At 38.0% G+C, this 230,686-nt stretch carries 200 protein-coding genes and 7 pseudogenes (2 of these 207 only partly in view); 72 read left to right on the forward strand and 135 right to left on the reverse strand.

The features are described 5' to 3' along the window. The 16 genes and pseudogenes from H9N25_RS15765 to surE all read right to left on the reverse strand — a co-directional run. Nucleotides 1-386, reverse strand: the start of a protein-coding gene (locus tag H9N25_RS15765; protein ID WP_190326505.1) for a hypothetical protein. 1,576 nt of this gene lie to the left of the window's left edge; only the first 386 of its 1,962 coding nucleotides appear in the window; it begins with the start codon at nt 384-386; its stop codon lies off the left edge, out of view. An 11-nt stretch (nt 387-397) separates the two neighbouring features. Next, the gene (locus H9N25_RS15770) at nt 398-1,801 is read right to left on the reverse strand and encodes a 3-keto-disaccharide hydrolase (RefSeq protein ID WP_190326506.1); all 1,404 of its coding nucleotides are present in this window, start codon (nt 1,799-1,801) and stop codon (nt 398-400) included. Nucleotides 1,802-1,888: 87 nt separating this feature from the next. Then, nucleotides 1,889-4,176: pseudogene (locus H9N25_RS15775) on the reverse strand (GH92 family glycosyl hydrolase). Nucleotides 4,177-4,216: 40 nt separating this feature from the next. Further along, nucleotides 4,217-4,363 carry a basic secretory family protein gene (locus H9N25_RS25130; RefSeq protein WP_255524472.1) on the reverse strand — a complete coding sequence of 49 codons (147 nt, stop codon included), beginning with the start codon at nt 4,361-4,363 and terminating at the stop codon, nt 4,217-4,219. Then, the gene (locus tag H9N25_RS15780; RefSeq protein ID WP_255524473.1) at nt 4,323-4,889 is read right to left on the reverse strand and encodes a basic secretory family protein; all 567 of its coding nucleotides are present in this window, start codon (nt 4,887-4,889) and stop codon (nt 4,323-4,325) included. The genes H9N25_RS25130 and H9N25_RS15780 overlap by 41 nt, the downstream gene beginning before the upstream one ends. 178 nt (nt 4,890-5,067) lie before the next feature. After that, entirely contained in the window at nt 5,068-6,051 is a 984-nt protein-coding gene (locus H9N25_RS15785; RefSeq protein ID WP_190326507.1) for a basic secretory protein-like protein, read from the reverse strand. A 477-nt stretch (nt 6,052-6,528) separates the two neighbouring features. Beyond that, nucleotides 6,529-7,404, reverse strand: a complete 876-nt coding sequence (locus H9N25_RS15790; RefSeq protein ID WP_190326508.1) for an ROK family protein — start codon at nt 7,402-7,404, stop codon at nt 6,529-6,531. A 62-nt stretch (nt 7,405-7,466) separates the two neighbouring features. Further along, nucleotides 7,467-9,734 (reverse strand): GH92 family glycosyl hydrolase, encoded by a 2,268-nt coding sequence (locus tag H9N25_RS15795; protein ID WP_190326509.1) that lies wholly within the window; start codon nt 9,732-9,734, stop codon nt 7,467-7,469. A 47-nt stretch (nt 9,735-9,781) separates the two neighbouring features. Beyond that, nucleotides 9,782-9,940, reverse strand: coding sequence for a DUF4964 domain-containing protein (locus H9N25_RS25480; RefSeq protein WP_167296911.1), 159 nt, complete (start codon nt 9,938-9,940; stop codon nt 9,782-9,784). Nucleotides 9,941-10,222: 282 nt separating this feature from the next. Then, the gene (locus H9N25_RS15805) at nt 10,223-11,863 is read right to left on the reverse strand and encodes a RagB/SusD family nutrient uptake outer membrane protein (RefSeq protein WP_190326510.1); all 1,641 of its coding nucleotides are present in this window, start codon (nt 11,861-11,863) and stop codon (nt 10,223-10,225) included. An 11-nt stretch (nt 11,864-11,874) separates the two neighbouring features. Next, nucleotides 11,875-14,898, reverse strand: coding sequence for a SusC/RagA family TonB-linked outer membrane protein (locus tag H9N25_RS15810; RefSeq protein WP_223833404.1), 3,024 nt, complete (start codon nt 14,896-14,898; stop codon nt 11,875-11,877). Nucleotides 14,899-15,232: 334 nt separating this feature from the next. Beyond that, nucleotides 15,233-16,237, reverse strand: a complete 1,005-nt coding sequence (locus H9N25_RS15815; RefSeq protein WP_190326511.1) for a LacI family DNA-binding transcriptional regulator — start codon at nt 16,235-16,237, stop codon at nt 15,233-15,235. Between the two features lie 370 nt (nt 16,238-16,607). Then, nucleotides 16,608-17,777, reverse strand: a complete 1,170-nt coding sequence (locus H9N25_RS15820) for a hypothetical protein (protein WP_190326512.1) — start codon at nt 17,775-17,777, stop codon at nt 16,608-16,610. Nucleotides 17,778-17,873: 96 nt separating this feature from the next. Further along, nucleotides 17,874-18,980, reverse strand: a complete 1,107-nt coding sequence (gene lpxB, locus H9N25_RS15825) for a lipid-A-disaccharide synthase (protein WP_190326513.1) — start codon at nt 18,978-18,980, stop codon at nt 17,874-17,876. Between the two features lie 156 nt (nt 18,981-19,136). Next, nucleotides 19,137-19,409 (reverse strand): stationary phase survival protein SurE, encoded by a 273-nt coding sequence (locus H9N25_RS15830; protein WP_167296916.1) that lies wholly within the window; start codon nt 19,407-19,409, stop codon nt 19,137-19,139. 11 nt (nt 19,410-19,420) lie between these two features. Further along, nucleotides 19,421-20,259 (reverse strand): annotated as a pseudogene (surE, locus tag H9N25_RS15835) (5'/3'-nucleotidase SurE). Nucleotides 20,260-20,481: 222 nt separating this feature from the next. On the opposite strand from surE, the gene H9N25_RS15840 reads away from it, so the two are divergent. After that, nucleotides 20,482-23,415, forward strand: a complete 2,934-nt coding sequence (locus H9N25_RS15840) for a M16 family metallopeptidase (RefSeq protein ID WP_190326514.1) — start codon at nt 20,482-20,484, stop codon at nt 23,413-23,415. A gap of 518 nt (nt 23,416-23,933) precedes the next feature. Here H9N25_RS15840 and H9N25_RS15845 read toward each other — a convergent pair. The 7 genes from H9N25_RS15845 to H9N25_RS15875 all read right to left on the reverse strand — a co-directional run bounded on the left by H9N25_RS15845 (nt 23,934) and on the right by H9N25_RS15875 (nt 32,354). Beyond that, a complete protein-coding gene (locus H9N25_RS15845; RefSeq protein WP_190326515.1) occupies nt 23,934-25,310 on the reverse strand; it encodes a hypothetical protein in 1,377 nt (458 codons plus the stop codon). A 12-nt stretch (nt 25,311-25,322) separates the two neighbouring features. Then, nucleotides 25,323-27,917 carry an EcoRII N-terminal effector-binding domain-containing protein gene (locus H9N25_RS15850; protein WP_190326516.1) on the reverse strand — a complete coding sequence of 865 codons (2,595 nt, stop codon included), beginning with the start codon at nt 27,915-27,917 and terminating at the stop codon, nt 25,323-25,325. Nucleotides 27,918-27,946: 29 nt separating this feature from the next. Continuing rightward, the gene (locus H9N25_RS15855) at nt 27,947-29,143 is read right to left on the reverse strand and encodes a type II restriction endonuclease (protein WP_190326517.1); all 1,197 of its coding nucleotides are present in this window, start codon (nt 29,141-29,143) and stop codon (nt 27,947-27,949) included. A gap of 8 nt (nt 29,144-29,151) precedes the next feature. Further along, nucleotides 29,152-30,399 (reverse strand): DNA (cytosine-5-)-methyltransferase, encoded by a 1,248-nt coding sequence (gene dcm, locus H9N25_RS15860; RefSeq protein WP_190326518.1) that lies wholly within the window; start codon nt 30,397-30,399, stop codon nt 29,152-29,154. A 128-nt stretch (nt 30,400-30,527) separates the two neighbouring features. Then, on the reverse strand, nt 30,528-30,989 hold the full coding sequence (locus H9N25_RS15865) for a very short patch repair endonuclease (RefSeq protein WP_223833405.1): 462 nt from the start codon (nt 30,987-30,989) through the stop codon (nt 30,528-30,530). A 65-nt stretch (nt 30,990-31,054) separates the two neighbouring features. After that, nucleotides 31,055-32,104, reverse strand: coding sequence for a glycoside hydrolase family 130 protein (locus H9N25_RS15870; protein WP_190326520.1), 1,050 nt, complete (start codon nt 32,102-32,104; stop codon nt 31,055-31,057). Nucleotides 32,105-32,168: 64 nt separating this feature from the next. Continuing rightward, nucleotides 32,169-32,354: a CsbD family protein gene (locus H9N25_RS15875; RefSeq protein WP_190326521.1), complete on the reverse strand. Its 186-nt coding sequence runs from the start codon at nt 32,352-32,354 to the stop codon at nt 32,169-32,171. Nucleotides 32,355-32,554: 200 nt separating this feature from the next. On the opposite strand from H9N25_RS15875, the gene H9N25_RS15880 reads away from it, so the two are divergent. Together H9N25_RS15880 and H9N25_RS15885 are read left to right on the forward strand one after the other, a co-directional pair. Further along, nucleotides 32,555-35,557, forward strand: coding sequence for a SusC/RagA family TonB-linked outer membrane protein (locus H9N25_RS15880; RefSeq protein WP_190326522.1), 3,003 nt, complete (start codon nt 32,555-32,557; stop codon nt 35,555-35,557). A 20-nt stretch (nt 35,558-35,577) separates the two neighbouring features. Continuing rightward, the gene (locus H9N25_RS15885) at nt 35,578-36,948 is read left to right on the forward strand and encodes a RagB/SusD family nutrient uptake outer membrane protein (protein WP_190326523.1); all 1,371 of its coding nucleotides are present in this window, start codon (nt 35,578-35,580) and stop codon (nt 36,946-36,948) included. A gap of 268 nt (nt 36,949-37,216) precedes the next feature. Here H9N25_RS15885 and acs read toward each other — a convergent pair. Beyond that, nucleotides 37,217-39,111: pseudogene (gene acs / locus H9N25_RS15890) on the reverse strand (acetate--CoA ligase). A 509-nt stretch (nt 39,112-39,620) separates the two neighbouring features. On the opposite strand from acs, the gene rpmB reads away from it, so the two are divergent. The 7 genes from rpmB (at nt 39,621) to H9N25_RS15925 (ending at nt 44,004) form a co-directional block, all read left to right on the forward strand. Continuing rightward, complete coding sequence (gene rpmB, locus H9N25_RS15895; protein ID WP_025145121.1) at nt 39,621-39,854, forward strand: 50S ribosomal protein L28; 234 nt, start codon at nt 39,621-39,623, stop codon at nt 39,852-39,854. A gap of 44 nt (nt 39,855-39,898) precedes the next feature. Further along, entirely contained in the window at nt 39,899-40,081 is a 183-nt protein-coding gene (gene rpmG / locus H9N25_RS15900; protein ID WP_010599807.1) for a 50S ribosomal protein L33, read from the forward strand. A gap of 97 nt (nt 40,082-40,178) precedes the next feature. Beyond that, nucleotides 40,179-40,334: a DUF4295 domain-containing protein gene (locus H9N25_RS15905; RefSeq protein WP_010599808.1), complete on the forward strand. Its 156-nt coding sequence runs from the start codon at nt 40,179-40,181 to the stop codon at nt 40,332-40,334. An 83-nt stretch (nt 40,335-40,417) separates the two neighbouring features. Next, on the forward strand, nt 40,418-41,380 hold the full coding sequence (gene ftsY / locus H9N25_RS15910) for a signal recognition particle-docking protein FtsY (protein WP_029276206.1): 963 nt from the start codon (nt 40,418-40,420) through the stop codon (nt 41,378-41,380). 100 nt (nt 41,381-41,480) lie between these two features. Next, complete coding sequence (locus H9N25_RS15915) at nt 41,481-41,855, forward strand: GxxExxY protein (RefSeq protein ID WP_190326524.1); 375 nt, start codon at nt 41,481-41,483, stop codon at nt 41,853-41,855. A 90-nt stretch (nt 41,856-41,945) separates the two neighbouring features. After that, on the forward strand, nt 41,946-43,277 hold the full coding sequence (rimO, locus tag H9N25_RS15920) for a 30S ribosomal protein S12 methylthiotransferase RimO (protein ID WP_167296929.1): 1,332 nt from the start codon (nt 41,946-41,948) through the stop codon (nt 43,275-43,277). A gap of 226 nt (nt 43,278-43,503) precedes the next feature. After that, entirely contained in the window at nt 43,504-44,004 is a 501-nt protein-coding gene (locus tag H9N25_RS15925; protein WP_190326525.1) for a hypothetical protein, read from the forward strand. A gap of 73 nt (nt 44,005-44,077) precedes the next feature. On the opposite strand, the gene H9N25_RS15930 is transcribed toward H9N25_RS15925, so the two are convergent. From H9N25_RS15930 to H9N25_RS15945, 4 genes are all read right to left on the reverse strand, one after another. Then, nucleotides 44,078-44,422, reverse strand: coding sequence for a hypothetical protein (locus tag H9N25_RS15930; protein WP_167296931.1), 345 nt, complete (start codon nt 44,420-44,422; stop codon nt 44,078-44,080). A gap of 1,197 nt (nt 44,423-45,619) precedes the next feature. Continuing rightward, a complete protein-coding gene (locus H9N25_RS15935; RefSeq protein ID WP_223833406.1) occupies nt 45,620-46,621 on the reverse strand; it encodes an NAD(P)H-dependent glycerol-3-phosphate dehydrogenase in 1,002 nt (333 codons plus the stop codon). A gap of 172 nt (nt 46,622-46,793) precedes the next feature. Next, nucleotides 46,794-48,134 (reverse strand): efflux RND transporter periplasmic adaptor subunit, encoded by a 1,341-nt coding sequence (locus H9N25_RS15940; protein WP_167296932.1) that lies wholly within the window; start codon nt 48,132-48,134, stop codon nt 46,794-46,796. 102 nt (nt 48,135-48,236) lie between these two features. Next, nucleotides 48,237-49,640 (reverse strand): TolC family protein, encoded by a 1,404-nt coding sequence (locus H9N25_RS15945; protein WP_223833407.1) that lies wholly within the window; start codon nt 49,638-49,640, stop codon nt 48,237-48,239. 20 nt (nt 49,641-49,660) lie between these two features. Between H9N25_RS15945 and H9N25_RS15950 the strand changes: the two genes are divergently transcribed. The 3 genes from H9N25_RS15950 to H9N25_RS15960 all read left to right on the forward strand — a co-directional run bounded on the left by H9N25_RS15950 (nt 49,661) and on the right by H9N25_RS15960 (nt 56,042). Further along, a complete protein-coding gene (locus H9N25_RS15950) occupies nt 49,661-50,317 on the forward strand; it encodes a polysaccharide deacetylase family protein (protein WP_190326526.1) in 657 nt (218 codons plus the stop codon). A 487-nt stretch (nt 50,318-50,804) separates the two neighbouring features. After that, complete coding sequence (locus H9N25_RS15955; protein WP_167296934.1) at nt 50,805-53,570, forward strand: bifunctional aconitate hydratase 2/2-methylisocitrate dehydratase; 2,766 nt, start codon at nt 50,805-50,807, stop codon at nt 53,568-53,570. A gap of 192 nt (nt 53,571-53,762) precedes the next feature. Beyond that, nucleotides 53,763-56,042 (forward strand): aconitate hydratase, encoded by a 2,280-nt coding sequence (locus H9N25_RS15960; RefSeq protein WP_167296935.1) that lies wholly within the window; start codon nt 53,763-53,765, stop codon nt 56,040-56,042. Nucleotides 56,043-57,182: 1,140 nt separating this feature from the next. Here H9N25_RS15960 and H9N25_RS15965 read toward each other — a convergent pair. From H9N25_RS15965 to H9N25_RS15990, 7 genes are all read right to left on the reverse strand, one after another. Then, a complete protein-coding gene (locus tag H9N25_RS15965; RefSeq protein WP_190326527.1) occupies nt 57,183-57,620 on the reverse strand; it encodes a putative signal transducing protein in 438 nt (145 codons plus the stop codon). Between the two features lie 54 nt (nt 57,621-57,674). Beyond that, complete coding sequence (locus tag H9N25_RS15970; protein ID WP_190326528.1) at nt 57,675-59,012, reverse strand: GH1 family beta-glucosidase; 1,338 nt, start codon at nt 59,010-59,012, stop codon at nt 57,675-57,677. 108 nt (nt 59,013-59,120) lie between these two features. Then, nucleotides 59,121-60,515, reverse strand: a complete 1,395-nt coding sequence (locus H9N25_RS15975; protein ID WP_190326529.1) for a c-type cytochrome domain-containing protein — start codon at nt 60,513-60,515, stop codon at nt 59,121-59,123. A 1-nt stretch (nt 60,516) separates the two neighbouring features. After that, nucleotides 60,517-61,272, reverse strand: a complete 756-nt coding sequence (locus tag H9N25_RS15980) for a sugar phosphate isomerase/epimerase (RefSeq protein ID WP_223833408.1) — start codon at nt 61,270-61,272, stop codon at nt 60,517-60,519. A 70-nt stretch (nt 61,273-61,342) separates the two neighbouring features. Then, complete coding sequence (locus H9N25_RS25485) at nt 61,343-61,462, reverse strand: twin-arginine translocation signal domain-containing protein (RefSeq protein WP_407947435.1); 120 nt, start codon at nt 61,460-61,462, stop codon at nt 61,343-61,345. A gap of 76 nt (nt 61,463-61,538) precedes the next feature. Next, nucleotides 61,539-63,047, reverse strand: coding sequence for a DUF1501 domain-containing protein (locus H9N25_RS15985; protein ID WP_190326530.1), 1,509 nt, complete (start codon nt 63,045-63,047; stop codon nt 61,539-61,541). Between the two features lie 12 nt (nt 63,048-63,059). Next, nucleotides 63,060-65,798, reverse strand: coding sequence for a DUF1553 domain-containing protein (locus H9N25_RS15990; RefSeq protein WP_190326531.1), 2,739 nt, complete (start codon nt 65,796-65,798; stop codon nt 63,060-63,062). Between the two features lie 177 nt (nt 65,799-65,975). Here H9N25_RS15990 and H9N25_RS15995 point away from each other — a divergent pair, with 177 nt between their 5' ends. After that, nucleotides 65,976-66,893 carry an AraC family transcriptional regulator gene (locus H9N25_RS15995; protein WP_190326532.1) on the forward strand — a complete coding sequence of 306 codons (918 nt, stop codon included), beginning with the start codon at nt 65,976-65,978 and terminating at the stop codon, nt 66,891-66,893. Between the two features lie 103 nt (nt 66,894-66,996). On the opposite strand, the gene H9N25_RS16000 is transcribed toward H9N25_RS15995, so the two are convergent. Further along, nucleotides 66,997-68,814 carry a MutS-related protein gene (locus H9N25_RS16000; protein ID WP_190326533.1) on the reverse strand — a complete coding sequence of 606 codons (1,818 nt, stop codon included), beginning with the start codon at nt 68,812-68,814 and terminating at the stop codon, nt 66,997-66,999. Nucleotides 68,815-69,111: 297 nt separating this feature from the next. Between H9N25_RS16000 and H9N25_RS16005 the strand changes: the two genes are divergently transcribed. From H9N25_RS16005 to H9N25_RS25135, 4 genes are all read left to right on the forward strand, one after another. Next, a complete protein-coding gene (locus H9N25_RS16005; protein ID WP_190326534.1) occupies nt 69,112-69,744 on the forward strand; it encodes a DUF6266 family protein in 633 nt (210 codons plus the stop codon). An 85-nt stretch (nt 69,745-69,829) separates the two neighbouring features. Next, entirely contained in the window at nt 69,830-70,303 is a 474-nt protein-coding gene (gene rlmH, locus H9N25_RS16010; RefSeq protein WP_132398645.1) for a 23S rRNA (pseudouridine(1915)-N(3))-methyltransferase RlmH, read from the forward strand. Nucleotides 70,304-70,349: 46 nt separating this feature from the next. Beyond that, on the forward strand, nt 70,350-71,699 hold the full coding sequence (locus H9N25_RS16015; protein WP_167296945.1) for a tetratricopeptide repeat protein: 1,350 nt from the start codon (nt 70,350-70,352) through the stop codon (nt 71,697-71,699). A 51-nt stretch (nt 71,700-71,750) separates the two neighbouring features. Beyond that, nucleotides 71,751-71,879 (forward strand): hypothetical protein, encoded by a 129-nt coding sequence (locus tag H9N25_RS25135; protein WP_255497459.1) that lies wholly within the window; start codon nt 71,751-71,753, stop codon nt 71,877-71,879. A 62-nt stretch (nt 71,880-71,941) separates the two neighbouring features. Here the strand turns inward: H9N25_RS25135 and H9N25_RS16020 are convergent, their stop codons facing one another. Then, nucleotides 71,942-72,484 carry a DUF5606 family protein gene (locus H9N25_RS16020; RefSeq protein WP_190326535.1) on the reverse strand — a complete coding sequence of 181 codons (543 nt, stop codon included), beginning with the start codon at nt 72,482-72,484 and terminating at the stop codon, nt 71,942-71,944. 146 nt (nt 72,485-72,630) lie between these two features. Further along, nucleotides 72,631-73,092: a peptidylprolyl isomerase gene (locus tag H9N25_RS16025; RefSeq protein ID WP_086547682.1), complete on the reverse strand. Its 462-nt coding sequence runs from the start codon at nt 73,090-73,092 to the stop codon at nt 72,631-72,633. A gap of 233 nt (nt 73,093-73,325) precedes the next feature. Here H9N25_RS16025 and H9N25_RS16030 point away from each other — a divergent pair, with 233 nt between their 5' ends. Both H9N25_RS16030 and H9N25_RS16035 read left to right on the forward strand, forming a co-directional pair. Further along, nucleotides 73,326-74,507 carry an asparagine synthetase B gene (locus H9N25_RS16030; protein WP_208399016.1) on the forward strand — a complete coding sequence of 394 codons (1,182 nt, stop codon included), beginning with the start codon at nt 73,326-73,328 and terminating at the stop codon, nt 74,505-74,507. 283 nt (nt 74,508-74,790) lie between these two features. Continuing rightward, nucleotides 74,791-75,531 (forward strand): outer membrane beta-barrel protein, encoded by a 741-nt coding sequence (locus H9N25_RS16035; protein WP_190326536.1) that lies wholly within the window; start codon nt 74,791-74,793, stop codon nt 75,529-75,531. Between the two features lie 64 nt (nt 75,532-75,595). Here the strand turns inward: H9N25_RS16035 and H9N25_RS16040 are convergent, their stop codons facing one another. From H9N25_RS16040 to lpxK, 3 genes are read right to left on the reverse strand one after another with little or no spacing between them, the layout of a single operon-like run. Then, entirely contained in the window at nt 75,596-77,602 is a 2,007-nt protein-coding gene (locus H9N25_RS16040; RefSeq protein ID WP_190326537.1) for a putative porin, read from the reverse strand. 1 nt (nt 77,603) lies between these two features. Continuing rightward, nucleotides 77,604-78,419: a purine-nucleoside phosphorylase gene (locus H9N25_RS16045; protein ID WP_190326538.1), complete on the reverse strand. Its 816-nt coding sequence runs from the start codon at nt 78,417-78,419 to the stop codon at nt 77,604-77,606. Next, nucleotides 78,391-79,452 (reverse strand): tetraacyldisaccharide 4'-kinase, encoded by a 1,062-nt coding sequence (lpxK, locus tag H9N25_RS16050; RefSeq protein WP_190326539.1) that lies wholly within the window; start codon nt 79,450-79,452, stop codon nt 78,391-78,393. Before lpxK ends, H9N25_RS16045 begins: the two co-directional genes overlap by 29 nt. Nucleotides 79,453-79,918: 466 nt before the next feature. On the opposite strand from lpxK, the gene H9N25_RS16055 reads away from it, so the two are divergent. Genes H9N25_RS16055 through H9N25_RS16085 form a run of 7 tightly spaced genes read left to right on the forward strand, consistent with a single transcriptional unit; the run spans nt 79,919 to nt 85,252 of the window. Continuing rightward, nucleotides 79,919-81,049, forward strand: coding sequence for an NAD(P)/FAD-dependent oxidoreductase (locus H9N25_RS16055; RefSeq protein WP_190326540.1), 1,131 nt, complete (start codon nt 79,919-79,921; stop codon nt 81,047-81,049). Beyond that, nucleotides 81,050-81,763, forward strand: a complete 714-nt coding sequence (locus tag H9N25_RS16060; protein WP_190326541.1) for a methyltransferase domain-containing protein — start codon at nt 81,050-81,052, stop codon at nt 81,761-81,763. It abuts the gene before it with no gap. After that, nucleotides 81,760-82,812, forward strand: a complete 1,053-nt coding sequence (locus H9N25_RS16065) for a type III polyketide synthase (protein ID WP_190326542.1) — start codon at nt 81,760-81,762, stop codon at nt 82,810-82,812. Before H9N25_RS16060 ends, H9N25_RS16065 begins: the two co-directional genes overlap by 4 nt. A 24-nt stretch (nt 82,813-82,836) precedes the next feature. Continuing rightward, on the forward strand, nt 82,837-83,277 hold the full coding sequence (locus H9N25_RS16070; protein WP_190326543.1) for a 3-hydroxyacyl-ACP dehydratase FabZ family protein: 441 nt from the start codon (nt 82,837-82,839) through the stop codon (nt 83,275-83,277). Next, the gene (locus tag H9N25_RS16075) at nt 83,270-84,550 is read left to right on the forward strand and encodes a beta-ketoacyl-[acyl-carrier-protein] synthase family protein (RefSeq protein WP_190326544.1); all 1,281 of its coding nucleotides are present in this window, start codon (nt 83,270-83,272) and stop codon (nt 84,548-84,550) included. The genes H9N25_RS16070 and H9N25_RS16075 overlap by 8 nt, the downstream gene beginning before the upstream one ends. Next, a complete protein-coding gene (locus tag H9N25_RS16080) occupies nt 84,547-84,810 on the forward strand; it encodes an acyl carrier protein (RefSeq protein WP_190326545.1) in 264 nt (87 codons plus the stop codon). Before H9N25_RS16075 ends, H9N25_RS16080 begins: the two co-directional genes overlap by 4 nt. Further along, nucleotides 84,797-85,252: a 4'-phosphopantetheinyl transferase family protein gene (locus H9N25_RS16085; RefSeq protein ID WP_167296957.1), complete on the forward strand. Its 456-nt coding sequence runs from the start codon at nt 84,797-84,799 to the stop codon at nt 85,250-85,252. The genes H9N25_RS16080 and H9N25_RS16085 overlap by 14 nt, the downstream gene beginning before the upstream one ends. 57 nt (nt 85,253-85,309) lie before the next feature. On the opposite strand, the gene H9N25_RS16090 is transcribed toward H9N25_RS16085, so the two are convergent. From H9N25_RS16090 to H9N25_RS16120, 8 genes are all read right to left on the reverse strand, one after another. Next, the gene (locus H9N25_RS16090; RefSeq protein ID WP_190326546.1) at nt 85,310-86,401 is read right to left on the reverse strand and encodes a hypothetical protein; all 1,092 of its coding nucleotides are present in this window, start codon (nt 86,399-86,401) and stop codon (nt 85,310-85,312) included. A gap of 60 nt (nt 86,402-86,461) precedes the next feature. Next, nucleotides 86,462-86,596, reverse strand: a complete 135-nt coding sequence (locus H9N25_RS25140) for a hypothetical protein (protein WP_255524474.1) — start codon at nt 86,594-86,596, stop codon at nt 86,462-86,464. A 94-nt stretch (nt 86,597-86,690) separates the two neighbouring features. Further along, nucleotides 86,691-88,892, reverse strand: a complete 2,202-nt coding sequence (locus tag H9N25_RS16095) for a peptidase domain-containing ABC transporter (protein WP_190326547.1) — start codon at nt 88,890-88,892, stop codon at nt 86,691-86,693. A gap of 71 nt (nt 88,893-88,963) precedes the next feature. Beyond that, entirely contained in the window at nt 88,964-90,130 is a 1,167-nt protein-coding gene (locus tag H9N25_RS16100) for an HlyD family secretion protein (protein ID WP_223833409.1), read from the reverse strand. 160 nt (nt 90,131-90,290) lie between these two features. Beyond that, nucleotides 90,291-90,455, reverse strand: coding sequence for a class IIb bacteriocin, lactobin A/cerein 7B family (locus H9N25_RS16105; protein ID WP_190326549.1), 165 nt, complete (start codon nt 90,453-90,455; stop codon nt 90,291-90,293). Nucleotides 90,456-90,461: 6 nt separating this feature from the next. Further along, nucleotides 90,462-90,629: a hypothetical protein gene (locus tag H9N25_RS16110; RefSeq protein ID WP_190326550.1), complete on the reverse strand. Its 168-nt coding sequence runs from the start codon at nt 90,627-90,629 to the stop codon at nt 90,462-90,464. A 658-nt stretch (nt 90,630-91,287) separates the two neighbouring features. Further along, nucleotides 91,288-91,659: an LptA/OstA family protein gene (locus H9N25_RS16115; RefSeq protein WP_190326551.1), complete on the reverse strand. Its 372-nt coding sequence runs from the start codon at nt 91,657-91,659 to the stop codon at nt 91,288-91,290. A gap of 89 nt (nt 91,660-91,748) precedes the next feature. Beyond that, nucleotides 91,749-91,964: a hypothetical protein gene (locus tag H9N25_RS16120; RefSeq protein WP_190326552.1), complete on the reverse strand. Its 216-nt coding sequence runs from the start codon at nt 91,962-91,964 to the stop codon at nt 91,749-91,751. Nucleotides 91,965-92,440: 476 nt separating this feature from the next. Here H9N25_RS16120 and H9N25_RS16125 point away from each other — a divergent pair, with 476 nt between their 5' ends. The 4 genes from H9N25_RS16125 (at nt 92,441) to H9N25_RS16140 (ending at nt 95,977) form a co-directional block, all read left to right on the forward strand. Continuing rightward, the gene (locus H9N25_RS16125) at nt 92,441-92,620 is read left to right on the forward strand and encodes a hypothetical protein (protein WP_190326553.1); all 180 of its coding nucleotides are present in this window, start codon (nt 92,441-92,443) and stop codon (nt 92,618-92,620) included. An 80-nt stretch (nt 92,621-92,700) separates the two neighbouring features. After that, entirely contained in the window at nt 92,701-94,122 is a 1,422-nt protein-coding gene (locus H9N25_RS16130; RefSeq protein ID WP_190326554.1) for a S41 family peptidase, read from the forward strand. Nucleotides 94,123-94,331: 209 nt separating this feature from the next. Next, complete coding sequence (locus H9N25_RS16135) at nt 94,332-95,255, forward strand: sensor histidine kinase (protein ID WP_167296964.1); 924 nt, start codon at nt 94,332-94,334, stop codon at nt 95,253-95,255. Next, nucleotides 95,252-95,977 carry a LytR/AlgR family response regulator transcription factor gene (locus H9N25_RS16140; protein WP_190326555.1) on the forward strand — a complete coding sequence of 242 codons (726 nt, stop codon included), beginning with the start codon at nt 95,252-95,254 and terminating at the stop codon, nt 95,975-95,977. Before H9N25_RS16135 ends, H9N25_RS16140 begins: the two co-directional genes overlap by 4 nt. A gap of 141 nt (nt 95,978-96,118) precedes the next feature. Here the strand turns inward: H9N25_RS16140 and H9N25_RS16145 are convergent, their stop codons facing one another. Next, a complete protein-coding gene (locus tag H9N25_RS16145) occupies nt 96,119-96,805 on the reverse strand; it encodes a DUF6624 domain-containing protein (RefSeq protein WP_190326556.1) in 687 nt (228 codons plus the stop codon). A 219-nt stretch (nt 96,806-97,024) separates the two neighbouring features. On the opposite strand from H9N25_RS16145, the gene pruA reads away from it, so the two are divergent. The 3 genes from pruA to H9N25_RS16160 all read left to right on the forward strand — a co-directional run bounded on the left by pruA (nt 97,025) and on the right by H9N25_RS16160 (nt 100,607). Beyond that, nucleotides 97,025-98,659 carry an L-glutamate gamma-semialdehyde dehydrogenase gene (pruA, locus tag H9N25_RS16150; RefSeq protein ID WP_190326557.1) on the forward strand — a complete coding sequence of 545 codons (1,635 nt, stop codon included), beginning with the start codon at nt 97,025-97,027 and terminating at the stop codon, nt 98,657-98,659. A gap of 69 nt (nt 98,660-98,728) precedes the next feature. Continuing rightward, nucleotides 98,729-100,237, forward strand: a complete 1,509-nt coding sequence (locus H9N25_RS16155; protein WP_190326558.1) for a sulfatase family protein — start codon at nt 98,729-98,731, stop codon at nt 100,235-100,237. A gap of 109 nt (nt 100,238-100,346) precedes the next feature. Further along, nucleotides 100,347-100,607 (forward strand): hypothetical protein, encoded by a 261-nt coding sequence (locus tag H9N25_RS16160; protein ID WP_190326559.1) that lies wholly within the window; start codon nt 100,347-100,349, stop codon nt 100,605-100,607. A gap of 59 nt (nt 100,608-100,666) precedes the next feature. Here the strand turns inward: H9N25_RS16160 and can are convergent, their stop codons facing one another. The 3 genes from can to H9N25_RS16175 form a co-directional block, all read right to left on the reverse strand. After that, complete coding sequence (can, locus tag H9N25_RS16165; RefSeq protein WP_167296969.1) at nt 100,667-101,323, reverse strand: carbonate dehydratase; 657 nt, start codon at nt 101,321-101,323, stop codon at nt 100,667-100,669. Between the two features lie 2 nt (nt 101,324-101,325). Continuing rightward, complete coding sequence (locus H9N25_RS16170) at nt 101,326-102,933, reverse strand: SulP family inorganic anion transporter (RefSeq protein ID WP_167296970.1); 1,608 nt, start codon at nt 102,931-102,933, stop codon at nt 101,326-101,328. Nucleotides 102,934-103,088: 155 nt separating this feature from the next. Next, entirely contained in the window at nt 103,089-103,391 is a 303-nt protein-coding gene (locus tag H9N25_RS16175) for a hypothetical protein (protein WP_223833410.1), read from the reverse strand. Nucleotides 103,392-103,798: 407 nt separating this feature from the next. Here H9N25_RS16175 and H9N25_RS16180 point away from each other — a divergent pair, with 407 nt between their 5' ends. From H9N25_RS16180 to H9N25_RS16210, 7 genes are all read left to right on the forward strand, one after another. After that, the gene (locus H9N25_RS16180; RefSeq protein WP_190326560.1) at nt 103,799-105,340 is read left to right on the forward strand and encodes an acyl-CoA carboxylase subunit beta; all 1,542 of its coding nucleotides are present in this window, start codon (nt 103,799-103,801) and stop codon (nt 105,338-105,340) included. 90 nt (nt 105,341-105,430) lie between these two features. Beyond that, complete coding sequence (locus tag H9N25_RS16185; RefSeq protein WP_223833411.1) at nt 105,431-106,603, forward strand: MFS transporter; 1,173 nt, start codon at nt 105,431-105,433, stop codon at nt 106,601-106,603. A 60-nt stretch (nt 106,604-106,663) separates the two neighbouring features. Continuing rightward, complete coding sequence (locus tag H9N25_RS16190) at nt 106,664-107,077, forward strand: GNAT family N-acetyltransferase (RefSeq protein ID WP_208399017.1); 414 nt, start codon at nt 106,664-106,666, stop codon at nt 107,075-107,077. A gap of 56 nt (nt 107,078-107,133) precedes the next feature. Next, nucleotides 107,134-108,249, forward strand: coding sequence for a M42 family metallopeptidase (locus H9N25_RS16195; RefSeq protein ID WP_167296973.1), 1,116 nt, complete (start codon nt 107,134-107,136; stop codon nt 108,247-108,249). Then, nucleotides 108,249-108,503: a hypothetical protein gene (locus H9N25_RS16200; RefSeq protein ID WP_190326561.1), complete on the forward strand. Its 255-nt coding sequence runs from the start codon at nt 108,249-108,251 to the stop codon at nt 108,501-108,503. Before H9N25_RS16195 ends, H9N25_RS16200 begins: the two co-directional genes overlap by 1 nt. An 86-nt stretch (nt 108,504-108,589) precedes the next feature. Further along, nucleotides 108,590-109,279 carry a 2,3-diphosphoglycerate-dependent phosphoglycerate mutase gene (gene gpmA, locus H9N25_RS16205; RefSeq protein WP_190326562.1) on the forward strand — a complete coding sequence of 230 codons (690 nt, stop codon included), beginning with the start codon at nt 108,590-108,592 and terminating at the stop codon, nt 109,277-109,279. Nucleotides 109,280-109,460: 181 nt separating this feature from the next. Then, nucleotides 109,461-109,862, forward strand: a complete 402-nt coding sequence (locus H9N25_RS16210; RefSeq protein WP_190326563.1) for a PAS domain-containing protein — start codon at nt 109,461-109,463, stop codon at nt 109,860-109,862. Between the two features lie 11 nt (nt 109,863-109,873). Here the strand turns inward: H9N25_RS16210 and xth are convergent, their stop codons facing one another. From xth to H9N25_RS16240, 6 genes are all read right to left on the reverse strand, one after another. Continuing rightward, entirely contained in the window at nt 109,874-110,650 is a 777-nt protein-coding gene (gene xth, locus H9N25_RS16215; protein WP_167296977.1) for an exodeoxyribonuclease III, read from the reverse strand. 320 nt (nt 110,651-110,970) lie between these two features. Beyond that, on the reverse strand, nt 110,971-111,342 hold the full coding sequence (locus H9N25_RS16220) for a response regulator (RefSeq protein WP_190326564.1): 372 nt from the start codon (nt 111,340-111,342) through the stop codon (nt 110,971-110,973). 78 nt (nt 111,343-111,420) lie between these two features. Beyond that, nucleotides 111,421-111,939: an RNA polymerase sigma factor gene (locus H9N25_RS16225; RefSeq protein WP_167296979.1), complete on the reverse strand. Its 519-nt coding sequence runs from the start codon at nt 111,937-111,939 to the stop codon at nt 111,421-111,423. Between the two features lie 125 nt (nt 111,940-112,064). After that, entirely contained in the window at nt 112,065-112,715 is a 651-nt protein-coding gene (locus tag H9N25_RS16230) for a response regulator transcription factor (protein ID WP_190326565.1), read from the reverse strand. A gap of 40 nt (nt 112,716-112,755) precedes the next feature. Next, a complete protein-coding gene (locus H9N25_RS16235) occupies nt 112,756-113,835 on the reverse strand; it encodes a PAS domain-containing sensor histidine kinase (protein ID WP_190326566.1) in 1,080 nt (359 codons plus the stop codon). Nucleotides 113,836-114,269: 434 nt separating this feature from the next. Further along, nucleotides 114,270-114,695 (reverse strand): bacteriophage CI repressor, encoded by a 426-nt coding sequence (locus tag H9N25_RS16240; RefSeq protein ID WP_167296982.1) that lies wholly within the window; start codon nt 114,693-114,695, stop codon nt 114,270-114,272. 273 nt (nt 114,696-114,968) lie between these two features. Between H9N25_RS16240 and H9N25_RS16245 the strand changes: the two genes are divergently transcribed. From H9N25_RS16245 to H9N25_RS16285, 9 genes are all read left to right on the forward strand, one after another. Further along, nucleotides 114,969-115,385 carry a DUF1801 domain-containing protein gene (locus H9N25_RS16245; RefSeq protein ID WP_190326567.1) on the forward strand — a complete coding sequence of 139 codons (417 nt, stop codon included), beginning with the start codon at nt 114,969-114,971 and terminating at the stop codon, nt 115,383-115,385. A 307-nt stretch (nt 115,386-115,692) separates the two neighbouring features. After that, nucleotides 115,693-118,110 carry an alpha/beta hydrolase family protein gene (locus H9N25_RS16250; protein WP_190326568.1) on the forward strand — a complete coding sequence of 806 codons (2,418 nt, stop codon included), beginning with the start codon at nt 115,693-115,695 and terminating at the stop codon, nt 118,108-118,110. A 373-nt stretch (nt 118,111-118,483) separates the two neighbouring features. Then, entirely contained in the window at nt 118,484-119,380 is an 897-nt protein-coding gene (locus H9N25_RS16255) for a DnaJ C-terminal domain-containing protein (protein ID WP_190326569.1), read from the forward strand. Nucleotides 119,381-119,385: 5 nt separating this feature from the next. Then, nucleotides 119,386-119,691 (forward strand): chaperone modulator CbpM, encoded by a 306-nt coding sequence (locus H9N25_RS16260; protein ID WP_167296986.1) that lies wholly within the window; start codon nt 119,386-119,388, stop codon nt 119,689-119,691. Nucleotides 119,692-119,785: 94 nt separating this feature from the next. Next, the gene (locus tag H9N25_RS16265) at nt 119,786-121,360 is read left to right on the forward strand and encodes a helicase HerA-like domain-containing protein (RefSeq protein ID WP_190326570.1); all 1,575 of its coding nucleotides are present in this window, start codon (nt 119,786-119,788) and stop codon (nt 121,358-121,360) included. Between the two features lie 12 nt (nt 121,361-121,372). Next, nucleotides 121,373-122,035, forward strand: coding sequence for a hypothetical protein (locus tag H9N25_RS16270; RefSeq protein ID WP_190326571.1), 663 nt, complete (start codon nt 121,373-121,375; stop codon nt 122,033-122,035). Between the two features lie 123 nt (nt 122,036-122,158). After that, nucleotides 122,159-123,058: a nucleotidyltransferase family protein gene (locus tag H9N25_RS16275; protein WP_167296988.1), complete on the forward strand. Its 900-nt coding sequence runs from the start codon at nt 122,159-122,161 to the stop codon at nt 123,056-123,058. Further along, nucleotides 123,049-124,125, forward strand: coding sequence for a phosphotransferase enzyme family protein (locus tag H9N25_RS16280; protein WP_190326572.1), 1,077 nt, complete (start codon nt 123,049-123,051; stop codon nt 124,123-124,125). Before H9N25_RS16275 ends, H9N25_RS16280 begins: the two co-directional genes overlap by 10 nt. A gap of 47 nt (nt 124,126-124,172) precedes the next feature. Further along, nucleotides 124,173-124,469: a hypothetical protein gene (locus tag H9N25_RS16285; RefSeq protein WP_190326573.1), complete on the forward strand. Its 297-nt coding sequence runs from the start codon at nt 124,173-124,175 to the stop codon at nt 124,467-124,469. 330 nt (nt 124,470-124,799) lie between these two features. On the opposite strand, the gene dnaK is transcribed toward H9N25_RS16285, so the two are convergent. Continuing rightward, on the reverse strand, nt 124,800-126,704 hold the full coding sequence (dnaK, locus tag H9N25_RS16290) for a molecular chaperone DnaK (RefSeq protein WP_167296991.1): 1,905 nt from the start codon (nt 126,702-126,704) through the stop codon (nt 124,800-124,802). 481 nt (nt 126,705-127,185) lie between these two features. On the opposite strand from dnaK, the gene H9N25_RS16295 reads away from it, so the two are divergent. After that, nucleotides 127,186-127,545: a DUF1304 domain-containing protein gene (locus H9N25_RS16295; RefSeq protein ID WP_167296992.1), complete on the forward strand. Its 360-nt coding sequence runs from the start codon at nt 127,186-127,188 to the stop codon at nt 127,543-127,545. Between the two features lie 161 nt (nt 127,546-127,706). On the opposite strand, the gene H9N25_RS16300 is transcribed toward H9N25_RS16295, so the two are convergent. Beyond that, entirely contained in the window at nt 127,707-128,894 is a 1,188-nt protein-coding gene (locus H9N25_RS16300; RefSeq protein ID WP_190326574.1) for a class I SAM-dependent methyltransferase, read from the reverse strand. A gap of 245 nt (nt 128,895-129,139) precedes the next feature. Here H9N25_RS16300 and H9N25_RS16305 point away from each other — a divergent pair, with 245 nt between their 5' ends. Then, nucleotides 129,140-130,876 carry a GMC family oxidoreductase gene (locus tag H9N25_RS16305; protein WP_167296994.1) on the forward strand — a complete coding sequence of 579 codons (1,737 nt, stop codon included), beginning with the start codon at nt 129,140-129,142 and terminating at the stop codon, nt 130,874-130,876. Nucleotides 130,877-130,887: 11 nt separating this feature from the next. After that, nucleotides 130,888-131,520, forward strand: a complete 633-nt coding sequence (locus H9N25_RS16310) for a gluconate 2-dehydrogenase subunit 3 family protein (RefSeq protein WP_190326575.1) — start codon at nt 130,888-130,890, stop codon at nt 131,518-131,520. Nucleotides 131,521-131,634: 114 nt separating this feature from the next. Here H9N25_RS16310 and H9N25_RS16315 read toward each other — a convergent pair. The 33 genes and pseudogenes from H9N25_RS16315 to H9N25_RS16475 form a co-directional block, all read right to left on the reverse strand. After that, nucleotides 131,635-134,603: pseudogene (locus H9N25_RS16315) on the reverse strand (glycoside hydrolase domain-containing protein). 302 nt (nt 134,604-134,905) lie between these two features. After that, entirely contained in the window at nt 134,906-135,427 is a 522-nt protein-coding gene (rplQ, locus tag H9N25_RS16320; RefSeq protein ID WP_190326576.1) for a 50S ribosomal protein L17, read from the reverse strand. Nucleotides 135,428-135,549: 122 nt separating this feature from the next. Continuing rightward, a complete protein-coding gene (locus H9N25_RS16325; protein ID WP_025145205.1) occupies nt 135,550-136,542 on the reverse strand; it encodes a DNA-directed RNA polymerase subunit alpha in 993 nt (330 codons plus the stop codon). Between the two features lie 85 nt (nt 136,543-136,627). Then, a complete protein-coding gene (gene rpsD / locus H9N25_RS16330) occupies nt 136,628-137,236 on the reverse strand; it encodes a 30S ribosomal protein S4 (RefSeq protein WP_029282720.1) in 609 nt (202 codons plus the stop codon). Between the two features lie 60 nt (nt 137,237-137,296). Further along, complete coding sequence (gene rpsK / locus H9N25_RS16335; RefSeq protein WP_010599885.1) at nt 137,297-137,686, reverse strand: 30S ribosomal protein S11; 390 nt, start codon at nt 137,684-137,686, stop codon at nt 137,297-137,299. A gap of 154 nt (nt 137,687-137,840) precedes the next feature. After that, on the reverse strand, nt 137,841-138,218 hold the full coding sequence (gene rpsM / locus H9N25_RS16340; protein WP_010599886.1) for a 30S ribosomal protein S13: 378 nt from the start codon (nt 138,216-138,218) through the stop codon (nt 137,841-137,843). Between the two features lie 69 nt (nt 138,219-138,287). After that, nucleotides 138,288-138,404, reverse strand: a complete 117-nt coding sequence (gene rpmJ / locus H9N25_RS16345; protein WP_010599887.1) for a 50S ribosomal protein L36 — start codon at nt 138,402-138,404, stop codon at nt 138,288-138,290. Between the two features lies 1 nt (nt 138,405). Next, nucleotides 138,406-138,624 carry a translation initiation factor IF-1 gene (infA, locus tag H9N25_RS16350; protein WP_010599888.1) on the reverse strand — a complete coding sequence of 73 codons (219 nt, stop codon included), beginning with the start codon at nt 138,622-138,624 and terminating at the stop codon, nt 138,406-138,408. A 71-nt stretch (nt 138,625-138,695) separates the two neighbouring features. Further along, nucleotides 138,696-139,480 (reverse strand): annotated as a pseudogene (gene map, locus H9N25_RS16355) (type I methionyl aminopeptidase). An 8-nt stretch (nt 139,481-139,488) separates the two neighbouring features. Then, nucleotides 139,489-140,828 (reverse strand): annotated as a pseudogene (secY, locus tag H9N25_RS16360) (preprotein translocase subunit SecY). A gap of 7 nt (nt 140,829-140,835) precedes the next feature. Beyond that, nucleotides 140,836-141,282, reverse strand: a complete 447-nt coding sequence (gene rplO, locus H9N25_RS16365) for a 50S ribosomal protein L15 (protein WP_025145210.1) — start codon at nt 141,280-141,282, stop codon at nt 140,836-140,838. 104 nt (nt 141,283-141,386) lie between these two features. Then, nucleotides 141,387-141,566 (reverse strand): 50S ribosomal protein L30, encoded by a 180-nt coding sequence (rpmD, locus tag H9N25_RS16370; RefSeq protein ID WP_010599892.1) that lies wholly within the window; start codon nt 141,564-141,566, stop codon nt 141,387-141,389. A 4-nt stretch (nt 141,567-141,570) separates the two neighbouring features. Continuing rightward, the gene (gene rpsE, locus H9N25_RS16375; protein WP_167297000.1) at nt 141,571-142,089 is read right to left on the reverse strand and encodes a 30S ribosomal protein S5; all 519 of its coding nucleotides are present in this window, start codon (nt 142,087-142,089) and stop codon (nt 141,571-141,573) included. A 17-nt stretch (nt 142,090-142,106) separates the two neighbouring features. Next, nucleotides 142,107-142,460, reverse strand: coding sequence for a 50S ribosomal protein L18 (gene rplR / locus H9N25_RS16380; RefSeq protein ID WP_029278655.1), 354 nt, complete (start codon nt 142,458-142,460; stop codon nt 142,107-142,109). Nucleotides 142,461-142,465: 5 nt separating this feature from the next. After that, nucleotides 142,466-143,023: a 50S ribosomal protein L6 gene (gene rplF / locus H9N25_RS16385; RefSeq protein ID WP_167297001.1), complete on the reverse strand. Its 558-nt coding sequence runs from the start codon at nt 143,021-143,023 to the stop codon at nt 142,466-142,468. Between the two features lie 18 nt (nt 143,024-143,041). Next, nucleotides 143,042-143,440 carry a 30S ribosomal protein S8 gene (rpsH, locus tag H9N25_RS16390; protein ID WP_010599896.1) on the reverse strand — a complete coding sequence of 133 codons (399 nt, stop codon included), beginning with the start codon at nt 143,438-143,440 and terminating at the stop codon, nt 143,042-143,044. 155 nt (nt 143,441-143,595) lie between these two features. Beyond that, nucleotides 143,596-143,865 (reverse strand): 30S ribosomal protein S14, encoded by a 270-nt coding sequence (gene rpsN / locus H9N25_RS16395; protein ID WP_025145214.1) that lies wholly within the window; start codon nt 143,863-143,865, stop codon nt 143,596-143,598. Continuing rightward, nucleotides 143,865-144,431: a 50S ribosomal protein L5 gene (gene rplE / locus H9N25_RS16400; RefSeq protein ID WP_086547740.1), complete on the reverse strand. Its 567-nt coding sequence runs from the start codon at nt 144,429-144,431 to the stop codon at nt 143,865-143,867. Before rplE ends, rpsN begins: the two co-directional genes overlap by 1 nt. Then, nucleotides 144,428-144,769, reverse strand: coding sequence for a 50S ribosomal protein L24 (gene rplX, locus H9N25_RS16405; RefSeq protein ID WP_167297002.1), 342 nt, complete (start codon nt 144,767-144,769; stop codon nt 144,428-144,430). Before rplX ends, rplE begins: the two co-directional genes overlap by 4 nt. A gap of 1 nt (nt 144,770) precedes the next feature. Continuing rightward, nucleotides 144,771-145,139 (reverse strand): 50S ribosomal protein L14, encoded by a 369-nt coding sequence (gene rplN / locus H9N25_RS16410; RefSeq protein WP_010599900.1) that lies wholly within the window; start codon nt 145,137-145,139, stop codon nt 144,771-144,773. A 1-nt stretch (nt 145,140) separates the two neighbouring features. Then, entirely contained in the window at nt 145,141-145,395 is a 255-nt protein-coding gene (gene rpsQ, locus H9N25_RS16415; protein ID WP_010599901.1) for a 30S ribosomal protein S17, read from the reverse strand. A 13-nt stretch (nt 145,396-145,408) separates the two neighbouring features. Continuing rightward, on the reverse strand, nt 145,409-145,621 hold the full coding sequence (gene rpmC, locus H9N25_RS16420) for a 50S ribosomal protein L29 (protein ID WP_029278652.1): 213 nt from the start codon (nt 145,619-145,621) through the stop codon (nt 145,409-145,411). Nucleotides 145,622-145,694: 73 nt separating this feature from the next. Then, on the reverse strand, nt 145,695-146,117 hold the full coding sequence (rplP, locus tag H9N25_RS16425; protein ID WP_010599903.1) for a 50S ribosomal protein L16: 423 nt from the start codon (nt 146,115-146,117) through the stop codon (nt 145,695-145,697). A 40-nt stretch (nt 146,118-146,157) separates the two neighbouring features. Further along, nucleotides 146,158-147,003 (reverse strand): 30S ribosomal protein S3, encoded by an 846-nt coding sequence (rpsC, locus tag H9N25_RS16430; RefSeq protein ID WP_167297003.1) that lies wholly within the window; start codon nt 147,001-147,003, stop codon nt 146,158-146,160. Between the two features lie 7 nt (nt 147,004-147,010). Beyond that, nucleotides 147,011-147,370, reverse strand: coding sequence for a 50S ribosomal protein L22 (gene rplV / locus H9N25_RS16435; RefSeq protein ID WP_167297004.1), 360 nt, complete (start codon nt 147,368-147,370; stop codon nt 147,011-147,013). 7 nt (nt 147,371-147,377) lie between these two features. After that, nucleotides 147,378-147,644 carry a 30S ribosomal protein S19 gene (rpsS, locus tag H9N25_RS16440; RefSeq protein ID WP_010599906.1) on the reverse strand — a complete coding sequence of 89 codons (267 nt, stop codon included), beginning with the start codon at nt 147,642-147,644 and terminating at the stop codon, nt 147,378-147,380. Further along, nucleotides 147,644-148,468: a 50S ribosomal protein L2 gene (gene rplB, locus H9N25_RS16445; protein WP_167297005.1), complete on the reverse strand. Its 825-nt coding sequence runs from the start codon at nt 148,466-148,468 to the stop codon at nt 147,644-147,646. Before rplB ends, rpsS begins: the two co-directional genes overlap by 1 nt. 20 nt (nt 148,469-148,488) lie before the next feature. Continuing rightward, nucleotides 148,489-148,779, reverse strand: a complete 291-nt coding sequence (gene rplW, locus H9N25_RS16450; RefSeq protein ID WP_025145221.1) for a 50S ribosomal protein L23 — start codon at nt 148,777-148,779, stop codon at nt 148,489-148,491. 1 nt (nt 148,780) lies between these two features. Further along, entirely contained in the window at nt 148,781-149,410 is a 630-nt protein-coding gene (gene rplD / locus H9N25_RS16455; RefSeq protein WP_190326577.1) for a 50S ribosomal protein L4, read from the reverse strand. Nucleotides 149,411-149,414: 4 nt separating this feature from the next. Next, complete coding sequence (gene rplC, locus H9N25_RS16460; protein WP_057932251.1) at nt 149,415-150,032, reverse strand: 50S ribosomal protein L3; 618 nt, start codon at nt 150,030-150,032, stop codon at nt 149,415-149,417. Between the two features lie 172 nt (nt 150,033-150,204). After that, the gene (locus H9N25_RS16465; RefSeq protein WP_167297007.1) at nt 150,205-150,600 is read right to left on the reverse strand and encodes a DUF1634 domain-containing protein; all 396 of its coding nucleotides are present in this window, start codon (nt 150,598-150,600) and stop codon (nt 150,205-150,207) included. Continuing rightward, nucleotides 150,600-151,433, reverse strand: coding sequence for a sulfite exporter TauE/SafE family protein (locus tag H9N25_RS16470; RefSeq protein ID WP_167297008.1), 834 nt, complete (start codon nt 151,431-151,433; stop codon nt 150,600-150,602). The genes H9N25_RS16465 and H9N25_RS16470 overlap by 1 nt, the downstream gene beginning before the upstream one ends. 230 nt (nt 151,434-151,663) lie before the next feature. After that, nucleotides 151,664-152,815 (reverse strand): NAD(P)-binding domain-containing protein, encoded by a 1,152-nt coding sequence (locus tag H9N25_RS16475; RefSeq protein WP_223833412.1) that lies wholly within the window; start codon nt 152,813-152,815, stop codon nt 151,664-151,666. A gap of 170 nt (nt 152,816-152,985) precedes the next feature. Between H9N25_RS16475 and H9N25_RS16480 the strand changes: the two genes are divergently transcribed. Continuing rightward, entirely contained in the window at nt 152,986-153,597 is a 612-nt protein-coding gene (locus H9N25_RS16480) for a hypothetical protein (protein WP_167297010.1), read from the forward strand. Nucleotides 153,598-153,872: 275 nt separating this feature from the next. On the opposite strand, the gene dgt is transcribed toward H9N25_RS16480, so the two are convergent. Next, complete coding sequence (gene dgt, locus H9N25_RS16485) at nt 153,873-155,216, reverse strand: dGTP triphosphohydrolase (RefSeq protein WP_190326578.1); 1,344 nt, start codon at nt 155,214-155,216, stop codon at nt 153,873-153,875. Nucleotides 155,217-155,359: 143 nt separating this feature from the next. Between dgt and H9N25_RS16490 the strand changes: the two genes are divergently transcribed. Both H9N25_RS16490 and H9N25_RS16495 read left to right on the forward strand, forming a co-directional pair. Continuing rightward, the gene (locus tag H9N25_RS16490; protein WP_190326579.1) at nt 155,360-155,722 is read left to right on the forward strand and encodes a hypothetical protein; all 363 of its coding nucleotides are present in this window, start codon (nt 155,360-155,362) and stop codon (nt 155,720-155,722) included. A 10-nt stretch (nt 155,723-155,732) separates the two neighbouring features. Continuing rightward, a complete protein-coding gene (locus H9N25_RS16495; protein ID WP_167297013.1) occupies nt 155,733-155,927 on the forward strand; it encodes a YtxH domain-containing protein in 195 nt (64 codons plus the stop codon). Nucleotides 155,928-156,198: 271 nt separating this feature from the next. On the opposite strand, the gene H9N25_RS16500 is transcribed toward H9N25_RS16495, so the two are convergent. The 6 genes from H9N25_RS16500 to rpsL form a co-directional block, all read right to left on the reverse strand. Beyond that, on the reverse strand, nt 156,199-156,474 hold the full coding sequence (locus H9N25_RS16500) for a hypothetical protein (RefSeq protein ID WP_190326580.1): 276 nt from the start codon (nt 156,472-156,474) through the stop codon (nt 156,199-156,201). 125 nt (nt 156,475-156,599) lie between these two features. Beyond that, nucleotides 156,600-156,845, reverse strand: coding sequence for a hypothetical protein (locus H9N25_RS16505; RefSeq protein WP_190326581.1), 246 nt, complete (start codon nt 156,843-156,845; stop codon nt 156,600-156,602). Between the two features lie 100 nt (nt 156,846-156,945). Beyond that, nucleotides 156,946-157,251, reverse strand: coding sequence for a 30S ribosomal protein S10 (rpsJ, locus tag H9N25_RS16510; RefSeq protein WP_008244591.1), 306 nt, complete (start codon nt 157,249-157,251; stop codon nt 156,946-156,948). A 137-nt stretch (nt 157,252-157,388) separates the two neighbouring features. Further along, nucleotides 157,389-159,503 (reverse strand): elongation factor G, encoded by a 2,115-nt coding sequence (gene fusA / locus H9N25_RS16515; RefSeq protein ID WP_167297016.1) that lies wholly within the window; start codon nt 159,501-159,503, stop codon nt 157,389-157,391. 129 nt (nt 159,504-159,632) lie between these two features. Beyond that, nucleotides 159,633-160,100 (reverse strand): 30S ribosomal protein S7, encoded by a 468-nt coding sequence (rpsG, locus tag H9N25_RS16520; RefSeq protein ID WP_029278632.1) that lies wholly within the window; start codon nt 160,098-160,100, stop codon nt 159,633-159,635. A gap of 17 nt (nt 160,101-160,117) precedes the next feature. Further along, nucleotides 160,118-160,531 (reverse strand): 30S ribosomal protein S12, encoded by a 414-nt coding sequence (gene rpsL, locus H9N25_RS16525; protein ID WP_008244597.1) that lies wholly within the window; start codon nt 160,529-160,531, stop codon nt 160,118-160,120. Nucleotides 160,532-161,080: 549 nt separating this feature from the next. Here rpsL and H9N25_RS16530 point away from each other — a divergent pair. Both H9N25_RS16530 and H9N25_RS16535 read left to right on the forward strand, forming a co-directional pair. After that, nucleotides 161,081-161,986: a prohibitin family protein gene (locus tag H9N25_RS16530; protein ID WP_190326582.1), complete on the forward strand. Its 906-nt coding sequence runs from the start codon at nt 161,081-161,083 to the stop codon at nt 161,984-161,986. Between the two features lie 16 nt (nt 161,987-162,002). Then, complete coding sequence (locus H9N25_RS16535) at nt 162,003-162,590, forward strand: rhodanese-like domain-containing protein (protein ID WP_190326583.1); 588 nt, start codon at nt 162,003-162,005, stop codon at nt 162,588-162,590. Here H9N25_RS16535 and H9N25_RS16540 read toward each other — a convergent pair. The 14 genes from H9N25_RS16540 to H9N25_RS16605 form a co-directional block, all read right to left on the reverse strand. Further along, the gene (locus H9N25_RS16540) at nt 162,587-163,045 is read right to left on the reverse strand and encodes a hypothetical protein (protein ID WP_190326584.1); all 459 of its coding nucleotides are present in this window, start codon (nt 163,043-163,045) and stop codon (nt 162,587-162,589) included. The two genes, H9N25_RS16535 and H9N25_RS16540, sit on opposite strands and share 4 nt — an antisense overlap. 119 nt (nt 163,046-163,164) lie before the next feature. Then, entirely contained in the window at nt 163,165-164,169 is a 1,005-nt protein-coding gene (locus tag H9N25_RS16545; RefSeq protein ID WP_190326585.1) for a discoidin domain-containing protein, read from the reverse strand. 10 nt (nt 164,170-164,179) lie between these two features. Continuing rightward, entirely contained in the window at nt 164,180-165,682 is a 1,503-nt protein-coding gene (locus tag H9N25_RS16550) for a RagB/SusD family nutrient uptake outer membrane protein (RefSeq protein ID WP_167297020.1), read from the reverse strand. 12 nt (nt 165,683-165,694) lie between these two features. Next, nucleotides 165,695-166,975, reverse strand: coding sequence for a TonB-dependent receptor domain-containing protein (locus tag H9N25_RS16555; protein WP_330221047.1), 1,281 nt, complete (start codon nt 166,973-166,975; stop codon nt 165,695-165,697). A 50-nt stretch (nt 166,976-167,025) separates the two neighbouring features. Continuing rightward, nucleotides 167,026-168,723: a SusC/RagA family TonB-linked outer membrane protein gene (locus H9N25_RS16560; protein ID WP_190326586.1), complete on the reverse strand. Its 1,698-nt coding sequence runs from the start codon at nt 168,721-168,723 to the stop codon at nt 167,026-167,028. 629 nt (nt 168,724-169,352) lie between these two features. After that, the gene (locus H9N25_RS16565) at nt 169,353-172,169 is read right to left on the reverse strand and encodes a TonB-dependent receptor (protein ID WP_190326587.1); all 2,817 of its coding nucleotides are present in this window, start codon (nt 172,167-172,169) and stop codon (nt 169,353-169,355) included. A gap of 154 nt (nt 172,170-172,323) precedes the next feature. Then, complete coding sequence (locus H9N25_RS16570; protein WP_190326588.1) at nt 172,324-172,494, reverse strand: hypothetical protein; 171 nt, start codon at nt 172,492-172,494, stop codon at nt 172,324-172,326. Between the two features lie 140 nt (nt 172,495-172,634). Beyond that, complete coding sequence (locus H9N25_RS16575) at nt 172,635-173,018, reverse strand: MmpS family transport accessory protein (RefSeq protein ID WP_190326589.1); 384 nt, start codon at nt 173,016-173,018, stop codon at nt 172,635-172,637. A gap of 136 nt (nt 173,019-173,154) precedes the next feature. Beyond that, a complete protein-coding gene (locus H9N25_RS16580; protein WP_190326590.1) occupies nt 173,155-173,373 on the reverse strand; it encodes a VF530 family protein in 219 nt (72 codons plus the stop codon). Between the two features lie 20 nt (nt 173,374-173,393). Next, a complete protein-coding gene (locus H9N25_RS16585; RefSeq protein WP_190326591.1) occupies nt 173,394-174,005 on the reverse strand; it encodes a class I SAM-dependent methyltransferase in 612 nt (203 codons plus the stop codon). 380 nt (nt 174,006-174,385) lie between these two features. Continuing rightward, nucleotides 174,386-174,793 (reverse strand): RidA family protein, encoded by a 408-nt coding sequence (locus H9N25_RS16590; RefSeq protein ID WP_190326592.1) that lies wholly within the window; start codon nt 174,791-174,793, stop codon nt 174,386-174,388. Nucleotides 174,794-174,912: 119 nt separating this feature from the next. Further along, nucleotides 174,913-176,898 (reverse strand): M1 family metallopeptidase, encoded by a 1,986-nt coding sequence (locus H9N25_RS16595; RefSeq protein ID WP_190326593.1) that lies wholly within the window; start codon nt 176,896-176,898, stop codon nt 174,913-174,915. Between the two features lie 115 nt (nt 176,899-177,013). Continuing rightward, nucleotides 177,014-177,754, reverse strand: a complete 741-nt coding sequence (locus tag H9N25_RS16600; protein WP_190326594.1) for a carboxypeptidase-like regulatory domain-containing protein — start codon at nt 177,752-177,754, stop codon at nt 177,014-177,016. Between the two features lie 68 nt (nt 177,755-177,822). Then, nucleotides 177,823-178,170: a Spx/MgsR family RNA polymerase-binding regulatory protein gene (locus H9N25_RS16605; RefSeq protein WP_167297030.1), complete on the reverse strand. Its 348-nt coding sequence runs from the start codon at nt 178,168-178,170 to the stop codon at nt 177,823-177,825. A gap of 286 nt (nt 178,171-178,456) precedes the next feature. Between H9N25_RS16605 and H9N25_RS16610 the strand changes: the two genes are divergently transcribed. After that, the gene (locus tag H9N25_RS16610; protein ID WP_223833413.1) at nt 178,457-179,995 is read left to right on the forward strand and encodes a sensor histidine kinase; all 1,539 of its coding nucleotides are present in this window, start codon (nt 178,457-178,459) and stop codon (nt 179,993-179,995) included. Nucleotides 179,996-180,032: 37 nt separating this feature from the next. Beyond that, entirely contained in the window at nt 180,033-180,707 is a 675-nt protein-coding gene (locus tag H9N25_RS16615) for a LytR/AlgR family response regulator transcription factor (RefSeq protein ID WP_167297031.1), read from the forward strand. A 202-nt stretch (nt 180,708-180,909) separates the two neighbouring features. Here the strand turns inward: H9N25_RS16615 and H9N25_RS16620 are convergent, their stop codons facing one another. The 3 genes from H9N25_RS16620 to H9N25_RS16630 form a co-directional block, all read right to left on the reverse strand. After that, the gene (locus tag H9N25_RS16620; RefSeq protein WP_190326595.1) at nt 180,910-184,347 is read right to left on the reverse strand and encodes an alpha-2-macroglobulin family protein; all 3,438 of its coding nucleotides are present in this window, start codon (nt 184,345-184,347) and stop codon (nt 180,910-180,912) included. Between the two features lie 194 nt (nt 184,348-184,541). Next, on the reverse strand, nt 184,542-185,300 hold the full coding sequence (locus tag H9N25_RS16625) for a hypothetical protein (RefSeq protein ID WP_190326596.1): 759 nt from the start codon (nt 185,298-185,300) through the stop codon (nt 184,542-184,544). Between the two features lie 80 nt (nt 185,301-185,380). Further along, nucleotides 185,381-187,264, reverse strand: a complete 1,884-nt coding sequence (locus tag H9N25_RS16630) for a hypothetical protein (protein WP_190326597.1) — start codon at nt 187,262-187,264, stop codon at nt 185,381-185,383. Between the two features lie 162 nt (nt 187,265-187,426). Here H9N25_RS16630 and ribH point away from each other — a divergent pair, with 162 nt between their 5' ends. Both ribH and ytxJ read left to right on the forward strand, forming a co-directional pair. After that, nucleotides 187,427-187,918 carry a 6,7-dimethyl-8-ribityllumazine synthase gene (gene ribH / locus H9N25_RS16635; RefSeq protein WP_167297033.1) on the forward strand — a complete coding sequence of 164 codons (492 nt, stop codon included), beginning with the start codon at nt 187,427-187,429 and terminating at the stop codon, nt 187,916-187,918. Nucleotides 187,919-188,185: 267 nt separating this feature from the next. Next, nucleotides 188,186-188,518 carry a bacillithiol system redox-active protein YtxJ gene (ytxJ, locus tag H9N25_RS16640; RefSeq protein WP_167297034.1) on the forward strand — a complete coding sequence of 111 codons (333 nt, stop codon included), beginning with the start codon at nt 188,186-188,188 and terminating at the stop codon, nt 188,516-188,518. 520 nt (nt 188,519-189,038) lie between these two features. Here the strand turns inward: ytxJ and H9N25_RS16645 are convergent. Continuing rightward, nucleotides 189,039-190,556, reverse strand: a complete 1,518-nt coding sequence (locus tag H9N25_RS16645) for a malate:quinone oxidoreductase (protein WP_190326598.1) — start codon at nt 190,554-190,556, stop codon at nt 189,039-189,041. A 384-nt stretch (nt 190,557-190,940) separates the two neighbouring features. On the opposite strand from H9N25_RS16645, the gene H9N25_RS16650 reads away from it, so the two are divergent. After that, the gene (locus tag H9N25_RS16650) at nt 190,941-192,242 is read left to right on the forward strand and encodes a short-chain dehydrogenase (RefSeq protein WP_190326599.1); all 1,302 of its coding nucleotides are present in this window, start codon (nt 190,941-190,943) and stop codon (nt 192,240-192,242) included. Nucleotides 192,243-192,333: 91 nt separating this feature from the next. Here the strand turns inward: H9N25_RS16650 and H9N25_RS16655 are convergent, their stop codons facing one another. Further along, nucleotides 192,334-192,687, reverse strand: a complete 354-nt coding sequence (locus H9N25_RS16655) for a VOC family protein (protein WP_190326600.1) — start codon at nt 192,685-192,687, stop codon at nt 192,334-192,336. Nucleotides 192,688-192,760: 73 nt separating this feature from the next. Further along, on the reverse strand, nt 192,761-193,360 hold the full coding sequence (msrA, locus tag H9N25_RS16660; protein ID WP_167297038.1) for a peptide-methionine (S)-S-oxide reductase MsrA: 600 nt from the start codon (nt 193,358-193,360) through the stop codon (nt 192,761-192,763). Between the two features lie 355 nt (nt 193,361-193,715). On the opposite strand from msrA, the gene H9N25_RS16665 reads away from it, so the two are divergent. Both H9N25_RS16665 and H9N25_RS16670 read left to right on the forward strand, forming a co-directional pair. Further along, on the forward strand, nt 193,716-194,678 hold the full coding sequence (locus H9N25_RS16665; protein WP_167297039.1) for an isopenicillin N synthase family dioxygenase: 963 nt from the start codon (nt 193,716-193,718) through the stop codon (nt 194,676-194,678). Nucleotides 194,679-194,774: 96 nt separating this feature from the next. Next, nucleotides 194,775-195,617: a DUF6929 family protein gene (locus H9N25_RS16670; protein WP_190326601.1), complete on the forward strand. Its 843-nt coding sequence runs from the start codon at nt 194,775-194,777 to the stop codon at nt 195,615-195,617. 281 nt (nt 195,618-195,898) lie between these two features. On the opposite strand, the gene H9N25_RS16675 is transcribed toward H9N25_RS16670, so the two are convergent. Together H9N25_RS16675 and H9N25_RS16680 are read right to left on the reverse strand one after the other, a co-directional pair. Further along, a complete protein-coding gene (locus tag H9N25_RS16675) occupies nt 195,899-197,716 on the reverse strand; it encodes a serine hydrolase domain-containing protein (protein WP_190326602.1) in 1,818 nt (605 codons plus the stop codon). Then, nucleotides 197,703-199,337, reverse strand: coding sequence for an amidohydrolase (locus H9N25_RS16680; protein ID WP_190326603.1), 1,635 nt, complete (start codon nt 199,335-199,337; stop codon nt 197,703-197,705). The genes H9N25_RS16675 and H9N25_RS16680 overlap by 14 nt, the downstream gene beginning before the upstream one ends. Before the next feature lie 589 nt (nt 199,338-199,926). Here H9N25_RS16680 and mutL point away from each other — a divergent pair. The 6 genes and pseudogenes from mutL (at nt 199,927) to H9N25_RS16710 (ending at nt 209,213) form a co-directional block, all read left to right on the forward strand. Continuing rightward, nucleotides 199,927-201,762: a DNA mismatch repair endonuclease MutL gene (gene mutL, locus H9N25_RS16685; protein WP_167297042.1), complete on the forward strand. Its 1,836-nt coding sequence runs from the start codon at nt 199,927-199,929 to the stop codon at nt 201,760-201,762. Between the two features lie 107 nt (nt 201,763-201,869). Continuing rightward, nucleotides 201,870-202,582: pseudogene (locus H9N25_RS16690) on the forward strand (rhomboid family intramembrane serine protease). Further along, on the forward strand, nt 202,575-203,429 hold the full coding sequence (locus H9N25_RS16695) for a rhomboid family intramembrane serine protease (RefSeq protein ID WP_190326604.1): 855 nt from the start codon (nt 202,575-202,577) through the stop codon (nt 203,427-203,429). Before H9N25_RS16690 ends, H9N25_RS16695 begins: the two are co-directional and overlap by 8 nt. Nucleotides 203,430-203,458: 29 nt before the next feature. Further along, a complete protein-coding gene (locus H9N25_RS16700) occupies nt 203,459-204,541 on the forward strand; it encodes an endonuclease/exonuclease/phosphatase family protein (RefSeq protein WP_223833415.1) in 1,083 nt (360 codons plus the stop codon). Nucleotides 204,542-205,349: 808 nt separating this feature from the next. Next, nucleotides 205,350-205,982 carry a nitroreductase family protein gene (locus tag H9N25_RS16705; RefSeq protein WP_167297046.1) on the forward strand — a complete coding sequence of 211 codons (633 nt, stop codon included), beginning with the start codon at nt 205,350-205,352 and terminating at the stop codon, nt 205,980-205,982. A 504-nt stretch (nt 205,983-206,486) separates the two neighbouring features. After that, nucleotides 206,487-209,213: a carboxypeptidase regulatory-like domain-containing protein gene (locus H9N25_RS16710; RefSeq protein ID WP_223833416.1), complete on the forward strand. Its 2,727-nt coding sequence runs from the start codon at nt 206,487-206,489 to the stop codon at nt 209,211-209,213. 324 nt (nt 209,214-209,537) lie between these two features. Here the strand turns inward: H9N25_RS16710 and H9N25_RS16715 are convergent, their stop codons facing one another. The 12 genes from H9N25_RS16715 to H9N25_RS16770 form a co-directional block, all read right to left on the reverse strand. Beyond that, complete coding sequence (locus tag H9N25_RS16715) at nt 209,538-210,497, reverse strand: 2-hydroxyacid dehydrogenase (protein ID WP_190326606.1); 960 nt, start codon at nt 210,495-210,497, stop codon at nt 209,538-209,540. Between the two features lie 62 nt (nt 210,498-210,559). Next, nucleotides 210,560-211,369 (reverse strand): DUF4249 domain-containing protein, encoded by an 810-nt coding sequence (locus H9N25_RS16720; protein ID WP_167297048.1) that lies wholly within the window; start codon nt 211,367-211,369, stop codon nt 210,560-210,562. Between the two features lie 4 nt (nt 211,370-211,373). Next, nucleotides 211,374-213,698, reverse strand: coding sequence for a TonB-dependent receptor (locus H9N25_RS16725; RefSeq protein ID WP_190326607.1), 2,325 nt, complete (start codon nt 213,696-213,698; stop codon nt 211,374-211,376). A gap of 96 nt (nt 213,699-213,794) precedes the next feature. Then, nucleotides 213,795-214,994 carry a multiheme c-type cytochrome gene (locus H9N25_RS16730; RefSeq protein WP_190326608.1) on the reverse strand — a complete coding sequence of 400 codons (1,200 nt, stop codon included), beginning with the start codon at nt 214,992-214,994 and terminating at the stop codon, nt 213,795-213,797. A gap of 16 nt (nt 214,995-215,010) precedes the next feature. After that, a complete protein-coding gene (locus H9N25_RS16735; protein WP_190326609.1) occupies nt 215,011-216,762 on the reverse strand; it encodes a cellulase family glycosylhydrolase in 1,752 nt (583 codons plus the stop codon). Nucleotides 216,763-216,780: 18 nt separating this feature from the next. After that, nucleotides 216,781-218,121 (reverse strand): glycoside hydrolase family 30 protein, encoded by a 1,341-nt coding sequence (locus tag H9N25_RS16740; protein ID WP_223833417.1) that lies wholly within the window; start codon nt 218,119-218,121, stop codon nt 216,781-216,783. A gap of 144 nt (nt 218,122-218,265) precedes the next feature. Beyond that, entirely contained in the window at nt 218,266-219,795 is a 1,530-nt protein-coding gene (locus tag H9N25_RS16745; protein ID WP_190326611.1) for a RagB/SusD family nutrient uptake outer membrane protein, read from the reverse strand. Between the two features lie 10 nt (nt 219,796-219,805). Further along, on the reverse strand, nt 219,806-222,925 hold the full coding sequence (locus H9N25_RS16750) for a SusC/RagA family TonB-linked outer membrane protein (protein WP_167297054.1): 3,120 nt from the start codon (nt 222,923-222,925) through the stop codon (nt 219,806-219,808). Between the two features lie 261 nt (nt 222,926-223,186). Beyond that, the gene (locus H9N25_RS16755; RefSeq protein WP_190326612.1) at nt 223,187-224,842 is read right to left on the reverse strand and encodes a triple tyrosine motif-containing protein; all 1,656 of its coding nucleotides are present in this window, start codon (nt 224,840-224,842) and stop codon (nt 223,187-223,189) included. Then, nucleotides 224,812-226,104 carry a two-component regulator propeller domain-containing protein gene (locus H9N25_RS16760; protein ID WP_190326613.1) on the reverse strand — a complete coding sequence of 431 codons (1,293 nt, stop codon included), beginning with the start codon at nt 226,102-226,104 and terminating at the stop codon, nt 224,812-224,814. Before H9N25_RS16760 ends, H9N25_RS16755 begins: the two co-directional genes overlap by 31 nt. 593 nt (nt 226,105-226,697) lie before the next feature. Beyond that, on the reverse strand, nt 226,698-227,357 hold the full coding sequence (locus H9N25_RS16765; RefSeq protein ID WP_190326614.1) for a GDSL-type esterase/lipase family protein: 660 nt from the start codon (nt 227,355-227,357) through the stop codon (nt 226,698-226,700). 878 nt (nt 227,358-228,235) lie between these two features. After that, a complete protein-coding gene (locus H9N25_RS16770) occupies nt 228,236-230,317 on the reverse strand; it encodes an FUSC family protein (RefSeq protein WP_190326615.1) in 2,082 nt (693 codons plus the stop codon). A gap of 290 nt (nt 230,318-230,607) precedes the next feature. On the opposite strand from H9N25_RS16770, the gene H9N25_RS16775 reads away from it, so the two are divergent. Then, nucleotides 230,608-230,686: the 5' end (the start) of a hypothetical protein gene (locus tag H9N25_RS16775; protein ID WP_190326616.1), read on the forward strand. 188 nt of this gene lie beyond the right edge of the window; the window shows 79 of its 267 coding nt (coding positions 1-79); it begins with the start codon at nt 230,608-230,610; the stop codon falls past the right edge of the window.

A 230,686-nucleotide genomic window follows, 5' to 3' on the forward strand; every position in this document is an offset into this window, starting at 1 on the left:
CATGCATAAATGGTTTCGTACACATCGGCTTTGCCATCCTGATCTTTATCGATCAATTTGGTCAACTCGCCACGCTGCGCTACATAAATTGCACCATTTTTATAAGCAATGCCCAAAATTTCGTGCAAACCATAGGCAAACCTACGCCAGTAAGGCTTGGCGCTTGTAGGGTTTTCTACAATGTACACTTCTCCTCTACGGGTAGAAATTCCTAAATCGCCATTTGGTAGGGTAACCAGGCCACCCACTTCTAATATGGGACCTTCGGGTACGCGTACTTTATTTATCTTGAAAAAATCTTCTTCTTTCGGTGTTTCTTGTGCAAAAACTGTAGTAAAGCTAAAACTTAATGCCAGTATTGCTAATTTTTTAAATGTATTTCTCATTACTTTCACAATTAAAACAAAATGGTATAATTCAACTTACTTCCAATGGCTGCGATCATTTCCCATTTACCATCAACATTTCTAATAATTGGTTTTGCAGTACTTTCACCAAGCTGTATGTAATACGCTTTATCATCAATTAAGTACAAACCTTTGCCAGCTTCTTCAATATTTGAAGCAGTAGCCAAAAGGAAATACAAATCTTTTGATGGTTTATCAACAGTAATTTCTCTCGTTAAACCTTGTCCATTTTCCATCACCTTAACGGCATCGGTAACATTTGTTCCATTAATGATATACTTAAACTCTGGGCGGTCTTGTTTATCCATTACGTAACCTTTGGTTCTGAAACCAGTACCAGCCGTGTCTGCAATCCACTTAGCCTGATCATTTGCTAACTTTGATATAGCCAAAATAGGTTTTTTGGTGAAACGGGTAACACTGCCCAAAGCACGCGAGGTACCATTTCCGCGGCCATCCCACATTGGTGTAGCATCGATGAAATCACCATGCCATCCCTGTAATAATGTACCATTATCTAAGTCATAACTATAAGCAGTTTTTTCTGGTCCACCTACAGAAATGGCGTGTACCGAACGTACTCTTGGCGCAACATCAACAAAACTTCTGATCATGTTGTTGCTTGCTGCTTCAATGTATATTGGATCTGCCCCGCCGTTTTGGTTTGGTTTTGGAATTTCCGATAATTCGTTAATCTGGATATTTCTGAACGCTACCGAACCATGATCGCCCTGTAAGCGTAAAGGTCCTTTTGCTTTTTCAGCGCTTGCAGCCCCTCTGGTTGCACCGAATAATTCGACATTTTCATGGATCAGAACGCCGTTTAGTTCTGCACTGATGATTTTAGCATTTTGGGTTTTCTTTCCTGATGCATCAAATTTTGGTGCCTGGAATATAATTTTAATATGCTGCCATAAACCTGGCGCCTTGCTTGCGTTCTGACGGGGTGCAACACCTCCAAACCCTTTTTCTGCTTCAGGTTTGCTATCGTCCCAGCGCTGGTAAATACCACCGTTGTTTGACGAACTAGCGTTTTTAAGTCCCCACGCATCGTCAATCTGGATTTCATAATTACCCTGAAGATAAATACCAGAATTTGTTCCTTTTGCAGTTAAATAATCTAATTCTATCGCTACATCACCGTATTCATTTATAGTGTATAAATCGGAACCGGCTTTTTTTGCTGTAGATTGGTTAACCAATATCCCTTCGCCTTTAACTGTTTTTAAAACATTTTCGGCGTTTAGGTCGGCCGCTACATTTTGTGCCAGCGACCATGAATTTGAAGGGTTTTTAAAGGCTGAAAGATCTTTGAGATCGATACGCTGGCCAAATGCCAACAGGGTTCCGCAAAGCCATAAAATGGCTGTAAAACCCGTCTTTGAGATGTTCATATATTTGATTTATTAGTTTTAGCTCAAAGCTAAATTTTGTTTAAAATCCATCGGATAGTTGCTTTATCCGATGGATAATTATCTTCTCTATTTTTCTGTTGATAATGAATAAGGGAAATCAGCAGGATTCGAACCCCTGGTTTTATTTGGCGTTGCTGTCATATTAAAATTTAACACCGCGCCTTTTTGTATACCACTGTGGCTGATCCAGTTTTTGGAATATGGTTTACCGTTCATCTGTAATGATTGAACATAACGGTTATTGTCGCTATTGGCCGCCGCATTAATCACCACAGTTTTACCATTTTCTAAAGTAATGGTTACCTTTTTAAACAAAGGAGCACCTAAAACATACTGATCAACTGCTGGTGTTACCGGGTAGAAGCCCATTGCCGAGAAAACGTACCAGGCAGAAGTTTGCCCGTTATCCTCATCACCACAATATCCATCTGGAGTAGCTTTATACATCCTGTTCATGGTTTCTCTCACCCAATATTGCGTTTTATAAGGGGCACCGCCGTAATTATACAGGTAAATCATGTGTTGTATAGGTTGGTTACCATGCGCATACTGGCCCATGTTGGCAATCTGCATTTCGCGGATTTCGTGGATTACACCACCGTAAGCACTCTCATCAAATACCGGAGGCATAGAGAAAACCGAATCCAATTTGGTTACAAATTTACTGTGGCCACCATTAATTTGGCTAAACCATCAACATCCTGGAAAACCGACCAGGTATAATGCCAGCTGTTGCCTTCGGTAAATGCACCGCCCCATTTAAATGGGCTGAACGGGCTTTGGAAAGTTCCATCCTGATTTTTTCCACGCATTAAGCCAGAAGCCGGATCGAAAAGATTCTTGTAGTTCATGGCTCTTTTCTTATAGATATCAATCTCTGATGCTGGTTTACCTAAAGCTCTACCCAACTGGTAAATGGTAAAATCATCATAAGCATACTCTAATGTTTTAGCAGCATTTTCGTTCTTTTTCACATCGAAAGGCACATAACCCAATTCGTTGTAATATTTAACACCATCGCGGCCAACTGCCTCCATCGGGCCTTCGTTGTTGGCGCCATGTTTTACCGCCTGCCATAAGGTTTCGATATCATAACCACGCATCCCCTTAATATAGGCATCAGAAACTACCGAGGCAGAGTTGTTACCCACCATAATGTTGGCATAACCCGGGCTGCTCCACTCAGGCAACCAACCACCTTCTTTGTAATCGTTGATTAAACCTTGCTGCATTTCTTTGTTGATAGAAGGATAAACCAGGTTTAAGAAAGGATATAATGCCCTAAACGTATCCCAGAAACCTGTACCAGCGAACATATATCCTGGTAAAACCTGTCCGTTGTAAGGACTCCAGTGCACAATCTGGTTTTGTGCATCAACTTCGTATAATTTGTTCGGGAAAAATAAAGTGCGGTACATTGCAGAATAAAATGTACGGGTTTGATCGATAGTACCACCTTCAACCGAAATTTTGCTTAAAGTTTTGTTCCAGGTTGCTCTACCTTTTGCTTTGGTTGCATCGAAGCCATCGTTAGCCAATTCTCTTTTTAGGTTTAAATCGGCCTGCTCAAAACTGATAAATGAAGAGGCCACTTTTGCAGTTACCTGCTCGCCTTTTTGTGTAGCGAAACCAATAACGGCACCAGCATGATCTACAGTTAATTCTAAATCTTTATCGTTAAGCTTTTTATCATCCCAGGTTTTAGCCAATTTGAAATCTTTGTTGAAATAGATTACAAAGTAATTTTTGAAATTTTTAGGCAGTGGGCCACGGGCATATTTAGTAGTATAACCTATAATTTTTCTTTCTGCTGGTATAATTTTAATGTAGGAGCCTTTATTCTGTGCATCTACTACCACATAAGCACTATCCGTTTTAGGGAAGGTAAACCTGAATTGGGCAGCACGTTCAGTTGGGGTGATTTCGGTGGTTACATCTGCATCTGCTAAATAAACACTGTAATAATATGGTTTAGAAACCTCCGCTTTATGGCTGAACCAACTTGCGCGGTCATCATCTGTGAATCTTAATTTACCCGTAACAGGCATAATGGAAAAAGCGCCGTAATCGTTCATCCAGGGCGAAGGTTGATGTGTTTGTTTAAAACCACGGATTTTGTCGGCATCGTAAACATAAGCCCATCCATCGCCGTTTTTTCCCGTTTGTGGTGTCCACATGTTCATTCCCCAAGGCAAACCAATTGCCGGGTAGGTGTTTCCGTTAGATAATGATGGTTTGGATGCTGTCCCCATTAAAGGGTTTATCCAATCTACCGGATCTGTAATTTTGCCTATTGTTTGTGCGAAGCTGGTTGACACCGCAACACTCAATAAGGCGATAAATAATCTTTTCATTTGTTTGTGTTTGTGTTTTTTATATGCTTGTACTTATTTTTTAAACTTCCGAATTTTTAACGTAATCTGCCCAAAGTGCATCTAAATCTTTACCTGTTAATTTTACCCAGATATCTTTGGTATAAGTGTGATCTCTTAAAGAAGCATCAACGGTTTTGATTATACCTGGTTTTACACTTTTCTCCATCCAGGCGAAAAAACCTGCGGTAATGCGGTAGCTGTTTTTTATAACTGTGATCTGGTTTTAAAGCAGGAAGCGACCATTTGGCACTAGCATTATCTACACCAAATTTATAACGGGCATAATCTGCAATCCCCTCTGTTAACCAACCCGGGCCAACGCTTCGGCCATAGTCTTGCACAATATGCATCACCTCATGGGTTACGACATCAATGTCTTCAGGATGTTTTGTCATCCAGATCGAACTGAAAGTTACTTTACCATCAGCAGTTGCTGCCACACCTTTGTATGCCGTATCTACAAAAAATTTCACTTCTTTTATGGTGACTGGATTATACGCTTTGGCCAGTTTTGGATAAACTTCGAAAAAAGTTTTGATTAACCGTTTCTTCAATTGCGGATCAAGTTCTGCGAAATTGCTTTCGAAAGATAAAGTGTAACCACTCTTTTTAATAATTTCCTGTGCTTTTAGCTGTGCAGAAAAAGCCGAGATCAGCACTGCACAAATCGAAATGGTGAATATTTTTTTCATTAATCAGTGATTTATGGCTTTGGTTAGGGTATTTGGTTCTGCAAAATAAATATAATATGTAAAACGTTTTACTAAATGATCAAAAATTTTACTTTATAGATGAATTATTTTATACAAAATGCATTAGAAAAGTTAAGTTTGCCTGGCCACAAGCCTATAAAACTTAACTTCTCTATAACTATTTTTTACTGCTATAAGTAAGACTTACTTTTTGGGGTTCTTTACCGTAATCTTCCCAAAGCTGATCGACAGTTTTACCAGTTAAAGCTGCCCATGATTGTTCGGTATACTGATGTGCCCTTAACTGTTGGTCTAAAGTAGCAATTAAACCCGGTTTTACATTTTGTTCTAACCAGGCAAAAAAACGCGCTGTAATGCGGTAGCTATTTTTATAACTCTGCTTCTCGTTATACGCTGGCAAACTCCATTTCGACCCCACATTATCAACACCATATTTATAGCGTATATAATCGGCTATGCCTTCGGTTAGCCAAACCGGGCCAGCACTATAGCCATATCCCTGCACAATATGCATGGTTTCGTGCGTTACCACATCTATATCAGTTGGGTGTGCTTTCATATAACCTGCACTAAACAAAATTCTATTTCCACTTGCTTCTGCAACCGCTTTATAGGCTGTATCTACCACAAATAGCACCTCGTGTGTAGATTGATTGTTAAATGTTTTAACCAAAGTTGGATAGATTTCGAAATAAGTAGCGATTAACTTCTTTCTTACCGTTGGATCTAAATCCGGGTCTTTGCTGATGAAGGTTAATTCATAACCTTTGTGCTTTTCTTTGCTGTAAGAAACCCAATTTTTTGAAAGTGCCGCGAACAGTTCTTTTTGTATTTTCTTTTGAGATTTATTTTTAACCCATTGGCTGTTTACTTTAATTTCTCCGGCTTTGGCCTTAATTGTAGGGGTTTCGTCGGTTACCAAATCCAATACAACATTTCTTTTGGTACGATAACCATCGGCCTGAGCAAAAAACGGATAAACTTCAAAAAACGCTGTTCTGAGTCTACCATCCAATGTTGCGTTGGCTATGCTATCCGCATCATTGATGGTAATTTTGTATTCTCTCTGCCCCCGGTTCTGAGCAAAAGCAGCAGCACCTAAAAACGAGACTAATGCAACGAGTAAAAATTTCTTTTTCATTTGGTTTGTTTGGTGTATGATAAAATGACAATTGGAGTTAACAAAAATCACTTCCCATAAAGCATCAGTTATAATGGCAAGTACTGTCGTGTTAAACTAAAATACAGCTTTAAAACTAAACTAAAACGTTTAAGTAAACAATAATAAGCATATTACTACGTAAGCGAAAATTAAATTCATGTTTTTGCGATAGAAATTTTCATTAAACGCACAGCGTAGTGCCACAGTGGCCATTAGAAATAAAAATATTACAAAAAAAATTTGTAACCGGCAGGGCGTCTTTGCGAGGCACGAAGCAATCTTTGCACACTAGTAGTGATCGTTGTAAGATTGCCTCGAAAGCTGAAAAAGCCCGCCCGCAATGTATAACCTTCCGCAGTCAATAATCTGCAAAAAGACCATCTGTCATTTAGGTGATTTTTGTTGAATGTAATTTTCTAAATGACGATAATCGGGAAAGAAAGATAAAAACTAAACTTAAGTAAGACTTAAATCGCAGCAGCTTGCAGCACCAATTAACGCGGCATGTTCTTTTAGTTCTGAAATTTTGATTTCAGTATCTATTCCATTGCCTTTAAGTGCTGCAATTAATTCAGGTGCAAATGCGCTAAAAGATTGCGCAATATTACCACCAACTATTACTGTGTCTATTTTGTGTTTCTTAATAATAGGGATCAGGAATTGCGCCAGGTTATAGCCAAATTCCATAAAAACCATAGTCGCAAAATGATTAGTTTCTACTAATTCCACCAATTCTTTCACCCCATCTACCGTTTTGCCACTAAGTTGGTTAAAACGTTTTACGAACCAGCGCGTAGAAAGGTAATCTTCTGCAATTCCGTCTAAAAATTCTGAGTTCCAGAGGTCAGCATCAAAAGCTTTATCATTGAGACAAAGCGATGAGCCTAGTCCCGTACCAAGCGTTAAGCCCAATACACTCACATTTCCTTTGGCAGCGCCGGCAAAAACCTCACCTTGTAAAAAACCCGCCGCATCGTTTATAAAGTGAATATGCTCCGCAGGGATATCCAATCTTTCAGACAATTCTTCTTTTACATTGATCTGGTAAAGAGATTTAAACTTATCCTGATCTTTAATTAATGAAATGCCCTCACTATAATTAAAAGGACCTGGCATGGCAATTCCAACATTTCGGGCACCGTTTTTAATATTTTTAAAAGCCTTATTGATGATATCGCACCATGCCGATAAAATCACTTCTTTACTCTCCTGCGAATTCACAGGGCTACGTTTGATCGAATTCTTCACCAAAGTTCTTGTTTCCAAATCTACCAATGCGGCCGTAATATGCGAGCCGCCAATATCTACACCTAATGCAACAGGCTTTTCCATTCTATATATTTCTGTTATCTATTCTTTAATCTGAATTAATCGCCAAAAGTAGCAATTCAATTTTATTTACTGATCGAAAATGGCTTATCTTCCTCTAATAATCCCCTATTTAACGAAGGTTTAACATTCATCTCTAATTTTAACACCCCGCCATTTAATAAATCGCTATGATTTATAAAGTTTCTGGTATAATTTTTACCATTTAGCCTTGCCGATTTTATATAAACATGATGAACATCATTTGCAGGCGCTTCGATGACGAATTTTTTACCATTTTCTAGGTTAATGGTTGTTTTTTTAAACATCGGACTCCCTAAAACATACTCACCAGTACCAGGGGTTACACTATAAAACCCTAAAGCGCTTAATACATACCAGGAAGAAGTTTGTCCTTGATCTTCATCTCCCGGATAACCATTTTCTGTTGCATTGTACAGTTTATGCATCACCTCGCGGGCATGAAATTGTGCTTTCCAGGGTTGGTTGGCGTAGTTGTATAAATAAACCATGTGTTGTATGGGTTGGTTACCATGTGCATATTGCCCCATGTTGGCCATTACCATTTCGGTCATTTCATGGATCATCCCACCGTACGAACCCACATTTACTTTATTGGGTTCGCTAAAAACAGAATCTAGTTTTGCAGTGAAATTGCTGTTGCCCCCCATCAAATTAATTAAACCTTTGGTATCATGAAAAACCGACCATTGCCAATGCCAGGCATTTCCTTCTGTAAATGGGCCTCCCCATTCGGTTGGATCAAAATTTGGCGACCATTTGCCCTCCGCGTTCCTTCCCCTCATAAAACGCGTAGATGGATCGTAAACATTTTTATAATTGAACATCGGTTTCTCAAAAACCTCCATATAATGTTTATCGCCAATCATTTTGGCTAAAGCGTAAGCACAATAATCGTCGTAGGCATATTCTAGTGTTTTGGCTGTAGCTTCTCTATATTTTGGATAAGGAACATAACCCAGTTGGTTATACTCGGTTACGCCGTCTCTACCATTCGCCGGCCCCCATGGCCCCTTATTCATCGCTTCGTGATAATAAGCGTCTAGTGCCTTTTTTGGATCAAACTTTCTGATTCCTTTGGCCCAGGCATCGGTTAACAAAGAAATAGCATGGTTACCGATCATACTTCCAGCTTCGCTGGGAAAAGACCACGAGGGCAACCAACCGCATTGTTCATAGGCATCGAGCATAGCCTGCATATAACGACCGTGCATTTCTGGCTGCACCAGTGTATTTAGTGGAAATTGTGCACGGAAGGTATCCCAGAAACCCGTATCGGTAAACATATATCCATCATGTACTTTACCGTCATACGGACTAAAGTAATATGGTTTTCCGGCTTCATTTATCTCATAAAACTTTCTGGAGAACAGGCTTGCCCTAAAAAAGCAAGAATAAAAAGTTTCCATATCTGCTTTCGATCCACCTTCTACTTCTATCTTGCCAAGCAATTTATTCCATACCGCAGCGGCATTTGCTTTCGTATCCTCCAGCGTTTTATCATTGCCCAGTTCTCTTTTTAAATTGAGTTCGGCCTGCTGTAAACTGATATAAGATGAAGCTGTTTTCACCTGAACTTTTGTCCCGGATTCGAACTGTACAAATGCACCTTTTCCCAATCCTTCGGCAGAAATAGAATCTTTTGCAACGGTATTCCGTTTATTCTCCCAAGTACCGTAAGATTTAATCGGTTGATCGAACTGGATGACGAAATAACTTTTCCAACCTCTTTTAAAACCTTCGCCGTTGTTTACCCAGCCCGTTATTTTATTTTCTTTAGGGTAGATCTGAACACCACTTAACCTGTTGTATCCATCTAAAATTAAAAAACTTCTTTTGCCTTTTGGATAGCTGAACCTGAGGTGTGCGCCACGTTCTGATGGCGAAATCTCAGTGGTAATTTCGTTTTCAAATGTTACTTTGTAATAATTTGGTTTAGCAACCTCATCCAGATGACTAAACTTGGTTTCGCGTTTATCTTCATTTACAATCAGTTCATCAATCATGGGCATTAAAGAAAATACGGCATAATCCCTCGTCCACGAACTGCATTGGTGCGCTTGCTGAAAGCCTCTGATTTTATCTTTAAAGTATTGATATTTCCAGCCATCACCATTTCTACCGGTTTGTGGGGTCCAGGTATGCATGCCAAATGGGAATGCCGTTGTTGGATAGGTATTCCCTCGGGTAAGTTCGTGTTTAGAGTTGGTGCCCTGCAGTGTGTTCACATAGTGGACCCAATCTTTCTGCTGCGCCAATAACCCTTTGGCAATAAGGCAGCATAAAATGGATGCAATTAATTTAAGTTTCATTTGTTTGTGTGTTTGCTTTATTCCCTTAAAACCAATAATATTTATCATCAATCTTTATAAAGACAGCTCCTTCCATTCCGATGTTTAATAGCCGATTGGTTGAGTCCATCACCGAAAGACCAAATACTGAAATAGGCATCATTTGTAATGAATAGATAGGCAGGTGCTTTATCTTGTACTTTTGTAATTAAATTAAAAAAAGACAAAGAGCCGCTAAGGAAATTTTTCTCATAAATTAATATTTGGCTTTATTCCGTAAATCGTTTTACCAAATTATCTACTAAATATCTCATGCCAGGCTTAAATAAGCGGAGAAAGATATGCTGGTTTAAATTGGATTTTCAGGTGGTAAAAGCCTGAGCAAAGTAAAACGTTTTACTAGTTTCAATATTAGTAAAAATATCTTCATGTTTAGATCTGTCTAATTGTAACATATAGGTTACAAAAAAGGTGCTCAAAAATTGAGCACCTTTTGATAGATCGGCCAGTTAGTAGCCTGGATTTTGAGTTAAATTTCCATTCAAATCTCTTTGTCTTTGAGGAATTGGATAAAGTGCTTTAGTTGCGTTACTAGCGGAGTGATCCCACCATGTAGCAGTAGCAAATTTACCGAAACGGATTAAATCATCTCTTCTCATCCCTTCGAAGATAAATTCCCGACCTCTTTCGGCTAAAAGTTCATCTAATGTTAAAGATGCAGTTGTGTAAGCACGGGTAGCAAAATCTGCTTCACTAAATGCACGTTTTTTACAATCATTAATTAGCTGAACAGCTTCTGCTGTAGCTACTCCTCCGTTTTTACGCATAATCGCTTCTGCCTTGGCAAAATAAATCATGGTTAAACGATAGATATTCCAGTCACCGTTATTATAATTCGGATCAATAGCCGGAGTCCCACCAGGACCTGCAAATTGGTTCCCTAATTTATATTTGTTAAAACGAACACCTGAATTTTCTTCGCCCTCGCTCATATTACTTACCGTAGATCCGGTTTTGTTTTTACGAATATTATCAACAAAGATCAATTGCGATCCGTTATATTCTTCTGATGCCAAAACAGGCTCAGTTGGCGCTACAAATTGAAACATTGGCCCCTCTAAAAGCCATGTTCTTTTTCTTAAGTCTGCATCTTCGTATGTGGTAAAAACCCCAGGGATTAATACAATACCATCGTTACCATTTCTACCACCACCATAAATTTGTTGTTGTTTAAAGTGATAGAATTCTCCGGGCCACGATGGCTGAAAATTGGCTATTGAATAATTATAAGCAATAGAGAAAATAGCTTCTTTAGACAAATCGTTAGTCGTTTTAAACTGGTCTGTTATATTGGGATCAAGTGCCATTACACCATTCTGTGCTCCACCCTCACCTGCAATTAATTTATTTGCCGCTGCAATACAATCATCCCACCTTGCTGTACCAGTCCAAACTTCAGCGTTTAAATAAAGTTCTACCAACATGGCATAAGCTCCCGCCTGACTCATACGGCCAAGCATAGCGCGAGATAATTTAGGTGCCTTATCAATGTTCGATTTAATTTCTGATTCGATAAAGTTGAATACCTCTTTACGCGATTTTGTTTCTGGTTTTGCAGGTGTACCTACTTGTGTAACCACTGGAATATTACCGAACAAGTCCATTAATTTTAAATAGTGGAATGCCCTTAATAATTTTAATTCAGCAATAAATGCATCCTTTTCAGCTTGTGTAATCCCCATTAGCGAAATATCACGTTTTTCGATATTTCCAATCGGATCATTACATAAACCCATGCCCCAGAACATTAAAGACCATGCGTTGTTAATTCCGCCTTCATCTGTAGTCCAGGTATGGTAATGTAATCTTTTCCATTTACCACCATCTTCGCCGTGACGACCCTTGGTTGGCCATGCTAACTGATCTCCAGAAAGTTCGGCTAAACGCCACCATCCATCCTGGCCAGACGGGGTAACCCATGCATTTGCGTGTGTATAGGGTCTTAAAACGGCCGATAAAACCTCAGTTTTATTATTATAAAAGTTATCTGTCAATAGCTGATCATAAGCATTTTCATCTAACTTGGTACAGGCATTTGTTAGAAACAAAGTACCCACGAGCAAACTATATATGATTGATTTATTTTTCATTTTTTTAAACTTTAAAATCCAACATTTAATCCAAACAAGAAAGAGCGTGTACTTGGATAAGCACCACTGTTATCTACACCTGGTCCGGTACCGGTATCGGCAATGAAATCGGGATCGCTGCCTGTGTAGCCGGTAATGGTAGCCAGGTTTTGTCCGGTTGCATAAATGCGCATGTTTCTAATTAACTTGGTTTTTAATTTGAAGTTATAACCTATGGTTACCTCATCTAACTTAACATAACTGCCTTTTTCCAAATAGTAGTCAGAGTACATATAGGTATCATTGATTTGGCTATATTTATCGAAAGTGCTGGTTAATAAGTTACCAGACCATGTTTTATTGGCGTAAGAAAGTGCATTTCTGTTTAAGATATCATAATCGAATTTACCTCTTAAGAAAACACGTAAATCAAATTGTTTGTATCTGAAGTTGTTTGCCATTGATGCATAATACTTAGGAATCGCATTACCAATCATTTGTAAATCTGTTACGTTTTTATCTCTGGAGTTATTGATCTGCGCATTTGGCACTGCCTGTCCGTTTCTGTTATAGAACAACCATTTACCATCAGAAGTAAAACCAGCGAATTTTTTACCCCAGAATTCGCCTAAAGCACCACCTTCGTAAGTTACAATCGCATCACCTAAGGCACCTGCGCCACCAATTCCACCAAATGTTTTGTATAAGATTTTATACTCATCGTTTGAATAAGAATCCAAAGTGTTTTTTAGCGTACTCGCTGTTGCATCAATATCCCAGCTGAAATCTTTTGTCCTAAATGCAGCGTAACTTAATGCCAACTCAATACCTTTTGAAGAGATTGTACCTACGTTAGTGTAAATAGAGCTTTGAACAAACGGCGGTTGAGGAGAGGTATAAGTATCAAGTAAATCTTTAGTCGTACGTTTAAACAGGTCTAATGATCCTGATAGTTTACTTTTCAATAAGCTAAATTCTAAACCGATGTTAGCTTCTCTTTTGGTTTCCCATTTCAGGTTTGGATTTGGGTTTCGGTTAGGGCCGTAAGTTTCGAGATATTGACCATCTGGATATAAATATCGGCCACCACCACCAAGAGTTACCCTTGATGCATTATTTGCAAAACCACTGTTACCTGTTTCTCCATAACCAACTCTTAATTTTAAATTGTTAACCCATCTGATATTCTTCATGAAATCTTCCTGAGTAATATTCCACGCTCCCGAAACTGCCGGAAAGTTACCCCATTTGTTATTATCACCGAAGCGAGACGAACCTTCTCTTCTTAAAGTAGCTGTTAACAAATATTTACCATCATAGTTATAGTTAATTCTACCAAAGAAAGCGATTAAAGTATTATCATTCTTACCGCTACTCATCGACGCTTTACCAACGCCCAAAGCAGCACCCTGGCCTAAGTTATCTTCATGGAATAAATCGTTTATAAACCCGCGGTTAGATGCACTTGAGCTCTCTTCCATGAAATAACGGTAACTATAACCCAATAAAGCAGTTAAATTGTGTTTTGATGCAATGGTTGTGTTGTACTGCAAAGTTGGTTCTACTGCCCAGGCCTGCGATAAATAATCGCCTTTATAAGCATAACCACCACCTGGAAAATCGGTATTTTCTAATGAGTTTTCACTTGCTTTAAGGCGGTATTGGCCATCGTAACGGTTATCACGGGTTACTGAGCCAAAAATTGATCCTTTTAAGCCTTTTACAATATCTAAATCAGCTTTAACATCGGCAGAGCTGGTTTGTTGTTTACGGTAAGAGGTTTCCTGAGCTAAACGGGCAAATTCATTGGTACTGGTTAAATCGAAACGATAAGTTCCATCTGGATTATAGTTGGATAAAGTAGGGTTTTTGGTTTGCTCACTTTCCCAGCCTCCACCACCTAATAAATTGGCTTTGTTAAAGTTAGTTACCAGATTCGCCTGAATCTTTAATCTGTTGTCTAAACCAGTTTGGTTAATGTTAAATCTTAAAGTGTATTCTTCGCGACTATTTTCTTTTGCAATACCTTGTAAATCGCGATAGTTAATACTCGCTCTATAGCTCGTTTTATCTGTGCCACCACTAAAGTTTAAGTTATGGTTTTGAGTCAGGTTATCGTGATTGATTAACTGGTCAACAAAATCAGTTTCACTTCCAAAATTTTGTTGTTTAATCTCGCCTGAGGCAATTTTCGCTTTATAATCTGCCGGCGATAAGAAATCTAACCATTGATTATAATATTCTTTTCTGGCGTAACCAGAATAGTTGAATTGAGGAGGGCCGGCTTTACCTTTTTTAGTGGTAATTAAAATTACCCCTGCATTGGCACTAGAACCGTAAATTGCAGCTGCAGAACCATCCTTTAAAACATCGATTGATTCGATATCATCTTGCTGCAATAAATCTGGATTACCGCCAGGAATTCCATCGATTACAAATAACGGACTTGAGCTTCCCGTTACTGTAACTACACCACGAAGCTGAACACTAACACCAGAGTTTGGATTTGAACCACTACGCGTGATGTTCAAACCTGCTACCTTGCCCTGAATAAGGTCTAATGCATTTCTCGAACCACTTTGTCTGAAATCTTCAGCACCAACGTGTGCAACTGCTGAAGTTACCTCCTTTTGCAATTGGGTGCCGTACCCAACAGCAACAACGGTTACTTCATCTAGGTTTGTATTTTTTGATACCGCAAATTTTACATTGATAACTGACGATTGGCCAACAGTTATATCCTGCGTTTCGTAACCAATGTAAGTAAAACGGAGCACCTGCCCGGCATCGGCCTCGATAGCAAATTTTCCATTAGCATCGGTAAGGGTTGTTCTACCGGTAGCTTGATTTTTGATACTGGCACCTGGAACCGGCAGGCCACTATCATCCACTACTGTTCCGGTAACATTTTTTTGCGCCTGAACTCGCCCACTGAGCATGTTCGCATTCAAGAACCTCCGTGTGCCTTCCCACTCCGAATTCATTGAAAACGCTGGGCTATTTAGCAACACAATTGCAGCAGACAGCCCCGTAATTTTAAGTAAATTAATTTTCATTAACGGTTTTGTTTTAATTATAAATGATTAGTTTTTGTTTCTGGTATTATTTATCTGCGAAAGCGATGGCCAGACAGGTTAAGTGTCTGACGTTTTCTATTATTTTATTGTTTTGAAGATTTGATTGGACAAACAGAAAAAATCCCAACGAGAATATCTATCCCTGTAGCTGACACAATCCATTAAAATTCAGTAGAGAACTGCTGTAATACTCATAAAATTAGTCCGGCTATGCTAAAACGTTTTAGTCGATCAATTATAACAATTTTAAATTATAATAAAACGTTTTAGTAAGTAAAAAAAATATTACAATCGAGCGAGGGATGATTTTTTTCTAGTCTCTAATGACTAAACGGGCAGGGATAATTACCTCTTCAGCAGGTGATTTACCTTTTGAGGAAAGCTGGTTTAAAATGAGTTTAATAATGGTTTCAGCTATTTCTTCCAGGGGTTGTTGGACAGCAGAAATACGGGGGGTATGCAGTTCGAATGCTTCATGGTCATCATATGCGATAACTCCTAAATCATCTCCTACTTTTTTATTGATTTGTTTTAGCGCTTTTAAACCACTAATCGCTAAATAATTGGTTGCAAATAACACTGCATCGATTTTTTTATTTTCGAAGAGTTCTTGAATCTGAGCAATCGTTTCGTCTTCTTCCTGGTTAAAGTGGATCTTTAAAACCAGGTTGTCATCATATTTGATTCCGTTATCTTCCAATGCTTTTTTATAACCATCGTATCGCTCAATAATTTGTTCCACATTTATATCAGTGGTAACCAAAGCGATGTTTTTTTTGCCCTGATCGATAAAACTCTGTATGGATTGGTATGAAGCATTAAAATGATCAGCACCAACATAGCAGGTATTAATGTCTGGCAAATTTCTATCGAAAAGAATTACCGGATTTCCATCATCAAGGAGCATCTGAATATCTTCTTCTATTCCTTTTATCGGAGAGATGATATAGGCATCAACTTTTCGCGATTTGAACATATTGATCAGCTCCTTCGCTTTATCGATGCTATTTTCTGTGCTGGAATAAATAATTTTATATCCTCTTTTATAGGCTTTATCTTCGATTAACCTTGCAATCCTCGAGAAGAATGAATTGGAAATATCCTCGATAATCAAGCCGATGATATTGGAATTACCAGTTCTTAAACTTCTTGCAATCTGATTAGGCTTATAACCACTTTCCTCTATAATTTTTTTTACTTTCTCTATTACTGCTTCGCTTATCGATTTCTCTTTTGCTTTACCGTTAATAATGAATGAAACTGTGGTAATGGATACATTTGCTTTTACGGCTATATCTTTGATAGAAAGCGATTTCATTTGGTTGGGATTTCTTTAAATTAATCAATTCAAAGCTAAATAAAAATTGTAGCTTTTAAATTTTTGCCTGTTATAAAAACGCAATTTAACATTTTTTATGTTAATCGTTTTAGAAACGCTTATTAAAGGATGGCATAATATAAGTGTGAAAGCTTAAAACAACAAAAGGCGCTATCAGAGTGCCTTTTGTATCAAAATTAATATCCTTGGGTTCAGTTCCTGAAAGTTAAGGATACTGTATGGTGTCACTATTTTTGGTATCGACCTAAATGGTATATTGTTAAAAAAAATCTCAAAATGTTACTTTGACAGATAAAATAAATCTTTATTAATAAATTAAGAGAGAAAATGAGAGTATTAATGCTATGCATTATTTTAGATCATCAGCCCGCTTATGATAGTTAAATAATCCGAAACTAAGACCAGCTTTTGCAAACCAAGCTGCTCGCTGAAAATACGCATTATAGGTGTCCTGCCCATAATATCCACCCTCTACAAATAATCCGGCTGCACTAAAGCCCCGCAGTCTGTAGTGCAAAGTTGAATGAAAATTTATCCGATCTTGGAATGTTGCTCTGGATAAATTATAAATAGAGCCAACATTCATCTGGTTGGTGATAAAACTTGCAAAAAATTCTAGTCTAAAACTTTCTATCGGATTGTACCTGGTAATATCATATATCTTTTTTTGATCATGATCAACAATGGTACGTTTATAATTTTTCGAACTTTTGAGAGAATAAAATAAATTAAACCTATTGGTACCGTAAATATTATATTTTTTAATTCCCGGCGCCAGACCTGATGATTGCCCGTAACCAAATTTAAAATACTGATTGATGGTACTATTGGCATTTTTAAGAAACATGATCCCATTTAGTTCGACCACAAAATCGTCGCTAAAATTTCCGTTATAGGTGTTAAAATATCCCCTTTTACCCCAAGCTTTATCAATACTGTTAAATTCTTCGCCATCCTGTCCGTTAGAATGGTGATAGCCTTTAACTGAGAAACCAAAATTATACTTTCGACCCTGTTTATAGAGTTTATTATGACTAACGAACAACTCACCCCCTGGCCGTGATGATGCCGTGCGCACGGGTAATGAACTATCCCCAACAGTTTTGTCATTTTTAAAAATCCTGACTTCAAATTCTGGATTGAAATAAAGCGCAAACATGAGGTAACTTCCTCTCTTTTTATTTAAACCTATTGTCCAGTTAAATGGAGAAATATTAATATATGGACTGATTTTGGCATCCAAAATCAAACTTTTCCGATCAGAAAAATCACTTTTGGTCATCCATCGTTTGTTTGCAACAAACGAAGCTTTTGATAAAAAAATAGAAGAGGCAATATCATCATTAAAACTAAAATTATTTCGGTTTCTATCTACGAAATATTTAATCTTTCCACTAAGACTATTATATAAAACGGAATCTAATTCTACAATCTGATATTCCGGCTTATCTTGCGCTATCGATTTATTGGAAATAAAAAAAATGGCAATTAAAAGGGTAATGGTTGAGGCTTTAATCATGATGTTAATTTTTTATTTAAAAATAACCCATGTTCAAAACACTACAAATACCCGATACTGGGTATACTGTTGTTCAACCTCACACCTCTAAAAAGCTTAACTTTTTAATTTTTCGACAATTAGCTTCGCCGTTTTTGCCGAAGCACCAGGTTTTCCCATAAGCAAAAGCAGCTCATCATAATCCTTTAACATCTGGTTCCTGCTGGCTCCTTCCATGATGATTTTAAGCGCTTCATTCACTTTTTGGGTATTGCAATCTTCCTGGATCAGTTCGGTTACAATCTTTTTGTTTACGATAAGGTTAACCAATGAGATGAACTTTATTTTCACCAACATCCTGGCAATGGCAATTGAAATGGTCCCTCCCTTGTAAACCACCACTTGCGGAACTTTAAATAAAGCAGTTTCTAGCGTAGCTGTTCCAGAAGCTACAATTGCTGCATGGGCGTAGTGCAATAAATTATAGGTATTATTAAAAAGAAGTTTAACTTTTTTACCTCCCATAAACTGGTGGTAATAAGCTTCGGTAAAGGTTGGTGCGGCAGCAATGGCGAATATGTAGTGGGGATAACTTTCGGTAATGCTTAACATCACAGGCAATAAACGCTCTATTTCTTGCTTGCGGCTACCGGGCAATAGGGCAATAATTTTTTCACCTCCCAGTTGATTGTTTTCGCGGAAGTTTACATCTGGGCTAAACTGTGCAATTTCGTCCAATAGTGGATTGCCTACATAATCTGCCTTCATGCCCCATTCTTTGTAAAAATCGACCTCGAAAGGTAGAATACAGAACATATGATCGACAACCTTTTTGATTTTCAGCACCCGCTTCTGATTCCAGGCCCAAACCTTAGGTGAAATGTAATAACATACTTTAATGCCATTGGTCTTTGCAAATTCTGCAATTTTTAAATTAAAGCCCGGAAAATCGATCAGAATTAATACATCAGGCTTCCAATTTAAAATATCGTCCTTACAAGCTTTGAGGTTTCTGAAAATGGTTCTTAAATTTAAAATCACCTCGGTAAAGCCCATAAAAGCCATATCGGCATAGTGTTTAACCAGCTCTCCTCCTTCAGTTTTCATTTTATCGCCCCCGAAATACCTGAATACAGCTTCGCCGTCCTCAGTTTTTAAGGCTTTCATTAAGTTGGCACCATGTAAATCGCCTGAGGCTTCTCCGGCTACGAGGTAGTACTTCATAGTTTCTTTTGTTATCACAATATCGTCAATTGCGAGGAGGCACGACGAAGCAATCTTTTATGTTATTGTTTATTCCTTAATTTTCCTTTGTCTTGGAAAGATTGCTTCACCCTAGTCCACAATCCCCTTCTTCAGTTCGCAATGACGCCCGTTTCATTAAAACACTTTATAAGCAAAAAACACAAAAGCGCACAAAAACGTTGCGGCCAATATGCCTCTGCCAATATTTTCTTTATTGTATTTAAAAAAGTACTGCATGGTATAAGCATTTATGGCAATACCTCCAATGTATAATAAATCTGCCTTGGCAAGAGAAGCCACGTGATGAATAATATACCAGGCAATGGAACAAAATATTGCTGGTACAAGCAAACCAATTCCCAAGCCGATCCATACAGAATTATTTAATCTTTTCAATCGATCAATCATAATGGCAGCGCTTAACCTAAATTAATGCCATCGGGCGCTGAAACTTTGGTACCTGCAGATTTCGAATCTTTGTTACCTATGAAATCCCAGCTGTTTAAGGCCTGTATAGCGTGATGCGCCGTTAAATCAAACTGAACCGGAACGATAGAAACATAATGATGTTCCAAAGCCCAAACATCGGTATCTTCACCCTTATCAAAATTTTCGAAAACACCGGTTAACCAGTAGTATGGGCGTTTGTAAGGATCGGTTCTCTCATCAAATTCTTCCATCCACTTCGCATTGGCCTGGCGGCAAACTTTAACACCTTTTAGATTGTCACCTTTCGGGAAATTCACATTTAAAAGTGTGCCTTCGGGTAAACCATTCGCTAAAACCTGCTCACAGATATTTTTAATGTATTTTTTAGTATGGCTAAAATCGGCATCGGCAGCAAAATCATCGAGTGAGAAACCAATAGATGGAATTTTTTCTATCGCACCTTCTACCGCGGCAGACATGGTACCTGAATACAGCACGTTAATCGAATTATTTAATCCGTGGTTAATTCCTGATACACACAGATCAGGTTTTTTACCTTTAAAGATTTTATTTACAGCAATTTTAACACAATCAACCGGGTTCCACTGCATTTATACATTTCTACGCCTGCATAAAGATCAACCTTATCAAAACGGATCGGTTTACCTATGGTAATAGCATGCCCCATTCCACTCTGCGGACTATCTGGAGCAACTACAACTACATTGCCCAGCTCCTGCATTACCTCCATTAAATTTTTTATACCTGTAGCTGTAATCCCATCATCATTTACAACTAAAATATTTGGTTTTGTGCCCTGCTTTGTCATGTCGGTAAAAATACAGATTATAAATTCAAGGCACAATAAAGCAAGGTTTATATGCAAAAATCATTTATTCCTATATTTTTAGTTTTGAGATCAAAATTATTTCGTTCCCTGCAAGAAAGCATCTATATTTGAATAAATAACTTATTAAAAATGAATGCTGTATTTGAGATCATGCTTAAACTAACAGGTGCACATTCATGATCATAAACCAAAACCAATTCAATGAAATTCAAACTATTTACTTTGGCTTGTTTTCTAATTACGGGTTCTTTCGCGAAGGCACAAACAACCTACCAATGGAAAACAGGAACTTCTGGTGGCTTTACCTACAAATATGTAACTAACGATCCGACCAAAACACGTTTTTATACTTTAAAAAACGGTTTGACAGTAATTTTATCACAGAACAACAAAGAGCCGAACATTACCTATAAAATGGCGGTAAGAGCGGGCAGTAATACCGATCCTCGTACCAATACCGGTTTGGCGCATTACTTAGAACACCTTTTATTTAAAGGAACGGATAAATTCGGAACGCTAAATTATGCCAAAGAAAAACCACTTTTAAATAAAATCGAAGCACTTTACGAAACTTACAACAAAACTACCGATCCGGCTAAACGTAAAGAGATTTATAAGGAAATTGACAAAACTTCGGGCGAAGCTTCAAATTATTCTATCGCAAATGAATATGATAAAATGATGAAATCGATCGGAAGTAATTCTACCAATGCACACACGTCGGTAGAAGAAACCGTTTATGAAGAGGATCTTCCGTCAAATGCCATTGATAAATTTTTGGCTGTGCAGGCAGAACGTTTCCGTGCCCCTGTTTTCCGCATCTTCCATACGGAGTTAGAAGCTGTGTACGAAGAGAAAAACATCGGTATGGATAACGATGGCCGTAAAATGTATGAGAAAATGCTGTATGCTTTATTCCCAACACATAACTACGGACAACAAACCACCATAGGTACTATTGAGCATTTAAAAAACCCATCTTTAGTCGAAATCAGAAAATATTACGATAAATATTATGTGCCTAATAATATGGCCCTAATTATGAGCGGTGATATTAATTATGATGATTTAATCAAAAAAATCGACAAAGATTTTGCCTACATGGTCCCAAAACCTTTGTCGCTTTATAATCCTGCACCAGAAAAACCATTAACGCAGGTTCAAACGGTTGATATTTACGGTCCAAGTGCAGAAAACTTATATGTTGCTTACAGGGGTTTTGCCCAAAATACGCACCAAAGTTTATTGTTAGATTTAATCGGCAGCATTTTATCCAACGGTAAAGCGGGTTTAATGGATATCAACATCAATAAACAGCAAAAAATGTTGAGGGCAGGTGCCGGTTATAACTCGATGAAAGATTATGGAATCTTCATTTTATCTGGCTCACCTAAAGCCGGACAAAGTTTAGAAGAAGCGCAAAAATTATTGTTAGAGCAGGTAGAATTGCTTAAAAAAGGCGAATTCGATGAAAGTTTGATTAAAGCAACTGTTGCGAACATCAAATTAGCTGAATTACAAAGCTTCGATAATAACGATGTGCGAGCAGATTTCGCGATGAATGCTTTTATCCAAAACCGCGGTACAGAATGGGATAAAACCCTGGCATCAACTGACGCAATGGCTAAAGTAACCAAAAAAGAAATTGTAGATTTTGCCAATAAATTTTTCATCAACAACTATGTTTCCATCTTAAAACATAAAGGCGAAGATAAGAGCATTGTTAAAGTAGAAAAACCAGCCATTACGGCGGTAAAAACAAATGCTAATGAGGTTTCTCCATTTACAAAAGATATTATTGCTGCTCCGGTAAAACCGATTGCGCCTAAGTTTTTAGATTATACCAAAGATCTTAATTTCGGTAAAGCAGGCATTGCTGATGTAATTGCAGTTCAAAACACCGAAAACGGAATTTTCCGTTTAGGCTACCGTTTTGATATGGGCTCTTACAATTATAAATTATTGCCTTATGCTGCCCAATATTTAGCATTCTTAAGTACTGATAAATATTCGGCAGAAGATATCAGCAAGGCTTTTTACAACATCGCCTGTACCTATAGCATCAATGTAGGTACCGATGTAACTACAGTTTCGATCAGCGGTTTACAAGAAAACTTTGATAAAGCTGTTGCCTTGGTAGAAGATGTACTGGCACATTGCAAACCAAACGAAAAAGCCTTAGAAGATTTAAAAGGACGTTTGTTAAAATCAAGAGATAACGCAAAATTGAACAAAAGTTCGATATTGAGTGGTTTAATGAGTTATGCACAATATGGTTCTGATAACCCTTTTAATTATGGATTAAGCAATGATGAGATCAAAAATATGAAATCGGCAGATTTGATCTACATCTTACATAACCTTACCAATTACAAACACACCATTACTTATTACGGTCCTAAAACTTTGGCAGCATTTTCTGCTGATATTGTAAAAGCACATCCGTTGGCTAAAGAATTTACTGATGCTGCACCGATTAAGAAATTTGTGTACACTAAAACCGATTCGAACAAAGTTTACTTTGCTGATTATGATATGGTTCAGGCAGAAATCCGTTGGGTACGCAACAGCGGTTTGTACGATCCGGCCAATGCAGCCAAGATTGCCTTATTCAACAATTATTTTGGGGGCGGTATGGGTTCAGTAGTATTCCAAACCATCCGCGAATCTAAAGCTTTGGCTTATTCTACCTTTGCAGTGTATTCTTCTCCAAACACTAAAGAGAAAGAGAATACCGTTATCGCTTATGTAGGTACACAGGCAGATAAAATGAATGAAGCAGTTGCTGGTATGAACGAGTTATTAACCACTTTACCTGAGTCGGATAAGTCATTTGCATTATCAAAAACCAATTCGTTAAATGGCTTAGAAACCAGCCGTATTACCAAAGACGGGATTATTTATACCTATTTGGCAGATAAAAAATTAGGTTTCGATCATGACTCTAGAATTGATGAATATGCAAACTTAAAACCATTAACTTTTAATGATGTAAAATCATTCCATCAAGCTAATCTTTCTGGTAAACCTTACAACTATTGTATCGTGGCTTCAGAAAAGAAAATCAACATGGCCGATTTAGCAAAATTTGGTCCGGTAACTAAATTAAACCTGGAGCAGATTTTTGGATACTAAAAAGGTAGAGGGTAGGAAGGCGGAAGGTTTAAGGTAGAACCTGATGCTTTAATATCAAAATTACCAGCGATTCCCGGAAACGGGGATCGCTTTTTTTGTTCGGGTAATTAGTTCACTAACAACAGGTTTAATTATTTAAATCGGTAACTATACACTAGGCGCTAATCTCTATACTCTAGGCTCAAAAAGATTTTTCGGGGCAGGTCTTCATATTATAGAATTAAAAATGCACCTTAATAATACAGAAGATAAGACTCGAGATGGCGCAAAAACAAACAACAACAACAACAACCAACATTGGAAGGCCTTAATAAAATTGCAGAATCCCTGAGTATGGATATCAGAGAGTTATTAAATCCGAGCGATTGTAGTAATAGCAGGATTAAGGCCATTAAGAAAAGTAAATGATACTAACATGGCGAAAAATGTCCTATGATCTCGTAAACATAGTTTCTCACTTGAAAAGCTTCACCTTACCGAAACAGAATCAGGACCGGTAATTTGTTCTGATCATACTTTTATTTTTTCTTCACAGCTTCTGCGACAGATTCGGCAGAGCCAAAGCCAAGGCGTTCAAGGAAATTGAATTTTTTGTCTGTTAGTCTTGGTAAACCTTTCCTGTTATAAATCCCTGAAAACCTATCCATGATATCAGTTATTATAGGCTCATTTACTCTTAGAATCAATTTCATTTTAGCAAACTGGATCTGCTGCAGTGTTTTGACAGATCTTAAATTTACAACAACATGCTCATCCGCCAAGCCTGCATAATATAACATATAGAATCCCGGATTTTTGGCATAAAAATCCTTTATATCCCTCATTGATTTCCATTCTTTGCTGCCGTTTAAGCCTGCTTTATTGATGAGGTACGGTGCCTCTTTGTCTTTATAATCTTTAGGGACGTAATTTGACGGATATGTTTTCTCATTAAACTCAATACATTCCAATACCGTAAATCCCTCACCTTTTACCTGGGCGATATCACACTCCGGAGTAATTACAAGTAAATATTTAATTTTTTCTTCATTTGGAATTTCATAAATATTTCCGGTCCAAATCGGATGGCTTTCCAATATGCCTGATGTATTATACAAAAAGTTGAAGCCCTTGATAATGCTTTTATTGAGGTCATGATTGACCTCTTCTCCTTCAACGGGCGGTGGAGGAGGTGTATAATTTGAAGAAATAACGTGCTGCCTTAATAGCCCTAGTAAAAGACTGTTTAAAGTCAGGTTGATATGCTCTTTCGAATCAAGATCCTCTTTCAAAATATTGTAAAATTTATCCCATGTTTTAGTTCTGACATCCATAAACGGGCTTAGAGCAATATCTCTTGCTTTATTCAGGCTACATTCAAACTGAGTGATCAATTCATGCGAAAATTTATCTGATAATATTTTAAGCAGATCCTCTTGAATGGTTTCAATTTCCTTGTTAAATGAAACTGCATAATTGTTGAGAAAATTCAGTTCTTTATGATTTTTTACCCTATCCTCTTCAAGCTCGGCTATCCACTCTTTTTTAATATCATCCCATTTTTCAGCATATGATGAGTTGATTGCAAGAAAAAAATACCCAAAACATTTAATGGCATTTAGTATAATCGCTTTAACCATCGCAATATCCCCTTCCTCTACTTCACCTGATTCATCAAGATCAAGATCCAAAACTAGTAGTCGCACGTTTTGGTAGTGCTTCATCTTTTGAAGCAATGATCCAAGATCAGATGTATCAGTTATGGCTGAGAAAAAATATCCGTGGTTGTCAAACAATGATTTAAGCCTTAGGAAGTTGGAACGCTGAACTTTCTGCGCCACATCCTGCGGCTCATCTTTATAACAAAGGTTGAACTGATCGTCAATTACTAAAATATTACCTGGAAAGAGAGACATAAATTTATTGTTTTAAAATATGATTTCTAATACAGCACCACTATCGTTATAACCGTGTAGGCTTGCATCGATTCTTGTTAGAATTTCCTTGACAAGATATAACCCAAGGCCGAGGCCATCTGTTTTTCTGCTATAATATGGCTCAGTAAGCAGTTCAAAAGGGTCTTTAAATCCATCACCATTATCTTTGATAATCAAAAAAGGCCGGTTTTCATTGTTGATTCCTGATGTAATTATTATTTGAGGCTGAAAATCTACATTGTTGTTGCGCATTGCAATTTTTTTGGCTCTCAGCCAATACACGGCATTATCCACGATATTCAGCACTGCAGTATTAAGAAGCCCAGGGAGTGCTTCAACATTTATTTCTTTTTCCCCGTGGTAAATCAGGTTGATATTATATTTTTCCAGATCACCTTCTTTTAAGATTTTTACGTTGCTTACAACGGTAGTGAGGTTTACCTTTTGCCTTTTTTGACGTGACATAATTGAGGATACAGCTTTCACAATATCTTCAGTATCGCGGAGCTGCCTTGCGAGCTCTCTCAGGTATTTATCTTCGATTACAGCATTACGTTCAATGTCCTCTATAACGTGTTTTATTGACGAAAGTCTGATTTTCATTTCATGAATCGGAAGGCTATAAGAAATTCCTATTGCTGCAGCCATCATGTATCTTTCAAGAACATCATTGATTTTTTCATGATATTTCTTCTCAATGACATCGACGGTCTGTTTATATAACCCGTTGTGATTGTTGTGTTCTATTTCGGATCTTAACTTATCGATGTTCTGTGTAACAACGTCCATTGAATTGTTATTTGTGGAAACGCTGTCAATTTTTATTTTATCCGTTTTTCTTTCCTTGGCAAATATGGCCAATGATGAACTTACAAGATGATAAAACTGCTCATAGTTTTCATTTCTTATCAAGCCTTCCCTGTTAGACTGATCAGCAAGCATCTCATTCCATATTGAAGAGATATGCACAATCCCGAAAATCTGATTTCTAGATACTGTTCTCTGTTTGGGAGCGTTTAGCCTAGTCAGATCCAGTTCAAGCCAGTCGTTATCCGGTTCGCCGTATGGCCATACCCGGAAATTGTCTCGATAGATCCGGACACCGGTATTCGGCTTAATTATATTTTTGTAATAGTCTGCTAGTCCGGCAACTTTTAAAGAGGCAGAATCAAGATCCCAAGCATAAAAACTTACCTCAAAGTTTCCCGGAGTGTTTCTGTCATTCAAAGGGTGTTCTTCAGACCATTCAAGATCATATTCATTAAGGTTTTCTTCCTTAGCTGTTACGGTTCTTTGAATGTCCTTATAGCCCGCCCGCCTGAAATCATAGTCGTATGTAATATTTCCGTTGGTGTCTATGATGCCTTTGAACTTATAAAATGCTGTTTCCAGTAGTTCATTAAAAGATTTAAGGTCGGAAATTTCGTTGTTTAATTTTATATCATTCGAAGTAATATTTATAGAAATACCTGGGTCATTGTAATTTCCGGCCTCATGATGGGAAGTATTTTTTGCGGCCACAGGGCTTTCTAACCCTTTGATCTTAAGTACAGCATCCATGACCGCCTTAGAGTTTTTCCAAGGATGAATGTTCGAGATCTTAATTATTGTCCCTGAGGATCTAAGGAACTCTTTTGGAGCTACTTTTGATACTGTAATAGGAATTTCCTCCAAATATTTATCTTCCGTGAATACGTTCCAGTCTATTTTTACTTTAGTTTCATAATCCAGAGGCTGCAGATCGCAGTCAAGCTTTGCTCTACTGGAAAGCTCAATATTATTGCCAAGGCGGTGTGCAGCAAAACGGCCGATGCCTTTTTCACCCAAAAGCCTCCTTTTGGAACAGATGCTGAATTTTTTGTTGATGGAATCTTTTTTATCGGGGGTTGCCGGTTCGAGCCATACATCCACAATTTTTTCATGGGTCATTCCCAATCCATCATCCCTTACAATTATCTCTCCTGATTCAGAAAAAATGTCATTTAGTTCAATATCAATATTTCGGGCATCGGCATCGTAAGAATTTTTTATGAGCTCTACAAGCGCAATAACGTCATTCGAAATCAGCTCCTGACCAATTACCTTTATAATCCTTGCACGGGGTCTGAAACTGTAATCGCCTGTAGAGATTATATTATTCATTATCAGGCTATTTGTATCTTCTTCAGAAAGTTCTAACTCTGCTAAAAATCGATTTTTTTCGGATTCGTCAGACAACAAAAATCCAAGGTAGGAGTCTTCAGAAATCTTGGTTAATATTATGAGCTGTCCCTCTTTAAAAGACCTGCCCATCCTTGTAATCCTATATTCGTTTCTTGTACCTTGACCATAATAGATGAAGCGGCATTCGGAAGTTGCACCGTCATACCATTGAATAGAAGCAAACTTTTCTTTATTTTCGCCTTTTTTGCCGGGCTCATCAAACATTAATTTGATAGAATTTTTTGGAATATATAACCCTGCCTGATGGGCACCGGTAGCACCGGCATCATTAGGACTTACAAATTTGCAAAAACTATATTGATGGGCTTTTACCGCAGCAATCGCACTTGATAACTCATCTGTCATGTCTTGATTAGATTCCATTTAAATTAAATATATAAAACAAAGCCGATTTATAACACATCCAGCTGTTTATTTGCAACCAGATTTATAAAATCCTTCAATGAAATTAAATTAACTTTTTGTGCTTCAGTATAAGTAACCAATAGAGGAGAAGGTATAACTAATTGTAAATTATTTGCCCTCATATCTTCTGTTTGATTCCAGCTAATTGCAGGTTCCAGCGTAATTAAATGCTTTTGAGGAATTCTTGCTGCTTCTGATAATACCTGTCGCCACCTGTCTTTAGCTGTTGTTTTGACGCCAAGCATAGAAAGCAGGTTAAAATCAAATTCATTATCATGATATTGTTTAGTGCCTGGAAAAACAAAATCAGGCTTATTATTTCTTTCCGTGATTCCGCCATGGGTATAAGCCAAATTATTAAGTTCGAAAATCAATGCCAGATTATGCTCGAAAGAAAACCCCGCCCTTGCCTTTCTCCGGTTTTGTATACTCAATGAAAAACTTATAAAATCGTCTACATCTTCCCCAAAACCTTTCTTTAGTTTTTCTTTTACCAAAGCTTTTTCGAGTGTTTTAAAAAGCAGTTCTTCGCGTATCATCCATTTTAATAACGTTTGATCAGGCTCTTCAATTGGTGAAACATCCTTTACTGTTGATCTCGAAAATTCAGAAAATATCTTAGTAGAAGGAAACGACCTACCGAATTTTTCGAGAATGAGCTCAAGGTAGTCAGGTAAAGTTTCTTCAAGCTCGAAACCCAGGGTTGATAAAATGTATCTCCCTGCAAAGCCGATATCCGTGTTGCTCGCTGATAAATCCTTAACAACGAGACGTGTGTCTAAATCAGCCAAGCCGAACAACCAGAGAAGTTGTTTTTCAGAGGTTGAGCCTTGAGGAGCCACAATAGTAGCCAGGTTATGATCATCGATTTTCGCAACAATAAGCAAATCGCCTGCGTTCGCAGTAGCAAAAATTTCATCTTCGGAATAATATAAGCGATATTCTGATCGTGTTGGGTGACTTTCCCGTGCATCATACCAGGTCATTTGGCCACTTACACTTTTTACTTTTTCTTCATCATCAAACAGGGAGATAAAGGTGGTGGCGAATGTAGTTTTATCAGGCCCGAAGATACGCTTAAAATCGCCGATTCCGTTAAGTTCGTGTTGGTGAGAGATTATTGATGACACCTCTACGATAGACAGTCTTTTCGCACCTATTGCCTTGAAGTATTTTGAGAGCATTCTTGTTATTATTCTGATTTTAACCTCTGTAATATTTGGTTTCCTACAGCCTGAATAAGTGGCATTACTACGGAATTCCCGAACTGCCTGTAAGCCTGATTGTCAGACACCGGAATTACGAGACTTTTCGTTTCGTCATATGTATTAATCGGATAGATGGGATAACCTTGTAAAGCTCCTGCCTCGTGTGGCGTTAATCTACGTGGATTTTTTCCTTCCTGAGCAATCAATATTTCTGCCCCATCTTTATAATACCTTGCGCTTATCGTACGGCTAATGCCATCTGGATTAGCTAAACCAAATCCAAATCCATTACCCTTCTCTTTATGCTTTTTAGCATATTCCTGCAAATAATTCCAGAGTTTGTCACTTAAGGTAAACTTTGATTCAACATTTTCCTGGAGAATGGTTTTGAGCTGTTGTTTTTCCTCCGGCAATTCTACCTGACTAAAATCGAATTTAACATTATCGCCATAAACACGTTTATCGAATCCAACCATTAAAGTTCTTTCACGGTGTTGGGGAACAAAATGTTTCCCATCGATTACTTTATGATCAAAGGAATAACCGAGTTCTTCCAGTGTTTCTTTGATAACCTTGAATGTTTGCTTCTTATCGTGTGACACTAGGTTCTTTACATTTTCTAGGAAGAATGCTTTTGGGCGGTGCTTTTCAATAATGTCTGCAATATGAAAAAACAGATTGCCTTGTTTTTCGTCTGCAAAGCCATGCAACCGGCCTAAACTAATTTTTTTCGAGACTCCTGCAATTGAAAAAGGCTGGCAAGGGAAGCCGCCACAAATAACATCAAATTCCTGAGGAATATATTGTTTGGTAGAATCTTTTGTGATATCGCCAAAAGGATACTCGCCATAGTTTGCAAAATAGGTTTGCTTAGAGTATTTGTCCCACTCGGAAGTAAATACACAACGACCGCCCAGATTTTGAAGGGCCATCCTAAATCCACCTATACCTGCAAACAAATCTATAAATGTGAATAACTCTTTTCCTTCTTTTGGGCCGGGAAAGGGAACACTGGTATTTCCGAACAGCTTTTGCTGAATTGCCCGATAAAGATTATCCAGATTTGGTTCTTCCACCAAATGCGTAAATTGCTCAACAACATCCAGCGCGTTGCCATATATGGGTTCATTTGTTGAATGATAGTGTGTTAACAAAGCCAAATCATTATCCTGCGGAAGGATTACTTTAGTCGATTTTTTACTTTTTGATTTATAAACTACTTTATCTTCCATACTATCTCCTTCAATTAACACAAACTAGATATTTTTTTTGGTTTGGCCGGGCTAAAATTTTCAACACCTAGCTGCAAATATAGCGTATTACTAACTAAATTAGTAGAATTTATGTCCTGAGTGCCATTTTAGATAATGTTGACAATAACAGGTTGAGTCAGGTAGGCCAGAAGATTAGTAAGTGTTGTAGATTTTTGTTTAGGCTTCAATTCACATTCCCATATCTCTATAACCTGCCAACCTGCATTTTTTAATGATTCGATATTAGAGCTATCTTTAGTTTTATTACCATTAATTTTGTTTAGCCACCATTCAGTTTTAGTTTTTGGGATTACATAATATCTGCATTGATCATGACCATGCCAGAAGCAGCCCTGTATAAATATAACAGTTTTGTATTTTGGCAACGCAATATCGGGCTTGCCTGGTAAATCTTTAACATGGAGGCGATATCTGAAACCATTGGCATGCAGAAACCGGCGCACGAGCATTTCGGGTTTGGTATTTTTGCCCTTGATGCGGCTCATGTTATATGAGCGGGTTTCTTTGTTGTGTACGTCTGCCATCGTAATATAACAATGTACAATCATTAAAGTTGGTCGATATTTGATCAATATATTGCAGTTAGATGATCCCGCATCTTAACGGTCAACAGCTAAGCATATTTCAATGTGCTCAAGATCTCATTTATCGAAAATTTAGCCCCGCAAACAAACTCATCGGCTGCACCATAATAAATCGTTAATTCATCTCCGTTAACGATGTGGCCATTTGTAAATACTACTTCACCAAAGAAACCATGCAGTTCGTAATCCTCTTTTGGTACCATAATCGGATTTTCGGTTCTAGCCAGCACTTTCGATGGATCATTTAAATCCATTAGAAATGCACCTAAACAATACTGATGTTTTTCATTTGCTCCGTGATATATTTCGAGCCATCCTTCTGCGGTTTTTATAGGTGCTGCACCGGCGCCCACACGGGCACTATCCCAGAGGTTAGGTCTGGTTTTAATAATACACCTGTGTTTGCCCCAATGAATCCCATCCGGAGATTCGGCCAGCCAGATATAATTACCACCCAAAGCTACACTGCTGGGGCGGTGCAAAGCGTAAAATTTACCATTAACACATTCTTCAAATATGGCGCAGTCTTTATTGTGGGGAGGGATAATCATACCATAACGCTGAAAGTTTTTCCAATCTTCTGTAGTCCGCATCCCCACACCAACGCCATGCTCTGAAACAGCGGTATAGGTTAAATAATACTTATCTCCTATTAAAGCTACTCGGCAGTCTTCAATTCCAAACATTTCATCTTTGCCCTCTCCCTGTAGCAAAGGAAAGCCTTCGGGTTCATCAAAATGAATACCATCAGCGCTACAAACCAATCTTAAATGAGATAGTGTGGTTAGGTAATCAGTTCCTTTGTAAGTGATCACTCTCGGGTCGCTGGCATTGAGACCCGGATCGTTTTCTTCGATGGCTATAATTTCTATCCCAGCTTCGTTTAATACCGGAAACGAAATGATGCCTTCCTTTTGCTTTGGTCTTTCGGCTACACGGATCAATAGCCAAATTTTCCCTTCAAACTTAAAAACGCCGGGGTTTAGCAGACAAACAATCTCCAGTCCTTCCCTACTGGGTACGAGATCTTTTGGAGATAATATCGGATTTTGACGAAACCGCTGGGCAATATCGGCCATAAAATGATTTTAAAACAAACAGACGACCAAAATTTTGACCGCCTGTTTTGCTATTGAATTGATATTATAATGAGTTTATCCATTTAACAAGCTCATTTCTTCCTTTTCCTGTTTTTTGTTGCAGTTTCCCCAACAATTCATCGTCTTGACCTTCTACATGTTTTAAATCATCATCAGTTAAATCAGCATAAGCTTGTTTAAGCTTTCCTTTTATTTCATTCCACTTTCCTTTTAATTCTAACTTATCCATGCTCGTGTTTTTCGTGGGCTATAATGTATTTTATCCATTAATTAACATTCTTATCTCCTTTTTGTTTCGTTTTTTTAGCCCTTTACCTAAAAAACTTAGCTTATTCTACTTTATTCCCGAAGGTTTTATGTATATTTTAATTATATTAACCGTATCATTTCTATTCATAATTAAACATTACTAATTAAACTACCAATTTGATGAAAAAACTACTCTTAAGTATGATTTTATCACTTAGTGTAATTTCGTTTGCTTTCGCACAAGGCAAAGTAATTACCGGAAAAGTGACGTCAACCTCAGGACCAATTCCTGGCGTTAGCGTATTTGTAAAAGGCTCACCAGCTAATGGCACACAGAGCGATGCCTCGGGAGCTTTTAAATTGACTGTTTCGGATGACGCTAAAACACTTGTTTTTAGCTTTATCGGTTACAAAACCAAAGAAGTGCCTATTACAGGGCAAACCATTAATGTAAGCCTCGATGAGGAAAATAATACCTTATCTGATGTAGTTGTGGTGGGTTACGGTACGCAGAACAAACGTGATGTAACAGGATCAATTGCGAAGGTTACAGCAGCCGATTTAAAGGACAGACCTTTAACAACCATCGAAAGTGCTTTACAAGGTAAAGCACCTGGTGTATTTATCAACTCGGGTAGTGGTAAACTGGGGCAGGCACTTCAAATTCGGGTTAGGGGTATTTCTTCTATTTCGGCAAGTAACCAGCCATTATTTGTAATAGACGGAGTCCCTATTGTGAGCGATGCATTGGGAACTTACACGGAGGCAGATAATCCATTAGCTGCAATTAGTCCAGATGATATTGAATCAATGGAGGTTTTAAAAGATGCGGCCTCTGCAGCAATTTATGGCGCCAGAGGTTCAAATGGAGTTGTATTAATCACCACTAAAAAAGGTAAGCAAGGCAGAACCAATATAGATTTTGGCTACTACGCTGGCTTTAGTGATCCAACAAAAAAAGGAGAGTTCTTAAATGCTGCACAATACAAACAGTTAATGGAGGAATCTTTCAAAAACGTTGATTACAACGGATATAATAATTCTTCTGAGTTATGGAAAGATTATACCGGAACAAATGACTGGGATGGTACAGCTGATGCAAATTGGGTAAACGCATCTTTTAGAAGAGGTCATGTACAACAATATAACTTAAATATAAATGGTGGCGATGCTAAAACTCGCTTTTTAATATCTGGTAATTATAGCAACAATGACGGAATTATAGTAAGTAACCGTTATGTGCGTACAGGTGGTAGAATGAGCTTAGATCATACTGTTTCTAAAATTTTAGATATTGGTGGAGCAATAAATATCTCTAAGGTTGACAATTATCGTATCCCTACGGATAATGCATTTTCAAATCCTCTCCAGTTAAATGCACTGCCTCCAATTCAACCCATATATGATGCATCTGGTGAGCTGAACAATAAGACGGTTTATTATAACTCATTAATTGATATCTCCAATGGGAGCAACTTATCTACTACCTACAGAACTTTTGCTAATGCCTATGCAAGTTTAAAAATTACACCCGAACTAGTTTTTAGAAGCGAATATGGTTTTGACTTTAATAATCTGGAAGAAGAACAATATCTGGGTTCGAAAACACAAGATGGTGGTAGTACAAGCGGATACGGAAATGATTACAATGCAAAGTCAATTAATTTTAATACTAACAACACCTTAAATTACACCAAAGTATTTAATCAGAAACACAGTTTAAATGTATTAGGCGGTTTTACTTTCCAAGATACTAAATTTAGATATGGAACAGTTACAGGAACAGGCTTCCCGTCCGATAGATTTGTTAAAATTGCAAGCGCAGCAACAATTTCAGCGGGAAGTTCATTCGAAACTGAATACTCATTTGTATCATATTTAGCTAGGGTAAATTATAAATATGATGACAAATATTTGGTAAGCGCATCTGTTAGAACGGATGGTTCATCTAGATTTGGTGCTAATAACAGATACGGAACTTTCCCAGCGGCCTCTTTAGGCTGGATTGCTACTAATGAAGATTTTTTAAAAGAAAGCTCTTGGTTAAGTTTATTAAAAGTTAGAGCAAGTTACGGATTAACTGGAAACGCAGAAATTGGAAATTTTGCATCCAGAACATTGTATGGCGGGGTTAATTATGCAGGTACGGCAGGTACACTTCCAAATCAGTTAGGAGATCCTAATTTAACATGGGAGAATACATCCAACTTTAATATAGGTTTAGATTTTGGATTCTTATCAGATAGAATTACAGGTACAATTGAAGCCTACAAGAAAAAAACTACAGATTTATTGCTTAATGTTCCAATTGCAGCAACTAATGGGTTTACTTCCATTACTCAAAATATTGGAGATATGCAAAATAAAGGTTTGGAATTCTCATTAAACACCAGAAACTTTATTGGAGCATTTAAATGGAGTACATCATTCAATATTGCCTTTAATAGAAATAAAATTCTTCGTTTAGTAGATGGCCAGCCAATTTTTACTGGCGGTAGATTCTTAGGAAGGATTGCAGAAGGCGAACCGTTCGGATATTTTTACGGTAAAGCTTATGCAGGGGTAGATGCAAACAATGGCGATGCACTTTACTATGTTGATGCAAGCCGTACAACAACTACAAATAATTATAACGCCGCGCAAAACCAAAAACTGGGTGATCCAAACTCAAAATACTATGGTGGATTTGGAAATCATTTCTCATTCAAAAATTTTGATTTAGATATTCAAACTCAATTTGTTAAAGGAAATGATATTTATAATATGGCCGGTGGTTTTCAATCTGCAAATGGTGATTATTTCGACAATCAAACAATCGATCAGTTAAATTACTGGACGCCTACAAATAGAATTACAACGATCCCTCAACCAAGATTTGATTCTGCAAACGGAACAAGACCTTCATCAAGATATATTCAAGATGGTTCTTATTTAAGGGTAAAAAGTGTTGTTTTTGGGTACAATTTACCTAAAGAGTTTATCACAAAGTATAAACTACAGAATGTAAGAATCTATGCTTCAGCACAAAACCTGTTTACCATTACAGGCTATAAAGGATATGATCCTGAAGTAAATACACCTGCGGGAACTTCTCTTCAAACAAACAATATCCAGATTGGACACGATTTCTATACGCCGCCACAGGCCAGAACGATAACTTTTGGAGTAAATATTGGGCTTTAATGGATATAAACATTAGAATTATGAAAAATTATTATAAAAATATATTGGCTGCAGCTCTTATTATTTTAAGTGCATCCTCGTGTAAAAAACAGCTAGAAATCGAGCCAAAACAATCGATTTCTTCAGATGTAGCTTTATCTACCACCGCTGATGTTCAAAATGCTCTTATAGGCGCTTATACTGTATTAGCCACAGGAGATTTATATGGAACAAATCTTGTTTTTCTTCCGGATATCTATGCGAGTAATAACTATTTAAACTGGACAGGTTCATTCAGCACTTATAGGGATATTTCTAATAAGGCAATCATTTCTACGAATGGAGATGTATTACGAACTTGGGTTTCTGCTTACAAAGCGATAAACGTAGCCAATACTGTACTCTCTGCAACCGGAGTTGTAAGCAACGCCGCTACTAAAGACATCATTGAAGGCAAAGCTTTATTCATCCGGGGGATTATGCATTTTGAACTGGTGAGGCTTTATGCCCAGCCCTTTGATGCAACCGGAACTAACACTGGTTTAGGTGTTCCAATCATCACAAAAGCCGTACAATCAACCAGTGATATTGTAACGAGTGTTCCAAGAAATACAATTGCAGAAGTTTATACCGCTGTAGAAAATGATCTTAAATCATCAATTACCAAACTCAGTGCTGTTAATGAAAAATATGCCTCAATGGCCTTTTTAGCCCGTGTGTATCTCCAGGAAGGGAAGTATGCTTTGGCCAGAGACCTTGCAAACGACATTATTACAAATAGTCCATACACTTTAATAACCAATTCTTTGGAAGCTCCATTCAGAACCAAAAACTCAAGTGAGGGCATTTTTGAAATTCAACAGAACGAGCAAAGTAACGCCGGATCTTCAAATGATGGATTGGCAACTTTTTATGCTAGTTACGAAAACTCAACCGGAGGTAATGTTGGTCGCGGAGATGCAAATGTTAACACAACTTTTTATGATTCTTTTGAAGCCGGTGATAAAAGGCAAACTGATTTAATTTATACCGGTACTGGAGCAAAAACAGGCTTATTTACAAAAAAATGGTATGACTATTTTGGAAATATACCCGTAGCACGTATTACTGAGCAATATTTAATTAGGGCTGAGTGTAATTTCAGATTAGGTACCGCTATCGGGGCTACACCAGCTAATGATATCAATACTTTAAGAGCGAGAGCAGGTTTGGGAACAGTGGTGCCAACGCTAGCCATAATTTTGAATGAACGTGAAAAAGAACTAGATTTTGAAGGTTTCAGACTGCATGATTACAAACGTACAAAACGTTCTCTTGGCACTTTCGCGTACAATGATCCAAAATTGGTTTTTCCTATCCCTGATCGCGAATTAACTGCTAATAAAGCATTGGTTCAAAATACTGGGTACTGATTTACTAAATATTAAAATATGCCTTTCAAAAATCGAAAGGCGTATTTTAAGTAAAACAATCACTACTATCCCATTAAGTATACTTTTTTGAAGTTATCAAAGTTTCCTTCATAAAGACGCGTTTTTTTGAAAAGAAATATGACAATGACAAGGTATCTAAAAACGTTTTTCATGTTAGAACCGATTCAAAATCCGAGATACTTAAAATAAGCATAAAAAAGAAATGGCCCCGAAAAATCGGGGCCATTTCTTTTTCTTAAAATTATGGTTAAAGCTTTTCGGCAGCCGCTATAATTTCTTCTACAACTCCCGGATCAAGCAGTGTAGAAGTATCACCTAAATTACTGGTATCACCTTCGGCAATCTTGCGCAGAATTCTGCGCATAATTTTGCCCGAACGTGTTTTCGGCAAACCAGAAACAAATAATATTTTATCTGGCTTTGCAATGGCTCCAATTACACGGGTAACGGTCTGCAATATATCTTTTTTAGATAAATCTGCTTCGCCATGCATGTCTGGATAAATAACAAAAGCATAAATCCCCTGCCCTTTTACATCATGTGGATAACCCACAACAGCACTTTCTACCACACCCGCATGCATATTAATGGCATTTTCTACTTCTGCAGTTCCAATTCGATGTCCTGAAACATTTAATACATCATCTACACGTCCGGTAATTCTATAATATCCATCTTCATCACGTAAACAGCCATCGCCGGTGAAATATAAATTATCGTAGGTAGAGAAATAAGTCTGTTTGCAACGCTCATGGTCGCCATAAGTAGTACGCAACATGCCTGGCCAAGGAAATTTAATGCAAAGATTACCCATTACTCCATTTCCTTCAATTTCATTCCCATTTTCATCAACTAAAATTGGCTGAATTCCTGGTAAAGGTAATGTAGCAAAACTTGGTTTAGTTGGGGTTACCGTAGCAATAGGCGAAATCATAATCCCCCGGTTTCTGTTTGCCACCAGGTATCAACAATAGGTGCTTTGCCTTGACCGATTTTTTCATCAAACCAATGCCATGCCTCTTCGTTAATTGGCTCGCCCACTGACCCCAAAACGCGGATCGAACTCAAATCTTTTCCATTAAGTGGGTCGTCGCCATAACTCATTAAAGAACGGATGGCTGTAGGTGCGGTGTATAAGGTATTTACTTTATGTTTTTCTACAATATCCCAAAAACGAGATGGGCTTGGGTAAGTTGGAATTCCTTCGAACAATACAGATGTTGCTCCTTGCGAAAGCGGCCCATAAACAATATAAGAGTGGCCTGTAATCCAGCCAATATCTGCTGTACAGAAATAAACCTCACCCGGCTGGTAATTAAACACATTTGAAAAGGTATAACCCGCATAAACCATATAACCACCACAGGTATGCACCACACCTTTGGGTTTTCCTGTAGAGCCAGATGTGTAGAGAATGAACAGCATATCTTCTGCATCCATTTCTTCCGCTTCGCAGATATCATTAACGTGTTTAACTTCATCTTCCCACCATACATCTCTACCTTTCAACATCGAAACAGGCGTACGGATATGGGTTAGCACGATACATTTCTCCACAGTTGGGCAACCAATCAAGGCATCATCAATTACATCTTTTAAAGGAATTTGTTTGTTTCCACGGTATGAGCCATCTGCAGTAATCACTACTTTACATTGCGAGTCGTTAATCCTATCGGCGATAGATTTAGCAGAAAATCCACCAAAAATAACCGAGTGAACGGCGCCAATTCTTGCACAGGCTAAAACAGCAATAGCCAGTTCTGGCACCATCGGCATATAAATACAAATACGATCGCCTTTTTTAGCTCCATTACGTTTTAAAACATTGGCAAAACGACAAACGCGTTCGTGCAACATTTTATAAGTATAGGTAACACTTTCTTCTTCTGGGTTATTCGGTTCCCAAACAATGGCTGGTTTATTTCCATTGGTAGCTAGGTGACGATCTAAACAATTTTCGGTGATATTAAGTTTTGCACCTTCAAACCATTTGATATTGGGTTCGTTAAAGTTCCAGGATAATACCTTGAACCAAGGCTTGCGCCATTGAAAGTTTTGCGCTACTTCGCCCCAAAACTGCTCTGGGTTTTCTACGCTTTTCTTATAATCTTCTTCGTATTGCTTAAAAGATGTAATTTGCATTGCTTGTTTTTATATTTTGGATTAGTGACGGCTAATTTAAATAAATAATAATAAGGAAAAACAGTCTAATCGTATCAAAATGAATATCAAACGTTTGCCAGGGAATAATTATTTCTTAACATATCCAATATATTAAGAATTTATAGTCGGCATAACAAACCTTTTATCGCCTACGGATATTAATTAACCTAAATTCGATAATTATTCTCGAAACCTTGTATGATAAGCACCATGTTATAAAGCCCGTGCTTCCTGCCAATTGAAAACCTGATTAAGCAAAGGCCGAGGCTGCTGTAACCGAAGAAGCAAAGGCGCGGCTTTCCTTAAAAAATCAACGACCACTTTAATCCAGAACCGCTATTAAATGCTTAAAATCAAAATTAACGATCTAAGCCAGGTTAATTATAAAAATAATTAGCTAGGCTATTGTCTTTTACAATTATTATTCAGATATTTGCACACTCTTAAAAAAATTAAGCGGACGATATTAACAACTATATTTACAAGTCATGTCAAGAGTTTGTGATTTAACAGGAAAAAAAGCAATGGTAGGTAACAACGTTTCTCACTCAAACGTTAAAACCAAACGCAAATTTTACCCAAACCTACAACTTCAGAAATTTTATATTCCTGAAGAAAACCGTTGGATTACGTTGAAAGTTTCTACTTCAGCGATTAAAACCATCAATAAAGTGGGCATTAGCGAAGCAATTAACCGTTTCGTAAAAAAAGGATTTTTGTAAAAAACATTAACTGTTGAGATTAACAGTTTTCAATTTATATTAAAATGGCAAAAAAAGGTAACAGAGTTCAGGTTATTTTAGAATGTACTGAACATAAAGAAAGTGGCATGCCAGGTATGTCTAGATATATTTCTACCAAGAACCGTAAAAACACTACTGAAAGATTAGAATTGAAAAAATTCAATCCAGTATTGAGAAAAGTAACCGTACATAAAGAAATTAAATAGGTTTAGAATAAAAGACCAAAGCTTAAAGACTAAAGCATTTGCAAGTCTCAAATCTAATGTCTGATATCTCAAATCTAATAATTAAAATTATAAGAACATGGCAAAGAAAGTAGTTGCAACCCTTAAAACAGGTACAGGTAAAGAATATTCGAAAGTAATTACAATGGTAAAATCACCAAAAACCGGTGCTTACTCATTCAAAGAACTTATCGTACACAACGACCACGTAAAAGATGCTATCGCATCTAAATAAGGTTAATATTTTTTAATATAAAAATATTAAAGGCCGTTCCGTTTTAACCGGAAGGGCTTTTTTTGTTATAGCAAATTTTAGATATGGGTTTATTCGATTTTTTCAAAAAGAAAGAAACTGCACCTGAAGCTCAGGAAGCGCTGGATAAAGGTTTAGAGAAAACCAAAGACGGTTTCTTTAATAAAATTACCAAAGCCGTAGCAGGAAAATCTTCTGTTGATGATGAAGTTCTCGATAATCTGGAAGAAGTTTTGGTTACTTCTGATGTAGGCGTAAGCACTACATTAAAAATCATCAAACGTATTGAAGAACGTGTTGCTAAAGACAAATACCTCAATACCTCAGAGTTAAATTTTATCCTGCGGGATGAAATCCAGTTGCTGTTATCTGAAAACAATAGTAACGATTTCCGTCAGTTCGAATATGGCGATCATAAACCATATGTTATCATGGTGGTTGGCGTAAATGGTGTTGGTAAAACAACTACCATCGGAAAGCTGGCACATAAACTTAAAGAATCAGGACTTAAAGTAGTATTAGGCGCTGCCGATACCTTTAGAGCCGCAGCTGTTGATCAGATTAAACTTTGGGGCGAACGTGTTGGCGTGCGGGTTGTAGCACAGGCCATGGGCTCTGATCCTGCTTCAGTTGCTTTTGATACCTTACAGTCTGCCGTGGCCAATAATGAAGATGTAGTAATTATCGATACTGCCGGACGTTTACACAACAAAATCGGCTTGATGAACGAGTTGGGTAAAATTAAGCAGGTGATGCAAAAGGTAGTACCAGGTGCACCACACGAAATTTTACTGGTATTAGATGCCTCAACCGGACAAAACGCTTTTGAGCAGTGCAAACAGTTTACCGAGGCTACTGATGTTAATGCATTGGCCATTACAAAATTAGATGGAACAGCGAAAGGTGGTGTAGTAATCGGAATTTCAGATCAGTTCAGGATTCCCGTTAAATACATTGGCGTGGGCGAAAAAATAGGCGATTTACAGCTTTTTGACAAGAAAGAGTTTGTGAATAGTTTGTTTAAGTAACACTTCTTGTGTGAATATACTGGAGATTTAGCTTCAGGTTCACTTCGTGGGTGATTACACCGATTAGTGGATTTCACAGATTTTATATAGACTTATATATATGATCGAATATGAAAAAGACACCTTAACACAAACCATTATAGGCTGTTGTTATGAAGTTCATAATCAGTTAGGTCCAGGATTTCTGGAAAAAATATACGTGAATGCGCTAAAAATCAAACTTCAACAAGCAGGCTTAAATTACACAGCAGAAAAAGAGTTCAGTGTTGTATTTGAGAGCATTATTGTAGGAAAATTTAGGTGTGATCTTTTTGTTGAAGATAAAGTAATTGTAGAATTAAAATCAGTGACAGGATATCAACCTAAGTTATTTCAAAGTCAACTTATATCATACTTAAAAGCAAGCAAAATTAAAACCGGATTATTGATTAACTTTGGAAACACAAGCTGTGAGGTAAAACGCTTATCTATTTAACAGTATAATAGGCATAAAAGCCTTAATCTATTAATCCAATCATAAGATTAATCACCGAAATCATTAGTAATCGGTGGAATCATACACAATATGAATACCAAAATAGTAAGAAGTAAAAGCGCAGTTAAACAACCAAAAATTAATGTAATTACATTAGGTTGTTCAAAAAACATTTACGATTCGGAAGTGTTGATGGGGCAGTTGCGTGGCAACAATTTGAATGTTGTGCACGAATCAGACAAGATGGGCAAAGATGATATCGTGGTAATCAATACCTGCGGTTTTATTGATAATGCTAAACAAGAATCAATTGATACCATTCTACAGTTCAGCGAGCTGAAAGAAGCTGGTAAAATTGGTAAAGTGGTGGTTACAGGCTGCCTTTCTGAACGCTATAAACCAGAACTGGAATCAGAAATTACCAATGTAGATGCCTTTTTTGGCACCAACGATCTGCAGAATATATTACATGAGCTGGGTGCCAATTACAAGCACGAGCTTATCGGCGAGCGCTTGCTAACCACTCCTTCTCATTTTGCCTATTTCAAAATTGCTGAAGGCTGTAACCGTCCCTGCTCTTTCTGTGCCATCCCTTTAATGCGTGGCAAACACTTGAGCAAACCAATGGAAGAATTGGTTAACGAAGCTAAAATATTGGCCAAAAACGGCACTAAGGAGTTGATTTTAATTGCACAGGACCTTACCTATTATGGTTTAGACCTTTATGGTGTGCGTAAACTCGATGAGTTGATGCGTCGCCTGTCAGATGTTCCGGGAATTGAATGGATCCGTCTGCAGTATGCCTACCCTTCTGGTTTCCCGATGGAAATTTTGGACGCTATGAACGAACGCGACAACATCTGCAAATATCTGGATATGCCATTACAGCACATTACCGATAACATGCTAAAATCGATGCGCCGTGGCACAACCAAACAAAAAACCATCGATTTAGTTAACCAGATTAGGGATAAGGTACCCAACATTGCCATGCGCACCACCCTAATATGCGGATATCCAGGCGAAACAGAACGCGATTTTGAAGAAATGAAGGAATGGGTTGCCGAAACCAAATTCGATCGTTTAGGCTGCTTTACCTATTCGCACGAAGAAAAAACGCACGCACATACTTTAGTTGATGATATCCCCGAAGAAGTTAAGCAACAACGTGTGGATGATATTATGGAAATACAACAAGGCATATCATTTGATATTAACCAGGAAAAAGTAGGCAAAACCTTCAAAGTACTGGTTGATAAAAAAGAAGGCGATTTCTTTGTAGGCAGAACCGAGTTTGATTCGCCTGAAGTTGATAACGAAGTTTTAATCGACGCTGCAACAGGTTATGCCGCCAATGGAAGTTTTGTTAATGTGAAGATAGACAGGGCTGAAGATTTCGATTTATACGGAACTATAGTTTAAAAAATATAAAAAATAAGAAACCCCAAAAGCAGTGCTTCTGGGGTTTTTGTTTTTATAAACATTAAAATATTCGCTTTTAGCTGTAGCAAATACCGCCGCATCATCGTTTAAAGAATAGAACCAGATATGGAAGTACTAAACCGGATTAACCAAACGATTGCGGTTAATTGCAATTAAACAGAATATACCTTCCTTAAAAGTATAACTATTCAATAATTTAAACCAAATGAAAAAAATTCTATTTGTTCTCGTACTAATTTTCATCACCAATTTAGGTTGCAAAAAAATAACTAACGGCGGTGGACTATGTGCCTGCTCCCCTATAAATTATGACACAAGCTTGGGGCTGGTGATTAAAAACAGTACAGATGCGGATCTTCTTAATCCTAAAACTACAGGTTTTTTAGACAAAACCCAGATACAACTTTATTCTAAAGATGCCAACAATGTAATTAAACAAATCAATTTTGACATTCGCCAGCCCTTTACCTATACAAATAATTTGAAAATGGATTATTATCAGCTTGTTTCTTCTGAAATAGGCCAACAAGCGAAAAGTATTGATAATACCTTTTATCTTAAACTTGGCGATAAGCTTTATGAGCTTAATCTAAAGGTAAATAACCAGGCAGTAGAAAAATTACTGATCGATAAAAACGATGCACCTAAAGAGCTCCCGAATGCGAACAGTCAGTATCTCAATAGCATCTATACCTTAAAAATTTAAAATGTGGTACTTCAGGTATAACTGATTTATATAAAAAATCCCGGTGAGTAAAGTTCATCGGGATTTTTTAGACTTATTTTTTAGATGCAGGTCTGTTTTTAATCTGACTAGGTTTTAGCCAAATTTTAGCACCTTTCGAGTTTACATAATATTTTTCATTTTTTGCATTGATATAAACATCAGAACCATCTGGTGCCATTTTACCTTTCCAGGTTTTATCTGCAATTTTCGAACTACCCTTTACCGCTACTTCAGCAGTTTTATTACCAACCGATTTGGCACCTTTACTAATTGCCTTTCCGGTATGGTCTAGTGCCTTACCAACTTCGCTTTTTTTCTTTTCTTGTGCATTTACACTAAGAGCAACGCCGCCAACTAAGGTCAGCGCTAATAAACCCATTACAAATTTCTTTTTCATAACCGCTAATTTTTATTTAAATGTTAAATTACAACGAGTTAACTGGTAGTTTTGTTTTGCAGGAGTACAATTATTTTTTCGGTGGTTAAACTTTTTGCTGCAGGATCAAAATACTCACTAACCTTCACAAAAAGATAATAGCGAAAAGAAGGGCTACCCCAACCAAAAAGCAAGAAACCTACTACAATAAATTTAAATTATTTTTTTTTGCAGCGCAGGGCCAGAGCAGCTATTTAAGCCTGTTCCCGTGCTCCACTATATCCTTTCGCTGCGCTTCAGGGATGCCGCTGCACCCGGGGCTAAGACACTCGGTAGTGCAGGTAGAGCGAAACGTATAATATCTGGCAAAATGCGGCTTCTTTTCTTCCACTGCCCCACGTTAAATAAACCTTATTGCAGCGGCTATACTTTTTGGTGCGCTACCTAAAAATACTCACTAACCTTCACAAAAAGATAATAGCGAAAAGAAGGACTACCCCAACCGAAAAGCAAGAGACCTGCTTTACAATAAACTTAAATTATTTTTTTGAAGCGCAGGGCCAGAGCAGCCATTTAAGCCAGTTCCCGTGCTCCACTATATCCTTTCGCTGCGCTTCAGGGATGCCGCTGTGCCCGGGGCTAAGACATTCGGTAGTGCAGGTAGAGCGAAACGTATAATATTTGGCAAAATGCGGCTTCTTTTCTTCCACTGCCCCACGTTAAATAAACCTTATTGCAGCGGCTATACTTTTTGGTGCGCTACCTAAAAATACTCACTAACCTTCACAAAAAGATAATAGCGAAAAGAAGGACTACCCCAACTGAAAAGCAAGAAACCTGCTTACAATAAATTTAAATTATTTTTTTGAAGTGCAGGGCCAGAGCAGCTATTTAAGCTAGTTCTCGTGCTCCACTATATCCTTTCGCTGCGCTTCAGGGATGCCGCTGCGCCCGGGGCTAAGACATTCGGTAGTGCAGGTAGAGCGAAACGTATAATATTTGGCAAAATGCGGCTTCTTTCCTTCCACTGCCCACCTTAAATAAACCTTATTGCAGCGGCTATACTTTTTGGTGCGCTACCTAAAAATACTCACCAACCCTCACAAAAAGATAATAGCGAAAAGAAGGACTACCCCAACCGAAAAGCAAGAAACCTGCTTTACAATAAATTTAAATTATTTTTTTGAAATGGATAGCCAATACTTTAAGAGTATGGCCTTAATTTAACTTCTCGGCTAATAATTTCATTTCGATATGCGGCGAACGGTTTTCGTAGATAATGCTATGCACCGCTTTACAAATTGGCATATCTACATTGTATGCCTGGTTTTTAATATGCATACATTTCACAGCATAATATCCCTCGGCAATCATATTCATTTCCAACTGGGCAGATTTTACGGTGTAACCTTTCCCTACCATATTACCAAACGTACGGTTGCGGCTGAACTGCGAATACGCGGTAACCAACAAATCGCCAAGATATGCCGACTCCATAATATCTCTAGTAATAGGATGAACAATATCAACGAAACGTTTAATCTCGCGGATGGCATTACTGATCAATACCGCCTGGAAATTATCGCCATAACCTATGCCATGGCAAATGCCACTGGCAACGGCATAAATATTTTTTAAGACTGCTGCATATTCTGTCCCGAAAATATCATCCGAAACATTAGTTTTAATGTAACGGGTATTTAAAAATGAAGCAAATGTTGATGCCTGCTCCACATTGGTACAGGCAATGGTGAGATAAGATAATTTTTCTAATGCCACCTCTTCGGCATGGCAAGGCCCGCTAACCACCAAAATATCGTGATAGGGAATGTCGTATTTTTCGTGCATAAATTCACCGATAATCAGATTATCTTCGGGTACAATACCTTTTATCGCCGAAACAATTTTTTTCCCTTTTAAATCTTCTGGAGTAATAGAAGATAGCGTAGTTTTTAAAAATGCCGCCGGAACGTTTAAAATCACAAAATCGGCAGATTTTATAATAGAATTGATATCAGATGAAATATGATCGTCTTCATCCAGTTTAATTTCAACCGAACTGATATAATTAGGATTATGCCTAAATTTCTTGATATGCTCGATAGCAGCTTCATTGCGCATCCACCAAAAAATTTCCTTTTCAGCTAAATTGTCTGCAAGCATTTTTACAATGGCAGTCGCCCAGCTCCCGCCCCCTATCATTGCTATTTTAGGTACCATGTTTATAAAAAAGGTTTAAGGTAAAGGTGTAAGACCTTATTTTAAAGGTATAAGGCAAAAGGTGTAAGGCTTAAGGTAAAGACTAATGCCCAATACCTTAAACCTTACACCCTAAACCTTAGGAATACACCTTAAACAGCGCAAGTTACTATTTCTTGCGATTAATTATAAACTACTTTTTAGCGTCTTTGTTAAACAACTGGTCTTTAGATGTTTTTTCTACAACCATTCCATCTTTTAATTTGTTTTGGATAGCAGAGTAAGGACCTGTTACAATTTCTTCGCCAGCTTTAACACCAGATTTCACAATAATGAACTGATCATTTTGGATGCCGGTAGTTACCTCTGTTTTTTTAACCTTTTTGGTTTTAGCATCGTAGGCATAAACGTATTGTTTCACCTTTTTATCGGTTAATTTAGTTTTTTGCTTATCGGCATTTGCCTGGTTACCCTGGTTCTGGCTAGCATCGGCAGTTTTTGCATTATCAGTAAATACCGCTTGGATAGGAATAGCCAAACCAGTTAACGATTCACTTTCTATATCAACAGTAGCCGACATTCCTGGTCGGAAAATAGACTGTTGTTTGCCCGCTAATTCTTCTGTAATTCTAATTTTTACAGAAAAATTGGTTACCTGATCTACAGAGGTAGATACGGCAGTACCCACCGCAGTTGATGAACTTGCGATTTCGGTTACCTCTCCTCGAAATTTTTTATCAGAAAAGGCATCAACCTCGATAGAAGCTTTATCTCCAACTTTAACGCGGGTTATATCATTTTCGTTAACATCAACATTAACCTCCATTGATGATAGGTTAGAAATACGCATAATTTCTGTACCTGCCATTTGCGAAGTTCCTAAAATACGATCTCCCAGTTCGATTGACAGTTTCGAAACCACACCATCAACTGGTGCATAAATAGTAGTTTTAGCCAGGTTTGCACCAGCTTCTTTAACGTTTGCCCCAGTTTGTTCTAAAGTAAATTTAGCACCTACTACACTCTCTTTCGCACTGGCTAAATTTGCTTTAGCTGTTAAATAGGCCGCTTTAGCTGCATCGAACTCGGATGCAGAGATTACTTTTTTATTAAACAGTTCAACATTACGTTTATAAGTTGCCTCTGCGTTTACAAAGTTTGCCTGGTTTTGTACCAATTGTTGTTGGGCAGAAGCCACACTCGCTTTTTGTGCATTAAAGCTAGCTACCGTTCTTTCATATCCCGATTGTAAAACATCAGGACGTACTTTACAAAGTAATTGACCGGCTTTAACAATATCGCCCTCTTTTACTTTTAACTCTACTACCTCTCCCGATACCTCAGAGCTTAATTTAACTTCTGTTTCTGGCTGTATTTTACCACTTGCTGTTACTGTTTCTACAACAGTTTTATCTGACGCTTTTTCTGTAGTTACTTTTTCGGTCTTATCACCACCAATAACTCCGGCCAGTTTTAATATCACTAGAAGGGCTACAATAGCAACTACGGTAATAATAATATGCTTCAGTTTCATAATTTATTGTATTTCGTTTGTTTAAAGTTGTAATATTTTAAGGTTAAAATGCTATAAAGTTGAAAGACGTAGTGTTACATGTAACTAGCTTTCAGCTTTAACCTAAAAAACAATCTGTTTGCCCAAATAATAGTCGATTACTTTAGCACGGAACAGTAAATCGTATTTCGCTAAGATAAAATCTATCTCGGCTTTATTTCTATTGGTTTGTGCTGTACTGTAATCTAAAGAGTTTACCAAACCAACAGCGTAACGCTGCTCGATTACATAAAAAGCGTCTTTTTGTGCCTGAAAAGCGTTTTGAGTAGAAGTATACCTGCTCTGTGCGGCGTTTAAGTCGGCAACAGCCTGGTTGATTACTTTTACCAAATTATTTTTTGAAATCTGCTCATCGGTTTTGCGCTGCATCCAGTTAATTTTCGCTTTCCTAACCGACGAACGTGTGGTAAAACCATTAAAGATCGGAATGGAAATACCCATGCTCACATATTGACCGAAGTTATCAGATAACTGGCTGGTAAATTTTGAAATCGGGAAGTTTGAGTTAAACTGGTAATAATAGGCTGATCCTAAACCTCCTCCTAAACTAATCTGTGGAAAAAAGCCTCCTTTTGCAACATCGATTGCTTTTTCAGCTGCTTTACTGTTCAGTTCTGCCAACTTAATATCAGGAAACGTACTTAAAGCCTGTTTATAAATATCGGTAGGTACGTAATTGCTCTGGATATTGTTCAATTCGTTAACCAATGGAGGTTGAACTTTAAACGTCATTGGTGGCTGTATTTCCATCAACTGCCCTAAAGTTAAATAAGATATAGTTAACTGGTTTTGGGCATTTGTTAAATTAAGTTCGGCAGTTGCGGCCTGTGATTTGGCCTGCGAAATATCGGCTAGAGTTTTGTTACCAACATCTAACAATGCCTGTTCCCTTTTTAAAGTAGAATTGGCAACATCTAATTGCTGTTGGGTAGCTTTAACCTGATCCTGGTTGTTTAACACCTGCAAATAAGCGGTTACTACCTGCAGAATAAGATCATTTTTTACCTTCTCTACATTGGTTTGGTTAGCAGCCAATAAAATTTTATTCTGTCTGATCTGATTTAACTTTGTTCCGCCTCCAAACAGGGAAACATTGGCACTTACATTCGGACTCAAATTATAGTTCTGCGTGTTTTCGAATAAACCGGACACCTGCTGACTCCTACCCCATTGCATAGATTGATTAATGGTTCCGTTTACGGTTGGCAACAATGCATTTTTAGATTGGCGAACATTTTCTTCACTCAAAGAAGCACTAAAAGCAGCCTGTTTAATATTCAGGTTGTTTTTTAAGGTATTTTCGACAGCCTGTTGAATGCTGATCACTTCTTGAGCCCTAATTTGCTGACTAAAACTTAATGTCACTAATAACGCAGATCCGGTAATTAACTTCTTCTTGGTAAACATCTTCATAATTTGTTTCAAATCTATATAAACAACTTTAATAATTTCAATCTGTACAGGCATTTAGTAACTTTGTAGCTAAAATGTACCTGATCAAATCACCGCTTCTGCTAAAATGGTATTATCCATCACTATTATGGAATAAATCCCGCACCGAAAAAGTTATTTATTTGACCTTTGACGATGGACCTATACCCAATGTTACAGATTTTGTATTAAAAACTTTAAAAGTCTTTAATGCTAAAGCTACATTTTTTTGCATTGGCGATAATATTGTAAAACACCCCGAAGTTTTTGAACGTGTAAAAAACGACGGACATGCTATAGGCAACCATACTTTTAATCATTTAAAAGGCTGGAAAACCGATAATGAAACCTACCTTCAAAATACACTAAAATGCCAGGAGCTTACACAAACCAATCTTTTCCGCCCCCCTTACGGAAGGATTAGAAAAAGTCAGATTAAAAGTCTGAAGTCCAAAGTCCAAAGTCCGAAGTCCGACTCAAGACTTAAGACTACAGACTCAGGACTGAAAATCATAATGTGGGATGTACTCAGCGGCGATTTCGACATTAAGCTCTCTCCCGAAAAATGTTATCAAAACGTGATTAAACATACCGAAAATGGCTCTATAATTGTATTTCACGATAGTTTAAAAGCATTTGATCGTTTAGCATACGCACTTCCTAAGGTTTTAGCCTATTTTACCGAAAGGGGTTTCACTTTCGCTACACTTTAGCCATTGTTATGCCAGAACAGCCTGTGCTTACTTTAGCAAGCTAAAACAAGCTTTAAGTTAGATAACAAATTTTCAGTTGTTCAAAAACGGACAAAACTGTACGGAATCGAACGGTTAACCTAGCTATTAAGATCCTATCACTGATAACTACTTTTTAACTAACAGCAGACCGATTAACACGATTTTGTAGAGACCAGTTTTTAGTGCCTTTTCTTAACGCTATGGTTATAAATCCAGCCTTGATTTATGGAATTTTATGACCTTTAACCCCTCTCTTTTTTTATTGTTTAGAATAATTCCAAATTACTTAATTGCCTGCCTAAATTAAATTTAAGGGTTGTTTTTTGCTATTTTTGTTTTAACCAAAAAACTGGGCCCTATTGGCTCAGTAAACGCAAATTAATATACAAAAACTTATTCTTTTTTGTAAAAAGCGGGTGTACATTTTGTTGCACAATCTTATAACAAAAAGAATAAAATAGCTAAGATGAGTATTTATAACGATTATATCCAGGAGATTGAAGACAGAAAAGCTCAAGGTCTTCATCCCAAACCTATTGATGGAGCAGAATTACTGAGTGAAATCATCGATCAAATCAAAAATGTAAATAATTTTAACAGGGCAGATGCTGTTAATTTTTTCATATACAACACCTTGCCGGGTACTACCGGAGCTGCAGGTGTAAAGGCAGAGTTTTTAAAAGAAATTATTTTAGGCGGAACTATCGTTGCAGAAATCACACCTGATTTTGCTTTCGAACTATTATCGCACATGAAGGGTGGTCCTTCTATCAAAGTTTTGTTAGATATCGCTTTGGCAGATAATGGCGATAAAGCTAAAAAAGCAGCAGACGTTCTTAAAACACAGGTTTACTTGTATGATGCCGATACCGATCGTTTGAAAGATGCTTACAACAATGGCAATGCTATTGCTAAAGAAATATTAGAAAGCTACGCCAAGGCCGAATTCTTTACCAAACTTCCTGAAGTAGCAGAAGAAATTAAAGTAGTAACTTTTATTGCTGGTATTGGTGATATTTCTACTGACTTATTATCTCCAGGAAACCAGGCTCACTCCCGTTCGGATCGCGAATTGCATGGTAAATGTATGATTACGCCAGAGGCACAGGAGGAAATCAAAGCGTTGCAAGCACAACATCCTGATAAAAGTGTAATGTTAGTGGCTGAAAAAGGCACCATGGGTGTAGGTTCTTCACGCATGTCGGGCGTTAACAATGTGGCCCTTTGGACAGGTAAACAATCGAGTCCGTATGTTCCGTTTGTAAATATTGCACCAATTGTTGGTGGTACCAATGGGATTTCGCCAATTTTTTTAACCACAGTTGATGTAACAGGTGGTATTGGTATCGACCTTAAAAACTGGGTAAAGAAAACTGACGAGAACGGTAATGTTGTGCGCAATGAAAACGACGAGCCAATTTTAGAGCAGGTATTTTCTGTTGAAACCGGAACCGTGCTTACGATCAATACCAGAACTAAAAAATTATATAACGGAAATCAGGAGCTGATTGATATTGCGAAAGCATTAACTCCTCAAAAAATGGAATTTATCAAAGCGGGTGGTTCATACGCCATTGTTTTTGGTAAAAAAATCCAAACATTTGCAGCCAAAACGTTAGGTATTGAAGCTCCTGTAGTATTTGCACCAGCTAAAGAAGTATCTGTTGAAGGCCAGGGTTTAACTGCTGTAGAAAAAATATTTAACAGAAATGCAGTAGGTTTAACGCCAGGTAAGGTGCTTCATGCAGGTTCTGATGTGCGCGTAGAAGTAAACATTGTAGGTTCGCAAGATACCACCGGTTTAATGACCGCTCAGGAGTTAGAGGCAATGGCTGCTACAGTTATTTCTCCGATTGTTGATGGCGCTTACCAGTCAGGCTGCCACACGGCATCTGTTTGGGATAAAAAAGCACAGGCAAACATCCCTAAACTAATGAAGTTTATGAATGATTTCGGTGTGATTACTGCCCGCGACCCTAAAGGCGAATACCATTCAATGACCGATGTTATCCACAAGGTATTGAATGACATTACTATTGATGAGTGGGCAATTATCATAGGTGGTGACTCGCACACACGCATGTCAAAAGGAGTAGCTTTCGGTGCCGATTCTGGTACCGTAGCATTAGCATTGGCAACCGGTGAGGCTTCTATGCCAATTCCCGAGTCAGTAAAAGTTACTTTCAAAGGTGAAATGAAACAACACATGGATTTCCGTGATGTGGTTCATGCTACGCAATTGCAAATGCTGCAACAATTTGATGGTGAAAACGTATTCCAAGGCCGTATTATCGAGGTGCATATCGGCACTTTATTAGCCGACCAGGCCTTTACTTTTACCGACTGGACTGCTGAGATGAAAGCAAAAGCATCGATCTGTATTTCGCAGGACGATACTTTAATTCAATCGCTAGAAATTGCTAAAAACCGTATTCAAATCATGATAGACAAGGGTATGGACAACCATAACCAGGTTTTACAAGGTTTGATCAACAAAGCAAACAAACGCATTGAAGAAATTAAAACTGGTATTAAGCCAGCTTTAATGCCTGATGACAATGCCAAATACTATGCAGAAGTAGTAATTGATCTTGATCTTATTCAAGAACCAATGATTGCCGATCCGGATGTGAACAATGCCGATGTTTCTAAACGTTATACGCATGATACTATCAGAGACTTAACCTTCTATGGTGGCGATAAAAAAGTAGACCTTGGTTTCGTAGGTTCTTGTATGGTGCATAAAGACGATTTAAAAATCGTTTCTCAATTATTGAAAAACGTAGAGAGCCAAACCGGTAAAGTAGAATTTAAAGCACCATTGGTAGTTGCAGCCCCAACTTACAATATTATTGATGAGTTGAAAGCAGAAGGCGACTGGGAGTATTTACAAAAATACTCCGGATTTGAGTTTAGCGACGCACTACCTAAAAGCACAGCACGTACTGAGTACGAAAACATCATGTACTTAGAACGTCCTGGTTGTAACCTGTGCATGGGTAACCAAGAGAAAGCGGCTAAAGGAGATACTGTAATGGCTACATCAACACGTTTATTCCAGGGCCGTGTAGTGGAAGATAGAGATGGTAAAAAAGGGGAGTCTTTATTGGCATCTACACCAGTAGTGGTTCTTTCTGCTATCTTAGGTCGTATACCGAGCATTGAGGAATACAAAGTAGCAGTAGAAGGCATCAACTTAACCAAGTTTACACCTATTTCTACAAAACAATAAGAAACAAATAAACATATTTTTTGTTAATAAGGCAGGAGGCTATCCGATAATCGGGTAGCCTTTTTATTTACATTAACAATTGAATAGAATGGTTTTAAATAACATAATTTGACAAATCTTAAAAATAAGTCTATTAAAAATTGTTTAATTTAGTTAGCATTGTTATTGACAATAATTTAAAAAAAATAAAGTATGGCTTTTGATATAGACATGATTAAAAAGGTTTATGCAAACTTTAGCAGCCGCGTTGAAGCTGCACGCAAAATAGTTGGCAGGCCTTTAACATTATCTGAGAAAATATTGTATGCACACCTTTGGGATGGAGATCCTAAAACGGCGTTTAAACGTGGCTCTGACTATGTAGACTTTGCACCAGATCGTGTTGCGATGCAAGACGCAACGGCTCAGATGGCCTTATTGCAGTTTATGCAAGCTGGCCGTCCAAAAGTAGCTGTGCCTTCTACTGTGCATTGCGATCACTTAATTACAGCTAAAGAAGGTGCTGCAATCGATTTACCTCATGCTAAAACAGAAAGTGCCGAAGTTTTTGATTTCTTATCATCTGTTTCGAACAAATATGGTATCGGTTTTTGGAAACCAGGTGCTGGTATTATTCACCAGGTGGTTTTAGAGAATTATGCTTTCCCGGGTGGAATGATGATCGGAACGGACTCGCATACCGTAAATGCAGGTGGTTTGGGAATGGTTGCTATTGGGGTTGGTGGTGCTGATGCCTGCGATGTAATGGCTGGTTTACCCTGGGAGCTTAAATTCCCTAAGTTAATCGGCGTTAAATTAACAGGTAAATTAAACGGCTGGACTGCTGCTAAGGATGTAATTCTTAAAGTTGCAGGTATCCTTACTGTAAAAGGTGGTACCGGTGCAATTGTAGAATATTTTGGTGATGGTGCTGTTAACTTAAGCTGTACGGGTAAAGGTACCATTTGCAATATGGGTGCCGAAATTGGTGCAACTACATCTACTTTCGGTTACGATGAAAGTATGGAACGTTATTTACGTGCTACCGGTAGAAATGAAGTTGCCGATGAAGCAAACAAAATTGCAGCATATTTAACTGGTGATGATGAAGTTTATGCTGATCCGGAAAACTATTTCGATCAGGTTATTGAGATCGATTTAGATACTTTAGAACCATATTTAAACGGTCCATTTACACCAGATTTAGCTACTCCTGTTTCTCAGATGAAAGTTGAGGCGGAGAAAAATGGATGGCCTTTAAAAGTAGAATGGGGCTTAATTGGTTCTTGTACCAACTCTTCTTACGAGGATTTATCAAGAGCAGCTTCTATTGCCAACCAGGCTATTGCAAAAGGTTTAGTAACCAAATCGGCTTTCGGTATCAACCCAGGGTCTGAGCAGGTGCGCTATACTGCAGACCGCGATGGTTTCTTAAAAACTTTCGAAGATTTAGATGCAACCATTTTTACAAATGCTTGCGGGCCATGTATTGGTATGTGGGATCGTACTGGTGCAGAAAAAGCAGAAAAAAACACTATCGTACACTCGTTTAATAGAAATTTTGCTAAACGTGCAGATGGCAATCCCAATACTTTTGCATTCGTAGCGTCGCCAGAAATGGTTGCTGCAATTGCCATTTCTGGTAATTTAGGTTTTAATCCATTAACCGATACATTAACAAACGATAAGGGAGAACAGGTTAAATTAGACCCGCCTACTGGTTTTGAATTACCAACAAAAGGTTTCGCTGTAGACGATGCGGGTTATCAGGCACCGGCTGTTGATGGCTCATCCGTTCAGGTTTTAGTTTCTCCAACTTCGCACCGTTTACAATTACTAGATCCATTTACCCCTTGGGAAGGTACCGACTTAAAAGGTTTAAAACTTTTAATCAAAGCCAAAGGTAAATGTACAACCGATCATATTTCTATGGCCGGTCCATGGTTAAAGTTCCGTGGCCACTTAGATAACATTTCTAACAACATGCTTATTGGTGCGGTTAACTACTTTAACGATAAAACAGATAACGTTAAAAATGAATTAACCGGCGAATACGGACCTGTTCCTGCAACTCAACGCGATTATAAAGCGGCTGGCTTAGGATCTATTGTTGTTGGCGACGAAAACTATGGTGAAGGTTCATCACGTGAACACGCTGCTATGGAGCCCCGCCATTTAGGTGTACGTGCTGTATTGGTAAAATCTTTTGCCCGTATACACGAAACCAACCTTAAAAAACAAGGTATGCTGGCCTTAACTTTCACGGATAAAGATGATTACGATAAAATTTTGGAAGATGACACTATCGATATCTTAGGCTTAACAGAATTTGCTCCAGATAAACCATTAACTTTAGTATTACACCATGCTAATGGCTCACAAGAATCATTTCCTGTTAATCATAGTTATAATGCACAACAAATAGACTGGTTTAAAGCTGGTGGTGCACTAAATATTATTCGGGCTGAGGCAGCAGCCAAGGCAGCTCTTTAAATAGTCATGAGTCTCTAGTCCTAAGTCTAGAGTTTAAAATATCAATCCCGTTTTGTTAAATCAGAACGGGATTTTTTTTATAGCAAAAAACCGTCATTGCAATGACAATTCCTCAAGGGGGATCCATACTATAATTTAAGATCAACCACTTCATTCTTTTGGAAAGCAATTGCAGTAGTGCTTAGGAAGAGGCTAGTCCCGCTAATGCTGCTGCTGGTTGAAAAAACCAGCATTCGCGTATATCGGGTTTAGATGGCAGAGACACGAACACTATAAGGGAAGATTTCGCCTTACTTGTAGTAAAAGAACCTTCTAGCCCCGGGCGCAGCGGCATCCCTAGAGCGTAGCGAAAGGATACAGCGAAGCACGGGAACGAGCCTTAATAGTTGCCCCTGTCACTGCGCTTCAAAATGAAACAATGAATAATTGTCCTATTTTCTTGGAAAGCAGCTGCAATAGTTCTTAGGTTTGGGTTAGCCCCGCTAATGCTGCTGCTGGTTGAAAAAACCAGCATTCGCGTATATCGGGTTTAGATGGCAGAGACAGGAACACTATGAGGGAAGATTTCGCCTTACTTGTAGTAAAAGAACCTTCTAGCCCCGGGCGCAGCGGCATCCCTGGAGCGTAGCGAAAGGATACAGCGAAGCACGGGAACGAGCCTTAATAGTTGCCCCTGTCACTGCGCTTCAAAATGAAACAATGAATAATTGTCCTATTTTCTTGGAAAGCAATTGCAATAGTTCTTAGGTTTGGGCTAGCCCCGCTAATGCTGCTGCTGGTTGAAAAAACCAGCATTCGCGTATATCGGGTTTAGATGGCAGAGACAGAGGTGCTTTTCACACAAAGATTCCCTGGATGCCATGAGGGGAAGTTTGCCTTCCTTGCAGGAAATGAGCTTTCTAGCCCCGGGCGCAGCGGCATCCCTGAAGCGCAGCGTAAGGATACAGCGAAGCACGGGAACAAATTTTAATAGCTGCCTCTGGCCCTGCGCTTCAAAATGAAACAATGAATAATTGTCCTATTTTCTTGGAAAGCAATTGCAATAGTTCTTAGGTTTGGATTAGCCCACTAATGCCGCTGCTGATTAGAAAAAACAGCACTTGCGTATATCGGGTTTAGAGCAATAAGTCTGTTCAAAAATTATTCAAACTCATAACCACAATCATAACAATGATGACACTTATTGGCCTTAATTGGAGTACTTAGTGTTAAAAAGGCAAGCATAGTTGCCCAAATACTATATTTTTTATCAGTAGCCATTCCATAACCTACATTTGTAGATCCACATTGTGCACAAACCGTTTTATCATCTCCTGATTCTTCTTCGTCGATAATTTCCTCTGATGGATCAAAGTTCAAACTATTGTCTTCAACCAATAAAGCATTAATGGCTTCTACATCTCTTTCAAAAACAATGAGTTTTACACCTCCAATGGCCTGATTGTAAAGCGGGTTTAAGGTTGCAACATTTTCATCCGCCAGGAAACAGGCAAACCCACTATCTTCCAATTTAGCTTTAATAATATTGGCCTCCATCGGATTGTAATAGGTGCTGTAAACTACTGTTCTATCATTCATCAACCAAACTTAAGAATTTGTTTAGTATTGAAAGAGAAAACAGCGGTATATCAACTAACTTTTCAGGAAGTTTTGCCACCAATAGCCCGAATCTTTAATGGTACGTTCCTGGGTTTTGAAATCGTTATAAATCAGTCCAAACCTTGCCGTAAAACCCTCTGCCCATTCAAAATTATCCATTAATGTCCAAACCATGTAGCCTGTTATATTTATGCCTTCCTTTTTGAGTTTTAGCAGTGCATTTAAATAAAGCTTAAAATATTCAATACGTTCAGGGTCTTCTACTTTGCCATTGATCAGTTTATCATGATAGGCAGCGCCATTCTCTGTGATCAGGATATTTTTGATATTTGGATAAGTGGCAAACTGTTTAACAATATTATAAAAACTATCTGCGTTTACCTCCCAGCCCATTGCAGTATGTGGCTTTTTTCTGCTTTTGGCTTTAACTTCCCAGGCCTGGACCACGGGAATAAAAGCATTGTATTTCACCGTCAACGGAAAATAATTTTGAAGACCGATAAAATCAAAGTCGAATTTCATTCTTTCTTGCAATCGCCAGGCACCATACTCGATCTGAAATTTTTCCAGTACATCCCAATCGGCTGTAGGAAAGCCCATGCCTAGTGTAGGTTCTATAAACAGGCGGTTCATGAGGCAATCTACACGTTTAGCAGTAAGGATATCACTATCACTTTGTGTATTAGGGATCACTTCCGAACAGGAAAAAGTAGTGCCAATGTTGGCCTTACCAATTTCGGCACGTAAAATCTTTCCACCATCTGCCTGGGCCAGTGCAGTATGGAGCACTGCAGAAAAGAAATTACTCAATCCGGTTTTCCCCGGAGCATGAACCCCAAGCATATAACCTAAAGAAGTATAACCGAAAGGCTCATTCAAAACAATCCAATTTTTTACCTTATCGCCATACTCTAAAGCACAGATGCTTACAAAAGCATTAAAGGCAGCGTTAATGCTAAAACTTGTCCAGCCGCCCTCATCTTCTAACGCCTGTGGCAAATCCCAATGATAAAGTGTAACGTAGGGAGTTATTCCATGGGTTAAACATTCATCAATGAGGTTATGATAAAAACGGATACCTTCCTGATTAATGTCTCCCCTACCTGCGGGTAAAATCCGCGACCAGGCGATCGAGAATCTAAAAACTTTAAAACCCAGCAGTTTAACTAAAGCTATATCTTCGGTATAACGGTGGTAAAAATCGCAGGCAGGATCCAATTTGTGATTCTTTTTTATTTTTCCATTTTTTGATGTAAATGTATCCCAAATAGAAGGGCCTTTACCATATTGGGTGGCTGTACCTTCTATTTGAGCAGCAGCAGTAGCCACACCCCATAAAAAATTTTGGCCAAAATCACTTGCATTAATCATTCGTTATCAATTAATTGCCATAAGTTGCGAGTTTAATATTAATAAATCGTTAATAAAGAACAGAAAAGACTTTTCGGAAACAATTAATCAGCAGTACGCCTAATGGGCCTACGGTACTTTAACCACAGTAGTATCCTGTGCCATCATTGGCACCTTATAATTTCCGGTATCCAAACTTACTTTAGGCAATATTCTTTTTATACTGGCTAAATCTGCTTTACCTATGCCGGTTTGATATACATACAGAAATTTTAAATTTTTCAGTTTCTTTAATTGATTAATCCCTTTAACCGTAATTTTTGTCCCGACTAAACTCAATGATTGTAACTGTTCTAAATCTTTAAGCGATGCCAAACCTGCATCCGTTATGTTAGTATTATTTAGATTTAACCTGGTTAAGTTTTTGCAACCTTTTATTGCAGTTAAAGTTTGATCGTTTACTTTATTGTTTTCTAGCTTTAGCCAAAGAAGTTGTTTTTCGATTGATTTTATCAGGTCCAAAACATCTTTCCCCATCGATTGTGCATTGACAAAATTGGCTGAAAGATAGTTGGTGTTCTGGGCAACAGGAAATACGGTAATTCCTGCATCGGTAAACTTTTTTAATATTTTAATATCAACTACCGAAACCTCTTGTGCCGGAATATCGCTGGCTTTGATTTGTCCGGTCTCACTTTCGCCTTTTTGTAAACTGGCTAAAATTGCTTTTATATTTTCTGGTTGAGGAATATCTTTAAATTTCTTCCTAAAATCGGCACCATTATCTATCCACCATTTTAACAGGGCAATCTCATTGGTAGTAAGTTGAGGCTTTTCTTTAGGCGCCATATGGTCTTCATCATTCAGTGGCAGTAAAATCCGCTTCATCAGCTCACTATCATCTGCTTTACCCTTTACAACAGTGCGCCCATCTTCCCCACCTTTTAAAATATATTCTTCTTGGTCTAACCTTAGCTTACCTTTCTGCTTTTCGCTGCCATGGCAACTATAACATCTATTCTGAAAGAGTGGTTGAATGGCATTTTGATAAACAAAGGCTTCTTGCACATTGGGAATTGGTGGGATAGCTGCACCACCTTTTGTACTGCCCGATTTTAATGGCGCAGTTAAATAATCAGAGCCATGGGTTAAAGAGCCCCCCAGGTGTCCTGTTATGGAAATGAGGACGATAAGAACTGTAGCAATTGTGCCCAATAATGCATTCGATTTAACCTTTTGATAAATAATCCACAATATAAAAGATAATACAGCTACACTAATGCCCATCCATTGGTGATTGCTAACGAGTTTCCCATCATAATCACCCCCGTTGGCCAATAAATAACCAGTAATGCAGGATATTACAGCGCTCAACGCACCCAAAAGTAGCATGATAGGAATGGCTGGCTTTAAGTTGATAAACTTTGCAGCAAATGATAAAAGAATACAAATACAGCCAAGTAACAAAATCCCAATAGGAAGGTGGACAAAAACTGGGTGAAAGCGGCCAAAAAATTCTAACATCTTATTGATATCTCTTTCTTAATAAATTCATCATATAAACATTTATTGCCCATTGATCGGCAAGGGGCTGGCGCGTATAAGGCAGGGTAGGCATATAATCAGCTGGACCAAATTCGGTAAGAATGGTCATACGTTCGCCGTTTTTCTTTTTGCGTGCTATAATTTTATCCCACCAGCCCAGGTGTGCTTCTACCACTTTCGCCCATTCTGGAGCCCGTGGATCGTTTACCTGTGGCCCTTCGGGGTGCCCAACGCGCGAGTGAATATGTTCTGCCTTCTCTAAAATAAAATCGATCGTTTGCTTCTGATCAGACAATAAACTTTCATGCACATTACACCAATGTGAAATATCTAAAGTAAATTTTAATTCAGGATTTTTCTCCGCAAAATTTTTGGCAACATGCGCTGCAAACATCATACGGCTACGGTGTGTTTCGTGATAAATCGGTATGCCCGACGATTTGCTCTTGGCCGTTGCGTAATCGATAATCTGTTTATTCTCTTCGTAAGTGAAATAATCTTTTCCAGAATGGCAATTGATGTAAATGGGTTTTTGATAAGTATTGGCACAAATAGCATCTAAACTTTTTTTGAAAGAAGCTAAGTGCTCAGTTATGTTCGACTGCGATCCGGCGCATAAAAACCCAATTTCTAGTTTATATTTCTTAACCGCATCAAAAAGCTCTTTTATGGCTTTATCTTCACCTGGCCACCATACTTCAATACCTTCATACCCTTCTTTTTTGCTGCTGCACAAAATTCATCTCTTGCACCTCCAAAACCCCAATCGGTTTGCATAAATAATAATTCGTATCCTGCTTTAGCTTTTATATCCTTAACGGGATAGCGTTGATATTTTGTATTGGAGCTAACATGGAAGCCGCCGTTACGACCGCTGTATTTTGTAAGAATTTTCTTCTTGTTTGGTTCATTGGTTCACTTGTCATTAGTTGATTGGTTCATAGTTCACATCCAATTGCTTATTGAACTTTGACTATTGGTAATTCTTCTATTGTTATCGCTTTAAGCCACAATCTCTGATATCACCTTACCTGCCACATCAGTTAACCTAAACGGCCGCCCTTGAAAAGGATAGGTAAATTGTTCATGATCAAAGCCCAACTGGTTTAAAATAGTGGCTTGAATATCGAAAGCATCAACTTTTCCACTCGCAGCACTGTATCCAATTTCGTCTGTTTCGCCGTGTGTGAATCCTTTTTTCACACCTCCACCAGCCATCCATATGGTAAATGCTTCTGTATGATGATCTCTGCCTTTAAATGGATTCTGAATACCATTTCTGTTTTCCATCATGGGAGTACGTCCGAATTCGCCACCCCAAACCACCAGGGTTTCTTCTAATAAACCGCGTTGTTTTAAATCGAGTAATAAAGCTGTAATTGGTCTGTCAATGGCCCTGCATTTATTCTTCAATCCAATGTTAAGTGAATTGTTTGGATTATCACCGTGCGCATCCCATCCCCAATCGAATAATTGAATATAACGTACACCTTTTTCAACCAGTTTTCTTGCAAGCAGTACGTTATTGGCAAAACAGGCTTTACCGGGTTGTGTGCCATACATTTCATGAATGTAGGCAGGTTCATCATTAATATTCATCACTTCTGGTGCCGATATCTGCATGCGGTAGGCCATTTCATATTGGGCTATCCGCGATAAAATCTCAGGATCGTTATACTCTTGATATTGTTGCTCGTTGGCCTTATTAATGGCTTCGATAGACGCTTTTCTTAAATCCCTGTTCATCCCATCCGGATCTTTTATAAACAGCACCGGGTCTCCCTCACTTCTACATTGTACACCTTGATAAACAGATGGTAAGAAACCACTCCCCCAAACACTTTTTCCTGCATCGGGGAAACTACCTCCACTGGTCAATACTACATATCCCGGTAAATTCTGGTTTTCTGATCCCAAACCATAGGTTACCCAACTTCCCATACTCGGTCTGCCCAAACGCGGTGAACCTGTATGCACCAACAACTGTGCAGGAGCATGGTTAAATTGATCTGTTTTTACAGCTTTCAAAAAGCTTACCTCATCTACCATGGTTGAAAAATGGGGTAAATTATCACTCACCAAGGCGCCTGATTGTCCATATTTAGCGAAATTGGCCTGTGGACCCAGCATTTTAGGTACTCCTGTTATAAAAGCAAATTTTTTCCCAGCGAGCAACGATGGAGGGCAATCCTGACCGTCCATTTTCATTAACTCCGGTTTAAAATCAAACAATTCTAATTGAGATGGAGCACCTGCCATGTGCAGATAAATTACGCTTCGGGCCTTACCCACAAGTGGTGGCGATTTTGGTAGTAATGGATGTGCAGGATCATAAGCGATTTTGGTTTGTGGACTTGAAAAAAGATTACAGCTACCCAGTAACGAACCCATTGCCAAAGCACCCAAACCCATCGCACTTTCTTTTAAAAAATGACGTCGTGAGTGCAGGCGTGCATTTGCTTCGTGTGCCTCTTTAATCAACCGATGTGCATTTAATTCGTCTCTCGTCATAACCTGATCAGATTAATTTTTAGTAACTACTTCATCCAGATTAAGCATGGCATTGGCCACTAACACCATTGCTGCCTCTTCTGGCTTATATTTCTTCTGTTTATCGCCCATAAATGCTGATACACTTGCCGAATTTTTTCTAAACTCATCAAAAGCCTTGACATACAGATCTTCGAATACTTTTAATCTGTTTTGAGGGATCGTTTTGTATAAGATCAATTCATAACCCTTTGCTATTTTCGATTTGCTGTTATTTCCACCTATTTTATCCATACGTACCGCCAGTTTTCTGGCTAAATCGATATAAACACTATCATTTAAGGTTACCAGGGCCTGCAAAGGAGTATTAGTTCGGATACGGCGCGGACTACAAACCACCCGCGATGCTCCATCGAAAGCAATAGCTGATGGATATGGCGCTGTTCTTTTCCAATAGGTATAAATTCCCCTACGGTATTGTTCTTCTCCACTACTTAGCACCCACTTGGCTCCATTATAAGGTGAGAACCAAATCCCTTCGGGCTGCCAAGGCATTACCGGTGGTCCGTACATTTTACTACTTAATACACCACAAACTGCAAGACTCTGATCTCTTATTTGTTCTGCGCTTAATCTAACCCGCGAGCCCCTGGCGTAAAACTTATTAAACAGATCTTTTTCTTTCAGTTCTTCTGTTACCTTACTGTCTTGCCTGTAAGTAGCCATCATTACCAGTTCCTTTAACATTTTTTTAACGCTCCAGTTATATTTGTACATAAACTGATAAGCCATAAAATCTAAAAGTTCCTGGTGGGTAGGCGCCATTCCCTGGGTTCCCATGTCTTCTAAAGTTTCTACCAATCCTGCTCCGTACAATTGTTCCCATAGTCTGTTTACCATTGTTCTCGATACGAGCGGGTTTCTTTTATCAGTAAGCCACATGGCTAAACCCATCCTGTTATCAGGTGCATTTTTAGGCATGGCAAAAGCTAAAGAATTAGGTACACCAACTTTAACTTCTTTGCCCTTCGAAGTCCACGCACCACGCTCAAACACATAGTTTTTGCGCTGCATGCTCAATGGGTTTTCGATCATAATCGGCGTTGTTGGCACCTTTGCGTTCATTAAATCAGTAAATCTTTTTTTATTGGCCAAATATTCTGGTTTGCCTTTTCCAGGAAACTGTTTGGTAAAATAAAACCAATCGAAGTACACCATAAATTCGTCAGGATTTTTGACCGAGGGGTTGGTATATTTTAAATACACATCTTTTAAGCCACTTTGTTTAGGGAAATCGATCTCTAGGTTTTGATAACCCTGTGTTTGAGCAAGTTTCCATGATTTGATTATGGGTCCGTTTGGCGAACCTAGATGTAAACTCATTGTACCATTTGGCTGGCTGCAGTTATAACGCATAATCAATTGATCTACATTTTCGAGGCTTACAGATTTTAACCTTGCAGATGAGCTATTTTTAAAATACAGCGCAATGTTATTGTTGCCAATTACCGAATTAACCAGCTCATCAGCCGTGGTAGAGTTTATTGTAGGCTCACCAGTTTTTAAAAACAAGCTCACCTGATCGGCTCTTTCTTTACCCGCAACAGTTTTAACCCAGCTGGTTAAATGATTAAGCTCGTTTGTAAGGCTATCGTTAAAATCTTTAAATAATGGGTATTCTGCGGAAACATCTTCATCCCTCGTATTGTTAAAATACGACATGAATTTATAATATTCATCATGTTTAAAGGGATCGTATGGATGACTGTGGCACTGTACGCAAGAAAAAGTTGTACTCATTAGCCCTTCCCAGGTGGCATTTACACGATCTAAAACCGCCGCCGTTCTAAACTCTTCATTGTTGGTACCACCCTCATCGTTGGTTGGCGTATTCCTGCTAAAAGCGGTGGCAATATATTGGGCATCGGTTGGATTGGGAAATAAATCTCCGGCAATCTGATCGGTAATAAATCGATCATATGGCATATCATGGTTAAAGGCCTTAATCACCCAGTCGCGATAGCTCCAGATATTTCGGTTAGGATCACTTTCGTAACCTTTAGTATCAGCATAACGTGCTATATCCAGCCACATCGATGCCCAGCGCTCGCCAAATTTAGGCGAAGCCAGCAAGCTATCAACCAACACATTGTAGGCTGCCTGTTCATCTTTATTGTTCAAATAAAATTTGGCCAGTTTATCTGATGGGTAAGTACCGATCAAATCTAAACTTACTCTCCTCAACAGGGTAGCCTTATCGGCAGTTTTAGAGGGCTCAAGTTTATTTTCTTCAAGCTTTGCAAAAATAAATTTATCCAGATCGTTGCGCACCCAATTATTATCTACATCTGGCAATTCAGTCGGTTTTACACTAACATAAGCCCAGTGGTTACCCCATTTTGCACCTTGTTTTATCCAACTGCTAAGAATATCAATTTCATCATTATTTAAAGCGGGGTGCTTATAAGGCATTCTTTCTTCAGGATCGTTAGATTTTAGGCGTTTAATAAACTCGCTATCCTCCGGATTACCAGGAATGATGGCTGGTTTACCACTTTTGGTTTTAGCTAAGGCTTCTTCTCTGAATAATACACTAAAGCCACCTTGTTGCTTAACACCGCCATGGCATGAAATGCATTTTTTATTTAAAATGGGTTTAACCTGTGCGTTAAAATCAATCTGTTTCTCCGAAGAAAAAAGTGAAAAGGCAATTAAGGCGATTGCCACCAGCACAAAGCCAGAGGCAAATAGTATTTTCTTGTTCAATAACATTTGGTTAAAAATAAACTTATGCTAATTTTTAGCGGTTTTGTATTTATATACAAAGTTAAATTAAGCTAAACATTAAACAACGGAACGATCGTTAGACTAAATCGCTAAATTGTTGTTGCACTTAACCAAAGATCAAAAAAAATATAAAACATAAAAATGTATTAACTTGCTCAAAAAATGGATTATATTACTTTTTTTTATGAATTAAACATGGAGAAACGCCAGATTAAACCAAAAAATAGTTTTGATTTACTAAAATCCATCATTATTCCAAAAAATGTACTTCTAAAACAATGCATGGGGAATGGAATCATAAGCAACATATTCATTACCGACATTGGCTATTACCGTAAAGCACTGAACCACTATATACAAAGAAACAATGGTGCCGAACAGCATATTTTGATTTATTGTGTAGAGGGAATGGGAACTGTAGAATTTCAGGGTAGTGTATACCATATCGAGGCCGGAAACTTCATCATCATCCCTAGAAAAATGCCACATACTTACCAAGCAAACTCCAGTTTACCATGGACTATTTATTGGTTCCATTTTTTAGGGAGCGGTGCCGACCAACTTATAGCGTCGTTACAGCACTATAAGGCTTATGCAGGTTTTAGTGAAGAACGAAACATGATGTTTGATACTATTTACAACCGATTGGAAAGAGGCTTTAGTAGAGAAAATCTAATCTACGCCAATTTATGTTTTCACCATTATATTGCTGAAATTGTTTATACCGATAAACTTCTCAATAATGATAAAATTAAGGAACCTGATAAAGTGGAGGAGGTTATAGATTTTATGCGGAGCAACATCGAAAAGACACTCAGTTTAAAAGAAATGGCTTTAGCCGCTTATCTTTCTCCGTCTTATTTATCGGCCATTTTTAAAAAGAAAACCGGAACCTCTCCTATCGATTACTTTAACCAGCTTAAAATTCAGAGAACCACCCAGTATTTACTTTTTACCAATTTAAGGATCAACGAAATTGCACTAAAAATCGGCATTAACGATCCTTATTATTTTAGCAGGCTCTTTTCAAGCATCATGGGCATTTCGCCAAAACAATATCGCGATAATAGGTTTAATTAGATGGCGTGGAGTGCTGGCAGGAAGTAATATTTGCCAGAATTTTCGTGTTATATTTATTGCTAAAACATCCTTACCGTGTCAGATAGCAATATCTGACACCAAATTAATCCAAAGTTAAACCGATTTCCTTCAATAAGATTGCGGCATTAAAAGTTTTACATGGGCCTAATTTTAGTAAATAATCAAACTTCATCTCACCTGCAGTAATCTGGATATCGAAATGGAAATTACGAACGGTTTCAGAGTGATCGATAATCAGATCTGCCAGTTGTAAATCGTGTGTAGCAAAAAGTGCAGGTGTTTTTTCGGCAATCAGCTTTTGTATAAAAACCTTTGAGCCCAAATATTTATCCCGACTGTTTGTACCGCGCAGCATTTCGTCAATCAGTACAAAAGTATCTTTGTCTTTAACCACATTATCTAAGATCATTTTTAGCCGGTTTAGCTCGGCTTTAAAAGTAGAGGTACTTTCGTTCAGCGAATCTTTGATCCGCATATAGGTATTAATCGAAAAAACAGATAATTGCATGGTTTCTGCACAAACAGGTGCACCAGCATAAGCCAGTACCATGTTAATTCCCAAAGTACGCAGGAAGGTACTTTTACCTGCCATGTTAGAGCCCGTTACAATATCTACAGTTGGTTTTGCTTCTAAATGAAAATCATTGCTTACCCTTAAGTTCTCGTTTATGAGTGGATGGCCAATTTGTATACCTGACAATGAAAACCCATCTGATAATACCGGGAAAACCCAATCTGGTTGATTGTAGGCTGTTGTAGCCAATGAGATCAGTTCTTCAAAATCACCCAGATGATCGAGAGCAGAAATTACATCCTTCGATGAAGATTTATACCAGATATCGAGGTTGATACAACATTTTAAATCCCAAAGCAAAAGGGCATTTAATACTCCACCCACAATGATATTCAATCGGGCATCAAAATTTTCGATAATCTTAGTAAGACCTTTAATTTCTTTGCTTACCGGGATTTTCGAATCGAGCAAATCTAACGTATAGCTACTTTTCCAGTTTTGATTTTCTGTCCATAAAATAGCGCTGGCATAGCCGTTAAGCAGGTTAGAACTTCCACCAAAGCTATAAAATACCTTGTTGATTTTTGAGCCCAATAATACATTCCATCCGATATGGATAACAACCAAAAGTGCCAATACTTTCCAAAAAGCACCACTAATAAGCAGCGCTGCTAAAATTAAAACAATAGAAACATAAGGCACCATTTTAACGTAAAACCTTAAAAAACTGCCCTTTACAAATTCCAATTGTGCACCCAGCTGGTGTTTAAGCTGTATTTTAATCTGCTCTATTTTATCGGGATCATAACCGTGCAAATTGGCTCTAAAGCTATAAGTCTCTGCTATCTTATCTCTTATTTCTTTTATGGCTTCCTGGCGGCGTAATATCTTTTCTCTAGTGGATTTTTCTGCAAAATTTTTAGCCAGGAGTTTATTCCCACTTTTAGTACTACAACGGTTAATTAAGGCAAACAACGATGAGGCACCAAAAATATCAAGATCGGAAGTATAAGGATGCAGTTCAGATTCGAAAGCTTTACCATGGTCGTATCCGTTAGCTGCACCATTTAAAATATTCCATTCGTTCTGATAAATCCATAAAAGTTGTTTTTTATAATCGATTTCACGATCGAGCTGGCTTTGTCTGCGAACGACAAAGGCGAAGGCAATAACCGGCAGTAATAAACAAATCTGGATTAATGTACGCAGGCTGTCATCTGCTGAGCGCAACAACAAAACAAAAAATAAAATTTCGGTCAGGAACAAGCCTATCCTAATGAGCGAAAGTTGATCGATTATTTTTTTGGTTTTCGCTATATCAGCAGTAACCTGCTTAATTTTTTGGTCGTAATCAGGTATTATCTCTGTTTTTTGTTTTAACCTCATCTCTCTTAAATGTGTAATATCCTCAAAGGTATCAGAACCAGCAAATAAATTGTTTTTAAATTTCTTTTTTTAAGAAAAGTATGCACATCCACAAAAAATCATCCGCCAAAAACACATTAAATGGAAGGCATTCATTGCACAATATATATGGATAATTATCGGACTTTCATCGGACTTTCATCGGACTTTCATCGGAGTTCAATCGGAATAATTAGGTATTGATCAGTTAAAAACCTGTGTTTATTTTGTTTATGATTAATTTTTTAAATAAATTAGATCAACACAATATCTATCGTTATGGCAAGATTAAAAGATGGTGCATTAGGAGGTTTTTCTGGAAAAGTTGGATCTGTAATTGGTTACAGCTACAGGAATAAAGATTATATCAGGAGTATACCTGTTCCATCTAAAAAGCCGCCTACATTAAAACAATTGGCCAGTAGAGCCCGGTTTAAATTCTTTAACGAGTGGAGAAATCCATTATCTGGTTTTTTTAACGTCACGTTTAAAAATCAAACCAATACACATTCGGCCCAAAATGCCGCGCATCAATTAAATAAGGACATTATAACCGGAGAATATCCAGACTTTATAATCGATTATACTAAAGTAATCATTAGCAAGGGTTCATTGCCACCCGTGCTTGATCTGCAAATGCAGCACGAAAATGATATGTTATATTTTACCTGGCAACCAAACCTGATTAACACAGCCATGGGTACTGATTTACTGGCCATATTGGTCTGTTACACTAACGATATTAATCACTTTCAGGCCAGCTTAAATGCAGCAGAGCGCGGTAGCAGCAACTGCGCCTTTAAATTGGATTATACTGCACCAGGCGAAAAAATAGAAATTTACGCTACCTTTTTATCGAATAACCGCGAGAGGGCAAGCGACAGCCATTATATGGGCAGCATTGAATTTTAGTTTAAACTGTTTTTTCATTTGTTCTGATGAATGCCTACAATTTACCTAAGTTTGAAATCCAAACGTTAAGACAAAGGAATATTAAATGAAGATTACACTGATCGCTATTGGCAAAACAGAGGATAAATATCTAATTGAAGGAATTGATAAATATATCAACCGCCTCAAACATTATATTAATTTTAGTTTTTTAGCTATACCTGATGTAAAAAACGTTAAAAACCTAAGCGAGGCTCAGCAAAAGGCAAAGGAGGCAGAATTACTACATAAACAAATTAACAATGGCGACGTTGTTATTTTGTTGGATGAAAAAGGGAAAAAATATTCATCTGTAGAATTTTCAAACTACTTAAATAAACAGATGGTGGGCAGTGTACAACATTTAATTTTTATTATTGGCGGCCCTTATGGATTTGATGAAACGATTTATAAACGAGCAAACGGTTTAATTTCACTGTCTGACATGACCTTTTCGCACCAAATGATCAGATTGTTTTTTGTAGAACAGCTTTACCGTGGATTTAGCATTTTAAAGGGCGAACCTTATCATCACGCATAAGTTATATATTTCGAGATTAAAATCTTCAAAGCAAACTTTATCATTCATGAATAGAATTTTATTAACATTCTCCATCTTATTCATCACCAACTTTAATACTTTCGCACAAAAAGCAAAGGAGTATTACGAAAAAGGGTTAAATGCCTTTGAAAAGAAATTAGACAACCAAGCTTTACTTTACCTTGATTCATCTATAAATCTTAAAAATGATGAATATATGAGTTATCAACTTAGAGGCTTTGTAAAATCTTCACAAGGTAAATTCGTTGATGCTATTGCAGATTTTGATAAAGCAATAGGGCTTAATCCCAATGATGCTGATAATTTTGCTTACAGAGCTTCTGCAAAAGGTTCGAATACAGATACTAATGGTGCAGTACAAGATTTAAGCCAGGCCATTAAAATTTCACCAAGGAAATGTCAATATTATCGAGATAGAGCAAAGTTGTACGCAAAATTAAAAGATACCCTTTCGGCGAAGTTGGATTTCGATAAAGCCATAACACTCGATCCGGAAGATGCTTATAATTTTATAGAAAGAGCGATGATTAAAGAAGCAGCCAATGATCTTCGTGGTGCTTTGCAAGATTTAAACGAGGGCATTCTCATTGATCCCAATCAATCTCCATTTTATAGGCACAGAGCAGAATTGCACCTCAAACTTCGCGATACAACTTCAGCGTTATCAGATTATGATAATGATATTAGGCTGATCAAAAAAGATGATCCAATGTTTTATTGGGATCATTATGATAGAGCTACCGCACGGTTTAATAAAGCTTATTACCAAGGCTGTATTGAAGATTGTAGTATTGTAATTTCAGGTTTAACAACCGATAGTGATACCTCTTTAATAAAATTTGTTTACAAATGCAGGGCACTTGCCAATCTTAAAAGCACTAATTATTTTGCTGCCATCGCAGATTGTGATGAATTTTATAAACACGACCCAAAAGATATCAGCATATACCTCGCCAAAGCGGAGGCTTACTATATGCTTAGCGAATTTAGCAATTGTATTACAACAATAAATAAAGCTATTGCTATCCACCCTACAGCAGAAGCTTATTTTTATAAATCGATGGCTAATGTTAAACTGAATAACCTAAAGGAAGTTGAAAACGATCTAACCAAAGCAATTAATTTAAATCCCAGCTATTTTTTAGCGTACAGGAATCGGGCACTGCTTAGAGGGGTACAGGCAAATTATAAAGGTGCCGTTTCTGATGCCAATGTTTTTTTAAAAAACGATCCAACAGACGTTAAGGTATTAACGACTAAGGGAATGGCACTATATTTTCTTAATAATAAAAAAGAAGGTTGCGCAATTGTAAAAAGAGCAATAAGCTTAGGTGATCAGACGGCAAAACAATTTGCAAAGGAAAAATGCAAATAAAGAAAGCTTATGGAATAATTATGTTATAATCATCATTAAATAAAAGAAATTATGCTATTAGATAAATATAAACGGGAATACAGGTATAAAAGCGATCAGAACCGCAATAACAAATACTTATGGATCAGCATTATTGCTTCATTGGTGATTGTAGCACTGCTTTGGTATTTTTTCGATTAATTTCATAAAAAAACACCAGACAAATTTGGCCTGGTGTTTCTCTATATTGAAGTAAATAAAGCTTAAACGCCTTTTTTACTAGTCATACTTGCTTTTTTAGCAGGAGCTGAAGTTTTTGTAGTTGCTTTTGCACTTGCTGATGCTTTTGCTCCACTGGCTTTAGGTTTCTTATCTGAAGCTGATTTTTCTTCTGATAACTTAACTTCTGCTGGTGTACCCGGAGTTTCTGGAGTTTCTTCAGTAAACAAAGGCAAATCTTTTAACAAATTATACCAGGTAATGATTTTCTTCATATCAGAAGCATAAACTTTCTCCTGATCGTGACCTGGAGCTACCTCAAGGAAATAAGCACGCAAATCGCCTTTCAAATCTGGAGTAGATCCTTTTGCAGAAATTTTGGCAAAAATATCTGCCAATTTAATTTCCTCATCTTCACCATACACAGTAATATCTTCTAACGAAGCTAATTTTGTATTGGTAATGTTAGCAACAATTTTAGTTTTTTGAGCATCCAAGCTCTCTAAAATGTAACCCACTTTATTTTGTCCAACCAGTTTAAACAAACCCGGTCTGCCAGATACGGCAACAATTCCTCTTAAATTCATATGATGTGTGTTTAGCGGTTAGCGGTTGGGGTTTAGCGCAACAAATCGCCTACCACCAAACGCATAACGTATTTCTAATGTTTTAAAATCTAAATATGAGCAATTAGCGCTTTTAAACGCTTATCGCCAAACGCATTGCGTATTAATTAATCTTCTAAAACTTCAATGTTTAAAATTTTATCACCTTGGCGAATATCATCTACAAGGTCTACATTCTCAACTACTTTACCAAAGCAGGTATGGTTACGGTCTAAGTGTGCTGTATTTGTTCTGCTATGACAGATAAAAAACTGTGAACCACCAGTATTGCGGCCAGCATGAGCCATAGATAAAACACCACGATCGTGATATTGATTTTCTCCGTCTAATTCGCAATCAATTTTATAACCTGGGCCACCAGTACCTGCCAAATGTGCTTTAGCCGGATCTTTTGAATTTGGACATCCGCCCTGAACCATAAAGTTAGGAATTACGCGGTGAAAAGTTACACCATCATAAAAGCCTTCTTTAGCTAATTTTTTAAAGTTTGCAACGGCTTTTGGCGCATCATTTTCGTAGAATTCTACGGTCATATCGCCTTTTTCTGTTTTTATTATTGCTTTACTCATATCAATATCGGTACTAATTTTAAATTTCGTTCGCCTAAAAAACTTTCATATTTTTTTAGTAGAGGGCAAAAATAACAAAATTGTATAACTTATAACATCATTAAATTTTTCTATACAGTTTAAATGCGGTATTTTAGTGTTTTAAGTATACCAATTTGATAAAGAAATCTTATATTCTATTTATTTGCCTGCTTTGCTCCCTGGGCCTTAGGGCTTCTTCTTTGTTAATTTACATGGATGAAGATCAAAAAAACCACCTTAAGGCCTATGGTATAGCCTATTGGACGATCAGCAAACAGCTGGAGGTTGATTGGCTCTTAAATTATCGTGGCGGAAGCTTTTTAATTAAATACAATAAAACCGTTGAGGATGAGCTTAAAATCCGTGGAGTCTCTTACGAAGTAATGGCTGATGGAAAAGTGGTGAGTTTATTAAACGAAATCAGTGATCCTGCTGTGAATATGGAAATGGTTAAACTGGAGAAAACGCCAAAAATTGCAGTTTACTCTCCAAAAAGCAAATTACCATGGGATGATGCGGTTACACTCGTTTTAACCTACGCCGAAATTCCATACGATGTAATTTATGATGACGATATCCTTCAGGATAAATTGAGCAAATACGATTGGCTTCACCTGCACCACGAAGATTTTACCGGGCAATATGGCCGTTTCTGGGCCAATTTCAGGTATGCAACCTGGTACCAGGAAGATGTTAAAAACCAGGAAAATTTGGCCAAACGTATGGGCTATAAAAAGGTTTCGGAAATGAAATTAGCCGTTGCTAAACACATTAAAGAATACTGTGCTGGTGGAGGTTTTTTGTTTGCCATGTGCTCTGGTACCGATAGTTTCGACATTGCCCTTGCCGCCGAAGGTGTTGATATTTGCGCGCAAATGTTTGATGGCGATCCGGCGGATCCAAATGCACAAAGTAAACTGGATTTTAATAAAACGCTAGCCTTCCAGAATTTCAAGTTAGACAATAACCCGATGAACTATGAATTTTCGGATATAGATGCTACCCAAACCCGTACACTTAACCAAACCAACGATTATTTTACTTTATTCGATTTTTCGGCCAAATGGGACCTCGTTCCAACCATGCTTACCCAAGACCACGACAAGGTTATTAAAGGTTTTATGGGGCAAACCACAGCATTCAGAAAGAGCTTAGTGAAAACGAGTGTAACCGTTTTAGGTGAAAATAAAGGCGCGGCAGAGGTAAGATATTTACATGGCGAAATTGGCAAAGGTCAGTTTACTTTTTACGGCGGTCACGATCCAGAAGATTATCAGCATGCTGTTGGCGATCCGCCAACAGATTTAAGCTTGCATCCAAATTCACCGGGATATCGCCTGATCCTCAATAATGTGCTTTTTCCCGCAGCAAAAAAGAAACCTCAAAAAACGTAATTTATCAAAATTTAACTTTTGGCATTATTCCTTTTGAGTTTAAAAAATTGTTAATTCTCCGCTATATTCCTGTTATGTATACAGTAAATGGCTCCTCATACCATTTCTGATCTGGATTATAGCTACCCTTAAATCCTCCAAAAATTACACTGATAGCCAATGTATTAGCTACCAAACTGTAACACTCTTGATACTTTGGCACAGCTTTTGGATTAGCACAGGTAATTAACAAACAGGGTAAAACCTGAAAATTTAAACAAGATTTTTATAAAAGAAAAATATCATGAAAAAGTTACTATTAAGCGCATCAGTTATTTTATTGGCAACAGGTGCATTTGCACAAACAAAAATGACTAGTGAAACTGCTCGTTTTGGAATTAAAGCCGGTGTTAACTTATCAAAGTTTCACGCTGGTGGCGATGATGCCGCAGCCAATAATTTTAATGATAATGCAAAAAACAATGTGGGTTTTAATGTTACCGCATTTGGTGATTTTGGTGTAGGAAATAATTTCTTTATCCAACCAGGTGTATCACTACAGAACAAAGGTAATAAATTCGAATCGGTAAGCACGACCACCGCTATAGGCAATACAGTTACAACCACATCTTCCATCAAAACCAATTTAATGGCTATTGAGGTTCCAATTAACGCGGTATTTAGAATCCCTACTGGTGATGCCGGTGCGGTTCAGATCAGTGCTGGTCCATATATAGGATTTAACATTTCAGGTAAAGATAAAGGAGAAAATGTGGTTACAACTGTTAACAATTCGAATAACAACAGTTCTACCGTTACAACTTCTAATGATAGAGACCTATCGTTTGGTAGTGCCAGTGATAAAAACTATAACAGCACAGAATTTGGCGCAAACTTTGGTTTAGCCTACCGTACAAATTCTGGATTTTTAGTAGGTGCTAACTATGGTTTAGGTTTAACCGATTTAACACCAAAAGACAGACAAGCCAATTCGAATAAATTAACTAACCGTGTGTTAGGTTTCTCAGTTGGTTATTCATTCTAAGAAAAGCCTTAAAAGCAAAAAACCTTCCCGGTGCAAAATCGGGAAGGTTTTTTTATGCTTTGTTTTAGTCGTAAAAGTTCCAGCTTACCCCAAATTTTAGTAAGGCATCTTGCATAGGGTACCTGTTTACAGTGTAATAACCTGGTTGAAACAACCCTTGATTTACAAAATCATATTTAACAAAAATATTAGCCCGCTTTAAATTTGCTTTAAAAAAAACATCAATTACTGGTCTCGAAACCAGGTTTGTTGGATTGCGTTCATCAATATAAAACTGAGCTGTTGCCGGCGAATATAAGTAGTTTGCATATTCAGAATTATACCTCACATCAAATCCCACATTAGCCTTTAATACTTTGAAAAAAGTATTATCAAAATAAATACTGTTATAAGTATAAAGTTCTGGCGTTCTTAATACTGTATTTTTATCTGTTTTTTGATAAGCGATATAATTTTCCATCACAAACTTACCAAACCTGGTTTTCTTTGATACATCTAGCCTAATTAAGCTAATATCTGCAGTGGCCTGCTCTGGTAAAATGGCGGTTGTACCATTGGTATGGTCTGCAGCAAAATAAACGTAGTTACTGGTTAAGAAATACTTAGCACCTGCATTAAAACCATACTTATCGTTGATATAATTAAATGATAAATTGGCAATTTTAGTATTTTTAAAATCGCTGTTTGTCCATTGGTAATGATTACCATGATAGTAGTTAAAAATAGCCGCCGGGGTTTGGTTTTGTACATAGGCTCCCAATTCAATCCTTCCTATGGTTTTACTTAAAAGAATTTTACTTTTTGCCTCGTATAAATAATCTCCTGCGTTTTCACCTTGCAAAATTTGTTGAAGGTCTAAATTGAAATCAATATTGTTGGAGAAACGATAGCCTGCTGCGCCTAAAATGGTAATGTTTTGATAAGCAAACCTACTGTGTTCGTAATTGGTTGCATCTTGCTTTATACCAAAATATTCATGTTTGTAATAATCGTGCCTTATGCCCGCATCAACCTTTAATTCATTTTTTATAACCGAACTATTTTTTGGCCGTAAAAAGAAACTATAAATAAATTCATTTTTAATGTGTTTTACATGGGTCGAATCATTCGTAAATACTGTACTTGCAATTCCCGGAGGCAATACATTATTAACATCCGCTCCATTTTTGTAAAAATCGAAACTGTCGTTATTATACTCAAATGTATACGAAACCTTATTGGTTGGTAAAACTGAATTGTTAACATTTGCAGAGGTATCTATCCTGCCTACATAATAGGTTTGCTTTAAGAAAATGGTATTTTTACGGTACATATTTCTTGAGTCTGCTAAATTTACAGGCTCTGCCTCTCTTGCAATTTTAGTATAACCAGGATCGAATAAACCTGTAGCTACTGTAGAACCATTCTCGTAGGCGCGCATGGTGTTAAAAATTGCCGATGCCCACATATTATAACGTTTGCTCGGCGATTGATACCATGAAAACACGGCAACATTTAAATTATCGCCACGTTGCCTGGTATAAAAACCTCTAGAATCGCCACGGTTAAAATTAACTCCAACATTCCAGTTTTTTTTAATATTCTGCGTATGGATAGCCCTAAAAAGCTGTTCTTTTTGACCTGCACTAACAAAATATAAGCTGGTAAAGGGGGTTCTGGCCTGATAGTAAATAATATCTTCAGGTGTTAAAGCATAATAATCGAGTGAATGAAATCCTACATCAAAGCCAATCCTTTTACTAGGTTCATACAATAAAGGCCTGGCAGCCAAACCCATATTACCGTTGCTAATGGTTGGGTGCAGGGGTTGTAAAAGCGGACTATAATTCTGGATATTGGTGGTTGAAGTATCTAAAGGCAGCAGTACAATACTATCCTTAGTTAGCGACAATTTGGTAAACCGTATATATTTGGCTGTAAAAACTACGGAATCTTTACCCCCATCTAGCTTTTTCCTAACCGAATCAAGTTCTTTATTGGTACCAACACTTGTTTTTAAATCTTGAGCAAAGACATTATTAATGCCTAACAGTAGCAAGAAAAAAAAACAGATTTTAACGGCTTTATGCATCTTATAGTTCAGAAATTAAACGGGTTAAAATCTCTGTCATTTTAGGTTCGGCTTTAGCTGCTGCCGCTAAAATTTCATCTAAATTAAAAGGCTGCAGGTCTTCTGGAAAACCTTCGTCTGTTAATACGGAGATGGCAAAAACAGGTAAACCAGCGTGGTTGGCCACAATAACCTCGGGTACAGTACTCATGCCAACTGCATCAGCACCAATTAAACGTAGGTATTTGTATTCCGCTTTAGTTTCTAAGTTCGGGCCAGAAACCGCAACATACACCCCTTTATGGCATTTAATATCAACATCTTTAGCTATTTCTAACGCTTTGGCTATAATATCGCGTTTATAGGGCTGGCTCATATCTGGAAAACGTGGCCCTAATTCGCTCTCAATTAAACCCCGCAACGGGTTATCTGGCTGCAGATTAATATGATCGTCGATAATCATTAAATCACCCTTTTTAAACTCAGGGTTTAACGAGCCCGCAGCATTAGATACAATTAAGTTTTCAATACCCAAGCCTTTCATTACCCTAACCGGAAAGGTAATCTGCTGCATGCTGTAACCTTCGTAATAATGTAAGCGCCCTTGCATGGCAATAATTCTCTTCCCGTTTAATGTTCCAAAAATCAGTTTCCCACTATGGAACTCTAAAGTAGAAATTGGAAAATTTGGAATATTAGAATACATCAATTGATGCTCAACTTCGATTTCTTTTACCAATCCACCCAAGCCAGTACCTAAAATAATGCCTATTTCTGGCTTAAAGTTCTCTGTTTTACGTTTTATATATTCAACGGTTTCTTCTATTGCTCTTAACATAATTTAAAATGAGTTCGTCAAAGGTAATCTTATCTTCTTCAAATAATTCAACCTCAATGGGTAAATAATATACAGGTAAATCTACCAGTAAATCTTCAAATCCGGTAGCTCTTAAACGCTTGCTATCCTTTTCTGTTGTGATAATGATTTTATCTTTTTTAATATTGGCTGTAAAAACCGCTTTAAACTTCTTAATATCATCATTTTTAAAAGCATAATGATCAGGAAATTCTTCGTGTTTAATGGTTTTGGCATATTTTTCAAGCTCTTCTATTAACGGAGCCGGATTTGCAATTCCGGTGAGCAGGAAAATTTCGAAACCTTTAATCGACTCGAGCGTACGGCTTTCGTTTTGGTATAGATGTATAAGATCGCCATACTTTAAATAAGAATGTAATACAGGTTGATTTGCATTTGGCTGTAGCTCATTTATCGAAGCCTGCTGGGCAACATGTAACAGGGGAACTGGCGATTTTGTGACCAACAATACATCTGCTCTTTTGCGCGAGGAGAAAACATCTCTTAAATTACCGGCAGGTAATAAAAACTGTAAAGTACCCAATTTTCTAAACTCGAAAAGCAAAACATTAAACCCTGCATTTACTGCGCGGTGCTGAAAGGCATCATCAAGGATGATTAAATCATGATTGTCTTTCAATTGCTTAATGCCATTTACGCGGTCTTCGCAAACGGCAACGGTAACAGCTGCAAATTTTTGATGATACTGTAATGGCTCATCCCCTATCGTTTCGGCCGTTGCAGTACCATCGGCAACAATAAAACCTTTCGTTTTTCGGCCATATCCCCTGCTTAGTATGGCTATTTTATAACCGGCTAGCAACTTCACCAAATATTCTGTTGTTGGCGTTTTGCCCGATCCGCCAACGGCTAAATTGCCTACACAGATTACCGGTAAATCGAACTTTACAGATCGCATCAATCCCCAATCATAAAGTTTTTTACGGAGTAGAATAGCCATTCCATAAATGATCGAAAAAGGAAGTAGTAAAAGGCGTAGATAGTTCAGTAGCATATCGTGGTTTCAAAAATACTGATTATTTAAAAAAGAAAGGCATGGCTTAGGCCAAATGCCCAATAGCGCAACCATTAAGCAAGTGAAATGGTTTGTAAGGATTTTATGTTAATGGGCATAATTGCAAACTAGGCACTTAAATTTTTTCTTTTTAGAAAAGCAGTAACAATAATATAATTAACGTTAGTCGGGCTTTTTGCTAAATCTCTTGTTTTGAAGGAAACAAGAGGATACCGCTGCAATCCCGTTTAATCAAAACTGGCGCTGTTGCTATTAAAGGTTTTTGAACCTATTGGAACAACAACTCCAGACTCATAATATTCCAACCAGATGATAACATCTGACAGCCCGTTAGCAAACTCAACTCCGCGCCTTCAGTGTTTTTCTCTACAATCTCTGTGGTTAAAGAAACTCAAATGGAACAAACCCGAATTTTAAATGTTATATTAGATTTCCATCTCATTATATGCAGGCCGAAACAGAAATTTTAATTATTGGTGGCGGATTGGCAGGTTTAACAGCGGCACTTCACCTGAATAAGGTGGGTTTAAATGTTACTTTGATCGAAAAAGATACCTATCCTCACCATAAAGTTTGCGGTGAATATATTTCGAATGAGGTGCTCCTCTATTTTGCATGGCTCGGTCTGGATATTGAAAACCTTGCGCCCACATTAATCAGCGACCTACTTTTCACTTCCCTTTCTGGTAAAAGCATAAAAACTAAATTACCCCTTGGCGGCTTTGGGTTAAGCAGATACACCATCGATCATTATCTCTATACCGAACTGATCAGGAGAAAAATAAACGTAATTCATGATCGTGTTGTACAGATTAACTTTGCCAATAACCAATTTACAGTAGCAACTGCAAATCATACCTTTGCTGCAGCTTACGTTATTGGCGCTTATGGAAAAAGATCGTCAATTGATGTTAAGCTAAACCGGAGTTTCATCAATAAAAGATCGCCCTATCTGGCAGTTAAAGCACATTACAGAGCAGATTTTCCAAATAACCTGGTTAGCCTGCATAATTTTAAAGGTGGCTATTGTGGCGTTTCAAAGGTCGAAAATGACCGATTAAACATCTGTTATCTAGCCAACTACGAGCATTTTAAAAAGTACAAAAGCATACTTACCTTTCAAGAAAATGTACTCTATAAAAACAGGTATCTAAGGGCTATTTTCGAAAATGCAACAAGTTTATTCGATATTCCGTTAACCATCGGTCAGATTTCTTTTGAGCGTAAGGAACCCGTGTATAATCATATTTTAATGATTGGTGATACTGCCGGATTAATTCATCCACTTTGCGGAAATGGCATGGCCATGGCTATTCACGCTGCCAAAATTGTTTCGGAACTTTTGCATCAAAGAATAGAAGGTCGCATAAGCTCTCGTGCAGCACTGGAAGAAAGTTACACCGCACATTGGAACAGCGAATTTAAAAGCCGCTTAAAAATGGGAAGAATGTTATCTTCCCTGCTACAGAGTACTAACTTTGAAAGTTTAGCCATAAATGCATTGATTAAAATGCCTTTTCTACTTAATAAAATAATAAAACAAACACACGGCAAACCCATCACAACTTCATCATAAATGCAAGTAGATACCACATATAGAAGCACCGCACCAGAGATTATGGATGATTTTGCTATGGAAGGTGAAATATTGCGCGATGCACTTGATAAAATAGCCAGCATAAACCAACTTCTTGGGGGAAATAAAGTTACACTCGCAGGGGTTAAAATCTTAATCGCCAACAAACCATTGGATCAAGTTATACGTATTACTGATATTGGTTGCGGAAATGGAGATATGTTACGCGCTTTGGCCGATTATGCAAAAAAACAAGGTTTACATTTTATTTTAAAAGGGGTAGATGCCAATCAATTTACAATAAGTCATGCGCAAAGTTTGTCTGCCAACTACCCAAATATAACCTATGCCTGCAGCAATATTTTTGATGATTTAAGTAAAACAGAACCTTGCGATATTATGCTCTGTACTTTAACGTTACATCACTTTAAAGATGAAGAAATTATTGACCTGTTAAACAATTTTAAAAAATCGGCAACAATGGGTATGGTAATAAACGACCTGCAAAGAAGTGCAATAGCATATTACCTTTTTAAAGCGCTATGTTATGTTTTCCGTTTAAACGATATGTCGAGAGCAGATGGTTTAATATCAATTCTACGTGGATTTAAAAGAGCAGATTTGCTTAAATATACCGAACAATTAAAGGTAAAGTCGAGTTCGATAAAATGGAAATGGGCTTTCCGCTACCAATGGATAATTAAAACAACATGAGCGTAACCGTAAAAGCCGTAAGTAAAGCCTTGCCAGAATTTTGGCGATCAACTGCTGATATTTTACCATTTTTAGATATTTGGCTAAAAGATCAGGATGATCGTTTTATCAGAAAGGTAAAAAAGATTTTTGAAAGCGCCGCAGTAGATAAAAGATACTCGATCATGTCACCCGAAGAGGTTTTTAGTGATTTAAGTTTTGAGGAGCGAAACAACATTTATGTCAGCGAAGGGATAAAGCTGGGGGCCAAATGTCTGGAAACCGCACTCGAAAAAGCCAATTGGCAAGCTCAGGATTTAGACTACATCATTACAGTAAGCTGTACAGGAATCATGATCCCTTCTTTAGATGCTTATCTGATTAATCAGCTCAAACTGCGTCAGGATATTGTTCGTTTACCTGTAACCGAAATGGGTTGCGCGGCTGGTGTATCAGGTATGATTTACGCCAAGAATTTTCTGAAAGCCAATCCAGGTAAACGCGCAGCAGTTATTGCGGTAGAATCGCCTACGGCAACCTTTCAATTAAACGATTTTTCGATGGCCAACATTGTAAGTGCAGCAATATTTGGCGATGGTGCTGCCTGTGTATTATTAAGTTCGGATCAAGCAGATACTGGACCAGCGCTTTTGGATGAAGAAATGTACCATTTTTATGATGCTGAAGAGATGATGGGCTTTAAACTTACCAATACCGGACTACAAATGGTACTGGATGTGGCAGTTCCGGAAACCATTGCCAATCATTTCCCTGCTATTATTCATCCATTTTTGACAAAAAACGGATTCGAAATTAATGATATAGACCATTTGATCTTCCATCCGGGTGGAAAAAAGATTATCCAGATTGTTGAAGAACTATTTGGACAGCTTGGCAAAAACATAAACGAAACGAAAGAAGTTTTAAGGCTTTACGGAAACATGAGCAGCGCAACGGTACTTTATGTTTTAGAGCAGATTATGGATAAAAAGCCACTGCCAGGAGAAAAAGGGCTAATGTTAAGCTTCGGACCGGGGTTTTCGGCACAACGCATACTTTTACAATGGTAATATTACCCATTCAATAACCTGATCATGACAACACCAGAAATATTAGATAAACTACCATATGGTAAATCTTTTCTTTTTGTTGATGAGTTATTACACATTGATGAAAATGGCGCAAAGGGCACTTATACTTATGTTAAAGATCTCCCCTTTTACAAAGGTCACTTTAAAAACCACCCGGTTACCCCGGCAGTGATCCTCACCGAAACCATGGCGCAGATTGGACTGGTCTGTTTAGGCATTTATCTGTTAAAAGATATTGATCAAAATATATCCATTGCCATGACATCAAACACTATTGACTTTTTAAAACCGGTTTACCCAGGTGAGCAGGTTACGGTAACGAGTGAGAAAGTATATTTTAGATTTAATAAACTGAGTTGCAAGGTAAAAATGGAAAATGCAGCCGGCGAAACGGTTTGCAAAGGAAATATTTCTGGCATGTTAATTTCGAAAGAAAATGGGTAACAGGGTCGTAATTACCGGTTTAGGCGTATGTGCCCCCAATGGCACAACCATTGATGAGTTTTCGGATGCCATAAAAAAAGGACTTTCGGGCATCCGTCATCAGCCCGATCTGGAAGCCTTAAACTTCTCTTGCCAGATCGCAGGTAAACCATCACTAAGCGAAGAGCGGATCAATCAATATTTTACACCGCTTGAATTGCGAAACCTAAACAGTACAGGAATTATATATGGTATTATTGCTGGTTTGGATGCCTGGAAGGATGCAGGTTTAACCATCGAAAATAATAACGAACCTGACTGGGATAGCGGTACCATTTTCGGCGCGGGTACTTCTGGTATAGATAAATTTAGATGGGCAATTAATAAGATAGATGCGCTTGAAATTAAAAAATTAGGAAGCTCGGTAGTAATACAGACCATGGCCAGTGGCGTAAGTGCTTTTATCAGTGGCAAACTCGGCCTGGGTAATCAGGTAAGCACCAATTCATCTGCCTGCGCTACAGGAGCAGAAAGTATACTGCTGGCTTACGAGAGAATTAAAACAGGTCAGGCCACAAGAATGTTAGCAGGAAGTACCAGCGACAGTGGCCCTTACATTTGGGGTGGTTTTGATGCCATGAAAGTTTGCACCTTTAAACATAACCATGAACCCGAAAAAGGAAGCCGCCCAATGAGTGCAAGCGCAAGTGGTTTTGTACCTGGAAGTGGCGCCGGCGCCCTGGTATTAGAATCGCTCGAAAGCGCGCTAAAAAGGAAAGCTAAAATTTACGGCGAAGTGCTCGGAGGCCATATCAATTCTGGTGGTCAGCGGGGCCTAGGTACTATGACTGCGCCAAATCCTACCGCTGTACAGCGATGTATCCAAACAGCATTAAAAAATGCTGGTATTGAAGCCCAGGAAATAGATGTGATTAATGGCCACCTTACCGCAACAACTAAAGATGCACTAGAAATTGAAAACTGGAAAACAGCGCTACAACTACCAGCTAATGAGTTTCCGTATATCAATTCTATAAAAGGCATGATTGGCCATTGTATTGCAGCATCAGGGAGTATAGAATGCGTGGCCTCGGTACTTGAACTTTCAGAAGGTTTTATTTTCCCCAATATTAATTGCGAAGACTTAAATCCCGAAATTACCGCTTTAATTAATGCGAAATGCATTCCACAAACCTTAATTCATCAACCATTTAATATCTTAGCTAAAGCCAGTTTTGGTTTTGGCGATATTAATGCCTGCATTATTTTTAAAAAATACACTCATGAATCATGAATAAAGAAGAAATCATCGAAGCTTTAAAAACAATTGTTGAACCTTACAGCGAAGAGGCATCAGCCCTGGCACATATTGACGAAAACACCGATTTTATAAACGATTTAAAAATAAATTCGGCTAACCTGGTTGATATTATTTTAGATATCGAAGAGAAATTCAACATCGAAATAGACAACGATTCGATGGCTAAAATGCTCAACGTAAAAGCCACAACTGAAATTATAGCTGCTAAATTAGAAGCACATGCTGGGCAATGATATTGTTGATTTAAACCTGGCCAAAACCCAGAGCAACTGGCGCCGTAAAAATTATCTGGATAAGATTTTTACTACGGAAGAACAGTTACTGATTTCTGCTGCAGAAAATCCCGATATGATGGTGTGGTTACTTTGGAGCATGAAAGAATCGGCTTATAAAATTTATAACCGTAAAACTGGTGTCCGGAATTTTGCCCCCAAAAGTTTAAGCTGTACGATCCATCCTAACGCTTATGCCGAGGTAAATATTGATGGTAACGTCTATTTCACTAAAAGTAGCTTACATACAGCATTTGTACATACTATCGCCGTTCCGAATTACCATCAACTGGAGGAAATTAAGATTGCGATCTACGAAGCACCTAATCATCTTTTCGATTACAAAAGCACTAAACCGGGTTGTGTAAGCCATCATGGCCGGTATTTGGCTTTAGTGTATTAAACGATTATTGTCTGCCGCCAAAACCATTTAGGTGCGCAATATCAATTAACTGTTAAACTAGAAGAAACCACGAGCTGATATTTGATGTTTAGTTTTAAAATTTTTCAACTCATCACAATTTCCTGTCTGCTCTACATATTTTTCCAATCCACATTTATTTGCATCAAAATTCCATTTGCCTGAGTCACTACCGCTTTGCTTAAATATAAATATTTCATCATTGGTTGAGTATGAATTCCGGCCAATAACCTGTTTTGCACTGATCAACGCCGAATAGAGTTCGTAATCCCGGTACGCATAATCATAAAAGAAAAAAAACTTTTTATTTACATATTGCTCATAATACTGACTTTTCTTTAAAGCATTGGTTTTTTGATCCAAAATCCATATATACGATACCTCAACCTTTTCTTTTAACGCCAGATTTCCTTTAACCTGAATAATCGTATTCACACTATCTGATTTAATGCTTTTTTCGGTAATATTCAGTTTTACAAGCTCATAGAAATGTCCCGGCAACAATCCCAAACGTAATTTAATCTGGGGGTTACTACCATAAGTTATTCTGGGGCCAACCTTAGTATTAATCAGATTACAGCTATAATCAACATTTAATTTTACTTTTTTACTGCTGCCTACCACAACAAGCTCTTTTAAATCAGGACTGTTAACACTTAACAAGCCTTCATTTAATAAGCGAACTTTTTCATCATTCTGTATCACAGATTGCCTTAAAAACACTTTAGCGTTAAACGGATCCGACTTTAATTGCGAAAAGGATATATTCAACAAAGAGTCAATGGTTTTTCCTTTGTTAAAATTGACCTGAACATCGTCCAATTGAAATGTTTTTGCAGTTAAATTTATTTTTTTATGCAGCGAATCGGTTAAAATAAGTGTTGCGACTTCGTAAAAAGGAAAGTTTATTTTCAGTGTATCGCCCAATTTGGCGCCGACCTCAAAATAGCCAGAAGCATCACTATTGCCTACGTGTTTATTGGAGATTAAAATGGAAGCACCTGTTAAAGGCGCTTTGCCATCAAAAACATGCCCCGTAAGATAAAAGGATTGGGCGTTTATTTTCGTCATCGACAGAAAAAACAAAATCGCTAAAGAGATATTCTTAGCGTTGCAAATATTGTTAATCATAAGGTTTTTGTAAAAGCAAAATAGAAAGAGCAGGATAAATAACCTGCTCTTCCGGTTTAATTATTTCCCATGTGCTCCATCTGAGCCTAAGGTAATTCCAAGATTATCCTGTAACCAGTGGTAAGCATCATCTAAAGCATTACCAACTGCTTCGAATGCTCTGCTAAACCAACTTCCGCCATCAATAGATTTCATTTCTGTTAAAGATAATTCTTCAACCTTATATTTTTTAGATTTTTCTTAATGCGATCGATGTATTCTAATAGTTTCATAGTAAAACTGATGATGATTAAATGCTATCTTTTACAAACTCCAGCGCGGGTGTTATCAAACTTGTTAGGTCATCATCGCCAAATTGCTGTTTCCATAAATTGGCGTAATGGCCATTTGCAATCATCATTTCAGTATGGCTCCCCTCTTCTACAACCTTTCCTTTATCTAATACAATAATCTGATCAGCTTTTCTAATCGTAGGTAACCGATGCGCAATGATGATGATCGTTTTCTTTTGCATCCTCAACAAATCAATTGTTCGCTGCACATATTGTTCCGAAGCCGAATCCAATGAAGAAGTAGCCTCATCCAAAATTAAAATTTCAGGGTTACGGTAAAGTGCCCTTGCTATGGCGATACGTTGTTTTTGTCCGCCAGATAAAGAAGCACCATTTTCGCCCAGGTAGGTTTGAAATCCTTCTGGCAATGCCTCTATAAATTCTAAAATACCCAGTTGTGTACAGATGTTGATAATCTGCTGCATATTGGGTTCATAATCGCCAATGGCAATATTTTCGATTACGTTACCTGCAAAAAGATCAATTTTTTGGGGTACAACGCTTAGTAAACCTCTTAACGAGGCATTGTTTAAATATTTAAGTGCATGATTACCGATAAAAATATTACCCGATTGTATAGGGTAAATATTTTGAAGTAATGACATTAGGGTAGACTTGCCAGATCCGCTCTCTCCTACAATAGCCGTAAAACTTCCAGCCTTAATCTTTAGGTTTAAATCATCAAATACATTTACACGACTGCCATACCTGAAAGCTACATGTTCAAACCTGATATCGCCCATTAATTCTTTAGTAAGAAAAACGCTCGACGAATTTTGTTCAATCTCCAGGTCCATAATTTCGAACAAACGATCGGAGGCGATCATGGCATCCTGGATAGATTTATTTGCGCCAATTAAAGAAGTTGCCGGACCAGTAAAGTAACCAATAAGCGTATAGAAAGAAAATAATTCGCCAGGGGTAATCTCTCCATCTAAAACATAACCTGCACCTACCCAAAGCAAAATGATAGTGAGCATACGGGCAATAACCTCGGTGGAGGTGCCAGAAAAAACGGAGTTTAATCCTGATTTATAAATTGTTCTGAGCAAGCCAATAAAATGAGTTTCGGTTTTTTCATTGGAAAACCTTTCAAGGCCAAATCTTTTAATGGTGGCTACATTATTTAAGCCCTCTACCAATTGCGATTCTAACTCTGCGGACTCCTCCATCAGCTTCCGCTGCATTTTCCTATTTAATTTATTGCTGATGAAATAAATCAATAAATACAAGGGAATAACCGCCAACATCATTAAAGCCAGCTTCCAATAGTAACTGAACATTAAAATAAAAGAGAATACAACAATAAAGCCGTTTACCACCAGGTTAATGGAAACGTCGTTTATAAAAGCCCTTATTTTAACCGCATCGTTTACCCTAGAGATAATTTCGCCCACCCGCATGGTATCGAAAAACTGTTGAGGCAGTTTTAAGAGGTGTTTGTAGTAGCCCAATATCAACCGGGCATCGATCTGCTGCCCCGTGCGGATGGTAAAAATAGTTTTAGCCGTACCAATAAATAATTGCAGGGCTAAAATGGCCACCATCATTAAGCTCATTAAATTAAGCAGGTTCCGGTTACCTTCTACCAAAATATGGTCGGTTATCTTTTGAACAAAAACCGAGGTAGATAGTCCAAGTATGGTATAAATTAAGGCACCAAAAAGTGCCTGTGTTACAATACTTTTATGCGGTTTAATCAGGTTCCAAAAGCGGCTTCTCGTATCAACCTTTTCATTGCCTTGTTTAAACCCCTCATCAGGTAACAACAGAACCAATACGCCTGTCCATTCACTTGTAAATTCGTCAATAGTTTTACGGTGTTTTTTCCCATCACCCGGGTCCATTACTTCAATGTATTTATCAGTTACCTTATAAATCACTACATAATGCTGTAATTGCTTCTTTACCACCACATGGGCAATGGCCGGTAGTGGAATTTTAGAAAGGCTACCTAAATTGCCCTTTACCCCTTTTGCTTCAAAACCCAGTTTGCTGGCCGCTTCTATCAAACCTAAAACATTGGTTCCTTTTTGATCGGTACTGGCCAATTGGCGGATGCGCGCAACAGGCATTTTCAATTTATAAAAAGCAGCTATAGATGCCAAACAAGCAGCGCCACAATCGGTAATATCGCGTTGTTTTATTAGTGCAGACATTAGATGGGAGATATTAGATTTGAGACTAGAGATGCGAGGTTGAAGGTTTGAAAATTTTCTGCTTTGGTCTTTTAGCTTTTAGCTCCATTTGGATTTAACCAGTCGTCAACTTTATCATAAAGCAATTGATACAAGTTTCGTTTTGCAATAGTAAAGTGTGCGTTAAAGGTCATCCCCTTTTTTACCTGGCCTTTATAACCGTTTTTTAACTTTAAATAATCCTGGTTTAATTTACACTTCACTTTAAAATAAGGACTTTGGTTAATCAATATAATATCGTCAGAAATGTCGGCTACTACACCAGCAAGCAGGCCCCATTGGTTATAGTTAAAAGCGTCGATCTGAAACCTGACCGTTTGGCCAGCTTTTATTAAACCGATATCAGCAGGTTTAATATAACAGATGGCCAGCAAAGCACTATCAGGCGATATCTCGCCAACTTTCTGATTGGCCGTAATGAAAGAGCCCAATTGTAAACCAGATAGGTTTTGCACCGTTCCGGACACTCCTGCGTTCAAATGATATAATTTCTCCTGTTCGGTTAGCTGGATTTTCTGACTATCTAGATCTTTTAATTCCTTTCTATATTGATTAGATTCTGTTTGCCATTGTGTTTTGTACTTTTTAGTCACCAGATTAAAATCAGAAAGCGCCTGATCGTAATTAAACTTATATTGCTCATACTCTGCTTCGGTAACAACCTTCTTGTTATATAATGTTTCATACCTTTTATAAATCTTGTAGGCCTGTTCGCGGGCATTTAAAGCATTTTGAATCTGTTCTGCGTATTGTTGCCAACTTGCCGCATACAGGCCGGTTCGCAATGCAGGTTGCCCTGCATTGCTTAAGTCGACCAGTTTTAAAACGAGGAGCGCATCATTTAATAAATTTTTTAATTCACCAGAACGATTATTCAAAATCACATTTTGTGTTTCAGGTATGGTAGGGTCTATATTTAAAAGGAGTTGCCCTTTTTTTATTTTTTTGTTATCGGTTAAATTAATCAAGGTAATTTTCCCTGCCACAGGTGCTAGCAATTCTGTTCTTTCGATATTACTCTGCAAAGAACCATTGCCCTTAACGCTTACTGTTGTATAAATAAAAGGTAAGGCAGCTAAAGCCACAAGAATGAATAGGATTGTGGCAGAATAAATAATTTGTGTTCGTACCTTGGTATCGTGTAAAAAAATGATGGAGTTATCTTCGAAATTGGCATCTTCTATAAAAGGCATAATCATCAATTGGCTTGGTTAAGGCCAAGTTTGTGATTATTAATTTATACCAGAAAAAAGATACACGAAAAGGGGGATTGTAGGGATGAAAGCACTCTTTTACTAAATAAAAAACCCGATCAGCACGAGAATGCAGATCGGGGCAACTTCCTTTGAAAGGAATATTTTATAAACTTTTTTTATAAGCTCTGCCAGCCGACTCAGCAATTTCTCCAGCTAAGTAAACAACACCTGCAACAGCGGCCAGTACTGCCCAGAAACCACCATTAACTTGCTCCACTTCTTCTGCTGTAAGTTCTTCTATTCCGAATTTATTAATTTCTATTTTCATTATTATTTAATTTAAAACGTTACACTCACAACCTTTTTCAAATTTCTCTACCAAATAGGCAGTTCCCGGCGCAACAAAGTAAAGCCATAAAGGAACTTTTCCACCCTCTATATTTATTATTTCCTGCTTACTTAATTCAATAACTTCAAGAGATTCTAATTCGATTCTTTTCATTTGAGATTCATTTTTTCAACCATTCTTACTCATTAAAGGCTTTTCAGATTCCGCCTACGCTGGCCTAACATAAAGCAAGTATCTAATTTTAGAATTCATCACTTAAAAAATATACACCAACGGGCATTTCGTAAGGACGAAAAAAGCAAAACATTGATAGATTAACGGAACAAGAGAAGAAGGTTTTTAATCGAAGGACAAAAACTTATGCTAGGAAGGTTAATAATTAAATAGTTTAGTTAAAGAATCAAAAGTTGAGAAATTTCCAATAAAAAACCTACAATGTATCTAAATACTTCGTAGGTTAAATATTTTCATGCAATTTAGATCTTTTTGAAGGGAGATAATACTATCCTATCTGTTTTAAATAACTGATTTAATTAACAAAATCGTTTAGGCCTGCAAGCATACCATTAAAAAATTCTACTCTATTATCATAAAGGAATATAAATAATAGCAAAAGTATAAAAATGGTATTGATTAAATTTTCATTTCTCTTTATTAATGGATTTTCCATAAATTTTTATCTTATTTAGTTAAATGCCTTTTACTTTTTGAATTAAAAAGTAGATTATTAATAATATACAAATTATTCCAAACGAAATCATTTGTAAATCTTCACTTGCTTGGCGTCTAAAATTAGTCGAAAAAAATATTTCTATTTAACCGAAAACTCTCCATAACTTCCCTTACGTATGCTATCTGTCCCAGCAGTTTTCATGGTATAGTTTTTAGCAAAAATTTTCTCACTTTTTTTATTAAAGATTATTTCATCAGCTTCAATACTAAAATTCTTACATTTAAATTTTGCATTTCCATTCAATGTTATAATAGATTTATCCTTACTCAATTTCGCAGTGTTACTTGCTGACCATGTTATTGAATCTTTTTTTATTTGTGCAATGTGATTCAAGTCAGCGTCAATCTTACTTTGATTAACAAAAGCAGTGGAAAATAGCAAAGTACTGGTCAAGCATAATATAAATAAAACTGTTTTTACCTCTTGTATTTTCTTCAAAATAATTTTCATATTGCTATCTGGTTGCTTTATTTGACTAAGATACTAAGTTACAATTCAAAAGATGAACTTATTTATTTTTAAAATAAGTTCAAAAGACGTTAATATGCAGCTTGTCCAAAATAGATATCAACCCAATCGGCAGGTCTATCTGGATGAAAGCCAGAGCTGTCACTATAACCGCCGGATGAGCCAAACCAATAAGAATCTCCGAAACTTATCCCTGGTCTGTATCCTGTATCGCCCCCGCCTATTTCTACCCTGCTTTTAGCATTCATCTCCTGAACACCAAAGTGTTTTAATTCTAATTTTTTCATTTCGTTTAATTTAAATTTTGTTCCCTACTCGTTAAAGGCTTTTCAGATCCGCCCATGTTGGCCTAACATGAAACAAGTATTGGATATTAAAATTCGATTTAAAAAAAAGATACACTAAAAGCCTTTTTCTAAGGACAAAAAGAGATAATAACAGCTGAAATAGTCAATATTGAATTAATCCAGATGCTACATTAACCTATACATAAGATAATACAAATATGTATTTTAAAATAGTTCGTCCTTTAAATATAAATATCGACTATAATTGTAATCTAAATTATTAAACCAGCAAGATTTCCACCAATTGGATTGATTTTGTAAAGAAGTATAAAACTAAACAATGGTTTATTATTTTAAACCATACAATTTATTGGTTTGGTATAGATAAATGACCGTTTGGTGTATATTTTTTGACAATTGCATTCAGAAATAACACTTTTAAACACATTTACTTAACTACTCATTAAAATACAATTATGAAAAACAAAAAATTAGAAAAAAAGACTGTGTTTATTTTTAAGAAGAACTATCTTACCAATTTAACTAAGGAGCAAATGAGAAAAATTTATGGAGGAGAGACAACAACAGGGGGAAGCGGCTTGTCAGGGGATCCAGCTTGTCCTAACAAAACTATAGCTAACACAGTAAGCGAATAATATTTTTATATTGTAACTTGTTCCGGAATAAATCATATCTCACTACATTACAAAATTTTAATTAAGGTCCCCATTTTATAATGAAGTATCTAGCTTGTTTTCTTTGTTTATTTCTTTCAACACTTGCTTCAAAAGCTCAGAATTGTAACTGTGATGATAATTTCCGATTCATCGTAGAAAAAATTAAGAAAAATTATATTGGCTATCCTGACAAAGTAAATTCTTCAAATCAATTACAATTTAAAAAGTTTACCGACAGTTTACAGCTTGTTGCCTCATCCTCTAATTCATACAAATGCTTAGGCTTAATTAGAGAATGGCTCAGTTTTTTCAAAGATAAACACATCGATTTTGGGATGGATTTTAGCAAACTTTCTCCTGACTCCGTTAGGGTGTTTTTTGCAAATGAAGAAAAAACCAATTGGACGGAAAACGCATTTAAGTCTTACCTTAAGCAAAATAAAGAAGCTCTAGATGGCATTGAGGGAATCTGGAATTATGGGATGTACGAAATCGGGATTGTTAAAGACGAAACAAAAACAGTTACTGAATTTATTGGCTTTGTAATAGAGGCAGATAGCGCAAGGTGGATGCCACAACAAATAAAATTTAAAATTGCTAGAATCAACAATCAGTATAAAACTATTTATTTTAGTGGAGGTGATCATTCTGTTAACTACCCTACATTAATTGCACAAAAAGATCTTTTAGATTTTGGTTTTTTTGGGAAGTGGAAAAGGGGAGAAAAAAAAACAAAGGCGGTTTCTCCTACTAAAACTCTTGTTCCAGATTTAAGCTCAAGTTTTAAAGTTTTAGATGAGCAAACTTCTTTACTTACATTTGCCTCATTCGATATTAAATATAAACACAAGATAGATAGTCTCATTGATAGTAATAAAGCTAATTTGGCACATACCAAACACTTAATTGTCGACGTCAGAGATAACCCGGGTGGAACTACAAGTTGTTTCGAAAAATTTATTCCATACTTATATACAAATCCTATTCACATTGATGGTGGTGTAGTATTAGCTACAGAAGATAATATCCGTGATTGTTATGAAAAGGATTACTCATTATCAAGTGCAGCCACAAAGAAAAAAATACAGGAAAACAACAAAAAATTAAGAGCACATTTAGGAGAAATCTATTATTTATACAAGCCTGAAACTATAAAACTATCAAAAACGTTAAAAAATCCGGAGCGTATTTCTATTCTAATTAACGGAAATACTGCAAGTAGTGGAGAGTATTTCATTTTGAGAGCAGAACAGAGTAAAAAGGTTACCTTATTTGGTCAAAATACTGCTGGTATGGTTGACTATGGTGAAATCGCTATTACCCACCCGCCTTGTTCTATTTTTACACTTATTTATCCAGTCGCAAAATCATTGCATACCATAAAACGACCGTTAGATAATATAGGAATAGCTCCAAATGTTAGGATACCTGATAGCGAAAAAGATTGGGTAAGTTTTGTAAAAAACTATAAAAATAATTAACTGTGAAAAATAAACATAAAAAAATAATTATCTATCATATCCTTTTTTGGATTGCATACATGTTGCTAGGCAATCTTTTAGAATATGCAAAAGATCCAACAACCTATTTTTTTAGCATTGCGGATGTCTTTTTCACTCAATTCCCTAATATTTGTACAGTTTATTTATGCATTTTGGTCTGTTCTAAATATGGCAATCCATTAAAACCCTTGCTGTTAATATTAGGGCTAATTCTAGCCTTTGCCTTCTCTTTTGGAAATTGGTATATTACGGGGCATCATATAAGGCCGCTTATAAGTGCAGTTGGTCCACCCCCACCCCCATTTAATTTCATACATTTTGGTGCCTCAGTATTATGGGTCTTTATTAGGTATTCTATTTTAGGTATCGGTTACTATTTCGCGAATGAGGGAATTAAACATCAAAAAAAACTACGCCTCATCGAAAAAGAAAAACATGAAGCAGAATATGCTTTTCTCCGGGCACAGATTAATCCACACTTTTTAAACAATACGCTCAACTTCTTTTTTGCAAAATCGTTGCCCTTATCGCAAGAATTAGCTGATGGCATTATGACCCTGAGTGAAATTATGCGCTATTCGCTCGAAATGGACAAAGATGACCGTATGACTTTAATCGACGAAGAAATTGGGCATATTAACAACGTGATTAAAATTAATCAGCTTCGTTTCAATAACAAGTTACAGATTGATTTTAGTGTGAATGGAAGTACCGACAATGTAAGACTGATTCCATTAATTCTAATTACTATTGTAGAGAATATCTTAAAACATGGCAATTGTACAGATCAAGCGCATCCAGTTAAAATAGCCTTAAGCATTGATGAAATAAACCAAAACATCCAACTCAGTACATGGAATAAAAAGAAAAACGGACCTAAAGAACTGTCAAGCGGTATAGGCATGGAAAACATAAAAAAACGTCTTGCCAATCACTACAAAAAGGGCTTTGCATTAACAATTAACGAAACTGAGATTGATTATAGTCTCGAATTAATTTTACCTTACAATAAAGCAACCGATCATCAAGAAAAACCCAGTTCACTTGATAATTTACGTTTTTTAGAACATTTCAAGTTACCACAAATTAAACCTCAACCATACACCTCATGATTAACTGCATTATTGTTGATGACGAAGACCATGCCATTGAAGTAATACAACATTATCTAAAATCTGTTGCTGCAATACAGATTACTGCAACATTTACCAATCCGATTGATGCCCTGAGTTTTTTAAGCAGCAACCCAGTCGATCTCATTTTTTTAGATATTCATATGCCAGAAATATCAGGCATTGATTTCATCCAAACGATGAATAACAAAGAGGTACAGGTGATACTTACCACTGCCTATAAGGAGTTTGCCACTGCTGGTTTTGATCTGGATGTAGTTGATTATTTAGTTAAGCCTATCCCCCTGCCCCGTTTTTTACAAGCCATAAACAAGGCTCAAAAGATTATTAACACTAAAAAAGTTCATGCCCCCGTGAACCAGCAGGATGATGATTATTTCATGGTTAAAACAGAGGCTAAAGGTAAAATGCTGAAAATTAATATTGCCGAAATCGATTTTGTTGAAGGCATGAAAAATTATATTGCTTTCCACCACAATGGCATCAGAACGCTTGCACTCCTAACCATGAAAGATGTAGAGGAAAGATTGCCCAAAGCGCAATTTATCCGTGTGCAGAAATCGTTTATAGTGGCACTAAATAAAATCACCTCAATAGACGGAAACAGGATTATCTTAAAAGGGATTTCTGCAGAAATATTGATCGGAGAAACTTACCGGAAAGATTTTTTAGAGATGATGAAACAAAAGCTGATTTCCTGATCATAGAGAAAAGCGCATAACATTAGTAGAGATTGAAACACCTGCGATATTTGCGACGTCCAGGAAAAACAAATGAGAGTGTTTAAAGCTTTTTCTCACATATAAAAAAGATAAAAAGAGCAGATTAAACAGAAGTGAGTTTCAGTATTTAGATTTATTTCGGTTCATCATCTTTTTATGCCATTCTTCTATCTGAGGCAGATCTTTTTTATATTGTTCAACATTCCATACAATACCCATATCAATCAGATAAGCGGTGTAAGATCCAAGCCCTATATCTGCCCTTCGGTTATCAACATGATCAGGATCGATCATTGGCATAATGGTATATTTATTGGTCTGCATATTCCAGGCTATCTGACTTCCATAAATCTGTTTCCTCCCCTGAAACATCGCGATCCTATCTTCGAGCAGCGCCAAACTGGTGGCTTTTAGTCTTTTATTCTTTGCAGCAATTCTCATAATAGGCAAGTATTTTTCCTGTGTTTTCAAATCTGCATGTTGGATCACTATGAATAAGGCTGAGTTGGCAGCCTCCCCTATTTCATCGGCACTCAACCAGCCGTATTGATCAATAATTTGTGATACCGTAATCAGGTTCAAAGAGTCTACTTTATTGATCAACTCAAAATGTTTACGCAGTGTATCTTTTAATTTAAGACTATCATCTGCAAAGCGGTTCCTGATATCGTTAAGCTGGCCTCTATAAACCTGATCTAATCGCCCAATAGAATCAAGTTGCCTGATCAGAATACTTTTATCATTTATTTGACAAAAGGACGAGCTGGTAAATAACAGGAAGATAATCGATAGATATATAAGTCTCATTAGTGATCAAGATAAAAAGCGTTACAGCTAATATCATAATAATCCTTAACAAATCCAATCGGCCTAACACTAGCTAAATTTTAACTACAATCTCCCTTTAATTAACCCTTCCCACCATTCAATTACACAGTCAAACGTTTGCTCTATTTTTCTTTACAGAATAATAGAATTGCCTACCCCAAAAAGCATTATCTTTGTCCAAATCATAAAAAATAAAATATGCTTAAAGGATTTTTTAACGTACCTACCCCGGTTAACGAGCCCATTAACAGCTATGCGCCAGGCACAAAAGAACGTTTGCTTTTAAAAGAGGCTATTGCCGATGCCCGTTCTAAACAATTGGATATTCCGATGTTTATTGGCGGACAAGAGGTACATACTAAAAATAAAAAGAAAGTAGTTGCTCCACACGATCACCAACATGTACTGGCTACCTTTAGTTATGGCGATAAAAGCCATGTAAAACAAGCCATAGACGCTGCTTTGGCCGCCAAGGCAGATTGGGAAGCTTTAGCTTGGGAACATAGAGCTGCTATTTTTATGAAAGCTGCCGATTTGTTTGCTACAAAATACCGCTACCAAATTAATGCAGCAACCATGCTTGGGCAAAGTAAAAATGCCTACCAGGCTGAAATTGATGCTGCTTGCGAACTGGTTGATTTCTTGCGTTTTAACGTAAGTTACATGCATGATATTTATGGCCAACAACCGCCTGTATCGCCAAATGGCATGTGGAACAGAACAGAACAACGTCCTTTAGAGGGTTTTATATTTGCTTTAACACCTTTCAACTTTACCGCAATTGCTGGTAATTTACCTGCTTGTGTAGCTATGATGGGTAATGTGGTTGTTTGGAAACCTGCAGATACCCAAGTTTACGCTGCTAATGTAATTATGCAGGTTTTCCGCGAAGCAGGCTTACCTAACGGTGTAATTAATCTTATTTTTGCTGATGGTCCGGAAGTTGGCGATGTGATTTTTAATCATGCTGATTTTGCTGGTATCCACTTTACAGGCTCAACAAAAGTTTTTCAGGAAATTTGGAAAACAATCGGAACAAACATCCATAAATACAAATCATATCCACGCATAGTTGGTGAAACTGGTGGTAAAGATTTTATCCTGGTTCATCCAAGTGCAGATGTTGCTGCTTCGGTTACTGCAATTGTTAGAGGTGCGTTCGAATATCAGGGCCAAAAATGTTCTGCTGCTAGCCGCACTTATATCCCACAAAGTCTGTGGCCTGAGATTAAAAAATTAATAATCAGAGATTTAGCTTCGTTTAAAATGGGCGGAACAGAAGATTTCAGCAACTTTATTAATGCAGTTATTGATGAGCGTTCTTTCGATAAATTGGCTAAATATATTGATCAGGCTAAAAAAGATAAAGGTGTAGAAGTTATTGCCGGTGGCAATTACGATAAAAGCAAAGGTTATTTTATTGAACCTACCGTATTAGTTGTTGACGATCCGAAATACACCACCATGTGTGAGGAACTTTTTGGTCCGGTATTATCTGTATACGTATATGAAGATCAAGAATTTGACCAGATTTTAGAAATAATCGATACCACTTCACCTTATGCATTAACTGGGGCTATTTTATCACAAGATAGATATGCTATAGAAAAAGCCAGTTACGCATTGCGCAACTCAGCCGGTAATTTTTACATTAACGATAAATGTACAGGTGCAGTAGTTGGACAACAGCCATTTGGCGGTGCCAGAGGATCGGGCACAAACGACAAAGCTGGTGCGATGATTAATTTGTTGCGTTGGGTTTCTCCTCGTACCATTAAAGAAACCTTTAATCCTCCAACAGATTATCGTTACCCATTCTTAGCAGAAGATTAATATTTACATACAGGGCCAAGCATGATTGTTTGGCCTTTTTTATGCCTAACCGGATATCCTTTTCTAACCATGAACCACAAATTTTTATTATCTCTCATTATTGGCCTCGCCAGCTTTAACTTTTACGCTACCGCACAAAAGAAACCCAATGTAATTATCATCTATGCCGACGATTTGGGTTATGGCGATCTTAGCTGTTATGGCGCAACAAAAATAAAAACCCCAAACATCGACGCATTGGCGAAGCAAGGACTGCGGTTTACCAATGGTCACGCTACCGCATCAACCTGTACCCCTTCGCGCTATTCTCTAATGACTGGCAGATATGCATGGCGTAAAAAAGGAACAGGCATTTTACCGGGTGATGCCGCACTAATTATCCCAACAGATAATAGTTCCCTTCCATCAATCTTTCAGCAGGCAGGCTATAAAACAGGGCTTGTTGGCAAGTGGCACTTGGGCTTGGGCAATGCCGTAGAAAAAGACTGGAATAAAGAAGTAAAGCCTGGACCAAAAGAAGTCGGCTTTGATTATTCGTTTATTTTCCCGGCTACGGCCGATAGAGTTCCGACCGTTTTTATGGAAAATCAACTGGTAGTAGGTTTAGACCCTAATGATCCGATTACAGTTGATTATAAAAATCAAATCGGTACCGATCCAACAGGAAAAGACCACCCAGAACTGTTAAAAATGCCTGCTGAAGCTAACCATGGACACAACCAAACCATTGTAAACGGTATTGGCCGTATCGGTTACATGCAAGGAGGCAAACTGGCCCGCTGGACTGACGAGGAAATTCCATTTACCTTTTTAACCAAGGCGAAAAATTTTATCGAGGATCACAAACAAGAACCTTTTTTCCTTTACTATGCTTTAACCGAACCACATGTACCACGTTTATCCACTACCATGTTTAAAGGCAAAAGTGAATTGGGCAATCGCGGCGACGTAATTTTACAACTCGATTGGGCTGTTGGCGAAATAACAAAACAACTAAAATACCTGGGGCTTGATAAAAATACCATAATCATTTTTAGCAGCGATAACGGTCCGGTAATTATGGATGGTTACGAAGACCAGGGTTTCGAAAAATTAAACGGTCATACACCTGCAGGGAGTTTACGTGGAGGAAAATATAGCATTTTAGAAGGTGGTACACGCGAACCTTTTATTATTTCATGGCCCGCAAAAATCAAACCCGGTGTTTCTGGAGCCTTAGTTTCACAAATTGATTTTTTAGCCTCATTTGCCAGTTTTTTCAATTTAGAAAGCAGAAATGCAATTGATAGTAAAAATGTATGGGATGCCTTTACTGGAAAAGACCAAAAAGGCCGCGACTTCTTTATCGAACAGAGCAACCAATTGGCAATTGTTAAAGATAACTGGAAATACATCAGGCCATCGAAGGGAGAAGCTTTTTATAAGCTTACCCATACCGACAGTGGAAACCTACCAGCAGCGCAGCTGTACAACCTAACAGATGATTTGGGTGAAAAAAATAACCTCGCTTTAAAATATCCGGAAAAGGTGAAAGAATTGGAAAATTTATTAAGTACCGAAGAAGCGAAAACTAAATAAAACAGATCGATTGGTTGATTTTTCTAACCGGCCAGATCTACACACCAGTTTAAAGATGTAAAACTAATCTTCTTTTAAGCTGTTTTATATAACAGCTTAAAAGAAGATCATGGAAAACGCAAAAGATAACAACGAAAATCTGGATAATAAAAAGGCAGATAACACTGCTGATAAAACCAACATGCCAGATCAATTGGTTCCCCGTCACCGAAGTAATGCTAAAGAAAATAAAAACACGGTAGAAACTGATGCTGGTAACCTTGGCCGAAATTTTGGAGGAGGCGATTTTGGATCTGAAGAAGCAAGAACAGATGCCGAAAAAGGCAACAAGGGACATGCGGGGAATATGCCGGATAGCGCAGAAAAATAAAAACCCGGATTTATCCGGGCTTTACCTAACAACTAAAAAATAACATCTATGGAGATGTTTTATCCTACTTTAAACGCAGGAGCAACGTCATCAAGACAAGTACAGGTTACTTTCATGTCTTTAATGATTCCTGTTTTTAAACTGTATACCCAGGCATGTACAGCTAATTCCTGACCATTGGCCCAGGCACTCTGTACAATTGATGTATTGGTTACATTTGCAGCACCTTCAATGGCGTTTAGTTCAACTAAGCGGTCAAAACGCTGATCAGGATCTTTGATTGTAGCCATTTCACGCTCGTGCGTACGGTATACATCGCGGATATTTCTCAGCCAATTGTCTATAATACCAACCTGTTTATTGCCTAATGCAGCTTTTACGCCACCGCAGCCGTAATGACCACAAACAATAACATGTTTAACCTTTAATACATTAATGGAATAATCCAGTACGGAAAGTAAATTCATATCCGTATGCACTACCACGTTGGCAATATTTCTATGTACAAAAATATCGCCCGGTTTAGTGTTTGTGATCTGGTTTGCAGGCACGCGGCTATCAGAACAACCAATCCACAATACCGGTGGACTTTGGCCTTCAGAAAGTTTATCAAAAAAAGCAGGATCGCTGTCGATCGTATCTTTAACCCAGTCCTTATTTCCTTGCAATAAGCTATCGTATGTTATATCTTTCGTTTCTATTGTTTTTGCGCACATAACTATAATTTATTAATATCTTCTTCTACTTTAATATTTAATTTTGGTACTGTATAATGTTTTTGGATATTCTCCAACGTTACGATAATACCCTTGGTATAGGCATTATGTTTGTAATTATAAATCGTTTCCAATACATCAGGATCGATATACCTGGCATTCGAGCCATCAATAATTACATCTGTTTCTTTTGGAATATTCGTTAAAACTACTTGTATCGCTGCTTTATTTAAGAAAGAAACTTCCTCTGCCAGTTTAATCCTGATATGCTTTTTATCGCCATCATTCGATATCCTATAAAAGAACGGATTACGCATATTGGTACGCAATAAATAGAAAATCGAAACCAACATACCAACAGCTACGCCTTTTAACAGATCGGTAAATAATACGGCTAATACCGTAACCACAAATGGCACAAACTGATCCCAGCCTTTGTGGTACATGTGTTTAAATAAGCTGATTCGCGTTAATTTGTATCCCGTTACCAAAAGAATTGCAGCTAAACACGATAATGGAATCATGTTAATTAGTCCTGGAATAAACAACAGCGATAACAGCAACCAAACACCATGAAAAATAGCCGACATCTTGGTTCTGGCACCAGCATTTACGTTTGCCGAACTACGAACAATTACCGATGTCATAGGTAAACCACCCACCATACCGCTGGCAACATTACCTAAGCCCTGAGCAATTAGCTCTCTGTTTGTTGGCGATACACGTTTAATCGGATCTATTTTATCAACAGCTTCAATGCTTAATAAAGTTTCTAAACTTGCAACAACAGCAATAGTTGCTGCTGTAATATAAACATTCTTATTAGCCAACTGAGAGAAATCGGGCATGGTAAATAGGCCCAAAAATTCGCCAAAACCACTTACCACGGGGATTTTTACCATCTGATCAGCACGTAATGGGTGGTCTGTACCCGCAAAAAGTATAGTTCCAAGAACGCCTAAAGCAACAACTAACAATGGAGCAGGTACAACCGCCAATTTTGGAAATTTAGGCCAAACGATCAGAATAGCTATCGATAATAAACTGATAACCACCGCGGCCAAACTAAAATGGCTTAATGCTGCAGTAATCGCAGAAAAAGTATTTTCGTGATCTTGTTGAAAGAATCCTTCGTCGCCACTAAAATCGGTATCAACACCCAACGCATGTGGCAGCTGTTTTAAAATCAAAATCAGTCCGATTGCTGCAAGCATCCCCTCAATTACACTCGAAGGAAAGTAATTACCAATAGTTCCGGCTTTAACCAGGCCTAAAATCATTTGGAATACTCCTGCCAGTACAACTGCAAGTAAAAAGGTTTGATAACTGCCCAATGATGTGATGGCACCTAATACAATAACGGTTAAACCCGCAGCAGGGCCACTCACACTTAATTGCGAGCCGCTAAAAGAGGCAACCACTACCCCACCAATAATACCGGTGATTAAACCCGCAAATAACGGTGCACCTGAGGCTAGTGCAATACCTAAACACAATGGCAACGCCACCAAAAACACTACAATACTTGCAGGTAAATCTTTCTTTAAATTCTTTTTAAGAATATATTTCTTCACGTCCGAACCTGAAAAGGCCGGGTTAAACTTTTGCATAACGATATAATTATCTAGTAAATTTTAACGAATAAATCGCGGGGGAATCTTAATGCATATTCTGAAAGCGCAGCAATACAGTGTAAAAATTTTAACACAGCATTTATGCTCCATTCAAGTGAGTAGGCACAACAATTACCCCAAATAATAAAAAACTAGATAAAGTTAGGCGGCGGTGTTGGAACAGTAGGATGATATGGATCTACATATCTTTTAAAATGTTCGATAAAACTGCTCTTCAAAAAGAAATGGCTTGAAGAGAACTCGTAAGAAAAGATTGGATGATTAAGTTCAACAAGTTTGAAATCGGTAAACTTTGCAGTGTCTTTGGCGGTATCTTTCCCGCCTTCATGCTCTAACTCAATTTGCATGATTACGGCATTCATGATTTCCTTGTCAATACTTGTACAAAATACCGGCGCACCAGATATACCCATCTTCGCCATGAAGATGAACATGAATGAGGCAACGATTAAATACTTGTATTTCCTTAAAAACATCTAAAATTCTAATGTTGTTTTAATTCTTATGGTTACAAAAATAAACGGATTATTGGTTTTTCAATGTTTTAAGCTGTAAAAAAAATGTAATATAACAAATAGACCATTACATTTTTTACAAAAGCGGGGCTGAAACTGCCAAAAGCACAGAACCAGCCATTTCCTATTCTTTAATATTTTCTCCTTTTAGGAAATGAAAGGACAGCATTTTTCCTTTTAGGAAATGAAAGGACAGCATTTTATAGATACTATAGTCCGGCCATCTGCCTTACTCAAAATCGCGTGTTAGGCTCGGATAAAATAACACCTCGCTTATCTTGTATTACCGCTAGTAATTTTTAATTTTAAAATCTCATAGCATTGCAATGGACAAAAAAATAGCATTACTTAAAGATAAAATCAACCAGGCAAACCTTGGCGGTGGACAGGCCCGAATCGACAGTCAGCATAAAAAAGGTAAACTTACAGCCCGCGAGCGCATCCATTTTTTGATGGATGAAGGAAGCTTCGAAGAAATTGGTATGATGGTTACCCATCGAAGTACCGACTTTGGCATGGAACGGGAAAAATATCTGGGTGATGGTGTGGTAACGGGTTACGGAACAATTAATGGCAGGTTAACTTATGTATTCTCTCAGGATTTCACCGTGTTTGGAGGTTCACTCTCTGAAACCCACGCAGAGAAAATTTGCAAGCTTATGGATATGGCCATGAAAAATGGGGCACCATTAATTGGCTTAAATGATAGCGGTGGTGCACGTATTCAGGAAGGGGTTGTTTCTTTGGGCGGTTATGCCGATATCTTTTATAAAAATGTACAGGCTTCGGGTGTAATTCCGCAGCTATCAGCCATAATGGGGCCATGTGCAGGTGGCGCTGTTTATTCGCCAGCCATTACCGATTTTATTTTGATGGTAGAGAATACTTCTTATATGTTTGTTACCGGCCCAAATGTGGTTAAAACGGTAACGCATGAAGAAGTAACCTCCGAAGAATTAGGAGGTGCCAGCACGCATGCTACAAAATCAGGCGTTACCCACTTCGCCTGTGCCAATGAAATTGAGGCCATTAACCATGTAAAGAAACTACTGAGTTATATGCCGCAAAATTGTGAGGAAATAGCCGATCATTTACCTTATGAGGCAGCCGATGAAAGTCGACCGGAACTAAACACTTTTATGCCCGAAAATGCTTCACAGCCTTATGATATACGTGAAGTAATTGCTGCCATAGCCGATATTGATAGCTTTTTAGAAGTGCATGCCGCTTATGCTGAAAATATTGTGGTAGGTTTTGCCCGCCTTGCAGGGAGAAGTATTGGTATAGTAGCCAATCAGCCCGCTTACTTGGCTGGTGTTTTAGATAGTAATTCTTCTACCAAGGCCGCTCGTTTTGTGCGCTTTTGCGATTGCTTTAATATTCCATTATTGGTATTTGAAGATGTTCCGGGATTTTTACCGGGTACAGACCAAGAGTGGAATGGCATTATCACCAATGGTGCAAAATTATTATACGCTTTTAGCGAGGCTACTGTACCACGCATTACTGTAATTACCCGAAAAGCTTATGGTGGTGCTTATGATGTAATGAACAGCAAACATATTGGTGCAGATATGAACTATGCCTGGCCAAGTGCAGAAATTGCGGTAATGGGTGCAAAAGGTGCCGCGGAAATTATTTTTAAAAGAGAAATTACTTCAGCAGAAAACCCTGAAGAAAAGTGGCTGGAGAAAGAAAAATTATATTCAGACATCTTTGCCAACCCCTATCGTGCGGCAGAACGCGGCTTTGTTGATGAGGTAATTGAACCAGCCCACACCCGCATAAAGTTGATAAAAGCTTTTAAGATGTTAGAAAATAAGGTGGTGAATAATCCCAGAAAGAAACATGGAAATATACCTTTGTAGAAAACAGTCCATAGTCATTAGTCCATAGTCCGGTAGTAATCAACTCTCCGCTTAAGACTCATAACTGTGGACTTCCGACTCAAGACTCACATGCAGATTACTCAGAAATTATCACGCGCCGATATCCTCCTCATGGCTTTTTGCACAGGCCTAATTGTTGCAAATATTTACTACTGCCAACCTTTGGTAATTTTAATTGCAAAAGATTTTAATCTTACCGAAACCGATGCGGGAAGGATTACCTACCTTACACAGATTGGTTATGCTTTAGGCCTTTTCCTGCTAGTGCCACTGGGTGATATGTTTGAACGTAAAAAACAGATCCTCGTAATTACCGGACTTGCGATTTTCGCCTTACTGGTTGCTGCGATTTCCCATACCTTTTTTGTACTCGAAGTTGCTTCAATTTTAATTGGTACCTGCTCGATTGTACCTCAATTGATTTTACCCTTAGCGGCTAATCTAAGTACTGACGAGAATCGAGGGGCCAATATTGGGATGATTATGAGTGGTTTGCTGGTTGGAATTTTAGCCTCACGGGCGGTAAGTGGTAGTATTGGCTTTTGGCTAGGCTGGAGAGCTGTTTATTATATCGCAGCGGGAATATGCGGATTGCTGATCTTTTTAATGGCCAAACGTTTTCCACAAAGCCATCCCGCTTTTAAAGGTACCTATAAAGAACTCATGCGTTCGATGTTCGGTTACATTAAAACCCAACCTGCCTTAAGGGAGACCTCGATTATTAACTTCCTGGCTTTTGCTATAATTAGTGCATTTTGGACTACCATGGTATTGTTTTTAGCCAACCCACCATTTAATTTCCAGACTTTACAGATCGGGTTATTTGGAATTGCAGGAGCGGCAGGCGCATTAGCAGCTCCATTGGTTGGAAAATTAAGCGATGGTAACAATCCACGCAAAAACTTAATGATTGGTTTTATATTACAAATCGTTAGTATCGCTTTGTTTTATTTTACGGGCAGCCATTTATATCTGTTTGTAATCGGCATAGTACTCATAGACATCGGTCAGCAGGCCATACATGTAACCAACCAGACCCGAATTTACACCTTAATACCAGAAGCCAGAAACAGACTGAACACCATTTTTATGTCGGTAAGTTTTATTGGTGCCAGCTGTGGCTCTGCCTTGGGCTTATGGCTTTGGGATCAAGGTGGATGGACATTGTTCTGTTATGGAATGACGGGTATAATTGTTCTCAATATTTTAATCTATCAGTTTTACGGAAGAAAAAACAAATAACTAATCGATAAAAATTTCATGAAATCTAAAAACGCAAGGCTTTAACTTTTTATTATAAGTATGGTTCAGATTGAACAGATATTCCCTTCTTTAACCTGGCGGATCAGGCATGAGGCCATGTATCCGGAATTACCTTTTGATCGTGTTAAGCTTCCTGATGATTTTGATGGCATCCATTTTGGGTTATATCTCGATCATAAGTTAACCGGAGTAGTTTCTCTGTTTCATGATGGGGATGTTTATCAGTTCCGTAAACTGGCCATTCTGCCCGATACTCAAAAAGCAGGTTATGGCTCTCAACTAATGGCCTATATCCTTGATTTTTGTAAAATTCAAAAAGCGACAAAACTATGGTGCAATGCACGTGTAAATGCAAAGGAATTTTATTTTAAATTTGGCTTCCACGAAACCGATAAAACCTTTTTTAAAGATGGTTACGATTTTGTGGTAATGGAAAAAGAATTATCAAGTTAAGTTAAAAATGAGTATGATGTCTCAAATCTGAATACTCAAATCTCATATCTATTAATATGGCTAAGAAAAAAGACGACGAAAAGAAAAAACATGTTGCTGTGGTTACTAAAAAATCGCTACAGTTTCTTGAAGAATACATCAATAATCCTGCGCCTACGGGCTACGAATGGGAAGGACAAAAACTTTGGTTAAACTATTTAAAACCATATATCGACGAACATTTTATCGATAACTACGGTACCGCTGTAGGTGTTATTAATCCTAAAGCTGCTTTTAAAGTAGTTATAGAAGCACATGCCGATGAAATTTCGTGGTATGTAAATTACATTACTGCAGATGGTTTAATATATGTAATCCGTAATGGCGGTTCAGATCATCAGATTGCACCTTCAAAACGTGTAAATATTCATACCGAAAAAGGATTGGTTAAAGCGGTATTCGGTTGGCCAGCAATCCATACCCGCCATGGCGAAAAAGAACAGGCACCAGAATTAAAAAATATCTTTTTAGACTGTGGTTGTACTACAAAAGAAGAGGTAGAAAAATTAGGCATCCATGTTGGCTGTGTAATTACTTACGAAGATGAGTTTATGGTTTTGAACGACCGCTATTATGTTGGACGTGCCTTAGATAACCGTGTGGGTGGCTTTATGATTGCCGAAGTAGCGCGTTTATTAAAAGAGAACAAGAAAAAACTTCCTTTTGGCTTATACATTGTAAACTCTGTACAGGAAGAAATTGGTTTACGTGGTGCTGAGATGATTGCGCAGCGTATTAAGCCAAATGTGGCCATTATTACCGATGTAACGCACGATACCACTACGCCAATGATTAATAAAAACATTCAAGGTGATTTATCGGCAGGTAAAGGTCCTGTGGTTTCGTATGCTCCGGCTGTGCAAACCAATTTAAATAAACTATTGATTAAAACGGCTGAGAAAAACCATATTCCATTTCAACGCCAGGCATCTTCGCGTTCTACCGGAACCGATACCGATGCTTTTGCCTATTCGAATGGTGGTGTACCATCAGCATTAATTTCGCTGCCGCTACGCTATATGCATACTACCGTAGAAATGGTACACAAAGAGGATGTTGACAACGTAATCAGCCTCATTTATGAAAGCCTATTGAACATTACCAACGGTCAGGATTTCAGAGAATTTAAATAATGGAAAAAGTAAACCACCAAAAAATCATTATCAACACCTTTTTAAAGGTTTTACTGATGATCTTTGTTATTTTCATTCTTAACTCCTGGCCAAATATTAAACAGAGTTTTAGTGGTAATGTGCCACCACTTAATTATTGGCTTGATCATAGTTTAAAAATCAGTAATATCATCCTCATCTTAGGATTTGGTGGTTATTTCTACTATAAGGATTTAACAGCTCAAAAAGAGACGATTGAAAAGGCAAAAAAATAAGCAAGAGGTGAGACAATATAGAGGTTTGAGGATTTATCTTCAAACCTTTTTAATTTAAAGCTGAGGTTCCATATAAAGATAAATAAATGAAAAAAATCGTACTCATTCGACATGGACAGAGTGTTTGGAATCAGGAAAACCGTTTTACGGGCTGGACTGATGTAGATTTATCAGAAAATGGCTATCTGGAGGCCAGAAAGGCTGGAGAAATTTTAAAAAAGCATCATTACAATTTTGATATCGCTTTTACATCTTTATTAAAAAGAGCGATAAAAACCCTTCATATTATTCTTGAAGACCTTGATCATTTATGGATTCCCGAACATAAGAGCTGGCACTTGAATGAGCGCTTTTATGGAGCCTTACAAGGTTTAAATAAAGCGGAAACAGCAGAGAGATATGGTGAAGCTCAGGTTTATAAGTGGAGAAGGGATCCTGATGAAGAACCACCTCAAATTACAAGAGATGATGAACGGTTTCCGGGAAACGACCTTCGCTATCAGCTTTTAAAACCAGAAGAATTACCGCTAACTGAAAACTTGAGTGATACCATCGCCAGGGTGCTCCCCTATTGGAACGAATCTATAGTTCCAGCTATAAGCAGAAATGAAAAAGTAATTATATCCGCACATGGAAATAGCCTAAGAGCGCTTATAAAATATATCGATAATTTATCAAACGAAGAAGTTACGGCTTTAGAAATTCCCACAGGTATTCCGTTGATTTACGAGCTCGACGATGATCTCAAAAAAATCAGGCACTATTACTTAAGCTAAGGTAATTTAAACCGAAACCTTCTATTTGCTTATCCTCTGTTATAAAACCAACAAGTATACTCCAAGAGAAAATTACGTTCACCATTCGACTTAAATAACTGAGCATCAGGTTATTTTTACTAATACTCAAAATATCTTTACATTGTTTGTGTAATTTGCCCAAATAGTTTATCCTTTATTTATGAGTACAAATAAAAAAAATATTGATCTATCCATTATTTGCGATGATCATTGGGATGTGGTATTCGATCATGTTGGTCTTGGTTTTTGGGAGTTGAGTATATCAACAGGTATACTCCGTTCAACCCGGTCATTTAAAAAAAACTTAGGTTGCCCGCCAGATAGGGTTTTAACTTATGAAACCGTTTTAGGTTTAATCTTGCCAGAAGATCTCGATCATGTTCAGGATGAAATCGAACTTACGGTTTCGAGAGAAAAAAACAGTTACCACTCGGTATACAGAATTTGTAGGCCTGACGGAGAAATTAGATGGATTAAAGCCGATGGAATACTATCTCAGCAGGATGGCGAGTGCTTAAAATTAATAGGAACAATTTTAGATGTAACCGATTTAAAAGAATAACCCGCTATAGTTTATACCTCACTTAGTTCAATCCATACCGGACCGTGATCGCTTGTTTTTTCCCAACCCCTCACTTGCTTATCTACTCCCGCAGATTTTAAGCGATCACTAACCTGAGGACTTAATAAAAAATGATCAATTCTTAATCCCGCATCTCTACCATATGCATTCCTGAAATAATCCCAAAAGGTATATATCGTTTCGGTAGGGTATAATTTCCTGATCGCATCTGTCCAGCCTTGCGCCATTAAATTTTGAAATGCCAGACGGGTTTCTGGACGGAATAAAGCATCCTCAACCCAGCGTTCCGGTTTATAAGCATCCAGCTCAGTAGGTATTACATTATAATCGCCACATAAAACTACTGGTAAATTATATTCCAATAATTTTGCAGCATGGGCCGTAAAACGCTCAAACCATCGTAACTTATACTCAAATTTAGGGCCAGGCGCCGGATTGCCGTTCGGAAGGTAAAGGCAACCAATAATTACATTATTAACCATTGCTTCGATGTATCGGCTATGCAAATCTTCCGGATCACCATCCAGATTTCTCTTTAACTCCTTTATTTCCAGATTTCGGGCTAATATGGCAACGCCATTCCAACTTTTCTGTCCATGCCAAATGGCATTATAACCAACATCTTTAATAGCCTGCTCAGGAAATTTTTCTTGCGGTGCTTTTAATTCCTGTAAACACACTACATCGGGCTGGGTTTCTTCCAGCCAGCGTAACAGAACAGGTAAGCGACCGTTTATTCCGTTTACATTATATGTTGCTATTTTCATCTGTATCAATATGTTTTTAGGTAATGAAACCCTACCTGCGGGTAGGTATCATAATTAATCTGCAGTAAGATTTTTGAAAACCATAACGGTTTCATTTTATAAATCTCAGCAATAAAACTCAAAAATGAAACTAAGTATTTCACATAGTAAATTAAAAATGGTGAAAATGTACTTATAACATGCAATCATTTACACTATTTTTAAAACTAATAACAAATTAAAATGTTTAATTTTGAAGATTCATTCATGTTTGAGCGCATGTTTGAGTTTAGATATAGGGATAGGCTGTTAGTCTATCCCTTTTTTCGTTCGAACAAGCTTTAAGAAGATTTATTCAGCGATGCTTTCACCTTCTGCCGGAGGTCCATAATATCGAAAGGTTTTCCGATGGTATCATTAGGCGAGCAGCATAAATTATCCATGTTCATAGCTGAAAGCAATATAACAGGTAAGTAAGCTGTTTTAGGATTATGCTTCAATTTATTGCAAATATCCCGACCATCATACTTACCAATAAGTATATCCAATAAAATAATATCTGGCAGAAAATCAGCTATTGTTGCTTCTAAATCACAGGCATCTAAAACACCTTTTATTTGATAATGTTCTTCCTCAAAAATTAAGTTTATGATGTCATGAATATTCTCATCATCATCAACCACAAGAATTTTCTTAACTAGCGTATTGCTCATTTGCAACAAATCTAATTGAAGTTAATTTGCTCGGATGACGTATTTATACCTGAATTTACCGAATAAATAAAAAGAATATTAGGCAGCCAAACCAGATTTATAATTTTTAAGCATCTTTTTCAAAAGACCTCTTGCTACGTGTATTTTGGTTTTTACGGTACCCAGGGGGATATCGAGCTCGGCAGCAATTTCATGATATTTATAACCTTCAAAGTAACGGCAAAAGCAAAAACGGCAGTCCTCCGGTAAAGCATTTAATGATTTTTGGATGTCCTCCATCATAAACTTAGCAGCACCACCATTCGAAGATGCACTTGGGACCAGTTGAACAGAAGTTAAATCCTCTTCTTGCTGGATCATTTCATTTTTGCGCTTTACCTTATAGTAGTGATTAAGAAAGGTATTTTTTAGGATGGTAAAAAGCCAGGCACGCACATTGCTTCCCATTTCAAACTTAGCAGAAAACCTAAAAGCCTTCATAAAGGTATCTTGAACTAAATCGGCCGCATCGTCTTCATCACGCGTATATGCTAATGCGCGATCGAAAAGTGGTTGTCTGTACTGGTATATGTCGCAATTAAAATTTAATGTATCCATAATTCGTTTTAGGGCTGATGTAGATATTCAACAAGTAACAGCACTCAATGTTATTTGTAGAAATACGCGATTTTTTACGGTTTATTTAAAATACCCTAAAAAGCACCATAAAACGACCAAAAATACTAGCTTACATAACCATTTCGCATGGCAAAACGAACTAAAGATGCAGAGTTTTTTGTGCCGCTTTTGCTAATTAAAGCTTCTCTTTGGCTCTCTACAGTTCGCCTGCTTAAGTACAGTTTATCAGCTATTTCTTGATTCGTCAACCCATCAGCGATAAGTTTTAACACGTTAATTTCGCGCTCTGAAAAGTTAATTTCGGTATTCATTTTTCGCGAAAGCATATTCAACTCCGTATTAAAACGCTCTAAAATGGAAATGCATAAATTAGAAGAAAGGTACCGTTTTCCTTTCATTACATGCTTTAGGCAAAACAGCAATTCATCTTCTTCAATATCTTTCGACAAGTAAGCAGAAACTCCTGATATAAAGGAATTTGACGCATACTTTTCATCATCTAAAATAGACAAGGCAACTACCTTTGTGGTGTATCCACGCTCTTTAATAGTACTGGCTAAGGCTATCCCATCAAGCCTTGGCATTACAATATCTGATAAAATGATATCAGCTTTTACTCCCTTTTCCAGAAGCTCCAAAACCGCTAAACCGTCTGATACTTCCGCAACAACTTTGATGCCTTCGTGTTTTTCTATAAGTACTTTAAGTGAGGTCCGTATAATGTGGTGATCATCGGCAAGAATAATGTTAATCATAATTCAAATATAACTTACGCCATTTTAAAATTAAAAACGGCTACTTAGGTAGCTCGATATAGAAGGTGGTTCCAACACCGATTTTGCTCTTAAACCAGATTTTTCCCCGATGTAAGTCAACAATGGCCTTGATTATGCCCATACCAAACCCTCCCGATTCTTCACCCTTAAGGCCTGGTCTTAACGTTTCCGGCAAATGGTTAAAAAGCCCCGCTTGTAGCTCTTCCGGAATTCCAATCCCATCATCAGCCACCGTAATTAAAACGGTACTTTCATATTCTTCGGCATGTAAAGTAATATTTCCATAATCGGCAGTAAATTTTATTGCGTTCGAGATTAGGTTATTTATGACCTGCAAAAACTTCATACTATCAAGGCGCAGATAAATATGTTCAGCAGCGCTTGTAAATTTAATGTTCTTCATTTTACCTAGCTTCGATCGTTTATAAAAACGAACCACATCTCTAAGCTCCCAAACCAAATCAGCCCGTTCCTTGCCAATTTCTACGATCGATGATTTTAAAAACTCGCGGTTAATCATGCTGCGTACCAGAAGCAGATTACGTTCGCACATCTCCTTAATAAAGGCTAATGAATTCATCATTTGTTCATCACCCGTTTGTGCTATACCATCTTCCATTGATGAAGCTGTTAATTTCATCATGCCAAGTGGTTCTTTTAAATCATGCGCCAATACCTCTAAGGTTATGTTTTTCCGGGCATTTATTTGTTCGATATGGATTTTATTATGGCGCATTACCGTAGTATCTTCTACCGTACCTACTAAATACTTTACGCCTCCATCTGCAACTACAAACACAATTACCCGCACATATTTCTCTCTATCAGCAAAAAGCAAACGGAATTCATATTTTTTCTCTGTACCATCTTCTTCAACGCATTCTTGGTAACAGGATATTACATGTGTCAAATCTTCAGTGTGTACCTGCTCTGCCAGTAGTCGTGGATTGGCCATAATTTCATCGAGGCCGAGTTCCCAGATATTACTGATAGATTTATTGAGGTACGAGAAATTTTGCGCCGTGCAGTTAAAAATAAAATAACCATCAACAGAACGGTCGCCAAGATTACAAAAAAGCGCTTTATTCAATTCGACCATAACCTAATGTTTGATAATTTGCCAAAAACGATATAAATAACGAATCAGCGGTCAGATCTCAAACAGTATAGGAGTGAAAAAGTTTTATACAAAAAAATGCATTTAACTATTTAGCATACGATGATGTAGATAGCTAGTGATCCACTTTCTGAGATATTAACATTTTCCACACTATGTGCAAAATTATTTTGCGAATAAAAACCAACTATTGCCTAAATTGTTAAGCATAAAAGAAAGATAAAAAAGTCCTGTGAGCGGGAGATCCGCGGAGGGCAGGCACACCATAGAGAGGACAGTATCCTTCTTATCAATAGCCATCGCACAGGTGGCTATTTTGTTATATGCGATTATTTTTAAAACAAATAACCCATTTAATGGGGATAGAAAAATCTAACGGGATGATTTATCGTATTTATCTTGGTTAAAAATTAGGTTTATTGATATAAAAATGTTTCAGATTTTTTATTTCTAAGTGGAAACTCCTTATTAATTGGATCGAGCTCTTGATGCTCTTCTGTAATTAGAAGGTCGTTGTATTTTTCTAACAGATGAATATATTTATTCATCCAGAAATACACAGAATTATTATCCGAACCGATTTGCTTACCAGGATCTGCAGTTTGATTGACGGATTCGGGGCTGTACTTAGGGAAAGCTTCTGGAAATGCAGAAGAAAGGTCCTGACCTAATAATTTGCCTACCTGCCAAATTACTTCATGCCCAATTCTGTCTTGACCAAACCAGTTGTAAATTGTTCTGCGGCTTACATGAAGCTTCCTCGAAAGCTCACTGATGCCCATGCGATCTCTGCGCACTAAGCGCTCAAGAATTTCTCCTTGTTTTAGTTGTTGTGTTGTCATTGAGATAATTAATTTTTAAAAAATGAAAAAAATAATTAAATCAGCTATCGGGGACGATTGACAATTCAAATGTAAGAATAAGTGTAAAAGGTTGTGTAAAAGGGGCTATTTTTTTGACATTTGTCAAGCTACATTAACAAATTATTGTAAACAACCTCAAAAACAGGCTATTTTAACCCTACTTTTTTCAATAAATAACGTCTCATTTTAAATACAATTGTCACCAAAATTGAAATTATTTTATTAAACTTTTATATTCATAATAAAAAAGATATGGCACAGAATAAAACTACAGAAAACAATTTAAGCGTTCCAGCATTTTTAAATACCATTCCTGACGAAAATAAAAGAGCCGATTGTTTTAACCTGTCGGATATGCTAAGCCAAACCACAGGCTTTAAAGCGAAAATGTGGGGAAATGCCATTGTTGGTTTTGGAAGTTACCATTACAAATATGAAAGCGGCCGAGAAGGTGACGCTCCCCTTGTTGGTTTCTCGCCACGTAAAGAGGCCATTGCACTTTATCTCTCTGCTCAGTTTAAAAACCGCGATGAACTGCTGGCCAGGTTCGGTAAACATAAAACCGCCAAAGCCTGTATTTATGTAAAAAAAATGAGCGATATCAATGTGGAGGTATTAAAAGAAATGGTTACAAATTCTGTCGCGAGGATTAGTAGTTTGTATCCATAAGTCCGAAGAGTGAGGAGACAGAAGACTGATGACTATAGTACAAATTTAACATTCCATATATTCAACTCTATATCTCTGTTTTTTATGCGGCACAAGCTGTAAATTTTTCATGCACAAAGCTTTTCGGTTAAATCACTGAGAGCGATTTGTCAGTCTGAGCGGAGTCGAAGACCAGATAGATAAATCAATAAAAGATTTTCCGTTCCATTCAGAATGACAGAAATAAATGCCTCACTAAGAAGTTACGCAGCAATAATTTAAATTTTACAATATTTGATTATTCCTTATTTCGAACAAAAAACCGGAAATGATTAAAAAACTACACTTTTATTTATTGATAGCAGGCGCTTGCATTTCGCTTAATTCGGCCGCACAAGATGCAATAAGCTACCAAACACCGCCAAAAGAAATTGCTGATTTATTACTGGCCAAACCAACACCCGGTGTAAGCATAGATGGCAAAGCAGAATGGATCTTATTTAGCGAGCGCAACTCCTATCCTTCGGTAGAAGAGCTGGCCATGCCCGAATACAGAATTGCTGGCTTAAGATTAAATCCTAATAACTACTCGCCAAGCAGACAAACCTATATTAACAACCTTAGTTTAAAAAACATCAAATCCAACCAAACGTTTCAGGTTGCAGGATTGCCAACACCATTATACGCCAGCAATATTAGTTGGAACCCATCGGAAAACAAAATTGCCTTTACCCATACTACGCAGAAAGGAGTAGATCTTTATATCATTGATCTGGCTACAAAAAAAGCAGTTAAAACCAATAAGGCTTTTTTAAATGTAGTTTTAGGTAGTGGCCTTACCTGGTTAAATGATAATACCATTATTTACCGCACGATAACGAAACCAGCAAGCGCCGCACCTACAAAACCACTAATGCCTAAAGGACCAACTATTCAGCAAAACTTAGGCAAAGCTGCACCTAGTGCCACTTTTCAAGATCTAATTAAATCACCATTTGATGAACAATTGTTTGAGTTTTTCGCAACCTCACAATTGGTAAAAAACACAGCAGGTATAGAAACTGCCATTGGAAAACCAGCTATTTATGGTTCAACAAGTTTATCACCAGATAAAAATTACATGATGATCGAAACCATACGTAAACCTTTTTCTTATCTGGTTACGGCAAACGGTTTTCCATCCACGGTAAGCATTACCGATTTAACCGGTAAAACCATTAAAGTTATTGCCGAGTTACCTTCATCAGAGGGTACCCCATCTGGTTATGATAATACGCAAAATGTACCACGTGGTTTCAATTGGAGGGATGATGAACCTGCTACACTGGTTTGGAGTAAGCCATTAGACAGTGGGTTAATTAAAAAAGATGTTCCCTTTCATGATGCAGTTTATGCACTAAGCGCACCTTTTACAGGGTCAGAAAAAGAATTATTTAAAACCACTACCCGTTTCCGCGGTGTACAATGGGGCGATGCCAACCTTGCCCTGATTATGGAAGGTTTACGTAGCAAACAAACCAACAAAGTGAGCCGTTACAACCCTACAACAGGTGCAGTAGAAGAATTGTACAGCCGTAACCAAACAGATGCCTACGGTAACCCAGGTTCGCCTGTTACTACAAAAAACAAATATGGCAGGCAGGTAATTAAAACGGTTGACAATGGCACTAAACTGTTAATGAATAACGCAGTAGGTTCATCAGAAAAAGGAGATTTGCCTTTCTTAGCCAAATTCGATTTAACGACTAAAAAGAACGAAATTATCTGGCGCAGCGCCGAAGGAACCTTCGAATATGTAAGTGAGGTGATTAACCCTGACAAACTGGTTTTACTTACCCGTAAAGAGAGTCAAAAATTAGCACCTAACTACTTTATTAAAAACCTGATACTTCGCATAGCCGATCAACCGATTACTAATTTCACCAATCCATACCCATCTTTAGAAGGCATTACCAAACAGAAAATTTCTTACAAACGTGCTGACGGTGTAGATTTAACAGGCGACCTTTATTTACCTAAAGGATATAATAAAGATAAAGACGGGCCATTGCCTACATTAATCTGGGCTTACCCACGCGAATTTAACTCTGCAGCTGATGCCGCACAGATCAGAGGCTCGAAAGATAAATTTACAACCATTAGCTGGGCCTCTCCTATTTTCTGGGTAACCCGTGGTTATGCTGTTTTAGATAACGCAGAAATGCCAATTGTAGCGAAAGATGGTAAAAAACCTAATGATACCTTTGTAGATCAATTACAGCTTAATGCTGAAGCCGCTATTAATAAACTAGCGGAATTAGGCGTTGGCGATAAAAAACGTATGGCTGTTGGAGGACATAGTTATGGCGCATTTATGACCGCAAATCTATTGGCCCATACCAATCTTTTTGCTGCAGGTATTGCACGTAGCGGAGCTTATAACCGTACGCTTACGCCATTTGGTTTTCAAAACGAAGAACGTACATACTGGCAAGTACCTCAGTTATATTACGAGATGAGCCCTTTCAGTTATGCCGATAAAATTAAAACGCCAATATTGCTCATCCACGGCGATTCTGACGATAATCCGGGCACCTTCCCTATTAATAGTGAACGCTTGTTCAACGCCATTAAAGGAGCTGGTGGTACTACCCGTTTTGTATTTTTACCATACGAAGCACACAGCTACCGTGGCAAAGAAAACTTGTTGCATATGCTTTGGGAGCAAGACCAATGGTTAGAAAAATATGTAAAAAACAAAAAATAATCTCTCTCTACCTTTATCGATTAAAGTGCCTCAGTTTGGGGCACTTTTTTTTGTTTAACGAGTTTTTTTCTCGTGGAAAGACAATTTGATACTTTCCGCGTTAATATTTTAGATAGTTAACTTTTTATTGTTTATCAATCAGTCAGATGGCAACATCTGAATGCACATATAATTAATGATTAAGAAATTAAGCCAGTTAAGGTAATTGCTAAAAAATCTTAATGTTCTTAATTTCTTAATGGTAAAGCATCTCAAACCATAAACAAACTACCCTACTAAATGGTTAAGACAATTTCCATTGAAATAAACCATTATAAAACCTACATTTATACAATAAAATTGAACATTCCCTTTATTTATTTGTTAAGCGATTATGGACTACATAGACTATTATAAAATCCTCGATTTAAAAAAAGACGCAACACCTGAGGATATTAAAAAAGCTTATAGAAAATTAGCCCGAAAACACCATCCCGATCTTAACCCCAACAACGAAGAAGCCAATAAAAAATTTCAACAAATTAATGAGGCCAATGAGGTTTTAAGTGATCCTGAGAAACGGAAGAAATATGACAAGTATGGTAAAGATTGGCAGCATGCCGATCAGTTAGATGCCCAGCAACAGCAGCAAAGGCAATACCAATCGCAAGGTGGCGGTTATGGTGGAGGCAGCAGTTACTCAGGAGGCTTTGGCGGCGAAGATTTTTCTGAATTCTTTTCTTCCATGTTTGGTGGTGGAGGCAGAAGCAGTAGAAACTCTCCTTTTAAAGGTCAGGATTATAATGCCGATTTGCAACTGGACTTACTTGATGCCTACACTACCCATAAGCAAACACTTACGGTAAATGGGAAACAGGTACGTATTACCATCCCGGCAGGTGTAGAAAACGGACAGAAAATTAAACTGCCCGGTTATGGTGCCCCTGGCGTAAATAATGGCCCTCCAGGAGATTTATTTATCAAATTTAATATTAAGGATGATCCTAAATTTAAACGTAAAGGAAACGATATCTACATACAGGAAGAAATAGATGTTTATAAGGCTGTATTAGGTGGAGAAAAAATTGTTGAAACCTTAAACGGCAAGGTTAAACTTAAAGTACCAGAAGGTACACAGCCCGGTGCAACTTTAAGATTAAAAGGCAAAGGCTTTCCTGTTTATAAAAAAGAAAACCAGTTTGGCGATTTATACATCAATTGGCAGGTAAAGTTACCTACCAATCTAAATGTCGAACAAAAAGAATTATTCGAAAAACTTTCCAAATTCTAACCATTATGGGAACTAATCTAATACCTGTAGAAGACATATGTGCTTATCACCATGTGGAAATTAACTTTATTCAATCGTTGGAGGATTTTGGCCTGATCCATACTACAATTAAAAAACAATCTCTCTTTTTGCCAGTTGATGAATTGACCAAATTGGAGCAGTATCTTCGCTTGGCACAAGATCTGGAAATCAACTTAGAAGGCATCCACGCTGTTTCTCATCTGCTTAATCAGGTACAACAGATGCAGGAAAAAATAACCGCGCTACAAAACGAGCTAAATTATTATAAGCAATTTAACCAGCATCATTAAACAATCGTTTGTGCATACTTTTGCACCAAAACTAGAAACAAAAAAGCAACCTTTTTAAGATTTGTTTCTTAAATTGGCAATCTAATTTTAAAAAATGAGTGATCTTTCTTCAAAATTCATCGAAAAAATAAAATCATCCTATGCTCCTACGGGCTCATATATTTATTTAGGGGCCGGAATTTTAGACGGTCAGGTTTATAGCGAAGCTGAGGTTAATTTGTCTTTAAAAATGATGAACAGACACGGCTTAATTGCAGGGGCAACTGGAACAGGTAAAACACGAACCCTTCAATTATTAGCAGAGCAACTGTCAGATGCCGGCGTTCCTGTTTTTATGTTGGATGTAAAAGGCGATTTATCGGGTTTAAACCAACCAGGTTCTATTAATCCTAAAATAGAAGAAAGAGCACAACAGCTCAACAAACCTTTTTCTCCTTCTGGTTTCCCTGTCGAAATTTATTCGCTTTCGGGCAAAATGGGTGCCCAGATGCGAGCAACAGTATTGGAGTTCGGCCCAACACTTTTATCGAAAGTGTTAGATTTAAACGATACACAGGCAGGTGTTATGGCAGTAATATTCAAATATGCCGACGATAACAAAATGCCTATTATTGATCTAAATGATTTAAAGAAACTGGTTTCTTATCTATCAGAAGGTGCTGGTGCAGCCGAAATAAAAAGCAGTTATGGCACCATTTCAACCGCTACTTCTGGTACTATATTAAGAAAAATTGTAGCCATAGAGCAGCAGGGACTAGCAGGTATGTTTGGCGAAAAGTCTTTTGATATTGAAGATCTCTTCGAACGTGTTGATGGCAAAGGAACCATAAGTTTATTAAACATTGCCGATGTTCAAAATCAACCTGTACTGTATTCTACATTTTTGTTAAGCTTACTGGCTGAGTTATTTAATACCATGCCTGAGGTTGGCGATTTAGATAAGCCAAAACTAGTCTTCTTTTTTGATGAGGCGCATTTATTGTTCAAAAACTCTTCAAAAGCATTCTTAGAGCAGATTGAAACTATCATCAGGTTAATCCGTTCGAAAGGAATTGGTGTTTTCTTCTGTACCCAGACACCTACTGATGTGCCTGAAAGTGTTTTAGGACAACTTGGTAACCGTGTACAGCATGCATTAAGGGCATTTACGCCAAATGATGTAGATGCTTTGAAAAAAACAGTTAATACCTATCCAAAATCAGATTTTTATGAGATCGATAAAATATTAACCTCATTGGGAACAGGTCAGGCTTTGGTTACCGTATTAAATGAAAAAGGTATACCAACAGAGGTATCTGCTACCATGCTTACCCCGCCAAGGGCTGTAATGGGGCCGCTTACAGCAGCAGATTTCGATCAGCTTATTCACGCCAGCCCAATGTACACCAAATATAAAGACCCAGTCGATCCTGAAAGTGCTTATGATATTTTAACTAAACGCATTAATGAGCAAACTGCAGCAGCAGAACAGGAAAAACAGGCAGCTGAAGCTCAAAAACAAGCGGAACAAGAAAGTAAACCTAAACCGGGCGAAAAGAGTCTTGTTGAACAGGTAATGGGAGCAACAATAACCCGTCAAATTGGTAAAGAAATTGTTAGAGGTATATTTGGCATGCTTACAGGAAAGAAAACACGTTCAAAAACCGGTGGTGGTTTATTTGGATTTTAATTATATAGAATAATGAAATATCTAATCATTTTGCTCTCAATTTGTTCAATTACCGTCCAGGCACAATATACTATTCAGCCATATGGCGACATGCAGGGAACTCCATTAAAGGAAATCAAATACGAGAATGTTACGGGCACTCCATACTTTCTAGATTTTTGGTCGAAGGGAAAAGTAACAACTAAATCTGGTAAAAATTATGTCGATATGCCGTTAAAGTATGATATAATGAATGATAAGCTTATATTTCAAGGAGAGGGCGGAAATATGATGTATTTTACTGAACCAGTTTCAACATTCGAAATCCTTGATATTGGCCAATCTACTAGCTATAAATTTATCAATGGACTTCCTATAACTGACGGATTGAATCCATCTTCATTTTTTCAGATAATTGCTTCTGGTAAACTGTCTCTTTTTAAAAGAGTTTATAAAAAAATTACTGAAAGTACAAGTTATGGATCTGCAACAATTAACAAATCTTTCAATATCTACAACAGTTATTATATACTCCAAAAAGAAAATCTAATTAAAATCAGCTTAAATAAAAAATCATTGATTGGGCTTATTCCAGATAAAGAAAAAGAGATAACGGAATATCTTAAAAAAGAAAAAATCGATTTTAAACAAGATTCAGACTTAAATAAATTATTTAATTATTTAAATGAGCAATAAATATGGTTAAAACAAGGAGCGCTTTCTAGTAAGATCAAGTGCCTATTACTATTTTCGCAATACGAATATGATATGATTAAAGTATTTTTTAATCAAGAATCTCAAAAATAAAAATAACAATAAATGAAACCCACCCTATTAATATTGGCTGCAGGTATGGCAAGCCGTTATGGAAGTATGAAACAAATTGATGGTTTTGGCCCAAACGGCGAAACTATTATCGATTATTCAATATATGATGCAATTAATGCTGGCTTTGGCAAAGTTGTATTTATTATAAAAGAAGAATTTGTAAAAGAATTCAAAGCCATTTTCGAGCCTAAACTTGAGGGAAGAATTGAAACAGAATATGTTTTCCAAAACTTCGATCTTAAACAATTTGGCATAGAAGAAGAAATATACAGGGAGAAACCCTGGGGTACCGCACATGCAATCCTTTCTGGCAGAAACGTAATTAAAGAACCATTCTGCGTAATTAACGCCGATGATTACTATGGTTTTGATGCCTTTAAAAAAATGGTTGATTTCTTAACTACAGAGGTGACTGACAGCAACTATGCCATTATTGGTTATGAGGTTGGCAAAACTTTATCAGAATTTGGTGCAGTTTCGCGTGGTGTCTGCAAAGTAGATGCATCAGGCAATCTTGAAGAGATTATAGAACGTACAAAAGTTTATCCTAAAGACGGTAATATTTTTTACGAAGAAAATGGCGAAGAATTTCCCTTAGCTTATGAAACTCCGGTTTCAATGAATTTCTGGGGATTTACACCCGCGGTTTTCAAAATTACGGAAGAATTGTTCAGAGAGTTTGCTGAAGCAAACAAAGATAAACCTAAAGCAGAATTCTTTATCCCATTAATTGGCGAGAACCTCGTAAAAAGTAATATTGCAAGCTTTAAAGTAGTGCCAACCTCTAACAAATGGTTCGGTGTAACATATAAAGAAGATAAACCGTATGTTCAGGATAGTATTGACCAATTGGTTAAAAACGGAACATATCCAGAAAAACTATGGAACTAAATTTAGATTCCGAAGTTTTAAAAGCCTACGGATACGCTAAAGAAAACACAAGAATTACACAAATAGGTACGGGTTTAATTAACCGTACTTATTTGCTTTCACCTTTGTCAGAAGAAAAAAAATATATTCTTCAAAACATTAATACCTCGGTTTTTAAACAACCACAAGCTATTGCAAATAATCTTCGTGCAATTGCCGACTATCTTAATTTTGCTTACCCTGAATATCTTTTCATAAAGCCAGTTTCCACCACCAATGGTGAAGAAATGGCCCATATCCACGATGAATATTGGCGGATGCTTCCCTTTGTGCCCAATACCATTTCATTAGATGTGCTGGCCGACCCAAAACAAGCTTATGAAGCCGCTAAACAATTTGGGAAACTGAGCAGGCTGTTAGATAACTTTGACGCGAAAACGCTTCAACCCACAATTCCGGGCTTCCACGATTTAGGCCTAAGGTACGAACAGTTTACATTGGCACTGAACAAGACCGTAGAAGCATTAAAAGAACAGGCAAAATCAGAAATTGAAGGTACTTTAGCGCACAAGTATATCCTAGATTATTATACTTCCTATTCACATAGAAAAGATTTCCCAGACCGGGTAATGCACCACGACACCAAGATCAGTAATGTGTTACTGGATGATGAAACCTACGAGGGGATTTGCGTAATTGACCTGGACACCGTTATGCCTGGCAAGTTTATTTCTGATCTGGGTGATATGATGCGTACTTACCTATGTGCCTTTTCAGAAAATGAGACTGATCTGGATAAGATAAAAATACGCTTGCCTTATTTCGAAGCGATGATAAAAGGTTATTTATCAGAAATGAAAAGTATTTTGACAGAAACAGAAAAAGAGCTTATTCTATTTTCTGGTAAGTATATAATTTATATGCAGGCACTACGTTTTTTAACCGATTTTTTAAGTGGCAATAATTATTATCCTACAAATTACCCCACGCAAAATTTAGATCGGGCCAAGAATCAATTTAAGCTATTGCATGAAATATCTGTAAACGAAAAAGAATTACAGGATATTATTGAAGAGAATTTGGTTTAACAATTCTCTGATACAAAAGACTATCAAGCTAAAAGAACATGAGTGCGATGAAAAGAAATGGTTTTAAAGTTTTTTCTTTTATTTCTGCAACGATCATTTTTTGTGTTTTCGCTTTTGTAACACTCATTGCCGCCGCAGCTGTTGACGAAGATACAGATGGAAATAACTTTGTAATACAAGCGATGGCAAAAATATATTACATTTTTCGCTTTCCTATACATACCTTATTCTTTAGGTTTATTGAAGGGCCCTTCTTCTTCGTTGGATTATTGCTCAACTGTTTATTTTACGGATTTCTAACAGAAAGGATTGTCTTTATATTTGATAGAAAAAAATCAAATTGACATCTTTCGATCATATGAGACATTTAAAGAACGTGTAAGTAGCGATCGCTATAAAAACTCTCCGAAAAGCACTAATCCCTCCTTCCTAAACCCGACAGCAGCGACAGCCCCGAATTTTTCATGAGGGCTATAGCGCATGGCGGGGCTGAAGTTCCAGAAAAGTACTGAACCGTTCGTTTTCATAAAAACAAAAAATATTATTTCAAACCTCACAGATTTTAAAAACCTGCAAGGTTTATAGCGCACAAAAAAAGCGTTCCTGAATAATCAGGGACGCTTTTTATTTTTATCTTCCCAAGGCTTTCCGCTCAGGGCTGAAGACTCAAAGACTTATTTCTCTTCTTTTACTTCTTCAAAATCAACGTCAGTAACGTTATCGCCACCACCTTGAGGTTGACCATCAGCTTGTGCTTGTTCGCCACCTTGAGGCTGCTCGCCAGCTTTGTACATCTCTTCAGAAGCAACATTCCATGCAGCTTGCAATTCAGCCGAAGCTGCATCGATATCTGCAAAGTTACGTGCTGAGTGAGCTGCTTTCAATTTTTCTAAACCAGCTTCGATTGGTGCTTTTTTATCAGCAGATAGTTTATCACCAAACTCTTTTAGTTGTTTCTCAGTAGAGAAAATTAAAGCATCAGCTCCGTTAATTTTATCCGCTTCTTCTTTCTGTTTAGCATCATCTGCCGCATTAGCTTCAGCTTCTTCTTTCATTTTTTTGATCTCAGCATCAGTTAAACCTGAAGATGCTTCGATACGGATTTTTTGCTCTTTACCAGTAGCTTTATCTTTAGCACTTACGTGTAAGATACCATTGGCATCAATATCAAACGATACTTCTACCTGAGGCACACCACGAGGTGCTGGTGGAATACCATCTAAAATGAAACGGCCAATAGTACGGTTTTGAGCAGCCATTGGACGCTCACCTTGTAAAATATGGATTTCTACTGAAGGCTGGTTATCAGCTGCAGTTGAGAAAGTTTCCGATTTTTTAGTTGGGATAGTTGTGTTAGACTCGATTAATTTAGTCATTACACCACCCATAGTTTCGATACCTAATGATAAAGGCGTAACGTCTAACAACAATACATCTTTCACATCACCAGTTAATACACCACCTTGAATAGCAGCACCGATAGCTACAACCTCATCAGGATTAACACCTTTACTTGGCTCTTTACCGAAGAAAGCTTTAACCGCTTCCTGAATAGCAGGGATACGTGTAGAACCCCCTACCAGGATAATTTCGTCGATATCGCCTGTGCTTAAACCAGCATTTTTCAAAGCAGATTTACAAGGATCGATAGTACGTTTGATTAAGCTATCAGCTAATTGCTCAAATTTAGCACGTGATAATGTACGTACTAAGTGTTTAGGGCCGCTAGCATCAGCAGTAATGTATGGTAAGTTGATTTCAGTTGAAGTTGTGCTTGATAGCTCGATTTTAGCTTTCTCAGCAGCTTCTTTTAAACGTTGTAAAGCCATTGGATCTTTAGAAAGGTCCATGTTGTTTTCTGCTTTAAACTCTTCAGTTAACCAGTCGATAATAATGTGGTCAAAGTCATCACCACCCAAGTGTGTATCACCGTCCGTAGATTTTACTTCGAAAACGCCATCACCTAATTCCAATACAGAAACGTCATGTGTACCACCACCACAGTCGAACACAACGATCTTCATGTCTTTGTGTGCTTTATCTAAACCATAAGCCAAAGCAGCCGCAGTTGGCTCGTTAATGATACGTTTTACAGATAAACCTGCGATTTCTCCTGCTTCTTTAGTAGCCTGACGTTGTGCATCGTTAAAATAAGCTGGTACGGTAATTACCGCTTCAGTTACTTCCTGGCCCAAGAAATCTTCAGCCGTTTTTTTCATTTTCTGCAAAATCATTGCAGAAATCTCCTGTGGAGTGTATTTTCTGTCGTCGATTTCAACACGTGGAGTGTTGTTATCACCTTTTACTACTTTATAAGGTACGCGTGCAATTTCTTTAGCACATTCATCGTAGCTGTTACCCATAAAGCGTTTAATCGAATATATCGTTTTTGTTGGGTTGGTTATAGCCTGACGTTTAGCAGGCTCGCCAACTTTACGCTCACCGTTTTCTGCAAAAGCAACAATAGACGGTGTAGTACGTTTACCCTCACTGTTTGCGATAACTACAGGCTCATTGCCCTCCATTACACTCACGCAAGAGTTTGTTGTTCCTAAGTCTATTCCAATAATTTTTCCCATTGTATTTTTAATTTCTCTTTTTAAAGTATTATAATTTCTACTGCTATTAAACAATGCTTGTGCCAATTGGTTTTTGGCAGAAAATATCGGTAAAAGACTGATAAAATGTAAAAAAAGAGGCTGGAGTTTACTGACAGCATGACAGAAGAGTATGGTAAATGTGGGATGGCAGATCGATGAAGGGGCAACCAAAGACTAAAGCAGAATGAATTATTTAAAATAATGTGAAAATGAATGTCAGTAATACTTCGGAAATACCAGCCCCGCTATACACTTTACTTCGTTGCACTACGTGTTCGCTCCTATCGGGTTTAATTATCAGCGGCCAGTGCACAAAATCGACTAACGGGTTAAAACATACCCCATACAATAATCATCAAAGTTTTATATCTTTATTATCGCATAAGTTAATCGGTTTAATCATTTTATCTGTGCAATTATTTATCATTGTAACCACTTAAATCTGTGTAATCATCAAAAAATGCAAGTAGCAGCACAAATCATGATCGGGCTTGTTGCCCTTATTCACATTTATATCCTTTGGCTAGAAATGTTCGCCTGGACGACCAAAGCACCCAAGGTATTTAAAACCATTCCAAAAGATTTATTTGGTCCGACCAAAACATTGGCCGCTAACCAGGGCTTGTACAATGGATTTTTAGCAGCAGGCTTAATATGGTCGCTATGCATAACCGACCATCACTGGCGTTTGTATGTAGCCATATTCTTTTTAACCTGCGTAATTATTGCCGGGATTTACGGTGCTGCTACAGCCAGTAAAAAAATCCTGTATGTACAGTCGATACCGGCTTTAGTAGCCTTGATTTTATTGCATCTGTAAATTTGATCCTATCGGTCGGTGCCTCACCGGCCGAAAACACCACGGTTGGCATGATAGATCCTGAACAAGTTCAGAATGAAGATAACTCAATAGGCATATCATCATAATTAGTCATCGCTTTGCATTTCTTTGCGAAAAACCTTGTGTTCTTTGCGGTTAAACTACAGCTCCAACAATTTTTCTAAATGATGGTAGCCAATCCCAAAATATTCTTTACTCGCCTTAATTTTTTTCAAAACCTCCGTTTTTCGCTCTGCACTTAGCTCTTTGCCCTTAATCCCCACCACAAGCACATTCTTGGGCGTATGCGCATCAGATATAAACTCAAAAACCTTGGTTTTATAGCCAAAATATTCTAAAATCAAAGCGCGTATCCCATCGGTAACCATCTCTGCCTGACGCTCTAAAAATATCCCGTATTTGGTTAAAAAAGAAACATCATTTTTCACTTTGTGCTGTTCAATTTCCCGGCGTATTTGTTTGTGGCAACAAGGCGCAACCACAATCAGTTCGGCATTGGCTTTAATTCCTTTAAAAATGGCATCATCAGTTGCCGTATCGCAGGCATGCAATGCAATCAGCAGGTTTACATCGGCTGCCTGGTAATCTTCAATTGTTCCCTGTACAAAATTCAATTTATCGAAAGATGATTTTTCAGCAACCTGATTGCATAGTTCAACCATATCCTGGCGGTACTCCACCCCAACCACTTCCGAATCCAGTTTCAAAACTGAATGCAGGTAATCGTAAAGCGCAAAAGTTAAATAGCCCTTGCCAGAGCCCATATCGGCAACCTTTTTAATTGTCCCTTCTGGCAGTTCTTTTATTAATGAACTTAAAATTTCGATATAGTGGTTAATCTGACGGAATTTATCCTGCGCATTTTTAAATACCTTGCCCTCTGCATCGGTGATTTTTAGTTCCGTTAAATACGATTTCGAATCTGCTTTAATTAACCTCGTCTTTTCTTTATCATGACTGGCTGACGGGGCTGCCGAACTTGATGCTTTGCTTTCTCTAAAAACAACCTTGCCATTGTTCAGTTCCTCCAAAATCAGATCCTTTTCTGTGGTAAACAAAGTACCAATTTTAAAACCTTTATTCAGATAATCAGAAATCAAATTTATCGCTTCATCAACGGTATAGTTTTTTACCACATCGCGGGTTTTGTAGCGATAGGTGAAGGCCAGTTTATCTTCACGTTTAATCACAACTTTGCGGATAAGAATTTGCTTTAATGCTTCTTCTTCACCTTTGTAGTTCCCTAAAGATACCTTTACAAAAGTTGCTGCATCAACACTTTCTTTTAAAACCGCAGTAAATTGTTTTATATATTCTAGCACTGGCATTGATAAATTTTAGCAACAAAGATAATCAAGTTTATCTGGAGCAGAACATATTCATGATAATGTAACAATAGAGCGACTATGCAAAGGCGTATTTCACTAAAAAACGACTTATACGATATTGACGTAATACGATTTAGAAATACGCAAGGGCAATATTATCTATATTGATTCCAAAATAGCCGAACACTTTTTTTTCAAAAAATTAAGCTTTAGATTAGAGTATATAAAACACCTAACCATAATCAATGAGTGACTTTCAGATAAAAAAATCGCCTACCGTTTACGATGCCATTATTGTTGGCTCTGGAGCTGGTGGCGGCATGGCAGCCTATGTTTTGGCGCACGCAGGTCAAAAGGTTTTAATGCTTGAGGCTGGTCAAAATTTCGATCCAAGATTAGATTCTCACCAATTAAAATGGCCTTGGGAATCGCCTCGTCGTGGCGCCAGTACTACGCGTCCATTTGGAGATTTTGATGCTTCTTATGGAGGCTGGGAATTAGAAGGCGAACCATATACCCAGAAAAACAAAAGCGAATTCGAATGGTTCCGCTCGCGTATGCTCGGCGGCCGTACCAACCACTGGGGAAGAATTTCGCTGCGCATGGGACCAGAAGATTTTAAACCTAAAGACGGTTTAACCGATAGCTGGCCTATTACCTATGCGGATGTAAAGCCATTTTATGATAAGGTTGACCGCATGATTGGTATTTATGGTACTGTTGAGGGGATCGAAAGCGAACCCGATGGAATTTTCATGAAACCACCCAAACCGCGGTTAAATGAACTATTCATTAAAAAAGGGGCTGAAAAAGCCGGTGTAAAAGTAATTGCCGGTCGTGGTTCGGTGCTTACCGAAGCTCTACCCAACAACAGCGACCGTGCACCTTGTTTTTACTGTGGCCAGTGTGGCAGGAGCTGCAAGGTTTATGGCGATTTTTCTTCTTCTTCATGTTTGGTAAATCCTGCCGTAAAAACAGGCAACCTTACCGTAATTACCGACGCCATGGTGCGAGAAGTAATTACCGATAAAGATGGTACGGCAAAAGGCGTTTCATACGTAAACCGAAAAGACTTACAAGAATATCAGGTAAACGGCAAACTGGTCATTTTAGGTGCCAGTGCTTGTGAATCAGCACGCATTTTATTGAATTCAAAATCAACTTCACATCCTAATGGCCTGGCTAATAGCAGTGGCGTAGTTGGAAAATACCTGCATGATTCTACCGGAGCAAGTGTTTCGGGTTTTCTGCCACAGTTAATGGATAGAAAACGTTATAATGAAGATGGTCTGGGCAGTGTGCATATCTATTCTCCCTGGTGGCTAGATAACAGGAAATTGAATTTTCCACGTGGTTACCATATCGAATATTGGGGTGGAATGGGCATGCCAGCTTACGGTTTTGGTGGTGGTGTAGCCCAAATGAACGGGATGGTACCTGGCAGAGATGGCAAAATGAAAGAAGCCGGAGGTTATGGAAAATCACTAAAAGATGATTATCGCCGATTTTATGGAACTGGCGTTGGCATGGCTGGCCGTGGTACGGCAATTGCAAGAGAAAGTAACTATTGCGAAATCGACCCGAATACTGTAGATAAATATGGTATCCCCGTTTTAAGATTTAACTACAAATGGGACAAGGATGAGATTCTGCAGGCTAAACATATGCAGGAAACCTTTCTTTCGATTATGAAAGAAATGGGCGCCGTAGTTACTTCCGAAATTCAGGGCGCAGATACCAATTATGGATTACTAAACCCTGGAAAAATTATCCACGAAGTTGGAACGATCAGAATGGGCGATGATCCTAAAAAATCGGCATTAAACAAATACTGCCAAGCACATGACTGTAAGAACCTATTTGTGGTTGATGCGGGGCCATTTGTTCAACAAGGCGATAAAAATGCTACCTGGACCATCATGGCACTATCAATGCGTACCGCCGAATATATTTTAGCTCAAAAGAAAAAACAAAATATTTAAAGAATTGCCATATGAACAGACGTGATTCACTAAAAGCATTGGGTTTAACAGCCATAAGCACAACTGTACTGCTCGATGCCTGTAAGCAAGCAGAAACAAAAACCGAAGCTGCAGCACCGGAAGAAAGTGCAAAAGAAGCAGGAAGAGAGCAATGGGAAATAGACCGTGATAAGAAATTAAAAGCTGAAACCTTTTTCACTAAACATGAAATGGCTACGATTACAGTTTTGGCGGATATTATTATTCCTAAAGACGATGTATCGGGCAGTGCATCTGATGCTAAAGTGCCAGAGTTTATCGAATTTATAGTAAAAGATATTCCTGAACATAAAGTACCGATGCGTGGTGGCCTGAAATGGCTGGATGTATACTGTTTCAATAAATTCCAGAAACCATTTGTTGAAGCATCGGCAGATCAACAGATTTCGATTGTAGATGAAATTGCCTACCCTAAAAAAGCCAGACCAGAAATGCAGGCGGGGGTAACTTTTTTCAATAGAATGAGAAATTTGACTGCATCAGGTTTTTACACGACAGAAATTGGTATAAAAGATATTGGTTATGTTGGTAATGCGCCAAACCAGTGGGCCGGTGTTCCCGTAGATGTGCTGAAACAGTACGGAATGGAAAATGTGAAGGTATAACAAAGTATAAAACGTAAAAGGTCAAGTTTTTTAACTTGACCTTTTACGTTTGGATAAATATCTGCTAATCTGAGTAAGACCCTGAAACAAGTTCAGAGTGACCCCAATAAAATATTACTCTAGAATCAAAATCAAACCTTTTCCTTTTTCAACCGGAACCAATTTTCCATTAGGGTAACTTCCCGAAGTTTGGAACTTATCAATTGCAGGTGCAGCTATTTTTACTTTATCGGCATCTAAACCCAGTTTGGCCCAGTCTATAGTTAAATTAACCTTTACGTCTCCTTCTGCCCAGCTTGCTAATGCAATCATTGTTTTACCTTTTTGTCTGTAAACAGTTGTCAATACTTTAGGATTATCGGTTTTAACCGGGCAGTTTTCACTCCAGTAACCGATCATCTCAGATCCTTTTATGCCAAAATTATCCCAAGCGGCCCATAAAGGTTTTGGATCACTTTTGTCAGACCAGCCCAAGCGACTTGTCATGCCGTAAATCATACCGCGCCAAGGGTTTCCATCATCTTGTAACATCTCTCCCATTAATCCAAAAGGAATTCCACTTACTTCAGTTAAAAAGAAATCCGGATTGTTTTTCTGGTAATCGAAGTATTCGCCAAACCATAAACGGTTCAGGTAAGGGAAGTGTTCCATGTATAAAATGGCGCTATTGTTAAAGCCATCGCTTTTGTTGTACTGATTTGCTGAATGCAGATCAATAATACCTGGATGGTTATTTTGCGTTAATACGCGTTTTATACGCTTCATGGTCACCCGATCGAAGGCTACATCATCCAGATACACACCATCAATCCCAACGTTGTTTACCAACCAATTCATTCCTTCTACATAATAGTTGTGCCAACGGTTCATTCCGCTGTTAATTACGGCCGCATCTTTAATTTCTGGTACAAACCAGGCCGCAATATAATTCGAATCTAAATGTTCCTGCAACCAGCTAAAGCCCCCACCTTTGCCTGGAGAATACACTTCAGTACCTAAACTTCTTAAAGCTGGCCATTCGTATGCATGGTTAGAAAGCTCGCGAACAGTATTGTAAATTTTAACTTTTAAACCTTTCGAGTGTGCATGACTAATATAATCTTTCATCTTTTTCCATTCGATAAATGGATAGTTGATCCAAGGGTTAATCGGAGTGGCATGGTGAATGTTTACTACGGTTGCACCCTTAGCTTTGATTGTATCTAAATCACCATATTTATGATAGAAACGGTTATCCCATTGAAAATCGGTATTAAGTAAATGGAAAGGCGTAATCAATAAATTGAAATTGTAGTATAACACATCTCCCTTTTTCATACTTCTTGCTCCAGTAAAGTTATCGGCAAGCATCGAGCTGCCTTTCACATTAATCTGGATACCGCCTTTATCTCCATTACCCCACGATTTGGGTAATAATAAAGGCTTCTGAAGGTAGAAATTCGTATTCAGTGGACGAATATAGTTCTCATCTCTTAAATTATAATATAGGCCTGCATTTACATTGCCAATCCAAACGGCATCCTGATTTTTATTCGCCACATCCCATTTCCATTTTACGGTATCTGGTCTAACACCACCTTTCTCCCCTAAACCCATTAAATACTTGGTTGAACCTTTATCAAAAGGGATATGAAAATCGACATTGCTGAAATCGACATCTTTTAGCGCGGTAACTTTAACTACGTAATGCACATAACCATCAAACTCTAAAGCACCTTCTAAATCCATTTTCAGGTTTTCAGAAGTATTCGTGGCAGTCCATTTTACCGTTCCGGCTTCTTTACTCGTAATTTGAAATTTACCCGGTGAAAATTTCTCTTGCGTTTTCGGGGTATTAAAAAAATGAAAATGGATAGGTTCAGCCAGGATATTATTAGGTTTTTCGCTATAAGCCGTCATCTCAGCATTAAAAAATGTTTGAATCTGCTTAGGAAAACCGTCTGTATTAATTTCGAACTTTCTGCCTAAAAGCGAGATTACATTCCCATCAACCGTTAGTGGCGTATATGGCGCTACAACCGTATTCGCTTGTGCCAAAGTAGAATTTAACCAGGTTAAGCGCGTCTGTTTATCTGGAGTTCCTACACCAGCATCGGCTAGTACTTCGTTCCCTACTGTAATTTTAGCTGTTATTATTTTCGATTTTCCATTGGCTTTAACTGTAAAATTACCTGTATATGTGCCCGCCGCCGTATTTTTAGGAATATCGACCGTAATCCACATTGGCTGAATTTTTCCAGAGGCTACATTTACCGTTTCAACCAAAGGTTTGTTATCATAACTTGTTCCATTGGTGTTTAAACAATTGATATATTTTGAAGAAATTACTTTTCCTGTTACTGTTTTTAAATCGCCGAAGTTAACCACTACATTTTTCAAATCTTTCAGCGCAAATACCCCAGTTGAAAAGCATAATTTTCACCTTTACTCGCCGAGCCTGTAAAAGTATTTATAGCTCCTTTTTGTACCCAACGATAAGGTAAATCATTCTGCATTTTGATCGGGAACATCCTGTCTTCTGGAAAAACGATAAAAGCTGCTGAAGCATATTTGGCCTTTATTGCGGCTGTTTCTTTACCAGTTGCAATAATTTCCATCGGGTAGAAAGAGTTGAAAGCGTCAACAGATTGGATTTCGACAGCAAAAGCATTCACTTTAACCCGTTTTGCAGCTGTTAACCATGTTTGGTCGGCATGTTTGGCTTTTAAGTAAACGCCTTTCGGATAATTACTTCTACCTTCATTTTTATAAGCGAGATAATACACATAATATTTTCCTGAACCCGGTGCTTCGAAATAAACATCAGCACTTTCTCTCGTCAATTTATCTGTGCCCACAGCTGAAATAGTTTTACCATTTGCATCTTGAACGATGATTCCTTTTAATTCTGGATGTTCATCCCTCCTACGCCAATCAATTTTGGCATGTGCTATTTTATTGGTTCCATCAAATTGAACAACAACACGGTGGTTACCTAACGAGTCAGGATTCCAGGCATTATTACCACTAGTATATTTTAATATTTGAGCATTAAGAGATAGCTGCCCTAAAAGACAGAGCAATAGAAAAAGCCTAAATTTCATTTTTTAATTTGTTTGAGGCTAATTTATGCATAGCTAATTACAATAAAGCCATGTAATGAAAAAATGAGACAAACGTTTGTTTATTTGGTTCATTAGTGGTGTCATTCTAAACGCAGTAAAGAATCCTTTTCCTGTTGCCACAGAAAGTGATATGCTAAAGTGCTTAACCAAGTTAGGTTCTATTTCTTTATTCAGATTGAGATTTCATACTTAAAGATTCTTCACTCCGTTCAGAATAACAAGAAAACAAAAAAAGTCCTGCTCTTTCGAACAGGACTTTCTTAATCTTAAGGCGAATAAAATTATTCTCCTTTTGGTTCTTCAGTAGCAGGAGCTTCTTCAGCAGGAGCAACTTCTTCAACAACTTCAGCTTTCGCTTCAGTAGCTTTAGGCGCAGCAGCTTTGCTTCTACCACGACGAGTTGTTTTCTTCTCTTCTTTAACTTCTACATCTTTACCGTAAACTGTATTGTAATCTACCAATTCAATTAAAGCCATCTCAGCATTATCACCTTGACGATTGTTTAATTTAATGATACGAGTGTAACCACCTGGACGGTTAGCAACTTTCTCAGCCACTTCGCGGAACAAAATAGTGATTACTTCTTTATCTTGTAGGTAAGAGAAAACTGTACGACGTGAGTGAGTAGTGTCATTTTTCGCTTTAGTGATTAATGGCTCAACATAAGTACGTAAAGCTTTAGCTTTAGCTAAAGTTGTAGTAATTCTTTTTGCTTTAATTAGTGATGTTGCCATATTAGCTAACATCGCTTTTCTGTGGCTGTCGGTTCTACCTAAGTGGTTTACTTTTTTACCGTGTCTCATTGTTTTTTGATTAAGTGTATACCGTCTCTGTCTCAGAGGGAATTATACACTGTGAACTAATATTTAATTCTCAATGTTCAATATCCAATTTTCAATCTGAAAACTGTTAACTGAAAACTGAATTATTCTTCGTCTAATTTAAATTTAGACAGGTTCATACCAAATGATAAACCTTTCGATTTTACTAATTCTTGGATCTCTGTTAAAGATTTTTTACCGAAGTTTCTGAATTTTAACATATCAGCAACATCGTAAGAAACTAAATCAGCTAAAGTACGGATATCAGCAGCTTTTAAGCAGTTTAATGCTCTAACTGAAAGATCCATATCTACTAATTCAGTTTTAAGGATTTTACGCATGTGTAAAATTTCCTCGTCTACTTCTTTAGTTTCTTCTTTTGCTTGAGATTCTAATACTAAATTCTCATCAGAGAATAACATAAAGTGTTGGATAAGGATCTTAGCCGCTTCTTTTAGTGCCTCTTCTGGATGAATTGAACCGTCAGTAGAGATATCTAAAACCAATTTTTCATAATCCGTTTTTTGCTCAACACGAAAGTTCTCAATCGTGTATTTTACATTTTTCATTGGAGTATAAATCGAATCGATTGCGATTACACCTACAACAGCATCAGCAACTTTATTTTCTTCAGCAGGTACATAACCACGTCCTTTATTGATGGTTAATTCCACTTCCAAAGTAACAGATTTATCCATATTGCAAATTACATGCTCAGGGTTTAAAACTGTAAAGTTGTTAGAGAATTTAGTGATATCACCAGCTTTAAACTGGTCTTGACCATTAACGATGATGAAAACTTTTTCAGAATCTCCTGAATCACCTGTTTTCTTAAAACGAACTTGTTTTAAGTTTAAGATAATATCAGTTAAATCTTCTACAACACCTTTCATGGTAGAAAATTCGTGAGAAACGCCTGAAAAACGAATAGTAGTAATAGCATAACCTTCTAACGAAGAAAGTAAAATTCTTCTTAAGGCATTACCAATTGTTACACCGAAACCGGGCTCTAAAGGACGAAATTCAAATGTGCCATCGAAATCAGTTGATTTCTGCATGATCACTTTGTCTGGTTTCTGAAATGCTAAAATTGCCATTTATATTTTTTTAAATTCGTTATTGAATATATAGTAACATGAAAAAAGTTAATTACCTCATTGAGGTAATTAACTAGCTCATTTATTACTTTGAGTACAACTCGATGATTAAATTTTCCTTGATGTTTTCAGGAATTTCATCACGTTGAGGGTAGGTTAAGAATTTACCAGTTAATTCACTAGCATTCCACTCTAACCAAGCAAACTTATTAATCGTTCTACCTGCAACTGAGTTACTAATTGATTCTAAAGATTTAGATTTTTCACGAACCGCAACCACATCACCAGCTTTTAACTGATATGAAGGGATATTTACAACTTCACCATTCACAGTAACGTGTTTATGGCTAACTAACTGGCGTGCACCAGAACGGGTTGTTGAAATACCTAAACGGTAAACTGTGTTATCTAAACGCGCTTCTAATAACTGAAGTAAGTTATCACCGGTAATACCAGCACGTGAAGATGCTTTTTTAAACAAGTTACTGAATTGTTTTTCTAATACACCATAAGTATATTTTACTTTTTGTTTCTCCATTAACTGGATAGCATATTCAGATTGTTTTCCTCTTCTTTTTGATGAGCCATGTTGCCCAGGAGGATAATTTTTTCTGTCTAACACTTTATCAGGACCGAAGATTGGTTCTCTGAATTTACGTGCAATTTTTGATTTTGGGCCTGTATATCTTGCCATTTTTTTCTGTTTTAAAGTATCATCCAGCCTGTAACTGGAGATTCTTAGCTTTAAAATTAATTAAACTCTTCTCTTTTTAGGAGGACGACATCCGTTGTGAGGAAGTGGAGTAATATCTTTAATAGACGTTACTTCGATACCTGCTACTTGCAAAGTTCTGATTGCAGACTCACGACCTGAACCCGGACCTTTTACAAATACTTCAACTTTACGTAAACCTAAATCAAACGCAACTTTACCGCAATCTGAAGCTGCTTGACCAGCTGCGTACGGCGTGTTCTTTTTAGAACCTTTAAAGCCCATTTTACCAGCAGAAGACCATGAAATAGTCTGTCCGTTGTTGTTTGTTAAGGTAACGATGATGTTGTTGAAGGTAGCATTGATGTGGGCCTGACCAACAGGCTCAATTACAACGATACGTTTTTTTGTTACTTTTTTACTTTTAGCCATTTTATCTTTTAGATTCTAGATATGAGACTTGAGATATGAGACTTTCTCTACCCCGATACTCAGTACCCTAATTTTCTCTTTTATTCCAGATTTGAGCAGATTTTAAAGACATGGTACTCATATCTAAAATCTCACATCTCATATCTATCAATTTCTATTTAGTAGCTTTTTTCTTGTTAGCAACTGTTTTTCTCTTACCCTTACGAGTACGTGAGTTATTTTTAGTACGCTGACCACGAGAAGGTAAACCTTTTCTGTGACGTAAACCGCGGTAACAACCGATATCCATTAAACGTTTGATGTTTAACTGAACCTCTGAGCGTAAAGCACCTTCTACTTTAATCTCATCGTTAATCATTGTACGGATTGCTGATAACTCATCATCAGACCAGTCTTGTACTTTTTTGTTCAAATCGATTCCTGCAGTAGTTAAAATACGTTGTGCAGTTGTTCTACCAATACCATAGATATAGGTTAAACCAATCTCTCCTCTTTTGTTTCTTGGTAAATCAATACCTGAAATCCTTGCCATATTTATTGATGTTTTGAAGTAATTCCGAACGGCGGGCCACCGTTGTGCGGTTGATTACAATATTCTTAATTACCCCTGACGTTGCTTGTATTTAGGATTTTTCTTGTTGATTACGTAAAGTTTTCCTTTACGGCGAATAATCTTACAATCAGCGCTACGTTTTTTAATTGATGATCTAACTTTCATTTTATTTGTATCTATAAGTAATGCGTCCTTTTGTTAAATCATAAGGAGACATTTCCAATTTAACTTTATCTCCAGGAAGGATTTTGATGTAGTGCATCCGCATCTTTCCTGAAATATGCGCAATAATCTCATGCCCGTTCTCGAGTTCTACCCGGAACATCGCATTGGATAATGCTTCTCTTATTACTCCGTCTTGTTCAATTGAGGCTTGTTTAGCCATATTTTATTGATTGTTACTTAATTAGCTGCTTCTAAACAGGGTTGCAAAATTAAATAAAAAATTTTAATTATTTATTTTTTTTGTTGTAAAACTTCTTCTATTATAGAAAACGTTGATAAAACATCTGCTTTGCCCTTTTTTACGGCTACTGTGTGTTCAAAATGTGCCGATGGTTTATTGTCTTTACTCGTTACCGTCCATCCATCGTTATGGAATTTAACACCGCCTACGCCTGCATTGATCATGGGTTCTATCGCAATTACCATTCCTTCTTCAAGTTTTGGTCCTGCACCACGCTTCCCATAATTCGGAACTTCCGGTTTCTCGTGAAGTTTTATACCAACACCATGTCCTACGAGCTCTCTTACTACGCCAAATCCATTAGCTTCTGCATATTGCTGAACAGCGAAACCGATATCTCCAATACGCATACCAACAACAGCTTTTTCTATACCCAACTCCAGGCAACGTTTAGTAACCTCAACCAATTTCTGTTTTTCTGCATCTATTTCCCCGATAGAGAAAGTGTAGGCCGAATCGCCGAAATAATTGTTTTTAATCACGCCACAATCAACTGAAATCAGATCCCCTCCTGGATTACGTACTCGCTTGGAAAACCGTGAACAACTTGCTCATTTGGCGAAATACATAAAGAATTAGGGAAACCATTATAGTTTAAAAATGCCGGTATCGCTCCGTGATCACTTATAAACTCATAGGCTAGTTTATCTAACTGAATAGTAGTCATGCCTGCTTTTATCACCTTGGCCACTTCGGCTAAAGTTTTAGAAACAAGCATGGAACTTTCTCTTATTAACTCGATCTCCTCTAGAGATTTGTAATAAATTTTAGACATCCGTTACACTACAACGCTGCATTGCTACTTGCAGCAGGAACACCTGTTCTGCCAGTAACTCTACCCGTTTTCATCAAACCATCATAATGGCGCATCAATAAATAACTTTCGATCTGTTGCAAAGTATCCAATACAACACCAACTAAAATCAATAAAGAAGTACCACCGAAGAAGTGCGCAAACTCTTGTTTAATACCAAACTTAACAGCTAATGAAGGTAAAATAGCAATGATCGCTAAAAATACTGCACCTGGGAAAGTGATTTTAGAGATTACATCATCAATAAAAGTTGATGTTGCAAAACCCGGCTTAATACCTGGGATAAAACCACCGTTTTTCTTCATATCGTCGCTCATTTGAGTTGGATTAACTGTAATTGCAGTATAGAAGAAAGTAAATGCGATAATTAAAAACGCGAATGTTAAGCTATAAGCCAACGAAGTTGTATTGCTGAACTGGATTAACCAAGAACCTTGTAATGAAGGAACAAACTGCATTAAAGCACCTGGAATAAACATTAACGCCTGAGCAAAAATAATCGGCATAACACCAGCAGCATTAACCTTTAAAGGAATGTACTGGCGAACACCACCAAACTGACGGTTACCAACAATTTTTTTAGCGTATTGTACAGGCACCTTACGTACACCTTGAACAATTAAAATGGTAAACATTACCACAGCAAATAAGGCAACGATCTCTAAAACCAAAGCAACCGGGCCTCCACCTTCACTGGCAGAACCTACACGGGCGCTAAACTCTTGAGAAATTGCAACTGGTAAACGGGCAATAATACCAACCATGATGATTAGTGATGTACCGTTACCAATACCTTTATCCGTAATTTTTTCACCTAACCACATTACAAATAATGTACCTGCCGTTAATACAAACGTAGATAATACTAAAAATAAAGTGTTTGGTAATAAAATAGCTTCTGCCGGAACCTGCGTTTTAACGTAACCAACAGATTGAACGATTGTGATCGCTACCGTTAGGTAACGGGTAATCTGGTTCATTTTTTTTCTACCACTTTCGCCCTCTTTCTGCATTTTTTGGAAAGAAGGAACAGCAATACCCAATAGTTGCACCACAATCGATGCAGAGATATAAGGCATTACCCCAACGCTAAAATAGACACACGAGAGAAAGAACCTCCGGCAAACATATCTAGTAAGCCTAAGATTCCTGATTTTTCGTTATTGCCTAAAGCAGTTGGATCCACACCTGGTAAAACCACGTGAGATACGAAACGGTATACCAAAAGAATTAAGAGCGTAAACAATATACGCTCTTTTAATTCCTGAATTTTCCAGATATTACTTAAAGTAGTAAATAGCTTCTTCATTTAATAATTACAATTTTACAATAGAACCACCTGCAGCTTCAATAGCTTTTTGTGCGGTTGCAGAGAACGCATGTGCTGTAATTTCTAGCTTTGCTTTAACTTCACCACGACCCAAAATTTTAACTAAGTCGTTTTTAGAAGCTAAACCATGTGCTTGTAAAGCAGCGAAATCGATAGTTGTTAAGCTGTGTTTTTCAGCTAAAGCTTGTAAAACATCTAAGTTTACACCAACATATTCTGTACGGTTAATTGGCTTGAAACCAACTTTAGGCACACGACGTTGTAAAGGCATTTGACCACCTTCAAAACCGATTTTGGTTTTGTGACCTGAACGAGAACCCGCACCTTTGTGACCACGGGTTGAAGTACCGCCACGACCAGAACCTGTACCACGACCAATTCTTTTGCTGTTTTTTGTAGAACCTACTGCAGGTTTTAAATTACTTAAATTCATTTTTTTGAATTTGTGTTGCCCTTCGCTTTCACTAAACAGGTACAACGATTAAACATATATAAAGGTAGTACCGGCTTTTACCCATACTACCTTTAAAACTTTTACTAGATTGCTTCGATTGCTACCAAATGATTCACTTTGCGAACCATACCGATAATTTGTGGAGTAGCTTCAACCTCAACACTTTGGTTCATTTTAGATAAACCCAAAGCCTGAACGGTTCTTTTTTGGCGCTCGCTTCTGTCGATAACGCTTTTTACTTGTGTTATTTTGATCTTAGCCATGATATTATCCGTTAAATACTTTGTTTAAATCTATACCACGGGTTTGAGCCACTGCATAAGCATCACGCATTTTAGTTAATGCATCAACAGTTGCTTTTACCACGTTGTGTGGGTTAGATGATCCTTTAGATTTTGCTAATACGTTATGCACGCCAGCACTCTCTAATACAGCACGCATCGCACCACCAGCAATTACTCCTGTACCTACTGCAGCTGGTTTGATTAAAACAAAACCACCTGAGAATTTACCGATTTGCTCGTGAGGAACAGTACCGTTTAAAATTGGAACTTTTACCAAGTTCTTTTTAGCATCATCCACACCTTTAGCGATGGCTTCAGTTACCTCTTTCGCTTTACCTAAACCGAAACCAACAACACCGTTTTCATCACCTACAACAACAATTGCTGAGAAGCTGAAAGTACGGCCACCTTTGGTTACTTTGGCAACGCGTTGTATACTAACCAAACGATCCTTTAATTCGATATCGGTGGTTTTTACTCTTTTTATATTAATAGTTGACATCTTACTTTTTCTTCAGATTAAAATACTAAACCAGCTTCGCGGGCACCCTCTGCCAACGATTTTACACGACCGTGGTATAAATAGCCATTTCTATCGAAAACAACTTCTTTAACACCTGCAGCAATTGCTTTTTCGGCAACTAATTTGCCTACCGCAACCGACTGATCGCTTTTGTTTCCAGTACCAGTAAAATCTTTCGATAATGATGATGCTGATGCTATTGTTTTACCGGTTACATCGTTAATTACCTGCGCATAAATCCCTTTATTGCTTCTATATACAGATAACCTTGGACGTTCTTCCGAACCGGTAAGTCTTTTTCTGATCCCTTTTTTAATACGATCTCTTCTTGATAATTTTTTACCTGCCATGATTACTATTTTTTAGATGCTGATTTACCTGCTTTTCTTCTTAACACTTCACCTACAAACTTGATACCTTTACCTTTATATGGCTCTGGTGCACGTAACGAACGGATTTTCGCTGCTACTTGACCGATCAATTGTTTGTCAATACTTTCTAAAATAATTTTAGGTGTTTGACCTTTTTCTGATTGTGTAGTTACTTTAATCTCTTCTGGTAATTGGAATACGTAGTGGTGAGAATAACCTAAAACTAAATCTAATGTATTACCTGTGTTTGTAGCACGGTAACCAACACCTACTAATTCTTGAGTTAATTTATAACCTTCTGTAACACCAACAACCATGTTGTTAAGCAATGAGCGATATAAACCGTGTAATGCTTTGTGTTTCTTTTGTTCTGAAGGACGTTGAACTGTTAAAATTCCGTCTTCCTGACTTACAGTGATATCTGAATCTACTGCTTGTGTTAATTCTCCTTTAGGACCTTTTACAGTTACTACGTTATCTTTTGATACGGTAATTGTAACACCTGCAGGGATTGTAATTGGGGCTTTTCCTATTCTTGACATTGTGCTGTTCTCCTAATATTAATAAACGTGACACAATACCTCACCACCAATGTTTAATTTGGCTGCTTCTTTATCGGTCATTACACCTTTAGAAGTAGATAAGATTGCGATACCTAAACCGTTTAATACTCTTGGCATATTTTCAACACCAGCATAGTTTCTCAAACCTGGTTTACTTACTCGCACTAATGTACGAATAGCAGGAACTTTAGTAATCGGATTGTATTTCAAAGCAATTTTAATAGTGCCTTGAACTGTAGTATCTTCAAACTTGTAGTTCGCGATGTAACCTTTGTCAAAAAGAACTTTGGTAATTTCTTTTTTAAGGTTTGATGCAGGAATTTCTACAACACGGTGGTTGGCCTTAATGGCATTCCTTACTCTTGTTAAATAATCTGCTATTGGATCTGTATTCATTTTTTATTGTTTTTGATAGTGGTTTCCTTCTGCTACCCAGCTGTGGGACCTGCTACCGGTTAAAATTCTTTTTTTTAGTATATAGACATAAGTATCAAGTATCAAGACCATATTTTGTCTCGATACTTGATACTCTAGTACTTAATACTTTGATATTACCAAGATGCTTTTTTAACACCTGGTATTTTACCGTCTAGTGCCATCTGGCGGAACGTTACCCTTGAAATACCAAAGGTACGCATATATCCACGAGGGCGACCAGTTAATTTACAACGGTTGTGTAAACGTACCGGAGATGAGTTTTTAGGTAATTTATCTAAACCCTCGAAATCTCCTGCAGCTTTTAATACTGCACGTTTTTCAGCGTATCTAGCTACCAATTTTTGGCGCTTAACTTCGCGTGCTTTTACACCTTCTTTTGCCATTATTCTGCTGTTTTTTGATTTTTAAATGGTAATCCGAATTGTTTCAATAACTCAAGAGCCTCAACGTCAGATTTTGCCGAAGTTACGAAAGTTATATCCATACCTAAAATTTTATTGATTTTATCGATATTAATCTCAGGGAAGATGATTTGCTCAGTAACACCTAATGTATAGTTACCTTTTCCATCAAATCCTTTATCATTAATACCTTTGAAATCGCGGATACGAGGCAAAGCTACAGAGATCAAACGATCTAAGAACTCGTACATGTTGTTATCGCGTAATGTAACACGTACGCCTACTGGCATACCTTTACGTAATTTAAAGTTAGAGATATCTTTCTTTGAATTAGCCGGAACCGCCTGCTGACCAGTAATAGTAGTCAACTCAACGATAGTGGTATCCATAATTTTCTTATCAGTAACAGAAAAACGACCAACACCCTGATTGATACAGATTTTTTCCAATTTAGGAACCTGCATTACAGTTTTGTACTGAAATTTTTCTTTTAGTGCATTTACAACTTCTTCTTTGTATTTGCTTTTTAATCTAGGTGTAGCCATTATTTAATCTCCTCTCCTGAAATTTTAGCAACTCTAACTAATTTACCATCTGCGTTAAGTTTACGACCTACGCGGGTAGCTTTACCAGATTTTGGATCAACCAACATCAAGTTAGAAATGTGAAGAGCAGCTTCTTTTTTAATAATACCACCGTTTGGATTAGCAGCATTTGGTTTAGTATGTTTAGATACTAAGTTAATGCCTTCCACAATGGCTCTGTTTTTATCTGTAAGTACTGAAAGTACTTTTCCTTGTTGACCTTTTGAATCGCCAGCAATGACTTTAACTAAATCTCCTGTGCGGATTTTAAGTTTTGATGGTGTATTTACTTTGTTTCCCATTTTATAATACCTCCGGTGCTAATGATACAATTTTCATGAATTGTTTTTCACGTAGTTCTCTCGCAACCGGGCCAAAGATACGTGTACCTCTTGGCTCATCCTGTGCGTTCAATAATACAGCAGCATTATCGTCAAAACGGATATAAGAACCATCTTTACGACGGATTTCTTTTTTAGTTCTTACAACAACTGCTTTAGAAACTGTACCTTTTTTAATGTTACCTGAAGGTAACGCGCTTTTTACGGTAACAACTACTTTATCACCAATTGAAGCATAACGTTTGCCGGTTCCACCTAGCACGCGAATTACCAATACTTCTTTTGCGCCGCTGTTATCAGCAACGTTTAATCTCGATTCCTGTTGTACCATCTTATTTAGCTCTTTCTAAAATTTGTACCAATCTCCAGTTCTTGTTTTTACTCAAAGGACGAGTTTCCATAATCAACACTGTATCACCGATACCGCATTCGTTTTTCTCGTCGTGAGCCATAAATTTGGTAGTTTTCTTTACGAACTTACCATAAATCGGGTGTTTTACTTTACGTTCCACGCTCACTACAACAGATTTATCCATCTTGTTGCTTACCACTAACCCGGTTCTTGTTTTTCTTAATTGTCTTTCCATGTCGACTCTCAAATTATTTAGTTTCAGTAGCTGACTCAGTGTTTTTCACTTTAGTCAACGCAGTGTTTAAACGGGCTATGTCTTTCCTTACTTTTGCAATGCGTGAAGGATTTTCGATAGCTGAAATAGTGTGAGCGAACTTCAATTTTGATAAGTTCTCTTTTTCTTCCGCAATCTTAGCTACTAATTCTTCTTTTGAAAGCCCTGTGATTTCTGAATTTTTCATTTTTCTTTTTCTTTTACGTTGAGTGTAGCGGTTATAATAAACAAGTATTTACAACATTCACCTCAACACTTTACTATGCTTCTACGTAATCTCTACGTACTACGAATTTGGTTTGGATCGGTAATTTCTGAGCTGCTAAACGCAATGCTTCTTTAGCAACTTCTAAAGGCACACCTTCAGCTTCGAAAATTACGCGTCCTGGTCTTACAACTGCTACCCAATATTCAGGAGCACCTTTACCTTTACCCATACGTACCTCAGCAGGTTTTTTAGTTACCGGTTTGTCCGGGAAGATCCTGATCCATACTTGGCCTTCACGTTTCATGAAACGAGTTACGGCAATACGGGCAGCCTCTATCTGACGACTTGTGATCCAAGTAGCTTCTAGAGATTTGATACCGAAAGATCCGAATGCTAACTCAGCTCCACGAGAAGCTAAACCCTTCATTCTGCCTTTTTGCATCTTCCTGAACTTCGTTCTTTTTGGCTGTAACATTTTATTTTGTTCTAATCGTTAAACGATGTTAATAAATCAATTATTTACGAGGACCTCTGTTAGCGCCTGCGCCACCACCTCTGTTTGCACCACCTTGGCCTGGACCACGACCGCCGCCTTGGTTCCCACCACGTCTGTCGTTACCACCGCCACGGTTATCTCTTCCGCCACCACGGTTATCTCTTCCACCGAAAGCTGGTTTATCTGACTGGCCTTTTGGACCGTTGTTTGCTGCACCAATGTTTGGAGACAAATCACGTTTTCCATAAACCTCACCTTTACAGATCCAAACTTTAACACCTATTTTACCATAAGTAGTTAAGGCTTCAGCTAAAGCGTAGTCGATATCAGCACGGAATGTATGCAAAGGCACTCTTCCTTCTTTGTACTGCTCGGTACGTGCCATCTCAGCACCACCTAAACGACCAGAAGTCATGATTTTGATACCTTCAGCACCCATACGCATGGTTGATGCGATAGAAGATTTCATTGCTCTACGGAATGAGATCCTTGCTTCTAATTGTTTTGCAACACCTTCTGCAACTAATTGTGCATCAAGTTCTGGGCGTTTAATTTCGAAGATGTTAATTTGAATTTCCTTTTTAGTCAATTTCTTTAACTCTTCTTTGATTTTATCAACCTCAGCACCTGCTTTACCGATTACGATACCTGGACGAGCTGTGTGGATAGTTACAGTGATACGTTTTAAAGTACGCTCAATAACCACTTTTGCAACACCGCCTTTTGCGATACGGGCAGAAAGGTATTTTCTTATTTTCTCATCTTCAACTAATTTATCGGAGTAGTTGTTGCCACCGAACCAGTTAGAATCCCATCCTTTGATAATTCCTAACCTGGCACCTATTGGATTTGCTTTTTGTCCCATTTCCTAATTAGTTTTGAGTTTCTGTGTTTTTACTATCTACAATCAGCGTTACGTGGTTAGAACGTTTACGAATTCTATATCCACGGCCTTGAGGAGCTGGACGTAAGCGTTTTAACTGACGGCCACCATCAACCATAACTGTTTTTACAAAAAGTTGGTTTTCTTCAGGGCGGGCACCTTCATTTTTAGATTCCCAGTTTTTGATAGCAGATAATAATAATTTCTCAACTCTTATTGCTGCTTCTTTATTGGTAAACTTTAAAATGCTTAATGCTTTTTCTACACGTTCACCTCTGATAAGATCTACAACCAAACGCATCTTACGCGGTGAGGTTGGACAATTGTTTAATTTTGCTATTGCTTCCATTGTCTAATTATTTTTTCTTTTCAGCGTGTCCTCTGAATGTTCTGGTTGGAGCAAATTCTCCCAACTTGTGACCAACCATGTTTTCTGTAACGTACACAGGGATAAATTTATTTCCGTTGTGTACAGCAAATGTATGATTCACGAAATCTGGTGATATCATTGATCTGCGAGACCAAGTTTTGATTACAGACTTTTTGCCTGAATCATTCATAGAGTTTACTTTTTTCTCTACGTTATGGTCAATATAAGGTCCTTTTTTTATCGAACGAGCCATTATTTCTTCCTTCTCTCTATGATGTAACGATTAGAATATTTTTTAAGTTCTCTGGTTTTGTAGCCTTTAGCTAAAACGCCATTTCTTGAACGTGGGTGACCACCTGATGATCTACCTTCACCACCACCCATTGGGTGATCTACTGGGTTCATCGCTACCGGTCTAGTTCTCGGACGACGGCCCAACCAACGTTTACGACCTGCTTTACCTAATACTTCGTTTGCGTGATCTGAGTTAGATACAGCACCGATAGTAGCAAGACAAGTAGTCAAGATTAAACGGGTTTCGCCTGAAGGCATTTTTAAAGTAGCATATTTACCATCGCGGGCAGCTAATTGTGCGTAAGCACCTGCACTACGAGCTAATTGTGCTCCTTTTCCAGGGTGAATCTCCACGTTGTGGATGATAGAACCTAATGGAATGTTCGATAATTTTAAAGTGTTACCTACTTCTGGTGTTGCTTTGTCGCCCGATAATAATACCGAACCAACTTGCAATCCTTCAGGAGCGATGATATAACGCTTCTCGCCATCTGCATAATGTAATAATGCGATGCGGGCAGTACGGTTTGGATCGTATTCAACAGTAGCTACTGTTGCAGGAATATCAAATTTATCGCGTTTGAAGTCGATTAAACGATATGATTTTTTGTGACCACCGCCCATGTAGCGCATAGTCATTTTTCCTGTGTTGTTACGTCCACCAGACTTTTTTGATGATACAACCAATGATTTTTCGGGCTTGGTTGCTGTAATCTCCGTAAAACTAGCACCAACTCTGAAGCGGGTACCTGGAGTAACTGGTTTAAATTTTCTTAAGCCCATAGTTATAATGAATTATTAAATTAAAGGGTTGCGTAATAATCTATTGTTTCGCCGTCTTTTAACGTTACGATTGCTTTTTTGTATTTCGGGCTACGGCCTGATACAAAACCTGCTTTAGTGTAACGAGATTTAGCTTTTCCATCAACAACCATAGTGTTAACTGCAACGATGGTTACACCGTACAATTTCTCAATAGCTGCTTTGATCTGGATTTTGTTAGCCTTGTGGTTAACGCTAAACGTGAAACGGTTAGATTTCTCAGTTAAAGCTGAAGCTTTTTCGGTTAATATTGGTTTTTTTAAAATTTCCATATTATTTGGCAAACGCCTCCTCCAAAGTTTTAACAGAATCAGCAGTTAACACAAGTACACCAGCGTTTAATACATCATAAGTATTTAAATCTGCTGCCGAGATTACTTTAGTTTTCTGAACGTTTCTGCTTGATAAATAGATATTATTATTTTGTGCAGGTAAAACCAATAAAGTTTTTTGAGTATCTACTTTTAAAGCAGCCAATAAACTTGTATAGTTTTTAGTTTTAATTGTATCGAAGCTGAAATCTTCTAAAACTACCACGTTGTTATCTTTTGCTTTATAAGCTAAAGCTGATTTACGTGCTAATGATTTTAATTTCTTGTTCAATTTAAAACTGTAATCACGTGGCTGAGGACCGAAAACACGACCACCACCGTTAAATAACGGAGATTTAATGCTACCAGCACGGGCACCACCTGTACCTTTTTGTTTGTATAGTTTGCGAGTTGAACCAGCAATCTCATTACGTTGTTTAGATTTGTGAGTACCTTGACGTTGGTTAGCCAAATACTGTTTAACATCTAAATAAATCGCGTGGTCGTTAGGCTCGATACCAAATACCGATTCAGGAAGTTGCACCTTGGCACCTGTTTCTTTACCTGAAATGTTTAATACTTTAACTTCCATCTGATTATTTGTCTAAGATTACGTAAGAACCTTTAGCTCCTGGAATGGAACCACTAACTACTAATAAGTTTTGCTCAGCATAAACTTTCAAAACCTGTAAGTTCTGAATTTTTACCCTGTCTCCACCTGTTCTTCCAGCCATGCGCATTCCTTTGAATACACGTGAAGGGAATGATGATGCTCCCAATGAACCTGGAGCACGTAAACGGTTATGCTGACCGTGAGTCTGCATACCAACACCGGCAAATCCGTGGCGTTTTACAACACCTTGAAAACCTTTACCTTTTGAGGTACCTACAACATCAACAAAATCGCCTTCTGCGAATGCGTCAACGGTTACTACATCACCTAAATTAAGTGAAGTTGTAAACGAATCGAATTCTACCAGCTTGCGTTTCGGAGTTGTGTTTGCTTTCGCGAAATGGCCTTTTAACGGTTGAGTTGTGTTTTTCTCTTTTTTCTCATCGTAACCCAATTGGATTGATGAATACCCGTCTTTTTCTTCGGTCTTTACTTGTGTAACTACACAAGGCCCAGCCTCGATTACCGTACAAGGAATGTTTCTTCCTTCGGCATCAAAGATACTGGTCATTCCTACTTTTTTTCCAATAATTCCTGACATTTTATCTTTTCTTTTTAACACCCATCGAAGCAGTAGGGCTTCGTTCAAGGTGGTTGTACATCCCCCGAAAGGGACGGCAAAGATAGACAAGAATTATTAATTTTCAAATAGTTAGCAAAATATTTTTTCAAATAAATTGCTGATATGATGGGATTTAACTAGAAAAGAGATGTTAATGTGCCAATCCGCCATTTAAACTGATGGTTATAATGGCCAAAATGATAAATCCGATCAGTACATACAGGTAATCGCGTTCGATTAAAAAGCTAAAAATAGCGAAAACAATACGGGCAATTGGGGTAAAAATAAGCATCAGGATTCCAAACTGTACAATTGCGTCGCCCTGAAAGCTTAATACTCCCTTAAATATAGCCACTATGGAAGAAAACTTGCTCAGCTCAGGTTTAAAAACTTTATAGTCGGTAATGGCGCCATTATTATGGATCAGGAAAATGACACCTCCTAATAATACAATACTCATCGAAATAACTACCCCCGCACGCAATAGCGTGCCCAGAATTACCTGGATATCCTTATCGTTTAGGTTTTCTTTTCCTGTTGTATCCATTATAACCCACTTACTCCTTTATATATCATCTGTAGTGCCAAAAAAGCAACTACAATAGCAAATACAATTTTAAGTTTATCGGTTTTGGCTCTTAACAAAATTTTCGAGCCAACTGTTGCCCCTGTTAAAACACCGATACAAACCGGCATGGCAATGCCAGGATCGATCTGCCCACGGTGCAAATAAACCACTGCACTGGCCGCTGCCGTAACACCCATCATAAAATTACTGGTTGTGGTTGATACCTTAAAGGGCAAACGCATAATATTATCCATCGCAATTACCTTTAGTGCTCCACTCCCAATGCCCAGCAATCCAGACAGTGTTCCGGCAAATAACATCATCAAGAAGCCACCTGGCACGTGTTTCACCGCATATGGATGATCTACACCTTTATCAGGATAAGATCCGTTCAGCTTAAAAAAATTGGCCCATTTATCGGTATTATCTAAAGTTGTATGATCCACCTTTTTCTTTAAAGTCATGATGGCTGAAAAGATTAAAATACAGCCAAACAGAATAGCAATATAGTTGGCATTTAGATAAACAGCTATAACAGCACCACACACCGCTCCTATTGTAGTAGCGATTTCCAGGAACATCCCAATGCGGATATTAGTAATGCCTTCTTTCACGTATGCAGCTGCAGAACCAGAAGAAGTAGCAATAACAGAAACAATAGATGCCCCTATGGCATAGTGGATATCAACCCCTAAAGCCAGCGTAAGTAATGGAATAATAATTACCCCTCCACCTAAACCAGTGAGCGAGCCCAATAATCCGGCTAAAAAAGCACCTAATAAAACGATAATGGTAAACAGCAATACCGACATGCGGGCAAATATACTGCACTCTTTTTGGCTAAACGAAGAATTTAGGGAATAAAATAAAGTCTATATATAAAGGGGATAAAATAGAATTTTGAGATAAAATAACCGTCACCCTGAATTTATGTTAATCTATTTTCCTAACCGCTTAATCATCTCCGCACTCAAATCCCTCCCATCATTCAGCCTATTGGCGAAAAATGATTTGGCAGCTTCGAAATGTTCTTTGTACCCTTTTAAATCCCATATCCGATAATAGAAGCCCATTCGTGCACAGCAGTATGAAATTCTAAATCATCTCCACGGATAGATTTATCATACAAAGCAGTATTAATCGACTCTTCTAACATCGCTTCGTTTTTGAAAAGGTATTCAGCAATACCCAACCTCAGTTTAAAAGGTGGCGTTTGGCAGATCAGGTTATCGTAAGGGTTTACGCCCATTTTATACCAGGCATATACCATACTCAGCAAACTTAAATGCGAATTTGGTTTCTGTTTATGGCTGGCGTCTGATAGGCTGAATTCTTTCATGATGTTATCGTCCAATAACAAAAGCGCACGGCTCTCATGGAAAACAAAATCACGTGCCGCATAGATCTTTTCTCTAAACACCGCCTCATTTTCGCAGATCATCAGCTTAAACAGTTCAGATTCTGCCTGGGCGTAATATTTTACCTGTTTCTGTGCATAAGGATTTAAAATGGCCAAACCGGCATAAATGTGCGATTTGTAACTAAAAATCCGCAGTGTGGTCAAAATTTTCACATTATCGATTCCACCCGCATAAGCAGGATTATCCCAGGGGAAGAAACCTGCATTTTTCCAAGCAGAACCCATGCTTTCGAAACCCATGTGCGTTACCGCCTGCGTATCGGCCACAATACGGTCATGCTCTCTGTAATCGTCCATTTCAATAATGTTCGATTTTAAAGATTTATAAATTTCTAAAGCTTTGGCATATACACCATCGGTAGCACGGTGACGCACCACCACCAGCGTTTGTCCCTCCGGACTAAATGCCGGACCATGTAAAGAATGGCAGGTTACAATCTGGGTATCCTCCGGGAGGTGTTTTTCGAAAGCAGCAATTTCAGGATGTTTAACCGAGGTTTGCCCGGCAACTATTGCACCGTATTTAGTAGAGCGTGCAAAAGTAGCCACCACTTCATCAATTTTTTCGGCTTCAACACAATAGATAATAAAGTCTGATTTACGGGCAACCTCATGACCATCGATTAAGACTTCGATTCCTTTAGGTTCCAGCTCATTTTTTAAATCTGTAAAACGTAAGGGCATATCTGCCCCACATACCTTATAACCAGCGTTTACAAAAGATAGTGCATACAATTTGCCCATATCTCCTAAACCAATAATTCCTATTTGCATGAAACAAATGTAACCTATCGCAAATAAATTTATAATAAAACTTAGATAAAATTGTTATTTAGAATGTTAAACCGAAACAATTTTATCGATTTGCCAAAACCTTAAACAAATTTACTAATTGGGAAATAGATAAAAATGTAGTTTTACATTCTAACACCTATATTTAAACTATGCAGAAAATTAAACACACCCTATTGTTTTTAGGCGCTATGCTATTTTTGAACGTTGCGTTTGGGCAAACTTTGCCTGATACCACAAAAAATACTGATCCGTCTCTAAATGGCCAGTATCAATTCATGTTAAAGAAATCTAAAAGCTTCAACGGCGCAAGGCTGATTAACCCAAACCGATTATCATCTTTATGGAAAAGTGTTAACGATACGCTAAGAAAGGAACGCAAGCAATTACAGGAAGCGAGGCAGGAAATTAAAGCACAGGCTGGTAATATTTTGAGTTTAAAAGGTGAAGTAACCGGAAAAGAAAGCTCGCTGGCCAATGCTACTGCTTCAGTTAATGAAATTAAATTTTTAGGTATCGCCTTTGATAAAGGAACCTACAACACCATTGTATGGTCGATAATTATTGTGCTGGCCATTGGTTTAGCTTTTATTATTTTCCAATCTGGCAAATTAAGGCACGAGGCCAAGTACCGTACAGAACTTTACCAGGAAGTGGCCGATGAATTTCAGGCACACAAAGTAAAGGCAAAAGACAAAGAAATGAAACTTGCACGTGAGCTGCAGGATGAACGTAATAAATGGGATGATGGTCGGGGAAGATAACCTAAACCGAACAAAAAAAAATAAATTAAATCCAGTTATTTTTAAGTAAAGCAGGGCTTGTGGTACTTCGGTTCCACCGGCCCCGCCATTCGCTACAATCTTTTTGTGCCTGTCTTCCTGAGTTTATCAAAGGGGCAACAAAAAGGATTTTCGCTACTGTCGGGTTTATTTCACTCATAGTAGCAACATTTCACCACATAAACTCAAAGCGAGATGCCAATCCCTTCAATTAGTAGAAGTGCGAGCGGGTTTGTTTTTACCTAAAAACTACAGCTTTAGGTTTCTGAAGGAAAAGATATTCCCTTAATATTGCGGTACAAATCTACAGCATAAAGGTCTGTCATGCCCGAAACAAAATCCAATACACTCTGTATAATAGAATAAATATCGGTTAAATCGGTATGGTACTGTTTAGGAATAAGCTTAACCAGTTTCTTGTAATAGTGTGTATTGTTATGAATAAGTGCAGGAACAAACTCTTCTAATAAACCGGCCATAATTTTGTAACCAGCTACCTCTTTCTGTATAACCGACGAGAAATTGTAGATACGCTCCACTGAGATTTTTTCTACGGCTTTCCAGGCTGAGATATAGGGTTCGGGCAGTAAATCGGTTAAACTTTGATTAAGCTCCCCTTTCAATAATTTTTCTTGTTCTCTAAAAAATATGGCTGCACATTGATTTGTTAAGGTGTTAATCGCTTTGGCCCTAAGCAGGCCAATTTTGGCATCATCGTCTTCATAATCGTGCTTTAAGCGATCTTCTATGGTGGTAGAATTGGCAAAGGGCAACAGATAACGCTTTACTTCTTCGTATGAAAGTATCTTTAAGCGGTGTGCATCTTCCAAATCAATGATGCTGTAACAGATATCATCAGCAGCTTCTACCAGATAAACCAAAGGATGGCGTTTATAAATGAGGTATTCGCCGTCTTCTTTCTCCAAATGAAGTTCGGAGGCGATCTTTTGAAAAGTTTCTGCTTCCGACTGAAAGAAACCGTATTTTTTACGGTGCAGCAACCCCTTTTGTTTACCTGCAATTGAGGCGCAGGGATATTTTGCAATCGACGCCAGCGTAGAATAAGTTAAGGCATAGGCATCGTTGCCTTTTCCTTTTAAAGGATGCGTAAGAATCCGGATGGCATTTGCGTTACCTTCAAAATTAACTAAATCTTGCCACTGCGATTTGTTCATTTCTTTCTGATAAACTTTCCCATCACCATCGGTAAAATAGCGTGAAATAGCTGCTTCACCTGAATGCCCAAAAGCCGGGTTTCCTAAATCGTGCGCCAGCGCAGCGGCAGCCACAATATTACCTACTTCGTTAATTAAAGGAACATCTTTAATCAGTTGTGGTTGTTGCTCTTCTACACTTTTTAAAAAAATATTTGCCATTGAGCGGGCCACACTGGCAACCTCTAAACTATGTGTTAAACGGTTATGGACAAAAACACTTCCAGGCAATGGGAAAACCTGGGTTTTATTCTGCAATCTTCTAAAAGGAGACGAAAAAATCAACCGGTCGTAATCACGCTGAAAATCAGATCGTGCCCGATCTGTACTGGCACCATATTGCTCTTGTCCGTATCTCTTATTCGAAAGTAAATATTTCCACTCCATTTATCCCGTTGGCATTTAAAATTTGGCGCAAGTTAAACAAAACGCGAAAATGGTTAAGCATAAAAATTTAGGTAAATTTTATCATTAAAATTGTGCTTCAAACTATTTCTAACATCATCTGTTTAATTTAAATAGACTATATCATGAAAACGAACATATATAACAAAGAAGAGCATATTGAAGGTTACGTAGGATCAGGTGATGAGCAATCAGAAAAATCTGATGTACAAAAAGCTTACGAAGAAGGTAACAACACCAATGTAGTAACCAGTTATGGCAAAGAACCGAGCGAATTGATTAAGGGAAATCCTTTAGCCAAAGACGGCCTGGATAATTCTGGCACGCAAGGTAAAGATTCGCTTAGTGACGATGCATATAATAGTACTGATAAAAATCCGACCATAAAGAGCGCAGCAAGCCACACAGGAAGTTCATCTGAAGATTTTAAAACGAATATTGGCATTAATGAGGCTGATGAAAACCATGCATTAAATACAGGAATATAAACAGGCAATTATGAGACTATTAAAATATGCTGTTTTAGGGGCAGCAGCCGTATATGGCTTTAAATATGCCACCAAAAAGCGGGCAGCTGATGGAAAATCATTAATTGACGACTTTAAGGAAAAAGTTCCGAGATATGTAGATAAGATTAGAAATTATTCTGAAAAAATAAGACAGGATTATCGGCAAACAAGTGATCTATATTAATAATTAATTTGACACAAAAGACATAAATAATTGACATTTATCAATACATTAATGCCATAGTCCTTGTAAATTGACTATAAGTTCTTGAAATTTGCAGCGCTGTAGGATTCGCGACAAAGATTAAAAAAAAATCAGAGACTAACTATTTAAGGGCATTTGCTACTTGATTAACGCATTTCAGTTGTGGAATCCTAATTAATTTCCATCTACCGGAAAATGCATAAATTTTATAAAGGGATTATTCTATAAGAATAGTCTCTTTATAACTAGACTATAAATCCTTTCCCTTCAAACCTTTCTCCTTATTCTTGTTCCTATTTCCAATATCTTCGTCCTGACTTAAATTCGAATTATTCAAATTTTCATTTACGGCATGTGTCGGATCATTTTCTGTTTTCAATAAATGCGATGCTTCTGGTTCGTCTTTACGCTTAAAATCGGCGCGTTTATGCCCATAAGTAGCCTCTCCATTATCCCATTCTATATCTTCCTCATTGAGATTAATCTCCTCATTAGGATCGACATTTTTATTTTCATTACTTTCCATAGCCATTTTTTTTGTGGACACTTCTATTATAACAACAATTGGTACAATAAAAAGTTTAATCAGACATTAATTGTATACCAACCGGTCTTTTCGTCTCATCTTACCCATCCTGCAGTCAATTGCAGCTATTGTATGCCTTTACTTTGATCAATATGTGTACTACTAGCCAAATCGTTTTTAGTTGATCCATTTTCATCACGATGTTTTGGTGGATTTTCCATTCTGCTTTCTTCCAGTTCAGAAAAATCACCATCTTTTTGATTAGCCACTTCACCATGCGAGGATGGCTTATCTTTCAATCCCGCTATAGGATCGGCAAAATCCTGCCCCTCAATAGGTAATCCTTCTCGTTCCTTTTCTTTACCAGTCATATCAATACAACCAGCCAGCTCAGCTTTTGTTTTGGAATTTGGGATATATAAAAAAAGGCCTCGATTTGCATCAAGGCCTTTTCTGTTCTTTTAAAATCAATTAAACTTTGATTTCAACTTCAACACCACTAGGTAATTCAAGTTTCATTAAAGCATCAACTGTTTTAGAATTAGAGCTATAAATATCCAATAAACGTTTGTAAGCGCACAATTGGAATTGCTCTCTAGCTTTTTTGTTTACGTGTGGAGAACGTAAAACAGTAAAGATTTTTTTCTCTGTAGGAAGTGGAATCGGACCACTTACCACTGCACCCGTAGGTTTAACAGTTTTTACGATTTTCTCAGCAGATTTATCTACCAAGTTGTAATCGTAAGATTTTAATTTAATTCTGATTCTTTGGCTCATCTTATTTTTAATTATGGTTTCCTGTTAGAGCTATTAACAACAGAAACCGGATTTATCATTTTTAGAAGCAAGTATTTAATAGCAAGTATCAAGATTGATCATTCGTCTTGATACTTACTACTTTATCTTGATACTAATTAGTCTTCAGATTTTACTCTTCCTTTAGATTTCGCTACTACCTCGTCCTGTACGTTTTTAGGCGCTGGCTCGTAGTGATCGAATTCCATTGTAGAAGTTGCACGTCCTGAAGTGATGGTACGTAATTGAGTTACGTAACCGAACATTTCTGAAAGTGGTACCAATGCTTTGATTACTTGAGATCCATTACGGGTATCCATACCTTGTAACTGACCACGACGACGGTTCATATCACCGATAACATCACCCATGTTTTCTTCAGGGGTTAAGATTTCGATTTTCATGATTGGCTCCATCAAAGCAGGTCTGCATTTAGGTAAAGCCTCACGATATGCCATACGGGCAGCAAGCTCGAATGATAAAGCATCTGAATCGACTGCGTGGAATGAACCATCAATCAAACGTACTTTCATATCCGGAAGTGGATAACCAGCTAATACACCATTTGCCATTGCAGATGCAAAACCTTTCTCAACTGAAGGGATAAACTCGCGAGGAATAGCACCACCCACAATTTCGTTTACGAATTGCAAACCACCTTTTTCAAAGTCAGCATCAATTGGAGAGATCACAACTTTGATATCGGCAAATTTACCACGACCACCTGATTGTTTTTTGTAAACTTCGCGGTGTTCTGTAGTACCGAAAATAGCCTCTTTGTAAGCTACTTGTGGCGCACCTTGGTTAACCTCTACTTTAAACTCACGTTTTAAACGGTCGATTAAGATATCTAAGTGAAGCTCACCCATACCAGAGATAACTGTTTGACCAGTTTCTTGATCGGTTTGAACCCTGAACGTAGGATCTTCTTCAGCCAATTTAGATAAGCCCATACCCAATTTATCAACATCAGCTTGAGTTTTAGGCTCAATAGCTAAACCGATAACCGGCTCAGGGAATACCATCGATTCAAGAACGATAGGATTTTTCTCATCACAAAGGGTATCACCAGTTTTGATGTCTTTAAATCCAACTACCGCAGCAATATCACCAGCAGCTACATTAGGCACAGGGTTTTGCTTGTTTGCATGCATTTGGAAGATACGTGAAATACGCTCTTTGCTTTCTGAACGTGTATTGTAAACGTAAGAACCAGCTTCTAAGTTACCCGAGTAAACACGGATAAAACATAAACGGCCTACAAATGGGTCAGTTGCAATTTTAAATGCTAAAGCTGCAAATGGCTCATTGATGCTTGGTTTTAATAAAACTTCAGCACCTGTATCTGGATTAGTACCTGTTACACCTTCTGAATCAAGAGGTGAAGGCAATAATTCCATTACGTAATCCAACATGGTTTGAACACCTTTGTTTTTGAAAGATGAACCACATACCATAGGAACGATTTTAGCATCTAAAACAGCTGCACGTAAAGCGTCTAAAACTTCGCGCTCAGTGATGGTTTCAGGAGCATCGAAGAATTTCTCCATTAGAGACTCATCATAATCAGCAACTGATTCCAATAATTTCTCTCTCCACTCAGCAACCTCATCAATCATATCTTCTGGGATAGGCACTTCAGTAAAGGTCATACCTTTATCGTGCTCATTCCAAACAATACCACGGTTGTTGATCAAATCAACCACACCTTTGAAGTTATCTTCAGAACCGATAGGTAATTGCAAAGGAACTGCATTACTACCCAACATGTCTTTAACTTGCTTAACAACTTTTAAGAAGTCAGCACCAGAACGGTCCATTTTGTTAACGAAACCGATACGGGCAACATTATAGTTGTTAGCTAAACGCCAGTTAGTTTCTGATTGAGGCTCAACACCGTCAACAGCCGAAAACAAGAATACCAACCCATCTAATACACGTAACGAACGGTTTACCTCTACGGTAAAATCCACGTGTCCTGGTGTATCGATAATGTTCATGTGATAGTTCTGGTTTCTGTATTTCCAGTTAACTGTAGTTGCAGCAGAAGTAATGGTAATACCACGCTCTTGCTCTTGTGCCATCCAGTCCATTGTTGCAGCACCTTCGTGCACCTCACCAATTTTATGACTTACACCAGCATAATAAAGGATACGTTCAGTTGTTGTAGTTTTACCCGCATCAATGTGAGCCGCGATTCCGATATTTCTTGTAAATTTTAAATCTCTTGCCATGTTATGTTTTTGATTTATCTGATTTTAAATGATTACACCGATTATGTTAAAACAAATCGGTGTAATTTATCTAATCAGTATAATCTTCTAATTAAATCTGTGTAATCTTACTAATCTGTTAATCCTAAATTAGAATCTGAAGTGAGAGAACGCTTTGTTAGCCTCAGCCATTTTGTGCGTATCTTCTTTCTTTTTAACAGCAGCACCCTCACCTTTAGCAGCAGCTACGATTTCACCAGCTAATTTCTCTTTCATGGTTTTTTCGCCACGTTTACGAGCGTATAAAATTAACCATTTCATACCTAAAGCTGTTTTACGCTCTGGTCTAACCTCAGTTGGAACTTGGAAGTTAGCACCACCAACACGACGAGATTTAACCTCTACAGCTGGCATAATGTTAGTTAAAGCACGTTTAAAGATCTCTAAACCGTTTTCACCTGCTTTTTTCTCAGCAATTTCAACAGCATCGTAAAAAATTGAATAAGCGATAGATTTTTTTCCATCGTACATCATATTGTTTACAAAACGAGTTACCTGAACATCATTAAATTTTGGATCAGGAAGAATAATTCTCTTTTTTGGTTTTGACTTTCTCATTTCTTATTTCCTCCCGATTATTTCTTTTTACCTTTTGTTGGCGCCGCAGCTACTTGTCCTGGTTTAGGACGTTTAGTACCATATTTAGAACGACGTTGGTTACGACCAGCTACACCTGATGTATCTAATGCACCACGGATGATGTGGTAACGTACACCTGGTAAATCTTTAACACGACCACCACGGATCAATACGATTGAGTGCTCCTGTAAGTTATGACCTTCTCCAGGGATGTAAGCATTCACCTCTTTACCGTTCGTTAAACGAACACGGGCTACTTTACGCATTGCTGAGTTTGGTTTTTTAGGGGTAGTGGTGTACACACGTGTACATACACCTCTTCGCTGTGGACAGCTGTCCAACGCTGGAGACTTACTCTTGAACTCCAGTGCTACTCTACCTTTTCTAACTAATTGTTGAATGGTTGGCATTGTGCTTTTTTATGTTTTTTTATTAAAAAATTTACCGCTCCCCCGGCATCTTTACAGATAGCCCATAAAACGGACTGCAAAAGTAGAACAATTCTTTTTAAAAATCAAGGGGTTAGCACAAAAAGTTTTCAGTTGGAAGTTTTGAGTTGGAAGTTGAGAATTAAGCAGTTGTGATTCTTCCTCTCGGTCATCGTCATTGCAAATCGAAGCGGAGGAAATGGTGGTGGCGTGAAGCAATCTATCTCGCCTTAAACATTACATCCATCATCGCATCATTTCATAATTATAAACTGTTATTTGGAAAGCAGTTTCAGCCATCCTTAGGTTGGCTTCGGCCCGTTCCAAAGGAACTCCTTCGGAGCTAAAGCTACAAGCTCGTGAAGCACTCGCTTTCCACGTATATCGAGGCTGCAAAGTAAGCCAATCCATTAACGTTCTAATTTCCCCCAGCCTGTTTCTATATGCTCTAAAAAGGCTTAAAACCACACATGCCTTAAATTCATAAAAGATTGTGTTAAATACTTTATCTTTAATAAAAATCTAAATTATATGTTCTTAAGTATCATCGGGATTATTATCATTTTTGTTGGTTTTGCAGTATCAAACCAAAATAACGTTATTAGCCGCTACAGCAGTATTACCAAAATTATTGGTGTGGTGCTGGTCATCATTGGCCTATCATTCTCCATGTTTAAAGTGATTGATGCTGGCCAGGTTGGCGTTAAAACAGTTTTTGGAAAAGTAGACAACGACGTTTTGTATAGTGGTTTAAACGTAATTAACCCCATTGCGGTAATCACTCCTTTTGATGTTAAAACCCAAAATTATACCATGTCTGGCGTGCATGATGAAGGTAATAAACAAACAGATGATGCACTACGTGTTTTATCTGCAGATGGCCTGGAGGTCATTATCGACCTTTCGGTACTATTCAGGGTAAAGGGAAGTGCTGCTCCGAATATTTTACGGGAAATAGGAACTGATTACCTGGAGAAGATTGTCCGCCCAGTTTCGCGTACTGCCATTAGAGATAATGCTGTAGCTTATGATGCTGTTGCACTGTACTCCAGTAAACGGGATGAATTTCAGGCAAAAATATTTAACACCATTGAGAAAAGTTTTGCCAAAAGAGGTTTAGAGCTAGAACAACTTTTGGTGCGCAACATTACCCTCCCTGCATCGGTAAAAGCGAGTATCGAATCGAAAATAAACGCAGAACAGGATGCCCAAAAGATGACTTTTGTACTCCAAAAAGAACGCCAGGAAGCAGAACGTAAAAGAGTGGAGGCCCAGGGTATTGCCGATTACCAGCGTATTCTTTCAACAGGATTGAGTGACAGGCAGCTTCAATATGAATCTATATTGGCTCAAAAAGAAATTGCGAAATCAGCAAATACAAAAGTCATCATCATGGGGAATGGAAAAAACGCTCCAATTATTTTAGGAGGAAATTAATTTAAACACTTAAAACATGAAAACAAAAATCATTACAATCATGCTTTTTAGTATTGTGTATCTATGTAATACGCAAACTACTCCACCTGTTAAAAGAAAGGCCAATATAGATTTTGATGCTTATGAAAAATTAATACCCAAGGTTAAAGCCCACCGAAAAAACAAGCTTGTAGATTTGCCCACCTTCTTAAAAATGGCCGCAGAAAAAGGCACCGTTATTTTAGATACCCGATCAGATAGCCTATACAAGCGGAAACACGTTAAAGGGGCAATACATCTTAACTTCTCCGATTTTACCCAACAAAACCTGCTCAGGCTTATACCTAGTGCGGATACCAGAATATTAATCTATTGCAACAACAACTTTGTAGATGATGCAGCCAATTTTGCCAGCAAAGTAGTGGTACCTGTTTTAGTAAAGAAAAAAATAGCGCCTATTTCATTGGCCTTAAATATCCCTACTTATATTAATTTATATGGATATGGGTACCGAAATGTTTATGAGCTTTCTGAACTGGTAAGCACATTAGATAAAAGAATAACTTTTGAAGGTACGCATGTTAAAAACATTGCGGTTAACGCACAAGCATTAAAAGTTAACTAATTACAATCCTTAAAACCATCTTTCAGCACCTTTAACTTGGCTACCGCAGCTTCGAGCTCTTTGGGGGCTTTCCCGTATTCGTAAGTGATTTTATATTGCTTACCATCAGCATTAATGGCAATCCACTCGGCGCCACCATCTGCACAATCGGGGCAACCTATGGTTTCGGGCAGGGCAGCAATTTTCTCCATATTCAGATCATTTTTGATAGCATTTACATCTGCCTCAGAAATGGTTTTGCTGCAGGCTTTGGTATCGGATGTCTGGCCATTTTTTGATTTGGAAAAAGTAAGCTTCAAATCGCTGATGAGCAGATTATTGGAACAATAGCCTACGCACATTCCAAATGACGATCCGTAACCAATGCTGTTTAGGTTTTTGATATTACCTTTTTTGCAACTAAAAATAGGCGTAATTAAAGCTAGCGTAAGGATGACTTGTAAAAATTTCTTCATAGTTAAGAGACAAAATACAACCTCAAAGATATTGTTTATCAGTTAAGAACTTATACAAAAGCGCTGTAAACAAAGAAAGCGATCAAAATTAAGATCGCTTTCTTCAAATTACCACAATTTTAGCGTTTCACATACCCCTCAAAATTCGCCAGGCAAGGGTAATTTGACCCTTCCAATAAAGTAATTTTTACAAATCTGACAGGAGCAGCAGGTGAAACCGCAAACTTCTGTTCGTTTACTGTAGTTGGGTTAAAGGTCCGATCATCGCCCAATTGAGAAAAGGTAACGCCATCTACACTTCCCGAAATAGAAAATTTGCTAAAACCTTGTTTTGGGTCGGTATGGGCGTTAAGACCGATATAAGAAAGTAAACTTGCCTTTTTCATATCAACAATAATCCAATGCGGATATGGATGCAGCACATCGTAATCGGCCTGCCAGAATGATGGAACGCTTGGTGCGGTTGGACTTTTGGCCGAAATTACATCTACCACATAAGCCGCTAAATTGGTTTCATCGCCAGGATAATTTACTTCACTCGAAGCTGTTGCTGTCCATCCTGTTTTGCTCAATGCAATATCGGTAAGCGGCTTTCTTTCCTGCAAACCGATAGCACTAAATTCTGACAAAAATGTAATGTTACCTGTTTGTGTTGCAGCTTTTTCTAAAGCAGTTAATTTAAGATAACGTACATTCCTGGCAGGCGATAAGGTAAATGCCTGTTCGGTAAAAGTGGCAGGATTAAACGTAAACTCGCCAATAACTGTAAAACTGGTTCCGTCGTTACTGCCTTCCAATCTAAATTTGGTAAAACCTTTCGAGTCGCCCTGTTTTGCGGTTAAACCGATTTTTGTTACCACCGTCTGTTTTTTCATATCGATTAATAACCAATGTGGAAATGTAGCGGTAGTATTCGAGCTCCAAAAAGTGTTGGTGTTTCCATCTAAAACAGTTCCGGGTAAGTTAGTCGTCTCCTGGCTGGAGGCTGTGGCTGTCCATCCGGTACGATCCAGTACTACTTCTTCTAAATTGGAAGTTAATTCCAGACTTTTTTCTTTTTTACATGAGCTTATTGCTGCTCCCGATAAAAGCAGGCATAAAGCATATATTCTGATATTTTTCATTTGTTCTGATCTAAGGGTTTTGAGTTAGATTTTTGTTATTGTCTATCTCGTACTGTGGAACGTAAAAAATAACACGGGCATCAGTAGGCAGAATTGTTTGCGTAATATTGGTGTTTGGCGTATTATTTAAAGCATGTGTACCAGGATAATTCCGGGTCATAGGCCTGTTGTTTCTGAATAAATCATAAGCACGCTGGCCTTCGAAAGCAAATTCCAGTCTGCGTTCTTCTAAAACTACATCTAATGCTGTTTTATTTGCCGCCGCAATACCTGTAAGTGTTAACACAGGAATTCCTGCTCTGGTACGGATCAGATTAACATCATCAAGAGCCAATTGTGCATTGCCCAGTTTGGCATTGGCTTCAGCTTTATTAAGGTACATTTCTGCCAAGCGCAAATAAACAGGCGAGCTTAAATTTGCAATCCCTTCCTGCAAATTGTATTTGGTGACATAATACATCGGCACATTGGGAGCTATTTTAGTATTTACCTGTAACACACCATTAATTTTATAGGGCGCAATAAAGCTGTGCCTTAAATCTGCAGGATTTTTATCTAGCTCTGCCATATACTGCTGAGAAGCATAAATTTCGCCGTAACCGGTATTGCCTTGAGCCCCTGGGGTAGATAAAGCACCTGGTGTACCGCTGTAATACATGGAACCAATCGCACCAAAATCCTGATCTTCTGTTTTGGTATAACGGATGGCAAAAATGGTTTCCGAATTGGCTTCTGGAGTTTTAGTGAAGTAACTTGCATAATCTGCACCCTGAAGCAATTTATAACGACCAGAAGCGATTACCAGATCGGCATATTTTATTGCATTGGCATTATCACCCATGTTTAAGTAAATACGAGATAGCAAAGCATAAGCAACTTCCTTCGATGCAAAGATATCCGCCTTTGCTACCGTCATTAAATCTGCTGCCTTTAATAAATCGGCAATGGCAGCGGCGTACACCTCTTTAACGGTATTTCTTGCTGGAGTGCCTGCAGGTACACCTTCCTTTAAAATGGGAACACCCGGATTTTCACCATTGCCCTGTGTATACGGTCTTCCAAATACGCGAACCAGGTTAAACTCCATCATTCCTTTTAGGTAAAGATTTTCGCCTTTAAGCTGCTTCAAATCTACGCTCGAATTATCTGGAATAGCTGCTATAATCTTATTTGCAGCAACAATAACGTAATAAGCTTGTTTCCAAAAGTTAGCGCCATGTGTCCCTGTGGGAATATGGGTATAACGATAACATCTCGAAAGATCATCAGAAGATGGTTGTCCTTGAGCCACATTATCTCCCTGAAATTCTGTTAAAAAATGCGCACTCCTAACATAAGTCGCATTTCTTAGCACAGCATAAGTACCAATTGTTGCGGTCTCAATATCACCAGGGTTTGTCAATGCAGATTCATCATCAATGGCTGTTGATGGTTTGACTTCCTTTTTACAAGCACTTACACTAAAAACCAATGCCAGTGCGGCTATATATATTTTAATTTGATTCGCTTTCATATTTTTCCTCTCCTATAAACTAATGTTTACACCAAACAATATTTTTTTGCTGATCGGGTATCTAAAACTTGAACTTCCCGGCACAACATTGGGATCATTATCATCTGGCGCCAGTACAACCTCAGGGTCTATACCCGAAAATTTAGTTCCTGTCCAAAGATTATCGCCACTAACAAAAATCCGGGCACTACTTATTTTAATTTTACTTAACCAGCTTGTTGGAATCTGATAGCCGAGTGTAATGTTGCGCAAACGGATATAACTTCCATCTTCCAGGTAACGTGATGATTGTTGATTGGAATCATGGTTACCACCTAAAACTGGTTTCGGGTGTGTAGCAACATCTCCAACTTTTTCCCATCTGCTCCAGCCCGATTTTAATACCATTGCATTATAACTTTCGTACAAACCATCATTATCAAAATAAGCACGGCTATTGTTATACACTTCATTGCCATAAACAAAATTGAAAAATGCGCTTAGGGAAATCCCTTTATAGCTAAAGGTATTGGTAAAACCTCCTGTAAATTTTGGTGAAGCCGATGTTCCAGTATATTGGCGGGTAGCCTGAGCGTAAGTATTGGTCACCGCGATATGGTTTACCCCATCTGCATCGGTAATTACTTTTTCCCAAAGCGGATCGCCATTGTTCGGATCTACTCCTGCCCAAATCGGCATTTTCCAATCATAAATATCACGACCTACCGCCTTTGGCTGGGAACCGCCCGGATTAATAGCATCCTTTCCTTCAGTAAGGCCTAAGATGGTATTGCGGTTAAAGGCCATATTGAAATTGGTTTCCCATTGGAACTCACCTGTAAAGTTTTTAGTATTGATGCTAAACTCAAGCCCTCTGTTTTTTAAGGCACCAACGTTTTGGAAAATATATCCGTAACCATCAGTTGAAGGCAATGGCACTTTAAACAATAGCGCATTAGAGCGTTTATCATATAAATCAACCGTTAAATCTATCCTATTCCAAAAACCGATATCCAAACCAATATTGGCTGTTTTTTGCTTTTCCCAAGTTAAATCGGGATTGCCTTTTTGATCGGGCCTAGCCCCAGGCAAACCACCATAACTGGCTGAGGCATCAATGGCATATAGTCCTAAAGATGGATAATCGCCAATTTCGGCATTACCCGTTGTACCATAACTTGCTCTTAATTTTAAGAAACTAATCGGTTTAACTTCTTTTAAAAATTGTTCGTTGCTCAAAATCCATGAAGCACCTAACTGATAAAAATCGCCACCGCTTTTGTTTAAACCAAAACGCGAAGAATTTTCGTGCACAAAGGAGGCAATTGCAAAGTATTTACCTGCATAATTATAATCAACCTGGCTTAAATATTTACTAAAATTATATTCATTTGTCCCCCGGATGGATTACTGATAATATCGGTTGCAGTAGACATTACCGGACGGCCTGCCGGAAGATTTTTACCATTTAGATTAGCTTCATCATAATATGATTTTTCAGCTTCGCCAACTGCCAATACGGTTAAATGGTTTTCGCCAAAACTATTTTCATATTTCAACCTGTTTGAGCTTAACAATCTGTTTTTATATGTTGTGGAGTTATATAATGAGCCGTTGGTTGCACCACCCTCTTTAGTTCTTTTATCGTAATAATCTACAGCAAAGGTGTTGTAAAAAGTGGTTCTGTTATAACTGGAGAAAGTTAAGTTCTTTACAATGTTGTAATCTAAATTTACATCGGCACTTAAATTTAAGCTTCTTTGATAAGAAAGGTTATACTGCGTAGAATGAAGAAAGTTTTCTACATCGCGGCCTTTCCAGGTTGGTGTAATCCGCGGATCAACAGGTGTTCCATCTGCATTGTATGCAGGGTCGAAAGGGAGATTTAAATAACCATCTCCAAGTGTATTGCTGTTAGCATAGTTATTTCTGGTAAATACACCGTTTAACAATAAACTCAATTTAAGTTTTTTGGTTAACTGGCTACTTAAATTCGCCCTTAAGTTATAGGCATTTTTATCGTTATTGATTACTGTACCCTGTTCTCTATAAAAGTTACCGGCGATATAATACCTTGTTTTTTCTGTACCTCCTGATGCAGACAGGGTATAATTCTGCGTCATTCCGTTTTGGGTAGCCAAATCCCACCAATTGGTATCATTTTTTAAAACAGATGGATCTGGATTTGAAAATGTTTTTTGATAATCATACAATTGCTGACTGTTCATCAATTTGAAATGACCAGTAGAAGGTGAGTTAAAACCTACTGTTGAACTGAATTCTATTTTTGCCTCTCCCGCTTTACCCGTTTTAGTGGTTACGATGATAACTCCACTACCTGCGCGTGAGCCATATAAGCCCGTAGCCGCAGCATCTTTTAAAATGGTAACAGATTCTACATCATTTGGACTATAAGTAGCACCTTCGGTACCGTAAGCACCAAGAATATTTCCATCTACCACTAACAACGGCGCTGTTCCACCATTAATACTTCCTATACCCCTTATTGTCATTTTAGGAGCAGAAGTTGGATCTCCACTGCCAGAAGAAACCACAACACCAGGAGCTTTACCCTGAATCATGGAAATTACATCGTTAGATGCTACCCCCTTTAACTTTTCGGCAGAAATTACCGAAACAGAACTCGATAATTCTCCTTGCTTTTTTGACGAATAACCAACCACCACTACGTCGCTCAGGTTGTTATTTTCTTCCTCGAGGCTAATGTTGATTGTAGTTTTGCCCTGAACAGGAATTTCCTGTGTTTTAAAACCTACAGATTTAATGATTAAAATGCCATCAGCAGGCACAGTGATTGCAAAATTACCAGATCCATCAGTAGAAGTGCCGATGCTTGGATTTGATTTTAAAGTGATGGTTACTCCAGGAACTGGACCAGATTTATCGGTTATTTTCCCTTTGATGGTAATATCAGCAAAATGATTAGCCCCCATTTCCTCGGGGTTAAGGTTTGCGTGATGGTTTAGATCGGCAGAGGCTTTACTTTCATTAAGCCATAATAAGCCAACTGCACCAAAAATCAGTAAAGATTTAATCTTCATGTTATTGTTGTTTTTAAGTTAGTAGATAGGTTGTTGCGAGATAATTCAGATTTGTTTTTTTAAATCATAGGCTAACTATCTTTTTTAAATACATAGGAATTTCAGTATGTTTTTTGCTCGCTTGCTGAAAAAGAAGTTCGTGTAGAGGCTGGTTAAACCCCATATTTTCTCTTTTCAAACCTAATTTAAGCGATTCGAAGCATGCAAAATCTTCAAACACCACGCAAACGTTTGATTATAAATAAAGAAATTGACCAATTTTATACCTCTTGCCGGATGGCAATAGAAACTTATTAAAAGAACACCCACTTAATATTATTGAAACTGTTTTTTCGAATCAATAATTAAAGAAATCTGTCTAAGAAAATAGATGATCACCTAAGGATAAAAAAACTAACAAACGTTTGCGTTAAGATTTTTAAGCCTAGAGAAATAAAAAACCTTAACAATCCACTTTGGGGAATAAATGTTATACTTTTTACAAAAATCTGAACCAATGCTTATGCTTGGCAATAATTAATTAAGGATGAAGATATATGCGCTAAATTTACACTTAGAATTTAAAACATAAAAAGCCCTTAACATTCTCTTCTGATAGAAATGTTAAAGGCTTAAAATAACTGGAAAAACTAATTCACCGTATTACGTGGATTATTTCTTTCGTTGTTTGCCCCTACTTTGGTCAATTTATAATTTAAAGATAAATAAAAATACCTGGTAATGTTATTGTACCGTACATCCTCAATCCGGCTACTGTTTACAATCCTATCTATACTCGTGTTTTGGTTCAAAATATCAAAACCTTTCAAACTTAAAGTTACCCTGCGTTTCATTAAAAATTTATTTATCCCGGCATTTAGCAAAAAGTAATTATTGTTAAACCCATCGGCACGGCCCGCTGAGCCAACATGGTTCAGATCGGCCTCTACCCTTAAATCTTTAATAAACTCGTAGCTCAGGTTAAGTGTATTCTCCAAACTGAAATATTTATTATCAATGGCTGCTTCGGCTGTGTTATTTACTTTGGTATAGGCTAGGTAAGCATAAATACCAGCATTAAATTTATCATCAATATCATAACTCCAGTTAATATTTGGTCCGATTTCAAACCTATTGGTAATGTTTTTAGAGCTGCTGATAAAATTTGTTCTGTGTTCGGTAAAAAAGTTCATTCCATAGTTCATCCTTAAGCCCTTAAGTTTGGATGGCATCCCGAAAAATGTTCCGGCACGCAGATAATAATTGCCGTTTACATTAATGGGTTTAACCGTTTGAACCCCATTGTTGTAGGTAATATCGTTGCCGATATCATCAAAAGATAAATTATACAAGAAATAGCCGTTCCAATAGCGGTTATTATCAGGGCTGAAGGTATTAAAGTTTACCGAGAGACGGTGATTTTTTCTGGCTTCGAGATCAGGGTTTCCAGCTCTTTGATATAACGGATTGGTATTGTTCTGCACAGGCTGTAAATCGGTTACCGATGGCAGGTTAACACTCGCTCTGTAATTTATAGCGATTGTTTGGTTGGCTTTATTCTTAAAATTTACTGTTAAGCGTGGCAATAAATTATAATACGATTTTTCGATGTTGCCCATGTTGACCCCAATATTATTAAATACGTTTGCATTTAATAAACTTTGCTGTCCGTTTAATCCAAAATTATAAGTCCAGTCTTTGCCGGTATAGATGAAACCCAACCCTACGGTTTGCAGACTATTGCGGTTATCGAAAGTATTGGTTAATGAAGGAACAATGGTTTCGTAACGATCTGTAGTTGGGTTATAATCGAAAGTAAGCTGCTGTGCATCTACAATACTGCGTGTAAAACCATAAGCCACATTTGCGCTCCATTTTTGATTTAAAGGTCTTGCATAATTCCCATTAATGGTATAGGTTTTTGAAGCATTTTCCTGATTCGCCTGTTGATTGATATTGGTTGCAGTAGTACCTCCATTTGCATACTGATTAAGCAAAGATTGATTTAGCCAATCGGAATTATATGTATTCTGTGTGCCATTTAAACGCAGCGAAACCGAACCTTTCTTATTTGGCAACCTTCTCAGTACGGTAAACTCTCCAAATAGAGCGGGCGTAAAATTATGCTGTTTGTAGTACTGGCTTCCATCATTAGCCTTTCCGGTAGCATCAAAATCAGAACGGAAAGACCGATTATTGATGTTTGTCGTATTATTCAAGATTACATTCGGCCGCAGTACAATATCGGTTAACGAATCGGGATGATATTCTGCTTTAAAGTTAAAACGATGTGCCTGATTATTACTGTTCCGATCTGTATTATCTAAAGTACGCAGAATATCTCCAGAGCTTAAATCCTGGATATTTGATAATTTGTTACCTAAGCCAGAAGAGAAATAAGTAAAGTAACTTCCGCTAAGGGCCATCTTATTGTTCTTACCCCACGAATTACTGTAGTTTACACCTCCACTATGGGTGGTATACAATCCAATGGCATTGTTATCAAAAACACCACTTCCTCCAACCGTTACCTTGCCGTTATTGTTATTGATAGAGAAACTTCCTCCGGCAGGTGGGGCAAAAATATTTCCAATATTGCCACCACTAAAACTGCTCAGGTCATCGTAACCAAAACTGGCATCGTTGATATTGTTGCTCATACCCAAAACAGCAAATTGAAGGTTTTTATTAAAATGATTGGCGCTTAAATAACTTCCGTATTTATCGGTAGTACCACCAGCAAGGTTGGCATTTCCGAACCAGCCTTTTTTCTTATCTTCTTTAATGGTTAGATTTAACACCTTTTCGCGCTGCCCATCATCTATTCCGGTTGCTTTGGCTTCTTGTGTTTTACTATCAATCAATTGCACTTTTGCTATGGCATCGGCCGGTAGGTTTTTGGTTGCAGTTTTGGGGTCAGTACCAAAAAAGTCTTTACCATCAACCGTTAATCGGGTAACTTTTTGCCCCTGCACCAAAATACTCCCATCCTTATCAACTGTTACACCAGGGAGTTTTTTCAAAAGATCTTCTACCGCAGCATTTGGTCTGGTTTTATACGCATCGGCATTAAATTCTATTGTATCTTTTTTAACTGTTGCCGTAGCATATCGGCCACTCACCGCAACATCTTTAAGAACTATGGCATCTTCATGCATTTTTAATATTCCCAATGTTATGTTTTTTCCGTTTACGCTTATGTTTTTAGTAATGGAATTATAACCCATTGCGGAAATGCTGATTTTATAATCGCCGGTAATCACTGTATTAAAGGAAAATTCTCCGGCTCTGTTGGTTACTACACCTACTTTTTTGGTTGAATCGGCCCTGCTTGACAGAACGATACCCACATATTCGATTGGTTGGTTAGTTTTTCCATCAATAATTTTTCCATTAATGCTACCACTCTGTTGTGCGAAAGATTTCGTAGATAACAGGCACAACAACATCAATAAATAGGTTTTCATAGCTAAGGTTTTGATTTTTTTGTTTGGTTTTGTTAGCCTTTTCTGTAAGGCTTTTAGCTATAAGACACCAGAAATATTAAAATGTGACAGTAAAAAATTATTTTTTAGCTGGTTAAAACAAAAAAGTCTTCCAAATTGAAAGACTTTTTTATTGTTAAACTTTGGTTACTTTGTGTGTGTGTGTTTTATGATGATGTTTTTTATGACTTTTTTTAGTCTGTGATTTTTCTGTAGTCGGTTTTACAGGTGCTGCAGTTTGTGCATTAACCGTTGCGAAGGTAAACATGGCCAATAAAGCGATGCTCAAAACTTTAATTGCTTTCATTTTTCAAGTTGATTAATAATGAATAAACCTTGTTATTTTTTTATTAAATCTCGAAAATCAAGATGAAGATTTAGTGAATAATTCTCACATGGCCATTTAATTTTTGCACTCTTTTTAAAGCTAAAAAATATACCTTTTATTTAAGGCAAATAGAAATCAAGACCATACAATACTTTTTTATTGGTCAGAATTTGTTCACTGATTACCTTTCCATCCACTAAAACTTTAAATTCACCCCTGGCTTTATCACCTTTGGCCGTAATTTTTATATGACCGTTACTTCCTGGTTTTAATGTAAGTACCTTTTCCCATTTCCCTTTAATACCTTTTAATTTTTGCCGCTTTCCATTTTCATCAATGTAAGAAATCTTTCCTGTTGTGTTTTCATCCAATAAAGCCTGATAGCTTACTAGATAACTTTCCTTCTGAGGAACAGCTATTTTTCCTTTTTTTAAATAATGCATGCTCAAAGAGCAGCCACTCATTACAGTAATCAGCAAAAAACAGTAGAAAATATTTTTCATACAATAAGGTTTAGAACAAGATGACGACGGTTTTAAAGAAAAGGTTGCAGACAATAGTTTTGAAGGCGGAAATTTTGAACGATTGAGTAAGCAACATTCACCCATTCTATCATTCACTCATTTAAAATTCAATCATTTATACAAAAGTATCCAGATATAATTCTTCTACCTTTTTACGGGCCCAGGGCATTCTCCTTAAGAATTTTAAACTGGATTTAATGCTCTGGTTATTGTTAAAACAATCGATCCTGATCAGTGCTCCAAGTTTTTCCCAACCATAGTGCACCTGCAGATCGGTTACCATTTTCTCTAAGGTAATACCATGTAATGGATTGTTTTTTTGCTGTTCGGCCATGGGGCAAAGTTAAGGCAAAATTATCGGGGTTTATATTGTGCCATCCAAACATTTGCACCACCGCAATCGGGATCATTTATTTTGTGCCTAAGCACTTCAAATTGGTTTGACTGCAGTAAAGCTTGATATTCAGCAGTAGCTAAAGAAGCATGAAAAAGGTTCTCGCCACCATTCATGCCCCACACCTCTCCCCTTTCCGTTCCAGATGTAAACAGTAAAATGCCGCTCGGTTTAAGGTGACGTTTAAAAATATCAAACATGTTCGGCTGATCATCGGCAGGAAGATGAAAAAAACTATGCCATGCAATAATCGCATTAAATTTTTCGCCGAGATCGAGTTCACGCATATCTTTTAACATAAACCTGGTAGACGGGAAATTGATTTTTGCCAGCTCGATCATTTGCTCGCTGGCATCAACTCCTAAAACATTTATCCCCTGGTTGATAAAATATTCCAATATGGGTTTCCCATCCCCGCAGCCTAGGTCCAAAATCTTTGCATCCTGTGGAAAGTGTAGGAGGATATCGTTTAAATATGCTTTTTCTACCGAATCGGCATAACGGTTTTCGGCAAACCAGCGGCCTATCTTGTTGTAAACTTTGTAAACGTTTTTGCGTTCTCCTTTTTCCATCCGCTTAAATTTTCGATTATTATTGATGTTAATTTTTAATTTAAAGTTTTAAAATATTCGGAATATTACCTTATGCTTTAGTAACACCAAATTAATCATATTTGTATTTTTTATTGGAAACAAACGTATAATGGTTCTGGGCAAATGCAGCACTGCCATCCGCTTTATTCCCTTACACTTCATGCCCGCTATTGTCGGGTTTAGGATGCACGATCTGTTTAAAGTATCGGACTGATGTTTCTAAACCCGGATTGAAGTGGAAGCCCGCAGCGCAGCGAGGACTTTGAACGGAAAGCGGGACTGAAAACCGCCAAGAGCGCAGAACCCTTAATTTCCAAAAACAACACCAATTTAACAATAATTGTAACCGGGTTTATAAATTAACCAACAGCCGTAGCATCAATTTCGATCAGCATGCCATTTAAGGCCAACCTTTGTACCGGAATAAGCGTATTTACCGGAAAATTAAGGTCAGGCCAAATCCTGGTCGGTTCTTCTATTAAAATCTGGTGTTTCACTTCATCGTAATCTACTACCAATGTGGTAAGTTTTGCAATATTGGCCATGGTTAAATTTTTGCTTCTTAAAGCTAAAGCAATATTTTCGAAAACTATGCTTACCTGTGTTCTAAAATCATCGCTCAATATACCATCTGTTCTGCTACCGCCCTGCCCTGCAATAAACACCAGCTGTCTTTCTGCTGAAACGGAAGCTACATGAGAATATCCATGTTGACGGGGATCGTATATACCAGCGGGATTGGTAATTTCTAAAGTGGTCTTTTCCATATCTGTAATTTATACCTGCTAAATTATCCGATAGTTTTCGGTAAACCGTCGGTTGTTTGCAATAAAAAGCCTCCTGATCTTTTAAAATCAGGAGGCTATAATTAATTATTCAGGCTAAATTAGTTACCTGAAGCTGTCCAGGTATTGTTATCCGTATTCGAATCTGGTAATACTTTATTAGGATCTAAAGTAATTGATTCAATTTCTTCAGTTGTTGGGTAACGCACCAGCCAACTCGTGTTTTTCATCCAAACATCAACCGGGACTTTTACGATATCTGTTTTACCGCTTTTGGTTTTAATCTGCAGGATAATTGGCATTGGCATTTTCTCCAGGTTTACAACTTTAATCGTGTAACCCACCAATTTATCGTCTTGCTTAACGGCCTCAACACCAGCAATACCTTGGTCCATTTTCCAGTTGTTTAACCACCAGCTCCTCCAGAACCAGGCTAAATCTTCGCCTGCACCATTCTCCATTGAACGGAAGAAATCAAATGGTGTTGGATGTTTAAATGCCCAGTTTTTAATGTATTGACGGAAAGCGTAATCAAAACGGTCTTCACCTAAAATCTGGTTTCTTAAAAGATCTAAGCCCCAACCTGGTTTGCTGTACAGGTTAACCCCAATATTACGCTCGGCCATTCCATCAGGCATTAGCATAATGTTTTCGAAAATCGGGTTACCAATAACAGTTTTACCAATTCTGTTTAAATCAGTCGGAGCCCCAGCGTATTCGCCTTTATTAAAACTACTTTTAGAAATACCGTTGATAAAGGTATTAAAGCCCTCATCCATCCAACCATATTTACGCTCGTTAGAGCCTACAATCATCGGGAACCAGGTATGACCAAATTCGTGATCGATTACGCCCCACGCGCTTGCTTTTTTAGCTTTCCAACCACAAAATACAATACCAGGATATTCCATACCGCCAACATTGGTTGCTACATTAACCGCCATAGGATATGGATATTCGAACCATTTGGTTGAATAGTGCTCGATGGTAGATTTTACATATTCTACACCGCGGCCATATGCATCAACACCGTTACTTTCTATAGGTTGTGCAGAAACCGCCAAAGATTTTTTACCGCTTGGCAGATTAATTTTTGCCGCATCTAACACAAAAGATTTTGACGAAGCCCAGGCGGCATCACGTGCATTTAAGATTTTAAACCTCCAGGTTAATTTATCTTTCGCCGGACGGGATTTTGGATCTGTTACCTCCTCTTCTGTACGGATGTGAACAGTAGCATCGCTAAGCTTAGCGTCATTCCACCTTTTTAATTGTTCTGGTGTAAAAACTTCGGCAGGGTTTAACAACTCGCCCGAGCCCATTACAATATGACTCGCTGGCGCGGTGATGGCAAAGTTAATATCGCCATACTCGCAATAAAACTCGCCACCGCCCCAATAAGGCAAGGTATTCCACCCGATCACATCATCATACACACACATTCGCGGAAACCACTGTGCCACGGCAAAAATTTCGCCATTTTTTGTGGTTAAATGCCCTGTTCTGTCCGATCCTTCTTTTGGTATAATAAAAGAATAATCCATTTTAACAGTTACAATATCACCATTAGCTGCCATTGGTTGGTCTAAACGGATCTGCATGCGCGTATCTTCTACCAAAGAAGTAAATTTTACGGCAGCAGCTTTTTGTGATACACTGATGTTCTGAATTTTATAACCACCATCAAATTTTTCACCTTGTGCACCATAACGGCTACGTGCTGGCGTAATGGCATAGCCACGTGAAGTTTCTTTAAAAGTATTCTGGTCTAACTGCAGCCATAAATAGGGCAATTTATCAGGGCTATTATTTTTGTAAGTAATGGTAACGGTACCCGTGACCGTGTTTTTTGTTTCATCGAGACTAGCTGTAATGTTATAATCAACGCGATTTTGCCAATATTTTGGCCCGGGTGCACCAATTGCAGAGCGAAATTCATTCCCGTTTTGTGTATAAAATAGTGGTCCAAAGGCTTCAGCAGGGTTATAATTGCTAGCTGGCGCGGGTGTTGTAGCTTGTTGAGCCGATGCAGAAAAGGCAAAAACGCAACAAACCAAACAAAAAGTTATTAGTTTAGTCAATTTCATGATAATAATAAGGTATAATCTGTCGGTAAATATAAAAAATAACCACATATAGATTTATATGTGGTTATAATGTTACCAATAACGGTTAAATTGCTACCTATAGTAATATCGTGTATTAATTTGCTTTTAACTTGGGTAAATCCTGTAGTTTTCTTTCTTGTGGCGTTAACTTTTTCCACGCCACAAAGGCTCGAGAGATATAATAAGCATAACGGTATGGCCTTTCTGCTTTTACTGTCTCAACCGAAGGGCGATAAATAATCATGAAGTTTTTCAGCTCTTCTCCCTCTAACTTGGTTATATCTGTTATGGCCTTTGCGGTAAAGTTCTCGTCAATTTCCTGGAGATACATTTCTTTTTCCTCTATATCGGCTTCTTTTCGCTGTTGTCTTCTATATTTGCCATAACCAAGATTTAGGTTTAAGCCTCCAACCTTATCGGTCATACGTTTACGGTTTAAGTTTCCTCCGGTACTTAATAGCGTATATTTTTCGGCCAATGGATCTTTTGCGTCTGTAATCTGACTATTCATCCGCACTGCCGTAATATCTACATCTTTTAAATTATTTGTTTTAACCGGAAGATATATCGTTCTATTTAACAGATTGGTTAAGTAAAGTGTATCGGTATGATAACCAACAGCAGAAAACTCTATCAGATCGCCAATATTGGCACCAATGGTATACTTTCCTTCTTTATTTGTACTGGTTGATTTTTTACTGTTCAGGTTTCTGATACTAACACCAGGAAGAGAAAGCGTTTTTTTCGAATAATCGAAAACTGTACCTGTAGTTACCGTTTGTGCAAAAACGCCAATGGGCAGGGCAAGCAATAGAAAAATGATCAGTTTGTACATACTCAAAAGTAACTTAGTTCGACATTTAAAAGCTGCATTTAACAAACTTTAACATTAGAACAATTGAATTAGCCTAGTGTTTTTAAATAATTGTCATCATCAAATCCAATTAATATGGCTTTGTTGTTCTGCTCAATAATCGGACGTTTTATTGCGCTGGTATTTTCTTTTAAATAAGCTATTGCCAAATCTTGGTTATCAATTTTAGCCTGCTCTTCTTTAGTGAGTTTTTTCCAGGTTAAACCTTTGCGGTTTAATACCGTTTCCCAACCGAAGGTATTACACCATTCGTTTAATTTTTCAGTTGTAATGCCTTTTTTCTTGAAATCGTGAAATTCAAAATCAACCTGATGTGTTTTTAACCAATCGAGCGATTTTTTAACTGTATTGCAATTTGGAATTCCGTAAACGGTCATATAAATTATTGAATTTTGGATGAGTGATTGAATGCAAAAGCAAAGTTAATAAACTGTTTAGCTTTATACTTAATATTTTGAAGATCCTTGTTTTATTGTGATGCTGAATATAGCCTCTGCTATTGCTATCTGACACCAATAGCAATTATTCATTCGGGTATGAATCCAACTTAAAATCAAATAATCCTAAAAATCCCATTCATTCGTCACATTTTTTGGCCCATCGGTCACATTTTAAATATTGATGCCGATACGCTTTGTAAAATTGTAGCATAAACTAAATCAAATGGTAATTCTATCAGGTACCCCATCTACAATAAAAACCAAAAGCATCAACCAGCTTGAGTTTTGGATTTCCACAACATTATATATCCTGGCATTGATCAGTATTTGTTCATCTACAGTTTATAGCAGGGGTAGTTCTTATCGTTTTGAAGAAAGCCAAATTGACTATAGCGTAATGGCAAATTACTTTATCCCCGAACTATTTAAGATCAGCATTTTGTATATCAGTTTTTTATTGTTCAATTTTTGCTTCATGCCTCAACTGGCGAATAAAAAAAATATCGCACTTAATATCATTCTTACCATTTTAGTTACATCATTTTCTGTTGTTGCGTGGATGGTTTTTAACACGTATTCCCAAGCTTACCGACTGTTAGAATATGACAACATCGATAACGCGTACGGTGTCTTTTTTGGTGAGGCATTTACCTATATTTTCTTCCTCTATCTACTCTTTAATGCTTATGCCTACTTTAATGAGCGAGGATTAGAACTGCTAAAAAGAATTCCATTTTTAAAACATTACAATAACAACATCATTCCAGAAGTTTTTATCTCCATTAAAATCTGGTTGATTTCTCTCATGGTATTTGCAGCGATACTTTCTTTAAAGATCGATCACGAAATACTGGTCATTTGGCTAATTGTACCGCCTGTAAATATTTTCTTTGCTTTTTGTGCTATTTATTACGTCATTCCAAATCTCAGAAAGAATTTTAAAGGTTTTGGCCGGTATTTTTGGGGAAATGTAGGTTTAACTATTATCATTTCACTACTGCTGTTGATGATGCTTATCCCTTTTATGCGAAATGGCGAAGTGGTGCCGATTACCTTAATTTTAAACGCCATATGTTTGATCTGCATTACTACTCCGTCTGCGTGGTATGTTTACAAGCATAAATTTGAAAAACTGAGTGAAATCCAGATGCTCAAAACGGAGTTGGGCAAATCGGATGCAAACCTAAATTTCTTAAAATCGCAGATCAATCCACACTTCTTGTTCAATGCATTAAATACCTTATTCGGGACAGCTTTACAGGAAAATGCAGAAAGGACTGGCGAGGGTATTCAAAAACTGGGCGATATGATGCGTTTTATGCTTCACGAAAATACCCAGGATAAAATTTCGTTAACACGTGAGGTGGAATACCTGAACAATTATATCGATTTGCAAAAGTTGCGCACCTCCCGATCTGCGGATATCAGGATTGATACACATATTGAAGAACAGTTAAATAACCTGCAGATTACACCAATGTTATTGATTCCGTTTATCGAAAATGCATTTAAACATGGAATTAGCCTGCAACAGCCCTCGTACATTAAAATTACCTTACAAACTAAAGAAAAAACTTTATACTTTGATGTGAGCAACAGCATTTATATCAAGGCAGATAACGACCCTGAGAAATTAAAAAGTGGCATCGGACTTGAAAATGTTAAACAACGTTTATCATTACTTTATTATGGAAAACACGAATTGATTATCCGCGAAAGTGCCAATGAGTTTTTTGTTCATTTAACTTTGCAGTTGGATTAGTCTTATTGCTATATTGCCTTAAAGAACAAAATAAAAAATGATTGCCATTGCTATAGATGATGAACCGATTGCACTTGATATTATAACATCGCATGCCTCAAAAGTTCCGTTTGTAGAATTGCAGCAAACTTTTACAGATGCTTTTGCGGCCATCACTTATCTTCAGCACAACAAGGTTGATTTAATTTTTCTGGATATCAAAATGCCTGATATCAGTGGGATTGATTTTTTAAAGAGCCTGAGCAAGCCACCAATGGTTATTTTTACCACGGCTTATACCGAACATGCCGTACAAAGTTTCGAACTTGATGCGGTTGATTATCTGCTAAAGCCCTTTTCACTTTCTCGTTTCTTAAAGGCTTGCAATAAAGCCCAGGAGCTCTTTAACCTGCGTAACCAGAAGCTAGAAACAAAAACAGAATATATTTTCGTAAAGGACGGTTACGAGCAAATTAAGGTGGAGTTAGATGAAATCCTGTACATAGAAGCCTCAGGCAACTACACCCAGATACAACTAAAAGATAAACTTTTAAGCTCAAGGATTACCATTAACGATTTGGCTGAACTGTTGCCAAAAGCAGATTTCATCCGCTGTCACCGGGCTTTTATTGTAGCTAAAAATAAAATATCCAAATTTGACCGCAGCCAGGTTTGGATTGGAGAAAAAATCATTCCTATAGGTGCAACCTATACCAATATTAAACTTACTTAATGCAGTTTAAACCTTGCAGGTTTTAAAACGGCTTTAGCCCTCAACGAGACCTTTAAAAATAAGTTAAGTAACGAGTTAAACCTGCAAGGCTTGTGCTTCATTAATTAGACCCTGAAATAAATTACCTTCGGTGAGCCCGCTTAAGACTCGGTTTACGCCGTAGCTTTCCGCTTCGCTACAGGTCAGGCTTGACGGCCAATACTTAAGGTTTTACATTTACCCTTATCCCTGCTGAGTGTGTGGTAAACTCAGGTGCGTACATGCTTTGCAAAGAGGTAATTCCATTCGAAAAGTTTCCGGCATGCGTAACGCGCAAAGGATATTCAAAAACGTAGGTTCCCTTTGGCATATAACTGATAAAGAAATTGGTTGAAGCATCTTTTGTACTTTCGTAATAACCTAAACCATCCTGATATTTATACCGAGAGATCACATTTACAGGTTCAAAACCCGATGAACGCATATCCTTCAAATGAATATATTCCATATCCCGATCGCAATAAATTTCAATACGCACTTTCAATAAATCGCCAGGGGCCAAAATATTGGTTGCCGTAAGTGGAGTTAAAACATCGCCTTTTGCGCTAGCTCTTTGGACAAATAATTGTTTGTTGATTTTAACACCGGTGTTGGCCGTCGTAATTTTATCCAGTTGCTCAAAATATTGCCAGTACATTGCGCCCCAGGCTACGGTTTGGTTGTTGTTTTTAACCTGTACTTTCCCCATTTCTGGTTTTACATTAGCCGCTGCAATAGTTAATTTTTGATAACCCGTTCCGGCTTCTTTTAAGGCATTAGGCTGTTGCAGATCTGCTATTTTTTGACCGCCAATAGTTATTTCGGGCTCATTGCGCTCTGCTAGAAGGTTAGTACCTTTCATTAGCAATGCATAACACGCCGCTGTGGTGGCTTTGGTTGTCTTCCAATCGTTGGTCTGTTTGTTTTTGAGCAACCAGATTTTCATTTCCTCCACCGATTTGACATCATTAGTTACTTCGTCGAAAGCCTCTATTAATAAAGCCTGTGTTTCTATCGGACTTTGGTACCACCACCAGCCAGCTTTATTTGTAGCCCAGTACATACCCAGTTCATCATTTTGCTGAGCCGTTTGATTTAATAACGTAATGATTTTTTTGGCTTCTACCTCATTGCCGTTTCTATTTAAAACCAGGGCGGTTTGTGCCAACTGGTAAGTATCAAAGGTTTTCCAGCTCGCTATTAATTTTTTCAGATAGAAATCTTTGGCCTTTAAAAAATCTGCATTGTTATTTTTTTGATTGTTGTAGCTTCTGGCGAATAGATAATGCAACGGCAAATAGGCAAAACGTTTTCCTTTCACTTCCTCCTTGTAATCTTTAACCAACTGTGCATCTAAATAAATAATGGCTTTGTTAAGCATTACATTAAAAATAGGATAAGCTTTTTCGTCAATCAGTTTTAGTTTTTTTAACTGGCCCATTCCTAAAACAATGTGCTGTGTAATGTACCGATCTTCTTGCATACCATTAAACCACGGAAAGGCACCATTATTAAATTGCATTTTCTCTAACTTTTCGAAATTGTTTTTCAACTCATAAGTCATTCTATTTAAATCGAAAAGTATGGCTAAACGTTTTTTACGCTCGTTTTCATTATCGGCATTACGCACCCAAGGTGTTTCTTCTAACAAGATTGATTTGAGCTCCTGGTTTTTCTCCAGGTTAGATAACAGGGCCTCGCCATTATTGGTGTTTTGCCATTGTTCGAAAACGGTTTTAATTTTTGGCGAGGAATTAATAATACCTGTTGCAAAACTATTGGCATAAAATCGGCTAAAAGTTTGTTCAGCACACTCATAAGGATATTCCATCAAGTAAGGTAATGCCTGCACAGCATACCAGATAGGATTTGAGGTAAACTCGAAAGTCAAACTTTGGTTGCGCAAGGTTTTTGAAGCTCCTGATTTCTCCAGCTTCTCAAAATCAAAAGTTTTACTAGTATTACCACGCACGTTTATCGGCATACTTTCGGTAACCAACATGGCATTTGCCAAAACAGGAATGGTATTTTCTTCACCATCGCTAAACTTGCCACTTTGGGCCAAAACTTTGTAGGTAATGGCATTAATGCCTGATGGGATAATTAATGTCCATTTTAAAACCGCATTGCCTGCATCATCAACTTCAAAAGTTTTTTCGTTTTTTTCGTTTGTTCCAAAAATCTGGATCGGTTTTGCGGTTAAGGCATCGGTAAGTGCTAAACTGGCATTGCCGATAAGTTTTTTGCCCGCCAGGTTATTTAGTTTGGCGCTTAATAAAATGGTGTCTCCTTCGCGGAAAAAACGTGGGGCATTAATGGCAATGGACAATTGTTTCTGGGTAACCAATTCGTTGGTGATCGAAGCCGTTTTTAAATCTTTGGTGTGTGCAAACCCCATCATTTTATAGCGGGTTAAACTTTGCGGGATGGTAAACTCGATCTTGATTTCGCCTTTGGCATCGGTTAACAATTGCGGATAGAAAAATGCGAGTTCGTTAAAGTTGGTACGTGCTGTGATGTCAGTTTTTTTATATTTAAGTGCTTCCACTTCCTGGCGTAGTGTTGGATCTTTCTGATCAATTGATGCCCCAGCACTTGGGATTAAATCTTCAATTGCGCGATTCTTATCTGTAGCCACACCCGCCACCCTCCCTTGCAAGGTAGCAGAACCTCTGATCTGTATCGCTGCACTTGTCATCTCCTTTTTCTGCGCCCCATAGCCCACAACCACTACTTCATTTAAAGCATTCCCATCTTCCTTCAATATTACATCGACCCGTTTTTTATTGCCAATTTTTACAGCAGATCTCGTATACCCTATAAAAGCGAAATTCAGTGTCTCCCCTACTTTAGCATCAATAGTGTAAATGCCAAAAACATTAGTGGTTGTTACTGTTTTGCCAGATTTCACCTGTACACCGGGCAATACATCGCCATGCTCATCGAATATCACGCCATAGGTTAATTTGCCATTTTCCAATTCAGCCAGTTTTTTTACAGCTTCGGGAGCTAAACCCCTTCTTTTAGGCCTTTGTAAATTGTTCATATAATTACGGTAACCATTGTTGTAACCGCCGTAATAATTGTAACCGAATAAATTAAGATTTTCGTAACCACGTGTAATTGTGCCGTAATTATTTTCAGACCTTAAAAACCATAAATAACCTGCGTTCGCGACATCATTTACATTGAAGTTCCAAGTATAAAAATAATAGTTAAAGCCTGTTGGCAACTGCGTATTCCAATCCATTCTTTTCAGGTCGTCCAAACTTGCGTCGTAGAGCGTAGCCACCATTTCGGCCATCTGCTTTTCGCCATTTTTATTACTGATCTGTAGTTTCCAGCTTTCTTTTTCACCGGGTTGAAGTTTATTTCTAAAGGTTAAAAACCTGACATCTAACTCTTTTTTCGGGTCTATAATTTTAACCTGTTGCATAGAACTGTAAACCATACCTTGATGTATCATGGTAAACTGTACGGCAAAACCATCCACGTAATTACCTTTCGGCTTAATTTTAACAAAACTTTGTTTTGGCGATAGGTTAAGCCATACCTTTTCGGCTATACTATCACGATAATAAACTTCATAATAAGCCCTGCTGTTATTAGCTAAGCCAGCCAAGCGGAAAACAGCACTTTCAGTCGGTTTAATTACGCTTACTTCAGGAGCAATCCATTCGATATTAGATTGTATCGTTGCAGGCTCTTCATTATAGATAACTAAACACTTATCTACTTTAATGGTATCGTTCTGCTCGTTTATGGCTATTAAATTAATTTTATAATAACCTGGTTTTAGATTTTTTTGATTGAAGGTTAAACTCCCCGACCATTTTTAGCCGTCGGGCTTTGTTTTAATTCTACCGATTTTATTGGCCATTTGGCTACTTCGAGTTCGTTGTTATAATCCTCATCAGGAAAACACTTAATAAACTCCTCTTTACTTAATGCATAGTTTTCGGCATAAAACGGACTCTTGTTCATTAACTTGGATGGTGCCTGCAACAAACTCCATTCTGCCTTAACATTCGCTTTAATGGGTTCGTTGTTTAAATTGGTTACCCAGAACGGGATACTATCGGTTTTGTTGCTTACATAAATAACCTGCTCTGCACTGATATTAAGATTGATATCTTTTTGCCCCACATTTATAGCTGTGGTTTTCGTTCGGGTTTCGCCATTTAAATCTGTTACCTCAGTTTCAATTTCGTAGCTATAATTCTGTTTGGTATTGGTGGCCTTTGCAAAAAAGGTAATATCAAATTTGCCACCTGGTTTGGTATTTGTTTTGCCAATGGCAATCTGTTTTCTTTCGCTATATATATTTGAACCATAAATAGCACTACGTTGCGTGTAGGTTAAGCGGTAATCGTACATCGCCCTGCGGAAAACTTTATAATTTACTTTTGCATTATTTACGGAGTATCCTGAAAATGAACTGGCTTTTCCTTGTACTTTAATGCTGTCGTTCAGTTTGTAGTGCTGATTAGGTTTATCAAAAAGCACTTCAAAGGTGGGGCGTTTATATTCTTCTACCTGTATATTAATGCTGCCATAATCAGTTTCAATTTCCATCTGGCCATTTAATTTCCCCATCGGGATACTAAAAGATCCTTGAAAAGTACCAAAATCATTGCTCGTTAAATTGGTCGTAGTTACTTCCTTACCGTTAGCATCATTAAAAAAACCTCAAGTGCTTTATTTACTTCTATATTATTTTTACCATCTTTCGATCGCAAGCATATACCCTTATAGTATATGGTTTGCCCTGGCCGATAAATAGGTCGATCAGTAAAAAGAATTACACGTTCTTTATCTTCGTCATCCCGATAGGTGTTATAATTATTAATATTTAATTTCAACTCATCTTTCCCGAAGGTAGCCACCGCAAAAGACATATTCCCGTCGGTTTCATTTGTAGTTGCGTAACCATTTTCATTAGTGGTAATTAAGTCGCCATTAATATATTTCCGCTTATTATAATCATATCGCTGTTGTTGTATTTTAACATTTTTTAAGGGTGCACCGTTGCTAAGCTGGCTAACAAAATATTCATGTTTTTCAATATTCCGCCTGTTGATTACAGCCATTGCAGTAACCTTAAAATTAATATTGCTATAAACCGTATCTTTTTGTTCGTGGTTAACGGTCTGGGCAATCAAAGTGTAATTACCAAAAGGTAAACCGTCTATTTTATCAATTAAGGTATGGCTTTGGTAATCGCTGGTTTTTGGCACAATGACAAACCATTTTTTGATTACTTTATTTTGATTAAAAAAAGCTAAAAAGTCATTCTTATTTTTAAACTGTTCGTAATCATTTTGAGATTCAGGTGCTTTAAACAGCCTAATATGTACTGTATCTGTATTTTTATATGACAAATACAACTGTGCGGGTTTATCCGGCTGGATATATCTTTTTATTTTAATTGATAATTCGCTGCTTTTAATCTGCCTGATTAAATTTTCTGCATTTTGCGCACCAATGCTTTTAGGATAACCCTCAATAGCTTTTTTGGCTAAAGCAACTGCTGTTAAAAGATTTTGTTTGTTGGTATCAACAGACAATTGCGCATTTTTATGCATAAGGGCCTGTTCATATAAAATATCGGCATAAACTTCGGTTTGGGTGCTTTGTTCAGCTAAATTACTCAAAGCGTTATTGTACAATTCCTGATCATAGCTACTGAAATTTTGTTGTATAAATTTTAAGCGTTTTAAATCAACATCGGCCAATGCCGAAAAGTTATTGCTGTTTTGATGAAATCTGATCAGGTTTTTAAACAACTGCAACGCTTGGGGTTTAAAGAGTGTACTATCATTGGTGAGTTCTATCGCCAAAAAAACCTGTCTGTTGCCAAACCAAGCAGCATTGCTCATATCAATTGAGTCATCATCATATTGTGTAAGGTTAATCTGTGTATTGCTAAAAACATCGATGGCCCGGTGTGCAAGCAGGTCATACAATGTTGGCCTGTAATTCCGGTTATTTTTATCTCCCGCCAAAACAGCATCCAAAACATCAACTTTAGTTTGTTGCAAAATTTTAGCTTCCTTCAACGATAACAGGTAGTATTTTATCGTTTCCTCATTTAGTTTTTTAATGCTCCAGGTTTTAATATCATTGCCAATATCGCCCTGCACTTCTGTACGCGATCCAATTTTCCACCTGTTTTGTTGCAAATAATTCCAATACATTTCGGCTAAAAGCGACTGTAAAATGCTTTTTTCGGGTTGTTTGGCATTGCTGATATCTGTGCGCAGGTCAACCAAAATTTTATCAAAGGCATTTTCTTCTAAATAGCTTTGAAACATCATCCGGTAAATAACTGATTTGATCAGCAATGGCGCATTGTTCTCTTTCTTTGCCGCTTGATTTATTTTTTCGACCAAAGCCAACGCATCTTTTGGCTTGGCCTGGTTGGCAATGGAATCGACCCTGTAAAAATCGTTGAGTGTATATTTCTGTTGTGCAGAAACACGTAAGGACAGCAAAATGAAGAGAAAAAATAAGGCGGAGAGGCGTAATGATATATTCATAGGTAGCTTGCGTTTTTAATATAGATGGCCTGAACGACTAAATTCCATAAGCAGTTGATATTTATCTGATTCTTATACGAATCTAAGTATTAATGCACTAAATGTTACAAGCAGCAAACATTAAGGTTTTTAACATTCGCGGCATAACCTTATCTTTGCCCCATGTCAACACAATTAAAAAATCTATCCGATTTCTCTCATACCACCGTTCCTAGCGGTGCAAACTATAAATTCGGAATTATTGTAGCCGAGTGGAATGCTGAAATTACCGGTGCTTTATACAATGGCGCATTAAAAACGCTGTTAGCAAATGGCGTTGCGGAAGAAAATATCATTTCTTTACCTGTACCCGGAAGTTTCGAATTAACAGGTGGTGCAGAAATTTTATTGAGCAAAAGAAAAGATATAGATGCTGTAATTTGCTTAGGTTGTGTAATCCAAGGCGACACGAAACATTTCGATTTTATTTGTGATGCAGTAGCGCAAGGGATAACCAACGTTGGCATTAAGTACAGTAAACCAGTTATTTTTGGTGTTTTAACTACCAATAACTTAGAGCAGGCACAAGATCGTGCTGGTGGCAAACACGGCAATAAAGGCGATGAGGCTGCAATTACAGCGATTAAAATGGCTGATTTTTCTGCTCAAATTTAGCCATACGCTTTTAATAATTATTTGTAACTTAGAAGTTTAAAAATTATCAGATCAAATGAAAAAAGTAGCCATCTTGTTATTGGCGGTGTTTTGCACCATTACCATTTTAGAATCCTGTTCTTCTAAGCTTTGCCCTGCTTATGGGTCTTATCCAGAAGGAAAGCGCAGAAGAAATTAATCTACCTCATTTGTAATCTCATATTCAGGTCATTTACAGAACTTTATTTAACTGTAATTGTTGTCCTGTAAAACAATACGTATAATATCATGACTTGGGTTAACTTAACTTCAATAGAACAGCTTGACGAGATCAAGAATGCAAGCGGTTTTAGTCTTATTTTTAAGCACAGCACACGTTGCTCAATTAGTTTAATGGCTAAAAAGAATTTCGAATTTGATTGGGACATCATTCCTGCAAGCACAAAACTTTACTTTTTAGATTTAATTAGCTACCGCGATATTTCCAACCAGATTGCCGAAGTATTTCAAGTAGCACATCAGTCGCCACAGATTTTATTGATTAAAGATGGCGATTGCGTATTAGAAGCTTCGCATAGCGATATTTCCGCTGATGAAGTTGCAGAAGTGATTGCAGCTTAACCATAAAGTATTTTTCACAAAAGAGGGTATTCGAGCAATTGGATACCCTCTTTTGCATGGTAAGATATTGTATAAAAATCAATATAAATGACTGATTTTTTTTGCAAATGTTAAGTTACTAGAGATCGTCATACCCAACTTGATTGGGAACCACGTAGTGCTCATGAATGCCTTTGAAGAGAAGAATGCCTATGAATAATCGTAATGCAAGCGCTTTAAGATTCCCGCCTGCGCGGGAATGACGATCATTCTATTCAAGTATATCAATAGTAGCGTAGTCGAAGGGCATCTTTTTAATTGTTCAAACTCTCGAAGTCTTCGACTACGCTCAGACTGACAAGCGCAGGAAGTAACTTAATTGACATTTTCCTTCGGAAAGATTGATGGCGCAAACGATCAATTATCTATCCGGTTTTGATCTGTGGAGACACAGACCGAGGATGCAAAGAAAGAACCTCCACATAAAACAAAAAGGCCCCGATTTACATCAGGACCCTCTAAAATTTATAACTGTTATAACCTAAGCAACCACAGTGTTTTCTATTTTCAATACTTTTGAGGTTCTTGTTCTGGTTTCTCTGCAAAGATCTGCATCCTGAGCAAGTGATTTTCCATAAGTAGGGATCATCTCTTTAATTTTTGCCTGCCATTCTTCAGTGGCCAAATCATCAGCAAAACAACGGTTTAACAGGTCGAGCATAATAGAAACTGCTGTTGAGGCACCAGGAGATGCACCCAATAAGGCGGCAATGGAGCCATCAGCAGCACTTACCACCTCTGTACCAAATTCTAAAACACCACCTTGTTTTTCATCTTTTTTAATCACCTGAACGCGCTGCCCGGCATACTCCAGCTCCCAATCTTTAAGTTCGGCAGTAGGTAAATATTCTTTTAATGCTTCTAATCTATCTTCTGGCGATTGCCTAACCTGCTCAATCAAATATTTTGTTAAATCGAGGTTATGTAAGCCTGCCGACAGCATTGGGCGGATATTATTAAATTTAATCGATTTTGGTAAATCCAGGAACGAGCCATTCTTAAGGAATTTAGTAGAAAAACCTGCGTACGGACCAAACAAGAGCGCCTGTTTGCCATTAATCATTCTGGTATCTAGGTGTGGAACAGACATTGGTGGTGCACCAACCGCAGCTTTTCCATATACCTTAGCGTGGTGTTTTTTAATAATTTCTTCATTGGTACATTTTAACCATTGCCCGCTTACAGGGAAACCGCCAAAACCTTTTCCTTCCGGAATATCTGATTTTTCCAACAGCGGTAAAGAGCCACCACCAGCACCGATAAATACAAACTTAGCTACACGTTTACGTTTGTCGCCGCTTTCTAAATCTTTAACTTTTACGATCCAGTTACCATCTTTATTCTTCTTAAGGTCGCGGATTTCGTGGTTAAAATACAGATTAACATTACTTTGTTCCTTTAAGTTGTTAAACATGTCGCGGGTTAAAGTACCAAAGTTAACATCGGTACCTAAATCCATTTTTGTAGCAGCAACTTTTTCGCTTTTTTTACGGCCATCCATAATCAATGGCGCCCAGTTTTTTACAAGCTCAGCATCTTCAGTATATTCCATATCGCTAAACAGATCGCATTGGGTTAATGCATCGTAGCGTTTTTTAAGATATTCTACATTCTTTTTACCCCAAACAAAACTCATGTGAGGAATACTGCGGATAAAATTGCAAGGGTCAGAAACCAATCCTTTGTTTACTAAATATGACCAAAACTGCTTAGAAACCTCAAAATGTTCTGCAATTTGAACCGCTTTTTTTATTTCAACCGTACCATCCTTCTTTTCGGGTGTATAGTTCAATTCGCAAAAAGCAGAATGTCCCGTTCCGGCATTATTCCATGCATCAGAACTTTCTGCTGCTGCAATATCTAAACGTTCGTAAATTTCTATGCTTAAATTGGGTTCTAATTGTTTTAATAAAACACCGAGGGTTGCACTCATGATGCCAGCCCCTATTAAAATTACATCAGCGTCAGTTTTACCAACTGTCTTTTTCTTTTTTGTCATCTTAGTTTAAAGGAGTTACAAATTTAGAATGATTTTAAACATCCTACGAATTTTAGGTCATTAAATCTGAAAAAATTGCCAAAAAATTAGAAATACCTCACTCTTTTTGATAAGTTCTAATCAAATTTTAATCCAAAAAATAGTTTGGTCAATCGCAAAGCAAACGGAACATTAAACTCGTCACAAAAACCAATTATTAATTTGCTAACCGCGGCATCTATTTCTTTTAAAAATTTATCATTTTACTTTTAAAATCTCAAAAAAATTTAAATTTCGATAATTAGGAAATATGCTAAAAGACTATATTTTAAAAGAATCTGCATTTTTCATTTTTTCCTTTCCTAAAATGTTAGTTTTATACATCTATTTGTTTAAACATATCTCATGAAGAATTTAATTTTATTTTGCGCTGTCCTATTTTTAGCTTCCTGTTCTGGCGAAAAAACCGACCAGCTTTTACTCGAACTTGACAAAAAGAAACTAGCAGAAAACATCAATTATGATAAAATCACATTTTATAAATTTGCAAAAATAGCTGTCCGTTCAACTGCCGTTCAAGATACCACCAAACCCGAGTATCAGAAATTCAGCAAACAGGCACAAAGTGTTGTCAGAAACCTGAACAAAGTAAACGCACACAACAGCGAAAATATTTCAGTAATCGATGCCCTGATGGTATATAAAGAATATCGATCGGTTAAACAATTTGTAAAAGAAACCGATGAAGATGTTTTTCCATTGCTTACCGCCGGTTTTATCGCGATGAAAACGGGCGTAAAAACGCCTCAACCATTTTTTAAAGATACAAACAAGGCCTACTATCAAAATATAGAACATGCCATTTTAAGCATGGCTGTACTGGCCACCAGAGATTTAGGGCAACCTTTTGCATTATATGAATGTGCTAAAACCCAACCAGAACTGCTTGATGATTGCGAAATTAAAACACTTTTAGAATTTGTGCGCGGTTTCTTGTTTTTTAGCAACAACCTGTTTTATTTATCTGAAGATGGCCTTTCGAGAAACATTAAATGGCTGGAAAAAAACGAGAAAATCCCACTCCCCTACACCAAATCATTTTTTGGCTGGAGCCGTTTAAACGATGAGCAGACACATTTGGCTTTCCATAGCATGAACTATCTTTTTAGAGGTTTCGACCGAATGAGAATGGAGCGAAAAATTGATGAAGAAAGATCGCTCGAAGATTTTGAGGCTTTCTTAAACGACATGAACAAACTCGGCATCCAAAACGAACTGGTTTGGGGAATAACCGCTTATTTAAATTTAAAGAAAGAGCAGCCCGAGAAATCACTTCCGGCATTGGAAAAGCTGAGCAAAAGCCCATTATTCTCTAACAGCGAACGCGAAGCACTGCAACAAACTATGGTTTATGTAAAAGACCGCGAGTCAGACAAGGCTTTAACCAATATATACGACAAAGCGTTTATCGGTAAAATTGCCACCAAATACATGGTTGCGGTACTCTCGAAAATAGACTGGAAAAAACTGATGAAACAGCAGGGTGTTCCTTACACCGAAGAAGTATTTGCTGGCATAGGCAAGTTTAAAGCGCTTTCCAATTCGGTGAGTGAGTATACTCAACCTTCAACTATAGAAAAAGGGGAAAAAGAGATTGGCAAGAAAGGCAGCGAACTGCTCGAAAAAGCTAAAGGTTTTTTGAACTAATGGTAAGTTTTAACCACGGATAAAAGATACACACAGATAAATTTTAGCATCTACTCAAGAGGACAAATTCATAAGCGGAAGGATTCGGGAATTAATCGAGATGACTTAAAATATTAATCAGTTTCCCAAAAGGATCTCTGGTATAAAACCGCCTAATGCCCCATGGTTCATCAGTTGGACCGTATTCGATCGGAAATTCGGCGGCTTTCACCTTTTCCAATACTTCATCAACATTTTCAACTTCGATGGATAGGTCTGGTGTAGAGGTACCCGATCCGCCTTCGGAAGCAAAACTGATCTGCACATCCATTTTTTGTCCTGTCGCCCCATAAGTGGCAATCCAACCATGATCCATTAGCAGATCAAGCCCTAAAATATCTTTATAAAAACTGGTTGCATCAGCAATTTTTTGGGTATCAATATTAAGCACTATTCTTTTTACCATAAATGGAAGTTTAAATTCCGAAGATAACAAAAAACCCTGCAATGTTTATTGCAGGGCTAGTCAAGCACGCTTATCAGTTTTTAAGCTTGGCTTTAAATATTTTTTCCAGTTTCTCTATTTTGGGTTGAATCACCAATCTGCAATAAGGCTCACTTCCGTTTTTGTTAAAATAATTCTGATGGTAATTTTCTGCAATATAAAATGGTTTGGCTGCTTCAATTGCTGTTACCACTTTTTTGCCATAAGCATTGGTTTTATTCAACTCTGCCTTATACTTTTCTGCCAAAGCTTTTTGCTCAGCCGTGTGATAAAAAACAACTGAACGGTATTGGGTACCGCTATCGGCGCCCTGGCGGTTTAAAGTAGTTGGGTCGTGGCTTTTCCAAAAAACTTCTAACAAATCATCGTAAGAAATCACCATGGGGTTATAGGTAATTTCCAAAACCTCTGCATGCCCGGTAGCACCAGTGCACACTTCTTCGTAAGTTGGATTGCTTAATGTACCGCCTTCGTAACCCGATTTTACCGACACTACACCTTTTAACCTTTGAAATATGGCCTCCGTACACCAAAAGCAGCCCATACCAAATGTGGCCTTTTCTGTTTTTTTAGGCTGTGCATTGGCCTGGTTTAAAGCCAACACCGACAATAGAATTAATATTATTTTTTTCATTGTGTGTTTATTTGTTTTTAACTGTAATGAAGCTATCATGATTTTTTATCTAATTGTTGAGATGGCAAATCACGATGGTCTCATTTTGTGTTCATTTATTTTATTAGTCGCAAATAACCCATTTACCTTACAGGCCAGCTGCATTATTTTCTAGTTAATTATACGAAATTAAACAAAGCCTAGTTTGCGTATAAATTATAATGGATTTGGTGTGACAATCAGACATCATATTTTGATTTGCAATTTTGTTAATAACTTAAAAATCTCTATATTAATTCGTTAAATACATAACACCCAACCAAAATGCAGTTATTAACAATTCTTTTTAAATTCGTATAACATTAAATATAAAATTATGTCTACACCGTATATTCCTTGTTTAGATTTAGGCTCTTACATCAATGGCTCAGCAGAAGACCGTAAAAAATTTTCTGATGAATTGGGCAGAGCTTTTAACGATTCGGGTTTTGTTACCATTACCAACCATGGCTTAAGTCAGGAATTAATTGATAAACTTTACGAAAACATTAAAGCAGCCTTTTCGTTACCCGTTGAAACCAAAAGGAAATACGAGAAACCAGAGCTAGCCGGGCAACGCGGTTATACCAGCGCGGGCAAAGAAACGGCTAAAGGTGCCAAAACACCAGATTTAAAAGAATTTTGGCAAATTGGGCAGGAAGTGACTGATGGCGATCCGGTTAAAAATGAATATCCTGATAACGAGATTTTAGAGGAATTACCAGAATTCAACAAAGTAACAGGCGAAATCTATAAAAAACTGGAAGAAAATGGGACGCATTTATTACGTGCCATTGCAACTTACTTAGAATTACCAATCAATTATTTCGACAAACATGTCCATAACGGAAATTCTATTTTAAGGGGTATCCACTACTTCCCGATCGAAAACCCTGAAACCATTCCTGATGACGCGGTACGCGCAGGTGCCCATGAAGATATTAACCTGATTACTTTATTAATCGGTGCCAGTGCAGATGGTTTAGAAGTGTTAACCCGCAGCAATGAGTGGTTACCAATTAAAGCACATCATACTGATATCGTTGTAAATGTTGGCGATATGTTACAGCGTTTAACCAACAATAAATTAAAATCGACGACACATAGAGTGGTAAACCCACCCCGTGAGTTGATGAAAACTTCACGTTTCTCTGTTCCTTTTTTCTTACACCCACGTAGCGACATGGATTTAACTAGTTTACCATCAACCATTGATGCTGAACACCCTAAAGCTTATAGCGATATGACAGCTGGTGAATATTTGGATGAAAGATTAAGAGAAATTGGATTGAAGAAGTAGTTCGGAGTCGTGAGTCCTCAGTCATGAGTCCCTCGCGAATCGTAAACAAAAATAAAAGCATCGGCCAAAACCGGTGCTTTTTTACTATTTTCAATTATGCACTCAACAATTTTAGAAGTTTTCGCCGAGATTGATGGCGTCGGCTCTGCTTCGGGGCTATTCCTTCACAATGATTTACTATATATCATTGGCGATAATAGTGGCCATTTGAATGAATACAATATCAAAACCAAAAAGCTACGCAAAATTCAGATTTTATTTGATAAAACGCTCGATCAGTTAGAAAATATCCCTAAACCCTTAAAACCCGATTTCGAAATCCTTTGCCAGCATAACAACAAGCTCTACATTTTAGGTTCGGGCTCTACGTCCAAAAGAAACCTGATGATCGAATTCGACCTGAAAACGCAAAAAGTTTTTCAAAAAGACCTGACTGAAACTTACTCCTTGCTTAAATCTATCTCCAAAATAGATGATCAGAACTTTAACCTCGAAGGCGCAGCCTTTACAGGCAATGAGTGGCTACTTTTTAACCGAGGCAATGGGATTAATGCAAAGAATGGTATATTTAATATCCAGGAAGCAGATTTAGCCAAAATTAAACAAGCTAAGTTCAATCCTTTTAAGCTTCCAAATATTGATCATGTTGAATCCTCTTTTACCGATGCTTTATTGGTAAAAAATGAAATATTTTTTATTGCTACCGCCGAAGATACCAAATCGACTTATGCCGATGGCAAAATTCTGGGCAGTTTTATTGGCAGTATTAACCTGCAGACTTTGAAGCTAACCTTCAGCAATAAAATTTCGGGCAAACATAAATTTGAAGGCATCACTTTGCTTAGCCAAAACGAGCATAGTGCAATTTTCCTGCTCTGTGAAGATCGTGATAACGAAGAACTTAAAACGGTAATTTATAAGCTGATTCTAAATCTTTAGCTTAAGAGCTATTAACTCTCTAGCAAACACCTGCCCTATCAAATACAGGCTACTCAATCACAATTCTTGGAAGCCTACCCAAATGCAGAGGCCTTTTTTAAATTGAAAGAAAATACGATCCTAATTATAAATTCAGAAATAAGCTTTTTGATGCCTATTACAGGCCTCAAAATTAGCGACTTAAACTGGAAGCCATTTGTATCTACCCAAATTACCATAGCGTCTTAATTCAACCTACCTTAATTCCCTTCACTTCTTAATGGTCTTTTAATTTTACAGGTTTATTTCTTCGATTCGTCGATGGCTTTGTTCACCACATCTTCTATCCTACCCCTAATTTTTAAGTTCGATAGTTTATCCGTAACAGTAGGATTAACACGGTTAGACAAAAATACATACACCAAACCTCGGGATGGATCTACCCAAACACAAGTTCCGGTATACCCCGTATGGCCATAAGTTTGTGGCGAAGCCAGTTCAGAAGGGTAATGTTTAGTCGTATCCGGATCCCAGCGATCGAAACCCAAACCCCTACGACTAACATTCGATTGTTTTGAGGTAAACATATCTACTGTTGTATTTTTAAAATATTCTACACCACCATAAGTTCCACGGTTTAAAAGCATCTGATAAATAATAGCCAGATCGTTGGCACTGGCAAACAAACCAGCATGACCTGAAACTCCGCCTGCTAAAGCGGCACCCTGATCATGCACATAACCTACAAGCAGGGTTTTTCTAAAATATTTATCATCTTCGGTAGGAATAATCTGCTCCGGTTTAAAACGGTTCCGCGGCAAGAAACCTGCCGTTTGCATGCCAAGTGGTTTATAAAAATTTTCGTAAGTATATTGATTTAATGGCTCTTCGCTGATGTGCTCTACAATATCTTTCATCACATACATGCTGATATCGCTGTACACATATTTACCACGTGTTTTAATGGGCGAATTGAGCATTTTAGGCCACATAAAATCTTTAAAAAAGCCTTTTTTAATATAATAGTTATCGGCTACTTTGGTTGGATAGGCCGCAGATGAATCTCTGCTATAATCGCCTGTTTTAATATAATCGTGAAAAGGAATATAAGGGATAAAACCTGCCTGGTGTAACATCACTTCCCGCACTTGAATATTGTTCATGGGTGTGGTACGTGCTTTCGGGATATAAGCACCAATATTGGTATCTAGTTTTAGTTTTCCTTCTTCAAATAAACGCATTACTGCAGGTGTGGTTGCCGTTACCTTGGTTACCGAGGCCAGATCAAAAATATCTGTTACCTTATCGGGCACATTGGTATCGTAGGTATGCGTACCATAAGCCTTATTAAAAATAACTTTACCATCTTTCGCTACCAAAACCACCAATCCCGGGGTTGCTCTCTGTGTTATCGCTTCGGAAGCAATGGCATCAATTTCTTTTAAATTATTGGAGTTGATTCCCGCATCTTCAGGTACTGTATATTTTAAGCGGGTAGCGGTGGTCACAAAGCCTGAACCCATCGTATAACGGGCAGAAAAGGCTGTGGTTAACTTATTCATAGCGGCAATGCCACCAAAAATATATTGTGGAACAATCGCAGCGGCATCAGCATTGTTCTGTGCCGTCCATATAATCGGCGATTGCAACAGATCAAATGATTTTAAACCTGGCCCGTTACCAAAAAAAGAAATAATTACCTGTTTATTCTTACTGATGCTGTTGATAAAATTGATGTATTTAGCTTTGTTTACATTCTGATCATCGATACTGATTAAAATTGTATTGAAATATTTTAGATCATCTTCTAAATCATTCAGATTCAAGCTATCTTTATAAGAATCAGCAGAAAATGAAGTAATTTTATCATATTTATTGGCCAGACTATCGAACACATTACTATAGGCAAAACTCAGGCTAACAGAAGCGATATTTTTCTTTTCAAGCGATTTTAGCGGGATAATAGCATCTTGGTTATTTAATAATACGGTTGTGTTTGAAATGGCATTGGCAATAGCCAGTTTTTTCTCATTTGTGGTATGCTCCTGTGCGCAGGCCATTAAGCATAAAACATTAAAAAAACTCGCCGCAGCCAGGATATACAATCTATTTCGCTTCATATACTTTTTCTCCGTTCAAATAGGTTTTTAAGACTTTGGTTTTTAATATTTTTTGTGGTGTTGATTTTAAAATATCGTGATCGAGCATAACAAAATCGGCTAATTTGCCTTTCTCCAAGCTGCCCTTTTCATGTTCTTCAAAATTAGCTTTGGCGGCCCAAATGGTCATTCCGCGTAAGGTTTCTTCTGGCGTTAAAGCATTTTCCCTCTGGAAGCCCCCCTTTGGAAAACCTTTTGCATCTGCTCTCACTGTTGCTGCATAAAACGTTAATAATGGATTAATGTTTTCTACCGGGAAATCGGTACCCAATGGAATCCAACCGTTTTGTTTTAACAATTGTTTGTAAGCATAGGCACTTTTTAACCTTTCAGCACCCAAACGCTGTCCTGCCCAATACATATCAGAAGTAGCATGCGTAGGCTGAACGGATGGAACAATGCTGGCTTTTCCGAACAGGTCAAAATCGCTGGCATTCACCACCTGTGCATGTTCAATACGCCAGCGTTTATCGTTTTTCCCCTTTAAGATTTTATTGTAAATATTCAGGATTACCCGATTCGCCGAATCGCCGATGGCATGAGTACACATCTGGAAATGATTGGCAGCAATTTTTGCAGCTACTTCTTCAAAATGTTGCTGATCGCTCAATAGAAAACCAGTTTTGTGAGGCATATCGCTATAAGGATGCAACAGGCAGGCACCACGCGAACCTAAAGCACCATCGGCATAAACTTTAAATGCCCGGACATTTAACCGATCGGTTTTAATCGGCCCGCGACTAAAAAGATATTTATAATTATCAGGCTCGTCTGAAAGCATTACATAGAGCCTCATTTTCAGTTTGTTTTCTTTTTGCAGTTTCTCGATGAATTCAACAGCCTGGTAACTTAAGCCGCAATCATCAATAGTGGTTAAACCAGCAGCGAAACAGTTTTTCTGCGCATCTATAAATATTTTTTCGGCCAGTTTAGCATCTGGTGAAGGGATTTTACGCGCTACTAAAGCTACGGCGTTATCGATTAATACACCGGTGAGCTTTCCATTTTGGGTAAGCATATCGCCGCCTACCAGTTTCTGTTCACTTTTAATGCCGGCATCATCTAACGCTTTTTGGTTAGCAATGGCCGCGTGCCCATCAATCCGGTTTAAAAATACCGGGCGATCTGGAAAAAGCGCTGTTAACTGTTCATTGGTAGGGAAAGCTTTATTGTCCCAATCGTTTTGGTCCCAGCCATTACCAATTAACCAACCCTCAGGGTGCGTTTTAGCAAAATCGCTTAGGCGAGCAAGCACTTCATCCCACGATTTTGTTTCTCTTAAATCGGCCGTTTGCAAACTTTTGCCATAACCATAAAAATGAGCATGCGCATCTATAAAACCTGGATAAACGGTTTTGCCTTCTGCATTGATTTCTTCTTTGCCAGTATATTTGGTTTGAATATCATCACTTTTGCCAAGGGCCAGAATTTTACCATTCCTCACAGCGAAGGCTTCAACCGTATCAAATTTACTATTAACGGTATAAACCTTTGCGTTGAAAACAATTACATCAACTTTTTCCTTTTTGGTGCAGGAAGTGAGCAGCAGAATAAAAAAAAGGCTGTATAAAATGGATTTCATATCGATAAAGATAGAAAATTGAAAGCATTTGGACTTGTAAATTCGGTTTTACAGAAAGGAATCTGTATAAAGAATTATTTTGCCAAGGGATACACGGAATTAGTCTTAATCCGTGGTCACTGTCTCACAAACTAATAGATTATCATTTTTGTATCCTGCCTATCTCAATAATATCTTTTTCTATCCGTGAGGACACAGGCCGAGGTAAGCGATGCTGAAACAAATCCGCTAGTTATCGGATCCGGAGGACGACTCTTAATAAACCAGTGAATGGATTGCTGCATTTATGACAACTGGCCTAAGTGAAATAAACCAGATGGGAGCGGCATCTTTTTGGGCTGCCTTTCGACTCCGCTCAGGATGGCAGGCTAAAAGATACAGCGTACAGCGGGACTACCAGAACCGATTGGCACAGGAACCTGCTTTTCAAAAAAAGCGATACAGGATTAATTTATATAAACTGTTCTTTGCAATGAAGACCAACAAAGTAATTCTATTTACCAACAGTCATTTACATGTTGAGTTTTAAACAAATCGGGTTCTTTAAGCTTATTTTGCATAATTTAGCGCATTCACTTTGCCCTAATACATGACTGATATTATTCACTTATTGCCTGATGCTGTTGCCAATCAAATTGCTGCTGGAGAAGTTGTTCAACGACCTGCTTCTGCGGTAAAAGAATTGCTCGAAAATTCGATAGATGCCGGCGCAGATAAAATACAACTGGTAGTAAAAGATGCTGGGAAAGCATTAATTCAGATTATTGATAATGGCTGTGGAATGAGTGTTACCGATGCCAGAATGTGTTTCGAACGCCATGCTACATCGAAGGTAAAAAAAGCCGAAGATTTATTTGCCATCCGTACCATGGGTTTCCGCGGCGAGGCCATGGCTTCTATTGCGGCCATTGCGCAGGTAGAAATGAAAACCCGCAGGCATGAAGACGAAATTGGCACTTGCATTTCTATTGAAGGTGCACAGGTAACCAATCAGGAACCGGTAGCTACTTCGCCCGGAACACAGATTTCGATTAAAAACCTGTTTTTTAATACCCCCGCCAGGAGAAACTTTCTTAAAAGTAATCCGGTTGAAATGCGCCACATTCTGGATGAATTTCAACGGGTAGCATTGGCGCATCCGGGTGTTTTTTTTAGTCTGCATCACGATGGAACCGAGATTTTTAACCTGCCAAAAGGCAATTTAAAACAGCGCATTGTCCACCTTTTTGGCAACAACTATAACGAACGTTTGGTTCCTGTTGAAGAGGAAACGACTATTATTAACCTTAAAGGATATATTGGTAAACCTGCTTTTGCAAAAAAAACCAGGGGCGAGCAATTCTTTTTTGTGAATAACCGTTTTATTAAAGATCCTTATTTAAACCATGCGGTAAGCTCTGCTTTCGAAGAGTTATTGCCCGACGACAGTTACCCGCTATATGTATTGTTTATAGAGATAGACCCGTCGAAAATCGATGTAAACGTACATCCTACTAAAACAGAGATTAAATATCTGGATGAAAAATCTATTTATGCAATCATGAAATCGGCTGTAAAACGTTCCATTGGTCGGTATAATATTGCACCAACCTTAGATTTTGATCAGGAAACTGGTTTTAGCAATATGATTACCCATAAAGCGGTAGAAGATATTATACCACCGAGCATTAATTTCAACCCTGATTTTAATCCTTTTGCCAGTGATAGTAGTTCTACTTCGGGATATGCGACTTCATCAAGAAATTATGAAGCCAAACCGAGTGCTAAAAACTGGGGGTCGCTTTATGAAATAACAGAACAGCCAATTGTAGCGCAAACCTCTATTTATGCTGATGAAACTGTTTTAGAAACCAAGCAGAAGCAGTACATGCAATTGCATAACCGCTATATTGTTTCGCAGATCAAATCAGGGTTAATGGTGATCGATCAACAAATGGCACATGAACGAATCCTTTACGAACGTTTTCTCGTACATCTGGATGACCGCAAAGGCGCATCGCAGCAGAGTTTATTTCCGCAAACCATTACACTTAATGCCCATGATTTTGAACTGGCCAAAAGTTTACTGGACGATATAAAAAGTTTAGGCTTCGATGTACGGGAATTTGGGAAAAATACGTTGGTAGTAGAAGGTGTTCCGGTTGATCTGGGTAGCAGTAATATTAACGAAACGCAATTATTTGAACAATTGATTGAAGGCTTTAAAAACTCACAGCAGGAACTAAAATTAAGCAAACGCGATAGCCTTGCCAGAAGTTTAGCAAAAAATAGTGCCATTAAAGCCGGAACAAGCCTTGGCCAGGAAGAAATGAATACTTTGATTGATGAGCTTTTTGCCTGTAAAACACCTAACTTTAGCGTGAGCGGTAAACCGATTATCCAAACCATTACCTTGGCGGAGCTGGATAAGAAGTTTGAGAAATAGGTTTAGGGTTTAGGGTTTAGGGTTTAGGGTTTAGGGTTTAGGGTTTAGGGTTTAGGGAAAACAACTGAAGATTAAACTTTGCCGTTTAAAAACAAGAAAAAAATTAAATGAATAACATATATATTCCACCGGTAGTAAAAAACCTACTGATTATTAACATCTTATTTTTTATCGGTACTTTGATATATAGCTCTAACGATGTGTATCCATTTGTACAGTGGTTTGCTGTTTACTATTTTGATTCCCCAAGTTTTAAAATCTGGCAGCCTATAACTTATATGTTTATGCATAGCCCGGTCGATTATTTCCATATCATATTTAATATGTTTGCACTTTACAGTTTTGGAAGCATTTTAGAACAACGGTGGGGAGCCAAAAAATTCATTATCTTTTATTTCATAACTGGTCTAGGTGCACTGGCACTACAATGGGCTGTTCAATCTTATGAAATATATCATGTAGCCGGGCACTTTATTTCTGATATTTCGGCATATGTCCCCAAAAATCCTGCAGAAAGGGATCTTTTAGGTGATATTTACTACGGGCCTATGTTAGGTGCTTCGGGTGCAATTTTTGGCTTACTTGTAGCTTTTGGAATGCTTTACCCCAACGCCGAATTACTAATTATGTTTATTCCAATTCCAGTAAAGGCAAAGTATATTATTCCAATTTATATTATAATTGAACTGGTTTTAGGTGTTGGGAAATTCCAAGGCGATTCGGTTGCCCATTATGCTCACCTTGGGGGGCTCTAATCGGCTTTATACTTGTTAAAATATGGAAAGACAAAAACGATACATTTTATACACTCTATGAATAATACTTTCAAAGATTTAAAATACAAGGTTTTTCAATCGGGCAATCCAATATTCTTTTACATTGGTATAAACGTACTTTTGTTTCTGGTTATCGCTGTTATTGGGCTATTTAGCAGGCTTAGTGGCCAAGGTGATATTGTTGGTCTATTTGTTAGCGATTATTTAGGTTTACCCGCCAGTATTTCAAAACTGCCCGAACGATTTTATACCCTATTTACCTACATGTTTATCCATGATGGGATTCTTCACATCTTGTTTAATATGCTCGGCTTATTTTGGTTCGGCAACATATTCATGAATTTTTTAAAAAGCCGTCAGTTCCACTTTGTATACCTGGCGGGCGGTCTTTTTGGTGGTTTATTTGCCGTTGCTGTATTAAATATATTTCCGCTTTATGCCAACGGACTAGCAAGTGTAACTATTGTAGGAGCATCAGCCGCTGTAATGGCCATTATTGTTGCTGCAGCAACACTGGTACCCAATTACAGCATCATGCTGCTTTTTTTTGGTGAGGTTAAAATAAAATGGATTGCCATTGTTTATTTTGTACTCGACTTTCTAGCCATCGGTTCGCTAAATGCAGGCGGAAGTTTAGCGCATATAGGGGGTGCCCTGGTTGGTTTTATTTTTATTAAACGCCTGCAAAGCGGAAGCGACTGGAGCAAACTGTTTGAGCGCAAACCAAAACTAAAAGTGGTTCGCAACGAAAAGCCGGTTAAAAAGCCCGAGTTTAAGGGAGGCGTTTCTCAACAGGAAATAGATGCCATTTTAGACAAAATATCAACCTCAGGATACGATAAATTAACAGCAGCAGAAAAAGAGAAATTATTTAAGGCGAGTAAAGATTAATGGCCACAAAAAAGAAGAAATATAATTTCATGGATAAACTCCTCTTGCCTATTGCCGTTATGTTGGCAATAGCTTTGCTTTTGGGAGTTCTGGCCGGAAATATGGATCCAAGGAAACATGCCATTATTGCTTTTTTCGGGCTTGCCTACCCCTTTGTCCTATTCGCTAATATTATTTTCTTGGTTTGGTGGTTTTTAAGCAAAAAATGGATTTTTGCAATCGCTACCATTCTGGTTATTGCACTCGGTGCCAAAACTTTAAAAGCAACTTTTGCCATTGGTGGCGATGAAGGTGGCGCTGAAAAGGCAGACAATAGCATCAGAATGATGACTTATAATGTGCACAGTTTTAAACTATATGGCGAAGACAATACCGAATCGGTTAAAGAAAAAATGCTTCAGGTGGTAAAAGACCAAAATCCTGATATTATTTGTTTCCAGGAGTTTTTTACCCGCTATAAGGGTGCATTTGATACTGTTGATAGCCTGAAGGCCCTACTAAATACGAAATATTACTATTTCGTACCCACCAATAAAAACGATTACGAAGCTACAGGCTTAGCCATATTTTCTAAATATCCGATTAAAAATTCTGGTAAAATTCCTTTTGTTGAAGGTTTCCCGGGTAATATGAGTATTTATACTGATCTAAACATTAAAGGAAAAACGCTAAGGGTTTATAATGTACATTTTCAATCAATTTCTTTCGAAAAACAAGATTACGAATATTTAGATAAGGTTAAGGAAATGAATACAGAACTGCAGCCATCTAAACGGATTTTAAGAATGCTGAAAAGTGCCTTTTTTAAACGTAGCGGTCAGGTAGATATTATGAAAAAAGAAATGGCCACCTGTAAAACACCTTACCTTATTGCAGGCGATTTTAACGATACACCAGCATCGTACGTAGTTACCCAAATTACAGCTGGTTTAAATAATAGTTTTATTAAAAAGGGCAATGGCCTCGGAAAAACCTATAATGGTAAATTCCCAAATTTCCAGATCGATTACATTGCTACTTCTAAGGAACTTGAGGTGTTAAATTATAAAATTACCAAGGCCAAGTTATCCGATCACTTTCCGGTACGCAGCGATTTAAGGTTTGTTCCCTAAGGCTTAATTACGATTTTATGGTGCGTGAAAACACGAACCATGGCGATGGAAAAAATCGCGCTTTCGATTGTCGTTTAATGATTTTTTATTTGGAGCGCAATGCCTGTACAAAACAATAAGTTTTTTCCCGTTTTTCATTTTTGGGGTTGCAGGGTACACAAACCCTTGTTCCTAAACCCGATTGCAATGAAAAGCCCACAGCGTAGCGAGGACTTGTAATGCAAAGCGGGACTGAAGTTACCAAGAACCACAGGCTAATCATTTCCTAATTTTAAAATACTAATTTCAATTTGGAGCGCAATCCCTGTGCAAAACAATAAGTTTCTTCCCGTTTTACACTTATACGCTTCGCTTCCTCGTACCTCGTTGCTGCAGGGTATTGCTCAACCGGGGCTAGATGGCCACAGTAGCATTTCATTTGTGGGGCTGCAGGGTGCACAAACCTCTGTTTCTAAACCCAGATTGTAATGAAAAGCCCACAGCGTAGCGAGGACTTGTAATGCAAAGCGGGACTGAAGCTGCCAAGAACCACAAGCCATTCATTTTCTAATTTTAATCAGGCTCTTTCATAATTCGTCATTCTGAATTTATTCCATTTCAGTCAATGAGACACCAACCGATAGAATAATCCTGTTTCTTTATTTCGCATCTTATTCTGTTGACTGAAGTCAACGGTTAAGCGCCCCTCTTTACCGCTGGCTTCAGCCAAAGGAGGCCAAACAAAAATTTTTCTTATCATACATCAACAATAGGTTTATTCCTTATCTCCATATTTGCTTCATAAAATTTAAAAAAAATCTTCAAAAATATGAGCTTAATAGATGCCCTAAACTGGCGTTATGCCGTTAAGAAAATGAACGGTCAACCTGTTGAACAAGAAAAAGTTGATAAAATTATTGCTGCTGCACATTTAGCACCAACATCATCAGGTTTACAGCCATTTAAAGTTATTGTGGTTACCAACCAGGAGTTAAAAGAGAAAATCGCACCGATTGCTTATAACCAATCGCAAGTGATCGATTCTTCTCACCTATTGATTTTCGCAGCCAATGAAAACTATACAGAAGAAGGTATTGATGCTGTTTTTAGCAGAATGAATGCTGAGCGTGGTTTACCTGAAAGTGGAACCGATGCTTACAAAGCACAATTAAAAGGTATGATCTTATCCAGAACTGCTGAAGAAAACTTTAACCATGCAGCCCGTCAGGCGTATATCGGTTTCGGTATCGCTATTGCAGAAGCAGCTTTGTTAAAAGTAGATGCTACCCCAATGGAAGGCTTTAACGGCCCTGCTTTAGATGAACTTTTAGGTTTAGATAAAAAAGGCTTAAAAAGTGTTACCCTATTGCCATTAGGAAACAGAGATGAAGCCGGCGATTGGTTGGTAAACCTTAAAAAGGTACGTTCCCCTAAAGAAGAGTTCTTAATTGAGTTTAAATAACAGGCAAACACCATTATATTTAAAACGGGCCGCTTTTAGCGGCCTGTTTTGTTTTAAGATACCATCTGTAGCGTCTCTACGGATTGCTGAGAGATTGAGCTTGTAACTCTATGATTATAAAGCGAGTCAGAGACTCTCTTCTATGCTGAAATCCATGCCCTTCGGAACACTAAGGACAGGCGGCTTTTTGACGATAAAATCACTAGATACTGTCCGTAGAGTTAAGCGTAGCGTCTCTACGGATTTTTTAATAAGATTGAGTTTATAACTCAATACCTAAAAGCGAGTCGGAGACGCTCTTCTATTCTTAAATCCGTAGTGCCCTTCGGAACACTACGGACAGGCAAGGACAGGCAAGTAACCGGTTCTGTTGACAGTTAGCGGTTTAAACTAATAAACCGATAAACTTAAATCTTTTGTAAAAAAATGTTAAACATCATCACATTTTATGTGCTCTATTTATAATTGGATATATTTACGGACTTAGCATTTAATATCCAATCCATGAAGATTTTTAGATTATCGTTTATCATACTGTTACTTCTATCAGCACTAAGTTTTTCTTCTTCGGCCCAAACCGATACCATTAGCATAAACAGTATTATTACCAAAACGAATAAGGTATTGAGCGATTACCCAGCTGAAAAGATTTATCTTCATTTTGACAAACCTTATTACGCAGTAGCCGATACGGTTTGGTTTAAAGCTTATGTTACCGAAAACCAAAATTTCTTATCAGCCATCAGTAAGATCATTTATGTGGATGTGATCAATCAGAAAGATTCGCTTATCCAAACTATAAAATTACCCATTACAGGTGGTTTTGCTTATGGCAGTTTTCCCTTAGATCAGATCAACTACAAACAAGGCAATTACCATATTAGGGCTTATACTTTATGGATGCTTAACAGTGAAGATCCTGCTTATTTTAACAAAACTTTTTATGTAGGTGAAGCAATCGATAAAGAGGTAAAAACCCATATCACCTATAAAAACACCTCTACTGATAAGTTAGAAAAGATTGACGCACGTGTACAATTTAAAGATGCCAATAATAAACCTTATGCCAATAAAAATGTAAGCTGGCAAGTGGTTACCAGTTATACAGTTATTGCCAAAGGAAGGGGCACAACAGATACCAACGGATATTTAACCATCGCGATGAGCAATGCACAAAAGGCAGAATATCAATTACAAAAAGGCGAACTGATTACCAGTATTAATACCACTGATAAAGATGTAGCAAGCAGTAGCTTTCAACTTAAAAACGCTATTGTAAGCAAAGATTTTCAATTTTTTCCGGAAGGCGGGAGTTTAATCGCTGGCCTAAACACTAAAGTAGCCTTTAAAGCCATTAAAAGTGATGGTTTAGGCATTAATTCAAAAGGTACGGTAACCGATAATGATGGCAAAACTGTTGCCACTTTTACTGCTCAGCATTTAGGAATGGGCAGTTTCAGTTTATTGGCTGAAGCCGGAAAAACTTACAAAGCAGCTGTAACCTATGCCGACGGCACCACTCAAAATTATAATTTGCCGGCAGTTGTTGCAAATGGTGCTGCCGTAAATATAGATAATAGCAGTGCAGATAATATAGCCATAAAAATTTTGGCTAACGATGCTTTCTTTGAACAGAATCAGGGCAAAAAGCTTTATTTAATAGCGCAGAGTAAAGGCGTTATCTGTTATGGTGCACAAACGGCATTATCAAACAAAGAGTACAATACAACCGTACTTAAATCCAAATTCCCGAATGGAATTGCACAATTTACCTTGTTTAATGAGTTTGGTAAACCATTAAGTGAGCGATTGGTTTTTGTTCAGCACAAAAATACCATGGCGGTAACTTTAACCAGTGCTGCAACTACTTACGGAACTAAGAAAAAGGTAAAAATAAATGTAGCTGCCAAAAAAGATGGCGCCCCCGTAGAAGGTAACTTCTCGGTAGCTGTTGTAGATGAGTCAAAAGTTCCATCAAACGAAGATGCAACCAGTACCATATTAACAGGACTTTTATTAAGCAGCGATGTTAAAGGCTATATCGAAAAAGCAAATTATTACTTTAATGCGCCAGATGCGAAGAAAAATGCAGATTTAGATGTACTATTACTAACCCAGGGCTACCGCAGTTTCAAATACACCGATATTATTGCCAATAAATTACCTAAAATTGATTTCTTACCAGAACAAGGCATCGAAATTTCGGGTATTTTACGCCAAAACAATGGCATTCCGGTTAGAAAGGGAGCCTTATTATTAACCATACCGGATAAACGTTTCAATTTAGAAAGTACCACTGACCCTGTTGGGAATTTTAAATTCCAAAATCTGATGTTTAACGATTCCTCTAAAGTGACCATTACCGCTAAGTACAATGTTAACTACAAAAACATGACCTTAAGCTTAAATGGTGCACCGGTACCTACACTCACCAGAAACTTTAGTGCGGCAGAAGAGGTTTTGAATATCGATAGTGCTTTAACCAGTTATTTAGATAACAGCAAAAGGCAATATGCTTATTTACATACACTAAAAGATGTAAACATTAAAGCCGCTGTGGTTCCAAAAGTAAGTCATAAAGATTATCCTGCACTGAGCGGACTAAGTCAAATGGCCGACCATGAGGTTAGTGGCGATCGATTTAAAGGATGTGGTTTATTGATTAACTGTTTACAAGGTATGCTTGCCGGTGTTACCTTCGTTGATAATAATTTTTATGTAACCAGAGATTACAATCAGGGCAAAAAAATCCCGATGGGTATTTTCATTAACGGGATGAATGTAGACGTAAACCAGATCAACACATTAGATCCTAATCAGCTCGAATCGGTTGAGGTATTTTTAAGAGATGATTTAGGCTTGGTTAACCGTGCCAATAATGTAAACGGTGTAATTGTATTTAACCAGAAAAAGGCACCTAAAGGAACCAAAATTACGAAAGCACAGTTGATGGATATGCTTCCAAAATACTACGAGCTTACTTTCTCGCCCCAGGGCTATAACAAAGAAAAACAGTTTTACTCACCTAAATATGATGTTCCTGCAAGCATGAACCGTAACGATTTAAGAACCACTATTTACTGGAACCCTAAAGTAATTACTGATGCAACGGGTAATGCCTCTTTCGAATATTATAATGCAGATGGCAAAGGCCAGTATAAAGTAATTATTGAAGGAATAGATGCCAACGGAAATTTAGGAAGATCGGTGTTTAAATACCTCGTTAAATAGAAGTTAAGGTTCGCTTGTTTTGGCGAGCTGAAACAGATTAAGCGGCTTAACTGGTGAATGGTTTAAATTGGTTAACTGTAACCAAACATAGTCATCCTAAAGGATAATTTATGGTATAAAAATCAATTGAATGACAGATAAAGAAAGTGAATGATCGAAGTATCTTCATTTCGACCGCAGTGGAGAACCCGAAGGCTCTGCGAAGCAAAATCTTTTAAATTTGATTAGATAACTTAGTAAAAGATCTCTCCTCCGAAGGAGTTCCTTTGGAACATTTCGCTATGCTACAGTCGAGATGAGGACAATTCTATTGGATTTATCATCTCATTTCACCTCGAAAGGCAGTTTTTCTCCTTTCAATCCCGCCATAATATTCTTAACAATAATTTTAGCCATCGCGGCTCTGGTTTCTTCCGTGGCTGAGCCAATGTGTGGTAAAACGGCAACGTTTTCCATCGCTAACAAGGGATTATTTTTATCCATCGGTTCTGGGTTCGTTACATCCAAACCTGCCCCCCATATCATTTTCTCCTCTAAGGCTTTGATTAAATCCTTTTCGTTATGAATACCACCTCTGGCCGTATTAATAAAAATAGAATTGGGTTTCATCTGTTTAAAAACATCTAGCGTAAATTTACCCTTGGTTTCTGGTGTTAGTGCCGTATGGATAGAAAGTACATCACTTTGAGCCAAAAGTTCTTCAAAAGATACATATTTGGCACCGATTTCTTTTTCAGCTTCTTCGTTACGCGAGCGGTTATGGTAAATTACCTGCATGCTGTAAGCGCCAATGCATTTTTTTGCCATCTCTAACCCAATTTTTCCAAGGCCGAAAATACCAAGGGTTTTGCCATTTATTTCAATACCAAGTTCAGGACTGGGTTCATAGTTTTTCCATTCACCCTTAATAATTTTCTTATGGGAGTAGAAAGCCTTTCTGGAAACAGCCAGCATCAATAAAAAAGCGGTATCAGCAGTGGCGGCACTTAACACCCCGGGTGTATTTCCGATTGGAATACCCAAGGCCTTTGCTGCAGCTACATCTACGTTATCGTAACCTACTGAATGTAGCGCAATAACCTTTAAATGACTACAAGCTTTCAGAAATTCAGCATTAATCTTATTTGGGCCTACACTAATCAAAGCATCCTGATCCTGGCAGGCTTCAATCAATTCTTGAAGTGTAATTTGTCGGTTTTCTTTCCACTGGGTAATGGATATATTGTTTTCTTCCAGTTTTTTTATTCCAACTGAAGCAATGTTGCCACTTATAAATACTTTCATATTTTATTTAACAGTAAAAATTATAAGGTGTTTTTAATCAATTTGAATTATCAAAAAGATTTTTATTTCACAGTTGCTGATAGCACTTGGTAAGTATTGGCGCTAAAATAGCCGAGTGCCTGATTGGAAATATTAGAAGTTGGATTAGCTGGAGTGGTGCCCTGGTTTGGCCCCCGGTTTGATTGCTGACTTAAAGCATACCAATAATCGAAAATATTAGAATCGATACACTCCATTTCTATTTTAATTTTATCGTTCGAGTTTAACTCATCACTATCGTGGTCGTTAGTAGGAGGTTTAAAAAATAACTGAATTCTTAAGTCGTTTCCATTTGTTAAACGATCGTTATTTACATAAAAGCGCTCAGATAAAACATCATTAACATAGAGGTTAAAATGATAAAAATTGGTTTCGTTGGCCGGATCTTTAAAGAATACAGCAGCAGTTTTACGCTCTCTCCCAAAGAAAAAATTTTTGATCACCCCGATGGAATCCATTTTAACCACATTAGGCATTTTCGAACTGGCCGTGTAGGTTTGTCCTTCGGCATTTACATTTAAATTGTAGGTAACCCCTGGCTGGCCTTTCATTTTATTGATATAAGTTCCTGGCGTTGTACCTTCCTTAAAAATATAGGTGTTTCCCTTACTATCTGTTACGGTAACACTAGCGCCCGAAATTTTCGGAAAAACATTGGCTTCTGTATAACCAATGGTTTTGCTGATCTTAATTTCTTGATCAATCAGTTGATCGTTAATTCTTCCTTCAATTACGATTTGAGGCGCGGCATTTTCAGTATCAATAGAAATAATCTTCTTACAAGAAGCTAAACATAGAGTGAACAGCGAAAAGTATATAATGCGTTTTTTCATTGTTTTAAAATTTAAAGTTCCAGGTAATAGATGGAATAAGTCCGAAAAGTGAGGTTTGCTGTGCCGCAGTTTTGGTCGGATCGTTCGGATCGGTAATAAACTCAATAGAATAAGGATTTTTTCTGGCCAATAAATTATAAATCCCAAAATTCCAGCTTGATTGGTATTTCCTTCCTGGTTTCCCTTCTAAGGTTGCACTCACATCCCAACGCATATTATAAGGCATTCGGCCTGCATTTCTTTGTGTATAGTAGTATGCCATCTGTCCACCAATACTATATTTTCCTGCCGGATAAGTTACGGCATTACCCGTGCTGTAGATAAAACTCGAGGAGAAAGTCCAGCGCTTGGTCATGTTGTAAATTCCTACTAACGAGATATCATGCGTACGATCTTGCCTTGCCGGAAAATATTTACCATCATTGAGTTCGGTAAATTTACGTTCGGTACGCGATAAGGTATAGCCTACCCAACCGTTCAGCTTGCCAAATTTTTTCTTAAAAAACAACTCTAATCCATATGCCCTGCCTACCCCGTATAAAAGTTCTGACTCTACGTTGGAGTTGGCCAATAATTCAGCTGCATTTTTATAGTCGATCTGATTCTGGAGCCACTTATAATAAACCTCTCCCGAGAGTTCGTAATTGTTATCCTGGACGTTTTTGAAATACCCCAAAGCCACCTGATCGGCAATTTCAGGTTTAATATTGGTACTGCTCAACACATACTGATCGGTTGGCGAACTAGACGTAGCATTGGTTAAAATATGTACATTCTGTGTATTCCGGTTATAAGAAGCCTTAATCGAATTTTCTTCGTTAAACAGGTAACTTACCGAGAAACGTGGCTCGAGGTTAAAGTAATTTTTATGAAATTTACCCTTGGCTACATTTTCTGTTGATACAATATTCCCATTGGCATCATAGGTGCTAAAATTACCTGGCCCCATTAAAGAAAAAGCCGCCAAACGCACACCATATAAAAAGTTTAAATGTTCGTTTACGGCCCATTCGTCAGAAATATAAGCGGCTGATTCAATCCCATAACGCCTTTCCTGCGTAAGCGAATTTACCTGCGACGCTTCATCGCTATCAATATCAATCGGCGAGATACGGTGTTGTGTGGCGTTTACACCAAAACGGAGTATATGTTTATTGCTGAAATACTGGAAATCTTGTTTAAAGTTAAAATCACGTACCAATGAGGTGGCTTTAAAATTCGTGGCATCATTTAACAGGCGAACCGTATAATTATAGTTATTGTAAATTAATGAGGTATTTGAAAACAAGCGGTCGTTAAAAATGTGGTTTAAGCGAATGGTGGTGGTAACATTGCCCCAATTATTTTCGAACAGATCTTTAACGCCGATATTATCTTTACCAAAATAGCCAGAAATATAAATGGTATTTTTATCATTGATTTTATAATTCGCCTTTGCATTAATATCATAAAAATTCAGGGTACTGCCATTAACAGATGAATCTGGCGAAGAGCGTAAAAATGCATCGATATAAGTGCGGCGGAAACTCACCATAAACGAGCCTCTGTCTTTTACAATAGGACCTTCTGCTTTTAAACGCGAAGCGATTAAACCAATACCGCCCTGAAACTTAAATTCTTTATTGTTGCCATCATCCATTTTAACATCCAAAACAGACGATAAACGGCCTCCATACTGCGCCGGCATGCCACCTTTATACAGGCTTACATCCTTAATCGCATCGGCATTAAAAGTAGAAAAGAAGCCCAAAAGGTGCGATGAATTGTACACTACAGCCTCATCTAAAATGATTAAATTCTGATCGGCAGCACCGCCGCGAACATAAAAACCTGTATTTCCTTCGCCACCTGATTTTACGCCTGGTAGCAGCTGAATGGTTTTTAAAATATCCTTTTCGCCCAAAAGCACAGGAATGGAATTAAGCGATTTCATATCGATCCTTTCCAAACCCATCTGCGCACTTTTAACGTTTTCGTTTTTACGGTTATTGGCACTTACGGTTACTTCAGCAAGATCGTTTGCACTTTTTAATTCCTCATTTAACTTGGTATCTTTTGTTAAATTGATGGTTTTAACAATGGAGGTATATCCGGTATAACTTACCGCGACAGTATAGGTTCCTTCGGCCTGTGTCAAAGCAAAATATCCATAGTTATTGGTTAAGGTTGCAGCGGTAGAAACTCCAGAAATCCTTACCGTTGCACCAATTAAGGTTTCACCTGTACCTGCATCGCGAATGGTGCCGCTCAGGGTAAATTTCTTTTGAGCAAAAGTAGAGGTGGAGAGAAAAAGGAGGAAAAATAAAGCTAAGTAGTGTTTTATGGGCATATCGGCTACTATCTAATTTTTAAGGTGGAAACCAAATGTACGAAATCCAAGTCCTATTAATGGATAGTGGGGAATTTCTTAATACAAGTTTGGTTTTTACTTATTAATAACGGGATAAATAGCAATATGGTGTGAGCGTAAGCGATATGGGCTCAAATGGTCTTTTCCCGCCTGTTGAAAAGTGATCAATTTTGAAGATTCTTTAGGCATATGGCAGTCGATACAATTGGTACTAAGCGATCCTTTAGCTAAAGTGGTTTTGCTATGGTTGGTGCTTTGGTGGCAATTAATGCAGCGCTGCGAGTAAAGATTTAAGTTGCCCTTAATATTTTCATGTGTATTGTGGCACGATTGGCATGTCATGTTTTTACTCTTTCTATAACAATTCGATCCGGTTAACATGCTGGTTTGGTTACCATGCACATCTGGGTCACCACCGCCAAAACCTACAAAATCCTGTGTGTAGTAATCATCCAAATTATCGCCAGGTTCGAAACCAAATACCGATTTTTGGGCAACTAAGGCATTTCCAGAATGACATACCCCGCAGGCATCCATTTTTTGTTTACGGGTAAGTGTTTTATAAAGTGTTATAAACTTCGCTGTCTTTTCCTGAGGGTTTTCCATATGAAATACCACATGCTGTTTACCTGGTCCGTGGCAGCGCTCACAATCTATCCCATAAATAACAGAACCTTTCTCCATCTCCTCGTCTTTTGAAAAGGTAGATCGTTGCGTGAGTTTAATATCAACATAAGAGGCGTGGCACTCTAAACAACGACTGGTTATTGCCCGGTCATAATAAAAGCTTTCTTTTGGAAAACCAGGGCTGATGGCCCAGTTCTGAATAGCAGCAAAGTAAGATAAAGGCAGTTCGTACATTTTCTTGCCTTGCCAATAAGTATAAGTATAGGCTTTTTCGCCTGAACCAAACTGCATATCAAACTTTTGCGCACGAACGGCTTTTCCATCCTGATAAGCGACCTGAAATATGCCGCTATCTCTTTTTTCAATCACCACTTTTTGATGTGCGCTGAACAAAAAACTGTTTGAATCAGGCGAAAAAACTTTTAACAAAGCGGCATCAACCACGGGTTTAGAAGTTAAACCATGCGGACTGTGTGCATAAGACTGTGATAAATCTTTATGGCATTTAATGCAGGTAGCCGCTCCGGTATAGGCCTTTCCCCTCGCATCTTCAGGCAATTGATCGGCCGCATTCATGCATCTTGAAAGGATAATGATGACTATCGCCATAGCTCCTAAAATAACCACAATCCGTTTTATACCTTTCAAGATGATGTTTTGCTTTTTATTTTATAAACTGAATATAACTAAAATTATAACCGCCAATGGCAGCCAAAATCCTAATTTTTTGATTTCCGGCCTTTAATGGTACATTTTTGATCTCGAAAGTGGCAAACTTTTTCGCATCGCCAGTATTGGGTACGGTTACTTCTTTAGCAACGGTTTTACCATCAATTGAAATATTCATCCGTCCGCTAGCCTCACCTGCTGCTGCACTTATTTTTAAAGTATACATTCCTTTTTGCGACACATTTATGGTGTATTGCAACCACTCTCCTTTTTCGATGTGATTTACATAATACTTCTCATACTGTGTAGAATCTTTTGCAATATCTACCCCATCATTCCTGTAAATCCAGCCACGGTTACCTGCACTTCTTTTTCCTGTTGAGGTATGGTAATCGGCTGTATCGTTATCAAAGTAGGCAAAACCATTTCTCCCCAAGTCGTAATCAACCGCGTAAATAATACTCTTGTTTTTAATTAAATTGGCTTTAAAAGGTTTGGTTTCGTTACTAAAGGGCTGGCGAATCATCGCATCGATTACGTCGCGGTGAATGATGGTATTTTCTAACCTCGAATAAATAGCCAGTTCCATCAGTCCACTATACACGTTGCTATCTTTAGGTTTATTACCGCCATTGTTCAGGTATTTAACCAACGCATCGTAATTGGGGTTCGATTTAATTTCCATTGGGTTATTGAACCCGATTTTTTTTAAAGGCCACCACGACCAGCCGATATTGTTTTTTTCTAAAAGGTGGATGGCATCGGTAAACCAAACATTCGAATTTTCGCCTGTTTCGCCCAGCCAAACGGGTACTTGCTGCTCGTCGCGGGCTTTAATAATGTGCGCTATTGAAGCCTGATCGTTGTAATTCCAGTATTTATGGAAACTTAAAGCCATATTTTTATCCCACAGCGGGAAAACACCATTGTAATTATTGCCCCAGCCATTACCTTCAATAATGATCAGGTGTTGCGGGTCTACCTCACGGATGGCTTTGGTAATCTCTACCATCAGTTTTCTTAAAGGCGCATTTACTTTTTCTTTGGTACCGTTTTTATCGTCTTCAGGATTTGTAAAACCATAATTGGGTTCGTTTATAATATCGTATGCGCCAATGTAAGGTTCGTTTTTGTACCGTTCGGCCAGTTTTCGCCAAAGGGCAATGGTTTTCTGCTGGTTGGCCTCACTATCCCATAAATAAGGTTTTGACGGATCGCGGTCCGCAATGTTTAAATCGTTCCCCTGCCCACCAGGTGCCGCATGCAAATCTAAAATAAGGTACATTTTATTGGCTTTACACCAGTTGAGCAAACTATCGGTTAAGGCAAAACCTTTTTCGAGCCAGGTATTTTTTCCGGCCACGGGTTCTTTATCTACCGGCAAAGTATATAAATTATAATGTATAGGCAGGCGGATGGAATTAAATCCCCAGCGTTTCATGGAGTCGACATCAATTTTACGCATGTGGTTAGCCAGCCAGGCATCGTAAAATTCCTGGGTCTGTTTCGGCCCCATTAACTCTTCTATCCGCTCACGAATTCGATACTGCTGTGCTTCCTTATTGATTTTGAGCATGTAACCTTCCTGCAACATCCAGCCTCCAAGGCCAATGCCACGCAATAATACATTCTGGCCCTGGCCATCAACAATTTTTGTACCCGACGCTTTTAAAAAGCCCTGACTAAAGCCGGTAAACGAAATGCTGCTGAACAGAAAAATAGATAAAAGAGATTTTCTTAAAAACATAGTTTAAATAATTGATAATTACCAGATATAAGTGGCTACTGCGCCCTTATCGAGCGCCGCAGCGTATGTTTTACCATTTTGACTGATGTTAAAGGAAGCAGCTTCTTTACCGGTATTGGCCACAATAAGCACATGTTTACCATCAGGTGTTTTAAATGCAACGTTAGCTAAACCATCCGGCTCATTAGAAGCAATGCGTACCGAGCCCGGCCTTACAAATTTCGAAACATGGGCAATGGAAAAGTAGGCTAGGTTACGGCTATACTTATCGCCACTAATGGTAACTGCCCCCTGGCACATGGAGCAACCGCCCCTATCGGTATAAGGCTTATTTTCAGGGTCGGCAGCGAGGTTCCATTCCAAAACGTTTTTGCTCCAGTTACGCGTAGCACCAATAATTAAACGTTTTACCGGATTTACGATATTGATGGTTGCGGCATCGGGCGATTCAACCACCATTTGCTCAGAGAAATAGATGTTTTTATCGGGATGGGCATTATGCACATCGGTTAAAGATTCTATTTTACCTCCGTACAGATGAAAGGCCGATCCATCGATATATTTTTTGGCTTCAGGATCATCTAAAATGCTGATCGGATAATCAGGTCGGTCAGCATTGTGGTCGTACACAATAATTTTGGTTTTAATATTGGCCTTTGCAAAAGCAGGCCCTAAGAATTTCTTTACAAAAAGTGCCTGATCTGGTGCAACCATAAGCAAGCTGGGATTATTACCCGGGTGTAAAGGCTCATTTTGAACGGTAATCGCATCAATAGGAATACCTTCCTTTTGCATTTCCTGTACATACCTTACAAAGTACCTGGAGTAAGCATCATAATATTCGGGCTTTAACATCCCGCCTCGGGCATCGTAAGTGGTTTTCATCCATAAGGGAGGAGACCATGGCGAGCCCATAATTTTTAGTTTGGGGTTGATCGCAAGGATTTCCTTCATTACCGGAATCACATCCATTTTATCTGGGCCGAGGTCAAATTTAGCCTGCGTTAAATCGGTTTGTCCTTCGGGAAGGTCGTTATAAGAAAATACTTTTTCATTTAAATCAGAAGCACCAATGCTCAGGCGGATATAACTCACTCCAATATTGTTTCCATCAGTAGCAAATAACTCCTTCAATAAAGCCGCTCTGGCTGGTGCCGACATTTTAATAATATGCTGTGCACTTCCCCCTGTTAAGGCAAAACCAAAACCATCTATACTTTGAAAAATTTCTTTATCGTTTACAAAAATGGTAGGTTGCTTATTTTTGGCGTTGACCAAACTTAAACCGGTAGATTGACGGGTAAATAAGGCCGTACGATCGGCTTTGGTTAACCACATTTGTGGCTGGCCTTGTGCCATAACCGAAAAAGTGAAAGCACAACCTATTAAGAGTCCAAAGGACTTGGTGAATAGCATACAAGGAAGATGATCTGGTAAAAAACAGGAAGAAAGACTTAGCTTTCTCCCTGTAACAATTAAACATTAAGGATATATAGACGGGCATTATTTAGAACCGCCCCATTCTTTACTTTGTAAAATTTTAGAGTTGGCCAGTTCTCTTTCCGGAATTGGAAAGATTTCGTTTCTACCGGCTTTAAAACCTTTACCAGCTAATACAGTTGGCGCCAGGCCCCATCGTACCAAATCAAACCAGCGGTGTCCTTCTGCGGCAAGCTCCAAACGGCGCTCGCGCATAATGTTATCCATAGTTACCGGTAGCGGATTTAAGCCCACCCTTGCCCTTACCGCGTTAAATACTTGATAAGCTTTTGTTCCGGCACCAACACCTGCACCACTTTTTAGCAATGCTTCTGCCTCTAACAAATAAGTATCGGCTAAACGGATTTCATACATATCCTGACCAAAATTAAGTTCTAACTGGCCACTGGCCGCTTTGGTAGAAGTACGGCCAGCGTATTTTTCTATAAAATATCCGGTATTGGCATATGCATGTTTATAGGTAACAATATTTGCCTTTTCCAAACTATCCAGATTGGCAACGGTTGCTTTATTCCTCGGGTCGTAATGAATCTGATCAAAGAAATCTTTAGTGAAAGGCAAGAAACTCCAGCCTGAAATATAATCGGGAGCCAAAGCTGCATTTACAGGCACATAGTTACGCGGGCCAACCAAAATACTCATTACGTTACCTTCGCGGCTGCCTACTGTTCCCCAGCCCATATCAGAGGTGGTGTTATACACAATTTCCAGAATCGATTCTGAATTGAATTTATTTTTAACGTTCCATAAATCGGCAAAGTTTGGCAGTAGTTTATAGCCATATGTGCTCGCTCCAGGGCTAGGTCCGTTTACCAATGCAAATTCGGCCGCAGCTTCAGTCCACTTTTGCTGCCACATGTACACTTTACCTAAAACTGCATGTACGGCACCTTGAGTAAGCCTGCCACCTTGCGAAGCGACTGGAACCGTAGTTGGCAAATTAGGAATAGCTTCCGATAAATCTTTAACAATTAAAGCATAAACCTGATCTGCAGGAACCTGTAATACATCAAACATGGCACTAGGCTCAACCACATCGGTTAACAAAGGAATGTTCTTAAATAACCTAACCAGATCGAAGTAATAGATTGCCCTTAAAGCTTTAACTTCTGCAATGTACCGCGTTTTAGTGGCATCGTCTAAACCTGAACCATTTACTTTCTGTAAAAATACATTAGCGCGGTAAACACCGGTAAAGCCCTTGCCCCATAAATGGCTGGCCGCCCCAGAGGTAGAAGTTAAGGTGTAGTTATTGATGGTTTGTAAATCGCCGATATCAGATGGCGAATCGCCTCCGGCAAAATGGTCATCAGAACCTGCCGATAAAATATTCACTTTCGTTAGGTATCCTGAAGACTGATTTCCCAGAACGTCATACACCGAAATGAGCGATGTTAATGCTTCTGCAGGCGTTTTGTAATAACCAGTCTCCAAAATGCGTTCTCTTGGATTTACATCCAACTGTTTTTTGCAAGAGACAAACAATTGTGATGAGACGGCCAAAGCCGCGATATAAAAAATACTTTTTTTCATTGTTCAACTATTAAAATCCAACATTTAAACCAATCATAAATGAACGTGCCTGCGGGTAAACACCACGGTCTACACCTAATACCGTTCCGCCGATTTCTGGATCATATCCCGTGTATTTAGTAATGGTCCATAAGTTTTCGCTCATTAAATAAGCTCTCACTTTTTGCGCACCAATTTTTTTCGATACATTTTGAGGAAGGGTATAACCCACCTGTAAGGTTTTTAATCTGAAATAATCGCCTTTTTCCAGGTATAGTTTCGAAAACTTGATGTAGTTTCCGTTCGGATCAGTTTCAACAATACGCGGCATGGTAGTAGACGGGTTAGAAGGCGTCCAGCGGTCTAATATTTTGGTTTGCCAGTTGGCATAGGTAACATCTAAACGACGTAAGCCCTGAAAAATCTGGTTTCCGCCAACACCATTACCGAAAGCCACCAGATCCCAGTTTTTATACGCCAGGTTAATGGTTAAACCATAGGTGTATTTAGGAATCGGGCTGCCTAAAAACGTCCTGTCTGATGAATTGATTTCATTATCGCCATTTAAGTTGGCATATTTAATATCACCTGGTTTAGCGTTAGGCTGTAATTTAGTACCGGCCGGACCAACATAACCATCAATTTCTGCCTGGGTTTGGAAAATACCAAGCATATCGTAACCATAGTATTCGTTGAAAGATCTGCCTAAGCCGGTCCTCGTAAAGTTGCCCATGGTTTGGAAGCTTTGTGCATTATCTTCGATAAAGGTTTTACCCGGTAATAACTTGGTCACTTTATTTTTAAGGAAGGATATATTTCCGTTTACACCCAGGTTAAATTCGCCAATTTTTTTGCGGTAGCCCAGTTCGAACTCAAAACCTGTATTTTGCATATCGCCCACGTTTTGTGTCGGGCCTCCAGCTGCGCCAACGTACAATGGAATATCTGGCGTTTGCAATACCCCAACAGTTTTCTTTTTGAAATACTCTGCCGATAAGGTAAAATTGGTAAACAGGGTTGCATCAAAACCAATATTGGTCTGGCGGGTTTCTTCCCATTTCAGATCGGGGTTAGATAAAGCAGCAGGGCTCCAGCCTATCATACTTTGATCGGTTGTACCGAAGGTATAGTTACGGCCACTACTAACTAAAGAAACGTACCTGAAATCGCCCAAAGCATCGTTACCGGTAACCCCATAACCTCCGCGGATTTTCAAGAAATTCACGATATCATTTTCTTTCCAGAAAGCCTCTTTTGAAGGCACCCAACCCAATGAGAACGAAGGAAAATAACCGAAACGGTTATTGGTACCAAAACGCGATGAACCATCACGCCTGATAATACCGGTAAACAGGTATTTTTCATCATAATCGTAAGTAACACGGGTAAATAATGAGTTTACAACATGTAACGTTCCATCACCCCCACCTACAAGTTTATTAGCGGTTCCAGGATCATAGTTTAAATTCGCTTCGTAAAAGCTATTGGCAATGATATTCTGGTAGGTAGTATTTAAACTTCTGCTGTTGTTATCCATGTAATACCCTTGCCCCACAATAATGAAAGCATGGTGTTTACCAAAGTTGCGCGAGTAGCTTAAAGTATTTTCCCAGTTATAGTTTAATACCGTATTAATTTCGCGGTAGAATGATTTTTTATCATTTTTAGAAGAAGAGTTCAGGTAAAAAAGCGGGGTGTACGAATCACCACCATAGAAGGCTACTTTAGTACCTAAACTTGATCTGAATTTCAAATTGGCGATGGGTTCAATCTCCGCAAAAGCGTTACCAACAATGTTGTGGTCCCAGCTGTAATTACCCAGGCGGGTTTGCATATAAGCTACCGGGTTAGTCATTTCCTGACCAACAATCGGCGAGATACCATAAGGGAATCCGTTAGCATCTCTTAAAGTGTTTGCAATGGTATAAGGCGATTTGGCAATTAAAGCCGGGTCGGTTTCTACTACCGGCGTAATCGGATCGAGGTTAATGGCCGAGCTTAATGGTCCGCCAAATTCGCTATTGGTGTTACCTAAACTGCTGTTTACCGAATGGCTATAACCTAAATTTTCGCCAAAAGTAATCCATTTTGCCGGTTTATAGGTAGAATTGATCCTTACGTTTGCCCTGTTCCATTTAGAAATAGGGCTGGCAACAATACCATCCTGTTTAATGTAGCCCATCGAACTGTAGATGGTAAATTTATCGTTTCCTCCACTAACGCTGAACTCATGTGTCTGGCGGCGGGCATCATCGTTAAACACCTGATCCTGCCAGTCGGTACCTACACCTAAAGCAGCCGGATTTGCATAGGGCTGTGGTAATCCGGAGTTAGCGGCTGATTCGTTTCTGATGGTAGCATACTGGGTGGCATTTAATAAATCGAGTTTTTTGGCAGGTGCAGAAGTACCGTAGAAGCCGTTATAATTTACGCTTATTAAACCTGCTTTACCTTTTTTGGTTGTAATAATAATTACCCCATTAGCAGCCCGGGCACCATAAATAGCCTGCGAGGCTGCATCTTTTAAAACTTCGATAGATTCGATATCGGCCTGGTTCAGGTAACCTATGCCACCGTTATCTACAATTACCCCATCTACAACCCAAAGCGGATCATTATTACCCCCCGAAGCAAAAGAAGTATATCCCCTCACCCGAACGGTAGAAGAGGTACCTGGCTGTCCGTTACCACTGGCAATGGTTAAACCAGATGTTCTGCCTTGCAAAGCCTGCTCTACCCTGTTAATGGGCATGCTTTCTAAATCTTTGGCTTTAACGCTCGAAATAGAGCCGGTTACCACACTCTTCTTTTGTGTACCATAACCCACTACCACTACCTCGGTCAGGTCTTTTGAATCAGCTGTCAGCGTTACATTAATGCGGCCTCCTGCCGGAACAGTTACCGTTTGTGCCGTCATACCGATTAAATTGATGGTGAGCTTTGCGCCTACCGGAGCCTGAATGGTAAATACACCATTGGCATCAGTCGATGCTGCTCTTGTCGTTCCATCTAACTTAACTGTGGCACCAGGTAGCGGTGCGCCATTTTGCTCTGTTACCTTTCCTGTAACCGGAATGTCTTGCGCCATTAAGGCAAACGGGAAAGCCAGGAGACAGTAAATGAAGAATACGAATGTAAATCTTCCTCTCATAGAAATTAGTTTTTAGTTAATGATATTTGGTTAGTTCATGATACAGTCTTATTGGCTGCTGTTTCATAAATCAAATCTATAGACGCGATGAGCAATAGCACAATTTGCCACTACTACACGAACCATACACCAACCCTCAAAAAGGCTAAAAAACAAAAAAAATAGGCCTACATAAGCCCTACAAGAGAAGTATAAAAAACTGTTTTACAGGTATTTAAATTTTTTAACAAAAATAACAGCTTTTGTAACAAAAACGTACGTTTAAGACGTTTTCTGTCGTGCTATTTCGATCAGGAATTCGTACAAATTGGTTTCTGGCTTAAGCTGAAGTTTCTTTCTAAGGCGATAACGTCCCACTTCTATAGCCTTAATGGTCACATTCATCAGCTGGGCCATTTCTTTTGAAGAAAGATTCATCGACAGGTAAGCGCAGAATTTCAGATCGTTCTGGCTTAGGTCTGGATAAAGATCTTTTAGCCTGGCAAAGAACTCGGTATTTACATGGTTAAAATGCACACTCATATGATCCAGTTCCTGATCTTTCTTTTCTACATCTTTAATCAGCCTGATCAGGTGCCTGAAACTTGGCGAGCTTTCGTTAAGATCGTGGTTTTTAATTACCGCAGATATAACTTCTTTAATTTTTGCCAAGACTTTACCACGCTGAACCAGATGCATGGTCATGGTAGAAAGTTCTTTGTTTTTATAATTTACATCAGCTTCAAGCTTTTCGTTCTGCAGCCTTACAATTTCTTTTTCGTTCCGATCCAGTTCCAGCTGGTGCAGGTAACTCATGCGTTCCTGTTCTTTAATGTGCTTCTTTTTTTGCCACCTGATAATTAACCTCAGAGCCATTACAATCAAAACAAGGTAAACCATACGCATCCAAATGGTATTGTACCAGGCAGGCAAAACCACGAATGTATAACTCACTACTTCCGATTCGTTACTGATACCGGTACTGGCCTTTACATTAAAGGTATATTTCCCGGCAGGTAAATTGGTATAGTCTTTTTCACTTTTAGTATTCCATGCCGACCATTCGTTATCAAAACCAATAAGCTGGTAGCTGAATTTAATGTTTTTATCGTGCTCAAAAAGTGTAGAGGCATATTCGAAATGGATAGAATTTAAGCTGTACACATATTCAGGTATTTCATTCAGATCCTGGCGGGCCACAATGCTCCCTTTGTTTACAAAATAGCCTCCAAAAACCACACTGTCTTTATTACCCATTAATTTAACCGTGCCTAACACTACATCTGGCCGGGTTATATTCTGAATGTATTTCTGGTAATTGATATGGTAAGCACCTTTGTTGGCCCCTATAAATATGTTTTTGCTATCGGGCGTATATATCGATTCGAAACCACCAACCACTTTGCCGTTTAGCTCGGGCAGGTATAAAATACTGAAAGCATTTTTACCCTGGGGCCTGTGGAAATCGATTACCCCTACCTTTTTATTGGTAACAAACCAGATATTGCCATCGTTATCTTCTTTAAGGTACTGGATGGGAACACCATTGAGTGCAGCCCCCAACAATTTAAAACGGGTAAACTTTTTACTGGCCATACTATATTCAAAAATTCCGCTTATAGTGGCAATTACCACCCTGTTTTTAAGGCGAAACACGTAATTATAGAGCTTGGTAGGCAAGCCATCCCGATCAGAGCATAAGGTAGTACGCAGGATACTTTTATGATCGGGCTTTAGTTCTATCTTATATACACCATGGTAAGGATGCGAAGCCCATATCAGATCGGGATTATTGTTATCGGCCACAATAAAGCGCAGCGTTTCGTTAATTCCGGCAATTTTGCCACCGTTAGTAAAGCGGCTTCCATCGTAATTTATTTCTTGTAGTCCGGCGTAAGTACCCGCAATTACCTCTTTACTCGGGTAAACATTATCCATGCTTTGGTACATCCAGGTACCAATTGAGCTGTACAGCGGGTGGCAGCATCATCTTTCACGAGTAGGGTCCCGTCCTCGTGTGCCATTAGCAACTGGTTGTTAATTTCATCAAGCCCCCATACCTGCCCCTTGGTGTTCTTTACCTCTTCAAAACTGGCTGTCGAATAGCTTAAATCGGGCATAGCCGTATTAATTTTAGTGCGGTACAAACCATAAGAGGTACCAATGTAGATCGATCCGCCATATTTACGAAAAGCGTAACTGGTAATCTGCTTATTTCGATCGGGATAAATACTTTTAACAGCACTGTTTATGGCCACATAGGCAATTCCATCATCAAGGGCCAGCCACATGTTCTTATCCTTATCAAGCAGTATGCCCCTTACATTATTGTTTTGTAAGCCCTCTTTATAGTTGTATTTCTGTACCAGGTTACCCTGCTTGTTCATAATGTACACCCCGCCAGAGGTGGTGGCTACACCATATAAATCCGGACTGATTTGAGTGGTAAAATAAACCCTTTCGTTTAAAAAAACCTGATCCAAACTGGTTTTTAAAGGTTTTAGCTGGTGGTTAACGATGAGAAAGAAGCCTTTTTTTAACATCGAAACCAATAAGGTATCGCCACCATAAGGCAATACCGCTGTAATGCCCGAGCGGTTTAAAACGCTGTCTACGCAAAAAGGCTTCCATATTTCGTGGTCGTAAATCATCAGGCCCGAATCAGATGATTGTGAAAAAACTTTCCCCTTTGCCGCGCCCATAAACAGCCAGGTAGTATTGGTTTTATAACTTTTAATTACCCCGTCTTTATAATGCAGAATGGCATGTATCGACCTAAAAAACACTTCATCGCGCACAATTGAAACGCCCCATATATCGGCTAGTTTCCGCATGTTTTCAGGCAGCAGGTTTAGTAGCGATGTGTATTTTAAAACACCTTGCGCATTCGGGTAGAAATATCCAAACTCATCTTGCCCGCCCACGTAAATTCGGTTTTTAGAGTCGATCCCCACCGAACGTACCGAGGTAAGATTGGGCAACCTGAACAGGTTCCAATAGCGGCCGTTAAAAGTAAGCAGCCCCTCATTATTGCCAAAATAGAGGATACCATTTTTATCCTGCTCTACATCCCAGTTCTGAATACCGCCATTATACTGCTCGTTATTGTAATTTACCACTTGTGGAATCCCCAGTAGCACCTGGGCCTGGGCACAATAAACAGTCAGGAAGAATAATATAGCCAGTAGAAGTCTCTTCATGTAGGTTAGGGGGACGGTTAAAACGCAATAATAAATATATAATTTTAATTCCGGTTAGCCTAGCTTACAATTTCAGTGGCTTGTGCACGTTTCTAACGCATGCATAAATAGCTTAACGATTGCATCGTTTAATGCGACCAATATTTTTAACCACCTAAGACATTAAGAACACTCAAGTTTTCAGCTTTAGTCTTTGGTCTTTTAGCTTTTGTCTTCTTATGAAGCGCAAAACCTGTGGTTAATGGGCTGGGTTCAGTCCCGCTTTCCCTTCAAGTCCTCGCTTCGCTCCGGGCTTTCCGTTCAATCGGGGCTAGTTAACTTCATAACTACAAGAAATTTTAAAACAGTTTGGATATATCAATCTTTAAACTTTAGTCCCTCTATTCCAAGTCTTTCTAGATAGATTTCAGGCTTGCGCGCGTTTCTAACGCGTGCATCAAATAACCTAACGATTGCATCGTTACGCTACTCCAATGAATTTTAGTCTCGATATCCCGCAATAGATTTCGCCGCTACGGTAGAAATGACGAATTTCCGCTTTGGGATTTAACTTTAGTCTGCTGACCTCTGACACCGAACTTTAGACTAAAAATCTATTTCAACAAATGTGGTTCAACCGCTTTCCTCCATATGGCATAACCCGCAGCATTCATGTGCAGCATATCATCTACAAAAAGTTCTGGCCTAAGTTGTCCATCTTTGGTTAACATCAACGGATATATATTAACGAATTTCGTATTCGCTTCTCCGGCAAGGAACTTTTTAATTAACGCGTTAGATGCTATCGCTTTCTCCTTAAATTTATCCCTGCTCGGGCTTGGTTTAATCGAGATGTAAACAATAGGTACGGTTGGCAGCTTTGCTCTAATGGCCTGGAATAAGTGGATGGTCCGGTTTAAAACAGTATCAGGTGTAACCGTTTCGTTTGGCAAATCGTTCTCTCCCACATACAATACAATCTGTTTAGGTTGGTAAGGAAAAACAACATCGTTTAAATAATAGGTAATATCGTTAATTACAGCACCACCTATTCCACGGTTTAAAGCATTGTATTTCGCGAAAATCTGTGTACAGTTGTCCCATTTGCGGATAGATGAACTTCCTACAAACAACACCGGGTGAACAGGTGGCCTGTACATCTGATCGTACTTTTTAATGGTTTGCACATCATCCCAAAAATTAGGTTTCTTTTGGGCAAAAGTAGTTATGGTTAAGAGAGAGAGGCAAAGCAGAACAAACAATGATTTTTTCATATAAGAATGTTTAAAACGGACCCAATATAGCAATATACTACTGGCGGTGGGTAAATCAAACAAATTTATTACCGCTGGTTTACGTTGTGATTGACATGTAGGAATCTGTTATCCTGAGGGATAATTTATTTGTATAAAAATCAATATGATTAACAGATAAATTTTATCAGGTAGTATCCCTCGAGAGATCGTCATTCCCAACTTGATTGGGAATCTTAAAACGTTTGCATTAAGATTCCCGCATGCGCGAGAATGACGATTTTTCTATAGGAATCTGTCATCCTAAGCGTAGCCGAGGGATCTTTTACGTTAAATCCTCTTTTAAATGCTTCAAAGGCGTTTCGACAGGCTCAACGTGACAAACAATTAAATATACCCCCGAAACCAGCACCGAACTTTGTAGATAAACCTGATTGAAATGGAAAGCCCGCAATCCCGATTCTTCATCGGGAGAGGACTTGGAATGGAAAGCAGGACTACCATCTGCCAAGACCTACTACCCTTTCATTTTCAAAAAACCAACTCAAAGCAATCTATTGACAACTGATTAGATTCGCGAATCTGCTATCATTGGCGTTATTTATTAATCATTTATTAACTCTTGACTTGTGAATTATGCATTTCCACTTAGTAAGGCCCATGGCACTATATCTCCGTTCTACTTAAATCCGGCCTAACAAATTTTTCGGATTCCACTGGCCGAGCCTTAAAACTGGCTTTAAAAGAAAAATTTTCAGCCGGCATTTTTTGTTTCTTTTTGATGCCAAAAAGAAAGAGCCCTTCGGCGGCGGTGAGCCGAGGCAAGACTGTGCAGTGTGGCACCACTCAGATTGATTTTTATTAAACAAATTATTCTTTAGACTAACAAGCAATTAAATTCACCCCCTGAAACCAGCACTAAACCTGCTAAAATCCAACGATAAAACCGCAATGTGCGCCAGTTTCTGTTTGGTAGAATGGTCATCATGGTTTACATCCACCACCTCAACATCAGGCACATCATCATTTTCTAGCACATCTTCATTACTCAGGTTACTTACAATCTGCTTAACCAACAATGGATCGGCCTGCTCCGGTTTATGGTTAACAGAAAGGTATATAGAAGTAATAATTGCATTAATCTGGTAAATGGTAGACTGTACCCCATACAAACCATTAAAATCGATGTGTTTCCGCATCGGCTCCTGGCTGGCCGACTCAATGGCTTCGCTTAGTGCAGATAAACTCAGGTTGGCATTTTTTCTGGCCATGCGCGAAACATTTTCGCCCAGGTTTTCCTTTCTTTCTATCGCCACCTGCAAATAGTGCAAACTATCTTTTGTGGCTTTGCTTATTTTCTCTTTCAACTGGCGGCTATCCCAAATGGGGAAAAGATAAGTGGCAAAAATGGCAATCACACAGCCCAGCACCGTAAATATAATCCTGTCGTGTACAATATGATCGAAATGGCCCTGGTAACTGCCTAACGTTAAAATAACTGCAGGGGTGATAAACAATACACTTACCGTATAATTTAAACGGTTAAAGGCATAAAAACCCAACAGAAAAATCACTGAAAAAGAAAGCAGCACAGCCGGACTCTTTACAAAATAGATCATAATCAATCCGATTACAACGCCACCTAAACTTCCTTTTAAACGCTGTAAGTTTCGTTTCCAGGTAATCGAAAACTTCGGCCGCGCCACAATTACCAGGGTAAGAAAAAGCCAGTAGCTGTATTTGCTGGGTTCCAGCTGCCAGATGAGCAGGAAACCAAACAGGAAACAAATAGCCAACCGCAGCGAAAACCTGAAGATGGGTGATTTTAAGGTGAGGTGCTCCCTGATCGAAAAGCGATCGCCGGTAATAAATAAAGGATACGAAATCGATCCGCTCAGTTCTTGTAAGCGTTTCTCTGGCGTACGCTCGTTGCCCCTTATCATTTCGATAATACGCACAATATCGTTCATGTTCGAAACCACCTTCAGCACAATTCTCCGTTGGGTTTCGTTTAAATGCTCCATTTCCTGCAACAGCATTACGCGTTTCTGGTAATATTCGATATTGGTAGCCACCTCTCCTTTATAAGCCTTTGCCGAGCGAACGTGCCTGCCCAGTTGCTCCAGCTCTTTGGCCAGCAACTCAATTAAGGAGGCAATTAGTTTTAAACTCGGGCCTGTAGCCAAAGTTTTTCGAACTAAAGCATAATCATAATGTACCGCATTCAACTGCTCATATAAATCGATGAGTAACCTTGCCCGCTCCAATAACAACTGGCCTTTGGGGTTATCAGGATTCATGGCATATTTATCGGTAAGCAACAGGTTGCGGATCAGCTCGTGTTTCTGGTTTACCTTAATGTGCAGTTTTATGGCTTCCTTTTGTTGCAGATCGAGCGGAACATCCACATCATAATTCTTCGCTTTGGCATTCAAGAACATTGCGCTGCTCATCAAACACTCAAAAATGGCATGGTGCAACGAGCGATAAGGCCGCAGCAAAATCTGGATTAAACTGATTACATAATACCAAACCCCACCAAGCAAGATATAACTGCTAAAATAAAGCGGCCGCACCGGGTGAAGCCCCATTACGAAGGTACATACAATTAACGCCATGGTGCCGATTAGCGATAGTTTCTGCCCGTATACAGCAAACATCGAAAAGCTGAAAGCAGCGATGATTACCACAACCGCGGTGAGATAAACATGATCTAAAACCGACGAAACCACCAGTGTGGTAGCGAAAAAGACGATAATACTCCACAGTGCCGTTTTCAATTTATTCAGCCGGTTATCGGGTAAGTCGGTTAGGCTAATCAATAAAGCGCCAACCCCTATTCCTTTTGCAGCTTCAGGATTGCCCAGGTAAAAGAATAAAATAATGGGCAATACCACGGTAATGGTGGTGCGCAGGGCATCAGAAAAGTACTCGCCTAAAAAGAAATAGGTAATGGTAGAGCCGATGCTGTTTTTGCCCATATGTAATGTTAATGAATGCGGATATTGATAAACGCCGCAAAGATAACAGTTTTATAATGCATGCATAGCAAATAGCTTTACAAAAACCAGATACCGATTTGTTCTTTGGACTTTAGAGGAGTTGTGCGTTCATAACTTAATCTTCTGTGTTACTCCGTAGTGACGCTGCGCTGAACACTACGGAGAGGTTGATTACTGTCTATTGATAAAATAAATACTCATTTTACGGGAAACCAGAATATTACCTTACTAACCCTCCTTATCTTGTTCAAAATTTAAATAAAGAAATTATGGGAACAACAATTGGAAACATATTGATATCATATGATGTCAATAAATTGCACACACAAGTTAAAGCTAGTCTAGAAC

It is taken from the genome of Pedobacter riviphilus (assembly GCF_014692875.1).
In the GTDB taxonomy this organism is placed as follows: domain Bacteria; phylum Bacteroidota; class Bacteroidia; order Sphingobacteriales; family Sphingobacteriaceae; genus Pedobacter; species Pedobacter riviphilus.

Bases quoted from the DNA above. Each gene is read 5' to 3' on its own strand.
- H9N25_RS16505 (WP_190326581.1), bottom strand. From the start codon at position 156,845: ATGACTGGTAAAGAAAAGGAACGAGAAGGATTACCTATTGAGGGGCAG.
- H9N25_RS15930 (WP_167296931.1), bottom strand. From the start codon at position 44,422: ATGAAAAAGAAATTTGTAATGGGTTTATTAGCGCTGACCTTAGTTGGC.
- H9N25_RS16490 (WP_190326579.1), top strand. From the start codon at position 155,360: ATGAAAACGAACATATATAACAAAGAAGAGCATATTGAAGGTTACGTA.
- H9N25_RS16705 (WP_167297046.1), top strand. From the start codon at position 205,350: ATGAGCTTAATAGATGCCCTAAACTGGCGTTATGCCGTTAAGAAAATG.
- H9N25_RS16495 (WP_167297013.1), top strand. From the start codon at position 155,733: ATGAGACTATTAAAATATGCTGTTTTAGGGGCAGCAGCCGTATATGGC.
- ftsY (WP_029276206.1), top strand. From the start codon at position 40,418: ATGGGTTTATTCGATTTTTTCAAAAAGAAAGAAACTGCACCTGAAGCT.
- H9N25_RS16305 (WP_167296994.1), top strand. From the start codon at position 129,140: ATGAGTGACTTTCAGATAAAAAAATCGCCTACCGTTTACGATGCCATT.
- H9N25_RS16545 (WP_190326585.1), bottom strand. From the start codon at position 164,169: ATGAAAAATATCAGAATATATGCTTTATGCCTGCTTTTATCGGGAGCA.
- H9N25_RS16625 (WP_190326596.1), bottom strand. From the start codon at position 185,300: ATGGAAATTGAAACTGATTATGGCAGCATTAATATACAGGTAGAAGAA.
- gpmA (WP_190326562.1), top strand. From the start codon at position 108,590: ATGAAAAAAATCGTACTCATTCGACATGGACAGAGTGTTTGGAATCAG.
- rplF (WP_167297001.1), bottom strand. From the start codon at position 143,023: ATGTCAAGAATAGGAAAAGCCCCAATTACAATCCCTGCAGGTGTTACA.
- H9N25_RS16740 (WP_223833417.1), bottom strand. From the start codon at position 218,121: ATGGCACAAGGCCAGCCACAAATGTGGTTAACCAAAGCCGATCGTACG.
- H9N25_RS16265 (WP_190326570.1), top strand. From the start codon at position 119,786: ATGAGTGATCTTTCTTCAAAATTCATCGAAAAAATAAAATCATCCTAT.
- H9N25_RS15995 (WP_190326532.1), top strand. From the start codon at position 65,976: ATGGATTATATTACTTTTTTTTATGAATTAAACATGGAGAAACGCCAG.
- H9N25_RS16590 (WP_190326592.1), bottom strand. From the start codon at position 174,793: ATGGAAAAGACCACTTTAGAAATTACCAATCCCGCTGGTATATACGAT.
- H9N25_RS16095 (WP_190326547.1), bottom strand. From the start codon at position 88,892: ATGTCTGCACTAATAAAACAACGCGATATTACCGATTGTGGCGCTGCT.
- H9N25_RS15840 (WP_190326514.1), top strand. From the start codon at position 20,482: ATGAAATTCAAACTATTTACTTTGGCTTGTTTTCTAATTACGGGTTCT.
- dnaK (WP_167296991.1), bottom strand. From the start codon at position 126,704: ATGGGAAAAATTATTGGAATAGACTTAGGAACAACAAACTCTTGCGTG.
- rplD (WP_190326577.1), bottom strand. From the start codon at position 149,410: ATGGAAGTTAAAGTATTAAACATTTCAGGTAAAGAAACAGGTGCCAAG.
- H9N25_RS16535 (WP_190326583.1), top strand. From the start codon at position 162,003: ATGAAAACAAAAATCATTACAATCATGCTTTTTAGTATTGTGTATCTA.
- rplP (WP_010599903.1), bottom strand. From the start codon at position 146,117: ATGTTACAGCCAAAAAGAACGAAGTTCAGGAAGATGCAAAAAGGCAGA.
- H9N25_RS16665 (WP_167297039.1), top strand. From the start codon at position 193,716: ATGTCTACACCGTATATTCCTTGTTTAGATTTAGGCTCTTACATCAAT.
- H9N25_RS15940 (WP_167296932.1), bottom strand. From the start codon at position 48,134: ATGAAACTGAAGCATATTATTATTACCGTAGTTGCTATTGTAGCCCTT.
- fusA (WP_167297016.1), bottom strand. From the start codon at position 159,503: ATGGCAAGAGATTTAAAATTTACAAGAAATATCGGAATCGCGGCTCAC.
- H9N25_RS16145 (WP_190326556.1), bottom strand. From the start codon at position 96,805: ATGAGACTTATATATCTATCGATTATCTTCCTGTTATTTACCAGCTCG.
- H9N25_RS16630 (WP_190326597.1), bottom strand. From the start codon at position 187,264: ATGAATATATCATTACGCCTCTCCGCCTTATTTTTTCTCTTCATTTTG.
- rpsM (WP_010599886.1), bottom strand. From the start codon at position 138,218: ATGGCAAGGATTTCAGGTATTGATTTACCAAGAAACAAAAGAGGAGAG.
- H9N25_RS16540 (WP_190326584.1), bottom strand. From the start codon at position 163,045: ATGAAGAAATTTTTACAAGTCATCCTTACGCTAGCTTTAATTACGCCT.
- H9N25_RS16240 (WP_167296982.1), bottom strand. From the start codon at position 114,695: ATGACAACACAACAACTAAAACAAGGAGAAATTCTTGAGCGCTTAGTG.
- H9N25_RS16605 (WP_167297030.1), bottom strand. From the start codon at position 178,170: ATGACCGTTTACGGAATTCCAAATTGCAATACAGTTAAAAAATCGCTC.
- H9N25_RS15985 (WP_190326530.1), bottom strand. From the start codon at position 63,047: ATGACGAGAGACGAATTAAATGCACATCGGTTGATTAAAGAGGCACAC.
- H9N25_RS16245 (WP_190326567.1), top strand. From the start codon at position 114,969: ATGGCACAGAATAAAACTACAGAAAACAATTTAAGCGTTCCAGCATTT.
- rplW (WP_025145221.1), bottom strand. From the start codon at position 148,779: ATGGAAATTTTAAAAAAACCAATATTAACCGAAAAAGCTTCAGCTTTA.
- H9N25_RS16565 (WP_190326587.1), bottom strand. From the start codon at position 172,169: ATGAAAACCTATTTATTGATGTTGTTGTGCCTGTTATCTACGAAATCT.
- H9N25_RS16015 (WP_167296945.1), top strand. From the start codon at position 70,350: ATGAATAGAATTTTATTAACATTCTCCATCTTATTCATCACCAACTTT.
- msrA (WP_167297038.1), bottom strand. From the start codon at position 193,360: ATGAAAAAAATAATATTAATTCTATTGTCGGTGTTGGCTTTAAACCAG.
- H9N25_RS16260 (WP_167296986.1), top strand. From the start codon at position 119,386: ATGGGAACTAATCTAATACCTGTAGAAGACATATGTGCTTATCACCAT.
- H9N25_RS15810 (WP_223833404.1), bottom strand. From the start codon at position 14,898: ATGAAAATTAATTTACTTAAAATTACGGGGCTGTCTGCTGCAATTGTG.
- H9N25_RS16195 (WP_167296973.1), top strand. From the start codon at position 107,134: ATGGCTAAGAAAAAAGACGACGAAAAGAAAAAACATGTTGCTGTGGTT.
- H9N25_RS16560 (WP_190326586.1), bottom strand. From the start codon at position 168,723: ATGAAGATTAAATCTTTACTGATTTTTGGTGCAGTTGGCTTATTATGG.
- H9N25_RS16295 (WP_167296992.1), top strand. From the start codon at position 127,186: ATGCAAGTAGCAGCACAAATCATGATCGGGCTTGTTGCCCTTATTCAC.
- H9N25_RS16200 (WP_190326561.1), top strand. From the start codon at position 108,249: ATGGAAAAAGTAAACCACCAAAAAATCATTATCAACACCTTTTTAAAG.
- H9N25_RS16285 (WP_190326573.1), top strand. From the start codon at position 124,173: ATGAAAAGAAATGGTTTTAAAGTTTTTTCTTTTATTTCTGCAACGATC.
- H9N25_RS25130 (WP_255524472.1), bottom strand. From the start codon at position 4,363: ATGGAGAAAAGTGTAAAACCAGGTATAATCAAAACCGTTGATGCTTCT.
- mutL (WP_167297042.1), top strand. From the start codon at position 199,927: ATGACTGATATTATTCACTTATTGCCTGATGCTGTTGCCAATCAAATT.
- H9N25_RS16130 (WP_190326554.1), top strand. From the start codon at position 92,701: ATGAAGTATCTAGCTTGTTTTCTTTGTTTATTTCTTTCAACACTTGCT.
- H9N25_RS16065 (WP_190326542.1), top strand. From the start codon at position 81,760: ATGAGCGTAACCGTAAAAGCCGTAAGTAAAGCCTTGCCAGAATTTTGG.
- H9N25_RS16280 (WP_190326572.1), top strand. From the start codon at position 123,049: ATGGAACTAAATTTAGATTCCGAAGTTTTAAAAGCCTACGGATACGCT.
- H9N25_RS15815 (WP_190326511.1), bottom strand. From the start codon at position 16,237: ATGAAATCGCTTTCTATCAAAGATATAGCCGTAAAAGCAAATGTATCC.
- H9N25_RS16070 (WP_190326543.1), top strand. From the start codon at position 82,837: ATGACAACACCAGAAATATTAGATAAACTACCATATGGTAAATCTTTT.
- H9N25_RS16105 (WP_190326549.1), bottom strand. From the start codon at position 90,455: ATGAAAATAGAAATTAATAAATTCGGAATAGAAGAACTTACAGCAGAA.
- H9N25_RS15820 (WP_190326512.1), bottom strand. From the start codon at position 17,777: ATGATTAAAGCCTCAACCATTACCCTTTTAATTGCCATTTTTTTTATT.
- H9N25_RS15770 (WP_190326506.1), bottom strand. From the start codon at position 1,801: ATGAACATCTCAAAGACGGGTTTTACAGCCATTTTATGGCTTTGCGGA.
- rpmC (WP_029278652.1), bottom strand. From the start codon at position 145,621: ATGAAAAATTCAGAAATCACAGGGCTTTCAAAAGAAGAATTAGTAGCT.
- H9N25_RS16020 (WP_190326535.1), bottom strand. From the start codon at position 72,484: ATGAATTTAAGAGGAATTGTTGCCGTATCTGGCAGACCGGGTTTGTTT.
- H9N25_RS16480 (WP_167297010.1), top strand. From the start codon at position 152,986: ATGCAGAAAATTAAACACACCCTATTGTTTTTAGGCGCTATGCTATTT.
- ribH (WP_167297033.1), top strand. From the start codon at position 187,427: ATGTCAACACAATTAAAAAATCTATCCGATTTCTCTCATACCACCGTT.
- H9N25_RS16030 (WP_208399016.1), top strand. From the start codon at position 73,326: ATGGATGAAGATCAAAAAAACCACCTTAAGGCCTATGGTATAGCCTAT.
- H9N25_RS16035 (WP_190326536.1), top strand. From the start codon at position 74,791: ATGAAAAAGTTACTATTAAGCGCATCAGTTATTTTATTGGCAACAGGT.
- H9N25_RS16755 (WP_190326612.1), bottom strand. From the start codon at position 224,842: ATGGATAATGTTTACCCGAGTAAAGAGGTAATTGCGGGTACTTACGCC.
- H9N25_RS16075 (WP_190326544.1), top strand. From the start codon at position 83,270: ATGGGTAACAGGGTCGTAATTACCGGTTTAGGCGTATGTGCCCCCAAT.
- H9N25_RS16000 (WP_190326533.1), bottom strand. From the start codon at position 68,814: ATGAGGTTAAAACAAAAAACAGAGATAATACCTGATTACGACCAAAAA.
- H9N25_RS16140 (WP_190326555.1), top strand. From the start codon at position 95,252: ATGATTAACTGCATTATTGTTGATGACGAAGACCATGCCATTGAAGTA.
- H9N25_RS16045 (WP_190326538.1), bottom strand. From the start codon at position 78,419: ATGTTAAGAGCAATAGAAGAAACCGTTGAATATATAAAACGTAAAACA.
- rpsE (WP_167297000.1), bottom strand. From the start codon at position 142,089: ATGTCAACTATTAATATAAAAAGAGTAAAAACCACCGATATCGAATTA.
- H9N25_RS16310 (WP_190326575.1), top strand. From the start codon at position 130,888: ATGAACAGACGTGATTCACTAAAAGCATTGGGTTTAACAGCCATAAGC.
- H9N25_RS16055 (WP_190326540.1), top strand. From the start codon at position 79,919: ATGCAGGCCGAAACAGAAATTTTAATTATTGGTGGCGGATTGGCAGGT.
- dcm (WP_190326518.1), bottom strand. From the start codon at position 30,399: ATGGAAGATAAAGTAGTTTATAAATCAAAAAGTAAAAAATCGACTAAA.
- H9N25_RS15870 (WP_190326520.1), bottom strand. From the start codon at position 32,104: ATGGCCGATATTGCCCAGCGGTTTCGTCAAAATCCGATATTATCTCCA.
- H9N25_RS16675 (WP_190326602.1), bottom strand. From the start codon at position 197,716: ATGAAGCGAAATAGATTGTATATCCTGGCTGCGGCGAGTTTTTTTAAT.
- H9N25_RS16650 (WP_190326599.1), top strand. From the start codon at position 190,941: ATGAAGAATTTAATTTTATTTTGCGCTGTCCTATTTTTAGCTTCCTGT.
- H9N25_RS15990 (WP_190326531.1), bottom strand. From the start codon at position 65,798: ATGTTATTGAACAAGAAAATACTATTTGCCTCTGGCTTTGTGCTGGTG.
- H9N25_RS15885 (WP_190326523.1), top strand. From the start codon at position 35,578: ATGAAAAATTATTATAAAAATATATTGGCTGCAGCTCTTATTATTTTA.
- H9N25_RS16575 (WP_190326589.1), bottom strand. From the start codon at position 173,018: ATGAAAAATATTTTCTACTGTTTTTTGCTGATTACTGTAATGAGTGGC.
- H9N25_RS16475 (WP_223833412.1), bottom strand. From the start codon at position 152,815: ATGCAAATAGGAATTATTGGTTTAGGAGATATGGGCAAATTGTATGCA.
- rlmH (WP_132398645.1), top strand. From the start codon at position 69,830: ATGAAGATTACACTGATCGCTATTGGCAAAACAGAGGATAAATATCTA.
- H9N25_RS16680 (WP_190326603.1), bottom strand. From the start codon at position 199,337: ATGAAATCCATTTTATACAGCCTTTTTTTTATTCTGCTGCTCACTTCC.
- H9N25_RS16155 (WP_190326558.1), top strand. From the start codon at position 98,729: ATGAACCACAAATTTTTATTATCTCTCATTATTGGCCTCGCCAGCTTT.
- xth (WP_167296977.1), bottom strand. From the start codon at position 110,650: ATGAAAATAGCAACATATAATGTAAACGGAATAAACGGTCGCTTACCT.
- H9N25_RS16120 (WP_190326552.1), bottom strand. From the start codon at position 91,964: ATGAAAAAATTAGAATTAAAACACTTTGGTGTTCAGGAGATGAATGCT.
- H9N25_RS16300 (WP_190326574.1), bottom strand. From the start codon at position 128,894: ATGCCAGTGCTAGAATATATAAAACAATTTACTGCGGTTTTAAAAGAA.
- H9N25_RS15975 (WP_190326529.1), bottom strand. From the start codon at position 60,515: ATGTTAGAATTTTTTGGCCGCTTTCACCCAGTTTTTGTCCACCTTCCT.
- infA (WP_010599888.1), bottom strand. From the start codon at position 138,624: ATGGCTAAACAAGCCTCAATTGAACAAGACGGAGTAATAAGAGAAGCA.
- H9N25_RS16550 (WP_167297020.1), bottom strand. From the start codon at position 165,682: ATGAAAGCGAATCAAATTAAAATATATATAGCCGCACTGGCATTGGTT.
- H9N25_RS16595 (WP_190326593.1), bottom strand. From the start codon at position 176,898: ATGAAATTGACTAAACTAATAACTTTTTGTTTGGTTTGTTGCGTTTTT.
- H9N25_RS16725 (WP_190326607.1), bottom strand. From the start codon at position 213,698: ATGCCCATAAAACACTACTTAGCTTTATTTTTCCTCCTTTTTCTCTCC.
- rpsH (WP_010599896.1), bottom strand. From the start codon at position 143,440: ATGAATACAGATCCAATAGCAGATTATTTAACAAGAGTAAGGAATGCC.
- H9N25_RS16325 (WP_025145205.1), bottom strand. From the start codon at position 136,542: ATGGCAATTTTAGCATTTCAGAAACCAGACAAAGTGATCATGCAGAAA.
- rpmJ (WP_010599887.1), bottom strand. From the start codon at position 138,404: ATGAAAGTTAGATCATCAATTAAAAAACGTAGCGCTGATTGTAAGATT.
- H9N25_RS16210 (WP_190326563.1), top strand. From the start codon at position 109,461: ATGAGTACAAATAAAAAAAATATTGATCTATCCATTATTTGCGATGAT.
- rpsL (WP_008244597.1), bottom strand. From the start codon at position 160,531: ATGCCAACCATTCAACAATTAGTTAGAAAAGGTAGAGTAGCACTGGAG.
- dgt (WP_190326578.1), bottom strand. From the start codon at position 155,216: ATGGAGTGGAAATATTTACTTTCGAATAAGAGATACGGACAAGAGCAA.
- H9N25_RS16600 (WP_190326594.1), bottom strand. From the start codon at position 177,754: ATGTACAAACTGATCATTTTTCTATTGCTTGCCCTGCCCATTGGCGTT.
- H9N25_RS16770 (WP_190326615.1), bottom strand. From the start codon at position 230,317: ATGGGCAAAAACAGCATCGGCTCTACCATTACCTATTTCTTTTTAGGC.
- H9N25_RS15880 (WP_190326522.1), top strand. From the start codon at position 32,555: ATGAAAAAACTACTCTTAAGTATGATTTTATCACTTAGTGTAATTTCG.
- H9N25_RS15950 (WP_190326526.1), top strand. From the start codon at position 49,661: ATGTACCTGATCAAATCACCGCTTCTGCTAAAATGGTATTATCCATCA.
- H9N25_RS16765 (WP_190326614.1), bottom strand. From the start codon at position 227,357: ATGAAAAAATCATTGTTTGTTCTGCTTTGCCTCTCTCTCTTAACCATA.
- H9N25_RS16465 (WP_167297007.1), bottom strand. From the start codon at position 150,600: ATGGATACAACAGGAAAAGAAAACCTAAACGATAAGGATATCCAGGTA.
- H9N25_RS15875 (WP_190326521.1), bottom strand. From the start codon at position 32,354: ATGGATAAGTTAGAATTAAAAGGAAAGTGGAATGAAATAAAAGGAAAG.
- H9N25_RS16750 (WP_167297054.1), bottom strand. From the start codon at position 222,925: ATGAGAGGAAGATTTACATTCGTATTCTTCATTTACTGTCTCCTGGCT.
- H9N25_RS16615 (WP_167297031.1), top strand. From the start codon at position 180,033: ATGATTGCCATTGCTATAGATGATGAACCGATTGCACTTGATATTATA.
- H9N25_RS15960 (WP_167296935.1), top strand. From the start codon at position 53,763: ATGGCTTTTGATATAGACATGATTAAAAAGGTTTATGCAAACTTTAGC.
- H9N25_RS15850 (WP_190326516.1), bottom strand. From the start codon at position 27,917: ATGGAATCTAATCAAGACATGACAGATGAGTTATCAAGTGCGATTGCT.
- H9N25_RS15945 (WP_223833407.1), bottom strand. From the start codon at position 49,640: ATGCCTGTACAGATTGAAATTATTAAAGTTGTTTATATAGATTTGAAA.
- H9N25_RS16255 (WP_190326569.1), top strand. From the start codon at position 118,484: ATGGACTACATAGACTATTATAAAATCCTCGATTTAAAAAAAGACGCA.
- rpsK (WP_010599885.1), bottom strand. From the start codon at position 137,686: ATGGCTAAAAGTAAAAAAGTAACAAAAAAACGTATCGTTGTAATTGAG.
- can (WP_167296969.1), bottom strand. From the start codon at position 101,323: ATGTGCGCAAAAACAATAGAAACGAAAGATATAACATACGATAGCTTA.
- H9N25_RS16185 (WP_223833411.1), top strand. From the start codon at position 105,431: ATGCAGATTACTCAGAAATTATCACGCGCCGATATCCTCCTCATGGCT.
- rpmB (WP_025145121.1), top strand. From the start codon at position 39,621: ATGTCAAGAGTTTGTGATTTAACAGGAAAAAAAGCAATGGTAGGTAAC.
- rpsN (WP_025145214.1), bottom strand. From the start codon at position 143,865: ATGGCAAAAGAAGGTGTAAAAGCACGCGAAGTTAAGCGCCAAAAATTG.
- H9N25_RS16700 (WP_223833415.1), top strand. From the start codon at position 203,459: ATGGATAAACTCCTCTTGCCTATTGCCGTTATGTTGGCAATAGCTTTG.
- H9N25_RS16060 (WP_190326541.1), top strand. From the start codon at position 81,050: ATGCAAGTAGATACCACATATAGAAGCACCGCACCAGAGATTATGGAT.
- rplQ (WP_190326576.1), bottom strand. From the start codon at position 135,427: ATGAGACACGGTAAAAAAGTAAACCACTTAGGTAGAACCGACAGCCAC.
- rpsQ (WP_010599901.1), bottom strand. From the start codon at position 145,395: ATGGAAAGACAATTAAGAAAAACAAGAACCGGGTTAGTGGTAAGCAAC.
- rplX (WP_167297002.1), bottom strand. From the start codon at position 144,769: ATGGGAAACAAAGTAAATACACCATCAAAACTTAAAATCCGCACAGGA.
- H9N25_RS25135 (WP_255497459.1), top strand. From the start codon at position 71,751: ATGCTATTAGATAAATATAAACGGGAATACAGGTATAAAAGCGATCAG.
- H9N25_RS15915 (WP_190326524.1), top strand. From the start codon at position 41,481: ATGATCGAATATGAAAAAGACACCTTAACACAAACCATTATAGGCTGT.
- H9N25_RS15830 (WP_167296916.1), bottom strand. From the start codon at position 19,409: ATGATTGATCGATTGAAAAGATTAAATAATTCTGTATGGATCGGCTTG.
- ytxJ (WP_167297034.1), top strand. From the start codon at position 188,186: ATGACTTGGGTTAACTTAACTTCAATAGAACAGCTTGACGAGATCAAG.
- rplR (WP_029278655.1), bottom strand. From the start codon at position 142,460: ATGGCAGGTAAAAAATTATCAAGAAGAGATCGTATTAAAAAAGGGATC.
- H9N25_RS15855 (WP_190326517.1), bottom strand. From the start codon at position 29,143: ATGCTCTCAAAATACTTCAAGGCAATAGGTGCGAAAAGACTGTCTATC.
- rplC (WP_057932251.1), bottom strand. From the start codon at position 150,032: ATGTCAGGAATTATTGGAAAAAAAGTAGGAATGACCAGTATCTTTGAT.
- H9N25_RS16005 (WP_190326534.1), top strand. From the start codon at position 69,112: ATGGCAAGATTAAAAGATGGTGCATTAGGAGGTTTTTCTGGAAAAGTT.
- H9N25_RS15965 (WP_190326527.1), bottom strand. From the start codon at position 57,620: ATGAATGATAGAACAGTAGTTTACAGCACCTATTACAATCCGATGGAG.
- H9N25_RS16175 (WP_223833410.1), bottom strand. From the start codon at position 103,391: ATGTTCATCTTCATGGCGAAGATGGGTATATCTGGTGCGCCGGTATTT.
- rpsJ (WP_008244591.1), bottom strand. From the start codon at position 157,251: ATGAGCCAAAGAATCAGAATTAAATTAAAATCTTACGATTACAACTTG.
- H9N25_RS16500 (WP_190326580.1), bottom strand. From the start codon at position 156,474: ATGGAAAGTAATGAAAATAAAAATGTCGATCCTAATGAGGAGATTAAT.
- H9N25_RS16125 (WP_190326553.1), top strand. From the start codon at position 92,441: ATGAAAAACAAAAAATTAGAAAAAAAGACTGTGTTTATTTTTAAGAAG.
- H9N25_RS16610 (WP_223833413.1), top strand. From the start codon at position 178,457: ATGGTAATTCTATCAGGTACCCCATCTACAATAAAAACCAAAAGCATC.
- H9N25_RS16230 (WP_190326565.1), bottom strand. From the start codon at position 112,715: ATGATTAACATTATTCTTGCCGATGATCACCACATTATACGGACCTCA.
- H9N25_RS16720 (WP_167297048.1), bottom strand. From the start codon at position 211,369: ATGAAAAAACGCATTATATACTTTTCGCTGTTCACTCTATGTTTAGCT.
- H9N25_RS15785 (WP_190326507.1), bottom strand. From the start codon at position 6,051: ATGAAAAAGAAATTTTTACTCGTTGCATTAGTCTCGTTTTTAGGTGCT.
- rplO (WP_025145210.1), bottom strand. From the start codon at position 141,282: ATGAATTTAAGTAATTTAAAACCTGCAGTAGGTTCTACAAAAAACAGC.
- H9N25_RS15845 (WP_190326515.1), bottom strand. From the start codon at position 25,310: ATGTCTCTCTTTCCAGGTAATATTTTAGTAATTGACGATCAGTTCAAC.
- H9N25_RS16580 (WP_190326590.1), bottom strand. From the start codon at position 173,373: ATGGCCGAACAGCAAAAAAACAATCCATTACATGGTATTACCTTAGAG.
- H9N25_RS16570 (WP_190326588.1), bottom strand. From the start codon at position 172,494: ATGAAAGCAATTAAAGTTTTGAGCATCGCTTTATTGGCCATGTTTACC.
- rplB (WP_167297005.1), bottom strand. From the start codon at position 148,468: ATGGGCTTAAGAAAATTTAAACCAGTTACTCCAGGTACCCGCTTCAGA.
- H9N25_RS16760 (WP_190326613.1), bottom strand. From the start codon at position 226,104: ATGAAGAGACTTCTACTGGCTATATTATTCTTCCTGACTGTTTATTGT.
- H9N25_RS16115 (WP_190326551.1), bottom strand. From the start codon at position 91,659: ATGAAAATTATTTTGAAGAAAATACAAGAGGTAAAAACAGTTTTATTT.
- H9N25_RS16585 (WP_190326591.1), bottom strand. From the start codon at position 174,005: ATGGAAAAAGGAGAACGCAAAAACGTTTACAAAGTTTACAACAAGATA.
- H9N25_RS15795 (WP_190326509.1), bottom strand. From the start codon at position 9,734: ATGAAACTTAAATTAATTGCATCCATTTTATGCTGCCTTATTGCCAAA.
- H9N25_RS16695 (WP_190326604.1), top strand. From the start codon at position 202,575: ATGAATAATACTTTCAAAGATTTAAAATACAAGGTTTTTCAATCGGGC.
- rpsG (WP_029278632.1), bottom strand. From the start codon at position 160,100: ATGAGAAAGTCAAAACCAAAAAAGAGAATTATTCTTCCTGATCCAAAA.
- rpsS (WP_010599906.1), bottom strand. From the start codon at position 147,644: ATGGCTCGTTCGATAAAAAAAGGACCTTATATTGACCATAACGTAGAG.
- rpmD (WP_010599892.1), bottom strand. From the start codon at position 141,566: ATGGCTAAGATCAAAATAACACAAGTAAAAAGCGTTATCGACAGAAGC.
- H9N25_RS15905 (WP_010599808.1), top strand. From the start codon at position 40,179: ATGGCAAAGAAAGTAGTTGCAACCCTTAAAACAGGTACAGGTAAAGAA.
- H9N25_RS16025 (WP_086547682.1), bottom strand. From the start codon at position 73,092: ATGAGTAAAGCAATAATAAAAACAGAAAAAGGCGATATGACCGTAGAA.
- lpxK (WP_190326539.1), bottom strand. From the start codon at position 79,452: ATGCTACTGAACTATCTACGCCTTTTACTACTTCCTTTTTCGATCATT.
- H9N25_RS16180 (WP_190326560.1), top strand. From the start codon at position 103,799: ATGGACAAAAAAATAGCATTACTTAAAGATAAAATCAACCAGGCAAAC.
- H9N25_RS16745 (WP_190326611.1), bottom strand. From the start codon at position 219,795: ATGAAAAAAAGTATTTTTTATATCGCGGCTTTGGCCGTCTCATCACAA.
- H9N25_RS16645 (WP_190326598.1), bottom strand. From the start codon at position 190,556: ATGACAAAAAAGAAAAAGACAGTTGGTAAAACTGACGCTGATGTAATT.
- H9N25_RS16080 (WP_190326545.1), top strand. From the start codon at position 84,547: ATGAATAAAGAAGAAATCATCGAAGCTTTAAAAACAATTGTTGAACCT.
- H9N25_RS16040 (WP_190326537.1), bottom strand. From the start codon at position 77,602: ATGCATAAAGCCGTTAAAATCTGTTTTTTTTTCTTGCTACTGTTAGGC.
- H9N25_RS16110 (WP_190326550.1), bottom strand. From the start codon at position 90,629: ATGAAAAGAATCGAATTAGAATCTCTTGAAGTTATTGAATTAAGTAAG.
- pruA (WP_190326557.1), top strand. From the start codon at position 97,025: ATGCTTAAAGGATTTTTTAACGTACCTACCCCGGTTAACGAGCCCATT.
- H9N25_RS16235 (WP_190326566.1), bottom strand. From the start codon at position 113,835: ATGGTCGAATTGAATAAAGCGCTTTTTTGTAATCTTGGCGACCGTTCT.
- H9N25_RS16190 (WP_208399017.1), top strand. From the start codon at position 106,664: ATGGTTCAGATTGAACAGATATTCCCTTCTTTAACCTGGCGGATCAGG.
- rpmG (WP_010599807.1), top strand. From the start codon at position 39,899: ATGGCAAAAAAAGGTAACAGAGTTCAGGTTATTTTAGAATGTACTGAA.
- H9N25_RS16735 (WP_190326609.1), bottom strand. From the start codon at position 216,762: ATGTTTTTAAGAAAATCTCTTTTATCTATTTTTCTGTTCAGCAGCATT.
- H9N25_RS16160 (WP_190326559.1), top strand. From the start codon at position 100,347: ATGGAAAACGCAAAAGATAACAACGAAAATCTGGATAATAAAAAGGCA.
- H9N25_RS16220 (WP_190326564.1), bottom strand. From the start codon at position 111,342: ATGAGCAATACGCTAGTTAAGAAAATTCTTGTGGTTGATGATGATGAG.
- H9N25_RS25485 (WP_407947435.1), bottom strand. From the start codon at position 61,462: ATGACAAGTGAACCAATGAACCAAACAAGAAGAAAATTCTTACAAAAT.
- H9N25_RS16270 (WP_190326571.1), top strand. From the start codon at position 121,373: ATGAAATATCTAATCATTTTGCTCTCAATTTGTTCAATTACCGTCCAG.
- lpxB (WP_190326513.1), bottom strand. From the start codon at position 18,980: ATGAAGTACTACCTCGTAGCCGGAGAAGCCTCAGGCGATTTACATGGT.
- H9N25_RS16225 (WP_167296979.1), bottom strand. From the start codon at position 111,939: ATGGATACATTAAATTTTAATTGCGACATATACCAGTACAGACAACCA.
- H9N25_RS15955 (WP_167296934.1), top strand. From the start codon at position 50,805: ATGAGTATTTATAACGATTATATCCAGGAGATTGAAGACAGAAAAGCT.
- H9N25_RS16250 (WP_190326568.1), top strand. From the start codon at position 115,693: ATGATTAAAAAACTACACTTTTATTTATTGATAGCAGGCGCTTGCATT.
- H9N25_RS16100 (WP_223833409.1), bottom strand. From the start codon at position 90,130: ATGATTATGCCTTTTATAGAAGATGCCAATTTCGAAGATAACTCCATC.
- H9N25_RS16715 (WP_190326606.1), bottom strand. From the start codon at position 210,497: ATGAAAGTATTTATAAGTGGCAACATTGCTTCAGTTGGAATAAAAAAA.
- H9N25_RS16670 (WP_190326601.1), top strand. From the start codon at position 194,775: ATGCACTCAACAATTTTAGAAGTTTTCGCCGAGATTGATGGCGTCGGC.
- H9N25_RS16710 (WP_223833416.1), top strand. From the start codon at position 206,487: ATGAAGATTTTTAGATTATCGTTTATCATACTGTTACTTCTATCAGCA.
- H9N25_RS15935 (WP_223833406.1), bottom strand. From the start codon at position 46,621: ATGGTACCTAAAATAGCAATGATAGGGGGCGGGAGCTGGGCGACTGCC.
- H9N25_RS16170 (WP_167296970.1), bottom strand. From the start codon at position 102,933: ATGCAAAAGTTTAACCCGGCCTTTTCAGGTTCGGACGTGAAGAAATAT.
- rimO (WP_167296929.1), top strand. From the start codon at position 41,946: ATGAATACCAAAATAGTAAGAAGTAAAAGCGCAGTTAAACAACCAAAA.
- H9N25_RS16655 (WP_190326600.1), bottom strand. From the start codon at position 192,687: ATGGTAAAAAGAATAGTGCTTAATATTGATACCCAAAAAATTGCTGAT.
- H9N25_RS15925 (WP_190326525.1), top strand. From the start codon at position 43,504: ATGAAAAAAATTCTATTTGTTCTCGTACTAATTTTCATCACCAATTTA.
- rplN (WP_010599900.1), bottom strand. From the start codon at position 145,139: ATGGTACAACAGGAATCGAGATTAAACGTTGCTGATAACAGCGGCGCA.
- H9N25_RS16470 (WP_167297008.1), bottom strand. From the start codon at position 151,433: ATGTCGGTATTGCTGTTTACCATTATCGTTTTATTAGGTGCTTTTTTA.
- rpsD (WP_029282720.1), bottom strand. From the start codon at position 137,236: ATGGCAAGATATACAGGCCCAAAATCAAAAATTGCACGTAAATTCAGA.
- H9N25_RS25140 (WP_255524474.1), bottom strand. From the start codon at position 86,596: ATGAAATCTATTGATGGCGGAAGTTGGTTTAGCAGAGCATTCGAAGCA.
- H9N25_RS15790 (WP_190326508.1), bottom strand. From the start codon at position 7,404: ATGGAAAAGCCTGTTGCATTAGGTGTAGATATTGGCGGCTCGCATATT.
- H9N25_RS15970 (WP_190326528.1), bottom strand. From the start codon at position 59,012: ATGATTAATGCAAGTGATTTTGGCCAAAATTTTTTATGGGGTGTGGCT.
- H9N25_RS16530 (WP_190326582.1), top strand. From the start codon at position 161,081: ATGTTCTTAAGTATCATCGGGATTATTATCATTTTTGTTGGTTTTGCA.
- rplV (WP_167297004.1), bottom strand. From the start codon at position 147,370: ATGGAAGCAATAGCAAAATTAAACAATTGTCCAACCTCACCGCGTAAG.
- H9N25_RS16275 (WP_167296988.1), top strand. From the start codon at position 122,159: ATGAAACCCACCCTATTAATATTGGCTGCAGGTATGGCAAGCCGTTAT.
- rpsC (WP_167297003.1), bottom strand. From the start codon at position 147,003: ATGGGACAAAAAGCAAATCCAATAGGTGCCAGGTTAGGAATTATCAAA.
- H9N25_RS15780 (WP_255524473.1), bottom strand. From the start codon at position 4,889: ATGAAAAAAATATTCACCATTTCGATTTGTGCAGTGCTGATCTCGGCT.
- H9N25_RS15865 (WP_223833405.1), bottom strand. From the start codon at position 30,989: ATGATTGTACATTGTTATATTACGATGGCAGACGTACACAACAAAGAA.
- H9N25_RS16090 (WP_190326546.1), bottom strand. From the start codon at position 86,401: ATGATTAACAATATTTGCAACGCTAAGAATATCTCTTTAGCGATTTTG.
- H9N25_RS16085 (WP_167296957.1), top strand. From the start codon at position 84,797: ATGCTGGGCAATGATATTGTTGATTTAAACCTGGCCAAAACCCAGAGC.
- H9N25_RS15805 (WP_190326510.1), bottom strand. From the start codon at position 11,863: ATGAAAAATAAATCAATCATATATAGTTTGCTCGTGGGTACTTTGTTT.